At 42.7% G+C, this 169503-nt stretch carries 137 protein-coding genes, 5 tRNA genes, 1 other RNA gene and 23 pseudogenes (1 of these 166 only partly in view); 57 read left to right on the top strand and 109 right to left on the bottom strand.

All coding sequences use genetic code 11. The annotated features are described in order from the left end of the window. Positions 1 to 99 precede the first annotated feature (99 nt). The 3 genes from GKR74_RS04545 to GKR74_RS04535 form a co-directional block, all read right to left on the bottom strand. Positions 100 to 175, bottom strand: a tRNA-Val gene (locus GKR74_RS04545). A gap of 31 nt (positions 176 to 206) precedes the next feature. Next, positions 207 to 282 (bottom strand) — tRNA-Val (locus GKR74_RS04540). A gap of 27 nt (positions 283 to 309) precedes the next feature. Then, positions 310 to 385 (bottom strand) — tRNA-Val (locus GKR74_RS04535). A gap of 356 nt (positions 386 to 741) precedes the next feature. On the opposite strand from GKR74_RS04535, the gene gltX reads away from it, so the two are divergent. The 4 genes from gltX to GKR74_RS04515 all read left to right on the top strand — a co-directional run bounded on the left by gltX (position 742) and on the right by GKR74_RS04515 (position 4142). Continuing rightward, positions 742 to 2163, top strand: a complete 1422-nt coding sequence (gene gltX / locus GKR74_RS04530; protein WP_154602695.1) for a glutamate--tRNA ligase — start codon at positions 742 to 744, stop codon at positions 2161 to 2163. 220 nt (positions 2164 to 2383) lie between these two features. After that, a tRNA-Ala gene (locus GKR74_RS04525) sits at positions 2384 to 2459 on the top strand. Between the two features lie 48 nt (positions 2460 to 2507). Continuing rightward, positions 2508 to 2583: transfer RNA gene (locus GKR74_RS04520), tRNA-Ala, on the top strand. A gap of 212 nt (positions 2584 to 2795) precedes the next feature. Beyond that, on the top strand, positions 2796 to 4142 hold the full coding sequence (locus tag GKR74_RS04515; RefSeq protein WP_154602694.1) for a flavin monoamine oxidase family protein: 1347 nt from the start codon (positions 2796 to 2798) through the stop codon (positions 4140 to 4142). Positions 4143 to 4164: 22 nt separating this feature from the next. On the opposite strand, the gene GKR74_RS04510 is transcribed toward GKR74_RS04515, so the two are convergent. From GKR74_RS04510 to zipA, 4 genes are all read right to left on the bottom strand, one after another. Next, positions 4165 to 4380, bottom strand: coding sequence for a DUF3820 family protein (locus GKR74_RS04510; RefSeq protein ID WP_132495526.1), 216 nt, complete (start codon positions 4378 to 4380; stop codon positions 4165 to 4167). Positions 4381 to 4460: 80 nt separating this feature from the next. After that, a complete protein-coding gene (locus GKR74_RS04505; protein ID WP_036949543.1) occupies positions 4461 to 5645 on the bottom strand; it encodes a NupC/NupG family nucleoside CNT transporter in 1185 nt (394 codons plus the stop codon). 242 nt (positions 5646 to 5887) lie between these two features. Further along, positions 5888 to 7924 (bottom strand): NAD-dependent DNA ligase LigA, encoded by a 2037-nt coding sequence (gene ligA / locus GKR74_RS04500; RefSeq protein ID WP_154602693.1) that lies wholly within the window; start codon positions 7922 to 7924, stop codon positions 5888 to 5890. Positions 7925 to 7969: 45 nt separating this feature from the next. Then, positions 7970 to 9013, bottom strand: coding sequence for a cell division protein ZipA (gene zipA / locus GKR74_RS04495; RefSeq protein ID WP_154602692.1), 1044 nt, complete (start codon positions 9011 to 9013; stop codon positions 7970 to 7972). A 219-nt stretch (positions 9014 to 9232) separates the two neighbouring features. Between zipA and cysZ the strand changes: the two genes are divergently transcribed. The 5 genes from cysZ (at position 9233) to crr (ending at position 14244) form a co-directional block, all read left to right on the top strand. Then, positions 9233 to 9997 carry a sulfate transporter CysZ gene (gene cysZ, locus GKR74_RS04490; protein WP_154602691.1) on the top strand — a complete coding sequence of 255 codons (765 nt, stop codon included), beginning with the start codon at positions 9233 to 9235 and terminating at the stop codon, positions 9995 to 9997. A 255-nt stretch (positions 9998 to 10252) separates the two neighbouring features. Beyond that, entirely contained in the window at positions 10253 to 11209 is a 957-nt protein-coding gene (cysK, locus tag GKR74_RS04485; RefSeq protein WP_154602690.1) for a cysteine synthase A, read from the top strand. Positions 11210 to 11564: 355 nt separating this feature from the next. Continuing rightward, entirely contained in the window at positions 11565 to 11822 is a 258-nt protein-coding gene (gene ptsH, locus GKR74_RS04480; RefSeq protein ID WP_006658608.1) for a phosphocarrier protein Hpr, read from the top strand. Positions 11823 to 11958: 136 nt separating this feature from the next. Then, complete coding sequence (ptsI, locus tag GKR74_RS04475; RefSeq protein ID WP_154602689.1) at positions 11959 to 13686, top strand: phosphoenolpyruvate-protein phosphotransferase PtsI; 1728 nt, start codon at positions 11959 to 11961, stop codon at positions 13684 to 13686. Positions 13687 to 13734: 48 nt separating this feature from the next. Continuing rightward, entirely contained in the window at positions 13735 to 14244 is a 510-nt protein-coding gene (gene crr, locus GKR74_RS04470; protein ID WP_154602688.1) for a PTS glucose transporter subunit IIA, read from the top strand. Between the two features lie 109 nt (positions 14245 to 14353). Here crr and cysM read toward each other — a convergent pair whose 3' ends face one another. From cysM to GKR74_RS04430, 8 genes are all read right to left on the bottom strand, one after another. Then, a complete protein-coding gene (gene cysM / locus GKR74_RS04465) occupies positions 14354 to 15238 on the bottom strand; it encodes a cysteine synthase CysM (RefSeq protein ID WP_336431292.1) in 885 nt (294 codons plus the stop codon). Between the two features lie 81 nt (positions 15239 to 15319). Continuing rightward, complete coding sequence (gene cysA / locus GKR74_RS04460) at positions 15320 to 16408, bottom strand: sulfate/thiosulfate ABC transporter ATP-binding protein CysA (RefSeq protein WP_154602687.1); 1089 nt, start codon at positions 16406 to 16408, stop codon at positions 15320 to 15322. Positions 16409 to 16410: 2 nt separating this feature from the next. Further along, positions 16411 to 17271 (bottom strand): sulfate/thiosulfate ABC transporter permease CysW, encoded by an 861-nt coding sequence (cysW, locus tag GKR74_RS04455; RefSeq protein ID WP_036949527.1) that lies wholly within the window; start codon positions 17269 to 17271, stop codon positions 16411 to 16413. Beyond that, positions 17271 to 18101 carry a sulfate/thiosulfate ABC transporter permease CysT gene (gene cysT, locus GKR74_RS04450; RefSeq protein ID WP_154602686.1) on the bottom strand — a complete coding sequence of 277 codons (831 nt, stop codon included), beginning with the start codon at positions 18099 to 18101 and terminating at the stop codon, positions 17271 to 17273. The genes cysW and cysT overlap by 1 nt, the downstream gene beginning before the upstream one ends. Then, positions 18101 to 19123, bottom strand: coding sequence for a sulfate ABC transporter substrate-binding protein (locus tag GKR74_RS04445; protein WP_154602685.1), 1023 nt, complete (start codon positions 19121 to 19123; stop codon positions 18101 to 18103). The genes cysT and GKR74_RS04445 overlap by 1 nt, the downstream gene beginning before the upstream one ends. A 225-nt stretch (positions 19124 to 19348) precedes the next feature. Then, positions 19349 to 20245 carry a Dyp-type peroxidase gene (locus tag GKR74_RS04440; protein WP_036949519.1) on the bottom strand — a complete coding sequence of 299 codons (897 nt, stop codon included), beginning with the start codon at positions 20243 to 20245 and terminating at the stop codon, positions 19349 to 19351. Between the two features lie 236 nt (positions 20246 to 20481). Beyond that, positions 20482 to 21066 carry an RpoE-regulated lipoprotein gene (locus tag GKR74_RS04435; RefSeq protein WP_154602684.1) on the bottom strand — a complete coding sequence of 195 codons (585 nt, stop codon included), beginning with the start codon at positions 21064 to 21066 and terminating at the stop codon, positions 20482 to 20484. A 101-nt stretch (positions 21067 to 21167) separates the two neighbouring features. After that, positions 21168 to 21599, bottom strand: coding sequence for a GNAT family acetyltransferase (locus GKR74_RS04430; RefSeq protein WP_154602716.1), 432 nt, complete (start codon positions 21597 to 21599; stop codon positions 21168 to 21170). A 136-nt stretch (positions 21600 to 21735) separates the two neighbouring features. On the opposite strand from GKR74_RS04430, the gene hemF reads away from it, so the two are divergent. Next, positions 21736 to 22659, top strand: coding sequence for an oxygen-dependent coproporphyrinogen oxidase (hemF, locus tag GKR74_RS04425; RefSeq protein WP_154602683.1), 924 nt, complete (start codon positions 21736 to 21738; stop codon positions 22657 to 22659). A gap of 149 nt (positions 22660 to 22808) precedes the next feature. Next, on the top strand, positions 22809 to 23939 hold the full coding sequence (locus GKR74_RS04420) for a M4 family metallopeptidase (RefSeq protein ID WP_154602682.1): 1131 nt from the start codon (positions 22809 to 22811) through the stop codon (positions 23937 to 23939). Positions 23940 to 24112: 173 nt separating this feature from the next. Here GKR74_RS04420 and rluF read toward each other — a convergent pair whose 3' ends face one another. From rluF to iscX, 14 genes and pseudogenes are all read right to left on the bottom strand, one after another. Further along, positions 24113 to 24991 carry a 23S rRNA pseudouridine(2604) synthase RluF gene (gene rluF, locus GKR74_RS04415; protein WP_154602681.1) on the bottom strand — a complete coding sequence of 293 codons (879 nt, stop codon included), beginning with the start codon at positions 24989 to 24991 and terminating at the stop codon, positions 24113 to 24115. Between the two features lie 127 nt (positions 24992 to 25118). Next, positions 25119 to 26597, bottom strand: coding sequence for a ribosome biogenesis GTPase Der (gene der / locus GKR74_RS04410; protein ID WP_154602680.1), 1479 nt, complete (start codon positions 26595 to 26597; stop codon positions 25119 to 25121). 129 nt (positions 26598 to 26726) lie between these two features. Continuing rightward, entirely contained in the window at positions 26727 to 27899 is a 1173-nt protein-coding gene (gene bamB / locus GKR74_RS04405) for an outer membrane protein assembly factor BamB (RefSeq protein ID WP_154602679.1), read from the bottom strand. A gap of 21 nt (positions 27900 to 27920) precedes the next feature. Then, positions 27921 to 28544: a YfgM family protein gene (locus GKR74_RS04400; protein WP_181477332.1), complete on the bottom strand. Its 624-nt coding sequence runs from the start codon at positions 28542 to 28544 to the stop codon at positions 27921 to 27923. 10 nt (positions 28545 to 28554) lie between these two features. Next, a complete protein-coding gene (gene hisS, locus GKR74_RS04395) occupies positions 28555 to 29832 on the bottom strand; it encodes a histidine--tRNA ligase (protein ID WP_181477333.1) in 1278 nt (425 codons plus the stop codon). Positions 29833 to 30045: 213 nt separating this feature from the next. After that, a complete protein-coding gene (gene ispG, locus GKR74_RS04390) occupies positions 30046 to 31167 on the bottom strand; it encodes a flavodoxin-dependent (E)-4-hydroxy-3-methylbut-2-enyl-diphosphate synthase (RefSeq protein WP_036949502.1) in 1122 nt (373 codons plus the stop codon). A 178-nt stretch (positions 31168 to 31345) separates the two neighbouring features. Continuing rightward, positions 31346 to 32296, bottom strand: a complete 951-nt coding sequence (gene rodZ / locus GKR74_RS04385) for a cytoskeleton protein RodZ (RefSeq protein ID WP_154602678.1) — start codon at positions 32294 to 32296, stop codon at positions 31346 to 31348. A gap of 211 nt (positions 32297 to 32507) precedes the next feature. Next, positions 32508 to 33671 (bottom strand): annotated as a pseudogene (locus tag GKR74_RS04380) (bifunctional tRNA (adenosine(37)-C2)-methyltransferase TrmG/ribosomal RNA large subunit methyltransferase RlmN). A 225-nt stretch (positions 33672 to 33896) separates the two neighbouring features. Then, positions 33897 to 34322: a nucleoside-diphosphate kinase gene (gene ndk / locus GKR74_RS04375; RefSeq protein ID WP_006658631.1), complete on the bottom strand. Its 426-nt coding sequence runs from the start codon at positions 34320 to 34322 to the stop codon at positions 33897 to 33899. A gap of 288 nt (positions 34323 to 34610) precedes the next feature. Further along, a complete protein-coding gene (gene pbpC / locus GKR74_RS04370) occupies positions 34611 to 36932 on the bottom strand; it encodes a peptidoglycan glycosyltransferase PbpC (protein ID WP_154602676.1) in 2322 nt (773 codons plus the stop codon). A 112-nt stretch (positions 36933 to 37044) separates the two neighbouring features. Beyond that, positions 37045 to 42084, bottom strand: coding sequence for an alpha-2-macroglobulin family protein (locus GKR74_RS04365; RefSeq protein WP_154602675.1), 5040 nt, complete (start codon positions 42082 to 42084; stop codon positions 37045 to 37047). 240 nt (positions 42085 to 42324) lie between these two features. Further along, positions 42325 to 42777: an enhanced serine sensitivity protein SseB C-terminal domain-containing protein gene (locus tag GKR74_RS04360; RefSeq protein WP_154602674.1), complete on the bottom strand. Its 453-nt coding sequence runs from the start codon at positions 42775 to 42777 to the stop codon at positions 42325 to 42327. Positions 42778 to 42890: 113 nt separating this feature from the next. Next, positions 42891 to 44186: an aminopeptidase PepB gene (gene pepB / locus GKR74_RS04355; RefSeq protein ID WP_154602673.1), complete on the bottom strand. Its 1296-nt coding sequence runs from the start codon at positions 44184 to 44186 to the stop codon at positions 42891 to 42893. Positions 44187 to 44428: 242 nt separating this feature from the next. Beyond that, positions 44429 to 44629 (bottom strand): Fe-S cluster assembly protein IscX, encoded by a 201-nt coding sequence (iscX, locus tag GKR74_RS04350; protein WP_154602672.1) that lies wholly within the window; start codon positions 44627 to 44629, stop codon positions 44429 to 44431. Positions 44630 to 44762: 133 nt separating this feature from the next. Between iscX and GKR74_RS04345 the strand changes: the two genes are divergently transcribed. Then, positions 44763 to 45098: a hypothetical protein gene (locus tag GKR74_RS04345; RefSeq protein ID WP_230089120.1), complete on the top strand. Its 336-nt coding sequence runs from the start codon at positions 44763 to 44765 to the stop codon at positions 45096 to 45098. A gap of 279 nt (positions 45099 to 45377) precedes the next feature. On the opposite strand, the gene fdx is transcribed toward GKR74_RS04345, so the two are convergent. The 8 genes and pseudogenes from fdx to trmJ form a co-directional block, all read right to left on the bottom strand. Next, positions 45378 to 45713, bottom strand: a complete 336-nt coding sequence (gene fdx, locus GKR74_RS04340; RefSeq protein WP_036949488.1) for an ISC system 2Fe-2S type ferredoxin — start codon at positions 45711 to 45713, stop codon at positions 45378 to 45380. A 2-nt stretch (positions 45714 to 45715) separates the two neighbouring features. Then, on the bottom strand, positions 45716 to 47566 hold the full coding sequence (gene hscA / locus GKR74_RS04335) for a Fe-S protein assembly chaperone HscA (protein WP_154602671.1): 1851 nt from the start codon (positions 47564 to 47566) through the stop codon (positions 45716 to 45718). 12 nt (positions 47567 to 47578) lie between these two features. Next, a complete protein-coding gene (gene hscB, locus GKR74_RS04330; protein WP_036949485.1) occupies positions 47579 to 48100 on the bottom strand; it encodes a co-chaperone HscB in 522 nt (173 codons plus the stop codon). Between the two features lie 112 nt (positions 48101 to 48212). After that, positions 48213 to 48536: an iron-sulfur cluster assembly protein IscA gene (gene iscA / locus GKR74_RS04325; protein WP_036949483.1), complete on the bottom strand. Its 324-nt coding sequence runs from the start codon at positions 48534 to 48536 to the stop codon at positions 48213 to 48215. A 204-nt stretch (positions 48537 to 48740) separates the two neighbouring features. After that, the gene (gene iscU / locus GKR74_RS04320) at positions 48741 to 49127 is read right to left on the bottom strand and encodes a Fe-S cluster assembly scaffold IscU (RefSeq protein WP_036949481.1); all 387 of its coding nucleotides are present in this window, start codon (positions 49125 to 49127) and stop codon (positions 48741 to 48743) included. Between the two features lie 24 nt (positions 49128 to 49151). Beyond that, positions 49152 to 50366, bottom strand: coding sequence for an IscS subfamily cysteine desulfurase (locus GKR74_RS04315; protein WP_132495564.1), 1215 nt, complete (start codon positions 50364 to 50366; stop codon positions 49152 to 49154). 128 nt (positions 50367 to 50494) lie between these two features. After that, positions 50495 to 50992, bottom strand: coding sequence for a Fe-S cluster assembly transcriptional regulator IscR (gene iscR / locus GKR74_RS04310; RefSeq protein WP_036949477.1), 498 nt, complete (start codon positions 50990 to 50992; stop codon positions 50495 to 50497). Between the two features lie 111 nt (positions 50993 to 51103). After that, positions 51104 to 51841, bottom strand: a pseudogene (gene trmJ / locus GKR74_RS04305) (tRNA (cytosine(32)/uridine(32)-2'-O)-methyltransferase TrmJ). A gap of 124 nt (positions 51842 to 51965) precedes the next feature. Here trmJ and suhB point away from each other — a divergent pair. Next, positions 51966 to 52769, top strand: a complete 804-nt coding sequence (gene suhB / locus GKR74_RS04300) for an inositol-1-monophosphatase (protein ID WP_154602670.1) — start codon at positions 51966 to 51968, stop codon at positions 52767 to 52769. Between the two features lie 82 nt (positions 52770 to 52851). Here the strand turns inward: suhB and GKR74_RS04295 are convergent, their stop codons facing one another. Together GKR74_RS04295 and glyA are read right to left on the bottom strand one after the other, a co-directional pair. Beyond that, positions 52852 to 54003: a 3-phenylpropionate MFS transporter gene (locus GKR74_RS04295; protein ID WP_154602669.1), complete on the bottom strand. Its 1152-nt coding sequence runs from the start codon at positions 54001 to 54003 to the stop codon at positions 52852 to 52854. A 129-nt stretch (positions 54004 to 54132) separates the two neighbouring features. Next, the gene (gene glyA / locus GKR74_RS04290) at positions 54133 to 55386 is read right to left on the bottom strand and encodes a serine hydroxymethyltransferase (protein ID WP_036949469.1); all 1254 of its coding nucleotides are present in this window, start codon (positions 55384 to 55386) and stop codon (positions 54133 to 54135) included. Between the two features lie 350 nt (positions 55387 to 55736). Between glyA and hmpA the strand changes: the two genes are divergently transcribed. Next, positions 55737 to 56936 (top strand): NO-inducible flavohemoprotein, encoded by a 1200-nt coding sequence (gene hmpA / locus GKR74_RS04285; RefSeq protein WP_154602668.1) that lies wholly within the window; start codon positions 55737 to 55739, stop codon positions 56934 to 56936. 142 nt (positions 56937 to 57078) lie between these two features. Here the strand turns inward: hmpA and glnB are convergent, their stop codons facing one another. From glnB to GKR74_RS04260, 5 genes and pseudogenes are all read right to left on the bottom strand, one after another. After that, a complete protein-coding gene (gene glnB / locus GKR74_RS04280) occupies positions 57079 to 57417 on the bottom strand; it encodes a nitrogen regulatory protein P-II (protein WP_004921424.1) in 339 nt (112 codons plus the stop codon). Positions 57418 to 57429: 12 nt separating this feature from the next. Then, entirely contained in the window at positions 57430 to 59052 is a 1623-nt protein-coding gene (locus GKR74_RS04275; RefSeq protein WP_154602667.1) for an NAD+ synthase, read from the bottom strand. Positions 59053 to 59093: 41 nt separating this feature from the next. Further along, entirely contained in the window at positions 59094 to 60434 is a 1341-nt protein-coding gene (gene glrR, locus GKR74_RS04270; protein WP_154602666.1) for a two-component system response regulator GlrR, read from the bottom strand. Then, a pseudogene (qseG, locus tag GKR74_RS04265) lies at positions 60377 to 61195 on the bottom strand (two-component system QseEF-associated lipoprotein QseG). The gene glrR and the pseudogene qseG overlap by 58 nt, the downstream one beginning before the upstream one ends. Before the next feature lie 71 nt (positions 61196 to 61266). Beyond that, a complete protein-coding gene (locus GKR74_RS04260) occupies positions 61267 to 62706 on the bottom strand; it encodes a sensor histidine kinase (protein WP_154602664.1) in 1440 nt (479 codons plus the stop codon). A 925-nt stretch (positions 62707 to 63631) separates the two neighbouring features. Between GKR74_RS04260 and GKR74_RS04255 the strand changes: the two genes are divergently transcribed. The 8 genes and pseudogenes from GKR74_RS04255 to GKR74_RS04220 all read left to right on the top strand — a co-directional run bounded on the left by GKR74_RS04255 (position 63632) and on the right by GKR74_RS04220 (position 73303). Next, on the top strand, positions 63632 to 64657 hold the full coding sequence (locus GKR74_RS04255) for a methyltransferase (RefSeq protein ID WP_154602663.1): 1026 nt from the start codon (positions 63632 to 63634) through the stop codon (positions 64655 to 64657). Between the two features lie 248 nt (positions 64658 to 64905). Further along, a complete protein-coding gene (locus GKR74_RS04250; protein WP_154602662.1) occupies positions 64906 to 65532 on the top strand; it encodes a response regulator in 627 nt (208 codons plus the stop codon). Between the two features lie 47 nt (positions 65533 to 65579). Continuing rightward, a pseudogene (locus tag GKR74_RS04245) lies at positions 65580 to 67127 on the top strand (MASE1 domain-containing sensor histidine kinase). Positions 67128 to 67212: 85 nt separating this feature from the next. Further along, a complete protein-coding gene (gene uhpC / locus GKR74_RS04240; RefSeq protein ID WP_154602660.1) occupies positions 67213 to 68538 on the top strand; it encodes an MFS transporter family glucose-6-phosphate receptor UhpC in 1326 nt (441 codons plus the stop codon). 27 nt (positions 68539 to 68565) lie between these two features. After that, entirely contained in the window at positions 68566 to 69597 is a 1032-nt protein-coding gene (locus GKR74_RS04235; RefSeq protein ID WP_154602659.1) for an ABC transporter substrate-binding protein, read from the top strand. Between the two features lie 260 nt (positions 69598 to 69857). Continuing rightward, positions 69858 to 71936: an ABC transporter permease gene (locus GKR74_RS04230; protein ID WP_154602658.1), complete on the top strand. Its 2079-nt coding sequence runs from the start codon at positions 69858 to 69860 to the stop codon at positions 71934 to 71936. Between the two features lie 16 nt (positions 71937 to 71952). Beyond that, positions 71953 to 72993 carry a ferric ABC transporter ATP-binding protein gene (gene fbpC / locus GKR74_RS04225; RefSeq protein WP_154602657.1) on the top strand — a complete coding sequence of 347 codons (1041 nt, stop codon included), beginning with the start codon at positions 71953 to 71955 and terminating at the stop codon, positions 72991 to 72993. 130 nt (positions 72994 to 73123) lie between these two features. Beyond that, positions 73124 to 73303 (top strand): hypothetical protein, encoded by a 180-nt coding sequence (locus GKR74_RS04220; protein ID WP_154602656.1) that lies wholly within the window; start codon positions 73124 to 73126, stop codon positions 73301 to 73303. A 107-nt stretch (positions 73304 to 73410) separates the two neighbouring features. On the opposite strand, the pseudogene purL reads toward GKR74_RS04220, so the two are convergent. Further along, positions 73411 to 77304, bottom strand: a pseudogene (purL, locus tag GKR74_RS04215) (phosphoribosylformylglycinamidine synthase). Between the two features lie 268 nt (positions 77305 to 77572). Between purL and mltF the strand changes: the two are divergent. Beyond that, positions 77573 to 79231, top strand: a complete 1659-nt coding sequence (gene mltF, locus GKR74_RS04210; RefSeq protein WP_154602654.1) for a membrane-bound lytic murein transglycosylase MltF — start codon at positions 77573 to 77575, stop codon at positions 79229 to 79231. Here the strand turns inward: mltF and tadA are convergent. Both tadA and leuE read right to left on the bottom strand, forming a co-directional pair. Then, positions 79228 to 79740, bottom strand: a complete 513-nt coding sequence (gene tadA, locus GKR74_RS04205) for a tRNA adenosine(34) deaminase TadA (RefSeq protein ID WP_181477343.1) — start codon at positions 79738 to 79740, stop codon at positions 79228 to 79230. The genes mltF and tadA overlap by 4 nt on opposite strands. Before the next feature lie 87 nt (positions 79741 to 79827). Further along, the gene (gene leuE / locus GKR74_RS04200) at positions 79828 to 80475 is read right to left on the bottom strand and encodes a leucine efflux protein LeuE (RefSeq protein ID WP_036949445.1); all 648 of its coding nucleotides are present in this window, start codon (positions 80473 to 80475) and stop codon (positions 79828 to 79830) included. Between the two features lie 191 nt (positions 80476 to 80666). On the opposite strand from leuE, the gene GKR74_RS04195 reads away from it, so the two are divergent. Beyond that, complete coding sequence (locus tag GKR74_RS04195; protein WP_154602653.1) at positions 80667 to 81116, top strand: XRE family transcriptional regulator; 450 nt, start codon at positions 80667 to 80669, stop codon at positions 81114 to 81116. 283 nt (positions 81117 to 81399) lie between these two features. Then, positions 81400 to 81660, top strand: a complete 261-nt coding sequence (locus GKR74_RS04190) for a YfhL family 4Fe-4S dicluster ferredoxin (RefSeq protein ID WP_154602652.1) — start codon at positions 81400 to 81402, stop codon at positions 81658 to 81660. Positions 81661 to 81842: 182 nt separating this feature from the next. Here the strand turns inward: GKR74_RS04190 and acpS are convergent, their stop codons facing one another. The 11 genes and pseudogenes from acpS to rpoE form a co-directional block, all read right to left on the bottom strand. After that, positions 81843 to 82226, bottom strand: coding sequence for a holo-ACP synthase (gene acpS, locus GKR74_RS04185; RefSeq protein ID WP_154602651.1), 384 nt, complete (start codon positions 82224 to 82226; stop codon positions 81843 to 81845). Continuing rightward, entirely contained in the window at positions 82226 to 82957 is a 732-nt protein-coding gene (pdxJ, locus tag GKR74_RS04180; RefSeq protein WP_154602650.1) for a pyridoxine 5'-phosphate synthase, read from the bottom strand. Before pdxJ ends, acpS begins: the two co-directional genes overlap by 1 nt. Positions 82958 to 83261: 304 nt before the next feature. Further along, positions 83262 to 83987: a DNA repair protein RecO gene (recO, locus tag GKR74_RS04175; protein ID WP_181477344.1), complete on the bottom strand. Its 726-nt coding sequence runs from the start codon at positions 83985 to 83987 to the stop codon at positions 83262 to 83264. An 11-nt stretch (positions 83988 to 83998) separates the two neighbouring features. Continuing rightward, positions 83999 to 84907, bottom strand: a complete 909-nt coding sequence (gene era / locus GKR74_RS04170) for a GTPase Era (protein ID WP_036949437.1) — start codon at positions 84905 to 84907, stop codon at positions 83999 to 84001. Next, a pseudogene (rnc, locus tag GKR74_RS04165) lies at positions 84868 to 85584 on the bottom strand (ribonuclease III). Before rnc ends, era begins: the two are co-directional and overlap by 40 nt. A gap of 282 nt (positions 85585 to 85866) precedes the next feature. Next, positions 85867 to 86832, bottom strand: coding sequence for a signal peptidase I (gene lepB / locus GKR74_RS04160; protein ID WP_154602648.1), 966 nt, complete (start codon positions 86830 to 86832; stop codon positions 85867 to 85869). 17 nt (positions 86833 to 86849) lie between these two features. Beyond that, on the bottom strand, positions 86850 to 88646 hold the full coding sequence (gene lepA, locus GKR74_RS04155; protein WP_181478773.1) for a translation elongation factor 4: 1797 nt from the start codon (positions 88644 to 88646) through the stop codon (positions 86850 to 86852). A gap of 267 nt (positions 88647 to 88913) precedes the next feature. Then, a pseudogene (gene rseC / locus GKR74_RS04150) lies at positions 88914 to 89411 on the bottom strand (SoxR-reducing system protein RseC). A gap of 3 nt (positions 89412 to 89414) precedes the next feature. Further along, on the bottom strand, positions 89415 to 90365 hold the full coding sequence (rseB, locus tag GKR74_RS04145) for a sigma-E factor regulatory protein RseB (RefSeq protein ID WP_154602645.1): 951 nt from the start codon (positions 90363 to 90365) through the stop codon (positions 89415 to 89417). Next, complete coding sequence (gene rseA, locus GKR74_RS04140) at positions 90365 to 90988, bottom strand: anti-sigma-E factor RseA (protein WP_154602644.1); 624 nt, start codon at positions 90986 to 90988, stop codon at positions 90365 to 90367. Before rseA ends, rseB begins: the two co-directional genes overlap by 1 nt. A gap of 57 nt (positions 90989 to 91045) precedes the next feature. After that, positions 91046 to 91624 carry an RNA polymerase sigma factor RpoE gene (gene rpoE, locus GKR74_RS04135; RefSeq protein WP_006661282.1) on the bottom strand — a complete coding sequence of 193 codons (579 nt, stop codon included), beginning with the start codon at positions 91622 to 91624 and terminating at the stop codon, positions 91046 to 91048. Positions 91625 to 92053: 429 nt separating this feature from the next. On the opposite strand from rpoE, the gene nadB reads away from it, so the two are divergent. Next, on the top strand, positions 92054 to 93655 hold the full coding sequence (gene nadB, locus GKR74_RS04130; protein ID WP_154602643.1) for an L-aspartate oxidase: 1602 nt from the start codon (positions 92054 to 92056) through the stop codon (positions 93653 to 93655). Positions 93656 to 93694: 39 nt separating this feature from the next. Here nadB and trmN read toward each other — a convergent pair whose 3' ends face one another. After that, positions 93695 to 94429 carry a tRNA(1)(Val) (adenine(37)-N(6))-methyltransferase TrmN gene (trmN, locus tag GKR74_RS04125; RefSeq protein ID WP_154602642.1) on the bottom strand — a complete coding sequence of 245 codons (735 nt, stop codon included), beginning with the start codon at positions 94427 to 94429 and terminating at the stop codon, positions 93695 to 93697. A gap of 159 nt (positions 94430 to 94588) precedes the next feature. Between trmN and GKR74_RS04120 the strand changes: the two genes are divergently transcribed. The 4 genes from GKR74_RS04120 to srmB all read left to right on the top strand — a co-directional run bounded on the left by GKR74_RS04120 (position 94589) and on the right by srmB (position 99343). Further along, on the top strand, positions 94589 to 95320 hold the full coding sequence (locus GKR74_RS04120; RefSeq protein WP_154602641.1) for an IclR family transcriptional regulator: 732 nt from the start codon (positions 94589 to 94591) through the stop codon (positions 95318 to 95320). Between the two features lie 2 nt (positions 95321 to 95322). Beyond that, the gene (gene hutG / locus GKR74_RS04115) at positions 95323 to 96240 is read left to right on the top strand and encodes a formimidoylglutamase (RefSeq protein WP_154602640.1); all 918 of its coding nucleotides are present in this window, start codon (positions 95323 to 95325) and stop codon (positions 96238 to 96240) included. 375 nt (positions 96241 to 96615) lie between these two features. Continuing rightward, the gene (gene gltS / locus GKR74_RS04110) at positions 96616 to 97821 is read left to right on the top strand and encodes a sodium/glutamate symporter (protein WP_154602639.1); all 1206 of its coding nucleotides are present in this window, start codon (positions 96616 to 96618) and stop codon (positions 97819 to 97821) included. 181 nt (positions 97822 to 98002) lie between these two features. Then, a complete protein-coding gene (gene srmB, locus GKR74_RS04105) occupies positions 98003 to 99343 on the top strand; it encodes an ATP-dependent RNA helicase SrmB (protein WP_154602638.1) in 1341 nt (446 codons plus the stop codon). 52 nt (positions 99344 to 99395) lie between these two features. Here the strand turns inward: srmB and GKR74_RS04100 are convergent, their stop codons facing one another. Both GKR74_RS04100 and grcA read right to left on the bottom strand, forming a co-directional pair. Next, positions 99396 to 100850, bottom strand: coding sequence for an ankyrin repeat domain-containing protein (locus GKR74_RS04100; RefSeq protein WP_154602637.1), 1455 nt, complete (start codon positions 100848 to 100850; stop codon positions 99396 to 99398). Positions 100851 to 101010: 160 nt separating this feature from the next. Next, positions 101011 to 101394: an autonomous glycyl radical cofactor GrcA gene (gene grcA, locus GKR74_RS04095; protein ID WP_108478520.1), complete on the bottom strand. Its 384-nt coding sequence runs from the start codon at positions 101392 to 101394 to the stop codon at positions 101011 to 101013. 339 nt (positions 101395 to 101733) lie between these two features. Here grcA and ung point away from each other — a divergent pair, with 339 nt between their 5' ends. Next, entirely contained in the window at positions 101734 to 102414 is a 681-nt protein-coding gene (gene ung / locus GKR74_RS04090; protein ID WP_154602636.1) for a uracil-DNA glycosylase, read from the top strand. A 93-nt stretch (positions 102415 to 102507) separates the two neighbouring features. Here the strand turns inward: ung and grpE are convergent, their stop codons facing one another. Next, positions 102508 to 103098, bottom strand: coding sequence for a nucleotide exchange factor GrpE (gene grpE, locus GKR74_RS04085; protein ID WP_036949413.1), 591 nt, complete (start codon positions 103096 to 103098; stop codon positions 102508 to 102510). Between the two features lie 116 nt (positions 103099 to 103214). Here grpE and nadK point away from each other — a divergent pair, with 116 nt between their 5' ends. The 3 genes from nadK (at position 103215) to bamE (ending at position 106351) form a co-directional block, all read left to right on the top strand. Next, complete coding sequence (gene nadK, locus GKR74_RS04080) at positions 103215 to 104099, top strand: NAD(+) kinase (protein ID WP_181478775.1); 885 nt, start codon at positions 103215 to 103217, stop codon at positions 104097 to 104099. 85 nt (positions 104100 to 104184) lie between these two features. Continuing rightward, on the top strand, positions 104185 to 105846 hold the full coding sequence (gene recN / locus GKR74_RS04075; RefSeq protein WP_154602635.1) for a DNA repair protein RecN: 1662 nt from the start codon (positions 104185 to 104187) through the stop codon (positions 105844 to 105846). Positions 105847 to 105958: 112 nt separating this feature from the next. After that, complete coding sequence (gene bamE / locus GKR74_RS04070) at positions 105959 to 106351, top strand: outer membrane protein assembly factor BamE (RefSeq protein WP_036949409.1); 393 nt, start codon at positions 105959 to 105961, stop codon at positions 106349 to 106351. 279 nt (positions 106352 to 106630) lie between these two features. Here the strand turns inward: bamE and GKR74_RS04065 are convergent, their stop codons facing one another. Beyond that, positions 106631 to 106924 (bottom strand): RnfH family protein, encoded by a 294-nt coding sequence (locus GKR74_RS04065; RefSeq protein ID WP_211886192.1) that lies wholly within the window; start codon positions 106922 to 106924, stop codon positions 106631 to 106633. Then, positions 106920 to 107351, bottom strand: a pseudogene (locus tag GKR74_RS04060) (type II toxin-antitoxin system RatA family toxin); the annotation flags it as partial. The gene GKR74_RS04065 and the pseudogene GKR74_RS04060, both read right to left, overlap by 5 nt. A 153-nt stretch (positions 107352 to 107504) precedes the next feature. Between GKR74_RS04060 and smpB the strand changes: the two are divergent. From smpB to GKR74_RS04045, 3 genes are all read left to right on the top strand, one after another. Next, a complete protein-coding gene (gene smpB / locus GKR74_RS04055) occupies positions 107505 to 107987 on the top strand; it encodes an SsrA-binding protein SmpB (RefSeq protein ID WP_006814817.1) in 483 nt (160 codons plus the stop codon). Between the two features lie 47 nt (positions 107988 to 108034). Beyond that, positions 108035 to 108398, top strand: a transfer-messenger RNA (tmRNA) gene (gene ssrA, locus GKR74_RS04050). A gap of 125 nt (positions 108399 to 108523) precedes the next feature. Then, positions 108524 to 109036, top strand: coding sequence for a zinc ribbon domain-containing protein (locus GKR74_RS04045; protein WP_154602633.1), 513 nt, complete (start codon positions 108524 to 108526; stop codon positions 109034 to 109036). A gap of 568 nt (positions 109037 to 109604) precedes the next feature. Here the strand turns inward: GKR74_RS04045 and GKR74_RS04040 are convergent. The 23 genes and pseudogenes from GKR74_RS04040 to GKR74_RS03935 form a co-directional block, all read right to left on the bottom strand. Then, entirely contained in the window at positions 109605 to 111281 is a 1677-nt protein-coding gene (locus tag GKR74_RS04040) for a hypothetical protein (RefSeq protein ID WP_154602632.1), read from the bottom strand. A 17-nt stretch (positions 111282 to 111298) separates the two neighbouring features. After that, a pseudogene (locus GKR74_RS04035) lies at positions 111299 to 111850 on the bottom strand (baseplate complex protein); the annotation flags it as partial. Further along, positions 111801 to 112526: a hypothetical protein gene (locus tag GKR74_RS04030; protein ID WP_230089118.1), complete on the bottom strand. Its 726-nt coding sequence runs from the start codon at positions 112524 to 112526 to the stop codon at positions 111801 to 111803. The pseudogene GKR74_RS04035 and the gene GKR74_RS04030, both read right to left, overlap by 50 nt. Before the next feature lie 26 nt (positions 112527 to 112552). After that, entirely contained in the window at positions 112553 to 113191 is a 639-nt protein-coding gene (locus tag GKR74_RS04025; protein ID WP_154602629.1) for a tail fiber assembly protein, read from the bottom strand. A gap of 1055 nt (positions 113192 to 114246) precedes the next feature. After that, positions 114247 to 115104: pseudogene (locus tag GKR74_RS18070) on the bottom strand (phage tail-collar fiber domain-containing protein); the annotation flags it as partial. Between the two features lie 13 nt (positions 115105 to 115117). Further along, positions 115118 to 115735 (bottom strand): phage tail protein, encoded by a 618-nt coding sequence (locus GKR74_RS04015; protein WP_154602627.1) that lies wholly within the window; start codon positions 115733 to 115735, stop codon positions 115118 to 115120. Next, positions 115722 to 116912 (bottom strand): baseplate J/gp47 family protein, encoded by a 1191-nt coding sequence (locus GKR74_RS04010; RefSeq protein ID WP_154602626.1) that lies wholly within the window; start codon positions 116910 to 116912, stop codon positions 115722 to 115724. Before GKR74_RS04010 ends, GKR74_RS04015 begins: the two co-directional genes overlap by 14 nt. Further along, positions 116905 to 117237 carry a DUF2590 family protein gene (locus GKR74_RS04005; protein ID WP_154602625.1) on the bottom strand — a complete coding sequence of 111 codons (333 nt, stop codon included), beginning with the start codon at positions 117235 to 117237 and terminating at the stop codon, positions 116905 to 116907. The genes GKR74_RS04010 and GKR74_RS04005 overlap by 8 nt, the downstream gene beginning before the upstream one ends. After that, positions 117230 to 119329 (bottom strand): phage tail tape measure protein, encoded by a 2100-nt coding sequence (locus GKR74_RS04000; RefSeq protein WP_154602624.1) that lies wholly within the window; start codon positions 119327 to 119329, stop codon positions 117230 to 117232. The genes GKR74_RS04005 and GKR74_RS04000 overlap by 8 nt, the downstream gene beginning before the upstream one ends. Beyond that, positions 119317 to 119472, bottom strand: a pseudogene (locus tag GKR74_RS18295) (DUF6890 family protein). Before GKR74_RS18295 ends, GKR74_RS04000 begins: the two are co-directional and overlap by 13 nt. Positions 119473 to 119516: 44 nt before the next feature. Continuing rightward, entirely contained in the window at positions 119517 to 119780 is a 264-nt protein-coding gene (locus GKR74_RS03995; RefSeq protein WP_154602623.1) for a putative phage tail assembly chaperone, read from the bottom strand. A 101-nt stretch (positions 119781 to 119881) separates the two neighbouring features. Next, complete coding sequence (locus GKR74_RS03990; protein ID WP_154602622.1) at positions 119882 to 120259, bottom strand: hypothetical protein; 378 nt, start codon at positions 120257 to 120259, stop codon at positions 119882 to 119884. Then, positions 120259 to 120591, bottom strand: coding sequence for a M15 family metallopeptidase (locus GKR74_RS03985; protein WP_154602621.1), 333 nt, complete (start codon positions 120589 to 120591; stop codon positions 120259 to 120261). The genes GKR74_RS03990 and GKR74_RS03985 overlap by 1 nt, the downstream gene beginning before the upstream one ends. Then, positions 120582 to 120881: pseudogene (locus GKR74_RS03980) on the bottom strand (holin). The gene GKR74_RS03985 and the pseudogene GKR74_RS03980 overlap by 10 nt, the downstream one beginning before the upstream one ends. Before the next feature lie 13 nt (positions 120882 to 120894). Beyond that, complete coding sequence (locus GKR74_RS03975) at positions 120895 to 121350, bottom strand: phage protein (protein WP_154602619.1); 456 nt, start codon at positions 121348 to 121350, stop codon at positions 120895 to 120897. Next, a pseudogene (locus GKR74_RS03970) lies at positions 121335 to 122468 on the bottom strand (DUF2586 domain-containing protein). Before GKR74_RS03970 ends, GKR74_RS03975 begins: the two are co-directional and overlap by 16 nt. 12 nt (positions 122469 to 122480) lie before the next feature. Further along, positions 122481 to 123185 carry a hypothetical protein gene (locus GKR74_RS03965; RefSeq protein WP_154602617.1) on the bottom strand — a complete coding sequence of 235 codons (705 nt, stop codon included), beginning with the start codon at positions 123183 to 123185 and terminating at the stop codon, positions 122481 to 122483. Further along, complete coding sequence (locus GKR74_RS03960; protein ID WP_154602616.1) at positions 123175 to 123654, bottom strand: phage tail protein; 480 nt, start codon at positions 123652 to 123654, stop codon at positions 123175 to 123177. Before GKR74_RS03960 ends, GKR74_RS03965 begins: the two co-directional genes overlap by 11 nt. Beyond that, positions 123633 to 124103: pseudogene (locus GKR74_RS03955) on the bottom strand (head completion/stabilization protein). Before GKR74_RS03955 ends, GKR74_RS03960 begins: the two are co-directional and overlap by 22 nt. Then, positions 124082 to 124492: a hypothetical protein gene (locus tag GKR74_RS03950; RefSeq protein ID WP_154602614.1), complete on the bottom strand. Its 411-nt coding sequence runs from the start codon at positions 124490 to 124492 to the stop codon at positions 124082 to 124084. The pseudogene GKR74_RS03955 and the gene GKR74_RS03950 overlap by 22 nt, the downstream one beginning before the upstream one ends. Before the next feature lie 96 nt (positions 124493 to 124588). Next, complete coding sequence (gene gpM, locus GKR74_RS03945) at positions 124589 to 125296, bottom strand: phage terminase small subunit (protein ID WP_154602613.1); 708 nt, start codon at positions 125294 to 125296, stop codon at positions 124589 to 124591. A 2-nt stretch (positions 125297 to 125298) separates the two neighbouring features. Next, positions 125299 to 126327 (bottom strand): phage major capsid protein, P2 family, encoded by a 1029-nt coding sequence (locus GKR74_RS03940; RefSeq protein WP_154602612.1) that lies wholly within the window; start codon positions 126325 to 126327, stop codon positions 125299 to 125301. 56 nt (positions 126328 to 126383) lie between these two features. Continuing rightward, the gene (locus GKR74_RS03935) at positions 126384 to 127232 is read right to left on the bottom strand and encodes a GPO family capsid scaffolding protein (protein ID WP_154602611.1); all 849 of its coding nucleotides are present in this window, start codon (positions 127230 to 127232) and stop codon (positions 126384 to 126386) included. A 163-nt stretch (positions 127233 to 127395) separates the two neighbouring features. On the opposite strand from GKR74_RS03935, the gene GKR74_RS03930 reads away from it, so the two are divergent. From GKR74_RS03930 to GKR74_RS03920, 3 genes are read left to right on the top strand one after another with little or no spacing between them, the layout of a single operon-like run. Beyond that, positions 127396 to 129177: a terminase large subunit domain-containing protein gene (locus GKR74_RS03930; protein ID WP_154602610.1), complete on the top strand. Its 1782-nt coding sequence runs from the start codon at positions 127396 to 127398 to the stop codon at positions 129175 to 129177. 8 nt (positions 129178 to 129185) lie between these two features. Beyond that, on the top strand, positions 129186 to 130214 hold the full coding sequence (locus GKR74_RS03925; RefSeq protein WP_154602609.1) for a phage portal protein: 1029 nt from the start codon (positions 129186 to 129188) through the stop codon (positions 130212 to 130214). Continuing rightward, complete coding sequence (locus tag GKR74_RS03920; protein WP_442959338.1) at positions 130214 to 130531, top strand: ogr/Delta-like zinc finger family protein; 318 nt, start codon at positions 130214 to 130216, stop codon at positions 130529 to 130531. The genes GKR74_RS03925 and GKR74_RS03920 overlap by 1 nt, the downstream gene beginning before the upstream one ends. Here the strand turns inward: GKR74_RS03920 and GKR74_RS03915 are convergent. From GKR74_RS03915 to GKR74_RS03880, 8 genes and pseudogenes are all read right to left on the bottom strand, one after another. Then, the gene (locus GKR74_RS03915; RefSeq protein WP_154602608.1) at positions 130521 to 130739 is read right to left on the bottom strand and encodes a hypothetical protein; all 219 of its coding nucleotides are present in this window, start codon (positions 130737 to 130739) and stop codon (positions 130521 to 130523) included. The two genes, GKR74_RS03920 and GKR74_RS03915, sit on opposite strands and share 11 nt — an antisense overlap. 147 nt (positions 130740 to 130886) lie before the next feature. After that, positions 130887 to 131243 carry a hypothetical protein gene (locus GKR74_RS03910; RefSeq protein WP_154602607.1) on the bottom strand — a complete coding sequence of 119 codons (357 nt, stop codon included), beginning with the start codon at positions 131241 to 131243 and terminating at the stop codon, positions 130887 to 130889. Further along, a complete protein-coding gene (locus tag GKR74_RS03905) occupies positions 131203 to 133263 on the bottom strand; it encodes a replication endonuclease (RefSeq protein ID WP_442959339.1) in 2061 nt (686 codons plus the stop codon). Before GKR74_RS03905 ends, GKR74_RS03910 begins: the two co-directional genes overlap by 41 nt. After that, a pseudogene (locus GKR74_RS03900) lies at positions 133236 to 134186 on the bottom strand (Dam family site-specific DNA-(adenine-N6)-methyltransferase). Before GKR74_RS03900 ends, GKR74_RS03905 begins: the two are co-directional and overlap by 28 nt. A gap of 11 nt (positions 134187 to 134197) precedes the next feature. Next, positions 134198 to 134446, bottom strand: coding sequence for a hypothetical protein (locus GKR74_RS03895; protein ID WP_154602604.1), 249 nt, complete (start codon positions 134444 to 134446; stop codon positions 134198 to 134200). Positions 134447 to 134517: 71 nt separating this feature from the next. After that, entirely contained in the window at positions 134518 to 134868 is a 351-nt protein-coding gene (locus GKR74_RS03890) for a DUF5347 family protein (protein ID WP_154602603.1), read from the bottom strand. Positions 134869 to 135169: 301 nt separating this feature from the next. Beyond that, positions 135170 to 135727 (bottom strand): annotated as a pseudogene (locus GKR74_RS03885) (phage regulatory CII family protein). Positions 135728 to 135787: 60 nt separating this feature from the next. Next, entirely contained in the window at positions 135788 to 135979 is a 192-nt protein-coding gene (locus GKR74_RS03880) for a hypothetical protein (protein WP_048608900.1), read from the bottom strand. Positions 135980 to 136113: 134 nt separating this feature from the next. Here GKR74_RS03880 and GKR74_RS03875 point away from each other — a divergent pair, with 134 nt between their 5' ends. Both GKR74_RS03875 and GKR74_RS03870 read left to right on the top strand, forming a co-directional pair. Next, positions 136114 to 136704 (top strand): phage repressor protein CI, encoded by a 591-nt coding sequence (locus tag GKR74_RS03875; protein ID WP_154602601.1) that lies wholly within the window; start codon positions 136114 to 136116, stop codon positions 136702 to 136704. A gap of 5 nt (positions 136705 to 136709) precedes the next feature. Continuing rightward, positions 136710 to 137726, top strand: a complete 1017-nt coding sequence (locus tag GKR74_RS03870; protein WP_154602600.1) for a site-specific integrase — start codon at positions 136710 to 136712, stop codon at positions 137724 to 137726. 304 nt (positions 137727 to 138030) lie between these two features. Here the strand turns inward: GKR74_RS03870 and GKR74_RS03865 are convergent, their stop codons facing one another. Further along, on the bottom strand, positions 138031 to 139464 hold the full coding sequence (locus tag GKR74_RS03865; RefSeq protein ID WP_154602599.1) for a DNA translocase FtsK: 1434 nt from the start codon (positions 139462 to 139464) through the stop codon (positions 138031 to 138033). A gap of 42 nt (positions 139465 to 139506) precedes the next feature. Beyond that, entirely contained in the window at positions 139507 to 140061 is a 555-nt protein-coding gene (locus GKR74_RS03860; RefSeq protein WP_154602598.1) for a hypothetical protein, read from the bottom strand. Positions 140062 to 140394: 333 nt separating this feature from the next. Between GKR74_RS03860 and GKR74_RS03855 the strand changes: the two are divergent. Both GKR74_RS03855 and GKR74_RS03850 read left to right on the top strand, forming a co-directional pair. After that, positions 140395 to 141024, top strand: a pseudogene (locus GKR74_RS03855) (site-specific integrase); the annotation flags it as partial. 82 nt (positions 141025 to 141106) lie between these two features. Continuing rightward, positions 141107 to 141730 (top strand): hypothetical protein, encoded by a 624-nt coding sequence (locus tag GKR74_RS03850; RefSeq protein WP_154602597.1) that lies wholly within the window; start codon positions 141107 to 141109, stop codon positions 141728 to 141730. A 223-nt stretch (positions 141731 to 141953) separates the two neighbouring features. On the opposite strand, the pseudogene zinT reads toward GKR74_RS03850, so the two are convergent. Then, positions 141954 to 142640: pseudogene (gene zinT, locus GKR74_RS03845) on the bottom strand (metal-binding protein ZinT). After that, positions 142607 to 142903: pseudogene (locus GKR74_RS03840) on the bottom strand (type B 50S ribosomal protein L31). The pseudogenes zinT and GKR74_RS03840 overlap by 34 nt, the downstream one beginning before the upstream one ends. A gap of 367 nt (positions 142904 to 143270) precedes the next feature. Here GKR74_RS03840 and GKR74_RS03835 point away from each other — a divergent pair. From GKR74_RS03835 to GKR74_RS03825, 3 genes are all read left to right on the top strand, one after another. Next, positions 143271 to 144248 (top strand): DUF1852 domain-containing protein, encoded by a 978-nt coding sequence (locus GKR74_RS03835; protein ID WP_154602594.1) that lies wholly within the window; start codon positions 143271 to 143273, stop codon positions 144246 to 144248. 82 nt (positions 144249 to 144330) lie between these two features. After that, positions 144331 to 145362, top strand: coding sequence for a methionine synthase (locus tag GKR74_RS03830; protein WP_154602593.1), 1032 nt, complete (start codon positions 144331 to 144333; stop codon positions 145360 to 145362). A 221-nt stretch (positions 145363 to 145583) separates the two neighbouring features. Then, positions 145584 to 146612 (top strand): isoaspartyl peptidase/L-asparaginase family protein, encoded by a 1029-nt coding sequence (locus tag GKR74_RS03825; RefSeq protein WP_154602592.1) that lies wholly within the window; start codon positions 145584 to 145586, stop codon positions 146610 to 146612. 80 nt (positions 146613 to 146692) lie between these two features. On the opposite strand, the pseudogene GKR74_RS03820 reads toward GKR74_RS03825, so the two are convergent. The 7 genes and pseudogenes from GKR74_RS03820 to GKR74_RS03790 all read right to left on the bottom strand — a co-directional run bounded on the left by GKR74_RS03820 (position 146693) and on the right by GKR74_RS03790 (position 155401). After that, positions 146693 to 148099: pseudogene (locus GKR74_RS03820) on the bottom strand (amidohydrolase family protein). Positions 148100 to 148155: 56 nt separating this feature from the next. Further along, positions 148156 to 149106, bottom strand: coding sequence for a carbamate kinase family protein (locus GKR74_RS03815; protein ID WP_154602590.1), 951 nt, complete (start codon positions 149104 to 149106; stop codon positions 148156 to 148158). Positions 149107 to 149180: 74 nt separating this feature from the next. Then, the gene (locus tag GKR74_RS03810) at positions 149181 to 150743 is read right to left on the bottom strand and encodes a xanthine permease (protein WP_132495712.1); all 1563 of its coding nucleotides are present in this window, start codon (positions 150741 to 150743) and stop codon (positions 149181 to 149183) included. 155 nt (positions 150744 to 150898) lie between these two features. Continuing rightward, positions 150899 to 152314, bottom strand: a complete 1416-nt coding sequence (locus GKR74_RS03805; RefSeq protein WP_154602589.1) for a DUF1116 domain-containing protein — start codon at positions 152312 to 152314, stop codon at positions 150899 to 150901. After that, positions 152314 to 153864, bottom strand: coding sequence for an acyl-CoA synthetase FdrA (gene fdrA, locus GKR74_RS03800; RefSeq protein WP_154602588.1), 1551 nt, complete (start codon positions 153862 to 153864; stop codon positions 152314 to 152316). Before fdrA ends, GKR74_RS03805 begins: the two co-directional genes overlap by 1 nt. Continuing rightward, positions 153854 to 154777, bottom strand: a complete 924-nt coding sequence (locus GKR74_RS03795) for a DUF2877 domain-containing protein (protein ID WP_336431291.1) — start codon at positions 154775 to 154777, stop codon at positions 153854 to 153856. The genes fdrA and GKR74_RS03795 overlap by 11 nt, the downstream gene beginning before the upstream one ends. Positions 154778 to 154795: 18 nt before the next feature. Then, on the bottom strand, positions 154796 to 155401 hold the full coding sequence (locus GKR74_RS03790) for an ankyrin repeat domain-containing protein (protein ID WP_154602587.1): 606 nt from the start codon (positions 155399 to 155401) through the stop codon (positions 154796 to 154798). A 600-nt stretch (positions 155402 to 156001) separates the two neighbouring features. Here GKR74_RS03790 and GKR74_RS03785 point away from each other — a divergent pair. Continuing rightward, on the top strand, positions 156002 to 156937 hold the full coding sequence (locus tag GKR74_RS03785; protein ID WP_154600026.1) for a LysR substrate-binding domain-containing protein: 936 nt from the start codon (positions 156002 to 156004) through the stop codon (positions 156935 to 156937). 145 nt (positions 156938 to 157082) lie between these two features. After that, positions 157083 to 158267 (top strand): cyanate transporter, encoded by a 1185-nt coding sequence (locus tag GKR74_RS03780; protein ID WP_154602586.1) that lies wholly within the window; start codon positions 157083 to 157085, stop codon positions 158265 to 158267. A 43-nt stretch (positions 158268 to 158310) separates the two neighbouring features. On the opposite strand, the gene GKR74_RS03775 is transcribed toward GKR74_RS03780, so the two are convergent. Further along, the gene (locus GKR74_RS03775) at positions 158311 to 158751 is read right to left on the bottom strand and encodes a PACE efflux transporter (protein WP_154602585.1); all 441 of its coding nucleotides are present in this window, start codon (positions 158749 to 158751) and stop codon (positions 158311 to 158313) included. A gap of 97 nt (positions 158752 to 158848) precedes the next feature. Between GKR74_RS03775 and GKR74_RS03770 the strand changes: the two genes are divergently transcribed. The 7 genes and pseudogenes from GKR74_RS03770 (at position 158849) to GKR74_RS03740 (ending at position 166254) form a co-directional block, all read left to right on the top strand. Beyond that, positions 158849 to 159733, top strand: coding sequence for a LysR family transcriptional regulator (locus GKR74_RS03770; RefSeq protein ID WP_154602584.1), 885 nt, complete (start codon positions 158849 to 158851; stop codon positions 159731 to 159733). A 220-nt stretch (positions 159734 to 159953) separates the two neighbouring features. Beyond that, positions 159954 to 160145 (top strand): hemin uptake protein HemP, encoded by a 192-nt coding sequence (gene hemP / locus GKR74_RS03765; protein WP_154602583.1) that lies wholly within the window; start codon positions 159954 to 159956, stop codon positions 160143 to 160145. A 376-nt stretch (positions 160146 to 160521) separates the two neighbouring features. Beyond that, on the top strand, positions 160522 to 162543 hold the full coding sequence (locus GKR74_RS03760) for a TonB-dependent hemoglobin/transferrin/lactoferrin family receptor (RefSeq protein ID WP_154602582.1): 2022 nt from the start codon (positions 160522 to 160524) through the stop codon (positions 162541 to 162543). A 43-nt stretch (positions 162544 to 162586) separates the two neighbouring features. Next, the gene (locus GKR74_RS03755; protein WP_336431290.1) at positions 162587 to 163636 is read left to right on the top strand and encodes a hemin-degrading factor; all 1050 of its coding nucleotides are present in this window, start codon (positions 162587 to 162589) and stop codon (positions 163634 to 163636) included. 15 nt (positions 163637 to 163651) lie between these two features. Beyond that, positions 163652 to 164470 (top strand): annotated as a pseudogene (locus tag GKR74_RS03750) (heme/hemin ABC transporter substrate-binding protein); the annotation flags it as partial. Further along, entirely contained in the window at positions 164470 to 165471 is a 1002-nt protein-coding gene (locus GKR74_RS03745) for a FecCD family ABC transporter permease (RefSeq protein WP_154602580.1), read from the top strand. The pseudogene GKR74_RS03750 and the gene GKR74_RS03745, both read left to right, overlap by 1 nt. A 3-nt stretch (positions 165472 to 165474) precedes the next feature. Next, positions 165475 to 166254: a heme ABC transporter ATP-binding protein gene (locus GKR74_RS03740; RefSeq protein WP_154602579.1), complete on the top strand. Its 780-nt coding sequence runs from the start codon at positions 165475 to 165477 to the stop codon at positions 166252 to 166254. 50 nt (positions 166255 to 166304) lie between these two features. Here GKR74_RS03740 and GKR74_RS03735 read toward each other — a convergent pair. Then, positions 166305 to 167228: pseudogene (locus GKR74_RS03735) on the bottom strand (bestrophin family protein). A gap of 494 nt (positions 167229 to 167722) precedes the next feature. Between GKR74_RS03735 and GKR74_RS03730 the strand changes: the two are divergent. Beyond that, a complete protein-coding gene (locus GKR74_RS03730; RefSeq protein ID WP_154602577.1) occupies positions 167723 to 168664 on the top strand; it encodes an ATP-grasp fold amidoligase family protein in 942 nt (313 codons plus the stop codon). Positions 168665 to 168748: 84 nt separating this feature from the next. Here the strand turns inward: GKR74_RS03730 and GKR74_RS03725 are convergent. Next, positions 168749 to 169503, bottom strand: a pseudogene (locus GKR74_RS03725) (MFS transporter); its annotated part runs 385 nt beyond the window's last position; the annotation flags it as partial.

Here is a 169503-nt window from a genome sequence, read left to right as displayed (position 1 = left end):
TCGAACCTGCGACCAATTGATTAAAAGTCAACTGCTCTACCAACTGAGCTAACGACCCATCTATATTTCTGAATTGTTTTAATGCAAGAAAAGATGAAGTGGTGGGCGATAGCGGGCTCGAACCACTGACCCCCTCCTTGTAAGGGAGGTGCTCTACCAACTGAGCTAATCGCCCACTTCATAATAATCACATTGTCATAAATAATTGGTGGGCGATAGCGGGCTCGAACCACTGACCCCCTCCTTGTAAGGGAGGTGCTCTACCAACTGAGCTAATCGCCCAATCATTTATGTTTTCATCGTCAACGGTGGTGGGCGATAGCGGGCTCGAACCACTGACCCCCTCCTTGTAAGGGAGGTGCTCTACCAACTGAGCTAATCGCCCCGTCGTCGATGGAGGTGCATTATAGGGATACTGCGTTCTGAGTCAACGGTTTTTGAATAGATTTTTTCTGTTCGTTGCAAAAATAATCAAGATGTTTTAATTATCACCTAAGAAGTACCCTTTTTAATCAATTAACTACATTATCCTACTAAATTTTATTAGAAAAAAATCACTCAAAGCTCACCAGACTAAAAATTTTAGCGGTTATTTTCCCAATTTGATGATTTTCTTTATCTGTATAGAGATAAGCAGATTGAGGATTCACTACAGGGTGATAGAATAGAGGAACTTTTAGCAATGCTTACGATGATCATAAGCGCATTAAGAAACAACGTTTCGCAATTAAGGCAATCTCGATGAGTAAAATCAAAACCCGTTTTGCACCAAGCCCAACTGGCTACTTGCACGTTGGTGGTGCTCGTACCGCCCTGTATTCCTGGTTATATAGTCGCCACAATCAGGGCGAATTTGTCCTGCGTATTGAAGACACCGACTTAGAACGTTCAACTCAGGAAGCTATCGATGCCATTATGGACGGTATGAACTGGTTGAATTTAAATTGGGATGAAGGTCCTTACTATCAAACTAAGCGTTTCGATCGCTACAATGCCGTAATCGATACCATGTTAGAAGCAGGTACCGCTTACCGCTGCTACTGCTCTAAAGAGCGTTTAGAAGCTTTACGCGAAGAACAAATGGCAAAAGGCGAAAAACCTCGCTATGACGGTTGTTGCCGTGACCATGAACATAACCACACTGCGGCAGAACCGCATGTTGTTCGCTTCCGTAACCCGCAAGAAGGTTCCGTTATTTTCAATGACACCATCCGTGGTCCAATTGAATTTAGCAACCAAGAGCTAGATGACTTAATCATTCGTCGTACCGATGGTTCTCCAACGTATAACTTCTGTGTGGTGATTGATGACTGGGATATGGAAATTACCCACGTCATTCGTGGTGAAGACCATATCAATAACACCCCTCGCCAAATCAACATTCTCAAAGCATTAGGCGCGCCAGTTCCTGAATATGCTCACGTTTCTATGATTTTAGGTGATGATGGTAAAAAACTGTCTAAACGCCATGGTGCTGTTAGCGTTATGCAATACCGCGATGACGGCTACCTGCCACAAGCGCTATTAAACTATTTAGTGCGCTTAGGCTGGTCACACGGCGACCAAGAGATTTTCTCAATTGAAGAAATGAAAGAATATTTTTCTCTTGATGCTATCAGCAAATCAGCGAGTGCATTCAACACTGAAAAATTACAGTGGCTGAACCATCACTACATCAATACCCTGCCAGCTGAAGAAGTGGCTACCTACCTTGCATGGCATATCGAACAGCAAAATATCGATACCAGCACTGGCCCACAGTTAGTTGAGTTAATCAAATTACTGGGTGAGCGCTGTAAGACACTGAAAGAAATGGCGGAATCTTGCCACTACTTCTATCAGGACTTTGAAGAATTTGATGCTGATGCAGCGAAAAAACACTTACGTCCAGTTGCTCGCCAGCCATTAGAAGTCGTGAAAGACAAATTAATCGCTATTTCAGATTGGACGGCTGAAAATGTTCATCAAGCCATTGAAGCGACTGCGTCTGAGTTAGAAGTGGGTATGGGTAAAGTGGGTATGCCTCTGCGTGTAGCCGTAACTGGTGCAGGTCAATCTCCTGGGTTAGATGTTACCGTTCATGCTATCGGTCAGGCTCGCTCTGTCGCTCGTATCGAAAAAGCATTGGCGTTTATCGCAGAACGCGAAGCATCCGCACAATAATTTTCTAAATAAGAAGCCTCTACACAAGAAGTTTCTAAACAAGATGCCTCTCTATATACTGCCTCTTAACTTAAGGGGCAGTTTTTTTCAGCTCCCATATCAAATGGGAATTGATTGCAAAATGTTCTATATTTCAGCAATTAAACCCGAAAAACATATTAATATATTGACACTCCAACCGAGCTTGAATATGATGCCTCCCGTCCAAAAGATTTTGTTTGGGGCTATAGCTCAGCTGGGAGAGCGCTTGCATGGCATGCAAGAGGTCAGCGGTTCGATCCCGCTTAGCTCCACCATCTAAAAACCAGTTTAGATGCCTGAATTTCAATACAAAATATTCGTTTGGGGCTATAGCTCAGCTGGGAGAGCGCTTGCATGGCATGCAAGAGGTCAGCGGTTCGATCCCGCTTAGCTCCACCAAACTCTTTCTTATCTCCTTTTAATTCACTCTCTCCTTTTCCAAATCCTATTTGCAGTTTATCTTAATAATTTAACCTAACTCACTTTCCCCTACTGTACCGTCTATTCACATTTGATTTACTCATATATAATTAGCTTATAATTTTATTTAAATAGAATTATTCAGATGTGTCATCGCACATCGTCCGTATTCCATTTCAACTAGGTGAGTTATGCCACACATAGATGCCGATATCATTGTGATAGGAGCAGGCGTTTCAGGTTTATCAGTCGCAAATCAATTACAGTCGCAACCCCAAAACCCCCAACATAAAACAGTCCTTATCTTAGAAGCACGCGACAGGCTTGGCGGGCGCATTTATACGCAGGAAATTGATAACCAATTTTATGATTTAGGCGCTTCTTGGATCCACGGTATTACCGACAATCCAATCAGTGCAATCGCACAACAGCACCATATTCAAACTGTTGTTTTCAATTACCAAGATGCTATTTTCTATAAAAAAAATGGCTTGGTTTTATGTGAGAACGAAAAAGAGGCTTTTGAAGCAGGCCTTGATTATTTAATGGAACAGTTTGAGAACATTTCATCACCTTGCCAATTTAACAATGCAGCTGAAGCATTAAATAGCTGGTTGCAAAGCCCTGAATTCCACCATTTATTGACTGTCGATCACCATGCAAGTCAGTCGTTGTTTGAACAGCTACAAACAGGGTTACATGAATTTTTTGAAGCTATCGCTGAAGATCCCTGTGCTTGCACATTAGAGACATTATCCCCCTATTTTTTACAACTCGAAGGTTTTTGTGAAGGCGATGAAGTGATCTTCCCACGTGGATATTCCCAAATTATCGAAACGCTATCGAAAGGGCTGGATATTCGCCTTAACCACCCTGTTGAACATGTTCATTACTTAGATAATTATGTCACTGTCACCACGCTTGATGGACAACAGTTCAATGCCCATAAGGTCGTTGTGACTGTACCACTTGGGGTGTTGAAGAAAGATAAAATTCATTTCACGCCTGCCTTGCCTGAAAAAACGCAGGAAGCTATTAATCAGTTAGGTTTCGGTGTATTCAACAAATTATTTGTCACCTTTGAACAAGCTTTCTGGCGCAAAAATTCACTCAATAACGTCAATAGTATGTACATTCATGAGTCTGATTATTGGTTGAATTTTATGGATGTGAGCGCGATTTATCAAAAACCAACATTGCTGTTTTTATTTGGTGGGTTGTCCGCTAAATGGCTTGAAGAGTGTGATGAACACACCGCATGGCATGAACTGCAAGAATCGCTCAGTAAGGTATTTGATAATGTACCCGCACCTATACAGCTGATAAAAACCGAGTGGGAGAAAGATATTTACGCTTATGGTTCGTTTAGCTACCCCGCCCCTAACTATTCGGCTGATCAAATAGCCCAATTAAAACAGCCTATTAATAACAAAATTTTCTTTGCTGGGGAACATTTGGCGCTATTAGGAGCCGGTACCGTACATGGTGCTTACCTATCGGGTATAGAGGCGGCCAACAGCCTGCTTAACGCGCAATAATTATCGATTAAGCCTCTAACCCTTATTTTCGTTTTAGAGGCTTAACAATGCTATCTAGCCCTTCTATCTTCAGTCCGAGAGTCATCTCCATCAATTCCCCTAATCGCCCTGCTGGAAACTCCCCTTTTTTATAAAACCACAGTAGGTATTCCTCAGGAAGATCAATCAGGACACAACCTTTATATTTACCAAATGGCATGGATGTATTCGCGATATCGAGTAAGTCTTGTTTTTCCATTTATCCGCTCTTATTTTAGATATAAAAAAACGGCATTCATTGAATGCCGTTTCTCACTGTAACACTTTTTATCGTGATGACTACAGGATTAATCCAACCACCGCAGCAGATAAGAAGCTTACCAGCGTTGAACCGTACAGTAATTTCAGACCAAAACGTGCAACGGTATTACCTTGTTTTTCATCTAACCCTTTAATTGCACCAGCAATAATACCGATGGAAGAGAAGTTAGCGAATGACACTAAGAATACAGATAAGATACCCACAGAGCGGTCAGATAAACCCGATGCTACGGCTTTTAAGCCATCCATTGCCACGAATTCGTTGGTCACCATTTTCACTGCCATGATACCGCCAACTTGTAACGCTTCATTCGCAGGGATACCTAACATCCAAGCAAATGGATAGAACACATAGCCCAGCATAGTTTGGAAGCTAACATTGAAAATAGCAGAGCAGATTCCGTTAACCATCGCAATCAGGGCGATAAAACCAATCAGCATCGCAGAAACGATAATCGCAACTTTAAACCCAGCAAGAATATATTCACCCAGCATTTCGAAGAAGCTTTGACCTTCATGCAGGCTGCGCATTTGGATCTCTTTTTCCCCTTCTGGTGGGTACGGGTTGATCAGCGATAACACCACGAATGTACCAAACATGTTTAAGACCAAAGCGGCAACCACATATTTTGGATCTAACATGGTCATGTATGCACCCACGATGGACATTGAAACGGTAGACATCGCCGTTGCCGCCATGGTGTACATTCTTCTTTCTGACATGCTGCCTAATTGGTCTTTATAGGCAATAAAGTTTTCGGACTGACCCAACAGTAATGAACTTACTGCGTTGAATGACTCAAGTTTACCCATACCGTTTACTTTCGACAGCACCGTACCGATGATGCGGATAACAAAAGGCAGAACTTTAATATGTTGTAAAATACCAATCAGTGCAGAGATAAAGATAATTGGACATAACACTTGCAGGAAGAAGAATGCTAAGTTGCCTTCAATCATTCCGCCAAAAATAAATTTGGTCCCTTCTGCCGCATAACCCAATAAATGGGTAAATACGCCAGCAACACCAAGAACGAAAGACTCACCGATACCTGATTTTAAGAACAGGTAAGCGAGTGCAATTTGGATCACAAGTAATTGAATAACATAGCGAGGGCGGATCCCTCTACGGTTACTACTCGCTAGAATCGCGAGAGCGCCGATGATGACGATGGATAAAATAAAGTGCAGGATCGAGGTCATATTTGACTCCAACAAAGTTACGAATCAGTCTATGCGCATATTCTATGTAATAGACAACATTTAAATGAGATTAACGTCACATTAATATGAAAACTGACTCAGCCTATCTTTCAAAAGTCACGACCAGATCACGTTTCACGAGTAACACATTAATAACAACTGTAAAAATGTTAGCCAGAAAATAAGAAATGCCATTATCACAGTGGTCGATAATGGCATTGCGCATTAAATATAGGTCACGATTAGATATTCAGCAAACGAATTAACTCTTCTTCATCAATGACTTTTATACCCAATTCTGTCGCTTTCGCTAACTTTGAACCCGCCGCTTCACCGGCAATCACCAGGTCAGTTTTCTTCGATACACTGCCTGCGACTTTTGCGCCTAAGGCGACCAGTCTATCTTTAGCTTCATCGCGGGAAAGCGTTGACATCGACCCAGTCAGTACGACCGTTTTTCCAGCGAATGGACTATCAATGTCAGCACTGTTAATCACTTTCACTTCAGGCCAATGGATGTTCGCAATGGTCAATAAATCATGAATAACTTGGCGGTTGTGCTCTTCACGGAAGAAATGCACCACATGCTTCGCCACCACTTCACCAATATCTTGAACGGTTTTCAGTGATTCTTCATCCGCTGCCATCACCGCGTCTAATGATGCATAATGTGCCGCAAGGTTTGCCGCTGTCGCCTCACCCACTTCACGGATCCCTAATGCATAGATAAAGCGAGCCAGTGTCGTTTGTTTGGATTTTTCGAGCGCATCAATGAGTTTTTGCGCGGATTTTGGTCCCATTCTTTCTAGGCCAGTTAATTTACCCGCTGATAATTGGTAGAGCTGCGCCGCGTTTTTCACATATTCCGCATCGACCAACTGCTCAATAATTTTATCGCCCATCCCGTCGACATCCATCGCACGGCGAGAAACAAAGTGTTTCAGTGACTCTTTTAATTGGGCACCACAAGTTAATCCACCAGTGCAGCGAGCCACCGCTTCCCCTTCGATACGTTCAATATCTGAATTACATACAGGGCAATGGGTCGGGAATAGAATTTCACGACTATCTGCAGGGCGTTTGTCCAGCACGACACTCACGATTTGAGGAATAACATCCCCTGCACGGCGGATCACGACGGTATCCCCAATGCGAACGCCCAAACGGTCGATTTCATCCGCGTTATGGAGCGTGGCATTACTCACCACAACTCCCGCAACTTGCACTGGCTCTAAGCGAGCCACTGGTGTAATCGCCCCAGTACGCCCCACTTGGAATTCAACATCTTTCAGTAACGTGATTTGCTCTTGAGCAGGAAATTTAAACGCGGTTGCCCAGCGTGGTGCCCGGGAAACAAAACCTAATTCTTCTTGAGTGGCAATATCATTCACTTTAATCACGACACCATCGATATCAAAACCGAGTGTCGGGCGAATTTTTTCAACATGGTGATAGAAATCGAGGACTTGTTGGCAACCAACACGTAATTGCACATGCTCACTCACTGGCAGCCCCCACGCTTTGAATTGCATCAAGCGCTCATAATGGGTATCTGGCAATGTTTTACCTTCCACTAGCCCTACACCATAGCAATAGAAGGTTAATGGACGTTTAGCCGTAATACGTGGATCTAACTGGCGAAGGGAACCCGCTGCCGCATTACGTGGGTTAGCGAAAATCTTACCATCCGTTTTACGTGCTTCTTCGTTCATCGCCTCAAAGCCTTTTTGAGGCATAAAAACTTCACCACGAATTTCAACACGGGCAGGAATATTATCCCCGCGTAAACGTAGCGGAATTGCTTTGATCGTGCGTACGTTGGCCGTGATATTTTCGCCAACAGTTCCATCACCACGGGTTGCCGCTTGAACTAGCTCGCCATTTTCATACAGCAAACTGACGGCTAGACCATCTAATTTGAGTTCGCAGCAAAATGTTAATTCAGTGTGGTTATGCAGTCGGTCTTTCACGCGTTTATCAAATGCGAGATAGCTTTCTTCATCAAATACATTATCTAAAGAGAGCATGGGAATTTCATGGCGAACCGTATCGAATGCAGCTAATGGTGCTGCACCCACGCGCTGAGTTGGGGAGTCTGTGGTGATCAGTTCTGGATGCTGCGCTTCGAGGCTTTTAAGTTCCTGCATCAGCTTGTCATATTCCACATCGGGAATTTCTGGTGCATCCATAACATGATAGAGGTATTCGTGATGGCGCAATTGTTGTTTTAACGCGTCTATTTTTTGCGTGAGTGCGTCTGGGGTTTGTTTCGTCGTCATGTTTCACCAATAGATATAAAAAACCCCCTGAATCGGGGGTTTTAATTAACTTAATGTATTTCGAATTCTAGCATGATACACCTCTATTTTTTGAGGTGTCAGTATTTTTCGTTCATCATCCAACACAACACCACCTGCATCTGATGCAATACGTTGTGCCGCTTGGAGCATTAATTTAAAGTTCTGGCTAGCTTCACCATAAGACGGCACCATCATAAAGATAGAGACACCCGGCGTGGTGAAATCAGACATGGCTTCTGGATCAAATGACCCTGGTTTCACCATGTTTGCCAGACTAAATAATACTGGGCCCGATCCCGCTGGATGAACGTGACGGTGGAAGATATTCATGGCACCGAACTGGAAGCCAGCTTGAAGAATGCTTTGCAGTAATGCTTCACCATCAAGAACCTGTCCGTGGTGTGCTGCAACATGCAGTACCAGAACAATTTCTTTTTCGCTTGCAACTGCCGATTTTTCTGCTGGTGCACTTGGTGCTTCGTGCTCTACTTCGGTATGAGGCTGAGCCACAGGTTGTACTGCTTCTTGATGAGCAGAGACTTGTGGTACAGACTCTGGCTGTGCAGAAACATGAATCTTTGGCTCTGTATGAATGCGTACAGGTTCTGAAACATGTTCTTGTAAATCAGCTTCATCCACCATATTAATCGTCAATTGCTCAGGGGCATGGCGATTATCAACATGTGGAGCAAACACAGGCTCAGAAGCTGTTGGTTTAACTGGCTTTGAAGCAGGTTGTGGTGAGTGCTCCGCAGTTAAATTAAACTCAGGCTCAGCGTCACGTTGAATTGTATGGGGTTGAGAGACAGGCTCAGCGCGCGGCTCCTCTTTCACCATATAGATAGGCTGATCTTCAACAGCGGCTTTTTGTACCGGTTGATTTTCAGTAAACAGAGCAGAATCATCATATTCTGATGAATTTTCCTGCGTGTCATTCTTTCTACGTTTTACAGGTCTGTCGCGAAATAACTTAGAGCGCTCTTTACGGCTGGTCCATAAACCATGCAGTAATAAAGCGACAATGGCTATCGCACCTACGACCACTAATATTAGACGCAAATCCTGCATCGCTGCTATCTCTAGTTGATGAATAATGATGCCATCACGGCGGAAACTACCTTAAGATTATTTCTCAATTGCTCTAAGTGCAACCCTCAGAACGATTTTCTTACAAGAAAGAGAATATTCCGCCTTCGTTTGCTGCTTTTTTATACAAAATTATCACTAGTCAGTGTAATTTCATACCTATATGATACATGCTCACCCGCAAAGGAGATAATAAGAAGTATGACCCAATCGACATTTTCGCCACAAAAAAATCACTCTGGTTTTTATTACTTTTCACAAGGGTGGCGACTAATCACTCGTCCTGGCATTAAGCGCTTTGTTCTTTTACCCCTATTAGCAAACATTCTGCTTCTTGGGGGCGCTTTTTGGTGGTTATACAGTAAGCTTGGTGGATGGATTGATCAGGTTATGAGCTACATTCCTAGCTGGCTACAATGGCTTGACTATCTGATTTGGCCTGTCGCCGTCATTTCTATCTTACTGGTTTTTAGCTATTTTTTTAGCACGGTTGCCAATATCATCGCTGCACCGTTTAACGGCTGGCTATCAGAGCATTTAGAAGCAGAACTAACCGGTAAGCCCGCTCCAGATACGGGTATGGCAGAATTACTAAAAGATGTACCACGCATGATTAAACGGGAATTTGTGCGAATTGCTTACTATTTGCCGCGAGCCATCGTGTTATTGGTGCTGTTCTTCATTCCAGGTATTGGGCAAACTGTTGCGCCCGTTTTATGGTTCCTATTCGGCGCTTGGATGATGTCTATTCAATATTGCGATTACCCATTTGATAACCATCGCGTTGGGTTCAACGACATGAAACAAGCACTCTCAAAAGATCGAGTGAATAATATTCAATTTGGTGGTGCAGTCAGCTTATTAATGATGATCCCAATTTTAAACTTAGTCATCATGCCCGTTGCGGTTTGTGGCGCAACCTTAATGTGGGTTGATCGTTATCGCGCTCGTTACGCGCGCTATTAGTCCTTCTTGAAATTAACACTTTCTAGGGATATGCAGGTACCTATCTGCATATCCTTCTCTACGGCTTCTGCTCTCAATCCAGCCCAATACCAGACTTTTCTTCTTAGTTATAATAACGTGACTTTAAATAACCCACGGTTATATTCTAGCGTTAAATCATATTTGCAATAATCAGATGTTCGAGTATGTTGAATTCATATTCAATTTTGAAAACACACCTAATTCTTGGCTAACCGTTAATTTTAAGGATGTCCCATGAGCAAAATTTATGAAGATAATTCGTTGACCATTGGAAATACCCCATTAGTGCGTTTACAGCATTTTGGCAACGGTAATATTTTGGCAAAAGTGGAATCTCGTAACCCAAGCTTCAGTGTGAAATGCCGTGTGGGCGCGAACATGATTTGGGATGCTGAGAAAAAAGGCATCCTGACAAAAGATAAAGAACTGGTTGAACCAACAAGCGGAAATACAGGTATTGCCCTCGCCTACGTGGCTGCGGCTCGCGGTTATAAACTAACGCTAACCATGCCAGAAACCATGAGCGTAGAACGCCGTAAACTTCTAAAAGCCCTTGGTGCTAATTTAATCCTGACTGAAGGCGCCAAAGGTATGAAAGGCGCCATTGCTAAAGCGGAAGAAATCGTCAACAGCAACCCAAGTAAATATCTGCTATTACAGCAATTTAGTAACCCAGCCAACCCAGCTATTCACGAGAAAACGACTGGGCCTGAGATTTGGAATGATACCGATGGCAACATAGATGTCGTTGTTTCTGGCGTTGGAACTGGCGGGACAATCACAGGTATTGGCCGCTATTTAAAGCAGACAAAAGGGAAAAAAGACGTGGTGATGGTTGCCGTTGAACCCGCAACTTCGCCAGTGATCACTCAAGCCCTTGCAGGTGAAGAAATTAAGCCGGGCCCCCATAAAATCCAAGGTATCGGTGCTGGTTTTATCCCTGGCAACTTAGACCTTTCTATTATTGACAAAGTCCTGCAAATTACCGATGACGAAGCGATTTCAACCGCTCGTGAGCTAATGGAAAAAGAAGGTATTTTAGCAGGTATTTCATCCGGAGCAGCCATTGCAGCAGCCGCTAAACTTGCGGCACTACCTGAATATAGAGACAAAAATATTGTAGTCATTTTACCGTCTTCAGGTGAGCGTTACTTATCCACCGCACTGTTTGCGGATATTAATGCCGAATAATGATAGTTAGGTTAACATTACGTTAAAAAAGCACCAATTAGGTGCTTTTTTTGTGGGTGAGATCATAGATTAGCACGGATTGGGATGATTTATTATCCGGCATTTAGTATTAAACATAGTAATTATTTCACACCTCGAAATTAATCATTTTTTAGCCACTCACTGATTGAATGGCGAAATACTCACTAAAAGCGTCGTGTGAAATTTAAGCTAAATAAATGATAATTTGGTTGATACCAAACAAAGTAGAAAACCAAATGAATCGTTGATAATCTAAATTATACGCATGCTCAGCATATTTCATCTACAATAGGCTGTGTCATCATAAAAAACTTAAAATCACTGAGGAAATATTATGTTCCAGCAAGAAGTTACTATTACAGCACCTAACGGTTTACATACTCGTCCTGCGGCTCAATTCGTTAAAGAAGCAAAAGCATTTACTTCAGATATTACTCTGAGTTCAGGCGGCAAATCAGCTAGCGCAAAAAGCCTGTTCAAACTACAAACATTAGGTTTAACCCAAGGCACCGTAGTCACCATTTCTGCTGAAGGTGAAGATGAGCAACAAGCAGTTGAATTTTTAGTTAAACTGATGGGCGAATTAGAATAAATCTTCACTTTGCCATCTTGTTTTAACGTAATAATTCCCTGTCCCTGAATAGATTATTCGGGGACACCTGCTTAATCACTTATATCTACTGTTGTCTCTGCAACATCAAATCTCCTATCAGTAGTAAGGTAATATTATGATTTCAGGAATTTTAGTATCCCCAGGTTTTGCTTTTGGTCAGGCTCTCATCCTCAAAGAAGATCCTATTGTTGTCAGCACCCGTAAAATCACTGACGAGCAAGTTGATAAAGAGATCCAAAACTTCATTGATGGACGTAACAAATCAGCTGAGCAGCTTAGCCTTATCAAAGATAAAGCAGAAAAAAATCTTGGTGCGGAAAAAGCTGAGATTTTTGAAGGTCATATCATGCTGCTGGAAGATGAAGAATTAGAGCAAGAAATTGTCTCTCTCATCAAAGGCGATAAAAAAACCGCAGATGCGGCGGTTTATTCAGTCATTGAAGACCAAGCTCAAGCATTAGAAGCATTAGATGACGAATACCTGAAAGAGCGTGCCGCTGACGTACGCGACATTGGTAAACGCCTACTCAGAAATATTCTGAATATGCCGATTGTGGATTTAAGCGCAATAACCGAAGAAGTTATTCTAGTCGCCCCAGATTTGACCCCATCCGAAACCGCTCAGTTAAACTTAGACAAAGTATTAGGTTTTATCACTGACCTCGGTGGTCGTACTTCCCATACCTCTATCATGGCTCGTTCACTGGAAATTCCTGCGATTGTCGGTACCACCGACGCGACCAGCAAAGTGAAAAGCGGTGATTTTATTGTGTTAGATGGCGTGAACAACACCATTTACCTCAACCCATCTGAAAGCGAAATTGATAAGCTGAAAGCCTTCAGAAATGAATACCTGCAAGAAAAAGAAGAGCTGGCGAAATTAAAAGATTTACCGGCAATGACCTTAGACGGTCATCAAGTTGAAGTCTGTGCAAACATCGGTACTGTGCGTGATGTCGCGGGTGCTGAGCGTAATGGCGCAGAAGGTGTAGGTCTATACCGCACTGAATTCTTATTCATGGACAGAGACGCTCTGCCAACCGAAGAAGAGCAATTCCAAGCGTACAAAGCTGTAGCAGAAGCTATGGGCAGCCAAGCCGTGATTGTACGCACAATGGATATTGGTGGCGATAAAGACTTACCATACATGAACTTACCTAAGGAAGAGAACCCATTCCTTGGCTGGCGTGCAATTCGTATTTGTCTTGACCGCAAAGAAATTCTACACTCTCAATTAAGAGCTATTTTAAGGGCGTCTAAATTTGGTAAACTGCGTATCATGTTCCCGATGGTTATTTCTGTCGAAGAAGTTCGAGAACTGAAAGCAGAACTTGAGATGCTTAAAGAGCAGCTACGAGAAGAAGGCAAAGCCTTTGATGAGGCGATTGAAGTCGGTATTATGGTGGAAACACCCGCTGCCGCAGTCATTGCGCATCATTTGGCGAAGGAAGTTGATTTCTTTAGTATTGGGACGAATGATCTCACTCAATACACTTTAGCGGTTGACCGTGGTAATGAGCTGATTTCACACCTTTATAATCCGATGTCTCCAGCCGTCTTGAACTTGATTAAACAAGTGATTGACGCTTCTCACGCGGAAGGTAAATGGACGGGTATGTGTGGTGAATTAGCAGGTGATGAACGTGCGACCTTATTGCTGTTAGGCATGGGGCTGGACGAATTTAGTATGAGCGCAATCTCAATTCCTCGTATCAAAAAGCTCATTCGTAATGCGAATTTTGCGGATACTCAAGCGCTAGCGGAACAGGCACTTGCTCAACCAACAGCCGATGAATTGATGAAACTTGTCGATACCTTTATCCAAGAAAAAACGTTATGCTAACAGCAGCACATTAGTTCGGTCCCATATAAAACGATTAGGAGAAGGTCCATGGGTCTGTTTGACAAACTGAAATCACTAGTTTCGGAAGACAAGAGTAGCAGTGGCAATATTGAAATTATCGCGCCATTATCAGGCGAGATAGTCAATATTGAAGATGTACCAGACGTTGTGTTCGCAGAAAAAATTGTTGGTGATGGTATTGCTATCAAACCTACCGGAAACAAAATTGTCTCCCCTGTTGATGGTACTATCGGTAAAATTTTTGAAACTAACCATGCATTTTCTATTGAATCTGATGATGGTATCGAACTGTTTGTTCACTTCGGTATTGATACTGTTGAACTCAAAGGCGAAGGTTTTAAACGTATCGCTGAAGAAGGCCAATCAGTGAAAAAAGGCGACGTTGTCATTGAGTTTGACTTAGCCCTGTTAGAAGAAAAAGCCAAATCAACCTTAACACCGGTTGTTATTTCCAATATGGATGAAATTAAAGAACTGAATAAATTAAGCGGTACCGTGACTGTCGGTGAAACAGTCATTATGCGTATTAAGAAATAATTGCGCTAAACCTTCAAAAACCGCTTAATAACAAACCACCAGCGACATTTTTGCCCTGGTGGTTTTTTGTTGGGTTATCTTTTCTAAACGGTTATTTATCAAAAAACGTTTACTTATCAAAAACGCCTGTCGACAAATAGCGGTCACCACGATCACAAATAATCGCCACAATCACCGCATGAGGGTTCTCTTTTGCCACTCGCAACGCACCTGCAACTGCACCGCCTGAACTCACACCACAAAAAATACCTTCACGTTTTGCTAAAGCGCGCATCGTGTCTTCGGCTTCTTGCTGATTAATATCGAGCACAGTATCCACTAATTTGCTGTCAAAAATCCCTGGTAAATATTCAGGAGACCAACGACGAATACCTGGGATTTGGCTCTTTTCAGCGGGTTGTAAGCCCACAATTTCCACATCTTGTGATTGGCTCTTTAAGTAACGACTTACGCCAGTGATGGTGCCTGTCGTCCCCATACTGGACACAAAATGGGTAATTCGCTCGGCAGTTTGTTGCCAGATCTCGGGCCCTGTGGTTTTAAAATGGGCTAACGGGTTATCAGGGTTATTAAATTGGTCTAAAACTTTCCCTTCACCTCGGTTTGCCATCTCTTGAGCTAAGTCCCTCGCCCCTTCCATTCCTACTATCGTGCTCACTAAAATAAGTTCGGCACCATACGCTTGCATTGATGCTTTACGCTCTTGGCTCATGTTGTCCGGCATTAACAGCTTCAGTTTGTAGCCTTTCACCGCAGCAATCATCGCTAACGCGATCCCTGTATTGCCACTGGTTGCTTCAATAAGCGTATCTCCCGGTTTGATCTCCCCACGTTTTTCCGCTTCGTTGATCATCGAAAATGCCGCTCTATCTTTTACTGAGCCGGCAGGGTTATTTCCTTCAAGTTTTACCCAGATTTCCGCCTCTAGACCTTCCGTTAGCCTTTGCAAGCGAACCAACGGCGTATGACCAATAAACTGTTCCAACGTTGACACTGTGTTTTTCCTTATAATAATTTTTTATTGATTGATAATATAATTAACAATTAATTCTAAAATCAATCATCCCTTATTAATCTACGCGCTTTTAGCGAGAGAGGGGAAAAATAATGGGTCTTTACCCTGATAAATTTGTGTTTGTTGGCTGCCAAGATAGTAATTTTCTCCCCTTGTAGGAACAGTACGCGCATCCTGCCATACCACGGACAAGGTTTCCTCACCCCAACCTAAAGGTTGCACCGTTAATTGCCAAAAGTGCCCTCGGGGGCCTGATTCAATGATCCTTACTGGCAATTGGTGTTTCTCATCCATTTCTTTCTGCAAGCGAATATCCCAAGGACGAATAAACACATCGACCTCCCCTTGCTGAGCGCTCACCTGAGCGAGTGGGAAGGTAAAGTTCGCTATCTGCAGCTGTGAACCACGGATCTGTCCAGGAATTTTGTTAACCTCCCCCATGAATTCAAGCACAAAACGGGTTTCCGGTGATTGCCAAATTTCATTAGGGGTGCCAACTTGTTCGATATGCCCTTGGCTCATCACGACAATGCGATCTGCGACTTCCATCGCTTCCTCTTGGTCGTGAGTCACAAAGACACTGGTAAATTTCAACTCTTCATGAAGTTGACGCAACCAACGACGTAACTCAATACGCACCTGTGCATCTAGCGCGCCAAACGGTTCATCTAACAGCAAAATTTGTGGCTCTACCGCTAACGCTCTCGCCAATGCTACCCGCTGTTTTTGCCCCCCAGAAAGCTGAGAAGGAAAACGCTCAGCCAAATGGGCTAATTGCACCATCTCAAGCAGCTCCATCGCTTTTTGCTTAATCACCGCTTTTGAGGGTCGCTGTTTTCGAGGTAAGACGGTCAAACCAAACGCCACATTCTCGAATACCGTCATATGGCGAAACAGTGCATAATGCTGGAACACGAAACCGACATGCCTATCTTTCGCATGGACTTGGCTCACATCTTGACCATGGAAACGTAACGAACCGTGACTTTGCTGCTCTAGCCCCGCAATGATACGCAACAAGGTAGTTTTCCCCGAGCCAGATGGCCCCAATAATGCCACCATTTCCCCTGAGCCGATATCCAATGAGATATTGTTCAGCACTGACGTTTTACCAAACAATTTGCCAACATGATTAATTTCGATACTCATAATTAATGGACTCCTGACTCAGTTTGCTGTCGGCTTAAATGCCATTGCAAAGCACTTTTCACAATCAAGGTAATAATCGCTAATAACGCTAAGATAGCCGCAGCCGTGAACGCGCCTACCGTATTGTAGTCTTGATGAAGCAACTCAACTTGCAGAGGCAATGTGTAAGTTTCACCACGAATAGCGCCAGATACCACAGACACCGCGCCAAACTCGCCAATTGCACGCGCATTGGTTAATACCACGCCATAAAGCAGCGCCCAGCGAATGTTAGGCAGTGTCACTCGCCAGAACATTTTCCAACCCGATGCACCCAATAATGTTGCAGCTTCGTCCTCTTGGCTTCCCTGACTTAACATCAATGGCACTAACTCTCTAACGACAAATGGGCATGTCACGAAAATAGTCACTAACGCCATTCCCGGCCATGAAAACATCACCTGAATATCAAAGCCTTCTAACCAGCCACCAAACCAACTGTTCGAACCGTAAAAGAGTAAATAGAGTAACCCCGCCACGACAGGCGAAACCGCAAAAGGAATATCAACTAAGGTCAATAACAGTTGGCGCCCCGGAAACTGAAAACGCGTCACCAGCCATGCCAGCATCACGCCAAAAACCAAGTTAACAGGTACTGTGATCAGCGCGATAAGAATCGTTAACCCGATAGCATGGAGCATATCTGGATTGCTTAAGTTGACGAGGACTTCACCCAACCCCTTTTCAAATGCGGTGATAAAAATCCAGATAATTGGCACTACCAGCAGCAATACCGAGAAAAATAGCCCAATTCCAATAAGAGCCCATTTTCCCCAATTGATATTTCTGCGTTGAGTGACTGGAAATGGCGTGACTTGTCCCATTAATGCCCCCCTAAGCGTTTACCAAAGCGGCTTTGGAATACATTCATTGTGAATAAAAGAAGCAATGATACCGCTAAAATTACCGATGCAATCGCACTGGCGGCAGGATAATCAAACTGCTGCAATTGGCTGAAAATCATTAAGGAGACCACCTCTGTTTGCCACGCAATGTTTCCGGCGATAAAAATAATCGCCCCAAATTCACCAAGACTGCGTGTAAAAGATAAAACGGTTCCTGCAATCAGCGCAGGAGAAACTTCAGGTAACACAACGCGGCGGAACGTTTGCCAGCGTGTTGCGCCTAGTGTTTGTGCCGCTTCTTCGTATTCAGGCCCTAACTCCTCCAGTACAGGCTGAACCGTTCTGACCACAAACGGAATGCTGGTAAAGGCCATCGCGACGGCGATACCTAACCATGTATTCACCACTTTGATATCGAACTGATGCAGATACTGCCCATACCAGCCTGATGTGGCAAATAAAGTCGCGAGTGTCAGTCCCGCTACCGCGGTAGGAAGTGCAAAAGGTAAATCCACCAACCCATCTAAGAACAAACGTCCAGGAAAGCGATAGCGCGTTAAAATCCATGCCAGCAACATGCCAAAAACCGCATTAAACAGACTTGCGACCAGAGCCGCCAATAAGGTTACTTTATAAGCAGCAACCACTTGAGGGTAACTGATCACAGCCCAATACTGCTGCCATGTCATATCGGAAAGCTGCACCACAAGAGCGCTTAAAGGCAATAACAAAATCAAACAGACGAAAAACAAGCTGCTGCCTAACGTCAGTCCGAAACCGGGTAAAAACCGCTTTCCTGATTTACGCATTAACGACGACCTTGTTCCATAAGTTGATCAAATTCCCCTCCCGTCGAAAAGTGGTTATTCATCACATTGTTCCAATTGCCAAATTGTGATTCCACTGTAAATAGCTGAGTTGACGGGAATTTGCTTTTATTCGCTTCCATTACCTGCTTGTCATTCACACGGTAATTAAAGCGAGTAATAATATTTTGCGCCTCTGGGGTATAGAGGTAATTCAAGTAGGCTTTTGCCGCTTTTTCTGTGCCATTTTTTTGCACATTTTTGTCAATCCACGCGACTGGGAATTCTGCCAAAATATCGATTGGAGGCACGATCACTTCGTAGTCTGATTCGCCGTATTGGCTACGGATGTTATTCACTTCAGACTCAAAGCTAATTAAAACATCCCCTAACCCTCGCTCGATAAATGAGGTTGTTGCACCACGGCCGCCCGTATCAAACACTTCAACGTTTTTCAGGAATTGCTGCATTTTCTCGCGTGTTTTGGGACTATCTTTCCCATTTTCTTGGTTAAACGCTCCCCATGCTGCTAGATAGGTATAGCGACCATTTCCCGACGTTTTGGGGTTTGGGAATACCAGTTTCACATCACTACGAGCGAGGTCATCCCACGTTTTAATGCCTTTCGGATTACCCTTACGAACTAAAAACGCCATTGTCGAATAATAAGGTGAGCTGTTATTCGGCAAACGCGCTTGCCAATCCGCCGGGATTAGTTGCCCTTTATCATGAAGAATTTGCACATCGGTCACTTGGTTAAACGTCACCACATCCGCTTTTAATCCTTGCAAAATGGCCAGCGCTTGCTTTGATGATCCCGCGTGAGATTGCTTGATGGTCAGTGGATCATTAGGATTTTCCTGCGCCCACTGTTTTTCAAATTCAGGGTTTAATGCCGCAAATAGCTCTCTTGAAATATCATAGGAACTATTCAGTAATTCAGCCGCCGTCAGGGATGCGCTACTCATTAACGAGAACATCGCCAAACTCGCTAAGCCTGTATTTTTTAAAATTGATTTTTTCATATGATCCCTACTTGTGACTAAACCCAAACATAATCTAAAAAACAATGTATATGTTTTGGTTATAACTTTGTAGCTATCAATCATCTTTTGATATATCAAGTTGGAATAACAAAGAGGTTATAGCAATAAGCCATAAAATTCAGAGGGAATTGAAGAGGTTAATGTGATGAACAAGGTTCATTCAAGCTGCCGCTATCCGCGACAGCTTGAATTATTGCGATAAGATTATAGGGATAATAATCTTTCAATGGATGGCGCATAGTAATAACTGCCAGAAACGGCTTTAGTCATGCGCAGCAGATCATCGTATTTACCGTCAGTTTCACCAAACATGCTCAGTAATTGCTGTTCAATATTATGGATCGTTGCACAGTAGGCAATAAAGAATAAACCGTGTTTACCGCTTGCCGTGCCGTATGGCAAGCTATGGCGCATAACAGAGAGTTCTTCCCCCTCTTCTTCAATCACTACGCGAGAAACGTGAGAAGTTTTATTACGTGCATCTTCGTCTAATTCAACGCTATCGTGTTTAGTACGACCAATCATTTTCTCTTGTTCATGTTCAGAGAAACGAGACCATTTTTTTAGGTCATGCTCATAGCGCTGTACCATGACATAGCTGCCACCAATGTCATCGCCTTGATTAATCAACGTCACTTCAGCAATTTCTTCGCCTTGAGGGTTTTCTGTACCATCAATGAAACCGCTTAAATCTCTATCTTCAACCCAACGGAAACCATGAATTTCTTCAACCACTTCAATGGATGAACCAAATGCTTTTAGCGCGGCTTGCGCCAGAGAAAAGTTAATGTCATGACGTAATGACTGAATATGAATAAACATATCGCGCTGAGTTGCCGGCGCTAGCCCTTTGCCGAGCGTACGAAATGGCTTTAATTCTGGTGAAACGGCGGAGTGTCCGAGCTGCTTCCAAACATCTGAACCAAATGCAATCACGGCACCAAGACGATCATCAGGGAATTTTGCTTGTAGTTTGGTTAATTCATCAACAAAAATCTTGCACCCTGATTTCACCTCTTCGAGCGATCCGGTCACCATGGCTTCAATAAAAATACCAAAACGACTATGTTCCTTCAAAATACCACTTTGGGAATGAGACATGCATAAACCCCTTAGAATGAATAAATTACACAAACCTATACTTTAAATTAGTTTATCGCATTAATAATGATTTTCACCTTGTTTTAACGCAAGAGTTGGTCAGTCTAGAAAATATCAGAAGGGTCTGACGAGAGAAAAGGATAAATAGGAATATTATCAGTAGATTAGAACCGTAAGCTATTGCCTATTAAATCGAATAACTTACGGCCTTTCGTCCAAAATCTTAGCTAAGTAACTTATTTATGCCAAATAATTTGCGACACTTTCCATGTTTTCAATACTTCATCCGCAGGCATTAAATTCTCTGGACCTTGCCATTTCCCGCTAAATTTATAAACCACTTTGCTACTTTGCGGTGCAACACACAGTACCGTCGGCACATTATCAACCGCTTCCCCTAAGGAGCATGAGCCGTAAGCCTTCTGGTAAATGTCACTAAACTCAGTACCAATTTGGGTATCCCATTCAGTGAGCATATCAGGATCATTCACGACAATACGAGATACCGTGCCTTTTTCAGGGCCAAAGACTTCGACTTCAACGTCTAAATCTTTCATAGCTTGAAACACAGAAACCATTTCACCATTTTCAAGCTGCATACCACCACGTACTGCATAGCGGTCATCCAGTTGATTGTTAATCACATCACGATCCATTGGGGTCAAACTTGTGATTGCCCCCACGCCGGCTTCTGAAATCATCAGAGGGCTATGAAACCATGTGGATGGTGAGAATAGGCTTTTACCAGCACAACCCGATAGCATCACCGCGCCACCGAGTAGAGAAACTTTAAATAAGGTTACGAATGCGTTTTGGGACATATCATCCTCTTTAGCGGGTCATATAATGCATACTGAGACCGTTCATTTCATAAAAGATTCACGCTATTTGCTAAACCTTCAAGAAAATAATCACTGGCAGTTTAGAAATCCACTTCGTGAGTCAATCTTTTCGAATAGATCAAACGCTCAGCTTGCTCTTCTTCATATAACATTTTTTCAAACATGCAGATTGCCGAGTCAGACTCTTCGCTGACCAACAATTCAATTCTGCCACAACCACGGGCTATCAATTTTTTCTCTAAACGACTCACTAACGCATTAGCAATACCGCGCCCACGAAATTCAGGATGAACGGCTAAATACACAGCGGTACCACGAATTCCATCGTAGCCCCCCATAATGGTTCCGACCACTTCACCCGATACCTCGGCGACAAGGAAAAGATCGGCGCCGCATTGTAGTTTACGCTCAATATCTAATTCAGGATCACCTGAAATTTCATTCAATTGGCAACGTTCCCACAATGTAAGCACTTCTTCATAATCATTTTGGCGAAATATGCGTATTTCCATCATCTTGTCCGTTTGAGCTAAACTGTCTGCCATTATCACTGCTTTTGATACACAATCAATAATCAATATGCCTTTTTTACCTCAACGGGGTATACTTTACCCAATTTATTTCTCCCGACGGTTTTATTAAAAAACAATGAATTACCCAGATATTGAACGCGTGAAAGCCTATTTGCAAAGCTTGCAAGATACCATCTGCCAGAAAATCACAGAATTAGATGGCAAAGAAACCTTCCTCGAACAAACTTGGGAACGCACTGAAGGTGGCGGTGGACGCAGCCGAGTCTTAACCCAAGGTGCACTTTTTGAACAAGCTGGCGTGAATTTTTCACATATTAAGGGTGAAAAAATGCCCGCTTCAGCGACAGCACATCGCCCGGAATTAGCAGGACGTAGCTACCAAGCCATGGGCGTTTCATTAGTTATCCACCCTCTCAACCCTTATATACCGACTACACATGCCAATGTGCGCTTTTTCATTGCTGAAAAAGAAGGTGCCGATCCTGTATGGTGGTTTGGTGGTGGTTTCGATTTAACCCCCTATTATGGATTTGAAGAGGATGCAGTCCATTGGCATACCGTCGCCAATGAACTTTGCACCCCTTATGGAACAGAGATTTACCCTAAATTCAAGCAGTGGTGTGATGACTATTTCTTCTTAAAACATCGCAATGAGCCCCGTGGCATCGGCGGATTATTCTACGATGACCTCAACCAATGGGACTTTGAGTCTTGCTTTGCATTCACTCAGGATGTCGGCAATGGCTTTTTACAAGCCTATGTACCGATTGTCGAAAAACGTCGAGAGATCCCATGGGGTGAACGAGAACGCCAATTCCAGCTTTATCGTCGTGGACGCTATGTGGAATTTAACCTTGTCTGGGATAGAGGCACACTATTTGGCTTGCAAAGTGGTGGGCGCACAGAGTCCATCTTGATGTCTATGCCACCATTAGTACGTTGGGAATATGACTATCACCCAGAAGCAGGTAGCCCAGAAGCTAAGCTGTATACCGATTTTTTGATCACCGGTAAAGATTGGCTCACACACAATAAATAATACAAACTTTTGTAATTAATCAGATTTCTATCTGCTGATTTTCATAATAAAAATTAGCAGATATTGATTTAATTACTTAATTATCATGTAGTTACAATAAAATCACAACCGTTTATGATTCCATTTCGTCAAACAAAATGGAGTTATAAATGAATCAGATACTTGGTCGTTCACTATTATCACCTAGCTTAATCTCTCACTTCTATCAAGAAAGCCAATGCAATGATTTGAAATCAACCCTATTTCATATCAATGATATTATGAGCCGCACTTACACTGAAGAAGATGCGAGCTATCAACGTCAATTATTGGCTAACGCTTGTAATATCACTGGTGGTACCTACAACCGAGTGATCCGTGATGCTCAACAACGTGTAGAAAATTACACTCACAACCACTCCAGCTTACCTATTTGCCGTCGCGAAGAAATGCCAGCTGATGAGCATATGGCACATAATGATTTCGCCGTTATTATGCGAGAAGAGGATAAGGTGGCGCCGACTGTACCGGCACATCGTGTGTTCGCAGCTATTGGACTGATCCGTTCATTCCTCAAGGAGAAACTCAATATTGACCAAATGTTTGGTTGTGATGCTGATATCAATGCGGTTATCCATTATGACAAAAACTACTCCAATGCATTTTGGAATTCTCAAGCTATTTTCTTTGGGGATGGTGATGGAACTGTTTTTGGCCCGTTCTACAACGATATTGACATAATCGCTCATGAACTTGCTCATGGATACATTAGTTCACAAGCTGATTTTGACTATGTCGATCAATCTGGTGCGTTAAATGAATCGGTGGCTGACGTTTTAGGCATCATGGCGAAACAATATGTTCTAAAACAAACTGCGACACAATCTAACTGGTTGCTGGGTGAGAATTTATTCATTGATAAGAGAAAGGGGCCGGCATTACGCTCAATGAAAGAGCCTGGTACCGCTTACTATTTCACTAAATCAAATAATGACCCACAAGTGGGACATATGGACCAATATCGCGATTTACCTCGCTATGTTGATAATGGCGGTGTGCATATTAACTCAGGTATTCCAAACAAAGCCTTCTATTTACTGGCAACAAAATTAGGTGGTTATTCGTGGGAAATAGCAGGGAAAATCTGGGTTGCAGCGGTATCGGATCCAAGCGTCTCGAATACTGCGACATTTATTGAATTTGCACAAGCAACAATTCGTTCAGCGAAAAAACTGTTTGGTGATCAAATTGAATTGGCAACACGCCAAAGCTGGCTAGATGTTGGGTTACAAGTCCAATAAAAATGAAGTGCAATTTGTGATTTTCACACCATTGTCGGCCCACAGAGAGGCTGACTTTTATCTAAATCGTTGATCTAAAATCATAATAAAAAAGGCCAAGTACACACGAGTTTTTGGTAACTCATCCTCAGCCTTTTCTCACTTCAATATCTTTTATTTCGTCATTTACCCAATTAACGTTTTTTCTTTTTACGTCCTGGCTGGGTAAATTTCTTTTTCGGCGGTTCCGCATTTGCTTTCGGCTTTTGGCTACCCGCGCCTTGTTTTCCCGTTGTTTTCCCGCTACCGCTACGTGCTTGAGGTTTCGCCGCTTTTTTAGGTTTAACATCGGACTCTGATTTTTCAATCAAATTAAACAGCTCGATAAGCTCATCATCGGTTAAGTCGCGCCACTCTCCCACAGGAATGCCCGTGAGCCTCACATTCATGATCCGCACGCGTTCTAATTTCGTGACTTCGTAACCAAAATGTTCAGTCATACGACGAATTTGGCGGTTTAAACCTTGAACCAATGTGATACGGAAAACAAACGGCGCCTCTTTTTTGACTTTACATTTCTTCGTCATGGTACCGAGAATTGGCACTCCCGCGCCCATGCCACGAATGAATTCATCGGTCACTGGCTTATTGACTGTGACGATATACTCTTTTTCGTGATCATTACCTGCACGTAAGATTTTATTCACTAAGTCGCCGTGGTTCGTCAGGAAGATCAAACCTTGGGAATCTTTATCTAAACGACCGATTGGGAAAATACGGGTACTGTGATTCACATAGTCCACAATATTATCTTTTTCGCCACTTTCGGTGGTACTGACAATCCCAACAGGTTTGTTCAACGCTATCAAGACTAAATCTTCTTCGTTGCGTGGCTCAATTAACTGCCCATTGACCTTCACCACGTCTCCAGCAGAAACTTGGTCGCCAATGCCTGCGCGTTTACCGTTAATGAACACATTGCCTTGCTCAATATAACGATCAGCCTCACGTCTAGAGCAGATACCGCTCTCGCTAATGTATTTATTCAGGCGTGTGGTTGAATTGATTTCCATGGTTTTCCTCAGTCATTAAAACAACTTAAATTTTAGGGCTGTGGCGAGCTAACAAATAATAGTAAAAAGCCGTAACAACCTAATCGGGTTACGGCTTTAGTCTGTTTATCGCGCTAACAGTTGGCGATTAACGTTTTTTCAAATGCTGCATCAGACGTTTACGTTTACGTAATTGGGTTGGCGTCAGTTTATTTTTCTTATCCGCATAAGGGTTTTCACCCTCTTTAAACAGAATACGAATTGGTGTTCCCATCACATTTAATGAACGACGGAAATAGTTCATTAAATAACGTTTATAGCTATCTGGTAAATCAGAAACTTGGTTACCGTGGATCACAACGATTGGTGGGTTATGCCCCCCCGCATGTGCATATTTCATCTTCACACGGCGACCGCGGATCAATGGTGGCTGATGTTCATCTTCCGCCATTTTCATAATGCGCGTTAACAGCGCTGTACCAACACGACGAGTCGCGGACTCATACGCTTCTTGTACAGATTCAAACAAGTTACCTACACCGCTACCATGCAGTGCAGAGATAAAGTGAATACGGGCAAAATCCACAAAGCCAAGACGCAGTTCCAGCATATCTTTGACATGCTCGCGATCTTCCGGCTTCATGCCATCCCATTTATTCACTGCAATAACTAATGAACGGCCTGCGTTCAAAATGAATCCTAGTAACGATAAATCTTGGTCAGAGATACCTTCGCGAGCATCGATAACCAGTAAGACGACGTTAGCATCTTCGATTGCTTGTAGTGTCTTGATCACTGAGAATTTTTCTACAGTTTCAGTCACTTTACCGCGCTTACGCACCCCAGCAGTATCAATGAGAATATATTCACGCTCATCACGCTCCATTGGGATATAAATACTGTCGCGGGTGGTGCCCGGCATATCAAAGACGACCACGCGGTCTTCACCAAGAATACGGTTAGTCAGGGTGGATTTGCCCACATTTGGGCGCCCTACGATAGCCAGTTTGATAGGTAACGTGCTTGGGTCGAAATCATCTTCTTCGTCTTCTGAGAACTCGCCTTCCGCTTCCATCTCAGCCCAGTAGGCCGCGTTAGCTTCTTCATCAGTGAGCTCGACTTCTTCGTCTTCAACCTCAATAAAAGGTTTTAAAGAGTGCTCAATTAACTGAGTGACACCGCGACCATGAGAAGCAGCAATAGGGTAAATTTCCCCAAGACCCAGTGAATAGAAATCACCAACAACAATATTGGCATCAATACCATCAGTTTTGTTGGCAACTAAATACGTTTTTTTCTTGCGGCTACGTAAGTGCTTAGCGATGCCTTCATCAGCGGGCATTAAACCTGCTCTTGCATCTACCATGAAGAGAACAACGTCCGCTTCTTCAATCGCTTGAAGCGACTGAGCCGCCATATGGGTTTCTACGCCCTCTTCTGTACCATCGATACCACCAGTGTCGATAATAATAAATTCGTGCCCTTCAACTTCTGCACGACCATATTTACGATCACGGGTCAGACCGGGAAAGTCCGCTACAAGTGCGTCACGGGTACGGGTTAATCGGTTAAATAACGTGGATTTTCCTACGTTTGGACGCCCAACCAGCGCTACGACGGGTATCATTCTTCAGTGCCTCACAACTTTAATTAACTAATAGAATTCTGAGGCTAAACTCAGAAAACAAAAAAACGAAACGGCCCCTGTATTCAGGAACCGTTTATTTTATCGATAAATTGTCTGCTTGTCAGAAAATTAACGTGTTAACAGGTAAACTGTTCCGTTTCTTGTCTGAACCATCAGTTTATCACTCGCAATCACTGGGCGACTGTGGATCCCTGAACTGTTCAATTTATTTTGAGCCACAAAGCCACCTGTGCTGGTATCTAACCAGTGCAGATAACCTTCTTTGTCACCTACAACAATATAGCCGTTATAGACTTCTGGTGCAGATAATCCACGGTTCAGTAACTGATCTTGAGTCCATAATGTCACGCCGTCGCTCTTACGAACAGCTAGCACACGGTCAGTTTGGTCAACTAAATACAGGGTATCGCCCGATAGCACCATATCATTGATGGAGCCTAAATCACGCTTCCATAACATTTGGCCAGAACGCATGTCCAGCGCCGCTAATGTGCCGTTATAGGCAATCGCGTACACTTTGCCATCATCAATCACAGGCGTCATATCTACATCGTTCAGACGACCAATTTCTGTTGAGCTGGTGACTAAAGAGATACGTTGTTGCCAAATCAATTGACCTTGAGACAGCAGGACTGCACTCACTCGACCGTTATCACCACCAACGATAGCCGCACCGAATGCAACCGCAGGCGCAGACTCACCGCGTAATGACAGTGATGGCGTATCCATATTCACTGTCCACTTAATCGCGCCTGTCGCTGTATCTAGTGCTTGTAATTGACCATTGCTCGTGTGGATAACCACCATGTCGCCACTCACGACAGGCTTGGACAAGGCTTCGCCTGCCACTTCCACATCCCACAATACTTCACCATTTTCTTTATTTAGCGCAATAACTGTACCACGCTCAGTACCGATGAAAATTTTGTCATCAGAAATGGTCAAGCCACCAGACAGTAACGCAGATAAATTGGCAGAAAGAAAACCAGTACGTTTTGATAAATCGACAGACCACAGTTCTTTACCGCTATCAAGTTCTAGCGCTTTAACTAAGCCTTTACGATCTGCAGCGTAAATTGCTGAACCATCCCACACAGGAGAAAGTTCAGAATAGAACTGCTCAACACCATTACCGACGGATTTATCCCAAACAATAGAAGGTGTAAATTGATTCTCAACCTGTGGTAATGGCGCCATCACAATAGAATCAGTTTCGCTGGAACAACCGGCAAGTAAAGCTGAAGCTACCAGGCCTACCAAAAGAGTTTTGCGCAACTGCATAGTGTGTCGTTTCCTTTCTTCTTATGAATTAGATACGTTGTTCAATTTCAGAGTCAAAATACCTCTGAGTGATTGAGAACCTTCACTTTCTAACCCCTGAGTGTATGCAGCTTTAGCGCCGGATTTATCACCCTTATGGAGTAAAGCATCCCCACGGACATCCTGTGCCGTAGCTTGCCATGACTTACCTTGGATCTTAGCAACAGAGGCGATTGCCGCATCTGCATTACCGAGTGCAAGTTGGATACGCGCTAAACGCAGGTTAATCACATCTTGCAAATCAACGGTTTTTGCTTTCGCTAATGCGTCAGTCAGTGCTTTCTCAGCACCTGCTAAATCGCCTTTATCAGCAAAAACTTGCGCCAGTTCCAGCCCAGTCATTGAACTGTAAACGTCGTTAGTTTCTGCTGCAAATTTTTGTGCAGCTTGAATACCTTCCGCTGAACCTGAGCGTAACTGAGTATTGACGGCTTCGTATTTTGCTGCACTTTCTTGCAACACATTCGACTTGTGTGATTGCCAATAGTTCCAACCAAACACACCACCGACACCAATAACCAGTCCAACCACTAAAGCAACGCCGTTGTTAGCGAAAAAACGTTTGATCGCTTCAACTTGATCTTGTTCGTTTGTATAGACTTCCACTTGTCTCTCCTTAACCTAACAGCGTGGCGATACGCGATGCCATTAGTTGCTGTGAAATAGTTTCTTGCTCACCAGTACGTAAATCTTTCAACGTCACTTGGCTATTATTGATTTCGTCCTCGCCTAAGATCAGAGCAATTTTTGCCCCTTGCTTATCGGCACGCGCGAGCTGTTTCTTAAAGTTACCGCCGCCGTGGTTAGTCATTAAACGCAGAGTTGGCAGTTCATCACGCACTTTTTCTGCAACTAACAATGCAGCTTGTTGGCTGTTTTCACCAAAAGAAGCCAGATACACATCAGCAACGGAGGTATCTGCGGTGAACTCTGGGTTCACTTCTTGAACCAGCAGAACCATACGCTCCATACCCATTGCAAAGCCAACTGCAGGTGTTGCACGACCACCCAATTGTTCTACCAGACCATCATAACGACCACCCGCACAGACCGTACCTTGAGAACCTAGCGCAGTTGTCACCCACTCAAATACAGTGCGGTTATAATAGTCTAAACCACGCACTAAGCGTTGGTTAACGCGGTACTTAATGCCCGCGTTATCTAATAATGTGCACAGACCATCAAAGTGTTCGCGAGATTCCGCATCCAGATAGTCAAACAGCGCTGGCGCATCATTTAATAATGCTTGAACATCTTGGTTTTTAGAATCCAGTACGCGCAGAGGATTGCTATACATACGACGTTTGCAATCTTCATCCAGCTTATCTTTGTGCTGCTCAAGGAAAGCGACCAGCGCATCACGATAATTTGCACGCGCTTCTAGTGAACCAATTGAGTTGAGCTCCAGCGTGACATGCTCGCTGATCCCAAGCGCACGCCACCAGCGCGCGGTCATTAAGATCACTTCCGCATCAATGTCAGGGCCAGCCAGACCAAAAACTTCAGCACCTAGCTGATGGAATTGGCGATAACGGCCTTTCTGTGGGCGCTCATAACGGAACATTGGCCCTAAATACCATAAGCGCTGTTCCTGATTGTACAGCAAACCATGCTCAATACCGGCACGGACGCAACCTGCGGTATTTTCTGGGCGCAGTGTGAGGCTCTCTTCATTACGGTCGTTGAAGGTATACATCTCTTTTTCAACAACGTCAGTCACTTCACCAATCGCCCGTTTAAATAACGGGGTCTGCTCTACAATCGGGGTACGAATTTCGCTAAAACCATAACCCTGTAAAATATTTTTCAATGTTGCTTCGATTTTTTGCCACACTCGAGTATCTGCTGGCAAGTAGTCATTCATGCCTCGGATGGCTTGGATATTTTTTCCCACTTTATTTCTCTATTTTCAGAATTACATAAGGTCGATTATAAGAGCGAAATGTCATCAGGTTCAATCAACAAACTACAAATCCACAGTGGAATCGGGAATTATCTGTTGATTTTGGTCGCTATGGCGTAATTTTAAGAAAAAATGACCGCGATTAACACTGCTAATCACGGTGATAAATAAAAAACTGACTCATGATGAGCCAGTTTCTAAATATTATTTATCTATCTGATTAACATTTATTCGCATGCTTTCGTCTAGCATTGCCGCTTTGGCTCGAATTTTAGCTTCTAGCTGATCAATGATATTGTCATTATCAAAGCGCTCTTTTTGACGAATACCATCTTCGTAGAATCCACTCTTGGTTTTCGCACCCGCGACACCCAATGTAGACACTTCAGCTTCACCAGGACCATTCACAACACAACCGATGATAGACACATCCATTGGCGTGATAATGTCTTCAAGTCGTTGCTCTAACGCGTTCACCGTGCCAATCACGTCAAATTCTTGGCGTGAGCATGTTGGGCAAGCAATAAAGTTAATACCGCGGGAACGAATACGCAGTGATTTCAGAATATCGAAGCCCACTTTCACTTCTTCTACTGGATCCGCGGCAAGCGAAATACGCAATGTATCCCCGATACCTTCAGAGAGCAGCATACCTAAACCGATAGCTGATTTCACGGAACCTGAGCGCGCACCGCCCGCTTCAGTAATACCTAGATGAAGTGGTTGGTCAATTTTTTGAGCCAGCAGACGATAAGAGCCCACTGCAAGGAATACATCAGAGGCTTTCACACTGACTTTAAATTGATCAAAGTTCAATCTATCCAAAATGTCCACATGGCGCATGGCTGATTCAACCAATGCTTCAGGTGTCGGTTCACCGTATTTTTCTTGAATATCTTTTTCCAGCGAGCCGCCGTTCACACCAATACGAATAGGGATATTGTAATGACGAGCGCAATCAACTACTTGGCGAATTCGCTCTTCGCTACCAATATTTCCCGGGTTGATACGCAGGCAATCAACACCGTATTCCGCCACTTTTAGGGCAATACGGTAGTCAAAGTGAATATCAGCGACCAGAGGGACATCAACTTGCTGTTTGATTAATTTAAAGGCTTCTGCAGCATCCATCGTAGGTACTGATACGCGCACAATATCCACCCCAACACGTTCAAGGGCTTTAATTTGGCGAACAGTTGCTTCGACATCGGTTGTACGGGTATTGGTCATTGATTGAACAGCGATTGGGGCGCCGTCGCCAACAGGAACATTACCGACATAAATACGGGTGGATTTGCGTCTTTTGATTGGTGATTCGTTATGCATTTTTGTTTAATTCTCCGAACATCCATGTGCTCATTTTAATACCATGGCGCTCTTTAATATCATGGCATAGTGTATGGTCATTGCTTTAACGCGCCTCACTATACACAAGAAAGCAAACTATAAACTATCACAAAGAGTGTTTTAGGATATAGTTTGCTTCTTTAATTTCGTAATCTTTTTATGCTTCTGGCAACTTAAATTTAGCAGAACGTTTTGCTTTGATGAAACGGCTTAAATCAACGTCTTTACCTTGGAATTGCACAGTCACATTGGCTGGCGCACCAATGTTTAAACGATAAGGTTGTGCACCATCAAGCTCTAATTTATCGCCGCCATTTTTCATGCCGCTAAATAAAACTTTATTGTTTGCGTCACGAATTTCTAACCAACATTGACCCGAGAAACTTAACGTTAAACCATTACCTGTTGCGGCTGGCATATCCGTTGTTTGAGAAGCATCTGCTTGGGCTCTGTCTACGGAAGGCGTTGTTTGCGGCGCATTTGGCAGCGGGATCGTTCTCACACCTTCTGCGTCGGTATTCGTTGCTGGTTGAGTGTCGGTCAATACAGGTGCAGGATCAACCAGCGGATCGGTTTGCGCAGCGCTATTGTCAGTGACAAGTGGCATATCAACTGCAATATTATTTACGGGTTCGCTATTACTTTGTTGAACCAACGCTTCATTTTGGTTCGCCATGGTTAATAGGTCTTTCTGTTGAGCATTATGGTCTTGCCACCACCAAATACCCACCATCGCGATAAGCACAATGACGATCAGCCACGTCAATTTCATTAGCCAACCTTCGCGTTTTTTACGCTTTTTGCCTAATGAGTAGCTTTGCATTGGGGAAACATTGGGAGACTGTGCGGGAACATCACTTTTTAAGAATGGGGCAATATCGTTTTCAGTAATTCCGACCATTCGTGCATACAGACGAATATAACCACGTAAAAATGTCGGCTCTACGCCTGTAGGATGAATATCTTGTTCTATTTCCTTTACCGTACTCACTTTAAGACACAGTCGCTCCGCAACCGTTTCTTGCGTTAGTCCCATACGCTCACGCGCTCGAGATAATAATTGTCCTACAGTGATAGAAGTTTGTTCGGTATTATTTTCGATAGTCATTAGCTGGCAACACTGTTTCCAAGTTTAATAAATATAAAGCAGACTTCATGCCACTTTACCCGTCTGAGCACGTTATAGTTTTCAACAACATAGTTTCCAATAACATTGTTTTTAACAACGATAGATATTATATGCCGCTTTAACTATTGTAGGCGAACCAGGGCGTTTTGCCTAACCATAAAACGCCCCGAATTATAACCTAACTCACTGATTAGATATTATCTATATATCAGACTGATTTTACCTGGATAGGTTCCCCAGCAAGGCGTTTTTTCAAGGTACGTTTCGTTCTATCAATAACATCCCCTGCCAGTTGCCCACATGCAGCATCAATATCATCACCACGAGTCTTGCGAACTATAGTCGTAAAACCGTACTCCATCAATACCTTAGAGAAACGATCAATACGGCTGTTGGAGCTACGACCATATGGCGCTCCTGGGAACGGGTTCCATGGGATCAAGTTAATTTTGCTTGGTGTGTTTTTCAAACATTCCGCAAGTTGGTGAGCTTGCTCAACGCTATCGTTAATATGATCAAGCATCACATATTCAACCGTGACACGTCCCGCATTCGCATTGGATTTCGTTAAATAACGATTTACGCTAGCTAAGAATGTTTCGATATTATATTTCTTATTGATTGGTACGATGTCATCACGCACATCGTCCGTTGGCGCATGCAGAGAAATGGCCAGTGCGACATCAATCATATCGCCTAACTTATCCAGTGCAGGAACAACGCCTGAAGTGGAAATGGTCACGCGGCGTTTTGACAGACCGAAACCAAAATCATCTAACATGATCTCCATCGCAGGAACCACGTTATTTAAGTTCAATAACGGCTCTCCCATCCCCATCATCACCACGTTGGTGATAGGACGGCGACCGCTAGATTTCAGCGAACCGATGATTTTAGCCGCACGCCAAACTTGCCCGATGATTTCGGAAACACGTAAGTTACGGTTAAAACCTTGCTGCGCGGTAGAACAGAATTTACATTCCAGTGCACAGCCAACTTGAGAAGAGACACACAGTGTTGCGCGATCAGCTTCAGGGATATACACCGTTTCAACCAGTTGATCGCCAACTTTGATAGCCCACTTAATCGTGCCATCGGATGAACGTTGTTCATCAGCAACTTCAGGTGCTCGGATCTCAGCGACTTCTGTTAATTTCGCGCGTAGCACCTTGTTGATATCAGTCATTTGCTCGAAATCATCGTAGCAATAGTGGTAAATCCACTTCATCACTTGGTCTGCACGGAACGGTTTTTCGCCGAGCTCAGCAAAAAATTCGCGCATCTGCTTGCGGTTTAAATCTAGCAGGTTAATTTTTTGACCGCTTTTTTCTAGCTGCCCATTTTTTTCTGGCATAGCAGATATAGCAGAAGGAGTTGCACATTGTGCATTGGTAGTCATATCAGACATTGAGTTTGCCTCGTTATTACACTTTCGGCAGTGCGAAAAGCACGACGTAAATTGGGATTGCGATTAGTCTGGACGACTAAAAAATAAATCACCCTGTTAACGCAATGATTAACAGGGCGACATATTGTACAAATATTATAACAATAATGCTAATGCATTATTGAGAACGCCTTAGCGTGGGCAGATTTCGTCAGCAGCGAAGAAATATGCGATTTCACGTGCAGCAGACTCTTCTGAATCTGAACCGTGAGTTGCGTTTTCAGTGAAGCTGTCTGCGTAATCAGCACGTAAAGTACCTGCTAATGCGTTGTCTGGGTTAGTTGCGCCCATCAGGTCACGGTGACGTTGGATTGCGTTTTCGCCTTCTAACACTTGTAACATGATTGGACCAGAAGTCATGAATTCAACCAGACCATCAAAGAAAGGACGACCTTTGTGCTCAGCGTAAAAGCCTTCAGCTTGTTCACGAGTCAGGTGCATCATTTTAGCCGCAACGATTTTGAAGCCTGCGCTTTCAAAACGGTTGTAAATTGCACCGATGACGTTTTTCTTAACTGCGTTTGGTTTGATGATAGAAAATGTACGTTGAACAGCCATAAATAACCTCTTAGCGATTGACTTGACTTTTACTCTTTATTCTCTGCTTTGTTTCTCTTATTTAACCCAATGTTTCCACTAGGATTTCAAGAGTGGCATATGAAGAACCAAGAATATGTGCCTGTTGTAGTTTTTTATATTGTTTCTATTCCTGATGTTAGGAAGCAGAAAAATAGGGCGTTGATTATAGGGGCTTGGATTACAATTTCCTACAGTCACATCAACATTTTGTTAATCTTTTTATAGCAAAAAATTCTAGATTTTTAATTAAGTCATCGTTTTATGCTATTACTTCACCTTAAAGTTGATAGCTGTAACCTGTCCGCTCATATCTAAGACCGATATTTGGTAGTTTCCACTTTTTTCGAGCGTCAGCAAAATTGCCCCATTTTGCTCTGTATTGTTCACTTGCTCACCGTTTAAAAACCACCATTTTTGCCCTTGTCCACCTTGCGTGAGTAAACGCAGGTCTAAACTGGTTTTTCCAGGTAAGCGCTGGAGAACCTCCCCTTCGCGGATCCCTGAAATTAAGAGTGGCGGCATTTCAAGATTTAACGGCGGACAAGCTGTATCCGGCTTAGGCAGTCGATTTACCCGTTTTTCACTTGCAGGCAGCCATGACTCTACGGTAATCGGCCATAAATGGATCTCTTTTTCTTGGGCATTTGGGCAATCTGGCGCAACTTGTAGCCCCTGCTCATTCACCCATACTTTTTGCCTGAGTCCAAGAGAGGATTCTTGATCCCGAGCCATGAGTGTTGGTGGGATCGTATTGTCTAAAATCCAGCTCAAACGGCGCTGGCGACAATTACTATCTTCTTTCAGTAATGAGGTTCCCCCCGGCCAGCAGATCACGGCTTGGCTAACACTTGCTGGCCTTGAATCTTTAGGAAGCACTTCGCGAGATTGATAAATTCGCGTCAGCAGCATGTTATTCACTTGGTTCATAATTGGGATCGCTGTGGCATAGCCGAGCTGCCCTGCAACAGGTGTCGCATCAGGGCGACCAACCCAAACGCCGATAGTATAACGAGGGTTTACACCAATCGCCCAAGCATCGCGGTAGCCGTAGCTGGTACCTGTTTTCCATGCAAGATTTGGCTGTCCCGATAAGTTAGCATCAGGGACTGGACGGGCTTCTCCTGCCATAATCCGGCGAACAATCCACGCGGCACCTGGCGACATCAACTTGCGGTCGCGGATCACATCTGTCGGTCGATAACGCAGTGGAGAAACTTCACCTTGGCGAGCAAATGCACTGTAAGCTGATACTAAGTCTTCCATTCGTGCCGCCGTTCCCCCGAGGATCAACGACAAGTTAGGTTCGCCGCCAACTGGGAAACGCAGTTCTGTGCCCACATTACGTAATTGAGCGGCAAAACGCTTACTGCCATAGACATCCAGCAGTTGCACAACAGGCAAGTTTAATGAGCGCACTAACGCATCACTTACACTAACAGGGCCATTAAAGCCGCTATCAAAGTTACCGGGGCGATAATCATTAAACCGACGAGGCACATCTTGTAACAGTGACTCGGCGTGGATCAATCCGTCATCCATGGCCAGCGCATATAAAAATGGCTTGAGTGTTGAGCCGGGCGAGCGCCATGCACTGATCATATCCACGTGACCAAAGCGACTATCATCCTGAAAATCAATCGACCCGATATAGGCTTTCACGCTCATATCTGTGTGATCAACCACCAGCAATCCTAAAGAAGTCTGCTTGGGTAATTGGTTTTTCCAATTCATCGCCATATCTTCGAGCTGCTTCTGCAGGCTAGCATCAATGGTGGTTTCCACGATGGATTCTTGAGAATCTTTGATCATCCGGCGAGCCAGTAATGGCGCTAAATTCGGATTTTTACGTGGTGCAAGCCAGATTTGCTCTTGCTTAATTTCATTGACTTTTTCAGTACTCCAAACTTGGTATTCAGCCAATCTGTCGAGTACCTTATCTCGTGCTGCTTGCGCCCGTTCTGGGTATCTATCAGGTCTTAAACGACTTGGCGCTTGGGGTAAAACCGCAAACAATGCCGCTTCACTTGCCGTCAATTTTGCAGGAGATTTATTCAAATAAACCCAGCTAGCCGCCCCAATACCCTCAATCGTGCCCCCATAAGGCGCACGGTTAAGATACATTTCGAGGATTTCATCTTTGGAATAGTGATATTCCAACTGTGCGGTACGCCATAACTGTTTGAGTTTTCCGCCAAACGTACGCTCATGTGGGTCAATCAGCCTTGCCACCTGCATTGAGATGGTGCTGCCCCCAGAGACAATGCGCCCAGAGCTCACTAACTGCCCAGCAGCACGCATTAATGAAAATGGGTTAACCCCCGGATGCTGGTAAAAATGGCGATCTTCATAGGTTAATAACGCGTCAATATATTCTGGCGAGACCTCATCCAATTTAACGGGGAAACGCCAAATTCCTTCTTTATCGGCAAAGCGCCATAACGGAGTCCCATCCCCTGCGACGACCGTGCGTGCCATCTCAATTTGCTTGATTGGCAGCGGCCAAATTTTATCTGCGGCTAAAAAGGTCAGTGGCAATACCACGACCAAAACCAGTAGCGTCCACCCAATGCGACGTAGCCATCTCTTCATTCGTCAATATACCGAGAGTTATTATTTGTTTTTATGATACTAAAAAAAGAGGGAAACACACGCTTCCCTCTTTATCTTCATCTAGTTCAATGATTCTCTAATTTAATATTAATTAACGAACCACTTCCAACTGACCATCGGAGTAACCCGTTGCACGCCACTCTGGCACATACATGGATTCCACCTGTGGTACTGGTTTGTTATATACACCCGGCGTTACCGCGCGAGCTAAGTAAACCAGTGTAGTTGGACGATATTGTTGAACTTCTACTGCCGCAACAAAACGGTCATCACGGTATTCCATGTGACGAATTTGCGACTGCTGCATATCATCAATCATCTCTTGTAGATTTGGCGCAGATTCACTGAGGTTCGCGCTGCTATTGGCTAAGTTTTGGTTTTCCAACTCTAAGCCCGCAGGTAATAAATCCACCACCAGTGCATCAGGGACAGTTTGGTTGGCATTCACTTCCAACTTCACCACCACCATTTCGCCGCTTCTTAATCTATCGATTGAAATACGGTTGCCTTTCATATCGTAGTAACTGCGTTTGATATCCAGCACATTTGAGTATGGCTTCGGTGAACGCATCGGATAACCGACAACATTCAAGCGAGTATACAGTGTGCTGGTACCGCTGTTTTCAACACTATAACCATTCACTAACTGTTGTTTCGTTAAGAACTCACTCACTGGTTTCTCTGAAACTAATGGTGGCTCTTGACCATTTACTAGCGCTTTCCATGGTGTTTCTGTCTCATTAGCATAGAAACGACCCGCTAAGTACAGGGCATTGCTCTCTTGAGTTGAGAAATACTTCTGCGAAGTCAGGTTGTTAGACAGCGTTTGCAGTTTTTGGTCACGGGATTTTGGCATTAAGTTATATTCATTCAGTAATGCCACGATCATCGCATCATCACGGATCGCTGAGCCGTAATCACCAATGCTGCTATAACGTGCGCTCTGTTTCTTCATACCATCAATAATGGCACTTTCACCACGCGCTTTATCACCCATCAGGTTTAATGCCACACCCAGTTGAACTAACGCTAAACCGCTGGTCGCATTGTTAGCTTGACCGTAGATTTGACGCAGTGCTCCTAATGGCGCTTTTTGCTGAGTTGCTAACACTAAGCCCGCATAGGCTTGGATCGCAAAACGGGATGCGTCTGGCTGATCCGTGTACGGATAACTCACTTGGCTACCATCTTGCAGATAACTTAACAGGCGTGCGTTAGCGTTATTCAATGCACTTTGCGGTACCGAGAAACCACGCTGATTCGCTTTGTTTAAGAAATCCGTCGCATACGCGGTTAACCAATACTCTTCACGCCCCATTTTATCCCATAGAGAGAAGCTACCGTCATCACGCTGCATACTCAGTAAGTGTGGGATCCCTAACTCAATCGCTTTATGGCGGTCTGCGTCTGTTTGTGAATTAATACCCAGCTTTTGCAGTTCAGCTTGTGTAGAGAACAGTGACGGATACAGCCCGCTCACGGTTTGCTCTAAACAGCCGTATGGATACGCAAACAGTTCACGAATATAACGTGAAATTTGCAGTGGTGGACGGCTCGTTAACAGCACTTGCCCTTCCAGAGTGTCTTGCTGTAAATAAGCAAAATCATTGGTTGGTAATGACCAAATTTCACCCGGCTCAATCGCGGTAGCAAATGCCACAGTTTCAGCCGGTTGTGCTGGGCGTACACCCACTTTCCAACTGTTTTTGTACTCTTTCTCCGCTTCCCCTTCGACTTTTACGCCGTTGATGGTCATGGAGACTTCACCTTCACCAAAGCCATAATCGGCACTGACTGGCAGCGTCACTGTAGTACGTTTGCCTTTGGTCAGTTCGATATCACGAGTTGGTGCGCCGTCTAATTTCACCATGCCCGACGCTTTAAATGTGACTGTCACATTCTGCGTGTTGTCGGTCATGTTGGTAAGATCTAACGCGAAGTAAGATTTATCGCCACTCGCCATAAAGCGAGGCATCGACATTTGCGTCACTAATGGTGCCGCAACAACGACCTTACTGTCTGCATGACCAAAATCTTTTTGGTTCCATGCTTGCGCCATTAAGCGCAATTCACCATTAAAGTCAGGAATTGCCAGTGTAATTTCACCTTCGCCATTTTTATCTAAAATGACTGGTTGCGCCTGTTCCGCAATGATTTGCACCTCAGTCAGAGGCTTCATACCACCACGTTCCAGAGCAGCATCTTCACCATCACCACCAAAGCGCAGGTTGGCTAACTTACCTTGACCTTCAATTAAGTGACCATACACATCATATTGGTCAACGCTGTAGCGTTTACGCCCAAAGAAAGCATCGTATGGATCTGGTGTTTTGAAATCAGTGATATTCAGGACGCCCGTATCGACTGCAGACAGCAATACGTTCACTTTTTCTGGCAGTGGCTTGCCATCTTGAGCAGTGGCTTTGATCTTCACTTTCAGATCTTCATTTGGACGCATTTTTGTCGGTGCGTTCAACGCCAATGCAATCTTACGATTTTCATCGGCTAGCGGCAGGTGTAATACCCCAACGGCGCGTTTGACAGTCGCCTCTTTGGAGTCATCTCCAGGACGAACAACCACCGCAGAGATATATAAATCATGGCGCGCCCACTCTTTATTCACTGGCACTTCCACATCTAACCCACCCGCTGGGACATCAATTTCCTGCCACCATAATGGTGCACTGCTAGATTCAAGCAGAATGTAACCTTTACCTGCTTTTGGCGCTTCGATGCGGACTTTAGCTTTTTCACCCGGTAAGTATGCTGGCTTGTTCAAGCTTAATTTCACTTGGTCAGGGCGAACGGAACCGCTGCCTCCGGTATTATCTTGCCAAGAGAAGCCTGCCCAGAATTGAATGCTACTGACTAACTCATTTTCAGGGTTGGTAATTTCTAAACGGAATGAACCCCAATCCACTGGGAACGAGATCTTCGCGGTGCCATCTTTGGCGATAGAAATATTTTCATTCGCCACCACTAAATCTTTCTGATCGTAGTTAGAAACCCAACCACCGCTTTCTGACCAGCTCCAGTAGTAATCGCGACGTTCGTACACTAAACGCGCCGTCAGATTTTCTGCGGCCAGTTTATGCCCTGCCATATCTGACATGACAATTTCAAACTCAGCTAATGAATTTTCATCGACGTTATAACGCTTCGCGTAGCGGTCTGTACGGTAATCGTAGATCTCTTTTTTCTCAAAGAGAGGACGAATACCCACCAGTTTTTTCGCTGGCCAAATCGCTTGCTCAGCACGGCGAGTCACTGGGCGACCACCTGCCTCTAATAAGCTAGCTTGCAGAACTGCCGTAATCGGAGAGCGCGTTGATTCCCAGTTGCTTTGCGGCAAGGAGATCACGGTTTCACCGCTACCATCTAAGGTTAAATCAAACTCATCCAGTTTACGCGGTAAGCCTTCTTCATTCGTCGCACCGAATTCAAAGCCCGGCAATTTCGCAACCGCTTCACGATTAGCTTTCAGCAACACTTGCCCTTGCAACTGATTATCCGCTGCTGGGGCGCCGTAGAGGTAACGACCTTTAATGTCAAAGTCAACGGGCTGCGAACTTAATACCGGCTTCTCACTGCCTGTAATATCCAGCGCCATGCGCTCTGGCATAAAATCTTCAACATTAAATTTGTAATAACGTTGTGGTGAACCATCACCTAAATCAAAACGCAGTGACCAGCCACCCGTTTCAGCATTTTTCGGGATCTCTAGCTGATACTGGTACAGGCCATCTTGTTTCTCATCCCCTTGCCATACAAAGCTCTTGTAGACTTGACCATCGGTCTTTAAGACATCCACTTTGACCGGCTGAGATTTCACTGGCTGGCCATCACCATCACGCAATAAACCATTCACTAGCAGTAATTCGCCCGGACGATATAAATCACGAGGGCCGAATACAAAGAACTGTTTTGCATAGCCTGAAGGGCCTGAAATATCAAACTCAGACAGGTCTAATGCTGGCTGAGTCAGGTCAATCATACTGGTTTGCCCTTCGTGGGTTGCCAGTAATAATTTGCCGCCAGCCAGTTTGTCTAACTGGGCATGACCGTCACCATCCGTGGTGCCTTTGGTGACTAATTGGCCTTTCTCATCCAAAATACGCAGCTCAACGCCTTTAATCGCCGAACCTTTGGCTAATGATTGAGTGAAAATATCCACACGATCATGGTAGCTATGTAATGACACGCCGATATCACTGAGTGTGAATACAGTCGCAGGGAATTGATAACTGTAGCTACCCGCTTTTTGCATGATCGCTAAATAAACGCCATCTTGTTGCAGCTCTTTGATATCTTTTAATGGCAACAGAATGGATTGGCGGGTATTTTTATCTGGGTTTAAATCGAAACGCCCTGTGTAGGCTAATTCGACTTTGTCGAGGAATTCATCGGAATACCAATATTCATAGTTACTGCGGTATTGCCACATCGCGAGGAATTGCGGTAATTGCTTTTCATCGACGCGGAAAAAATTCACGTCGATTTTATCCACGTTCAGCGCAATCACTGGCAAGCCTTGTGCAACTTTGCTTGGTAGCAAAGAGCCTTTACTTGCGAAGCCAACGGTTGGAATAATTTGTGCCGTCTGGAATTTCTTCTCAAAGCTGTTGTTAATGGTGCGTTCGTTGACCGCTTTCACTCCCGGATTAACCGAAAGGTTTAATTCTTTTGATGGCGGTAAATGGCGGAAACGTAATTCCATCTGATTATCAGATAGTTCCCAATCTCCATCCAGCTTGCCTGATTTCACATCCACCAGATTCAGATACTGACCAAAGTTTTGGTTCGGTTGTAAAGGCACAGAGAATGTCACGACCATGGCGCTCGCTCCATCTAACTGCAATTCCGAGGCATCCAAAATTTCCAGATCTTTCCCGGCATATTTCTTCACTAGCTCTTCATTAGAAAGCTTAGGCGCAGCCTGTTTTTGTTCTGCAACGGGCGCTGTTTTGGTACTCGTTTCTGCCGCCGAGGTGGAGACATTACTCTCTTTTTTCGTGGTATCGTCAGTATTATCGCAGCCCGCTAATGCCATAACGGACGCTAAGGCTAATGCTACATAACGCTTTTTCGTTTTTAGACCCGCCAATGAAGTCCAACTTGATTGTTGTTTCATTACCGCCCCATCCCTTATTAAGTTAATTTATTATGTTCATGAAGCCCAAGAAAACCCTTGAACTTAAATACGTTGCGATGATTGAGCTTAGTGTGTAATCCGCAATAATAAGTATGCGCATTAATTGAATACATAATTTAACAGAATGTAACACCAACACCTATCAGACAAAACGGAAAAAACAGCATGAAAAAATAAAGACACGGAGAAGTCCGGTCTTTATTTTGAATAAGGAGAGAATTAGGTATTTTTGATGGGAATACTGTCGCGCAAGAAGCTGCCTAATCGGCGTTGATAAAATGGCGCAACGTGCTGGGTAATAAAGTGGCTTAACCCTTTTTCGTCTTCATTAACGATGCAAAAATCAATGGATTCATCCTCATCGATATATTCGCACGCCGTTGCACCCGCTTCTTGAATAATTTCATCGATATTTTCTGCGCCTGGGACAAATTCCAACGCTATCATCAAAATATCATCAAATTGTTCATCTTCCACTTCTTGGACCGAAACAATAAACGCGCGTCGTACGACTTTATGTTGTTTAAAAAACTCACTGAGCGCCGCTGTCAATTCTTCCGGTTCTTGTTCGAGAACACTTAATTTTAATGAAGAACCTTCCGGCACCGTGAGTTCAGTAAACTGCACATCGGATTGCGAGTCTGTTGTTAGGTTTTGGGATTGTTGCGTCATTCAATATCCTCTACAACCAAAAATAATATCGTCTAAATTCAAAAACCATTCATGTTAAAGAAAAAATCGCAGGCTGCATTGACTGCACCACTGCGATTTCATTATAACGCGAATTATTTTGATTTTTTGAGAAGTAAGTTGGCTAATGTTCTCACACCAATACCGGTTGCCCCTTCTGCCCATAAACTCACTGGTGATTTACGGTAAGTTGCTGAACAATCGATATGTACCCAGTTTTGACGGTAGTTTTCAACAAAGTGAGACAGGAAGGCTGCCGCTGTACTTGCACCCGCAGTATGCGAAGGCGCTGCAATATTGTTCAGATCAGCAAAGCCAGAAGGCAGTTGTTGACGGTGGAATTCCGCTAATGGTAAGCGCCAGAATAATTCGAACTCTTCATCTGAGGCTGACATTAATTCTGCCACGAGTTTGTCATCGAAGCTCAGTACGGAGTGGTAGTCATTACCCACGGCTGTTTTCGCAGCCCCAGTTAAGGTTGCCGCATCGATTAATAACGTTGGTTTCTCTTTGCTTGCATCGATTAAACCATCCGCTAAGACTAAACGCCCTTCCGCATCTGTGTTCATGATTTCAACAGATTTACCATTACGATAACGGATAATATCCCCTAATTTAAAGGCATTACCGCTAACCATGTTGTCTGCGATGCACAGGAATAATTTGACGCGTTTGTTTAAACCACGAGTGATCGCCAGCGCTAAAGAACCCACTAATGTTGCTGCACCGCCCATATCTGCTTTCATTGAGTTCATAGAAGCAGATGGCTTAATGCTATAACCCCCTGAATCGAAGGTAATACCTTTACCCACTAAACAGGCGAACACAGGGGCTTTCTCATCTTTACCTGGGTTGTAATCCAATGCCAGCAATACTGGAGGACGGCTAGACCCACGACCCACAGTATGGATACCTGCATAACCTTGTTCTAATAAGTCATCGCCTTTCACAATGCGGTAACTGATATCTTGAGCGCCCACTTTGCACAGTAAATCAATTGAACGCTGAGCCAATTGCTCTGGGCCTAATTCTTCTGCTGGCGCATTGATAATATCGCGAACCCAATCAATGGTATTGATGCGTTGTTCTAATTCTTTGCGATCCGCTTCTTGCAGTGCTGGCCATTCGATAGTTCTCGCCCCTTTTGGTGCACGGAAACCTTGCCAAAATGCCCAACTTTTTTCTAAGTCCCAACCTTCACCCGTTAATGAAACATTGCGAATACCTTGGCTATCTAACTTACGACCAGCACTTTGTACAGCACACAGTTTACCCGGGTGCTTAAGGTGGATAGTCATGCCTTTATCGTTTGAACTTAATAGAGCGCCTTCACCCCAGCATGGTGCTGCAGGTTCGCATGTAATCATGACTGGCATAATTTGTTTGGTCATTATTTTTCTCACTTTATCCACTAAGTTGATTATTGCGGGATCTTGAATTTAGCTTATCAGTTTCTGCTATCAATCTTTGCTAATTCGCCAACTATACCCTAAAAACAGCAATATTATTGAGTTTAGTTTCTATCAGACTAATAGGTTCTTTTGAACCATTTTATTTTCTTATGCAGTTTGTTACAGGCGAAAAAAAACCGGATGCAACCTATTCAGCGCTATCCGGTTTTTATCCACGAAAATTATTCGTACTCGTCCAGCCAGACTAACAGAATAGCTTCGAGGATTTTCTCGTTCGATTTTTGTGGGTCATCATCAAAGTCTTCTAAGTCACAGATCCATTGGTGCATATCCGTGAAACGCACGGTTTTTGGATCTGTATCCGGGTAAGCATCATAGAGCGCTTCACCGATTTCACGACTGTTTGTCCATTTTAGGCTCATATTGTCTCCTCACAATCAATAAATTAAATTCATATTTTTATGATGCTATATTTAGATTTATGGAACATTCATCTTTGATAAAAAACAAATCATAAGTATAATTTATGTTTATTTTAAATACATGGATATGATTATGATCAAGATTAAAAATGACCGCCTTCAAACCATTGCTACTTTTGATGGTAAAACATTGAAAAATGACCGTCTTCAAACCATTGCTACATTTGATGGTAAAACATTAAAAAACGATCGACTTCAAACGATCGCTACTTTTGATGGCAAAACGTTAAAAAATGACCGTCTTCAGACCATTGCCACCTTTGATGGTAAAACACTAAAAAATGATCGTCTCCAAACAATTGCAACTTTCGATGGCAAAACATTAAAAAATGATCGCCTACAAACTATAGCTACAGTTGATGCTAGTATGAGTATTGTCATCATTGCATACGCGATGAAACTATTTTAAGTAGGAATTAGGAATAATGATTAATTTTCTAAATAATTCGCTTTGTAGTCAGGATTCGATTGAAAGCATATCGAGGTGCATACATAAGTAAGTATGAGACCCGAATACTTAAAATACAGCCAACAAAACTACACTTCGAAACGTAAAGAAAATTGACGCTCTAAATAGTTCATGCTGTAGCTAGGCGGCAAAGGAGCTAATCCCTAGGAGCATACACAAGTATGTGACTAGGGTTAGCGAGTGCAGCCAACAACGCTACGGCGCGAACTATGACGAGCATTAGTGTTCGCGAGCGTGGTTAATCGTATACTTAGGAATATCTACGACTAAATCCTCATCCGCAACGCGTGCCTGACAGCTTAGACGGCTTTCTGGCTCGAGGCCCCATGCTTTATCTAGCATGTCATCTTCCAGTTCGCTGCTCTCTTCAAGAGAATCAAAGCCTTCACGAACGATACAGTGACAGGTTGTGCATGCGCAGGATTTTTCGCAGGCATGGTCGATTTCAATTCCATTGCGCAGTGCTACGTCTAAAATAGATTCGCCCTCTTGTGCTTCGACTACGGCACCTTCCGGACATAACGTACTATGAGGTAAAAAAACGATTTTAGGCATAATTATATCTCATCCACAGAATGGCCTGACAGCGCCTGACGAATAGATGCATCCATTCGGCGAGCGGCAAATTCTTGGGATTTCTTATCCAGTTGTTTAATTGCATTTTCAATAACAGTAGGGTCTGTGCCTTCTACTGCTTGGATTAACTCATTGACCGCATTATCAATTTCTGTCTCTTCGGTTGGAGTCAGTAAATGTGCATCTTGCTCTAATGCGCTCGTTAAACTTTCAAGCACTCTTGCCGCTTCAACTTTTTGCTCCGCTAGGCGGCGCGCATTTAAATCATCTTGCGCGTTAGTCATTGAATCTTTAATCATGGTTGAAATTTCGGTGTCAGTTAAACCGTAAGATGGCTTAACTTGAATCGATGCGGCAACACCCGTGGATTTTTCCATGGCGCTCACGCTGAGCAAACCATCGGCATCCACTTGGAATGTGACACGAATATGTGCGCCACCTGCCGCCATTGGCGGGATGTCACGCAGCGTAAAGCGGGCTAATGAACGACAATCCGAAACCATTTCACGCTCACCTTGTACAACATGAACGCTCATGGCGGTTTGCCCATCTTTGAATGTCGTGAATTCTTGTGCGCGAGCCACAGGAATGGTGGTATTTCGTGGAATGACTTTTTCTACCAAGCCACCCATAGTTTCCAAACCTAATGATAGCGGGATCACATCCAAGAGCAGCATGTCGCTGTCTGGTTTATTCCCCACTAAAATATCCGCTTGAATTGCAGCGCCGATAGCCACGACTTTATCTGGATCGATGGAGGTTAATGGTGTTCGACCAAAAAACTCGCCCACTTTTTCACGAACTAATGGTACGCGAGTCGAACCGCCAACCATCACTACATTTAAGACATCGTCATTTTCTACGCCGGCATCTTTTAAGGCACGACGGCATGCCATCAGTGTACGCTTGATGTGGGTTTCAATGAGTGATTCAAAGGTTTCACGGCTAACCGTACCTTGCCAATTAGGTAGAGTGATTGTCGCAGAATCAGCGTCACTTAATGCGATTTTTGTTTCAGTGGCAATGTTCAATAATTGGCGCGTTAAATGGTGATCCCCTTGAATGGAAAGCCCCGCTTGCTGTGCAATCCACTGCGCTAATACGTGGTCGAAATCATCGCCACCTAACGCCGTATCACCACCTGTTGCCAACACTTCAAAGACACCGCGGCTCAGGCGTAAAATCGAAACATCAAACGTACCGCCACCTAAATCATAAACGGCGATCACCCCTTCTTGACCGGAATCTAAACCATAAGCAATCGCAGCCGCAGTAGGTTCATTCAGTAAACGTAAAACATGCAGACCCGCCAAACGAGCCGCATCTTTGGTGCCTTGGCGCTGAGCATCGTCGAAGTAAGCTGGAACCGTGATCACCACGCCATCCATTTCACCACCGAGAGTTTGCTCTGCACGTTTTGCCAACGTTTTTAAAATATCAGCAGAAACTTGAATAGGATCCACTTGCCCTGCCGCCGTTTGAATAAATGGCAGACCATTTTCGCTAGCTGTTAACTGATAAGGTAAATCCGGGTAACGTTTTTGAATATCAGCTAATGAACGCCCCATCATACGTTTCACTGAAATCACGGTATTGACAGGATCTTGTTCGGATAATTGTTTCGCTTCCCAACCCACAATCCGGTTATCTGCTTGATAATTCACCACAGAAGGAAGCAAATAGCGCCCTTGTTCATCGGGTAATGCCGCCGCTTCACCACTACGAACAGTGGCAATCAAAGAGTGTGTTGTACCAAGATCGATCCCGGCCGCCAATTTACGTTGGTGCGGCGCGGCGGTCATTCCTGGTTCGCTAATCTGTAATAAAGACATAATCGTTTTCTCTTAAAAGTCGTCTAGTAACCGTTCTTCGAGTTGCTCAGCTTGTTGCTGTAACTTATCGAGAAAACGCAATTTTCGGACGGTATCAGCGGCTTTTTCCCACTGCATCGCATCGAGTTCTGAAACCATCAAGGCGCTGCGCGTCTGCTGCATTTGTTTGACATTTTTCATAAAGGCAGACACCCGTTCAAGGGCTTGCGGGCTATTTTCGATGTTATCTAACTCTTCGCGTAATTCGAGTTGCTCCATCAGGAATGCGGTGTCATGCATGGTATGTTGTTCATTATTTATATCAAAACCATGTAATAACAGCATATATTCCGCGCGTTTCAGCGGATGACGAAGGGATTGATATGCCGCATTGATAGTTGCAGCATGTTGGAGTGCTTGCATTTTTTCCTGTTCTGAACAGGTTGCAAAGCGATCGGGATGATATTGTCGCTGTAATTCTTGAAAGCGATGTGTGAGTTGCTCACTGTCAATCGCGTAATTAGGGGTTAGCCCAAAAAGAGTAAAGTAATCCATAAGTGCTCAGTTTCTCGAACCGGGTACCAATGTAGCTAAGCTTAGCTAAAGATCATGTGGTCATTAACGCCACGTTAGTTACATTGGTCAAAGTCATGCTCATTTGAAGACATTATACGTGAAAACTTTCACCGCATCCGCATTCACTGTTAACGTTAGGGTTATTAAATTTAAACCCTTCGTTTAAGCCTTCTTTTACAAAATCCAGCTCAGTGCCGTCTAAATAAACCATGCTTTTGCCATCGACGATGACTTTAACACCTTTGTCTTCAAAAACGGTGTCCTCTTCATTAATTACATCAGCGAATTCAAGCACGTATGCCATTCCCGAGCAACCTGAAGTTCTTACACCCAAACGCAAGCCTTCGCCTTTACCACGATTATTCAAAAAAGATTGAATTCGTTGCGCTGCACTTTCAGTAAGAGAAATCGACATTGCAAACCTCACTTTAGAAACAAACAAGGCAGATGCTAGAAATTATTAGCATCCGCCTTCAAATCATCGGTACAACTCATTATATTTAAAGTTGCATAATAAATACATCTTTAATTAATTTGAGTTTAACTATCAGTCGTGGGCTGTCTATTTTTGTTGTTTATATGCTCTAAGGTACAGCCCTTACTTACTGATATTTATCTATTATTTGCCTTGGCGTTTGCTTTTGTAATCAGCAATAGCAGCTTTGATTGCATCTTCAGCCAGAATTGAGCAGTGAATTTTCACTGGCGGTAATTCTAACTCTTCCGCGATCGCTGTATTTTTGATTGACTCAGCTTCGTCTAAGCTTTTGCCCTTCATCCACTCAGTTACCAGTGAACTTGATGCAATTGCAGAGCCGCAACCATAGGTTTTAAAGCGTGCATCTTCGATGATACCGTCATCATTTACCTTGATTTGTAACTTCATAACGTCACCACAAGCAGGTGCACCTACCATACCGCTACCCACGCTTGGATCATTGTTATCAAATGAACCGACGTTACGTGGATTTTCATAATGATCGATAACTTTTTCGCTGTAAGCCATTTTTAAACTCCTGAAACTGTCTGATTAATGGTGAGACCATTCGATGCTGTTGAGATCTACGCCTGCTTTAAACATATCCCATAAAGGAGACAGCTCACGTAAGTGGCCGATCGCACCATGAATTTGTTTAATTGCATAGTCAATTTCTTCTTCAGTCGTAAAGCGACCGAAAGAGAAGCGAATTGAGCTATGAGCCAGTTCGTCATTCATACCTAATGCACGCAGCACGTATGAAGGTTCTAAGCTTGCAGAAGTACATGCAGAACCCGAAGAAACTGCTAAATCTTTCAGCGACATCATTAATGATTCACCTTCAACATAGTTGAAGCTGACGTTCAGAATGTGCGGCGCACCATTTTCTAAGTCACCGTTAAGGTAAACTTCTTCGATATCTTTAATACCGTTCCATAAACGTAAGCGTAAACCGCGCAGACGTTCCGATTCTTGAGCCATTTCTTCTTTAGCGATACGGTAAGCTTCGCCCATGCCCACGATTTGGTGAACAGGTAAAGTTCCTGAACGCATACCACGTTCATGGCCGCCACCGTGTTGCTGCGCTTCCAAACGGATACGTGGTTTACGACGAACATACAGTGCGCCGATACCCATTGGTCCGTACAGTTTGTGTGCAGAGAATGACATCAGGTCAACTTTTAACGCAGACAGGTCGATAGGCAATTTACCGACGCTTTGGGTGGCGTCAACGTGGAATACGATACCACGGCTACGGCATAATTCGCCGATTGTAGCGATGTCCTGAACAATACCGATTTCGTTATTCACGTGCATGATTGACACTAAAATGGTGTCTTCGCGCATTGCCGCTTCTAACTCTTTCAGGTCAATTAAGCCGTTGCTTTGAGGTGCTAAGTAAGTCACTTCAAAACCTTCACGCTCTAATTGACGGCATGTATCCAGAACGGCTTTATGTTCTGTTTTACAAGTGATGACATGCTTGCCTTTTTTCTGATAGAACTGGGCAGCACCTTTGATAGCTAAGTTATCAGATTCTGTTGCACCTGATGTGAAGACGATTTCACGAGGATCCGCATTCACTAATTCAGCGATTTGATTACGAGCAATATCTACCGCCTCTTCAGCTTGCCAGCCGAAACGGTGTGAACGAGATGCTGGGTTACCAAAATTCCCATCCATTGTTAGACATTGCATCATTTTTTCAGCAACGCGTGGGTCGACAGGCGTAGTTGCTGAATAATCTAGATAAATCGGTAATTTCATTGCTCACATACTCCAAAGGACAAGACAACTTTGCCTTTAATTTTTTAATGACCCCAAAGGTGCAAGCCGCTATAGGCTGGGCTTTTTCACCATTTGGTGATCGACTGCAATTTATAATCTATTTTATATTAGGCACGAACATTGATAATGGATTCTGGCGTAATGCCGTTCGGCATTGTTTTACGCTTTTCATTATCTTGCCTATCAGCAACATCCAGAACTTCTTGGTTCTTAACCAGCTCATCAAGGCTGATGCTGCTAAGGAAACTGGTGATTCTGTCGCTTAGGTCACGCCATAATGCGTGAGTTAAGCAGCGGTCGCCATTTTGACAACCTTCTTTATTACCCTGACAACGGGTTGCATCTACGGATTCATCGACCGCAGCAATTACTTCAGCAACAAAGATTTGGTCTGCATCACGCCCAAGCAGATAACCGCCACCGGGACCGCGAACACTAGAAACTAAATCGTTTTTACGTAAACGAGAGAAGAGTTGCTCAAGATAAGAGAGGGAGATTCCCTGACGTTCAGAAATATCAGCTAAAGGTACTGGACCAGTCTGAGAGTGTAACGCGACATCTAGCATCGCAGTTACTGCGTAACGCCCTTTGGAAGTGAGTCTCATAACATAAATACTCCGTGGTAAAATATGCAGCAATTGTGACATACCTGAGTAATTTGGTCAACTATTTACCTGACTAATTTACTCAAGTATTATGCTCACTTCACCACGGCATTAACCTCATTTTTTCGCCCATTTTTCCATTGATGTCAAAATGCCGCGAAGAATATGCAACTCTTGGGTTTCTACATGGGCACGGGTAAATAAACGTCGCAGTTTATTCATAATTAATCCCGGATGCGCCTTGCGAATAAAGCCCGATTCATTCAATACGCTTTCAAGATGAACGTAGAAACGTTCTAAATCTTCAGCCGGTGGGTATTCTACCTCATCATCGGTCGATGTTTGCGTATTTTTTTCAGCAATTGCCAAATACGCCATGCGAATCTCGTAGCTAACTAATTGAACCGCCATTGCCAAATTCAGAGAACCATATTCTGGGTTGGTCGGAATATACAAATGGTAATTACATTTTTGCAATTCTTCGTTGGTTAAACCGACACGCTCACGGCCAAAAACAATTGCGACCGGTGACTCTTTTGACTGTTCAACTGATTTAACTCCACATTCACGAGGCTCGACCATTGGCCAAGAAAGTGTACGAGAACGTGCGCTGGTACCAATAACTAATTTGCACCCTTCTAATGCTTCATCGAGAGATTTTACGATTTTTGCATTACCAATCACATCACTTGCCCCCGCGGATAACGCGATAGCATGAGAATCAGGTTCAACGAGTGGGTTAACTAAATAGAGGTTTGAAAGCCCCATGGTTTTCATTGCACGAGCGGTTGAGCCCATATTGCCAGTGTGTGAGGTTTCAACAAGAACGATACGAATATTTTCTAGCATGGTTTATACGTTGTCATGAAAAATTAATCGCAAGAGTCTAACACAAAATTGCTTATTGTGACGAACATCTATATACTTTGCGTCTCTTGATTTTCGTTCTTTAACATCCCAGTGGAAAATACCCATGCATCCGATGCTTAACATCGCCATACGTGCTGCACGTAAGGCTGGTAATTACATAGCTAAAAACTATGAAGATCCTCAGAACGTAACAGTAACCCAAAAGGGTGCTAACGATTTCGTCACTAACGTTGACCGTGACGCTGAACAAATCATCGTTGATATTATTCGTAAATCTTACCCAGACCACACTATCATCACTGAAGAAAGTGGCGAGTTATTAGGCAAAGATGAAGATATTCAATGGGTAATCGATCCACTGGATGGCACCACCAACTTCACAAAACGTTTCCCTCACTTCTCAGTTTCTATCGCCGTACGCATTAAAGGCCGTACAGAGGTTGCTGCTGTCTATGACCCTATGCGTAACGAATTGTTTACTGCAGTACGTGGTCAAGGCGCTCAAATGAACGGTTACCGTTTACGTATGGCTGAGAAACGCGACCTTGAAGGCGCAGTTGTCGCAACTGGCTTCCCATTCAAACACAAGCAACACGCTCCTATCTACATGAACATCATGGGCAAAATGTTTGACCAATGTGCAGATTTCCGTCGCACGGGTTCAGCAGCTCTGGATTTATGCTATGTGGCTGCGGGTCGCGTTGACGCTTACTTCGAAATCGGTTTAAAACCATGGGATTTCTTAGGTGGCGAACTAATCATGCGTGAAGCGGGCGGGATCATGACTGACTTCGTAGGCGGTCATAACTATTTAGCATCAGGTAACTTAGTCGCAGGTAGCCCACGCGTTGTTCGCGATATTCTGGCTGCAATGAAAGATGAATTATCTGAAGCATTAAAACGTTAATTTAATCCTCGTTAAATTTGCTAAAAAGGGCGCTAGTGAAAACTAAGCGCCCTTTTTATTATTGCGTTACGGTAACTCCAGTCTAAGACTGAGCCGTCACTCTTGGTCGAATAAACAGCGCAGGCACAGCCAAGAGCGCCATCAAATAAAACACGACGCCATGTTGGTCAGGCATACGCTCATAAATATACCCCACCATAATAGTAACCACCGCAAGCCCGCCTCCAGTCGCTAAGGCAGAATAAGCCCCTTGCAACGGTATAATTTCATTTTCTTTACGCGCACTAATAAATCGCATCGCAGCTAAGTGGCAAACGGTGAAGGTTCCGCTGTGTAATATTTGCACAATAATTAACACAGGCAATGCAGTAAATGCCCCCATCATTCCCCAGCGGATAATCCCACACACTGCGGATAATAAAAGTAAGTTACGGGCACTCCAGCGTCGGAATAATCGATGGCTCAGCATAAAGACTATCACTTCGGCCACCACACCCAGCGACCATAAATTACCGATCACTAAATCAGAATAACCCGCTTCTTTCCAGAACAACGAAGCAAACCCGTAATAAGCGGCATGCGCACCTTGCAATAAAGTCACACAGATTAAAAACATCAGTATATTTTTATCTGCGATCAGTTGCTTGAATGAGACTTTATTTGCACCTTCCGCTTTTGCTACTCCCGCTGGCATAATCGCAGGTTTCAACATGGCTCCCAATAATAGGGCGGCGCAGCTGATCACTAATGCGACCATTATCGAGGTATGTCCCCACACCCCAGCAAAATACCCCATTGATGACGAGCCAATAATAAAGGCAATTGAGCCCCAAACTCGGATTTTGCCGTAATCAAACGTAAATTGTTTCTGCCATGTTCCTGCTAATGAGTCCCCTAATGGCACCATAGGAGCAAAAAATAGGTTAAATCCAATCATGACAAACATCAGCCACGCCCAATGGGAGCCGAATGAAAATCCAATGGAGAAAATAAGGGAAAGCGCTGCCAGTAATCGTAATGCATTGATCAGTTTGGAAGGCTCTTTAACCTGGGGAGTGATAAACATCGCACCGAGAAAACGCGCCGCAAGTCCAATACCTAACAAAAGCCCTATCATTTCTGCATCTATTCCCTCACCTTGTAGCCACACGGACCAAAATGGTAAGAAAATACTGTAGGCAAAAAAGTAGGTAAAATAATCAATCGCTAGCCAACGCGTTGATGGAATAACCATCACTCCTCCCTTATTTTCATCTTCCCCTACTATTGAGGGGTTTAAAACGGACAACAAAAAACCCGCTTTTACCAAATGTAGAAGCGGGTTTATCGTGCTAATTCACTGCACGCTATTGGTTAATTACCATTATGCGTAAACTGGGTATTTTTTGCAGATAGCTAATACTTTCTGTTTAACAGCTTCAATGGTTGCTTCGTCATTGAGGTTGTCCAGAATATCACACATCCAGCCAGCTAGCTCGCGTGCATCTGCTTCATTGAAGCCACGACGTGTAATTGCAGGAGAACCGATACGCACACCAGAAGTGACAAACGGGCTCTTCGGATCGTTAGGTACGCTGTTTTTGTTTACCGTAATGTTTGCGCGACCCAGTGCAGCGTCAGCATCTTTACCAGTGATATCTTTGTCAACTAAGTCAACTAAGAACAGGTGGTTTTCAGTACCGCCAGACACCACTTTAAAGCCGCGTTTTTGGAAAACTTCTACCATTGCTTTCGCATTTTTTGCAACTTGCTGTTGGTAAGTTTTGAACGCAGGCTCCATCGCTTCTTTCAGTGCTACCGCTTTACCAGCGATAACGTGCATCAGAGGACCGCCTTGTGAACCTGGGAATACCGCAGAGTTCAAACGCTTATACAGGTCTTCGTCGCCGCCTTTAGCTAAAATCAGACCACCACGTGGGCCCGCTAAAGTTTTGTGTGTTGTTGTCGTAACGACGTGAGCATGTGGAACTGGGTTAGGGTAAACACCCGCCGCCACCAGACCCGCAACGTGTGCCATATCAACGAACAGGTAGGCACCGATGCTGTCAGCGATTTCACGCATTTTAGCCCAATCAACCACACCAGAATATGCGGAGAAGCCGCCGATGATCATTTTTGGTTGATGTTTTTTCGCTTGAGCCGCGATATCGTCGTAATCGATTTTACCGCTTTCATCGATACCGTAAGGAACGATGTTATACAGTTTACCGGAGAAGTTTACTGGAGAACCGTGAGTTAAGTGACCGCCGTGCGCCAGGTTCATACCTAATACAGTGTCACCTGGTTGCAGCAGCGCCATATAGACCGCAGCGTTAGCTTGTGAACCAGAGTGTGGCTGTACGTTTGCGTAGTCAGCACCAAATAACTCTTTCGCGCGGTCGATAGCTAATTGCTCAACCACATCAACGAATTCACAACCACCATAATAACGTTTAGTTGGATAACCTTCCGCATACTTATTGGTCAGCTGAGAGCCTTGAGCCTGCATAACTCGTGGGCTGGTATAGTTTTCAGAAGCAATTAATTCAATGTGTTCTTCTTGACGTTGTACTTCTTTTTCCATTGCTTCCCACAGTTGTGGGTCGTAATCTGCAATATTCATTTCACGCTTTAACATTCGCTTCTCCTGCCTCAGCAATTCAATAAGGTAACAATCAATTCAACTTAATGACTGACAGTGTAAACTCTTTTTCGTCGTTGAGATAGCCCCTAAGAAAAAATATACGCAAACGATTGCATTAATTTTTTTGCTTTCAGATACCTTTAAACAACACAAAATATAATAGCGCACATTTCAATAATACCGAGACGAATATCTAACTTTGCTAGCTACCTCTAATTTTGCGGTGAATTCCCCCACTTTTTGATGCGTTAATTATTTACATTTCCCGCTAAATATTATAAGTTGCATGCAAAATGCATGTTTATAAATTCATAATATTATGAAAATAATTCAGGAGTACCTGTATGCTTGACCAACAAACTATCGCCACAATTAAATCCACCATCCCTGCCATCGCAGCAACTGGCCCTAAATTAACCGCTCACTTTTATGACAGAATGTTTAAACAACATCCTGAGCTGAAAGATATTTTCAATATGAGAAATCAAACGAATGGCGATCAGCGTGAAGCCCTATTCAACGCTATTTGCGCTTATGCAGTCCATATTGAAACCCCTGAAGCGTTAATTGGCGCAGTGGAGAAAATTGCCCAGAAACATGCCAGTTTAAATATCAAACCTGAGCACTACCCAATTGTTGGGGAAAACCTGCTCGCTGCGATTGATGAGCTGCTTAGCCCAGGCCAAGAAGTGTTAGACGCATGGGGAAGAGCTTATGGCGTGCTGGCGGATATTTTCATTAATCGTGAAAGCACGATTTACCGTGAAAATGCGGAAAAGTCCGGAGGATGGGAAGGTTTACGTGAATTCAAAGTCACTAAAAAACAACCTCAAAGTGCTGTTATCACCAGTTTTGAACTCACTCCGGTAGATGGTAAAGCGGTGGCGGATTATCGTCCAGGGCAATATATTACTGTGTACCTGAATGAAAATAGTTTTGAAAATCAAGAAATTCGCCAGTATTCACTCACTACTGCGCCAAATGGGAAAACCTACCGTATTGCGGTGAAACGTGAAGAGCAAGGCACCGTTTCTGGCTTCTTACATCAAAATCTCAATGAAGGCGATATTGTTCGTTTAGCGCCACCATGCGGTGATTTTTACCTTGATGTCGAACCGAAAACGCCAGTGACTTTAATTTCTGCTGGCGTCGGCTTAACACCAATGCTCAGCATGCTTAACCACCTCACCATGCACCAACATCAAGCACCTGTGAATTGGCTACATGCTGCTGAAAATGGGGATGTACACGCTTTTAATCAAGAAGTTAGCCAGTTGATATCACAACATACCCAAGGTCATTCAGCAGTTTGGTTTAATCAACCAGCGCCACAAGATCAACTGGGTGAAGATTACCAATACCGTGGATTACTGGATTTAACACAAGTTAAAGAGAAAGTGCTTCAGCCAAATATGCAATTCTATTTCTGTGGACCTGTCGGCTTTATGCAACATGTTGGAAAGCAGTTAATTGAAATGGGTATTGCTGCTGATAACATTCATTATGAGTGTTTTGGCCCTCATAAAGTATTACCGTTAAATTAATCGCAGTTATTCATTATAGTGAATTGTTTTTAAAACTTTAGTTATAAATATTTTTTAATTTTTGCGGTAACGGACTCGCATATAAATATATTATCATCCCATGTAGGATATATTTATCCCGTTACCGCATTTTTCATTCTAGTTAAATCGCTTCTTCATCCTGCTCACCCGTACGAATACGAATGACGCGAGCGACATCATACACAAAGATTTTTCCATCACCGATTTTACCGGTTTGCGCCGTTTGCATAATAGTTTCTACACAGCTTTCAACAATATCATCCGGCACAACGATTTCAATTTTTACCTTTGGTAAAAAATCCACCATATATTCCGCGCCACGATACAGTTCAGTGTGACCTTTTTGGCGACCAAAGCCTTTCACTTCAGTCACCGTCATACCCGTGATCCCCACTTCGGCTAACGCTTCGCGCACATCATCAAGTTTGAATGGCTTTATAATTGCATCAATTTTTTTCATTTTCAGTTCCTGTTATGACCAGTTTTTACGGCCAAAACCTGAGGTAATCGGATAACGACGATCTTTACCGAAATTACGCATTGTGATCCGCGGTCCAACAGGAGCCTGACGGCGCTTATATTCGTTAATATCGACAAGACGCACAACTTTGCGAACAATTTCTCTATCAAATCCGAGCTTGATAAGGTCAGCTACAGATAAATCTTTTTCTACATAACCGTCTAAGATGGCATCTAACACATCGTAAGGCGGTAAACTATCTTGGTCTAATTGCCCTGGAGCCAGTTCCGCTGAAGGTGGTCTATCAATCACGCGCTGCGGAATTGCTGGCGATATTGTATTACGATATTTAGCCAGTTCAAAGACCAGCGTTTTTGGCACATCTTTAAGGACATCGAAGCCCCCCGCCATATCACCATACAACGTTGAATACCCAACTGCGGATTCGCTTTTATTGCTGGTCGTCAATACTAAACGGCGACGCTTATTGGACATCGCCATTAAGATCACGGCGCGACAACGAGCTTGTAAGTTCTCTTCCGTGGTATCCGGTTGAGTGCCTTCAAACAATGGTTGCAATTGCGTCATAAAAGCATCAAACATTGGTTCGATGGAGACGATATCAAACTCAACACCCAGTAATTCCGCTTGCTCTTTAGCATCATGGATGCTCATTTCAGAGGTGTAACGGAACGGCATCATAACGGCTTGAACCCGATCTTTACCGATAGCATCCGCCGCAATCGCCACAGTTAATCCTGAATCAATCCCACCGGATAACCCTAAAATCGCCCCATTAAAGCCATTTTTGTTGATGTAATCGCGGGTTGCTAACACTAATGCTTGATACACCTGCGCAATTTGAGACGCTTCAGGCTGCTTCGGCTGCTCAGTCACTAATTTCACATCTTCAAAGGTGACTGTCGCCACTTGTTCCGCAAACTCAGCCATTTGGTAGACTTGCTTGCCTTTGTTTGCCAGCACTTTCGAGCCGCCATCAAACACGAGTTCGTCTTGTCCACCCACTTGGTTAAGATAGACAATCGGCAAACCGGTACGCTGAGCATGTTCCACCAGCAGATCACTGCGAATGTGCTCTTTGTTTAAATCATACGGTGAAGCATTAATGGTGAGAACTAACTCAGCACCCGCCCCTTTCACCGCATCAATCGGCTCGTCATACCAAATATCTTCGCAAATCAGTAAACCGAGCTGATAACCTTTGAATTCCACCACGCAGGTTTTTTCCGCTGCAGTGAAATAACGAGGCTCATCAAAAACACCATAATTAGGCAGCTCTTGCTTAAAGTAACGGGCTAATAGCTTGCCTTGGTAGAAAAATGATAATGCGTTATAAATTTCATTATCTTCGTACCACGGGTGACCCACGATGATCCCGCATTGACCGCTAGCTTGTTGTAAACGTTTTAATTGCGCGGTGCAACGCTCTTCAAAATCGTGGCGGAAGAGTAAATCTTCAGGGGAGTACCCTGTTAGAGCCAACTCAGAAAACATGACAATATCAGTATTTTCAGCCTGTTCTTCAACAGTTTGCAACATACGATCGCAGTTGCCTTCGATGTCGCCAACCAGCCAGTTAAGTTGTGCCAGTGAGATATTAAGCTTACGGCTCATAACGTGTTTGTTCTCCCTTAATCCTTTAGGCTATAAAGGTTTTATTCTTTAAAATCATTCGCTTCTAAATCGTGACGCCCAAGTAATTTATAAAACTCGGTACGGTTGCGTCCCGCCATGCGTGCAGCTTGGGTCACGTTGCCTTTGGTCATCTGCAATAATTTACGCAGATAATTTAATTCGAATTGGTTACGCGCCTCCACAAAGGTCGGTAGCGCCGTATTTTCGCCTTCCAGAGCTTGGCTAACGAGGGCTTCGCTGATCACTGGAGATGTCGTCAATGCGACACACTGCTCAATCACGTTCACTAATTGGCGCACGTTTCCGGGCCAACTTGCGGTCATCAAGCACTTCATCGCATCGCTCGAAAAACTGCGCACAAAGGGTTTATGGCGGCTCGCAGCTTCACGTAATAAATGATTAGCTAATAACGGAATATCTTCCGAGCGTTCATTCAACGCAGGGATCCGCAAGTTCACCACATTCAAACGATAATAGAGATCTTCACGGAACTCATTTTTTTCCATCGCTTTCGGTAAGTTACGGTGGGTCGCAGAAATAATGCGTACATCAATATCTAAATCGCGATTACTTCCTAGCGGGCGAACTTTACGTTCTTGTAGAACACGCAGCAATTTGACTTGCAGCGGCATCGGCATGTCACCAATTTCGTCTAAAAAGAGCGTCCCACCGCTGGCAGCAAAAAATAGCCCTTCACGGCTACTGACAGCTCCCGTAAACGCGCCTTTAGCATGTCCAAACAGTTCAGATTCCAGCAATTGTTCAGGTAATGCGCCACAGTTGATTGCGATAAACGGTTTATGAGCACGCGGGCTAACTTTATGGATAGCCTGCGCTAATACTTCTTTACCCGTACCACTTTGCCCATTAATCAGTACACTCACATCCGATTGTGCCACCATATGCGCCTGCTCAAGCAAGCGGATCATCAGCGGGCTACGAGTGACAATGCCAGCGCTCCACTCTTCATCACTCATCGGTGAGGAAGATAATGCTAACGCTTCATCAATGGCTTTATAAAGCGCATCTTTATCAACGGGTTTGGTTAAGAAACTAAACACCCCGCGCTGCGTTGCCGCAACCGCATCAGGGATCGAACCATGAGCAGTGAGAATAATCACCGGAAGATTAGGGTGGGCTTTTTGCACTTCATCAAACAGCGCCATGCCGTCCATTTCATCCATGCGTAAATCGCTAATAACGAGGTCGATTTTTTCTTTCTGGAGTAATTTTAGTGCTTCAGGCCCACTTTCCGCTGTTGAGACTTTAAAACCTTCACTGCTCAAACGCATACCAAGTAATTTTAGCAGGCTAGGATCATCATCCACCAAAAGTAAGTTAGCTGACTTACGGCCGGTCATTGTGCTTTATTCTCCGAGGAATTTTGTTCGGCTGGGGCTGGCTTCGTTTCTGTTGGCTCAGCGACAGCGGCTTCATCTTCTTTTTCAACTTCATTCGCATTTTTCTTACGAGAAGAGAGCTGGCGTTCAATATCCGTTAAGTTCTCTAACTTGCGGGAAGTACTATTAAGCTCAAAACGCAACTTGGCATTATCTTCTTTTAGACGGTCAAGCTTTGCATCCATCTCTTGCTGCATACGTTTATAACGGGCATTTGCATCTGCAAGATTGATCACTTGAACCTGCTGCTCGCGCCACAATTGCAATAATGGGCGAATTGGCGTTGGGAAGCTCAAACTATAGGTGTTGATGCTATCGAGCATTTGGCGACGTTCAGCGATTGTCGGCTCAGCTGAACCTAATAGAATGTTTTTAGTAAATGAAGTAGACCAATCATTCACTTCAATCTTTTTCGCTTCAGCACGGGCTTTGTCAGCATCCATTCTGTCCACACAGCCCATCATACGTAACCAATAGAGGGCATTTTCCTGTGAAACAGGTTCTTGATTTTCCCAGATTGATTCACAAGAAGCGTAACGGTAATCCGTGGTTTTCACTTCTGGGATAACGACTTTGGCGAGAGTTTCTAATGGTGATTGACCGTTCTTCGCCACACACCCCGTTAAAATGAGCGAGAATAAAATCATTCCCAAAGGAGTACCTACGCGGGAAGACTTAATACTTGCCCCACGGCGAATTGAGATTGTTTTTGTCTTTAACAATCTCGCTTTTGTCTTCAACAATATTGCGTTACACAATACCGTCAAAAAATTTGTAGACCTGTTTTGCATTATTATTCGTTCTCTGCGGTTAAAGGCAATTCAATTCGGAAGCAAACATCCGCGGATTTATGTGGCACTAATGATAATTCACCACCCATCTGCTTAATACAATCTTGCGCGATGCTAAGCCCTAACCCACTTCCTTTGACGGCGCCTTTTCTTTGGAGGCTGCCTTGATAGAAAGGTTCAAAAATCATATTTTGCTCAGACTCAGGGATAGGCGTGCCCGTATTGGCAACCTCAATGAGTAACTTATTCCCCGTCCTGCGGCTTGAGATCCAAATATTACCTGATTCGCCACCATAGTGCACCGCATTGGAGTAGATATTATCAATAACCCTTCCGAGTAAGGTCGGTTCTGCAAGGCAACTGTCCACCTTTAAGCGAACATCAGTGGTAATATCTTTCGCTCTTGCGGGTAAATTATGTGCATTAACAATATCTTCAATAAGCTTTTTCAAATCGACTTGCTGGGCAACGGGCGGCTCATCGACTAATTTCCGATTATAGTCAAGAAGCTGTTCAATAAGTTGCTGAAGATGCTTACTGCTCTGGTCAAGAATATCAACGACCTCTTTTTGCGAGCTGGTTAACGGACCTGCAACCTCATCCGCCAACAACTCCGTCCCTTCTCGCATACTGGCTAATGGCGTTTTCAGCTCATGGGAAATATGACGTAAAAACTCATGGCGCTGGGATTCTAACCAAGCCAATCGCTCACTTAACCAAATAATTCGCTGAGCAATGATCCGTAGCTCTCTTGGGCCTTTAAAGCGGTCAGTATCATTTTCCAGAGTCAATCCTGTTCCTAAACGGTTAATCATTCGCTCAATGATTTTAACCGGGCCGATAATCATACGAGTAAATAAGGTCACCAACAGTGCGCTTAGCAAGAAGAGGATCAGTGTTTGCCAACCAAATAATTGTCCTTTATTCGCAATGGCTTTTTGAAGCTGTTCACCGCGGCTAAAAATAACCTCTCGAGTTTGCTGAACGACAGCCGTATTTTGTGCTGAGAATTGCTCTAACACTTTAGTCGTGGCTTCCATCGGTTCATTATTTTCACAACTAATCGCTTTCAGCTTTTGCAGCCCAGTAAAGAGCCCTAGCACTTCAGGTGTCTCTGGCAAAATAGTTTTTTGGCGTTCCAGCATCTGTTCATAATCAGCAAACTGCTTTTCATACTGCGTCTGTAAGGCTTTATCTTGCAATACACAATACTGGCGATAGCTGCGCTCCATTTCCAGCGCGAGGCTACTCATCGCTTCACTGCGCCGAGCATCAAGCAGCGTAGTTTTATTGATATCCGCAGCCTGGTTACTCAATTGTTCTAGACTTTGATAAGCCTGATAAGCCAATACCAATAATGGTAAAAGGACTAACCAAAAAGCCATGACCACTAACTGCCGCAATGAGCGCGGAAAAAGACGCAATTTACTCAACGCATTCATCTCTTGCCTATTTATATGTAATTCAATGGTAGCAGAACTCCCGTTAATGCGAAAAGTGCTGTTTACATTGATGATAGAGAAACCAATAGACAAATAGATAGCAATGAACATGCCAAAAAAGTAACTGAAACGTGAATGATTTCAGATAAATAGATTAAATATACCGCGATTGAATGGAAGGGTTAATTTGATAGAAAGGAATATTGATGCCCCAGAAATGGGAAGGCGGAGGGAAGAATTGCTTCTCACCTCCGCCAGCGATACTCGGCATTACGCTTGAATGTCGATTTTTTGCATATGATTATGTCTTTCATTAAAGATAATCATATAGGTGGTGCCTCACTCCACGTGTCGCCCTGTGTTTGATAAAGCTCGAAAGCGAATATCGATGATATCGGACGGTAGGCACCTTACTTTGGCATCATTCGGGTTTTATGTGGTATGTTCCCATTTGCTAGGTTTCCCCAAGCTTGGACCTACATAAGCAATTGAATGAGCAACTAACAAATATTATGCACAACCCATGCCAATTTTTCAATGAAGTTTTTATTTAATTGATTTTTATATGAATTTATTTTCTTACTCATTTGCATCATTTCTGAATTGCTCTGAATACAGAAAAACACCACTTACCCACCACAAATCTGTCTCCAATTTAAGACAGTGAATCCCCTCATTTTTAAATAACTTATTTATCAATAAGATAAATGTCTCCTTTTAGAGACACCAAAGATCCATGTTTGTCGCCAATATTAGACATTTAGGTTAAGTCGCATTCGGGTAACAATGAAAGCTAGTGTAACCTAGTGATCTTATTGTTTTTTATATTGGCATAGTTAATTTATAGTTTTGATGGTTTCTCCCTTCCCTACGATACTTCAAGTTCCTAATAAAAATACCCTATTCATTTATATACGGAGACTCTATGAGCTTGTCGTTATCTCACTCTTTTTCTCATCTAGAACCTGGCGTTCGATTAATTCACAAATCCGTTGGTTTTATTTTTCAGGCAGCCTTACGTGCGGCAGTAAAATTAGAGTTGGCTGAACATCTGCAAAACGGCCCTCAAACCGCTGAGCAAATCGCACAAAAAATTGATGCAAATGCCACGATGATCCATCAGATTCTACGCCTACTTGCCACACAAAATATTTTCTCCGCTATTGATGATTGCCAATTCACGCTAACTCCGGATGCTGAATTTCTGCTAGCCGAACATCCTTATTCGATGCGAGGAGCCATCTTAATGCTTACTGACCAAACATTTTGGCTACCTTCATTATATTTCTCAGAGATGGCTCGAGGAGAACCCGTTTTTGAACATATCTTCGGCAAGTCCTTTTTTGATTACTGGGAAAAACAAGCTAACGCCGCTGATAATTTTCATGATGGCATGGCATCACTCTCACGAATTGAAATTCCATCGATCATCGCCCAATATGCGTTCCCGGAAAATAGCGTAATCGCCGATATTGGTGGCGGAACTGGAGGGTTACTCCTCGAAATATTGAAGAACAACCCCAAAACACAAGGCATTCTCTTTGATCTGAAAGCCGTGGTTGACAAACACATTCTGCATGATTTAAACGAAGATACACGCTGGACCATTGAAAATGGCTCTTTCTTTGAAAAAGTTCCTACTGCGGACTTTTATATCTTAAAAATGATAGCCCATGACTGGAACGATCAACAACTAGTGAAAATATTCAACGTCATCCGTAACGCCATGAAAGATGACTCAAAAATCCTACTGATTGATTACCATTTCCCACACAGTAACCACCTTCATGTTGGAAAATTAATGGGACTTTTATGCACCAACATCAACGTGGGTGCTGATGAACGTTCTAAAGAAGATTTTGAGCTGCTATTGCATCAAGCAGACTTAAAAGTCACCAACTTTATTAAAACTGACTGTGATTTATCAATTCTTGAAGCCCAAATAAGCTAATTCCTTTCTCACACTCGCTTTCACGGTATTTTAGCAGCGAGTGTATAGTCATTCACCAAAACCTATTTTATTTGATGGCAAACTCACTTCATCCCCAAATAAAATATTGCCATCCTATTTATTATCGCTATGATCCTGCGCGTTTCATTTCTGATGTACGTCAGAATTTTATGTTATTCCGCTAGCTTATCCATCCCTATATTGATATAAGACTGGCAAATGGTCTCCTACTTACTCTTAACATTACAATGATAAAAATAGCCCTTATTGATGACCATATTGTTGTTCGCTCCGGTTTTGCCCAATTACTGACGTTAGAACCTGACATTAGTATTGTGGGGCAATATGCGAGTGCGCAAGAAGCATGGCCACACCTAATTAGCCTCGATATTGATGTGGCAATTATGGATATATCAATGCCAGATGAGAGCGGTTTACAACTGCTAACCCGTTTACGTAAAAAAAAGCCCGAGTTTCGTACTATTATTTTAAGCATCTATGACACCCCTGCTTTCGTGCAAAGTGCACTCGATGCTGGTGCCAGCGCCTATCTCACCAAATGCTGCGGACCTGAAGAATTAGTCCAAGCGGTACGTTCTGTTTACCAAGGTGGATGCTACTTGTGTGCTGATGCAATGCGCGCCTTGCGCCAAACACCGCAGCAAAAACAAGGTGTTCAAGAACTCACTAACCGTGAGCGCGAAGTCTTTGATTTACTGGTGGCAGGTCTCAGTGTGAAAGTCATAGCGGAACAATTAAACCTCAGCCATAAAACAGTGCATGTACATCGCGCGAATGTTCTCGGGAAATTGCAATGCGAAAACACCATTGATTTAGTGCACTACGCCTTAGAACACAACATCATTTCTCGATAGACAGACTTTCTTTCCAGTAAGGTAACGCCCTAACAAGGTAAATAGTAATGAACAAAGCGGCTCGTTTAGGATTACAGTCTCTATTCCTATTATTTACCTACTCACTGATTTGGGTGGGATTATGGATCATCGGCTTTTATCTCAGCCAAAATAGCTTCCAAGCCACCCTATTTCTACCGCAAGCCTTACGCCTCACCTTGATGATCCTCTTATGGCGACGCTACTGGCCAACCGTTTTACTCGCTGAAGGGCTGCTGACCTACTGGCTTGCAGAAGAACAATTACTCACTCAACCTATTTTGCTGTTATCCCCAATATTGAGCCTGCTGGTTGCGATGGTTATCCAAAATATTTGGTGGCGATATACACTTTATTGGCAAAGACTTATTTTGTTACTGGCTGGTGTGGCCGCCAATAGCATACTCAATGCCTTACTGTTGGGGCTTTTATCTCAATATTCCATTAGCCAATTATTCTTAACCACATTCACAGGTGGAATTCTCCTCTCCCCCTTTGTTTATCTTATCTATGAATACTTGCATGAGCAGCACTATCATATGCTGCTCGACTACGGAACCACGGATAAGCAATTACGTACTTCATTGATTATTTGGTGTTTTCTTTTCTGTCTCGTCGGCTTAAGTGCCCAAATTTTCTTTGCCCCTGAAATTGAGCAACTGATTGTTTTATTGGTCTTTATTCCCAATATTTTTATGGCATATCGTTATGGCTGGCAAGGCGGTGTATTATCCGCATTACTGGGAAGCTTAATCATCACCTTTGCAAGACAGTTCCAAGGTGCTTTTGATGATCTCCAAGAGCTACAACTCTTTTTAAGCTCTCAAGCCCTGATTGGTATTGGATTAGGTATTGCAATCAGCCGCCAAAAGCAACTCTCAAGTAACTTACAACGCTACCGCCAGCGATTAGAAGAAGAGCTTCATGCCCGTCGTGATTTAATGCGCCAATTAGTCCACACCGAAGAAGATGTAAAGAAAGATATCGCTCGTGAACTTCATGATGAAATTGGACAAAATATTACTGCAATCCAAATCCAATCTATGTTGGTGAAAAAAACTGCGGCTAACGATTTAAGCTATAACGCTGCTAGCCAAATTAACGAGCTGGCACTACAGATCCACCAAGCCACCCGCCATCTATTGCGCCAATTACGTCCGCCTGTACTCGATGAAATGTCCCTTGAAAACGCACTCACCCATTTAATTGGTGAATTTGCTTTTAAAGAAAACAATATTCAATGTGACTTTCATTACGGATTAACTGAAACCCCAGCCAATGAAACAGTGTTATTCACCCTTTACCGTTTAGTTCAAGAGCTACTGAACAATATCAGTAAGCACGCCAAAGCCACAAAAATCCACATATCACTAAATCAACATGGTGACTCGATACAGCTAATTGTTGATGATAATGGTGTGGGCATCCCCTTTAGCAAACGCACATCAGGCTTTGGTTTGCGTGGAATTGAGGAGCGAGTCAGAGCCTTAGGTGGCGACTGGACGCTAACGACCCAAAGTGGTACCAAAATAATTGTTAACTTGCCCACATTTTGAAATGAAATAATGAAAAACTAGGAATTATTCTTAGTCTCCTAATACCTTATCTCATCCTTTTATTTAAAAACTTCATTACATTCTGCCAAACGGGAGAAACACAATCATGACGGGTACAAGCAAACTGGATCTGGATAACAATTACCGTTTCTGGCGTCGCCGCCTGATGTTTTCCATGATCATCGGTTATGCCGCTTTTTACCTTACCCGTAAAAGCTTTAATTTTGTGATGCCCGTTATGCAGGCAGAACTGTTTTTAGACAAAAGTGATATTGGTTGGATCGCCTCAGCATTTTACCTTGCGTATGGTCTATCCAAGTTTATATCCGGTATTTTCCATGACATTACAGGCTACCGTTGGTTTATGGGGGTTGGTCTCGTAATGACAGGGATCCTCAATATCATTTTTGCCTACTGTTTATCGTTCCCTGCACTGTTAGTCGTTTGGACGTTAAACGGATTTTTCCAAGGCTGGGGTTGGCCGCCCTGTGCTCGCATTCTCACTCATTGGTACTCACGTAATGAACGGGGCTTTTGGTGGGGACTGTGGAATATCTCCATCAATCTTGGAGGAATGGCGCTACCGCTGTTAGCAGCATTGTTGGCGACCCATTACAGTTGGCAGATGGCGCTGATCGTACCGGGAATTATTGGGGTTATTTTAGGATTATGGCTATGCCGCCAGCTCCGAGGGACGCCCAAAGAAGAGCATTTACCCACGGTAGGACAGTGGCGACATGATGCATTAGAGTTACGCCAAGAGCAGCTTTCTCCCCCACAATCCATGTGGGTGATTTTAAAACAAACCATTGTGTTTAACCCAATGATTTGGCTGCTCGGTTTCACCTACATTTTGGTTTATCTCATCCGTATTGGGATAAACGATTGGGGAAATTTATGGCTAACCGAAACACACGGAAGCAATTTATTAAGTGCCAATGCCACGTTAGCGCTGTTTGAATTAGGTGGTTTATTGGGCGCACTATGCGCGGGTTGGGGTTCCGACCTCCTGTTTCGAGGACAACGCGCACCGATGATTTTGCTGTTTTCCTTAGGTCTATTCGTTTCTGTGAACGCCTTATGGTTAATACCAATTCATCACTACGGGCTATTAGCTGCATGCTTCTTAGCCAACGGTTTCTTTGTATTTGGACCACAGATGTTAGTCGGTCTAGCTGCTACAGAATATTGTCATAAAAAGGCAGCTGGAACGGTAACGGGTTATCTTGGGTTGTATGCTTATCTAGGGGCGGCAATCGCAGGATGGCCGCTCTCTCAGGTGATTGCCAATTATGGTTGGTCAGGGATGTTTACCTTACTCGCCAGTGCAGCTGCTTTGATGGGGCTACTACTGATGCCTCTTTTGATTGCCAATGTCAGCAAAAGAGAGCATTTAGCCGGTGCAGTTTCACCGACACATAATAATAGTTAATCCGAAAACGTGAATAAAGGACTGACAATGAAACTTAAGACTCTCTCTACACTCGTTGCAGCAGGCTTATCTCTTGCCGCTATTACAACCACTGCAAACGCAGCAGGTCGTTTAGTGGTTTACTGTAGTGCAACCAACGCGATGTGCGAAGCGGAAACGCAAGCATTCGCCAAGAAATACGACGTTAAAACCACGTTCGTTCGCAACGGTTCAGGCAGTACTTTAGCGAAAATCGAAGCTGAAAAACGTAACCCACAAGCAGACGTTTGGTATGGCGGAACCTTAGATCCACATTCACAAGCAGGTGAAATGGATCTGCTTGAGCCGTACAAATCCCCTAACCTGTCTCAAATCATGCTGCAATTCCAAGATCCAGCTAAACGCAAGGGTAACTACTCTTCTGCGGTTTACATCGGTATCTTAGGTTTTGGTGTGAATAAAGATCGCTTAAAAGAGAAAGGGTTACCAGTTCCTACTTGCTGGAAAGACCTGACTAAGCCTGAATATAAAGGTGAAATTCAAATCGCGGATCCACAAAGTTCAGGGACTGCCTACACTGCATTGGCAACTTTTGACCAACTGTGGGGTAACGAGCAAGCCTTTGATTACCTGAAAAAACTGAACGCGAACATCTCCCAATACACCAAATCAGGTATTGCCCCAGCACGTAACGCGGCTCGCGGCGAATCTGCTATCGGTATCGGCTTCCTGCATGACTACTCTTTAGAAGTTGAAAATGGTGCGCCATTAGAGTTAATCGCGCCATGCGAAGGTACAGGCTATGAAATCGGCGGGATCAGTATTCTGAAAAACGCACGTAACATGGACAACGCAAAATTGTTCGTGGATTTCGTTCTGTCTAAAGAAGCCCAAGAACTGAGCTGGAAACAAGGTCAATCCTACCAAATCCTGACTAACACCACCGCAGAGTCTTCTCCACTGTCTCTGAAACTCAAAGACTTAAACTTAATCAACTACGATATGGATAAATACGGCGATGCTGAAGTCCGTAAGAATCTGATCAACAAGTGGGTTACTGAAGTTAAAATGAGTAAATAAGATGTTGGGTGCGGCGCCTGTCGCCGCACTTTACCTGATTTGCTCACGTAGGACTCGCGAGCTTCGCGATTTAGTGTATTAGCTACTTACTATAAAAAATGATGCCAAATCAAAGAGTGTCTGCACCACGCAGACGGCTCCAGCTTGGCTCACTCATTAGAACGATAATATTAATTAAGTTTAAAGTTATTTTCGTTATAAATCATGCCATTAAACTAATGATTAATTAACTCAATAATAATAAACTTAGGGGAAAAACAATGCCTCAGACCTTAACCCTAACAGCCTCGAAGAAAAAGGACAGTATCTTCCTTTGGATTCTGATAGCTTGGCTGGGCTTCGCTCTGCTACCCTCATGGAGCCTCGACTACGGCTTATTCGACTCAACCCAAGATGAGATCTTAGCTGCGTATGGCTGGAGCAGTGTCAATATTAGTTGGCTATGGTATTTATTGCCTTCTATCTTACTGTTAAGACCTATTACACCGGCCGATCGTAATCAAAAATCTCGTCACTATCTTGATATCGCGGTTGCCGCTATCACGGCGGTTCTCGTCATTATTACTGCCTATTTAGAGGGTAAGGGATTAGGCTATTCCGCCATCACCTTATTTATCGCCCTTGGTATGATAATGACCCACGCCCTGACTCGTTTAGAGTGGCTGGGTGGCGACCAATTTGTTATTGGCTCCCTTATCACCGTCGTCGCACTGATTGCGCTATTTATCGTCTTTCCCAGTGTGGCAATTTTTATTCCGATGTTTACTGACGGGAACGGAGATTTTGCACCATTTGCATTTGTGGCTATTTTAACCCAGTCGCATATTGTTCAGGTGATTATCAATTCCATATTCCTCTCGTTAGCAGTGGGTGTTGGCTGTACTTTCTTTGGTCTGATCCTCGCAATTTACACCACCCGAATTGCTAAGCGTTCTGCGATTATTGGTCGCGTATTCTCGATTTTACCGATTGTGACCCCGCCGTTTGTTGTTGGTTTAGGCGTCACCTTAATGATGGGTCGCTCTGGCTATGTTACTGAATTTTTAGCCACTTACATGGGGCTAGAAAATACTAACTGGCTATACGGCTTTACCGGTATTTGGTTAGCACAGGTTCTCGCATTCACCCCGATGTCCTTTATGATCCTCGATGGCGCGATTAAAACTATTCATCCATCACTGGAAGAAGCGTCATACACCTTACGCGCTAACCGCTACCAAACATTCTTCAACGTGTTTATGCCACTGTTGAAACCTGCACTGGCGAACGCCTTCTTAATCGTGATTGTGCAATCCCTTGCCGACTTCAGTAACCCGTTAGTATTAGGGGGTAACTTCGACGTTCTGGCGACACAAATCTATTTCTATATCACCGGTTCCCAGCTTGATTACCAAGCGGCCAGTACGTTAGGTGCTTCCTTACTTGTCTTCTCATTGCTGGTTTTCTGTGTGCAATACATGTGGATTGGTAAACGCTCTTACGTCACCGTTTCCGGTAAATCTTACCGTGGTGATGTTCAGCCGCTGCCAGTTTCATTAGTCGCTACAGTAACCACTATTCTGGGTATTTGGGTGGCGTTTAACGTCTTACTGTACGGTAGCATCTTCTACGGAAGCTTCACGGTGAACTGGGGCGTGGACTACACCTTAACACTGGACAACTTTATCAAACTGTTTGGCCAAGGTTTTGATGATGGCGCATGGCCGTCACTGTTAGATACCTTGTTATATGCGGGTATCGCTGCACCAATCACCGCGATTTTGGGTCTGCTTATCGCGTATATTGTGGTTCGACAAGATTTCCGTGGTAAGAAAACCATCGAATTTACCACCATGTTGTGCTTTGCCGTACCAGGTACGGTGGCTGGGGTTTCTTACATCCTCGCCTTTAACGATACACCGTTCTATTTAACCGGAACGGCGGCGATTGTGATTATCTCCATGACCATGCGTAACGTACCTGTGGGTATTCGTGCAGGTATCGCGGGATTAGGCCAAATTGACAAATCGCTAGATGAGGCTTCCCTCAGCTTACGTGCAGGTTCAATGAGGACAATTTTCCACATCCTACTGCCATTATTACGCCCAGCGATTTTGTCGGCACTGATCTATAGCTTTGTCCGTGCTATCACCACCGTGAGCGCCATTGTGTTCTTGGTAACACCAGACACCCGCGTTGCGACGGCGTATATCTTGAACCGCGTTGAAGATGGTGAATACGGTGTGGCGATTGCTTACGGTTCTATTCTGATCGTGGTCATGCTCGCGATTATCTTCTTATTTGACTATTTAATTGGCGAAGCCCGTGTTTCACGTTCCAAAGCCAAAAATGCACAGTAATCATGGAGTCACTGACATGACACAGAAAAGTTTCGTTGAATTAAAAAATATAACTAAGCGCTTTGGCGACAATACGGTCATTGACGATTTAAGCCTTTCCATCCCGCAAGGGAGTATGGTCACGCTGTTAGGGCCATCTGGCTGTGGTAAAACTACCGTACTGCGCTTAGTCGCCGGTTTAGAAAAGCCTACTGAAGGGCGCATGTTTATCGATGGCGAAGATGTCACCGACCGCTCTATTCAACAGCGCGATATTTGTATGGTTTTCCAATCCTATGCCCTCTTCCCGCATATGTCGTTAGGGGATAACGTAGGCTATGGATTGAAAATGCTCGGCTTGCCGAAGGCTGAAATCAAAAAACGTGTAGAAGAAGCGCTGGAGCTCGTGGACTTAGCAGGTTTTGCAGACCGTTTCGTTGACCAAATTTCCGGTGGGCAACAGCAGCGTGTTGCACTGGCACGTGCTCTGATTTTAAAGCCGAAGGTGCTGCTATTTGATGAGCCCTTAAGTAACTTGGATGCTAACTTACGCCGCAGCATGCGTGAAAAAATCCGTGAACTGCAACAGCAATTTAATATTACCTCACTGTACGTGACCCACGACCAGAGCGAAGCTTTTGCGGTTTCGGATATGGTTCTGGTAATGAACAAAGGTAAAATCATGCAGTTAGGTTCACCACAAGAGCTATACCGCCAGCCTGCATCCAAATTTATGGCGAGCTTTATGGGTGATGCGAACATTTTCCCAGCCACACTCAGCAGCGATTCCGTGGATATCTTTAATTATCGTTTACCGCGCCCTGCGCAGTTTATGACAGATAAAACCCAAGTCACTGTCGGTGTTCGCCCTGAAGCCATCACATTAAGCAAGCAAGGTGAAGATAGCCAACGCTGTACCATCACTCATGTGGCATATATGGGCCCGCAATATGAAGTCACGGTAGATTGGCATGGTCAATCGATGCTATTACAGATCAACGCAACGCAGCTGCAACCGTCTGTCGGCGAAGATCTTTATTTGCAAATCCACCCATACGGGATGTTTATTTTAGAATAAAGATTTTCTGTTTTAGGTATATCTTAACCGCCCGATTGGGCGGTTTTTTTTAAGCAAAAAATAGTCATAGTTGATACCATAAGCCTGAAATAGTGTAATTTTTGAACTTTTACTCATGCGAGGCTATATCATGAAAAATAATAAAGCCCCTCACCCGCAACATATTCTAAGCAAAAAACTATCAACTCGACGAATCACTAGAGGAACAAAAACAATTATAGAATTATTATCGGACTTGGATTCTAATGAAATAAAAGAACTCAATCTTCACCATGATGATTCTCAACCTATCGGAAATGAATTGATTTAAATACTCGCTATCAACCTTTTATATAATCATCTTTAATAAAAAAACACCCTATAAATCAAGCGACTTATAGGGTGTTTTGTTTTTAGCTCTAAATTAAAACAGACGTTTTAATCTCAGCCTAATTGCTTACGTGCATTACGGAAAATGCGCATCCATGGGCTATCTTCACCCCAGTTTTCTGGGTGCCAAGAGTTGCTTACCGTACGGAATACACGCTCAGGGTGCGGCATCATAATAGTCGCGCGACCATCCATTGATGTTACTGCCGTAATCCCATTCACAGAACCGTTCGGGTTCGCTGGGTATTGCTCCGTCACTTGACCGTAGTTATTCACAAAACGCATTGCCACCAGCGCGTTATTTTCTAACTGAGTTAAGTGAGCAGGTGCACGAGTTTCTACTTGACCTTCACCGTGAGAAACCGCAATCGGCATACGCGAACCCGCCATATCTTGCAGCAGTAATGATGGGCTGTTTGCAATTTCCACTAAGCTGAAGCGCGCTTCAAAGCGCTCTGAACGGTTACGTACAAAGCGAGGCCAATACTCAGCACCAGGGATCAGGTCATGCAAGTTAGACATCATCTGGCAACCATTACATACACCTAATGATAAAGTGTCTGGGCGGTTGAAGAAGGAGGCAAACTCATCACGAACACGGTTATTGAACAGAATGGACTTCGCCCAACCTTCACCAGCGCCTAATACGTCACCGTATGAGAAACCACCGCATGCCACTAGCGCTTGGAACTGTTCCAGAGACAAGTTGCCCGCCAGTAAATCACTCATGTGGACGTCGATAGCATCAAAGCCTGCACGATCCCAAGCCGCCGCCATTTCAACGTGAGAGTTAACCCCTTGCTCACGCAGCACAGCCACTTTAGGACGAACACCAGACGCGATATACGGAGCAGCAATATCCTCTGCGATATCGTAAGTCAGTTTCACATTCAGACCTGGGTCTTGATTGTCTTTCTTCGCTTCGTGCTCTTGATCTGCGCACTCTTCGTTATCACGTAAACGCTGCATCTGCCATGTAGTTTCAGCCCAGCACTCACGCAGAGCACTACGAGAACCATTATAAACGACCGTATCACGACTATTAATAATCACCGCATCGTCATGAGTTGCAGAACCAAGATAGTGAACACAACCTGCTAAGCCAGCGTCGGCAAAACACTGCTCTACATATTGGCGATCGGCACCTTGGATTTGGATCACTGCGCCCAGCTCTTCATTAAACAATGCCGCTAAGGTGTCCTCATCAAATGAACTGATATCCACGTTAATACCGCAGTGACCCGCAAATGCCATCTCCACTAACGTAACAAATAGCCCGCCATCTGAACGGTCATGGTAAGCCAGTAATTTTTGCTCTGATAACAGTTTTTGGATGGTATTAAAGAAGCCTAGCAACAGCGCTGGGTCACGAACATCTGGCGCTTTATTGCCTAATTGACGGTAAACTTGTGCCAGTGCAGAGCCACCAAGCGCATTGTGACCTTGACCAAGGTCGATTAATAACAAGCCGTTATCTGCCGTAGTTTTCAGTTCTGGCGTGACCGTTAGACGAACATCTTCAACACGACCAAATGCACTGATAATCAATGATAATGGCGACGTCATTTCACGCTCTTCACCATTTTGCTGCCAGCGAGTCTTCATTGACATTGAGTCTTTACCCACTGGGATTGTCAAACCTAACGCTGGACACAGCTCCTCACCAACCGCTTTAACCGCTTCGTACAAGCCCGCGTCTTCCCCTGGGTGACCCGCTGCAGACATCCAGTTAGCAGATAGCTTCACGCGCTTAAGGTCTTGCACATAAGAACAAGCTAAGTTGGTCAGTGCTTCACCCACAGCCATACGCGCAGAAGCGGCAAAATCCAACAGTGCCACTGGCGTTCTTTCGCCAATAGACATTGATTCACCATAATAGCTATCCAAACTTGCGGTTGTCACCGCGCAGTCAGCGACTGGGATCTGCCATGGACCAACCATTTGGTCACGAGCAACCATTCCCGTCACAGTACGGTCACCAATAGTGATTAAGAAGGTTTTTTCTGCCACAGCCGGTAAATGCAGAACACGCTTAACAGCTTCAGTTAAATCGATAGCGGTTCTATCCAGTGATTCAGGCTCGGCTTTCAGTGTCGTCACATCACGCAGCATCTTCGGCGTTTTGCCCAGCAATACATCCAGTGGCATGTCGATAGGCTGGTTGTCAAAGTGCTCATCATTAAGGGTTAAATGACGCTCTTCCGTTGCTTCACCGATCACAGCAAATGGCGCGCGTTCACGCTCACAAATCTCTGTGAATAAGGCGAGTTGCTCTGGCGCAACCGCCATCACATAGCGCTCTTGGGATTCGTTGCACCACACTTCCAATGGGCTCATCCCCGGCTCATCATTCAGAATTTTACGCAGTTCAAAGCGACCACCACGACCGCCATCGCTCACCAATTCAGGCATTGCGTTGGATAAACCACCCGCGCCAACATCATGAATAAACAGAATTGGGTTTTTATCGCCTAGCTGCCAACATTTGTCGATCACTTCTTGGCAACGACGCTCCATTTCAGCGTTGTCACGTTGAACAGAAGCAAAATCAAGATCCGCCGCAGATTGACCGGATGTCATGGATGATGCTGCCCCGCCCCCTAGACCGATATTCATCGAAGGGCCACCGAGAACGATTAGCTTAGCGCCAACAGTAATTTCGCCTTTTTGAACATGATCTGCACGGATGTTACCAATACCGCCTGCTAACATAATTGGCTTATGGTAACCGCGTAATTCTTCACCATTATGGCTATTGACTTTCTCTTCATAGGTACGGAAATAACCTAATAAAGCGGGACGCCCAAATTCGTTGTTAAATGCCGCACCGCCTAAAGGACCTTCCGTCATAATATCGAGTGCGGTCACAATACGCTCTGGCTTGCCAAAATCTTCTTCCCAAGGTTGCTCAAAACCCGGAATACGTAAGTTGGAAACGGAGAAGCCGACTAAACCTGCTTTTGGTTTTGCACCGCGACCTGTCGCGCCTTCATCACGAATTTCACCACCAGAACCAGTTGCAGCTCCCGGCCATGGAGAAATTGCCGTTGGGTGGTTGTGGGTTTCCACTTTCATCAAAATATGTGCATCTTCTTGATGGTAACGATAAGTACGTCCATCTGGCTCAGGGAAGAAACGACCGACTGAAGAGCCTTCCATTACTGCCGCATTATCTTTATAAGCAGACAGAACGTGATCTGGCGTTTTTTCGAAAGTATTTTTGATCATTTTAAACAGGGATTTTGGCTGTGTTTCCCCATCAATAATCCAATCCGCATTGAAAATTTTATGGCGGCAATGCTCTGAGTTTGCTTGCGCAAACATATACAGCTCAACATCCGTTGGGTTACGTTTTAACCCTGTGAATGCCTCTAATAGATAATCAATTTCATCGTCAGCTAACGCTAAGCCCATCTCTTTGTTAGCAGTATCGAGTGCTTGGCGTCCGCCTGCGATAATATCAATCACTTTCATTGGGGCAGGCTGCTGCTGAACAAATAGCGCTTCGGCTTGTTCAAAAGAGACAAAAACCGTTTCCATCATGCGGTCATGTAACAGACTGATGACCAGATCCCACTGCTCGCTTGTCAGTGAGTCGGCTTGAATATAATAGGCAACGCCGCGTTCAATACGTTTAACCTGTGTTAAGCCACAGTTATGCGCGATATCCGTTGCTTTAGAAGACCAAGGAGAGATAGTTCCTGGGCGTGGGGTGACTAAAATCAGTTTTCCAAATGGCTCATGCTCTGCCAGAGAAGGACCATATTTTAACAAACTACTCAGTTTACCTTGCTCACTGCCACTTAATGGGGCTGATAGCTCAGCAAAATGCATATATTCAGCATAGATATCCGTTACAGGGAGCTGTTTTTCAGCAAACAGCGCCAAAAGGCGGGTAATACGAAATGCTGATAGTGCCGGTGAGCCACGCAAAATTTCCATAGTCTTAAATTCTCTCTTTTAAACGCCAGCCCTGATCATGAAAGCAGGGAAACCGGAGTCCATTATAGAGCAATGTTCATCAATACGAAACCGTTTGCGTGACTAAAAATAGAGCGATTAGTTAAATATTAATATGTGCTAAATACGATAATATTAGTTGCACCGACCATCACTGTTAGAGCAAAATACGAAACCACTGGATTTATAACCATGATTAAACAGTTTTTATTAAGCGCACAACACCAGTTCTTGCACGAGAAATAATTATTTGAATAACCTAAAAGTTAACTATTTTATTATCGTGGTCATCGCCTTACTTGCCACCATGATCATTGGTTCTAATGTCCGATGGTCGAATACGCAAAATACCCAAATAGACAAAATTATCTCTCGGGGTGAGTTACGTATCAGCGCAGTAAGTTCACCACTTATTTATATTGATGAGCAACATCAGCTACGTGGCTTCGACTACGAACTGGCTCAAGGCTTTGCTACGTACCTAGGAATTAAACTCAAAATTATTATTCGTCCAACTATCGAGCAAATTTTCGAAGATCTCGATAACGACGATGCCGACATCGCTGTGGCAGGGCTGCTGTATAATAAAGACCGTTTGGATACTATGAAAACGGGTCCTAGCTATTTGAATGTGACTCAGCAATTGGTTTACCGTAAAGGCACCACGCGCCCAAAAACCTTTAATGACTTGAAAGGGAAATTAGTGGTTATCGCGGGGAGTACCCATGCAAGCACACTAAAAGCGCTTTCAACGCAATACCCTAATCTTAAGTGGGAAGAAAGCAGCGACTATACACCGAGCCAGTTATTAGAAATGGTGGCCGAAGGTGAGATTGACTACACCCTTGAAGACTCTATTGCCGTCTCTTTGCAGCAACGAATTCACCCGAAAGTCGCTGTCGCATTTGACTTACGTGATGAGCATGCCATCACATGGTATATGAGCCGCAAACATGACTATAGCCTAGATGCCGCCCTGCTCGACTTTTTTAATATCAGTAATCAAAATGACTCACTCGCCCGCTTGACCGAGAAACATTTTAGTCACGTCGAATCCTTTGATTATTTTGATACGATTACATTTATAAGTGCCATTAACAATAAATTACCTGATTATCAGCATTTATTTGAGAAGTATGCGGATACTGTCGAGACCGTCGATTGGAAATTATTGGCAGCTATCGCTTGGCAAGAGTCCCACTGGGATCCCCTTGCAACCTCCCCTACTGGTGTTCGTGGGATCATGATGCTTACCAAACCAACTGCGGCAACGATGGGAATTGAAGATAGATTAGATCCAGAAGGAAGCATCAAAGGTGGGGCAGCATATTTGTCGTACATCATGAAACGCTTACCCGACTCTATCGCTGAAGATGACCGTATTTGGTTTACCCTTGCAGCCTATAATATGGGCTATGGGCATATGCTGGATGTGCGTAAATTAACGCAAAAGCTGGGTGGCAACCCTGACCGTTGGCTTGATGTTAAAGCGAATTTGCCCCTGTTAACACAACCAAAATATTATTCTCAGCTCACGTATGGCTATGCCCGAGGACACGAGGCTTATCGTTATGTGGAAAATATTCGCCGCTATCATCAAAGCTTAGTGGGTTATTTGCAGAGTCAGGAGAAAAAACAGAAAACCTTAGAGATTGCGAAGAAATCTCACGTTTATGTCGTGGTACCCAATGAGAATACTCAGCTCTCATCTTATGTGATGCCTGATATGGTGCCAGCAAAATTGGAGGTCGCGCCAAAAGCGTCAGCGAATTTAGGTGTGTTTTATGCCAGTGAAAATAGTAGTGCACGAAACCACTCCCTAGGGAAATATATTCTGGCAAAACCAACACGTTCGAGTTCTATCGATAATAACGTAGCCCTACAAAAGGAAACGTCAATTGAAGACTAGTTCTCGGGGTTTTGAGCCTGTTTTTCTTGACGTCTCTGCTCTTTAATTTGTGCTCTGCGCATTCTAAAAAATTCGCTGAGCATGGATGAGCAAGTTTCTTCAAGTACACCACTCGTCACTTCAACATAGTGATTTAAACCTGGCTGCGACATGATATTCATGAAGGAGCCACAGGCTCCCGTTTTAAAATCTTTCGCCCCATATACGACCCGACCGATGCGGCTATGGATCATCGCCCCTGCACACATAATGCAAGGTTCTAAAGTGACATACAATGTTGTGTCTAATAAGCGGTAATTCTGTAGCGCGGTGCCCGCTTTTTGTAAGGTAACAATTTCAGCATGGGCGGTAGGGTCGTGGTTTTCAATGGAGTGGTTCCAGCCTTCTGCCACGAGTTGGTTATCTTTGACCAATAACGCACCCACAGGGATCTCCCCGGCATCTTGAGCTTTTATTGCTAGCTCAAGGGCTTGAGCCATCCAATACTCGTCGATTTCTAATTGCGTCACTCTAGCCTCTCATCCATCCACACTCGAAAAGTTGATTATTACGAAATGTTAAAGTGACTGCAAATTGAATCTGATATTAATCAATAACTAATTACTAAAAATGGCAAGTTTCGCAGCGAACCCCATAAAGAATGCACCTACAGTACAATTTCCCAGTTTCGCCAAAATCTGCTTTTCCCGTAAAAAGCGGGCTATCAAGTAGCCACTGAATATCAATAAGCTTAGATACAAGAAGCTAACCGTTTCTAAGATAACCGCTAATACCATGTACGGAACCCAAGCATGGCTATAATTGAAGTCAATAAATTGAATAAAGAACGAGATATAGAACAAAATCGCTTTCGGGTTCGTTAAGCTAAGTACCAAAGCTCGAGTAAAGTAATTTTCTTTTCTTACTTCAATCTGCTCTACCCCTGCTGATAACGATTTTTTTTGCCAAAAGGTTGCATATAGGATTTTGCATCCTAAGTACAAAAGATAAGCAGCCCCTAAGTATCTTACGATAGTAAACAGTGTTGGAGAGGCTTTGATGACCGAGGCAACACCAATGAATGAAAGAAAAATCAGTATTGCATCACCAGTGAAAACACCGATTGCGGCACGATATCCCGCTTTAGTCCCATGTGAAGTACTTGATTTTAATACATACAGTGAGTTTGGACCAGGTACAATGATGATAAGCACCAATCCCGCTAAGTAAGTCCAGAAATTCAATACCCCTAGATTTTCAAACATGACCAATTCCTAATTGTTTTTTCTTATTACTATCACAGTTAAGATCCATTGTGAATATTCTACTTTTATTAATTTTTAAATCATTTGAATATATAAAACAAACTAATAAATAACATTATTTTTAAAGTCTCTTTCATTAAATATGATTAACCCGCACTTAAGTTTTCATAATTTAAATAAGAGGAATAAACATGGCTTTTATTAGAAGAACCGTGCAAACAAATATCTTTGAAGAGTTTTACCCAACGACACTCGCATTCAATGCTGGTAAGAAAAACTATTTCTTAGGGCACTCAAAAGACAAGTCCTACATGATCTACAACATGACAGACGCAGGGAAAATCGAACCCACTGTCGTTGTACAAAAAGGGAAATTAAAAACGTACCTGCAAAATATTCAAGCCTTCTACGACACGACTCAAAACAAGCAATATTTATACGGTTATAATCTCGATGAGAAAGTTATCGATGTCTATCAAATCGCTGATAATGCCAGTATCGTGCTGATGTATTCTGAGGAGTTCACCGTTGAAGATTCTATAAAGTCAGCAACTTTCTTCATCATTAATGGCGTGCTGTGCTTCTATACGCAATCTGATAAAACTAAAAACTGGTATATCTACAACTTAATTAATTATTAATTTAATATTTTCTAATTGTCTTATCCAATAAGAGCTTAAATTTAAGCTCTTATTTTATTTTTATAAATAAAATCATCTTTATATTATTAATTCCACTTTACTTATAGACCATTCACTTTGAATCATACTTAAAACTCTTGATTATTCTGCTTGTTCATTACTATTTTTTCGTTAAGTATATTCGTTCACTCACACATAATTCAGTGTCTAATTGATTTACTTCAGTGTAAAATGGCGTTCGAAAACGTATACTACTGCTTTAAATCTGATATAACTAATTGAAATGGCACTATTAATTACTAAAAAATGCATTAACTGCGATATGTGTGAACCCGAATGCCCAAATGATGCAATTTTCATGGGGTCGGAAATCTATGAAATAGATTCTAACTTGTGTACTGAATGCGTTGGGCACTATGATAAACCCACTTGCCAGTCAGTTTGCCCCATAACTAATACGATTATTACAGACCCTGAACATGTTGAATCCCAAGAACAACTCTGGGATAAATTTGTCATGATCCATCACGCCGATAAAATCTAATTTCGCAAATACGCTGAATACATTTGTTAAAGTGACGATGGCTCAGCTCTGCGATATTCAATTTTTTGTTTTACTAAAAACATCCATCCGTTGAAGCACACTTTCATTAAAGTACTATTTTCATTAAAGTACTATTTCATTGAAACATTGCCGACCGAAAACAAGTCGGCAATGAGTAATGCCTACAGACTTTCAATAATCACTGTTGCAGCCGCATAGTGCCGCTCATCAGTAATCGAAACATGAAAATGCGTGGCTTTTAAATTATTGGCTAGTTTTAGCGCCTCACCGCTCAGTGAAAGTAACGGTTTACCTAGCTCATCGTTTGTGATTTCAAACTGATTAAAAGCCAAACCATTACGGATCCCCGTACCTAATGCCTTAGCCGCCGCTTCTTTCACTGCAAATCGCTTAGCAAGAAAACGCGCAGGCTTAGCTTGTTGCTGATATTGTGCATATTCATGTTCTGTTAAAATACGCTTCGCTAAGCTATCAGCGGAGCGCTCAATGACAGATTCAATACGCGTAATCTCAACAATATCTGTACCTAAACCTACAATAGCCATTATTTACGCGCTTCTGTGAGTAAGCTTTTCATGTCGGATACAGCTTGAGCTAGACCACTAAACAGAGCTCGGCCAATAATCGCGTGCCCGATATTCAGTTCATAAATTTCAGGCAGTGCTGCGATACGTTGAACATTATGGTAAGTCAATCCATGTCCCGCATTCACTTTAATGCCTTTACCCGCTGCATAGCTTACGCCATCACGAATACGACGAAATTCAAGCTCTTGCTCTTGTTCAGTTTTAGCATCCGCGTATGCGCCTGTGTGAATTTCAATAAATGGTGCCCCACACTCTTGAGCAGCATCAATTTGTTCATGATCCGCATCGATAAATAAAGAGACTAAAATACCTGCTTCGGTCAGTCGTTTTACTGCGGATGCGACTTTTTGTTTTTGCCCTGCAACATCAAGCCCACCTTCAGTAGTCACCTCTTCACGCTTTTCAGGAACTAAGCAGCAATAAGTCGGCTTAATACGACAAGCAATGTCAATCATCTCTTCCGTGACTGCCATTTCAAGGTTCATGCGCGTTTGAATGGTTTGGTTGAGTAGTTCAACGTCTCTATCGGTAATATGGCGGCGATCTTCACGTAAGTGAATAGTGATCCCGTCGGCTCCAGCTTGCTCAGCAACAAATGCCGCTTGAACAGGGTCAGGATATTGTGTTCCTCTTGCATTTCTAACAGTTGCAATGTGGTCAATGTTAACACCCAATAACAGCTCAGCCATGTTTAACTCCCTATGAATAAACAGTCACTTATTTCTTGTCTGCCATATCCTACTGCAATTTATCGTATTGGGGGAAAAAATATCTCGTTCTTCCTCGCGGATTCCAAAGCAATAATAATATTTCATCAATTACATTCATGTTTTGGGAAGCGCCTCGAAGAAAATGGATAGGACGAAAACTTTGTCTAGATTGCCTGTAATTTTGCGGTTACAACAGTCCGCAGCTGGAAAGGTATATAGTTGGAAATGCTCGCAGTAATAACAAATAGAAAAAATAGCGTCATAAAACAAAATCAATTAATTGTTATGACTTCGCCATATTCTGAGAAGGGATAATAAATTGCCTGAAGAGTTCACGGCTTTTAAGGGGTTTACCGCCAAGGTAAGGTTTCAGTGCCATGCGGGTAAACCGTTTAGCGGCTTTTAAGGTGTCCGCATCAGGGAATTCGCGTTCGGCTAACGCTCTTAATTGCTTACCCGTGAATGTGAGTTGGTCAACAATCAGGCTGCCAATAAACCCTTTTTCTTCACGGTAACGGTAGGTCATGGTGTCTGAAACTGGCTCACCACTGCCCGCACAATGTAAAAAATCTACGCCGTAACCGAGATAAGACAGCAAAGCGAGCTCGAACTGGCGTAAAGCAGATTCAGGCGTGCGTTCACTTCCGGCTAAAACTTGCAAGCAATTGAGGTAATCAAAAAATAGAGATGAATACGGTGTGCCAAACTCAATAACCCGAGCGGTAAGTTCATTAAGGTATAAACCGCTATATAAAACAGTGCCACTAAGAGGGAGAGCAAGAGAGACTGGATCAGCATTGATGAGGGTTTTGATTTCACCTTTGCCACTCCAACGGATCAACAAAGGTGTAAAAGGCTGCAAGCAGCCTCTTAATGGTGAGCGGTTGCGTCTCGCACCCTTTGCTAGCAAACGAATTTTTCCTTCCCCTTCCGTGAAAAAGTCAATCAATAGACTCGTTTCACTGTAAGGACGGGAATGGAGCACAAACGCGCGTTGCCAACCACTCACAATGTCACCGATTATTTTAAATCGTCAACATAGCCCAGACTACGCAGTGCTCTTTCGTCATCTGCCCAACCGGATTTAACTTTAACCCAAAGCTCTAAGTGAACTTTAGTTTCAAACAGACGTTCCATATCAATACGAGCTTCGGTACCAATGGTTTTCAGCTTGCTACCTTTATTACCGATAACCATTTTTTTCTGACCTTCACGCTCAACTAAGATCAGTCCGTTGATATGGTAGCCACCCTTATCCATCTCTTTAAACTGTTCAATTTCAACAGTCACTGAGTATGGTAGCTCGTCACCTAAGAAACGCATCAGTTTTTCACGAATAATTTCAGAGGCCATAAAACGCTGAGAGCGGTCTGTAATATAGTCTTCAGGGAAGTGGTGAATAGCTTCGGGGATGTGCTGCTTCACAATCTTCGCGATGGTATCAACGCCAGTGCCTTTTTCTGCACTGATTGGCACCACGTCCAAAAAATTCATTTTTTGGCTGATCATACCGATGTGTGGCAGTAAGCTGGTTTTATCCACCACATTATCAATTTTGTTGATCGCCAAAATGACTGGGCAACGCAAGCTAGATAGCTTGTTCAGCACCATTTCATCATCAGGTGTCCAATGGGTACCTTCAACCACAAAAATAACCAATTCAACATCGCCAATAGAGCTGGATGCAGCGCGGTTCATCAAACGGTTAATTGCTCTTTTTTCTTCAATATGAAGACCTGGGGTATCAACATAGATAATTTGGTAATTATCTTCTGTATGGATCCCCATAATACGGTGGCGAGTTGTCTGCGGCTTTCTCGATGTGATCGAGACTTTTTGCCCCAGTAACTGATTTAACAGTGTTGATTTCCCAACATTTGGTCGTCCAACTATGGCAACAAAACCACAGTGGGATTGTAATTCACTCATTCAATCTCCAAGATTTTCAATGCTTGTTCTGCTGCGGCTTGCTCCGCTTTACGACGACTTGAACCTATGCCGTTAATCGGCTCTTCAATGCCGCTCACTTGGCAATGGATCGTAAATTCTTGATCATGAGCTTCACCTTTCACATGTACCACTAAATAGTTTGGTAGTGGAAGATGACGCCCTTGCAGATATTCTTGTAGCCGCGTTTTCGGGTCTTTTTGTTTATCACCCGGACTAATTTCATCCAATCTTACTTTGTACCATGCCAGAATGATCTGTTCGATAGTTTGAATATTACTATCAAGGAAAATCCCGCCAATTAAGGCTTCAACGGTATCAGCTAAGATCGATTCTCGGCGGAAACCGCCACTTTTTAATTCACCCGGACCTAAACGTAAACATTCACCGAGTTCAAATTCACGGGCAATTTCTGCCAGTGTATTTCCACGCACTAACGTTGCGCGCATACGGCTCATATCACCTTCATCCACTTTAGGGAAACGATGATAGAGATCGTTAGCAATCACAAAACTGAGAATTGAATCACCCAAAAACTCCAGTCTTTCATTATGTTTGCTGCTAGCACTTCTATGAGTTAATGCCTGAATTAATAAATCATTTTGCTGGAATGTATATCCCAGCTTACGCTGTAATTTTTCTAACAAAGAGGGGTTCATGTGCGCCCAACCATTCTACGTTTAATAAAAAAGCACACGCAACAGACCTGTAAAATCAGCTATTTTACAAAACTGTTGCGTTTGCACTGACTTCCTCCGACCATCACCCGTAAGCAATTGATATTCGAAAAATAAATTTTATGAATTATCGGAATTTAACGAGGATAGTTAATAATTAGGAAGTCAATAATGTTTAAAACAACATTATTGTACACTGGGTAAAATAATAATGCTTATGATAATGCGAGTTTTCTCATGAAAACCCGCATTGTCTGAAATGAATTATAGAGGACCAATTCGGCTAAAGCGAATACCTGTAGGCCATTCGTTCTCTTGTTTATCTAAACTTAACCAGATAAACACCGCACGGCCCACTAAATTTTGCTCAGGAACAAAGCCCCACATACGGCTATCAGAGCTGTTGTCTCTATTATCACCCATCATAAAATAGTGTTTCTCAGGTACAATCCACTCATTAAGTGGTAAACCTGGTTGTACATATTTTGATTGAGTAATGTAGTTATTAATCGTCAAAATTTGGTGCGTAACGGTATCTAATGTCTCACTTCGACCATATTGACGCAGTGAGTTATTCGGTACCGCTTGGTCTACTGGGATTTGATAATTACCATATTGATTATCAACCACGGAGCTATTTTCAAATACCATTGTCCATTCACTTGGCTCTAATGGGCCATAAGTAACTGGTAATTTTTCTGTGCATTTATTGTCTGCACAGTTAGGGTAAATAGTCAGCTCTTTCGCTTCGGGGTTATAAATGATTTTATCCCCCGGCAAACCAATAACACGTTTCACGAAGTCTACATTTGGCTCTTTCGGATATTTAAATACCGCGATATCTCCACGATTAGGCTTACCCGTTTCGATTAATGTGGTTTGAGTAATAGGATCTTTCAATCCATAAGAAAACTTCTCAACCAACATAAAATCACCAACTAAGAGTGTTGGCATCATCGAACCTGATGGAATTTGGAACGGCTCATAAATAAACGAACGAACAACCAAAACAATGGCTAACACAGGAAAAATTGAGGTTCCCGTTTCCAGCCACGACGGACGACGAACTGCTTTCGCGAGTTCATCTTCGTTCATTGAGCCGTTTGTTACTTCCCGCAATTTTTTAAGTTTCGCTTTACGTGCTGGCGCAAACTTAAATTTATCTAAGCACCAAATAATCCCTGTCACCAGCGTAGCCAGTGTGAGGATCAGGGCAAATGTGTTAGCCATTAAGACTCCTTGTAAACTTAGCTGTCTTTACCAACGTGCAATATAGCAAGGAACGCTTCTTGTGGGAGTTCAACGTTACCCACTTGCTTCATACGTTTCTTACCGTCCTTTTGCTTCTGTAACAGTTTCTTCTTACGGCTAACGTCACCGCCATAACATTTGGCAAGAACGTTTTTGCGCAGCTGTTTCACTGTAGAACGAGCAATAATGTGGTTACCAATTGCTGCTTGGATAGCAATATCAAACTGTTGACGTGGAATAAGCTCTTTCATTTTTTCCACCAGCTCACGTCCGCGGTACTGCGAGTTGCCACGGTGGGTGATCAGCGCTAATGCGTCGACACGTTCGTTGTTGATTAACACATCCACACGCACCATGTCTGACGTTTGGAAACGTTTGAATGAATAATCTAAAGAAGCATAACCACGAGAGGTTGATTTTAAACGGTCAAAGAAATCCAGCACCACTTCTGACATCGGAATTTCGTAGGTCAAAGAAACCTGGTTTCCGTGATAAACCATGTTGGTTTGTACGCCACGTTTTTCAATACACAGAGTGATAACGTTACCTAAATACTCTTTAGGCATCAGCATATGACACTCAGCGATAGGCTCTCTTAACTCTTCGATGTTATTCAGCGGTGGTAATTTCGACGGACTATCCACATAAACAATCTCGCCATTAGTTTGCTGAACTTCATAAACTACCGTTGGCGCCGTAGTGATTAAGTCGAGATCGTATTCACGCTCTAAACGCTCTTGAATGATTTCCATGTGCAATAAGCCAAGGAAACCACAACGGAAACCGAATCCTAATGCTGTTGACGTTTCTGGTTCATAGAACAAGGAAGCATCATTCAGGCTTAATTTACCCAATGCATCGCGGAAAGCTTCATAGTCATCAGAGCTAACAGGGAACAGACCCGCATAAACTTGAGGTTTCACTTTTTTGAAGCCCGGTAATGCTTTATCTGCTGGGTTACGAGCACCTGTTAAAGTATCCCCAACTGGGGCGCCAGTGATGTCTTTAATCGCGCACACTAACCAGCCTACTTCACCGCAGTTAAGCACATCACGGTCAACTTGTTTTGGTGTGAAAATACCGAGGCGATCCGCGTTATACACGTTGCCCGTACTCATCACTTTAACTTTGTCGCCTTTTCTCAATGTACCATTTTTAATACGGATCAGAGAAACAACACCTAAATAGTTATCGAACCAAGAGTCGATAATCAGCGCTTGTAACGGTGCATCACCATCACCTTCTGGTGGTGGAATTTCTTTCACTAAACGTTCGATAACATCTTGAACACCGATACCGGTTTTCGCAGAACAACGAACTGCATCATGGGCATCAAGACCCACAATGTCTTCAATCTCATCAGCAACACGCTCAGGATCAGCGGCTGGTAAGTCAATCTTGTTAAGGACTGGAACCACTTCCAAGTCCATTTCAATAGCTGTATAGCAGTTCGCTAAGGTTTGAGCTTCAACACCTTGCCCTGCATCCACAACTAATAATGCGCCTTCACACGCAGCCAATGAACGAGAAACTTCATAGGAGAAGTCCACGTGTCCTGGGGTGTCGATAAAGTTCAGTTGGTAAGTTTCGCCATCCGCCGCTTTATAATCGAGCGTTACGCTCTGTGCTTTGATGGTGATACCACGTTCACGTTCCAGATCCATAGAGTCTAAAACCTGAGCCGCCATTTCACGGTCAGTTAAGCCACCACAGATTTGAATAATACGATCTGACAACGTTGATTTTCCGTGGTCGATATGTGCAATGATCGAAAAGTTTCTGATGTTTTTGATTTTCAAGGTAATATCTTCTTTTAAATTGCCTTACAAAATCAGTTTTGAGCAAATTTTGCCACAAAACTAAAATGCTATGATTATCACAAGATTGCTAATTAGCAGCATTTTACATACAAGAACCCACTAACACAAAGATTCAATGTAAAACAACTGTAAACTTGCCAAAGTTGAATGAGTTACTTATTTCATTTTTCTTCGTTTTTCTTCATTTTTGAACGACTAAAAACAAAATCGCCTGTAGTAAAAAGCTTGTGTCGTGAAAGCTTAGCTACAGGCGATAATGTGAGACAATGGCATTCAACAATGTGTTTGAACGCTGATTTCGCCGGGGGGCAGTCCTATTTGTAAAACGATTGGCTGAAAATCGATTTTATTACGCCAACGTGAAGCCATTTCTCGCGCAGTGAAAAAGCCAGCAAACCCACCGAAAATTCCCGCTAATGCGACCCATACCTGCTCAAATTCAGCTAATTGAGCCAATGCGGCAAATAAAAACAATCCAACCAATGGCGTTAAATAGACTAACATCGCAGAACGCAGTAAGCTCCCTTCAGGAATACCCACTTCAATTTTTTGTCCAACAACCAAAGGCTGTTCAACTTCAATTTCCAATTCGTGCTCAGTGTTAGGCCCAATTTTATTTAAAGCATATGAACCACAAGCAGCACGAGCGCTGCAACTTCCACATCCGGCTGAAGAGCCATAACGCAATAATGCTCGCCCTTTCTGCCACCTAATCACCGTTGCCCATTCTTTTACCATGATTTACTCCCGAAACTGAATGCTACTCGCAATTAACTGGGATGTTGATAGCGGTAACTCCCCTATTATCGTAATCACATTTTGCTTTTGAGTCATGGTGTAAATTGTGCGGCGACCATTTTGTAGTGGCTGATCAAGTAAAGGACCTTTCGATGTTTTTGTCACATTAACCGAAAAGGTAAATAGCCCATCGCTGAACATTGCCGTTTCAATGATGTCATCATCGCTTAATTTTCGCGTAGAGCGAGACACTTCCTCAAAGCCTGGAGGCAGCATTCCCACCCGCCATTTAAACGATGGATTTTCGTTTTTCGGCGACACTAATAATGGTGGTAAATTTACATTACTGAGAGATTTCAATGAATCTTGTACATTCTTGCTATCTAAAACAGTCGAAATCACCCTAAACTGTTCCAGTGTTTGATTATTGTTGTCGAGTAAATCAACACGCAGTGGCAATTTAGTTTCTTCATCGATTAATAACACATAATTAAATCGAGAATTGTCTTTTGAAATAATTCGCATGACTAATGCGGGTCTATCACCAATATGCGTACGACCAGCATCGATAAAATTATAATAAGGCTGAATTTTTTGGTAATTCGCAAAAAGTACCGTAGGTAAGTTATCAATGATATGTTCACCATTTAAGCTAAACGCATCGAATCCCGGTTCAAAATAACTAATTCGGTTACCATTTTGCACTATCTCTCGGCGAGATGAATCCATCTGGATCATTTGAGAAATAGGGACTCCATTAATAATCGCGTGGCGATAGCGCACTGGAACGATATTTTGCGGATTGAATGTCATAAACGACATTTCATAGGACAGGTTCTGGGCAGCCGTTCCCATTTCTTTGAAAAGAACATCGGCATCCGTAGATGATGCCGACGCTTGATTAGACATAATCAGGCTGCCCGTCAGGCAGAAGACGGATAACCATTTATTCATTATTGCAGTTTAACCCCTGCTGATGCGGTATTTTTATCACTGTCTTGATGCGGCTGATTCAGCATTGAACGTCTTTCAATTTCATACTGTTGCAGCATGGCGTTAATACGTTGATTTTGTTGCTCGATTTGCTGAGATTGTTGCTCAGTACCAAACAATTGGCTATCTGAAAGATTTAAGCTAACTGGCGCACCACGTCCGACTGGAACGGTATTAAATACAGGATCATCCACAGTAGAATCGACACTATTGCTTTGATTGTATTGTTGAACACCCACAATTACAGCGAGTGATACACATGCAGCCACACCGATTTGCGTAATTTGGCTAGCCCATGGACGAATTTTGTTCCAAAACGGGAAGCCACTCCAGCTTGCTGGCTCTGGTTGTGATTCAACAACTGCTTGAGGATTAATTCGCACCGCTTCATTTTCCAGCGCTGCCGCAACTTTACTTGCAATATCAAAATGAATGACATCGCCTGTATCATTACGCAGAGTATCACGAACAAGATGATAGCTCTCCCAACGTTGCTTTAACGTTGAATCACATGAAATGGTGTTAATAAGTTCTAAATCTAGAGCTTCACCATCCATCATTGCGGAAAGTTTCTCTCTTTGCATGCCCAATTACCTTCAGTTAATTGCTCACAGTTAAATGGTAACTCGCGACCCAACCAATTAATGTTGTTGGATCAACGGCTGAACTTTTTCATCAATTGCTTCCCTCGCTCTAAAGATCCGCGATCGAACTGTACCCACAGGGCAATCCATCACTTCGGCAATCTCTTCATAGCTTAAACCATCAAGTTCACGTAGCGTGATTGCCATTCGAAGATCTTCTGGCAGTGACTCAATGGTACGGAAAACAACTCGCTTTAATTCATCAGACAACATTAAGTTCTCTGGGTTCGAAATTTCTTTTAATGCGCCGGCGGACTCGAAGTTTTCTGCGTCGCTCGCTTCCAGATCTGACGCGGGAGGACGTCTATCTTGCGCGACTAAATAGTTCTTTGCCGTGTTGACAGCAATTCGATAAAGCCAAGTATAAAAAGCACTGTCGCCACGAAACGAACCGATTGCACGATAAGCCTTAATAAACGACTCTTGTGCGACATCAGGCACATCCGCTTGCGGTACATAACGAGAAACGAGACTTGCAACTTTATGCTGGTATTTAATCACCAGTAAATTGAAAGCTTGTTGATCGCCTTTTTGTACTTTCTCAACCAATATTTGGTCTGTCAGCTGCTCGCTCATTCCAGGAACCATCTCCTGAACACAGATTGATAATGACTTAACTTGTTCATCTTCTCCCTTCCTTAAGCAAGCCTAACTTCGAGTAATAAAAACTGATGAAGTTCAATTTATTCCAAAAATAATCGAAAATAATTTCAAAAAATGGGATCAAAGTTTCTTAATCGATCCCATTGCTCCTTGTGAGCACTACCTAATAGTATACACAAAACAGGCATATCTACGGCATGATTACGTGGAATTTATTCATTCACATTGGTACTTATCATGTAGCCAATGGTTTTTTCCAAATAAACGATGATTTTCCAAATAACTAAAGTGTAGCTAAATAAAACGGTTCTTTGGGAACTCAAAATGCGATTAATACATAGTCACAGGCAGCTCGATAGGCTAACATAAAATTCTCTATAGAAACACAGCACACAAACACTTATGAACGCATCCACACAGCATGACACTGATATTTTAATCATTGGAAGTGGTGTCGCAGGATTATCAGCCGCACTCCGGCTCGCGCCCTTTCATCAAGTTACTATTCTCAGCAAAAGCACCCTCAATGAAGGTGCATCTTATTATGCTCAAGGCGGAATAGCCGCCGTTTTCGATGATACAGATAGCATTGAGTCTCATGTAAATGACACGCTTGTAGCTGGTGCAGGGATCTGTGAAAAGAGCGCCGTCGAGTTTATCGCATCAAACGCCAAACATTGTGTTCAGTGGCTCATTGACCAAGGCGTCTTATTTGATACTGAAATCAACGAAACAGGGGAAACTCAGTATCACCTCACCCGAGAAGGCGGGCATAGCCATCGCCGCATTCTGCATCACGCGGATGCCACCGGAAAAGAGGTTGAAACCACCCTGGTTAATCTTGCTTTCGAACACCCTAATATCCAGATCAAAGAACGCTACAACGCGGTTGATCTAATCCTCGAAGACAAAACCCAACAGAACGCGCGCTCCCGCATTGTTGGTGCCTATGTTTGGAATCGCCAAAAAGAGCAAGTCGAAACTATTCGAGCTAAAACCATCGTATTAGCCACGGGTGGCGCTGCGAAAGTTTATCAATACACCACCAACCCCGATATCTCATCTGGTGATGGTATTGCCATGGCATGGCGAGCAGGTTGTCGTGTAGCGAACTTGGAATTTAACCAGTTTCATCCAACCTGTTTATTCCACCCGCAAGCACGTAATTTCTTACTCACTGAAGCTTTACGTGGTGAAGGCGCTTACTTAAAACGCCCTGATGGCAGCCGCTTTATGCCAGATTATGACGAGCGCTGTGAATTAGCACCGCGGGATATTGTTGCCAGAGCTATCGACCATGAAATGAAACGCCTCGGGGCGGACTGCATGTATCTCGACATCAGCCACAAATCCCCAGACTTTACTAAGAACCACTTCCCCACCATTTATGCCAAGTTACTCACCTTAGGTTTAGATTTAACCCAAGAGCCGATCCCGATAGTTCCCGCTGCCCACTATACCTGCGGCGGCGTCGTTGTTGACCCAACCGGCATGACAGATATACCGAATCTGTATGCTATTGGTGAAGTGAGTTACACCGGGTTACATGGTGCCAATCGCATGGCGTCTAACTCATTACTTGAATGCCTAGTTTATGGATGGGCTGCCGCAGAAAATATTATCAAAACGATCGACGAGATCCCTGCGATTTCTGCACTCCCTGAATGGGATGAAAGCCGAGTTCATAATTCTGATGAACAGGTTGTAATTCAGCATAACTGGCATGAATTGCGCCTATTTATGTGGGATTACATGGGGATAGTAAGAACCACAAAACGACTTGAACGCGCTTTGCGTCGTATTCATTTACTTCAACAAGAAATTAATGACTATTATGCTAATTTCCGCATCTCCAACAACTTACTGGAACTGCGCAACTTAGTCCAAGTTGCAGAGTTAATGGTGCGTTGCGCCTTAGAACGTAAAGAGAGTCGCGGTTTACACTATACCTTAGACTACCCTGAGCTTTTACCCGATTCTGGTCCAACCGTTTTAACCCGCTAATATTCACCGCCTATCTGTGCATTAGCAGCAGATAGGCTTTTAATACTTAAGATAAAATGGCCGGATCAACGAAATAAACTCATCCGTATAGCTATCATCTGGTTGTTTCAACGTTAAAGACGAAATAACCGGCTCCGTCATCTTAATCGTCAATCCTAATAGCATCCGATGATATGGCGTATGTGATTTATCCTGAACTTGCACGCGGTAAGCTAAATTCCAACCACTCTCCATTGCCATCGCTTCGACTTTCTCTCCCACTTCATAGGGCAATACCAAACAAAAAATACCGTTTGGTGCCAAACATTGTTTAGCGCTATCTAATAATACTTGGTGAGTAAGTGTTCCGGTATAGCGCGCTTGATCGCGTTTTTCATCTCGACACGCCACCGCAGGTTCAAAATAAGGGGGGTTACTCACGATTAAATCATATTGATGGTTAGGCTGTTCGCTAAACGTAATAATGTCCTGATGGAACACTCGCAGCCGTTCAGACCATGGTGATTCATCAAAATTTTCCTGCGCTTGTAACGCTGCGGCGTCATCAAGTTCAACCGCATCAACCTGCACTTGCTCACTACGCTGAGCCAGCATTAAGGCAATTAATCCGCTCCCACTACCTATGTCCAACGCGTATTTTGTCGCATTAAGAGGCGCCCACGCACCGAGTAATACCCCGTCAGTACCGACCTTCATCGCGCAACGATCATGAGCAACAAAAAATTGCTTGAAGGTAAACCCGCCTTTTCGATAACGCTTTTTTTGTTCGCTCATACTGCCACTCTGGTTTAAATAGGATTTGCGTGAATATTCTCAATTTCAACCCACAAATCTGCAAATTTAATCTAATTTCAATAATATTATTCTCATATATTGAGAATATCATTTGTTAGTGATTTTTTTTACTGCTAAGTTCGAGAAAAAGGAGATGCCATGAACAGTATTAATAGAACACTAGATATCTTATCGTTTGTCACGACTTGCGCGTCTCCAATCACACCGCAAACCATCTCCAAAGAGTTAGATATTCCTCTCTCAACGGTTTATCGGCTTTTAACTATTCTCATAAACTGGGAATTTGTGACTTACTCTAAGCAATATGGCACTTATACCGTTGGTGCGCAGAGTATCAAAACTCAAGAAAAATACTATCACCACAGTTTGCTAATGACCTCGTCAAAATCAGAGTTGCACGCACTGGCCAAAAAGACCCAAGAGACTGCGGCAATTATTACCGCCAACCTACGGGAAACTATCTGTGTCGATAAAATTGATAGTGAACAAGCCGTACGCTGCTCTTTTATTGTTGGGCATGGTAATACCGTGATCCGCGGCGCTAGCGCAAAAACCCTTTTAGCCTACCGTGATGAACAGTATCAAGAATTGGTCTTCGAAACTCACGCCAAGCAGCTACACAACGATAACTATTTACAGAAATTAAAACAGGATCTGATTCAAATCCGGCAACAGGGCTATGGCATTTCTGTTGGTGAAATTGACGCTGGTGTTTTTGGCGCATCGGCACCTGTTTTTAAAGGCAACGATATTTTAGCTGTCGTCTCTGTCATGGCACCCGAATTTCGTGCCGTCAACCGCGTCGATGAGCTGATTAAAGCAACATGCCAAACGGCCCAAAATATAACAAAACTGATTAACTTGGAGTAACTATGACACAACCTTTTCAATGGCAGGGTCGTACTGATGGTGAAACACAGGAACATTTACGCATTCACCAAGTCATCAACCAACGCTCACCTGCAGAGTTTGCCATTATCGGCTTCGCTTCAGACGAAGGTGTTCGCCGCAATAAAGGCCGCCAAGGTGCTAAAGCTGGCCCTGATGCCATTCGTCGTCAACTTGCTGGCTTACCTATCCACCAGCCATTGGCTATCCGTGATGTGGGAACCGTAAGTTGTGACGATGGTGAGCTGGAAGCAGCTCAACGTCGCCTATCTGATGAAATAATCTCAGTGTTAGAACAGCGTCAAAAACCCATTGTTTTAGGCGGTGGGCACGAAGTCGGCTTTGCGAGCTTTCAAGGCGTTTTCGATTTCGTTCAAAAACATCAGCCAGAAAAGACCATTGGGATTATCAATTTTGATGCGCACTTTGATTTACGTGAAGCCCCAGAAGCCACATCCGGTACGCCATTTTTACAATCCTCACAACTGTGTGCAAAACATCAGCGTCCTTTTAACTACCTGTGTTTAGGCATTGCGGATCATGGCAACACCAAGGTGTTATTCGATACAGCGGATCGCTTAGGCTGCCACTATATTCGCGATAAAGCCTTAACCACAAGTTTATTACCACAAGCAATTGAACAGATTAAACAATTTATAAATTCTGTGGATTACCTGTATGTCACTGTGGATTTGGATGTGTTCTCTGCGGGTATCGCACCGGGAGTCAGTGCACCAGCCGCTCGAGGTATTTCTACTGAAACATTTGATGAATTATTTCGTGTCATCAAATCCAGCGGCAAGATTGCGCTGTTTGATATCGCTGAGTGCAACCCTGAATTTGATATTGATAACCACACATCAAAACTAGCCGCTTATTTGGTTTACCAATATTTATTCTAAAAACAACAAACACAATAAAACGACTGATAAACAACTTTACCTTGTCTTTCAAAATATAAATAAAAGCTTAGTCGACTAAGCAACTAGTTAAAAATAAACAGCATTGTGAATTGAAATATAAATGTTTTTCCCTCTGAAAAGTCATTTATACCCTCGAATTTCGAATCACAGCTAGGCGGTGAACGAAGGTATCCCTAGGAGCATACATAAAGTATGTGACTAGGGTAACTGAGAGAAACCAACAACGCTGTGGCTCGAAATAGGCGGCTAGAGAGGATATCCCTAAGAGCATACACAAGTATGTGACTAGGGTAGCCGAACGCGGCCAACAACGCTGTAGCACGAAAGACATGGTATAAATAAAAAGGGAAAGAAATGACATTCCAAATCGACACACTCACCACCCTCTTCCTGACAGTAGTTTGCCTACTAATGGGTGTTCACCTCAAAAAACGCATTGAATGGCTGCAACGTTTTTGTATCCCTTCACCAGTTATTGGTGGATTTTTAGTCAGCTTGCTTATCTGGGGATTAAAGTCTTTCGATTTAGCTGAGATTACGTTCGATACCAGCTTACAGTCATTCTTAATGGTGGCGTTCTTTACAACTGTTGGTATTGATGGCAGCTTCCGCGTATTAAAAAGCGGCGGACGCTTATTGATTACTTACCTGTTAATTTGCTGGACATTGGTTATTTTCCAAGACACCTTTGGTGCCGGTTTGGCGCATTTGCTAGGTATCGACCCAGTTATCGGGATCATGGCTGGCGGTGTTTCCTTAACAGGTGGACACGGTGGTGCGGCTGCCTTTGGTGGTATGGCTGAAGGTCTTGGCGTACAGTCTGCAACCGTAGCAGCGATTGCAGCTGCAACGTTTGGTCTGATTTCAGGAAGCCTATTAGGTGGCCCTATCGCAAGCTACTTAATTAAAAAACACAAAGTCACTATTCAAGCTGAAGATAATGTTGAAAGCATGAAAGTTGAAGAGAAACTGGCAGGTAAAATTGACTCTATAGACGCCCATGCATTCTTAAAAATGTTAGCGCTGATTTTAGGTGTAATGGTCGTCGGTCAATTTGCGTCTGCGCAATTCACTAAAGCCACAGGATTCTCTTTACCAAGCTATGTAGGCGCCATGATTATCGCGATTATTGTGCGCAACATTAACGATCAAGTTGAAATTGTTCGTATTAACCAAAAATCCATCAACTTAATTTCTGATGTTTCACTGGGCTTGTTCTTAACCATGGCGATGATGTCGCTTAAGATTTGGGAGCTGAAAGTTATCGCGCTGCCATTATTCATCATCTTACTGGCGCAAACTATTGCCATCATCCTGTTCGTTGTTTTCGTTGTCTTTAGACTGTTAGGCAAAAACTACGATGCCGCAGTAATGTGTTCAGGCATGATGGGACATGGTTTAGGTGCAACGCCGAACGCAATGGCAAACATGTCATCGGTCTGTGAGCGCTACAAACAAGTTTCTATGAAAGCATTTATGATTGTGCCACTAAGCGGAGCTGTACTTATCGACCTCGTGGGAATTCCTTACCACACTTGGTTAATTAACATGCTCAGCTAATTCCACTTCATCCCTCTTACCAACTATACGACAGAGTTTGGTAAGAGGGAGCATTATCAGTAAGCCGCTTCCTTATATACCCCCCGCCAACAAAAACAGGTAAACTCTGCACAAAGCTGATTTTTGTGGTGAACAATTTTGCTAACCTGTTTATAATCAGCGCCCCAAATAGAGGTATATCATGACTGCATCCACTTTTTCTGAACTTGAGCTTGATGAAAGCCTGATCACTGCGCTGACCAATAAAGGTTACGAGCGCCCGACGGCGATCCAAGAAGCCGCCATCCCTCCTGCAATGGATGGACGCGACGTTTTAGGTTCAGCCCCAACCGGAACAGGTAAAACTGCGGCATTCTTATTGCCAGCCATTCAACATTTACTTGATTTCCCAAGAAAAAAATCAGGTCCGCCTCGCGTTCTGATTTTAACACCAACTCGCGAACTCGCTATGCAAGTCGCTGATCAAGCTAAAGAGTTGTGTGCACATAATCATTTAGACGTTGCCACCATTACAGGCGGCGTTGCGTATATGAACCACGCTGAAGTTTTCAGCGAAAACCAAGATATCGTCGTCGCAACCACTGGGCGTTTGCTGCAATACATTAAAGAAGAAAACTTCGATTGCCGCGCTGTGGAAATTCTGATCCTCGATGAAGCTGACCGTATGCTGGACATGGGCTTTGCGCACGATATCGAAACGATCGCAGGCGAAACCCGCTGGCGTAAGCAAACCATGTTGTTCTCCGCTACCCTTGAAGGTGAAGCGATTCGTGATTTTGCTGAGCGCTTGCTTGAAGATCCTATCGAAATTGAAGCGGATCCTTCGCGCCGTGAACGCAAGAAAATCCAACAATTCTACTATCGCGCTGACACGTTAGAACATAAAACTGCTTTACTGTGCCACCTTATCAAGCAAGAAGATGTCACCAAATCGATTGTCTTCGTGCGTAAGCGTGAACGCGTTCGTGAAGTTGTTCAATGGCTGCGTGAGGCTGGTATTGAACCTTGCTATATCGAAGGCGAAATGGTGCAAGCGAAGCGTAACGAAGCCGTTCGCCGCTTAGTGACTGGGCAAGTGAAAGTCCTCGTTGCGACAGACGTTGCTTCCCGTGGGTTAGATATTGAAAACGTCAGTCATGTTTTTAACTTCGACTTACCACGCACTGCAGATGTCTATTTGCACCGTATCGGCCGTACTGGTCGTGCTGGACGCAAAGGTACTGCTCTTTCTTTAGTTGAAGCACACGATTTCCCTCTACTGGGTAAAATCACTCGCTACATCGAAGATCCGATTAAGATGCGTGTGGTAGATTCATTACGCCCAACAACCAAAGCGCCTTCTGAAGCGATGCTGAATAAGCCAAAACCATCTAAGAAAGTGCTGGCTAAGCGTAAAGAGAAGAAAAAAGAAGAGCAAAGCAAGAAAAAAGAAAAAGTACGCCATCGCGATAAGAAAAATATCGGTAAACGTCGCACTCCAGCTATATCATCTACAACTGCAGATAGCAATAAAACCAAGTAAAACTCAATCGAGTGATACTGACAAAAGCGGGCTTCGGCCCGTTTTTCATTTATTAACTTAAGTTCATTAGCTTATAGACCCTCTCCCTCATAGCCCGGCTTTCATTAGTTAACGATTCTGCTTTTATCATATGATTATCTAAAATATCTCGGCAGTTATAACCCTGATTGTTTTCCATTCGCCAATCTGCACCATTCGATAATAATAATTCAGCGACATCTAAAGAGTGACTATTTAAAGCATCATGCAACGGAGTATTTCCCAAATTATCTCTCACGTTGACTATTAAACCATTACTCAGCAAAATTTCTGATTGAGCCACTCTCCCACTTTGAGCCGCTAAATGTAAAACAGTTTTTTGCTGAGCCAACTGCATTTTTTTAATTCCCTGCCCATATGGTGACTCCAATAATACTTTTATAAATTGGCTATTACCTGTACGAACAGATTGCATAGCGAGTTTATCAATATCACAGTGCTTATTTTTCATTGAAAGTAATGCTTTAAATTCACTGATGTTTTCTTTCTTAATTGAATTTTTACAACTTTCTTGCCAATTAAAACTTTGTTTCTGCTCTACGTTAGGAAATTCACTCAACATAGAATCCGCTGTTTTATCAAATTCACCTGTAATCGCATTCCAATTATTCCATGGTTTATGTTTGCACATCATCCTAATAATCTTAACCATTGAATGTGCAATAAAGCTCCTGGCCATCAAACGGTGTGGTAACCAGTCTTTCCAAGAATTATGTTCGCTGTAAGCCATTTTGATACGGTTTCCCAACGCAGAAGGGATTGGTAACGTGTTTTGAAGTGCATCAAGCCAATCATATTGAACAGTATAAAAGCGTATCAAACCTTCATCTGCTTGTTGCTTAGCAATGTTATAATCCATTCCAATTTTATGTACTGTGTTTTGAGCAAGCCCTGAAGGACTAAATGAAATACAAGGTGATTGACTCGCCAATGCCGCTATTGATGCAAGACCTCCCCCTAGAGAGTGCCCTGTACAGATAATATTGCCTTTCACGGCTCGATATAGAATATTAGTTAACCCCACAGCCTGAAAGAATTGAGGTTCATAATATCCTAGCCCTTGCCGAATATTGGCATAAAAATCGACAATATCATTCGTCCCCGCAAAGCAAATAATATACAGACCATTAAAACAACAAATATTTGATTGAAAACCTGTAAATTCATTATTTAAAAGTTCTGCATCTATGCCTAATTCATTAATTTTTGACGGGCTAAGTTTTTCTACTCCTTGAATATCACGCCAATTACGATGATAGGCACCTTGTGATAGTAACGCTAAAAGATAATCTTTATTCTGTGCATCTCTTCCTAAAAACTCCTCTCTTGTGACATTCTTAGGCCATTTATCTCTAAAACTGCATGATGAATCTAAAAATGTATTTTGTTGATATAAATTTAAACCTTCTTCAACAAAAGAAAGTTCGTCCTTACTTACTGTCTGCTGTATTGCTGTATTGAATGGCATAAATTCTCCCTAACAAATGCTGTATGCTGGAAGAATATTGAAATATAAATAACCAAGGGAGGAAATAATCAACTTTGTTAGAGGTAAATAAAAAAGCCATTGAGAACAATGGCTTTTAGAATTTATTAAGATAAGAGATCTATTGACCCCTTAATGTTTATTACAGGCTTTCAGTGAAAGTACGAGTAATAACGTCACGCTGCTGTTCAGGCGTTAATGAATTAAAACGCACTGCATAACCAGAAACACGGATAGTTAATTGAGGATATTTTTCTGGGTTTTTTACTGCATCTTCTAATGTTTCACGGCTTAATACGTTAACATTTAAGTGCTGACCACCTTCTACACGAACAGTTGGTTTCATTTCGAGAGGAACTTCACGGCTCTCAAAAGCACCCAGCTCATCTTTAGGAACAACCTGGCCTTCGCTATAATCTGCTTTTGCACACACGCAACGAGCTTCATTTGTCTCGCTATCGATTAACCAGAAAGAGTTCAGCAGTGCTGCATTGTCACTTTTAGTAATTTGAATACCAGTAATCATCTCGACCTCCACGTTCGAATCAGATTTTGATCAATCTTTGCTAACTGTTTTTAATCGCTGTTGATTGGATAATTGGTCTAACCAACCTGTTTATCTAATATATACCAGCTAGACCCCCTACATTCTTTGATATTTATCAAATATTTCGTATGGTAATTAACCAAACCAGTGCATCTTCATGATTTAAATCAATATTCACATTTGGATTTTTTAATTATTTTTGTAAATTTTCAAATTAATTTGAAGCTATTTTAGAGAGTTAGCGCAGAACAACACTTTATCTATACGTCATGAACCAGTAAGCTACGAACTATAAAACACATCACTATGGAATCATTCATGTCAAATACGATGACTTGGCACGACGTAATCGGTGCGGAAAAATCACAAACCTATTTCAAAGAGACTCTCGCGTTTGTCGCAAAAGAGAGAGAAAGCGGAAAAGTAATCTACCCGCCGCAAGAAGATGTTTTCAATGCGTTTCGCTATACTGAATTAGCAGACATCAAAGTCGTTATCTTGGGACAAGACCCCTATCATGGGCCGGGACAAGCACACGGATTATCCTTTTCTGTACGTCCGGGTATTAAAGCGCCGCCTTCACTCGTCAATATATATAAAGAGCTTGAGAAAGATATTCCTGGATTTGTCCGCCCGGAACATGGGTACCTGCTTAGCTGGGCGCAACAAGGGGTTTTACTCCTCAATACGGTATTAACTGTAGAACAAGGTAATGCGCACTCACATGCACATCTAGGCTGGGAAACCTTTACTGATAAAGTGATTCAGGCGATTAATGATCATACTGAGAGTGTAATTTTTCTTTTATGGGGCTCTCATGCACAAAAGAAAGGTCGCATTATCGATACTAAACGCCACCATGTACTTAAAGCCCCTCATCCATCCCCACTGTCTGCACATCGAGGCTTTCTAGGATGTGGTCATTTCTCAAAAGCTAATCAATTGCTTGAACAACAAGGTCGCGCACCGATTGATTGGTATCCGGTTATTCCTGAATAAACACATTCTATAGCAATAAAGCTCGCCATAGAAAAATGGGATGCTCTGCATCCCATTCACGTTATATACCCTAAAATTATTTATGTTCTAAACTTATTTAGAAACAATTACCATTGCAGGGCGCAGCAGACGGTTATTCAAGGTATAACCCTTTTGCATTACGTTGATCACCTGACCTGCACTATGGTCTGGGGATTCAATCATGGTCATGGCTTGGTGAACTTCAGGGTTGAATGGCACATTCGCCGCATCAACAGGCTCAATACCAAACTTAGAAACGGCATCTAAGAACGTTTTCAACGTAAGATCTAAGCCTTCTAACATTGCTTTGGATTCTTCGTTGTCACGATCAGCGGCTTCAATTGCACGTTCTAAGTTATCAATCACAGGCAACAATTCATTGGAAAACTTCTCAAGCGCAAACTTGTGGGCTTTTTCAATATCTTGTTCTGTACGACGACGAATATTTTCGATTTCAGCGTGAGCACGTAACATCGCTTCGCGTTCAGTTTTACGGGAAGCTTCAAGTTGCTGTTCAAGCTCAGCAATACGCGCTGCTAACGCTTGTTCTTCGGCTTGTAAATCTGCTTGTTGAGTATCAACTTCTTGCTCTGCTTGCACTTTTTGTGTTTCATTTTGCTCAGAAGCTTGCTCATCATGCATGTTTTGTTCTTTACTACTCATGAATATCTCCGCGTATTTAGCAATAATTCTATCTATGAGAGTATTATGGGGATCTAATACAGGGATTCAAGGGAAGTCATACAACGAGGAGTTAAAAAAGTATGCAAAAGGCTAAGATGACACCATCTTCACAATTTAAAACTATCGGTATTGTCGGACACCCAAGGCACCCTGAAGCACTGGCGACCCATGAACTTATCTATCATTGGCTGATTTCAAAAAATTACCACGCAATAATTGATAAACAAGTGGCTAAGGATTTGAAATTAAAAGATGCCAATACAGGAACTTTAACAGAAATCGGTCAACAAGCCGATTTAGTCGTTGTTGTTGGAGGTGATGGCAACATGCTTGGAGCCGCGCGAATTTTATCCCGCTATAACAATAAAGTTATTGGTGTAAACCGCGGCAATTTAGGTTTTTTAACCGACCTAGACCCCGACAATGCCCTTCAACAACTTTCTTGTGTTCTTGATGGGGAATATCATGAAGAACAACGCTTTTTATTAGAAGCTCAAGTTATCAAAGCGAATCAAAAAGCCCGTAAAAGTAGCGCCATCAACGAAGTGGTTCTGCACCCTGGTAAAGTCGCGCATATGATTGAGTTTGAAGTTTACATTGATGAAAAATTTGCCTTTTCGCAACGCTCAGACGGCTTAATTATTGCAACCCCGACAGGCTCAACAGCCTACTCGTTATCCGCTGGGGGGCCTATCCTTACACCAAATCTAGACGCTATTGTACTCGTGCCGATGTTCCCTCACACCTTATCGTCTCGCCCATTAGTTATCAGTAGCGACAGCAGTATTCGCTTAAAATTTTTACGCACCAATATTGATTATGAAGTCAGTTGCGATAGTCAAATTATGCTACCTATCCAGGATGGCGAAGAGGTGATTATTAAACGCAGCTCGAAGAGTCTGAATTTAGTTCATCCAAAAGATTACAATTATTTCAATACATTAAGTTCAAAGCTCGGTTGGTCTAAAAAAACTTTTTAAATTTTTCGCACTGCCTCTTTACTGTATAAAAAAACAGGTTAAACTGTATGAAAACACAGGTGTGTATTTAAACAGGAGAGCGCAGATGCTAACCCAACTAACCATCAATAATTTTGCTATCGTTCGTGAGTTAGAAATCGATTTTCGTAGCGGTATGACGACAATTACAGGTGAAACCGGTGCGGGTAAATCCATCGCTATCGATGCTCTTGGTTTATGTTTAGGTAACCGAGGTGAAGCCAACATGGTTCGCCCTGGTGCTCAACGTGCCGATCTGTGTGCCCGTTTTTCACTTTCTGACGCTCAAATGGCGGCAAACTGGCTCATTGAGCATCAACTTGATAATCAAAATGAATGCTTGCTTCGCCGTACCATCGCAACCGATGGGCGCTCTCGAGGCTTTATTAACGGTGTTTCCGTTCCCTTATCCCAATTACGTGAACTCGGTGCATTACTGATCCAAATTCATGGCCAACACGCTCACCAGTTATTACTGGATAATGACCATCAGCAATCCTTACTTGATGCTTATGCTAATCAGCAAGAATTACTCGCTCAAATGAAGCAAACGTGGCAAAAGTGGCATGAGTCTTGTCAGCAATTAGCTGTTTTTCAAAAACAGATGCAAGAACGTGAATCTCGCCAGCAATTGCTTGATTATCATTTAAAAGAGTTAAATGAGTTCCTACCCGTTCAAGGGGAGTTTGAGGAAATTGACCAAGAATATAAGCAGCTTGCTAATCACGGGCAATTTTTAACTATTGGGCAAACAGCGGCTCAAATCCTAACTGAAAGTGACGATGCGAACGTCATCAGCCTTCTTAATACGGCAAAAAATGAGCTTTCTGATTTAGTCACTCTGAATCCTAAATTTTCAGGATTATTGGATATGCTGGAAGAAGCGGCCATCCAAGTTAGTGAAGTGAGTGATGAAATTAAACATTACTGCGATCAATACGAGTTAGACCCAAATCGCTTATTTGAATTGGAGCAGCGAATTTCCAAACAAATTAGTTTGGCGCGCAAACATCATGTTACGCCTGAAGCTCTGCCTGAACTCTTTCAGCAATTAGTCGAAGAGCAAAATCAAATTGCTAATCAAAATGAAGATTGTGAAGCTTTAAATGCGCAGGTCATTGCCGATCACCAAAAAGCATTAGAGTGTGCAGAACGTTTACATCATGTACGCCTGCATTACGCACAAGAACTCAGCCAACTAATTACCAGCAGCATGCATCAACTTTCAATGCCTCATGGTCTATTCACGATTGATGTAAAATTTGTTCCTGAACATTTGCAACTCGATGGTGCCTGCAAAGTCGAATTCAATGTCACCACAAACCCGGGACAACCTCATCAAGCCTTAGCAAAAGTCGCATCAGGTGGTGAGCTATCTCGCATCGCTTTAGCTATTCAAGTGATCACCGCGAAAAAAATGGATACTCCGGCGTTAATTTTTGATGAAGTAGACGTGGGTATCAGTGGCCCAACCGCCGCTATCGTCGGGAAATTGCTCCGTGAGCTTGGCGAATCCACCCAAGTTATGTGTGTGACTCACTTGCCTCAAGTCGCAGGCTGCGGTCATCACCATTTTTATGTCAGTAAAGAAACAAACGGTGTAGAAACCGAGACTCACATGCAGTTACTGGATAAAAAATCCAGATTACAAGAACTTGCACGATTACTCGCAGGTTCTGAAGTGACAAAAAATACGTTGGCTAATGCAAAAGAGTTGCTCGCAGCTTAAATTTCGACAACTTTTTTTATCTCCTGTTGTCTTAGAGTCGATCTGGAAGGTTTTAAATTGTATCAATGTCGATTATCATTGATGTTCTGACTCCAAAAGGAATGAGATATCCATGCGTTATAAATTGTTAACTGCTGCAGCACTATCATTCGCATTAATGTCCACAGGCTGTTCAATGATGGAACGTCTTGTCTATCATCCGGATATTAACCAAGGTAACTACCTGACGGCGAAAGATGTTGCGAAGATTAAAAAAGGAATGACACAGCAACAGGTTGCTTATGCTTTAGGCACGCCAATGATGACTGACCCGTTTGGTTCTCAGACTTGGTTTTATGTTTTCCGCCAAGAGCTGGGGCATGACCCAGTGAAGCAAGAAACACTGACGCTGACGTTTGATCGTAACGGTATCCTGACTGATATCAAAAACGAAAAAAACCTTGAAGCACAACAAGCCATGGAAGCTGGTGAAGTTAAAGCATCAGAACCAAAAGCAGCGGAATAACACCCTATATAGCATCATGCTTGCGCGTGTATAACTTGAGTATATAAGTAGCTACCTGCCCCATTTAAATGATGGGATAAAAAACAGGTAGTTACTTTAGTACTTTTATTTATCCTTTTATAACTTCTCGCCAATACATAGAAGCACCATCTTCTACGTTCTAGCCTATAAATCGACGTATCCATCACTCCCCACAAAGAAAAATCTATAAATTAGACACAAAAAAACCGAGCTTTCACTCGGCTTCATATCAAATTGATTCGCTCACTGCGCAATATCTTATTTATTATTCTCTTTCGATTTTTCAGCTCGCTTGCGGCGCAACTCTTTCGGGTCGGCAATTAATGGGCGATAAATTTCGATTCTATCCCCTTCTTGAACCACATCACCCAATTTCGCTGGGCGACTATAAATGCCTACTTTATTTTTCTTTAAATCGATATCCGAACGCAGCGTTAAAATACCCGATGCAATAATTGCATCTTCAATTGTGGTTCCTTCTGCAACCTTCACAGAAAGCAAAAATTGCTTTTCAGGCAACGCATAAGTCACTTCAATATTGATATCAGACACGGTAAACGACCTTAGCACGAGAGGTAAATGCTTGAACCATATTGTTGGCCAGCTCTTTGAATATTTTACCGAATGCCAACTCAATCAGCTTATTGGTAAATTCAAAATCGAGATGAAACTCAATTTTACAGGCGTCAGCACTCAAAGGAATAAACTGCCATCCCCCAGATAGAGTTCTAAAAGGACCTTCCACTAACTGCATTTGGATACGTTTATTGTCTTCCAACGCATTTTTCGTAATGAAGGTTTTGCTAATTCCCGCCTTTGAAACCTCAACCGATGCCGTCATTTCATCTGAATTCTGGCTAATAATTCGGCTTCCAACGCATCCCGGTAAAAAACTTGGATATGAAATCACATCATTCACAAGTTTATACATTTGTTCTGCGCTAAAAGGGACTAACGCAGAGCGACTAATCTGTGGCATATCAATTCCTATCCCCAAAAACTGCGCATATAATAGCACCATTGATGGGTTACTCAAAAAACAAAACCCGTGCAGGGCAAGAAATGCACAATCGCAAAAATATCAGTGTTGAACGATTTCATTCAACGCATCTTAACGTATAATGAATGAACTATGACAAAGAAAAAACCATATAAACCCGGTTCAGCAACAATTGCTATGAACAAACGTGCTCGCCACGAATATTCTATCGAAGAGGAGTTCGAGGCGGGTTTATCCCTACAAGGTTGGGAAGTTAAATCATTACGCGCGGGCAAAGCCAACATTGGTGATAGCTACGTTTTGCTGCGCGATGGTGAAGCATATCTGTTTGGTGCCAACTTTACGCCACTGACAGTCGCATCATCCCATGTAGTCTGTGACCCAACCCGCAGTAGAAAACTGCTTCTAAATCAACGTGAATTAGATACCCTTTACGGTAAAGTTAACCGCGAAGGCTATACTGTCATCGCTCTTTCCTTATATTGGAAAAACGCGTGGTGCAAAGTGAAAATTGGCGTCGCCAAAGGTAAAAAAGCCCACGACAAGCGTTCTGATATCAAAGATAGAGAGTGGCAACTAGATAAAGCACGTATAATGAAACATTCTAATCGCTAAGTCCTAGCTTTATAGAGTTATTTTCTGTTATACTGCACACACAACTTGGGGCTGATTCTGGATTCGACGGGATTTGCGAAACCCAAGGTGCATGCCGAGGGGCGGTTGGCCTCGTAAAAAGCCGCAAAAAAATAGTCGCAAACGACGAAAACTACGCACTAGCAGCTTAATAACCTGCTTAGAGCCTTCTCTCCCTAGCCTCCGCTCTTAGGACGGGGATCAAGAGAAGTCAAACCCAAAAGAGATCGCGTGGATGCCTTGCCTGGGGTTGAAGCGTTAAACTTAATCAGGATAGTTTGTTGGTGGCGTGTCTGTCCGCAGCTGGCAAATGAAATTAAAGACTAGACTAAGCATGTAGTACCGAGGATGTAGAAATTTCGGACGCGGGTTCAACTCCCGCCAGCTCCACCAATTAAATCAAGGGGTTGCGTGAAAACGCAGCCCCTTTGTTTTATCTAATGTCCACTTTGCGTCCACCACTTTAAATTAAGATGGACACTCATATATAAACCTAGCAATTTATTAACGAGGGTAATATGGCTTTAGTGAAATGCAAAGAATGCAAAAAAGAAGTATCAGACAAGGCAAAAGAATGTCCGCACTGTGGAGTTAAAGAGCCGGGAGTAACTGTAGGTCAAAAGGCAGGCGGCTGTCTTATTATGATCGTCATTTTCGCGGCTATTGTTTATTACTTCTCAAGCGGTGACTCTGATGATAAAACATCAAAAACAAATCCCGCAGTCTGTGAAGCTACAGACGGTGAATGTATAGCTAACTCAATGATGATTAATCCTGATGTAATAACTGCATGTAAAAGTGGTGTCGAAAAATATTCTAAATTCGAATATGAATGGACTGATGGTTTTACCTCCCCTCTTTTTTCTCGTTATCTACTAAAGCAAGATGCAGGACAAATTGTTTTACTTGGTGATCAGGTCAAATTTACAAATGGCTTCAATGCTAAATCAACAATGACATACCACTGCACTGTCGATATCAAAAAGAAATCTGTTGTTAGCGTTCAAGTGGCACAAGGTCGCTTGCAATAATTTCGTGACATGTCACGGCGTGATTTATTTTTTCAAAAGTATGTCACGCTGATTTCCCCGAATATTTTTGTAACTCATTTCAGTTTTTCAATTTCTCTCAAGCCGCATGATTGCTGGCTTTTTGAAATTCCCCGACATTTTCAGCGATCCGATCAATCCCACGTAAAATATAGAATCTCATTATATTTCAGTATGTTGTCTTTTTCATGCGATCCGTTTCGCGATCCGAAAACTGAAATCTATTGAAATTCTTTTCACACATTTCAGTTTGATATTTTCGTTAAGTCCCTAGTATTGGCGCGGCTTAGCGATATGTTTTGTAGAATTTTAAAACTGAAATAATTTTATGATCCAAATTGTGCAGGCGGGTGCGGTGTAGTGCGTTTTACGTGGTGAAATCTTTTCTTTCGTGGGCGCTGTGATTCACCAGCGCTATGCAGTGGACGCGATCCGATTCAATGATTAGGTTTTGTTAGATGATTATTGATACGCTTAGCGTTGCGTATAGGCGTCTATATTGCGGATATAAAAAAGCCCACATGATGTAGGCAAATGGTGGACGATAACTTTACTTACCAATGACGGGCGAATACTTTTTATTCAATGTATCTGACTTGGTGCCAGTGCCTTTGATATCTGACGCGTTGACTGGTGCGCCTGTGTTGCTGTGTGTATGTGCTGCGGTGAGTTCGGCTAGCTCTTTGACAACATCAAGTGTATCAATCATCAACTGTGCGACGTTGATTTGCTGGCTACCTATCCAAACAACGGGGGCGATAATTTGTTGTTGTGCTCCTGCAATACTTTGCTTTATCTGTCCAACTTTCTCTATCAGCTTTTGACCAATTTCAACAGTGGCATTCTGACCGACATCAATAGTCATATCCTTTTCAATACTAGCCACATAGTTTGCTGATGTCGCGATAGAATAGTCACCCTCGGATAATTGCTGAATTGCCCCAGCTAACAATTTTCTGGTACCAAGAACGGTTAATGTATCTGTCGCCTGTACTGTCGTTTCCCTTGCGACTAACTCACGTTGTTCTTTGTCCGCTTTAATATTGCGTAGCATTGAAGATTCACTGATAGTCTGGTCTGTTTCACGGTTCCAGCTACCATCTTGCGTGACACGCTGAAAAACTTCTTTGCGTTGTTGCTGCAGCTGTTCCCCTGGTTGTATGTCCGGTAGGGTATTATTTTGACTGAGTGTTTGCCGGATAAATGGTTTATCCGGTCTGCCTCCCTCAAAAGCTATTTCAACTAATGTCCCCTCCGGTGGAAACTGAAACATACCACTTTCACCGCCTGCCATTGGTAGTGGTAATGGTACCGCTTTGTAAGCTGGCGCGGCTGATTCGTTACCATCACTATCTAGCAATCGAACATCAACGGCGTATTTGGGTCTGAACGGATCAGAAATATCACCGGCACTCACGGACTCGGTAGGTGATTCAATTCTGGCGAATTTTGGTAAATGTAGCCCTGCAGATAATTCTGGATAGGCTTTATCCATTTGCTTTTGAATTGGGGTTTTATTTTCTGCTTTACCAGTAAGCGGATTTTCTGCAGTCCAATAGAGTGTAATATCTTCATTTTCAAGTTGAATTTTATTAACACGCTGATTATTTACCACGGTTCCTGCACGTAAAGCAGGGATTAAAGGATAAGTCGCGCTATTACCTGCAGATTGATTCTTTGAGAATTCAGCGGATATTTCGTGGTTATCATCTTTAAACATCGAATCGGACCAACTGCCCACAAAGATTTTTCCATCAGGCATTTGGTACCAAACATAATCATTGATACTGAAAACAGCCCCTAAATTGGCTAATAGTTGAAATCCGGTACCGTTGTGAGTGAAGTGCGGAATCGGTGTATTGGTATATTTCGCTTCTGGCAGAATAAATGTTAACCCGCTATTTTCGTGCAGATAGTCGGTGATCGTCTTTAATGTTGGATGCTGAAAAGAACATGGCCACATTTTATCGAATACAGCGACCAGCTCACGAACAAACAGTTTTTGAAATCCATTTTCGGCAGGTTGTGAGCGTTCAACATATCCGGTGAAATAACGATAGAGCGAGTCAGTATAACCTGTGTCGAAACGAACCAACTTTCCGGTATAGTCTTTTTCTGTTTCAACCGTTAAAAATCCACGCCCACATGCGGATAATTCCAGCATAATTTTGGCATCAACAATATGAACCTCATCACTGGATAAATAACATCTGCTAATTGGTTTCATCAGAATTTATTCCCAAAATCATCAATTGGTTTCAAAACCGTACTTTCAAACCATGTTAATTCGTCTTTTTCTTCTGCAGCCGATGTGCCTTTAACCGGTGCTTTTGGATTACCGGTTTGTTTCTTCGCTTGAACTTGACCCGCGGCTCTAATGTCTTTTTTCTCAGAAACAGATAAATGCTCTCTTAACGTGAACGTGACTTGCCACGCCATTTGCCCGTCAATTTCTGAAGCATCAATATTTCCCGTAAATGTGGCGATGCGAAAATTAATAGCTTTAGCGGTATGGTTGGCGACGCGATAGCGCTTTAACTTGCCGCCGTCTTTGGCTTCTGCAAGGGCAAATAATCGCGATAGAATTTTGTCATCCGTAAAGTTAATCACGCCCGTGACACGCAGCTCTTTTGGCTTGATGCCTTGCTCAGCGACAGCTGTGCTCGACGTTTGACCGGATTGGTCTTTATCTTGGAATTGTACCGACGGGTTAACTTTGATGTTTTTTAAAGGGATCGCTTCGCCGTCAAGTGCGAATATGATTGTTGTCGGTTTCTGGTTGGTTGATTGGTTCATGAAGCATCCCTTTTAATGGTGCTAGTTCGCTTCCTGCGAACAGTGTTGCTAATGTAAAAATAGCATCTGGCTCTGGAATATCTTTTTTTAGCTGTTCGGCTAAATAATCGCCCGTGCCTTTGCCCGTAAAACTCCAAATAACCACTGATTTTCCCAATAAATCAGCCAGTTTATTACCAATGTCTTTGAGTGCAGCTTCTCTTGTTGATTTAAATCCCGACATCGCCGCTTTCATTGCATCGATACCGCTAGCACTCCCAGCGCTGTTTTTGGCTTGTTCTATCAGTTGAGCGTTGATAGTGGTGCGGCTGCTTGATGTTGATAGTGCCTGTGGTTTTGGTAAACCACCAAATTGCGCCCCCGGCAGCTGCATTTTGGTCATTTGCAGATTAGCCGCGGTTTTCGCCATGCGCTCAACCTGCGAAAAAACAGGCAAAGGGAATACGGTTGAAAATATCTGTAGCAGTGACATAAATTCAAGGTGACTTTTCGCACTGACCATCATCACTACGATTTCAGTTTCAGCCGTTCCCGCCAGTTTTTTGGCTATATGGTTAATAGCATTGGTTGGGCTTAAATAGCTTCCTGTTTCTGTTTTTTGTCCTAACCCGTAGATAAATGGGTGTGCAGGTACCATCGAACAGGTTAGCCCCGACATAGTCGGGGACATTTTCATTACGGATTTGCGCCACTTTGGGTGAATTATGGTTTCACTGGCCATGTGATATCCGGTGCGGTTGATGTGTCGATGTCGGCAATCATGACGCTATAAATTTCCCATGCAGTCAATAAATCTTTATCGTCGTCTGTTGCCATGTTCAATCGCACTTTGCGCTCTAAAATAGTGATATTTTTTTCTGCATCCTCAGCACAGAGTTGCTTTTTCATTTCCGCTTCTGCGATGTGTTGCCCTTTAGATTTTGGCGGATTTAGATACGATTCAACCTCTTTATCGGTCATTTTTTTCATTGATTGAATATTTTCACGAATATCAAAAAATGCTAGAGGTATCTCTTCATACTCTGATTTAAGCTGTCTATATTCAGATTCAATTTTGCTGAATGTAGTTAAGGCAACGTTATAGCTTGCTGTTTTTTCATTCACATCATTCTCAAGCTCAGACGCACCCTCATCCGGTTCTTCACTAGCTATTGCTGAATCATACCGTGATATCGCTTCGTTAAGTTCTAGCAATGCAGCGTGCAACACATTATATGCATGAGTATAAGTAGGCTCTTTTTCAGAAAGTAGCGCCTCTAACTCGGTTAGGCGTGATACCTGCTCTATATTGCTTTTTGTATAAGCATACACATGCTGTTCTTTATCTTTAAAATACATCATCGTAATTCACTCCATGTGTACGTATAACCAATCGTGTCAGAAATTCTGTATTTAGCGCCTGCTGGAACTATCACTGACAACGGACGCGCTATTGTTGCAACTGAGTTATAACCAATCATTGCAACGACAGTATCATTAACTAAAAAATCAACATTTTTAGCTTCTCCGTATGCCGTCACGCAAACAAAAATCGGTCTTGACGTATCATTTGTATATGTGACCCTAGACTGGCGCTCTGATGTGACATTAACCCATTTTTGCCCTTCACCGATAAGCTGCTCTACAATTGCAAGCGTGCCATTTTTACCGCTGCCGGGGTGTTTAATATCGCCCAACCATTTTCCACTTGAGTCTTGAGCAGTAATGCCGACATTACCATCTGCAGCAGCATACAATACCGCCCTAGCTTTATCAGATGCTTCGACAGATAATCGCCGAGTCGCTGTTAAAAACCCTTGGATAATTTGCTCTTGCGTTGAATTTTTATCAACATACTCGCCTTTAGGTTGATAATTACCTGCAGGCTGATAATTACCAGCAGGTTGATAATTACCTTTTGGCTGAAATTTATTGTTGGCCTGTGGAATGCTATAGACGTTTAGCTCTTCGGGTGTTGGAGGATTTAATTTTGTGTAATCCTCATCCCATTTATCCGCCCACGTTTTATTCCCACCGTTGTAGCGTCTTGTATACGTCTTTTTATCGTACCAATCTGTGTAAACTTGCTTAACACTACTATTTCCTGTTTTAATGACCTCAAGCGAACCGGGTGAATTACTAGGATAGTTTTTGCTATTCTCTCCAATGCTGCCATTGGGCTGAAAATAAAGGCCAGGGCTTAAGTAATCATTTAAATCAGCATTTATAGGTATTACGATTGCTCTATCGAAGATAGTTTGAGATGTAATATTTTTTATATCATCTTTAGATGCAAGTTTGTTAAATTCCGTCGTCACCAACTGTTGACTAGCAACTAACTCAGAGCTATTACCCGTTTGATTTGTGATATTTGCTTTATCGATTTTTTTACTTAAATCAAGCTTAAATCGGGTTTCTAATGCGCTAATTTCTTGACTGTTTAAAGCCCCCATCGGACGTAAATCTTTCACGTTACCGGATGCATCAATACTCGCGATAGCAAAAACTTGATGTGTAAATCCCGCAGCATCAACATAATTACTCAGCGTTGCTGCTGATGTAATTTTGATAACCGTATTCCACTTGCTGACAATATTGCCCTGATAGCTAAAATCAGCGTAAATCTTGGTATTGCGTAACCCGTTTAAAATCTGGTTTTGCTCCAATTGTCCACGCAAACCGCCTACATATCCCAGCCCCTTTTTAACTGTGAACTGCTCACCGCTACGAGTGACTTCAAAACCATCATTAAAGAATGCGGCCGCGCCGTAGTTATCGACGTTAATAAGGCGCTGCATTTCATCAATGCCCGTTAGACGGGCGGTAAAGTCAATCTGCCACGTCTCTGCGCTAGTTTTGATTTGAGTTTCTTCGGCTGCGCCATTGAATTCAAGCAAGAATGAACGGATCAGAACGTTGCCTTGTTGCCCATTTTGGGTTTTCAGCTTTTTCTGGATTGGGGCATGGGTGATCATCGCAATGGTACCGGATTCTTTATTAAGCAATCCAATCCAGTTAAAGTCGAAATCGCCTATATCTGCACCTAAAGTGACACTGTATGCGACGGCGTTCTCACTCACCAACCCAGCTTTGTTCACTGCTTGGCGGTGAACAATCTGATTTGCAGGGGGTAACTTTTCGTTGCGGTCAATGGGTTTAGTCGGGTCTAAGTTCGGTACATTCGCGAACACAAACTCATTGAGTAAAACAGGCTTTCCTGTTGCAGCTTCTTGGGCTTTCCATCCCTCAAAAGCAATGGTAATAACTGATGCCATATAATGCAGTCCTTTACATTAATGAAGCGCCGTAGACTTCGCTCGACGCTGAAATTTGTCCAATTCGAATATAGAGTGGCTGATTAGGTAATGTTGCGTAATAACAAATATATTCAGCTTCCACAAAACCAACTCGCATCCCAAGCTGATGCACAGCCATGACCTCAAAGCGATAACGGCGACAAGTACGCCCATATTGCCTGATGATGTTTAACAATAAATCAGGGTTATTTGCAATTTGCCCATCACTGACACGCAAAATAATCACATCCCAGTCAATATCCGGCTGGCGCTCGTTAATTTCGACATAGCCCACGCCAAGGCGCTTAAATATTTCAATAAACCCGGCGACACTGCCGGAGTCTTTCGCATTGATAAACGCGTACTTCACGCGCTTACGGTATAAATCCAGCGGTTCATTATTAAATCGATGGATATCTCGTTGATAAGCTAGCAAATTTAATAATGATTCAGTGCAGGTTTCAGCATCCAATTGCGATAATGGCCATGTTAGCCAACCATAGATAATTTCCCAAAATCGCTTTGTTGCTCGTAGTAATGTTGCAGGCTCGCCTTTGTTCATCCACGACGGCAACAGCAAGCGTTTTAAGCGTTCCTTAAACTCTGGCATTTTTCACCTCAATTATTAGTGACTTTAAACGCGGTACATTCAAATCACTGACAATATCGGGAATGCTAAAAACGATAGAATCCAGCACCGTAAATTGTTTATGTAGCTCACGCCCTAAATTTGAGAATGAAAAACGGGAATAGGGCCATGTCTTTTTAACATCATAAAGTGCGTTTTCACGAAAAGCACAACGCACTAAATCGCCTGCATCTTGCTTTAATCTTTGCAGTTCTTCCGCTGTGAAATTTTCCACGCTCTGCACAAATAGCGTCACGGTTAAAACATGCTGTGTTTCCTGCATCGGAAAGCACTGCATATCGTCACCATGCCCGTGATAGCCTTGTTTATTGATGTAGTCATTCACTTTGTCGATAAACGGCTGGCTTGTGACGCCACTATCTAACAGCAAATAGGCGTTTGCGGTACCCGGGCCACGCGGAGCATCATGCAAAAAGAAAATACGGTCAATACTCAATCCCACTACACTGGCAATCATGCCGCGATAAACTGCGTCAGTATGATAGCTGCCGACTAAGTTATATTGGTTGCGGCAACGGTCACGCAAATCATTGTCACTCTCTGCGTCCGCTCCCGGCACTAATAACCAGTTGTCTTCATTTTGAACGCGCTCAATCCCTGAAATGGCCACGGGTAAAATGCGGAAATAACCTGGGGCTAAGTTATAAGCTCCCCCGGCATTTTCAGCGATAACCGGCACTAATGCACTAGTAGTGTCAATCACCTTGGTTTCAACGGTTTTAACACTGTAAATAACGCCATTAATACGCTCTGTTTGAACAACCGTTCCCGCTGGCACAGTAATAGAGCCAGCCCCTGCAGTGCGATAAAAACGGATCACTCCATTTGCCTGTGTGGCAGGTTTTCGTGTTACATTCACTCCCCATCCGAACATATCTAGCCACTTCCCTGATGCTGTAGCTAAATACATATTTTTCAACGTTACGTTGATTAATGCTTCTGTTAGCCAACGAACAGGGCGATTGACTATAGTGTTAATCAAACGCCAAAACGGGGACATATTCGATGTGTTAGTAATTAACCCCTCGTCATGCACGATTTGTGCAAACTGGTCACTAATCTCTTCATCTGAAACTGGCATGCCGCTATCACGCAAGACCTGTTCATAGTCGATTTCAGGGATGTTTTTGTTATTCATGACTCACCCCAATACTGATAGGACCAAAGTCATACGTTTCCGCAGTCACCCAAATCCGTGTTTTATTTTCTTCGTCGATCACAATGGTACCCGGCACGAGTCGCTCGTCACTTTCAACAAGAATTTCCATTTGCGTGAGAATATCCGCGCGTAATGTTGGGCTACGCTCCGCGACTAACTGCGTGGCAAGACCGCTTTCGATAATACTGTGGGCGACATCTTGAGTGATTGACCGACGGTTATTACACAACTCCGGTTCATTACCGGAGTTCAGTGTAAAATCGCGTTCTGTAATTAATAAATCAAAATAGAGTAAATTATCCATTTTCCAGCGCAGTCCATTCCGCTAAATCCGTTGGTGACATTCCGTTTGTCACATTGAATGTTACGTTATCAAAACGCTTGCTGTTATCAATCGATTGGGTTCGGTTATTGCTGATTTGCCGACTAATGCCGCCTTTTTCTACGCCATTTAGTTGCCCACCGACTAATAAACCTGCTGCCCCGGCTGTGGCTGGCGCACCGTCAACGGTTCCGGTTGCTTTCGTTTCAATATTGACACCCGGCAAGTAATTTAACTTTTCAACGATGCTGTTCCAGACACCTGTAAACATATCTGTGATGGATTTCCAAACGTTTGAAAAAATGTTTTTGATAGTATTACCCATCGCTTCAAATGTTTTGTCGATAGAAAAGTCACCAAAGAAATTAACGACGCTATCCCAACCCGACATAATCGCATCGAACGTTTGTGTGAATGCGATTTTGGTTCCCTCAATCACAAACATGATCGCTTTGAACGCCCATGTATCTGCGAAAAATGTTGTGAACTCATTCCACTTTTCCGCTATCCATTGCCATGCAACAGTAGCAATCTGTGCAACGCTTTTAATCCAAATTGCTACGGCCTGAAACGCTTTTGTGTCCATAATCGCAGCTTTAATATCATCCCAATATTTAATGAGGTAATAGATACCAACGGCAAGTAATGCAATTGCGCCAATGATTAAAAGAATGGGCCAACTCATAAACGTGAATCCTACACCAGCCGCCATTGCTGCTATACGAACAGCTAACAACGTTCCTCGAATAAATTTTAGCGCAATATTCCAAGCCAAAATTGCAGAACGATATAACCACACAGCAGCGGCACCTATTTTTAAGACGCCATTAAACAGTCCTACAATGATGCTAAAACCGGACATGATAAATTTACTAATGCCCATTACAATATTTGCTGCTGCGCCCGCAGCTGCAAATCCAAGCGTACCCATGGTGATATAACCAATCCAACGCGCGATATTTGGGAATAGTGTTAACCAGCGCACAAGTGTTTGACCACCCTCTGCGATTTTATCAATCAGCGGTGTGATAACAGGTAATAAAGTCATGCCAACTGCGATACGGATTGATTGCCAAATTGACATTAATCTTGCCCATGGATCAGCGAGTTTTTCAGCCTGCTCAGTGGTTCTTTTCATTCCATCGCTACCCCCCAAGAAACCAATATTTTTTCTTAAAATATCGACATTCCCGTAAAGCTGTTTTACGACCACAGCTGAGTCACCGAAAGCGGCTTCAATTTCTTTTTGTGCTTTGAGGTTTCCCTCTATGCTTTTCCCGTATTTAGCTTGTAATTTATCCAACATTTCAGGCATGGACAGCATTTGCCCTGACGCATTGACAAAGGACAGCCCTAATTTTTTACCGCTATCTTCGGCTGTTTTTAGGAATGCTTCATAAGCCCCGGATGATTCACCACCAAGCGTTCTTTGCAATTCACCTAATACGGCGAGCTGTTCATCAATGCCCACGCCAAATTGGGTACCTGCGTTTTTCGCACCTTCCATCAATCCGGTAATTTCAGCCATCGATACACCAAAGGCTTTTGACATATACACGGCTTTACCCGCCAAATCCTCTGCAAATTTAACGTGACCTACGGCATTGGCTTGACTTTCGAACTGATTGAACATTTGCCCCATGTAGGCGGTTGCATCATCGGATGTGGCTTTTAATGCTGCGGCAGTGGTATTAGTGATGCGTGTCAGTTGCGGCAAATCCTGTTGATTCAGGTTATTAATGCCTTTACTGATTGCTGTCGTTGAGTTCACAAAATCAATGGATGATTTCCCATATTGCGCCGCAAACTTGAGCGCATCTTTGGAGATTTTATCCATGACGCCATCGTCGATGCCCTGCAAGTTTGCAGTAATCATGGCATCTTTCATTTCAAGCGCGGGGTCTAAAATGCTTTTGACGGACCAAAAAGACGCGGCAAGACCTGCGCCACCAATGGCGATTTTTCCAAATGCAAGTTGGCTGCTCTTAGCAAAACCAGAGACAGCCGATTGCACTTGTTTGATGGGTTTAGTGATATTGTCGATAAGACTAAGAGTAAAATCTAATTCGCTCATGAGTCACCCTTAAATGCGGTTGTTATGCCATTTGCGATAGATATTCTGTGGTTTTCCCAGTAGCGATTATCTAGCCAAATCGCGGCGGCAATATTTTCTTCCGTGTCTGGCTCATGCGGTAAATACCGCTGCCGCAGTATCAAAAACTGCTGCAGCGGATTTTCTTCAATAGCGCGAACACGGTTAGCTAGTTTTTTACGCTAATATCCAGCTTTGGCGCATACTCTTTGTTAACTTGCTCAACAATTTGCATCGCGGCACTTGGGATAGCTAAAAGCTCGTCTAAGAACTCTTTGCTTTCAGGGGTAACAATTCGCTTTAAGTACGTGGTGATCGGCGCGACTTTATTGTCTAGCGACATGTCGTTAATCATGCCGTTGTAGGCTGTGATATTCGGCTCAAAGCTAATATCTTTTTCGTTGATAGTGAGAGTGATAGTTTTTTTAGTCATGAGAGTATTCCTTTCTCTGTCTGATTTCGTCCGTTAATTGGTTGTGCCGTGCGGCACATTGACCATATAAAATAGCCATTTTTTCTAATGGCTCTGAGATGTCACGGCCTGTTGTTCCCTTGAGTCTCGGCAGTTCTGTCGAGCATTTTTTTAACAGGTTTTCCTGATAATTCACGTTCGATGTTGTCGGCTGTTTGGTTGTACATGCTGACAAACTCATTACTAACACAAACGTTAGTAAACACAGGCTTAATAATTTCAGTGCGTATCTCTCTGGGGGTAGCATTGGCAATCCCCTCCAATGTTTTTTCCAGCTTTTGACCTGATTGGCTGGATATTTCTTCAAACGCATCGCGGGTTTTATCAGCGGTCTTTTTCGCTGTTAGCTCTATGCTGTCATGATAAAGACCGTTGACTTTCCAACCCGCAATGAATGCACAAATTAACAATGTGAGCGCGATTGCGAGTTGCTTTGTCATTACTTAACCCCGTTGTGCTCTAACGAATAATGGTTACCGTCGTTAAATCGACCGCCCCACGTTCCCCCGATAGACTCCCAATATTCGCCGAGTAATTGATGATCTGTTGTTTTGCTTAAATACACGCCGTCTTTAAATAAATTCAAATCAACGGCTAAGCGCATCGTGTGTAAGCTGTTTTTAATCCCAGTTCCTTTTTTAGCATTTAACGCTGCACATTCAGGAGTGCGCTCGGCTTCACCCAATGAAATGGCATAACCCTTGTCATATGCAAAGATAATTAAATCAGCAAGCATACGCGTAAATTTGCGTTGTTTTTCACCTAATGTCATTTTTTCAACTTTCCTTGTAATAGTGCCTTTCCACGTTTTTTAATCCACATTTCAACCGCTTGATATCCGGCAATCCCTAATGCAGATGCGCACCCAACAAGGGCAAGCGGTGAAAGGTCAGGGATCCAAATTAAAAGTGCAGCGGCGGCGACGGATGTTGCCGCCCCCAAAATTACCCGACTAACAAATAACTTAATGGTGATAGGCTCCGCTCCTGTGAGCATTTGGCCAATACTGATTAATACCCCCATAACAACCATGGCAATAAAGGTTTTTTCGTGTTCTTCCATGAACAAATTGTCCTTATCCGATAAGGGTTTGAGTTAATTCCGACTCTAAATACGGAATACCATTAATATTTACAAAATCAGGGCTAGAAACTAGATACTTGATTTTATGAGTCAGAACTGATCCACCTTTGGGATCCCCATCTATAATGTTATTCAGTAGTAATTTGCACCCAAAAGCTTCTACTTTTAGCTCTTCACTACCTGCTTTAGCGTAAAATAAGAAATCTTGAGGCTTAATTGATCTCCAGCTACCTGCAGCCCTAGCCTTAGCTGTGATGATTGATAAGTATTTTGAGCTAATTTCAATCTCACCCTCTGCGCTAACTTCTCCAGAAACGGTACCATCCGGCACACCTTTCGTTTTTGCCACCGATGTATTATCTGTAATATCTAAAGTCACTTTCTCAACGTGAACTAAGTCACCGTCTATATTTAAGTCAAGTGACTGACCGCTTAAACGCTGGCTCATGCGTTATCTCCCAATGTTGAGTCTAACAAGATGCTGACAGTGATACCTTTCGGGCATTCGTAAGTGCGCACCATAATATAAATTTCAACAGTGGTTTTCGTTTTCCAGACAATAACCACATCGCCATCTTGCGGCGGCATACATTCACCTGGGAACGTCACACCATTAATTTCTGCGCTACGTGCCATTTCACGCATCGTACGTGAGAAATAGGACTTATGGCTTTCAATGCTGTTTGGCGTGCTGTTTAAGCTACGGTCTGCAATTTTAGCGATGGCTTGCAAACGAACACGACGCGCCGCTTTATCGACAATACGCAGGTTTTCAATCGCTTGAAAATCACCGCCCTCGACGTCTAATGTGCGGCCATCCGACCAGTACATACCGTCATAGTCTGGATACCACATCGGCACGCTATAACGCAGTTTTTCCAGCGCTTGCAAAGTGGCTAAATCAATTTCAACGTCGGCACTGTCTTTTGGGTAATCAACGCTCCCCAAGTCAATTAATGCGCCTGTTTTTACGCGGGCAGGGCTATCAGCAATGGTGACGGCACGGTTACATAAGCGACCCGCTAAAACACCCGGCTCATTCCCCCATAACATTGGAACTAGTTGGATAGATTCTGCAGCTTCGCCTTTTTGTAATTCACCTAATCGCGTTAAAGCATCTTGCCATGTCTCGCCTTCTTGCAGACCTGCAACAGACAGAATGGACCATGTCCAACGCCCTGATTTAGCGATTAAGTTCGCGCGGAGTGTTTGCGCGGCTTTAATCGTTGCTTTGGTAGTGTCACCGATGTAGACGTAACCCTCGACACTCGCAACTGATTGCGCTTTGAGTACGGCATCAACAAAATCAGTGTCAGTGGCACTGTCGGGCAGTACGTGAACATAACCAAACCAGTTCTGCCCTGCATTCGCCATTGCTGCTTTGATATTTGACTTTAAAGGGGTGCTTTCTTCCCCGAGTAATTTGTCTAAATCAGTTTGGGTATTAATAGGCAAGGTTTCACCAATGTGATTTTCCCCTTTACCTACAAACAGCAAAACACGCTCAATTTCTTTAGTTTCGCCTTGCAACTGATTGACTTGATTAACCTGTACGTTAGGCCACATAGTTAAATCCTTTTATTTAATGTCTTGCGCTTTAACATCAGCGCCAAATCCAATCCCTTGTAACTGCCTTGCGAGTGCTTTTTTAAAATCACTGTCACTCATGCCGAGGAAAACTCGCGCAGGAACGTCAATTGTCCAACTGGCTTTTGCTGTTTTTCCGCTTAACTTTTTGATAAGTAAACCCGCTTGATTAAAAGACATGGTTTCCGTTATCTGTTTGACTGTTGGCTTTTTAAGCCGCTTTCCTGTTTTGACTTGGTACCCCAAATCGCGCAGTTTCTTTGCCTGTTTTTTAGTTGCTAATCGGTTCGGATCACTATTCTGCTGGCTTTGTACTTGCTTACGGCTGATAGTGACGTTCATCCCATGTTGTTGGGCATATCCGACGACGCCAGCTGGCACATTTTTAGCGCCATTGCGGTACTTACCGCCTTGCAAATAAATACGCACAGCTTCAATTTGTGGCATTTCTTTGATATGCAGTAATTTAGGCATATTTCGCAGCATTTTTTTACGCCACGGGCTTTTTCTCGCTTGCCAGTTTTGACCATCCGGCGACTGCTGATTTTTAACGTTTCGTTTGGCGGCAGCAATCACACCGTATTTAGCCATACGCCATAAAAAACGCTGTCGCTTTTTTGGCGGTAGCTCCACGCCCTTTAAGGCTTTTTGCATATCAGAGAACTGATTTTTATTCAGCTGACCATTAATGATCATGTTTCACATCACTATAAATTTCAGCGTGTTCAGCAAACCATATTTCGGCATCAACGATTGACCATTTTTTACCGTCAAACGGCACAATCCCGTTTGGATCTTCTTTCACCACAATAGGCTCAGCGAGTGAAATAGTGACGACAACAACGGCGGTTTCTTCATCAACATCAACCGTCATGGATGGCGGTTCTTGCTCAAGGTTGCTATTGCCTAATTCGTTATCTTGTTCACTTAGCCATGCATCAATCAGCAATGGAATATAACGCGGGTCTAAATCACGATAAGGGAATCGCCCCCAACCGATGACCGCATCAAATTGCTGTATCATCATTTGATACTGGTCTATCCCCACTTCTTTATGAGCAGGAATGAAATGTATCTCATCCATTTCGCTAGTAAATTCAACCTTACAAACGCGTTCTGGTAAGTTAGCTTTCAAAAAATTCGTTAGGCTTTGTAATTTGCTCATATCATCGCTACCGTGACACGTTTTAATCCTTTCATATTGCGGATCACGAATGCGGCTTCCGCAAGTAAATTGCTTCGCGTTTCTGGATTTTCCTGCTTAGGGTTTGGTGCACGACTCACAATTGAGGTGTATTCACCAATCAAATCTGCTTTTGCTCTTGCATACAGTGCTTTTTTATATTGCGCACATAATGCGTTTTGTCCGTTGGCTTTGGCTCCCGGCGCTTCACTTGCAGATTGATAACCCTTTGCGATTAATTGTCTTTTTAGTGATTCCAGCGATAAATTAATTTCCGCAATGCTGGCTAATAACGCATCGGTTAATAATTCATTATCTAAATCAGTAGGCACTTGGCGTTGCTTTTGGAAATCAGACAAATTTAAATCAGGCCAGAATCCATCATTGGTGATCTCAACTGATTGATAATTTAATTCGTTACCGTTGAACATAACATTTTCCTTACCGCAACTTTAATTAGATATCGCGATAAAACACCCATTACAGCAAGGCTTACACCCGTTGTAATAAACCCCGATAAAAATATAAATACAATTGCGAAAACGTTATTTATTAAATAGAAAAGTGCTCTTGGCCTTGGCATATCAACATTAAAAATTGAAATAAACTCTCTACAAACATTTCTGTGATTGTTATCTCCAAATTTAAATGCAAATAAAACCAGTAGGGTTAATACAGAAATAAGAAAATTAGCAATAAAAAGCCCCCACGCCATCGAAACGCCAATATTCGTTAATATTTCAATATCAAATTGGTTACCCACAATTAAGCTAATTGAAAATACTAGCGCAACAATTACGCCTATCATCCATGTTTTCATTTTTTGTCCTTTAAAAAAACGGGCAGTCCGGTTTCCACGGTTAATGACATGATTGTCATACCTCCACCGCGCCCGTTTTGGCTTGCGGTAGTCGTTTTATTCTGCTGTTAGTGCCCTGATTCGCATTGCTATGCGCTTCAAGTGTGTATCAACACCTACTTTATGATTTAACTGGCGCGCCCGTTCCATGTATGACGCAGCCTGTTCTAGCGTATCAACGCAATCAATAGCACTGGCTTTCGCATCTGCATTGAGATCACTTCTTAGTAAGTTCAATGCTGCAAATTTGTAGTATTTCGCCCTGATTTTTTCGTGAACTTTCCACTTTTCAGTGACGTTTTCAAAGGTTCTTGAAAAATAAGGCTCAATACTGTTTCCCGCTTCAAGTTCCAGTGTTGACCATGCCAAAATGGTATCAGCCACAAATGCTGGAAAATTACTGCGGAAGTTATCAGGGGTGAGCTGTCCTTGCTCTATGGCGATATCCGCCCAGTCCAATCCTTTATCGAACTCCCCAACATCAAATAGCCAAATGACGCAGTAAGCAAAAATTGGGTTTCTGTAAATATCACCCTCTGACAAGTAGCGTTCAGCAGTGGGAAGATAAGCGGGTAATAACTCCCGCTTTTTCATCTCAATTCTGTCTGCCTTTGTCGGTTGCTCACGCAATCTTTTGACATCCCGCTCAATCGCCCTCGCTTGTAAGTGCATACTGGCACCATCTGCGATAGTAACTGCCTCTTGCCGTTCTAGCTTTTGGCGTAGTTCTACGGCTTGGCGGTGACGCTGTGCGGGTGATAGCATACTTATTCGCCTACTTTTTCAGGCAATTCTGGTACTTCACCGATAGTGACCGCGCTTTCGTCATAAGCCCCGTATAATTCAGGGTATTCAAGTGCATAACCCTCATTACGCAGGTATTTATTTTCAAACTGCTTGCGGTCTTCAACAAACTCAGCTTTACGCTGACCAGTTCCACGTTGCGTGTACAGATGTAAGTTAGATAATGGCGTGACGACCATACGTTTACCCGGCATAAACGGTGGGATAATCGCAGGACGCCCCGCAATCGTTGTGCCCAACATTTGAGCCGCAATTTTTTCTGTTGGTCGGTCTGCCGCTTGATATAAGCGATATTGCTCTGCTGCGACCAAGTCAGCACCAACAAGCACCACTAAGCGTGGATCATTGCGGAATTGAGCAGGAATACAGGTATTAACAATATCTGACGCCATCGCATCCAATGATTTAAAGTCGCCTTTTTCGTCAAGCAAAACAGGGGTTGTAATGACTTGCTTACCACCATCCCATTTTTTAGCCAATTCGTGCCAACCGATATTGACGTCTTCACCATTCGGGTACTTAGCAGGGTCTGTATCATCTGCAATGTGCGTACCGTTAAAACCAATGCGTAACTGGTCTAATGCAAATGATTGTTGGGTGAATCCTTGCATTTTTTGGAAGAATTCATCTTCACTGCCAGAGTTCGCCCACACTGATAATAAGTGCCACGTTAACGCCGCACATGAGTCAGTTTCATAGAGTTGATAAGTATTACCATCAACACCTAATTCACGAGAAAAACGACCTTTCTTACTACGCCCGGTAAAAATACCCGGATTACCTGTAGTAACTACTTGTCCTTGCAACTGGTCAACAAATTGCACGTTAATCATTTTTAGAAAATCAACACTTTCTAATAACGCATCACGTAACTGAATTTCTTTCGGATCACTTAATGCGAAGTATCGTGATGTATCATCGACACCGCACTCACCCGCCAGTGCGAGTGAGTAATTACGCAAAAACTCCCGAGCCTTTTGATTTAATAACATGGAAATCCCTCTCCTAATTTTTAACTATTCAAATCACTAAAGTTTGTTTTTTTTAATTAAACTAAGTGTTTGAAACGTTTTTCTTTGTCTTTATCGCCACGAGGGTTTCGAGTTGGTAATTTAGTGATGCGTTCATCCAACTTGCCAAAACTTTTTAGAATTTTTGGTAAATTGTCATTGAGTTGCTTAAATTCAGCACTATCAACAACATCTTTTACCACTTCGATATCTTCTTGCACTTCTTCAACATCACTTTGAGTAGTGCTTAAGCTTGTTTCAACTGCGGTTAATCGAACTTCAAGTGCTGCGACAGCTTCTGCTAATGCTTGCAGAGCTTCATTACCTGTTGTTTCAGATGGTTCAATTTCGACCTCTGGCTCATCGATATTGAAAAAACTACGCCATCCTTTGCCTTTTTCTTTTGCCATTTTTTTGTCCTTGAATTGTTTAACTTCATCGATAACAAGTGGTTTCAGTGAACCGTATCGATGTTTGTTTTTACCTGATTTAAAGCGTAATCGTGTTGTTCCAACACTTGCAGGGGAACAGGTAACGCCAAGCCCCTCTAAGTACGTTTTCCCAGTACCTCTAAAATTCCCATCTGGCGTAAATTCAGCAGAGGTAAATAAGAGCTGGCCATCTCTATTCGCTTGTAATAAGTGATGATTTGGTCTTAATTGGGCATAAAGACGTAAAACGCCATCTTCATCACGTTCAGCTTTAACCGCTAAAACCTCCCCCATAGAACCAAACCAGCGCTCATGTTCAGGCCAAATACAGGCGGTATATAAATTAGGGTCATAAAGTTCGGCTGATTCTTCTAGCCAATGAGCATCAATTCTACGTCCATCGACAGTATCGCCCTCTGTAGCTATACATAGCCAATTAGTCATTAATTGAGACATGCTTACATGTTGCTCCCATCCATGGGTTTATTGCTTCCATTTCGTTAGGTGCTCAGTATTGCCCACATTTTTTTTACTGGCGACAAGTTCGATTCGGTTATAAACCCATTCCCGAAAGCTGCTAGATGCGAACTACATTGCGTCGAGTCACAATGCTTTCACTATGGCTAATAAATATAACGACGCAAAAATCCAAGTCGCTAAATCACTCTATTTGCGACATTACACCCCCGCTGAAATTGCGGAGGAATTAAGCCTGCCTAACAGGCGGATAGTCTATTACTGGGCTCAGAAATGGAATTGGGCTGATATGCTCAGTCATGAAACCGTTTTAGAAGCAATTAATCGTAGGGCTATGCTGTTAGCTGGGCGCGATAAAAAAACGGAACTTGAACAAGACGAACTAGACCGTTTGATTGCTCATCACGTTAAATTGATGGCACAAGCGAATAAGCACGCCGAAAAAATGGCGTCGTTAAAATCGCAACAGTCAGATATGCAAGGTCGGGATGAGAACGTTTTAGATGATGATGGACGGCCCAAGAAAAAGAAAAAATATCGTAAGAATGATATTTCGGATCTCACTGCTGAAGACTTCCAAAACTTTGCTGATGAAATGCTATTTGGCTATCAAAAGCATTTACGAGCAAATATCACCAAGTCGGTACGAAACATTCTAAAAAGCCGTCAAATCGGTGCGACATGGTATTTTGCGTTTGAAGCATTTGAAGATGCTTGCTTAACGGGCAAGCCTCAACTATTCCTTTCTGCATCTAAACCACAGGCAGAAGTATTCCGGTCTTATATTGTTAATATTGCAGAAAAATTCTTCGGTATCACATTGACTGGAAATCCAATTCGTTTAAGTAATGGAGCTGAATTACGCTTTTTATCAACGAATAAAAATACGGCCCAGTCATATTCTGGGCATCTGTATTGTGATGAATATTTTTGGGTTCCTGATTTTAAGCGATTCAATGAAGTTTCATCTGCAATGGCAACCCACGACCATTGGCGAACTACCTATTTTTCAACACCAAGTACCAAAGTTCACCCAGCGTACCCTTTTTGGACTGGTGATGAGTGGCGCGGAAATGACTCGCAACGTAAAAAAGTTATTTTCCCTGAATTTAATGAATTACGCGATGGAGGGCGTGATTGTCCCGATGGTCAGTGGCGTTATGTTATTACCCTTGAGGATGCGATTAAAGGTGGCTTCAACTTAGCCAGCATTGATAGGTTAAGAAATAAATACAATCACGATTCATTTAACATGTTGTTTATGTGTGTATTTATTGATAGTGGCGCATCCGTTTTCAAATATGACACATTACATAAATGTGGCGTTGATGTGAATTTATGGGAAGACCATAAACCTGATGACCCGCGCCCATTTGGTAATCGCGAAGTGTGGGGCGGGTATGACCCCGCACGTTCTGGTGATACATCAACGTTTGTGATTGTTGCTCCCCCAATGATGGCCCCGGAAGTATTTCGCATATTGGCCACATTTTATTGGCAGGGTTTTAGCTGGAGACATCAAGCCAAGTTGATTGAAGATTTAACCAAAAAATATCGTTTTACACATATCGGCATCGATACCACGGGGATAGGTCAATCTGTGTATGAAATGGTGCAAGATTTTGCACCCCGGATAACTCAACCCATTCTTTACAGTTTACAGATGAAAACTCAACTCGTGATGAAGATGATAGATATTGTCGATGAAGAACGTATTGAGTGGGATAGTGAACAAAAAGAAATTCCCACATCATTTCTATGTATTCGTCATACAACCACGGCCAAAGGCGGCGCAATGACATTCGTCGCGGATAGAACCCAAGAAACAGGACACGCAGACGTTTTCTGGGCGACTTCTCATGCTGTGATTAAAGAGCCGCTGAATACAGATAAAAAGCGCAAATCTAAATATAAATTCTCATAGGCTGGATCATGAAAAAGAAATGGAATTCACGTAAACAAATTGGGAAAGAAAAAAAAGTCACTGCCAAGGGGTTTAGCATTATGCTCGGCAAGCCTGAGCCAATTCTTACAACGCACACAGATTATCAAAATATTAAATATGATAATGATGACAATCACTGGACTACCCCTATTGACCGTCAAGCGCTCGCCCAATTGGTGAATTTAAACGGTCAACATGGCGGTGTGCTTTACGCTCGTCATAACATGGTGGTGAGTGATTATTTAGGCGGTGGATTAACCCACGAACAGCTTAAAGCGGCTGTTTTTAGCTATTTCTTGTTTGGCGATGTCGCTATTTTAAAAATAAGAGACGGTTGGGGGGATGTAGTCGATTTATATGTTCTTCCATCCATTTACTTACGCCGAAAAAAAGACGGGGATTTTGTGATTTTGCAAGATGGTGACCCGCTAATCTACTCACAAGATGATGTTATCTATATAAAGCAATATGACCCACAACAGCAAGTGTATGGGATCCCTGACTATATCGGTGGAATTCATGCAGCTTTACTGAATAGTGAAGCCACTATATTTCGTCGTCGTTATTATCACAATGGTGCGCATACTGGCGGCATGATTTACTGCAATGACCCTAATATGACTGATGAAGTGGAAGAAGAAATTATTCAAAAACTCAGTCAAAGTAAAGGTATTGGTAATTTTGAAACCATGTTTGTGAGTGTACCCAACGGCGACCCTGACGGTATTAAATTTATTCCAGTGGGTGATATCTCTGCGAATGATGAATTTAGTAATGTGAAAAGCATTAGCGCTCAAGATGTGTTAACAGCGCACCGTTTTCCCGCAGGTTTAGCAGGGATTATCCCCGGCAATGTTGGAGGATTAGGTGACCCCATTAAAGCAAGAGAAGCCTATCGACAAGATGAAGTGATCCCCGTTCAAAATCTATTCATGAATGCTATAAATTCAGAAATCGGCAGAAATGAGTCATTAAAATTGAATTTTCGTCAAAATATCATTAAGGAAAATGAATAATGTCACAAAATAAGGTAAAATTAAGACGTTATCAACAATCGGAGCGTCGGAACATGCAAGTGTTAAAAATCTTCTGTCCCATTTGTGGACACCGCGCGACAATTCGCAAATCTAATCGCAAACATCGTGAAATTTCAGACGTTTATTGCTCATGTAATGATGTTGAATGCGGTCACACTTATGTTTTAAATATCACTTTTAGTCATACTATTAGCCCATCTGCGAAAAGTGATGAACACATTCAAACCATGATTGAAAACTTCAACCCTCAACAGCGCCAATTAGCGCTGGGTTTATTAAATTCCACTACTGCGTAATTGCTTTTGAATCTATGTGGCTGCCATTGAGCAGCCTGATTTTTTTATCATCTTTCTTTGCAATGTCTTCTATCGCGTTATCTGCCAACTCAGTAATAAGCCCGAGAACAACTTGCCTCTCATTGTGATTACACCCCTCTAAACTTCCCAATTTAGCAATAACACTAATGCGCTCGAACGCAACTGACTCAGTTAATAAATCGCTCATATTCAAATTCCCATTTGTATACTGGATATTTATACAGTATACATAAATAAACTTTTTGGGGAACACTGTATAAGTAAAAAAACATAAAAAATCATGTTTATTAGTTGGTTATGTTAATAATTGAATATTGACTATTTTCGTGACATGTCACGCAAACTTTATTCTTGCCATGCTTAGCGAAAATTCATTATGACCATTTGTTAACCAACACGCAGAGTCACCGGAAAGACAACATTCTGTGACTGGAAGCTTATCACCGCACTTTTTACAGTGAGTTTTTTCTAATTCCTGCATCTGTTTTTCTAGCCGCTCATTATCTTGTCGAATAAGAAGTTGTATATATTCGCTTTGCTCATAGGGTTCTTTCCCTGGTCTTCGCAATACACGATTTTTGTTTACCATTTCCAACTCTTGACTATCAACCATTAGTTCAAGCTTAGTTTCTCCACTTTCTTTTTGTCGCTTACGCTGTGCCGCTTTGCGTTCTGCTGCTGTTTTCGCCATTTTTACTTATCCTCTGCTGAATTCTGGACATGACCTGATCACACTTAGCCAGTGATTTTTGAGTTTTATCTACTTTGGTGACTATTTTTTGAATGTGGCCATTCGCATGAAACCTCACGCTCTGACCGTTCTCTGTATATGTTGCCCCTCTCGCTAGTGAATGGACCATAAATCTGTCTTTTTCGGGGTCTAACGTGATGCCAATTTCTTTGGCTTTTCTCACAATATCGGGAATAAGCGTTTCTTTGTCTTTAATCGTCCTCCGTGCCTGCGTACAGTTATTGACAGAACTCCAAGGGGCGCTAATCGCGCCATCAAAACCAGCCTCCGCTGCCGCTTCGGCCAACTTCGGCACTATCTGCCAGTTCTTAATTCGTGTGATGATAGGGCAGTCGCTTCCGACTAAAGTGCAATAAACCCCCTTGATACAATCGACGGGTTCACCATATGCGTTAGTTTTTAAATCTCGCTCATACCAAAGACGGGCAATGAGATCGGCGCGACGCACAAAAGCACCGCCTTGGAGTTTTGTGTATTCATCCCACTCAGTTTTATCTGCGGCTTTATGTACTTCTGCGAAATTGAGGTCTAATCCGGCTGAAGTCCCAGTGTCATCCCCCATACGACGCAATTCACGCCATACAGAAACAGGAGCACCACCGATTTGCTGGAACTGTCTAATTTTATGATGTGAAGCCCAAGCCGATACCGAACGTGCCATTTCTTTGGCTTTCTGTCCGGTTTCTTCGTCAATTTCATCGTCCATCGCATAGCCATCGATATTCTTTGAGATGTATTTAGCGATATAACCTGTTGCACTGCCTTTCTCTTTATCGATTGGCTCAACATGAAAACGGGCTTTAAGGGCTTTCTGTGATTGAAGTTCTTCCGAATCTTCCAAACGTGCGTAATAGCAAAAAATATCACGCAGTTCGTCAACGTGTTCAGGTCTAACGAATAGCAACATGTGCCAATGTGGTGTGCCGTCGTGATGCGGCTCAACAACGCGAAAGCCGAACACACGAATACCCGCCCTCGCATAAGCGGCTCTAATTTTCTGCCAAACACCGCAAAGATATTTTTGTGTTGTTCGTGGATCATTTCCCATCCAGTTGGAAACAAAGCCGCCTGCTTGATAGGCTGAATGGTATTTGGATGGGGCGGTTATTGTGTAGAATTCACCAACACAGCCCATTTCATCAGCTAAATCTTCAAATCCGCGCATTCTAGCCATGAGCTCACAGCGACGAACGGCAGGGTTAGCTGCGCTACCTAACACCATCTTTGATAAATCGGCGGTATTACCGTCATCATCACGTAATTCAAACTCTTTTAAGAATTGCCAGTTAGCACGCTTTTGTTCCACCCAGCGATGCAGTGTTGTTTTCGATACATAAGGTGATGCTGATTTTTGGACTTGGCCAATCGCAATAGCGAGGTGTTCACGCTTTACGTCGCATAAACGCTTTAATCTGCGGTACCACCATGCAGCATCAAACATGCGTAATAGTGCCGCGCATAACTGATCATCAGTAGGCTTCTTGCGCCCATTGATAAACTGTTGCCAATATGGCGGCTGGGTACCAGACTGCAATGTGAGTTTTGCTATTAGCGCGTAAACATTATCAAGCCGCTCACGGGCTTCTCCCTCATTACTAGGGGCAACATTGACATATTGCTCTGCAACCGATTGATAGTTACCACTCATAAAATTAGCAATATCATTTGCCAATGATTTGATGATCGTTCTATCCAACTGAGCAATATTTTCTAATTTTTCGATAAATGGGAAAGGCGTGTTGCCTGAAACATAATGTTTAAATTCATACTGTTTCATGACAAGGGCGAATCGTGGCAATACGTTCCTGGCGGTTTTGCGTAAAAACTCATTGGCACGACGACGACCATTTTTATTAAAAATACGGGCGTATTTGGTTGCAAAGTAAATTGCAAGGAAGTCCGGGACGTGGGCGATTATTTCATGGCGCCACTCTATATCATCTTTGTTAGCATCAAACATAATGCGCTCAGCCAGAGTTGCATTCTTTGGCAACTCTGGCTGATTCGCATCCTGATTGCGACGTATTGAAATATATACGTCGCTATTGTGCTCTTCGTAAACGTCCATCAACGCCCACCAAGAACAGCAATTATTTCCGTTACAGGTTTACGACTTCCTTTAGCTGAAACACTACGAGGGGCGGTAATTTCATGCACTGTAAACCCCATGTCCAGATACATTTCTTTAGCATCAATAGAATTTGAAATAGTTGAAGGCACATCCAATTCAGTCCAAAAAATACTTAATGACTTGGCTAAATCTTCATGTTCTTGGACGCTAAACCCTATCGCGTTATAGCGAGAGAAGGTATTAAGGTATGGAGGATCGCAATAAATACCATCTCCTCTAACGACTTGATTTAAAGTTTCTTGCCATGCTTGAGCCTTAAAGCTTGCCTTCTGTGATTTAGCTAAAAAAAGGCAGATCTCTTCTTTGGGGAAATATGGTTTTTTGTATCTACCGAAAGGAACGTTAAAACCTGTTTTCTCGCTATACCGACAAAGCCCGTTATAGCAATGTCGATTTAAATATAGAAAATTTACAGCCGCTCCTTTTGCCGTCATTTGTTTTTTAGTTGTATTAAATACATCCCTTATATTGTAATAACTATTTTCTTGATTGAATGTTTGAAAGTAATATTCAGCATTCGAAAGAAAATCGAGCGGCAATGATTGCATTGTTAGATGAAAGTTAATTAAATCTTCATTGATATCAGCAATAAGATATTGCTCATAATCAGTGTTCATCATGACCGCACATGATCCCGCAAAAGGTTCAACAAGGCGCTTTGTATTTGGTAAGTGTTGGCGCAGCTGCTCAATTACGCCAACTTTTGAACCAACCCACTTTAAAACCGTTCTATTTTTAGCTACCACAGCCATTTTTAATCACCTTAAATAGAGTTGTTGAGTTGACCGTTTTCAATGTGATTGATTTCACTTTCGATTAACTGACTAATGGCTGCATAATCCGGTTTTTCTTGCAGCACATACATTTGAAGCTTACGCAGGCGTGAAGCGTAGCGGTCATTGCAAACTTTACGTTCATCGTTACGATTCCAATTGATATGACCTTCAATTAAAATTGCATCTGATGACGAGGCATCTAAAACTGGGGTAAACACTGGTTCTGGTATATTCATTTATTTAATTCCTAAATTTAGAGTGTAAAAATCCCTGACGCGCTAACGTCATTTATTTAATTGGGTATTAGTTAATTAAGTGGTAATGCTAAATTCTTTGGTAATAAAGAAGTGACAGCCTTAATATGATTAATGGCTTTGACGATATTAAATATCTCTGTTGTAGTTAAATCTTCAAACTTGCAGTCGTGGCGTTCTTTTTCAATACCTGCCATATAGAGAATAACACCTAGGAATTTTTTATTTTCTTCATGGTGTTGGCTAAAACGGTCACGCATTTCTAACATGAAAAATTTCAATGCTTCATTACTTAAACCAAAAACTTTTGACTTTAATTCAGCGGTTTTATTTAACCCACTAATGCGCATATCTAATGGGATTTCATTAATGCAATTTTCTATAAATGATGGATTGTGTTGCATTTTAATCACCTATATTTTAGAAATTAAATAAACAATAGCGAACAAAATAACAGGAACAATATATTTTAAAGATTCGTCCTGCTTGTTACTAAATGAATCGTCAGTTAATTTATATTTGTACTGCTGTTTATGTGCTTGAGTCATTTTTCAATCCTTTAACTTGCTAATATTTCTAACAACAGTTAGATCATTTATTACTTCGTTTAATATTTCATTTAATAGAGTTTGATCATTAATAGATAAAACATCCTGACACTTTAATATATGAAATATTTCTTCTTTTACTTTAGCTTTGAACATACTACGGTCCATAGCGATATCATAAACATTCCCAACAACCATGCTTACCTCACACCATTGCTTGACTGAATCCCACAACGGTATCAATCGCTGATACGAACGCAGGGGATGAATGTAAACGGGCTGAAATTGTCACACCAACTAATGCTAAACAACGGATCGCATTATTTACGCTCTGTTTAATTTCAGCGGAACGGGCATTATTAATATGACCACCTAAAACCGCTTGGCTTGCTAACTTTCCGACCTCTGCCGTTGCATTTAAAATATATGCAGGAAAATTCCCCTCAGTCGCATTATTCAACGGCACTGACGGTTGGCATTGAAGCTGCTCTAATAAACCATCAATTAAAGTCGCGTCCTCTGTCGCATCGGTAACTTTAATTAAGTCCGCCCATGTGAATTGGTGCGGCTGTTCTGGGTTTAACTTGTTACGCAACATTTGCGCATTCATGCCGATTGCTTCCGCTATCTGAACAAGATCACCTTTGTGCATGTTTGCAAAAGCGCGACATGCGTTATCAAAGTGTGATTGTTTGGAAGCTTGATAATCAAACATAGCCTTTACTCATTCTATATTTCACAATACAAACACTGAATTTCACCATCCGTGAAATCATTACTTACTATTCCAAGCATGCCAATCAATAAAAACGCGGTCATTCTTTTTATCTTTTGGCTTAATTTTTAGTTTTCCAGTACTCACATAAAATCTCGCAGTGCGAATTTTCATGTTTGTGCGTTCACAAAACGACTTTAACGGAACCCAGCGGTTCTCAGCTTGTGAATTTATTGCCTGAATCTTATTCATGAGGCAAAATCTCCTATAACTGTTAATTACTGTTAACTACTGTCAATTGCTGATATGAGAAATATATTTCACGATTCGCGAAATGTCAACTGCGAAAGATGAATTATTTCTTGAATAGAGAAATGGTGAGTTCAATGAGTGAAAAATTTGATTTTATTTCATGCCCTGATAGTGCGGGAGTTCTTGATAGAATCATGGAGGCTTACGGATTTAGTTCTAAGCTAATGATGGCGGAACATTTCAATATGGGCCCCAGCGGTATATCTGGTCGATACAAGCGAGCAGTATTCCCAGCTGATATGGTAGTTCGCTGTATACATGAAACTGGAGCAAACTTAGAATGGCTAACATTTGGAACTGGTAAACCTTTTGATAATTCTAAAGTTGATATCTTAAAACTCAATAATTTCAAACTAGTGAATGGTGAACTCACTCAAGCAAGCAATGTAATGTTTGATAAAGTCATGTTCAAAAGCACATCACCACTACCCAATGAACCTATAAGTGTTTTAGAAAACAACACTTATTACATTATCGATAAAAAATTTAGCGACATATTTGACGGTAAATGGCTAGTTGATATCGAAGGAAAAATAAGCATTAGAGATTTAACACGAATCCCTATCAAAAAAGTCCGTGTCTCAGGTGTTGGCATTCCCTTTGATTGTGATTTAGAAGACCTCACTGTGTTAGGTCGTGTTGTTACTATTGTTGAAAACCAATAAATAAAATGACAGTAAGAAAAATAGAATCTGGTGAATGGCTTTGTGACATTAGGCCTAATGGCGTTAATGGAAAACGCATCAGAAAAAAATTTGTGACTAAAGGTGAAGCCCTTTCCTATGAAAAATTTATCCTTGGAGAAAAGGAGGATAAACCATGGCTGGGCGAAAAACAGGATAACAGGCGACTATCAGATTTAATTAACCAATGGCATGACTTATACGGCAGAACCTTAACAGATGTTGACCGTATGATGTCAAAATTAAAGGCTATCTGTGCTGGGCTTGGTGACCCAATTGCATCACAACTAACAGCATCTGATTTTAGCATATACCGTGAAGGTCGTTTGAAAGGTGAAATACCTGATGTTAACGGGCGTTGCATGGAAATAAAGCCTGTTACTGTAAATCATGAGCAACGTAATCTATCTGCTGTATTTGGAACACTAAAAAAACTTGGGCATTGGTCTTTACCTAACCCACTTGCAGGCCTACCTACTTTCAAGGTTGATGAAAGTATGGTTACTTTTTTATATAAAGATGAAATCAAGCTCTTGCTCAGTGCCTTAGCTGAATCTAAAAGTGATAGTGTTTTAATGATAGCTAAGATTTGCCTTTCTACTGGAGCCCGTTGGAGTGAAGCCGAGAATTTAGAAAGCAGCCAAGTTACTCCCTATCGCATTACTTATAAAAACACCAAAAGTAAAAAAGTAAGAACTGTTCCTATTTCAAAAGAACTGTATAACGAAATACCTAAAAAGCGTGGAAAACTATTTACCCCTTGCCGTAAAACATTCGAAAGAACGGTCAATAAAATAGGAATTGAATTACCTGATGGTCAATGCACTCATGTTCTAAGACATACGTTTGCAAGCCACTTTATGATGAACGGGGGGAATATTTTAGTTTTGAGGGATATTCTTGGTCACTCTGATATTAAAATGACAATGATTTATGCACATTTTGCTCCTAGTCATTTAGAGGATGCCATAACGAAAAATCCTTTAATTGCTCTTGATGAATAATTAGTAATTTAACCTTTCACTTTCGCTGTTCTAGCATTAACATGATCCACAAAATGTCCACATAGGTTGTTAATAGCTGTTAATCATTGTCAACTACTGACATCTAACTATTTGATTGTTAATGTAACCTCTTGTTTTATATACCCCCTAGAGAGAATGTAGAAATTTCGGACGCGGGTTCAACTCCCGCCAGCCAATTAAATCAAGGGGTTGCGTGAAAACGCAGCCCCTTTGTTTTATCTAATGTCCACTTTGTGACTACCACTCATAATCAAGCTCAATCAGCCCCCATTATGCTCTCTTTCTAGTGAGATCGCGGAGCTAACACCTCGCGGTAACCATTATGACTCTGCTCACTGACTATACCGTTAGATTCTAACTGTTCAACGATCATTGCCGCTCTGTTATAACCGATTCTAAATTGTCTCTGAATACCTGAAATAGAAACACGCTGTTGTTCTACAACAAATTCAGTTGCTTGATCAAATAATGGGTCAAGCTCTTCCTCTGACATATCACTATTCAGGACATCATTATAAAGATTAAGATAACTCGCACTTCCCCATCGTTTGCAATAATTGACTGTATCCCTGATATCTAAATCACTCACATAGGTACCTTGAATTCTTGTAGGCTCAGATAAACTCGGTGATACAAATAACATATCACCCAAACCAAATAATGACTCTGCACCGTATTGATCAAGAATTAAATTAGAGTCCGCTCTAGAGGACACAGAAAGAGCAATGCGTGTAGGAATATTAACTCGAAGTTGAGTGCCAATACTTGTGGATAAAGGGCTACGAGTTGTCAGAATTAAGTGAATACCAACCGCATGACCTTGCTGGCTCAATAGAACCAACATCTCTCCTATTTGTTTATATTCACCAATAAGTTGGACGTAATCATCAACACAAACAACAATTTCAGGCTCACAACCTAAATACGGATGCTCACTGTCACTTTCACTAGGACGCCAAAAAGGATCAGGCAAAGGCATATTTAGCTCTTTCGCATTTGATATTACTTTATTGAATCCACTCAAATTACGTTGATTTAATGCGCCAAATAATTTTTGACGACGCTGCAATTCCGCAACCAAAAAAGTTAATGGATTTATTGATTGAATAGGAGTAGAGATGACAGGAAATAATAAGTGGGGTATATCGTTATATAAACTGAATTCAAGCTGGCTTGTATCAAACATCACAAAGCGAACTTTATCCGGTGAGTTTCTGTATAAAATGCTCATTATCAGCGAATGCATTAACATTGACTTACCTGAGCGCGTCACACCTGCAATAAGTAAATGCGGCATTTTAGCCAGATCCCAACCAATTGGGTCTCCAATAATATCTTCCCCTAGCATAACTGAAAGAGAGGATAAACCATCACTTCCACACCATACATTAAAACACTCAGCAAAAGGTACCGCTCTACGATAAGTGTTAGTGATCCGTAACCCGATACAAGGCGTCCCTGCAATAAAATCAATGATTTTTATGTCAACGACACTCAGGAAGCGACACAACTCTGGCACTAGCGCCGTCACTTGAGATGCTTTTATCCCCCTACCCAGCTCGATTCTAAAAAGTGTAAATGTTGCACCTTCGTCATAACCGACAACCTCTCCTCTTATTTGGTATTGCAGAAAGCAAGATTCAATAGCACGAGCCATCATATCTAGCTCTTGAAGTGACCAACAAAGCTCAGAGGTGTTAATAAACGGTTGTGACATCAAATTTCTCCTGAATAACTATTTATCTTTTAATATAAGGAATTACCGAGAAAACTGATAATCAACCATGTATGCCCCCATAGGGCTCGTTTTTACTCTGACCCAGAGCACTCCAATATTTTTCAACGTTTTCGAGTTTGGATCTTTGATGCAAGATAATGTCCACTGGTCAGTATAAATTTCTTTTATCCATATACCATATTCACATCTACCCGATTTACCAACTCTAGGCCCTGGTGAAACGATTTCATATTCTGTTTGGTAGCGAATTGTTTTATCTGCTAATGAGTAAGCAAGTACATCAAATAGAGGCACGATCAACATAAGCCCAAGGAATCCGCCCCAAAGAAAATTACCATATACTTGTTTTTTGGGGCGCCGAAAGGTACTCCAAACACTGCCAATTATCCCTGTGAAAATGGCAAAAACAATAGAAATTGTCCATTTTGGAAACCATTCAAATAACACAATACTATCGCCTAAAAAAAGCGACAAAAATAGATACGCCAGCCAAGAGCAATAAAGGATAAAAATAAAATAAGTAGGTAATAGTTTTTTCTTATTACCCTTACTGTATGATTTGAATTGATAGTCCATAAAAGTCTTATAACGCTAAAATACGCCATTTCATAGGTATTTATACTTAATTAATTTTAAATTAAGCCAATTATTTTTATCATAAAATTACGGCCAAGTAGATACAGCCATTACAAATAGGCAATCTATTTGGCTTCAATAAATTAAATCACATATTGTTTATATTTGAAAATCTTTATGCCTTATTGATAAATAACACTCTATTTCACTCCATTGAAAAAATGTAAATTATGATATATCAAATTAATACTCCCCTAATTCAAACGTAAATACAACATATAACAAGGTTAAATAAACTATTTATCATATAAATATCTAGTGCGAGACAATTTTCCTCTACCACCTAAAGAGGTCTCTGCCCTACTCGCTGCGGCAAGATATGAGCAATGGAAAAACTTATTTCAGTTTGCCATTAATACTGGATTAAGAAGCTCTGAATTATGTGCATTAAGATGGAGCGATATAGATTTCATAGAAAATACCGCACATGTGCAGTCCGTAAGTGTCGTTGGCATTATTAAGAAAACCAAAACTAAAGCCGGTACCAGAAAGGTAGAATTGAACAGTGGAGCAATGAACGCCTTGAATGACCAGAAGCAATTCACGTTTATGAAAGATGGTGTGATTTTTGAAGATCCTAAAACAAATAAGGCTTGGGCAAGTGCTGATGCAGTCAGGAAAAAAGCATGGGTACCAACGCTAAAGAAAGCTGGTATCAGGTATCGTAACCCTTATCAAACGAGACATACCTTCGCTACGAGGCATATCAGCCAAGGCGCTAACTTATTTTGGCTAGCAGGACAAATAGGACATAAAGGACCTGAGATGCTATTTAGGCACTATGGGGAATATATTAAGGAGTATGATGGGGGTGAGGTGAATAATGTTCACCATTCCAATTCGATTCGATTTAAGTGATTTAATTTGATTGCAATTCTGTATATTAACCAATTATTTATGTAGCTTAAATGAACCCTTTAATTTATTCTATGCATGTTGTACATATACTTTTATGATAGTAGAAATCAATCAGGATATATTACATATGACAGATGATATTTTGAATAAATCGATATGGTGGGAAAAAACTGTAGAATACAATTTTGTACTAAACTCCCAAGAAGATTATAACTTAAATCTATTGACCCCTTTGGATGGTTATGTAGAATCTATTGGTGATGCCGTAGTTGGAGAAAACAATAATTTTTATATTATTGAGTTCAAGAAAACATTGGAAAATTTCAATTCAGAATATAAAAAATATAATGGTGATGAGGAAGGATTTAACAAAGCAAAAGAAAATTGCAAAAAGCTTCATGGATGGGAGCATCATTTTGTTATTGGGGGAACTATAGAAAAACTTCAAGAAAAAGTAAGATTAAAATTAGATATTAAACGATATTTTGATGTCGATAATAGTAACCCATTAGATAAAAAAGAACTTTTTCAAAACGGAATGAGTAAAAATGAACTGTCTGAGTATACTTCGGAACTGACTAAATTTAAAAAAAGAAATAGTGAAAGTAGCAGCTCGAGTAATTTTCAAAGTTCATTTGTTCTAGCTGTTAGTAATGATAAAAAAGCACATTCCATCCCTTTAGATTATTACATTAATCTTGTACTAAAACCCAAACCTGAGAAAAAACCAACAAATAATTTCGGGCTATAACTAAAATGAAATATAAACTATGGTATAAGCTATTCCTAATATAGCTACACAATGACCTCCATGTGCACACCTAGTGCACATGATTGAAGCTTAGTAAAGATACCCTCTCATAATCAACAAATTAAAAAATTACGGACTCGAATTCAACTCCCACCATCCACCCAAACCAAAAACCCGCTAATTCATAATCCGCGGGCTTTTTTATATCCTAATCAGCCTAATATTACCTAACTCCCCTCAATCACTTTAGGCTGCCTCCAATAACCCATCAATGCTCCATCATTTCATGCACAATATCCTTACCGCTCATAGAATATGGATAATACGTTGGCCAATTCTCTAATTGAGTCAATAAAGCCTCCTGAGATTCATTCCCCATATAGAGATGAAAATGTCCGGCTTTCTCTGGCGCAATAATATGATCACTGAATTGGATAAACTTAGGAGCCTGGCTCTTTTTATCCTTACACTCAAATAAATAACGGACGCCCTTCTTACCCGAAGAATAATTTAAAACTCGGTAACCCGCGTAATCATATTGGCACTGAGCAACCTTATCCCCACGGTGGAATTCAATAATATTATTCTCAATACCAATCATATCCACATCAGTTTTATACCCTTTGGCATAATAATCTCGATACTCTTGCGCGGTTTTATCCTTATTCTTTGCAGCCTTATCCTGCATTACGGGATCTAACGTTCCATTAGCAAGATAAGGCTCCACTGATTGCCAAACACCGTCCCAATCACTCAACTTGCGGTCTTTAACATCACTATCCTCAAAAATACCTTTTGCCGCATTGCGTTGCGCTTCCGTTTGCGGTTTATCATGATGATGTCCATGTGCCATCGCTGTGTGACTGAATAAACTGGCTAATACAAGCAGTGAAAGAATATTTTTTGTCATCATTTTTCCTCTCTGGTTTGAACAAAATTCCCAAAACGCTTATTAAAGCGAGCAACATTCCCTTCCTGTGAATGGGTTTTCTGTTTCCCGGTATAAAACGGGTGAGAATGCGAGGACACATCGAGAGGAACATACGGATAACTTTGCCCTTCAAACTCAATGGTTCTTTCTGTTTTTATAGTTGACCCAACCTTAAAATAAGCATCTGCCGCGGTATCGTGAAAGATCACCACTCGGTAATCTGGATGAATATTTGGCTTCATCGCCAGCTCCTTTTGTTATGTTATAATATAACATTAATATTTTTTGGAGCGATTGACCACTCTTTTTTAACCATGGATTTTATGTGGGAAATACACGAGAAATATCGACTTAAGATGCACTGAAATAATCTGCACATAATCCCATCAACAATATATAAACTTGAATTTCCTTTACCTTGAATGCTGATCATGAACTTTCTTCATGTTCGAAATGAAATTAAGTCGCTTTAACTCCCCGCTCCGCTCTGGCATAAATTAAACATATTAACTTACTGGCTACATAAAAATTGATTAGTGAGAAAACGTGCAACATCTCTGTAATCAAGAAATAAACGCCGTTTTCCTATTAGAGCTAGGATGCAAAATCATGAATACAGAATTTACCTTTAATATCACGCGAAGCATTTTTGATGAAAATTACAACCCATCGGAAAACACGCGAATTACGACCAACTTTGCAAATTTAGCCAGAGGCAAAAGCCGCCAAGAAAACCTGCGTAACGCATTAGTGATGATCAACAATCGCTTCAATTCACTCGCGTATTGGGATAACCCTAAAAGCTCGCGCTATGCTGTTGAGTTGGAAATTATCTCTGTCGAGATGAATGTTGAAGAAAACGGCAGCGCCTTCCCTGTCATTGAAATTTTAAAAACCAACATTATCGATAAAAAAACGCAGCAACGTATTGAAGGGATTGTGGGGAATAATTTTTCATCCTACGTACGGGATTATGATTTTAGCGTTTTACTGTTGGAACATAATAAAAACCAAGCAGAGTTTAGCATTCCGACTAAATTTGGCTGCCTGCATGGCAATATTTTTAAATCGTTTATTAATTCCAAAGAGTACAAAGCGAACTTTAATAAATCTCCAGTGATCTGTTTGAGTGTCTCAAATAGAGATACCTACCATCGCACTGGGAATCAACATCCTATATTAGGCATTGAATATCAGCCAAGTAACGCCTCTTTAACGGAACAATACTTCGGAAAAATGGGCTTACAGGTTCGTTACTTTATGCCGAAAAATAGCGTTGCCCCTTTGGCCTTTTATTTTACGGGAGACTTGCTGAGCGACTACACCAACCTTGAGTTAATCAGCACTATTAGCACCATGGAAACGTTCCAAAAAATTTATCGTCCTGAAATTTATAATGCCAACACGGTGGCGGGTGAATGTTATCAACCGAGCTTAAATCAGCAGGATTACTCATTAACCAAAATTGTTTATGACCGTGAAGAGCGCAGCCAACTCGCCATTGAACAAGGTAAATTTACCGAAGAGCACTTCATTAAACCTTACCAAACAATTTTGGAAAAATGGTCTGCAAGCTATTCCGCTTAATAGAAATCGGTCAATTTAATAAAAACCGGTCAATTAAATAAAATCGCGTATTTATAAAAAATAAAATAAAAGGTCACCTGCAATGAAAATATTATTACCCACTTCCACCGCCGGCAGCTTGCCAAAACCATCTTGGTTAGCAGAACCAGAAAAACTCTGGTCCCCATGGAAATTGAACAACGAAGAACTTATCGCTGGCAAACAAGATGCCCTGCGTTTATCACTGGACGATCAATTACGTGCAGGCATCGACATCGTGAGCGATGGCGAACAAACTCGCCAACACTTTGTGACCACCTTTATTGAACACTTGAGTGGCGTGGACTTTGAAAAACGCCAAGTGATCAAAATTCGTGACCGTTACGATGCCAGCGTACCAACCGTTGTGGGCGCTGTTGCTCGCCAAAAGCCAGTGTTTGTGGATGATGCCAAATATCTGCGTCAACTCACTGACAAACCGATTAAATGGGCACTGCCGGGTCCAATGACCATGATCGACACGCTCTATGATAGCCACTATAAAAGCCGTGAAAAATTGGCGTGGGAGTTTGCTAAAATTCTTAACCAAGAAGCCAGAGAGTTAGAAGCCGCAGGCGTCGATATCATCCAGTTTGATGAACCGGCATTTAACGTATTTTTTGATGAAGTGAATGACTGGGGAATTGCTGCCCTAGAAAGAGCCATTGAAGGACTGAAATGCGAAACTGCGGTACATATCTGTTATGGCTATGGCATCAAAGCCAATACCGATTGGAAAAAAACGTTGGGTTCTGAGTGGAGACAATACGAAGAAGCTTTCCCGAAACTGCAAAGCTCGAATATCGATATCGTTTCACTGGAATGCCACAACTCCAATGTTCCAATGGACTTGATTGAACTTATTCGGGGTAAAAAAGTGATGGTCGGCGCGATTGATGTGGCGACCAACACTGTCGAAACCCCAGAAGAAGTCGCCAATACATTGCGAAAAGCCCTACAATTTGTTGATGCAGACAAACTTTATCCATCAACTAACTGCGGCATGGCGCCATTATCTCGCGATGTTGCCAGAGGTAAACTCAACGCGTTAAGCGCAGGCGCGGATATCATCCGAAGAGAACTAGGTGCAAAATAAATTAACCCAGATTTGGCGATCTCATCCATCGCCAAATCTCATCATTTTTAAACCCTTCATAGCCAATCACACCCCTTATTTGTATTTACTGAAAATCCTTGAAATTCTTTCAGCCATTATCACAGAAACCCTCTATCAATGTTGCTGTCTATGTATTTTCCCTCCTATACTTTTTTTGCTCAAAAAGTGACTAATAACAAAATAACTGGAAGGAAATAATCATGAAATTATCTCTACTAGGATGTTTATTGGCAGCTTCATTTTCTTTGCACGCTTATGCCGCAAGCGAGCCACCAATCCGATTAGTGATCCACGGGGGAGCAGGTACCATTACCAAAAGCACCATTACTCCAGAACAAGAAAAAGAGTATCAAGCAAAACTGACCGAAGCCTTAGAAGCAGGCTATGCGGTGCTCAACAAAGGCGGTAGTAGCCTTGATGCAGTACAAGCCTCGATTAACGTGATGGAAGATTCCCCACTATTTAACGCAGGAAAAGGCGCTGTATTTACCCATGAAGGTAAAAATGAAATGGATGCGTCGATTATGGATGGTAGCAACCGTAAAGCGGGTGCTGTAGCTGGCGTCACCAACATTAAAAACCCGATTAATGCCGCTTATGCTGTCATGACCAAAAGTCCTCATGTCATGATGGTTTCTAAAGGTGCCGAACAATTCGCTGCGGAACAAGGCCTTGAAATCGTTGACCCATCGTATTTCCGCACTGACTTCCGTTGGCAGCAACTTCAAAAAGCCAAAGAAAAAGAGAAAGTGGTACTCGACCATGACGGTAAAACTGCCGCTCTCTTTATTGACCCAATGATGTATGACTACAAATATGGCACCGTTGGCGCGGTCGCTCTCGATAAAAACGGTAATATCGCCGCAGGAACATCCACCGGAGGCATGACCAACAAACGCTTCGGGCGCGTCGGTGACTCCCCAATCATTGGTGCAGGGAACTACGCTGACAACAATACCGTCGCTGTTTCAGCCACAGGCTCCGGCGAAATGTTTATCCGTACCGCCACCGCCCACAATATCGCCGCCCAAGTCAAATACAACAAAACACCTATCGACCAAGCCGCCCGTAATGCGCTGGATGAAGTCAAAGAGCTGAACGGAAGTGGGGGTGTGATTGTGTTGGATAAAACCGGTAACTACGCGATGGAGTTTAACTCAGAAGGGATGTACCGCGGAACAATCGGTAATGATGGTAAACCGCAAGTCGCGATTTATAAAAACGATTAAGTTCCTAGTATTTAAATTTGCTATACCATAAAAATACAAAAGCCCACCAATGTGGGCTTTATAAACGACATTTCTATAAACTATATATCTATAAACCACGGCTCTCAGCCTAATGACTTTTCAACTGCGCCACTGGCCAAATACCCTTTATGGAACGCGGCTTGCCTTGGAGAAATACGCGCAACCGCCTCTGCTGAGCAAGAGGCATCCACCAGCACAAAACTGGCATCATCTCCTTTTGCTGGCCACACTTGCTGGCCCTTTTCATCCAGTGGCAATACATTGCCCGTGGCGATAGCAAGGGAGCGAGATAATGCCAATTCATCAGGGCGCGTGTACAACTGCGCATATAAATTGGCTTTTTCTAACATATCCCCGAGACCAAATGGCGACCAGTGATCAATCACACTGTCAGTCCCTGTCATCACAAACACACCATTTTTATTCAATGTTTTTAATGGCATATGTAATGTCCCGATAGGCACGGTCGACGCTATCGTGATCTGCTGCTCAGCCAAGCGTTTTGCCATCGCATCGGCATCTTCAGGATTTAACATGGCTAATGCAAAGGCATGACTAATTGTCACCTTGCCACGCAAGCTACGGTTTTCATCCACGGTTTTTATCATATAGTTGATAGCCGCAAGCCCCGCTGGGCTTGTCTCATGCAGGTGGATATCAACCCCTTTGTTATAATCCAGTGCAATCTGGAACATCGCATCAAGGGATTTTTCCATCGCACCATCAACATTGGTCGGATCTAGCCCGCCCACATAGTGCGCCCCCGCTTGCATCGCTTCTCGCATCAAAGGGACTGATTTGGATAGCAGTAAACCATGTTGTGGGAAAGCCACAATTTCGCACGTGAGATCTTGCTGACGTTTATCCAATACCGTTTGCAGTGCTTCAAGATTTTTCAATCCAGAAACAGGCTCAATGTTGCAATGGCTGCGTGCGATGGTCGAACCATGAGATTGAATTAAATCAATCAGCGCATGCGCCCTTTCTTGCGTAAAAGGCTGTAATTCAGGCAACATTTTTTGTTCAAGGGTTATCATATCCATAATGGTTTTTCCTTCACGGGACTGTGGCGCTTGCCAAGGTCCTCCGTAAAAGGTTTTATCCAGATGAATATGCATATCTCGAAATGCAGGAAGCATCAATTTGCCTTGCGCACTGTACGTATTCAAAACGGCATTTGGATGCTGTTTATTGGGTAACACCGCCACGATTTTTCCATCATTAATTTCGATGGTTTTTAGCTCAGTTTGCGTCCCAATCACCGTACTATCACGGAAATTAAAACCAGTTTCGAGTAGGGCATCATCAAGATAATAATGTTTATCTGTAATACGAGAAACACCGGACTTCGGTGCGCTTTGTGCCGCCGCTCCCGCAGATACTGAACCTAATAATGTACAAGCGGCCACCACTTTTGCACTTGTCGTCAGAAACTCTCTGCGACCAGACAACTGTTCTGAATTCATAGCAACTCCTTATCATCGAGAGTTCGACCTCATCGTATGAGGTCGAACGACTAGGCTTAGCCTTGAATAATATGGGTTCCCGTCTCGCCACGTAATGCTGCAGGCAGCGCTTCAGGAGTCGTGATAATCACGCGCTTACCGCCATTAGCGATAAACGATAAACTGGCTTCAATTTTCGGTAGCATACTCCCCGCTGGGAAATGCCCTTCTGCCATATAGCGCTGCATATCCGTCGTTGAGGTTTCACCGAGGGCTTTTTGTTCCGGTTTGCCAAAGTGAATACACACTTTTTCAACGCCCGTGGTGATGATTAAGATGTCCGCATTGAGCTCTTTCGCCAGTAGCGTGGTCGATAAGTCTTTATCAATAACGGCATCCACACTTTGATAACCGCCCTGCCCATTATTCACCACAGGGATCCCACCACCGCCTGCCGCAACAACTACATAATCATGTTCGGTCAATGTGCGAATTGCCGCTGATTCAATGACTCGTTTAGGTTCAGGAGATGCCACTACACGGCGATATCCACGCCCTGAATCTTCAACAAAGTGCCAATCTGGGTTTTCCTGCTGCAATACTTCCGCTTGTTCTTTACTGAAAAATGCGCCAATCGGCTTAGTCGGTGCCGCAAAGTTTGGGTCATTTTTATCGACTTCCACTTGGGTCACTACCGTTACCGCTTGGCGATGTTGCTGTTTAGCTAATACGTTAGTGAGTGCTTGCTGGACTAAATAGCCAATCCCTCCTTGAGTATCTGCTACACAGTTAGCCAGAGGTGTTAACGGTAAGCCTTCCGTCACATGAGCGATTTCAGCGCGACGCAAATCCAACCCTACCTGCGGCCCATTACCGTGAGTCAGCACAATATTGTAATTACCTTTAAGCATATCGCTGATGTGCTGAGCCACTTCCTGAACCGCTTTTTCTTGAGCTTCAATGGATTGGCTGCTGTTATCTTTAATAATACTGTTGCCCCCGATGGCAACAACCACGAGTTCTTTCATGATTAAGGATCCTGATACCGAATATTTAGCAGATAGTGGGTGTACCGCGCACACCCACTATAAAGATTGGCGTATTACACTGATTTACTCAGCTTTTCAGCTTTTTCAGCTTGTTGCTGCTCCACTGATTGGCGACCATCTAAAAAGTGTTTGATAACAAACAAAGCCGCCATCATGAGGTATGCGTAGACAAACATCAATGCCGAACCTGTTGCAATACCTACAGCTGGGGAATGGATGATGCCAAAGAAGACCAATACTGCCCCCACTGCCGCCGCAATCGCACCACGTAACGGCTTGTTTAAGATAGCGAAGATAGCAATACAGCCCCATAACATACTTGCCAGTGGTGCACCGTTACCTAAGTGAACCAGACCTTGATAGTAAACACCTTTGTGTAACAGAACTTCCGTACCAATCGCGCTTGCAGACGTCCCTGCCGCTCCCATGACACTATTAACCATCGTCAGTGCCCAGTTCGCAATCCATGGGAATAGACAGATGAAAATCACAGGCACTTCGACTTTCGGTGTTTCTCGCACCACTTGGTTGGCAGTCACCACACCAATAAATACTAAGATAGGGACAATGGCCGTCATTGGGATAACCGCGAGCATAAATGCGCCGATACCAAATAACGGTACAATAAACATAGTGATACCAGATGCTAAGGTATAACCCACACTCGCGCCCATCGCTTTCCAACCCGCATGCCCCACATACACAGTCACAGGGAATGGGTTGCCCAGCACGACGCCCACGGTTGAAGATAAACCGTTTGCTAGCATCACTTTACGTGTGTTGTATTCATCACCCGCTGCATGAGCACTTTCAATATTTTCAAGGTCAAAGATGTAGTTCGCTAAACCTAAAGGTACCGCTGAGGCTAAGTACGGCAGTGCGTGAGGTAAACCTTGGAAGAAGCTATCCACATGGATACTTGGCGGGTTAAAACCAAATGATGCCATTGATGCTGTAATCGCTTCTGGGCTTTGTAAGCCCGAAATCCATGCTAAGGCAGAACCCGCAATAAGCAGCAGCAACCCTGTAGGAATACGTGCAAAGATAGGCTTTTTACCAAACCAGTTGATGAAAATTAACAGCAGGACAATAAACGAAACCGTTGGGGCTTCAAATGCTTGCAGCATCGGGTTCATTGCCAGTAATAATAATCCGAGACCCGATAAGCACGATAATAATACGGTACGTGGGATCATCTTACGGATGGTTTCACCTAGGAAAGATCCACCCACTAAAATCATCGATTCAACAAAACACCAAACCAACGCAATTTGCAGAGCAAATTCAGGATCTTTGGTGGTTTGGTAAACCGGCATGATCACTAAGAAGGTCACGGTGAAGATAGAAGGTGCGCTTGGCCCTGATGGCAGTGCCGTAACGTCATTTCGTCCCGTTTGTTTGATCATCTGCTGACCAAAATAAGCGTAACTTACACTGGCAAGCAATACAGCAAAACCAAACGCTGGCGCGATACGACCATAAACAATTTCCGCTGGGATGCCGACAACAAAAATCAGTAAGCCCATCATGGTGAGTAGGTTCGTGAGGTTATTGGTCATCAAACCAAAATAGGCCGCCAAATCACCACGTTTCCATTTAATATTTAATAGACTCATATTCTTACTCCCATTCCCCTCACACCTTAGTAGCACGTTGTTGACGGTCTATCTCTTATGCCACTGAACAATTCAGGGAATGCGTTGCTTTATTTTTATCGCCCGACCGAAGCCGGGCATTATTTTTTGCTTAGTGAGTTTTGGGCTCAATACCACTATGCATAGTGTTTCGCGTAAGACAGCATCGCTTTTTCGAAGCAATCAAACGGAGGGTGTACAATCCCTGCCCCAATCATTCCAATACCTGCATCTTTATGCGCAATCGCCGTGTTAATCACCGGAAGAATGCCACTAGCTGCGACTTTCGTGATATCAATCGCTGTTGGAATTCCCATAAAACCTAATAATGGAATGGTGACGTTCGGGTTCTCTCCAAGGGTGATCTCTCGCATTTGGCGAGAGAAATCCACCGCTTCCTCAACGGTTCCCCCAACAAGCGCCACGATAGCCGGTGCTGTTGCCATCGCAAATCCACCAATCCCGTAAGTTTCTGTGATAGCCGAGTCACCAATATCTAAACCTGAGTCTTCCGGTTTATAACCTGCGAACATTGGACCAATCACTTGCTGAGAAGGGCCTGTAAACCACTGCCCCGGCAAGCCGCTAATGCGTAAACCAAACTCATAACCATTACGCGCCATGGTGGTCACAACAGTACTGTATTCAATACCGTGTGCTGCATCCATTGACGCTTTACACATTGCCATCCATGTAGGGCCAGAGAAATAGTCGCTACTTGCCACGAAATCAAAGACTTCTTTTTGCTGTGCAACCGTAAAATTGGTTTGAATAATTCCTGTTGTTAATGCTTGGATCAGCAATGTTGTTCCCGCATTGTTACGGTTATGGCATTCATCACCCATATGTAACGCTTGCGCCAACATTAAACGCAGGTCGATTTCACCCACGATTTTCATGGCGTCACGCAGCATTGGACCCAGCACATCACGCATCCAATTCAAGCGGTCAATAACGCTCTGGTCATTGGCGCCCATACGCAAGATTTTTGCCATCTGCTCACTCAAGTTAGTGAATGCGCGGTTGCCGTAAGTTTTGTTTTCGACAATATGCATAAACATCGATGCCGATGTCACACCCGCCATTGAACCTACGCAATCATGTTCATGGCATGGAGAAAAGATAATCTCCCCAGATGCTGCAACACGTTCCGCATCCGCTAAATCTTTAGCTAGTCCTTCAAAAACTAATGCTCCTGTCACCGCGCCTTTCATCGCACCACACATATCTTTCCATGCCACTGGCGGGCCAGCATGTAGAATGGTGTTTTTCGTCATGCCCGGTACCACATTAATGGCTTGGTCATAACCCACGAGTACTGGCTGGGACTGAATAATGCGCTCAAGCGCTTGTGCGTTCGCCACTGCGATTTTTTCTTGTAACGCTGCGTTGCTTTCAATTTGGTCAAGCGCGCGGATCACAGCAACGTTACCTTGGCCCGGCGGCGTCCAATTCAGTTGAGTCACCGGAACGTGCTGTTTTTTCAGATCATCACTGAACATCTCAATGCCGATATTGATAACATTCAATGGTTGTTTAAATAATGAAGTCATTACGCTTTCTCCCCTTTCCAGACAAATTCACGTCCTAATAAACCTGTATTGGTACTGCTACTCGCCCAAATCACACCTGCGTCAGTGAGCATCTTGACCTGTGCATCCATCGATGGCGTATCTTGGTCAGTACCCAGCACATAGCCGAGGATCACCAGTTCACGTCCTTCTTGTTTCGCTATCTCTTTTGCTGTTTTGATAGCGTCAATCATCACACCGACCGGATCTTCATGAGAGCCAAAGCCAAGCACGAAATCCATCATGATCACGCCAACTTCTGGATCACGAGCTTCTTGCAGTAAACGCTCGATGCGGTTTGTTGGATCGATCATTGGGTGTGGCTTACCGTTGGTAAAATCATCATCGCCAAAGTCGAGGAAGGTATGGGCGACACTTTTATTGATATCTTTCAGACGGTAGTCAGGATTAGGTTGAATATTGCTGTAGACGTCATCGTATTTTTCCAGCGCTGCAAACATGGCTTCATCACACAATGTACCGCCACAGAAAAGACCACGAATGTATTTTTGTTCCGGTTTGAGTAACGCTCTAACTTCATCAATTAAAGGTAAGTTGAGAGGGTGAAGGTCTAAATCTTCTTTACGAATGCCAGTCAGTAAAACCGCTTTCAAAGCAGCTTCTTTGGTACCTTGGGCAAAAGTTAAGCCTGGTTTATCATCCGGCAACGGTTGACTACCTAAGAAACAAACCACCACTGGCTTATGGCATTTTTCAGCTTGTTCTAACACTTTTTTGGCAACCATAGGTGCTGGTGGCTTAGAAATGAGTGCAATGACTTGGGTTTCATCATCCGCATCCAGCATTTTCAGTGCATCAATCATCATGATGCCGCCAATTTTTTCACTTAGGTCACGACCCCCCGTACCGATTAGCTGAGAAACTCCGGCGCCAAATTCATGGATGCGCACACTCAGTTCTTGGCTCCCCGTACCGGATGCCCCAATAATTCCGATGCTACCGCGACGAACATTGTTACCAAAACACAGGGCTGTCCCATTGATGATCGCTGTCCCACAGTCTGGTCCCATCATCAACAGCCCTTTTTGGCTCGCTAACTGTTTCAGCGCCAGCTCCTCGTCAATCGAGACGTTATCGGAGAACAGCATCACGTTGAGATCATTTTCCAGTGCAATACGCGCTTCACGAGCCGCAAATTGCCCATTAACCGAAATAACCGCTAAGTTGGCATCAGGAATGTGTGTTTTTGCAGAGTTGATTGTGGCGTATTTGGCTTCATGCTGCCCGCCACCTTGGTTTTTCTTATTAAACAGCTCTTCGATAGCAATCAATGTCGCATCATTGGCTTCATCGCTAGGCCCTTTAATCACTATCATTAAATCGCCGTTTTTGGCTTCTTCTAATTCTGGGGTTAATAAACCTAAGTTTCTTAACACGCCTTTATTCATTTCTGTTGCCATTGCCACAAAGGCTTGCTCAACATTTTCAAGTTGGTTGGCTTTGGTGGAAATAGACATCAATGACACGGAATCAAAATAGGTATTCTTTTTTATGACCACTTTAGTCGACATGTGTTTCTCCGAAATAATGAGTCAGAAACAGCGCATCGCGAATGCCAAATAGCATGTCGCAACCTGAACTAGACCCGATATTTAAAATCTCTAAAATTTGTGGATAAATATTTGTTTCTCGCCCATCAACTAAACATTGGATCAGTTGATGTATATTTTCGCGATACTCGTGGTTTAATGCTTTTTCTAACGTAATGGCACTGATGGGTGTTGTATTCGCCTTGCTTTGCGAAATCCCTTGATAAAAGCTCTGATAGCAGGAATTCGCAGGGTGATGTTTCAACAACAAAAAAGCCATCAGTCCCACTAAATAATCATCTCCCGAAGGTGTTAACCCAATTCCTAACCCAACAAACTGGCTCACAATATTAGTTAATGCTTGGTGCCGTTTATTGATTAATAAATTAATTAATCTGGAGCGTAATTCATTTAATTTTTTTGATGATTCAAGATAAAAACCATTGTCCCCTTGGTAGTTAAACAGAGAGTGTGTTTTATCATTTAAAATAGAATCAATTTCGTTAATTTTAGACTGAAGAAAATAACGGTATTTCTCTTCGGCTAATTTTTCATTAATAAAATAAACCGTTGGTGGGTTCCATTTCTTACATAATAAAAATGAAATAGCATATTTCTCACCAATATGGATTTCATTATTTAAAATACAAACAGAATTCCCCGCCATTATATTTAACGGTAAAAAATCCTTATTAATTATTCGGCAGCTATTAGGTGCATTATCCGCTTGCGAGCCAAGCAAAGTATAAAGCTGGTTATCAATAGAAAAATTAATGGCTTTATTAAAAACTTGCTCTACATTCCCTGTTAATAATGGCTGATGCAAAAGATCCAAGAAATGCGCATCAGCCGTTAACCCATAAATGCTTTGCCGCTGAGATTGGTGTCTGTCCACAATCCCCCTTATGGGTGGTTACGCACCCGCTGCAATCAGTAATTCAGCGATTTCGTGATAGCCTTTTTCCTGTGCCAGCTCTAACGGTTTTTTGCCATATTTGTCCGTCATATGTGGATTAGCACCGTGCTCTAACAGCATTTTTACGATTTGCTGCTGTTTTACACCACCATCATTCAGCACAATCGCTTCTAGCAATGGAGTCCAGCCGACAAAGTTGGTGTGATTAACATTAATGTCCGTGTTTTCCAGTAATTCACGCACAATTTCCACATGCCCTTTTTCACTCGCTGGCGTGATCCCAACACCACCAAAACGGGTTAACAAATCTAAATTAGGATTAGCCGGTAATACTAAACGTAATAATGTTAAATCATTATTTAGGCAGCTTAATAAAAATGGATTAAAACAAGTTTGGTCTTGTTTATTAATATCAGCACCCGCATGAATAAGAAAATCAACACACTCATAGTGCTGATTTAAACTCGCATTTACAATAGCAGTGCGACCTTGGCGATTGGTGCTATTAATATCAACACCTTTTTCAAGGCAACTTTTTAAAATAGCTAATTGGCCTTGTTCTGCGGCTTTAAGAAAATCTTGAACGAGTGTGTTTTCTGTCATAATGCTCTCCACATTTAGCTATTTAAATTTTCTAATAGCCAAATTAAACATGAATTAAAGATTATTTAGCATGGTTAGAGCATAGCAATTGCTATTAATAAATAGAATCCATTTAAATTTAATTCATCAATCTGCCACCTTATTATTGATTTAAATTCAACAATCAAGCATTTTTGTGCGTGAAAGCATCCTTCACTGACCTTTATTGATGTTTTTTTGTCTATTTTCTATGCAATTTGACCAAATTATTTTGTTAATCTGTTTGCTAATTTATTCTTTCTTCAATTTTGTGACAGCCATCAAATCAAAGGTTTTTAAATTGTTAACATTGTGATTTTTTTGTTTACAAACCCGATATCCTCTAATGGCTGTTTTTTCATTTAATTCAATAATATTAATTAGTTTGAATGTGAACATGCATTTCATTAGTTGCTTTTTGTGGTGACATAAATTAAATACTATTTATTGTACAGAATAGATAAATATCCCCGCAGAGGGCTATCAAAAACAATCAATAAAAAGCCTGTTTTTTAAGCTATTGAATTGTATTCACAGAAAACGTTATTTAGGCTAATTTTCACGCACTTTGGGACACAACACATGAACTCTATTTTTACCGAAGAAAATTTATTGACCTATACCACCGCGGCTAAATTTGCCAGTTTCAGTAAAGCGGCCGAAGAACTTGGAATTACCACTTCCGCGGTGAGCTACACTATAAAACGTATCGAAACCTATTTAGATGTCGCACTGTTTATCCGCGATACCCGTAATATTGAATTGACCGAAGCGGGATACTATTTTTATCGCAAAGCCACCGACCTTCTGAATAATTTTCATCTCATCAAAAAAAGTATCGATTCCATTGAACAAGGGATTGAAGCCCGTGTTCGCATCTGTATCAATCAGTTGATCTACACCCCTTACCATACGGCAAAATTGCTGCAAATCTTGAAAAAGCAATTTGGTACCTGCCAGATAACTGTGACCACGGAAGTGTATAACGGTGTTTGGGATGCCATTATCAATAACCATGCGGATATTGCGATTGGGGCGCCGGGTACACTCATGGATGGCGGCGGGATTGATTACACCGAAATTGGTGCCATACACTGGCAATTTGCCATAGCGTCTAGTCACCCTTTAGCTTTAATGCCAGAGCCCATTGCCGAAAGCCAACTGCGCCTCTACCCAAATATTATGGTGGAAGATACCGCGCATACCATCAATAAACGCGTTGGATGGTTACTACACGGGCAAGAGGCGATTCAAGTGCCCGATTTCAATACCAAATGCCAGTGCCAAATTTTAGGTGAAGGGATCGGATTCTTACCCGACTATATGGTCAAAGAACATGTGAAAACCGGTGTCTTAGTCACTAAGCAAATACAAAACCCAAGGCAGGATTCTCACATGCTATTAGCCACCCAACACTCTGCTACAGGGCTAGTCACCCAATGGATCAGGAAAGAATTTATGGCAAATGGAGTCTTAACGGAACTTTACAGTGATTTGCTCAAGCCCATCGCCAATTAACATTGTGCTAGTTTCATTAGTATAAATAAAATCGTACCGAGCCAACTCATCAATGGCCTTATTCAACTACTTGATAAATCTGGAGTACAAGTGAAGCATCGCCCATGCTGTATCAAGCTCAGTGGCAACGGCATCACGCGTAAACATGAAAAAACCACTTTCTGCCTCTTTTGGCTTGATTCTGACGATTGCCCTTGTCGGTATCAATTTACGCCCTTTTATGACAGGGCCTGGGCCCGTCATCGATAATATCATTCAAACCACCGGAATGAGCTACCAGAGCGTTTCCCTGTTAACGCTGATCCCCATGTTACTCATGGGTTTTGGGGCTTTGGTCGTCCCCGCGTTAAATCAAAAATTGGGCGATAAATTGGGTATTAGCCTCGCGATGTTACTGCTGCTGATAGGCTCTTTCTGCCGATTATTTGTTTCTGATGCGAACGCACTGTTAATGACCGCATTTTTGTGTGGAATGGGAGCAGCTTATATTCAAGCGGTTTTTCCCGGCTTGATAAAGTTTTCGTTTCCGCAAAAAATGGCCGCCATGACGGGGTTATATTCAGCCACGCTCATGGTCGGTGGCGCGCTGGGAGCGCAATTAACACCGCTAATTACCCACATTTCTGGGAATTGGCAAAGTGGGCTCGCATGGCTTGCATTGCCAGCACTGATCGCTCTGATTGCCGTCATCATAAATATTCGTTCTTCAGACACGAAAAATATACCAGCTCAGCTGAGTGTATTAACCTATCTTAAGCAGCCCAGAGCGTGGCTATTAATGGCAGGATTTGGTTTAGTGAATGCGGGTTACGCAACTGCCGTGACATGGCTGGCGCCTTTCTTCCAACAACAAGGATTCAGTGCCACAGAAAGTGGTTCTCTGGTGGCGATTTTAACCATTTTCCAAGCGGCTGCGGCACTGATGATCCCGATATTAGCGTCCCATAATATTGACCGCCGTTTTTGGCTCACTGTGACGCTGGTAAGCCAAGCCTTGGGATTTGCCGGGTTAATCCTGTTTCCTAACACGCTACCGTTGCTGTGGGTGGGTCTATTGGGCTGTGGTTTGGGTGGCTGCTTCGCCTTAACCATTATTACCTCTTTAGATCATATCCCCCACCCTGCTAGCGCGGGGATCCTGACGGCCTTAATGCAAGCAGGCGGCTTTATCATCGCCGCTTTTGGACCTTTAGTTGCGGCAGCATTACAGCAATTTAGCCACAGTTTTACCCCTGTTTGGTTGCTGCACTGTGTCCTAGTTATGATGACTTTACTGCTATTTTTGCGTTTAAATCCTAAAGGATATCACCAGATTTTTAGCGTAAAATAAGCTTAATAACCAAGGAGATGGCCTCATTGCCATCTCCTTCACTTTATGCAGTGGTTTCTTCTTGCGCCAATGCGGATTTTGGTAACCCAAAAATTTTGTCAAATGCCCAGTTAAAGAAAAAGGTATAAATCGGGATAAAGATAATCAGGGCAAAATCTAAAATAAGCGCCTGCCAGAGCGATATTGATAGCCACCATGCAATCAGTGGGATCAAAAATACCACCAGCGTTAGCTGGAATAACACCGCATGGGCGAAACGACGTCTAAATGTTCTAATTCTTGATTTCTGCTTTGATTCCCAATATTCAAATGCCACATTGAAAATAAAATTCCATGTCACCGCTATCGTGGTGATCACCAGCGCTAAAGGCCCCGTGGTTCCCGCGGAATTCCCCGAAAGAAAAGCCAGTGCCAACGATGAAATCATCCAGCCAATGACTTCGTAGCTCGTAATAAAAACCACTTTACGTTTAATACCTTGCATTTTTTATCTCATATTCTGTTTGCCGAAGACTGGTAAATTAAATCAACATTAATGATAATAAAAGTCAGCTACTATCAACAAAACTGAAAGGTCTAAGATGCCATTTAATAGCGAAAACCTGATGATTTTTCTCACCGTGCTCGATAAAGGCTCTTTTTCCGCAGCGGCTAGATCGCTGCATAAAGTCCCTTCCGCGGTTAGCATGGCGATTGCCAACCTTGAAGCTGAACTTGGTTTTTCGCTGTTTGAGCGCCATACGCGAGAACCCAAACCGACAGAACAAGCGCTTTCCCTCGCCCCTTATGCTCGAAATATTGTGGATAATTTACGTCAGTTGAATGTTTTCTCACGGGAACTTACCCAAGGGGTGGAAAGCACACTCACGATCGGAGTTGCTGAAGGGGTTAATCCCAATGTGTTAGTTGATGCATTGCACGCGCTGAGCCAACGTTATCCGTTGATGCATGTGGAGCTGATCACCGCGCCTCAAGACGATATTTTGCCGTTACTGCACAGCGAACGTCTTCAGCTAGCTATTGCCTTCGGTGGGTTATATGTCAATGCTCAGGAACAATTCGAATGTATTGGTTATGAATCATTAACAGCGACCATCAGCGCCGATTACCCCTCTAATAAACCGAATAATGCGCTGTATATCGAAGATCTCGTTCAAACACGCCAAATTATTGTCGCGAGCCCTCACCATCCTATCAGTGATTTTCGCTCTATCGTTTCTAGCCATTATTGGCGCACAGATAGTTTCACGATGGCGTTAGATTTGGTTAAAAGAGGGATGGGTTGGGGAAATTTACCCGCTTCATTAATCAAAACTGACTTAGAGGCAGGTTTACTCAAGCGTTTAGAATTTAAAAATACCCCAAATGGCTTAGTGCTTCCTGTCCATGTCGTCTGTTTAAAAGGCCAAGTACTCAAACGTGGCGCTCAAGAGTGTATAGAGCTTTTAAAAACGAATATGTACTAATAATTTTGAGTCATTTCAGGAGTGGTTCAATCCCCCCTCCAAAAGTCGGGTAAATCTCTATTTACATCATAAATATAGGTCCCATTCGCGATACGACACTTTTGTTGGTGAATTATGTTTGTTGATCAATTGTGAAAATCACTTGATATTGCCAATGCTTTTAAAGATAATAATTATCAATATCATTCTTATTGACAACAAAATTTCTGTGGTGAACAACATGACCAAGCCACTTTCTGACATTATTGAAGAAACCACAAAATCAACCTCATTGACTGATTTTGCTGCTAAAAATGGGCTTATTGAAAGTCAAAAATTATTAGGTGCATCAGGCAAAATTTCCATTGAGCACCGAGGTGAAATTTATCAATTGCGCCAAACTCGCACAGGTAAATTAATTCTGACCAAATAGTTTTTAGTTTTCACAACGTAGTCTGCATTAAAAAGACGGTTTGTTTCAAAAATACAATTAGCTTTAAAAACACAATCTATCTCGCAAGCCACCTAAGTCGTCATACTAGGCAGCCAGCTTAACTCTATACATCAGGACACAGTTTCTTATGGTGTTTATTACGGGCTTTGCTGCTGTAAATCTGGATAACCTCAAGGCGAACTTTCGAACCCTATCATCGCTTGTTGGGTTCAAATACCCCTTTTCCCCTATTCCGTTGAAAGCGTCTTTGTCTCAACACCCTATAAACACGCCATAACGCTCTGATGATAAATCTGTTTTTAACGGTGCATCGCACTCATCAAAGAGTTAACAATTTTTAGGGAGTATCACCTGTATGTCTCAAGTATTACGCTTATCTGTGCTGGCGAGTGCCTTGCTGCCTCTAATGACAACCGCACAGACTGAAAAATCTCCAACTAACAATAATCATTTAACTAACAGTCACCACGATGTGATGACGGTTTATGCCACGGGTAATGAGCGAGATAGCTTTAATACGCCGATGATGGTTACCGTCATTAAAAATGATTCACCAGAAACCAAAACAGCCAACAATGCTAACGATATTTTGCGCAAAGTGCCGGGTATTGCACTGACAGGAACTAGCCGTACTAACGGCCAAGATATCAGCATGCGCGGGTTTGACCGTCGTGGAATTTTGACGCTCGTCGATGGCGTTCGCCAAGGTACAGATACTGGGCACATTAACGGCACATTCCTTGACCCTGCGCTTATCAAGCAAGTGGAAATTATTCGTGGGCCTTCAGCACTGTTATACGGCAGTGGCGCGATGGGTGGCGTGATTGCTTGGGAAACCGTGAATGCGAAAGATTTACTGCGTGAAGGTCAAAACCAAGGTTTCCGTGTCTTTACTCAAGGCGCAACAGGGGATCACAGCTTTGGCTTTGGCGGCTCCGCTTTTGGTAAAACCGATGACTTTGACGGCCTATTCAGCTTTGTGACGAAAGAAAGCGGTGATGTTCGTCTTGGCGGCGGCGAAAAAATGGATAACAAAGAAACCATTGCCAATATGCTCGGTAAAGGAACATGGCAGCTGGATGATGCACAAACCCTGTCTGGGCAGATTCGTTATTACAATAATGATGCCTATGAGCCAAAAGACCCGCAACAACTCGCCACCAGCAAAGATAATAAACAGGTTAACCGCACGACGCGTCAGCGTGACTTGCAAGCCACCTATCAGTTAAATCCAGACGATAATTCATGGCTCAATTTAAAAGCGACTCCGTATTACTCTGATGTGAATATCACATCCAAAGGGAAAGAGTCTAACTACGAAGGTCGCAGCCAAAAAACGTATGGTATCAAGTTGGATAACCGCTCTGATATCTATGAGTTACCACTCGCTGCACATAACTTCACCTACGGTACTGAAGCATATCGTCAAAAACAGACTCCTTACGCTGGAACCACTCAGTTCCCTGATGCAGAGATCACCTTTGCCGCTGGCTTTATTCAGGATGAAATCACGCTAAAAGATTTACCTGTTTCCTTCATTTTGGGTACCCGCTATGACAACTACAAGTCCACCGCCAAGGGCAATAAAGATGTCAAAGAAGATCAATGGTCATCAAAAGCGGCGGTGAGCATCACTCCAACCGACTGGTCAATGCTGTTTGCATCATACTCTGAAGCTTTCCGTGCACCAACGATGATGGAGATGTACAACGATTCTCTTCACTTCAAAGGCGGCCCTATTTCCAACTATTGGCGCCCTAACCCAGACTTAAAACCTGAATCCACACGTACTGCAGAATATGGTTTTGGCTTACGTTTTGATGACCTACTCATGGCTCGCGATAACCTGCGCTTCAAAGCCAGCTATTTCGATACGAAAGCCAAAGATTACATTAACACCTACGTCAATACAGACCGTGTTAACTGGAATAATAACTACACCACATCCATCAATACCAAGCGTGCCAAAATTTGGGGAACGGACGTGTCATTGGATTACACCACCGACTACTTTGCGTGGGGGCTCGCTTATAACCACACTGTCGGCGTCAATGAATATACTGGCAAAGCCATTGAATCCATTAAACCAGACTCGCTTACCAGCAACCTCTCCGTTCCTATTGCGGACAGCGGTTTCTCTGTAGGTTGGTTAGGTGAGTTCACTACCCATACCGATTTCGATAAAACATCCAAATTGAAACAACAACCGGGCTATGCCGTTCATGATTTCTATCTAAATTATCAAGGCGATGGAAGTCTTAAAGGGTTAGGTACCAGTGTTGTTTTAGGAAATGCTTTTGACAAAGAGTATTACTCCTCTCAGGGGATTCCCCAAGATGGTCGTAATGCTAAGCTGCTCGTCAGCTTCCAATGGTAATTCACACTATATTGGTAATTCACACTACATAAAGGAGAAACCTGTGAATTCAGCACTTTTCGAACGTTATCAACAAGCCAAAGCAGATAATAAAGCTAAGTATGCGAGAGATCTCGCCGCTTATCTGAATGTTTCTGAAGGGGAATTATTACATAGCCGTGTTGGGCGTGATAAAGCTAAACGCCTGAGCGTTGATGCGCCAACGTTATTAACTGCTTTGGAAGCTGTCGGTTCAGTCAAGGCTATTACTCGTAATGAGTATGTGGTTCATGAGCAAGTCGGTCGCTATGAAAATGCCAAATTTAGCCCTCATGGTGGTTTAATTCTCAACCCACGCGCACTGGATTTGCGTATGTTTTTCTCTCATTGGGACAGTATTTTTGTGCTCACTGAAGAGGCAAAACACGGTGAACGCCATAGTATCCAATTCTTTGATAAACATGGCGATGCACTGCACAAAGTGTATACCACTGATGAAACCGATATGGATGCATGGAATGCGCTTATCGAAAAATACACCACTACCGAAAACCCACTGTTAGCGGTTGAAAAAGTGCAGCCACATCATGCACAACCAATCAGCGATGAGCTAAAACAACAGCTTGACCAAGAGTGGCGCAATATGACGGATGTTCATCAATTTTTCATTTTATTGAAGAAGAATAACTTAAGCCGTCAACAAGTGTTCCGCGCGGTCAGTGATGATTTAGCTTGGCAGGTGCCAAATGATTCATTCAATCAGCTGGTTAATACTGCTTTCGCTGATCAAAACGAAATTATGATTTTCGTAGGTAACCGTGGGTGTGTGCAGATTTTCACAGGCAAAATCAAACGTTTGATGCCACATCAAACTGAAGGTTCTGACATCAAATGGCTGAACATTTTCAACCCTGATTTCACCCTGCATATGATTGAAAATGGCGTTGCAGAATGTTGGGTCACTCGTAAACCAACGGAAGATGGTTTTGTGACAAGCCTTGAAGTGTTTGATGACCAAGGCAACCAAATCGCACAAATGTACGGACAGCGCACTGAAGGGACGCCAGAGCAAGAACACTGGCGCCAGCAAATCATGTCCCTGCCAAGAATCTAACACAGGTATTTGACGATGAAACAATGGCTTCTAATGGTAATCACACTGGCAACCTCGTTGGTTGCCCATGGCGCTGACCGCTTAGTGACACTCGGCGGTGATGTAACTGAAATAGTCTATGCGCTTGGCGCACAAGGCAGTCTGGTTGGGCGCGACAGTAGCAGTTTACATCCAGAGCAAGCAACTAAATTGCCCGATGTCGGCTATATGCGAACACTGAATCCAGAAGGCGTACTCTCTTTGCGTCCAACGTTGGTGCTCGCCAGTGAGCTTTCCCAACCTTCAATCGCATTAACCCAAATTGAAAAAAGCGGCGTTAAAGTGATTAAAGTGACCGGAAAACCGAAATTAGAAGCCATTCCTGAAAAAATCACCACCATCGCTAATGCGGTGGGGTTACCCGAGAACGGAAAAAAGTTAGTCGAACAATTTAATACCGAGCTACTTGCCGTTCCAACCAGCCCTTTGAATAAAAAAGTGGTTTTCTTGATGAGTCATGGCGGCGTACAGCCGATGGCTGCAGGGCAACAAACTGCAGCAGATAGCATGATCACCGCAGTGGGCGCACAAAATGCCATGCATAATTTCACCAGTTACCGACCGCTTTCCCAAGAAGGTTTGATTTACAGCCAACCCGACCTCGTTGTCGTGTCTGAACAAGGTGTGAAATCACTCGGTGGTATTGATAAGGTTTGGGAATTACCGGGGTTAGCACTCACTCCGGCAGGAAAAAATCGCGCGATTTTAGTCGTGGATGATACTGGTATGCTGAGCTTCAGCTTAAGTACGCCCAAGGTCATGCAGCAGTTAAGAGAGGCGTTAGAAAAAAGCGAATGAGTCGTTTTAAGCACTCTTTATTTAAAATTCTGATGTTATTGGTGCTACTGGGGGCAGTCACGGTGGCTGCCTCTACCGCTGGCGCAATTAACTTACCTTTAAAAGCGCTTTGGTTTGCACCATCAACCGATCCTGACTGGCAAATTTGGCTCACTATTCGTCTACCAAGAGTGTTACTCGCCATTTTAGTGGGGCTGGCTTTAGCGGTTTCCGGTGCGATGATGCAAGGGCTATTTCGCAATCCTCTCGCCGACCCTAGTTTATTAGGGATCAGTAGCGGAGCTGCATTGTGTGTGGCCGCATTCATCATTTTACCGTTATCCTTACCCACATTAATGCTCAATTACGGTCATCTTGGTGCAGCATTCGTTGGCAGTTTAGCGGTTTCGCTGATCATTTTTAGTCTCAATCGTATGTCTAATGGTAATTTGGCACGGCTGCTATTAGCAGGAATTGCCATTAATGCCCTGTGTATGTCGCTAATTGGGGTACTAAGTTATATGAGTAATGACCAACAATTACGCACATTTAGTTTGTGGATGATGGGGTCATTAGGCAATGTGAATTGGACATCGTTAGCAATTGCCGCCAGCGTGATTATCCCTACGTGCTTACTCTGCTTATGGCAGGGCAATACGCTAAATATTCTACAATTAGGGGATGAAGACGCACACTATTTAGGGATAAATGTTGAGCGTAGTAAGTTTATTTTATTATTCCTAAGCGCTTTATTAATTGGCTGCGCCGTTGCCATGAGTGGTGTGATTGGCTTTATCGGGCTCGTTGTTCCTCACTTAATCCGTATGACATTGGGGCCTGATCATCGTTGGCTTATTCCTGGTTCTGCCATAGTGGGTGCCTGCTTACTCTTAGCTGCCGATACCCTTGCTCGTACTTTAGCGGTTCCCGCAGAAATCCCCGTGGGCTTATTAACGGGTTTGATTGGCGGCCCTTACTTTTTATGGCTCATACTGCGCCAACCTGCAGGAAGGATCTAACGGATGCCCAATTTACTCGACGCTAGAAACCTCAGTTATCGTATTAATAACCGAACATTAATCGACGATATCAGTTTATCTATACAACAAAATCAAATGGTGGTGATCATTGGTCCTAATGGTGCCGGCAAATCCAGTTTATTGAAATTGCTCACAGGCTACACTTCTCCCTCTCAAGGTGAATGCCAGCTAGAAGGTCGCCCACTACCGGAATGGGAGCCTCAAAACCTGGCTAAAAAACGCGCTGTAATGAAACAACATAGTCATTTACAGTTTGCGTTCAGTGTTGAGGATGTTGTGGCAATGGGAAGAACACCTTACGGTTCTGAACATAAGCAGCACGCCATTGATATTGCTATGGAACAAACCCATTGCACCCCACTACGCCATCACGATTATCGCCAATTATCCGGTGGTGAACAGCAGCGTGTTCAACTTGCTCGAGTGTTAGCTCAGTTATGGCAACCAGAGCCAACGCCAGCCTGTTTATTTCTTGATGAGCCCACTTCAGCCCTTGATTTATATCACCAGCAACACAGTTTACGACTTTTGCATCAGCTTACCCGTGAAAGGCCGCTAGGAGTTTGTTGTGTACTGCATGATTTGAACCTCACCGCGCTCTATGCCGATAAAGTGTATCTTATTCATCAAGGGAAATTAGTGGTGGCTGGAACGCCACAAGAAGTGTTAACTACCGAGAATTTGACTCGATGGTATCAAGCTGATTTAGGGGTTCAGCCGCATCCTGAAACGGCAACCCCCCATGTGTATTTACGCCATTAATAAATAGCCGCGGCTTTCATCATGCTATATTTCATAATGAGGGCCGCGACTTAACATCATAATAAATTAAAGTATTTATTAGGCTTAGGTGGTAGTGGTAACTGCTTAGCATCAATCATATCAAGAGCATTGCGTTCAAGCCCCGTACATAACGCATTCAGTGGCAAGCTGTTATCTAATACATCGAATGGGTCTTCCAATTGTTCCGCTAATGCATCCCACGCTAAAAACGTATAGGAAACAAACACGGAAACCAAAGGCGTCATATAATGTAAATCCCCCACCAGTGCAAACGGTAATAATGTACAAAATAAATAGACCGTACGTTGCAGGATCAGCGTATAAGCGAAGGGGATCGGCGTATTCGAAATACGTTCACAGCCGCCTAAGACTTCAGATAACCCGTTCACATCTTTATTGATGGACTGAAACAGAACATCACTGATCAGATTGTTATCTCGTAATGCCCCCACACTCAAACCAATATGCATAAGAATTCGGCTGGTGGGAAAAGGGCTTTTAATGACATCTAAAAAAACATCCCGTGGCAATAAACGATACAAATCGATATTTGGGTTAGTGCGTCTAAGTTCGTGATTTAAGCTCCAACTAAACGCAATCAACAAATTAGCAAATGTGCGATGCGCTTCAGGATCATTCGGTAATAATCCTTTTATGTTTCTTAAAATATTACGTTGATTGGTTAATATTGCGCCCCAAAGCGTTCTTGCTTCAACTAAACGGCTGTAGCAGGCGTTATTACGGAACCCCAAAAAGATAGCTATTGCTATCCCTAATAAGCTAAATGGGGCTATTGTCAGATGTATTCCTAATTGCTCGTACCATTGATAGATTAAAATAGCGACAATGGACATCATAATATTAAGCGATAATCTAAAGGTGATTTTAGACAACACGGAACCGTGCCAGTCGAACAACCTAAAGAACCAGTGTTGATGCGGGCGAATGACCATAAATTAATAATAATTGAAAGGATAGTTATGTGTGATGATTATCACATAAATTATTTCGGCAATCCATATGATGAGCTCATCGATTTACTCATCTTAAGCTAAATAGTTTAGTAAAAAACTATTTTATCTATTCTATCATCTATTTATTATTTTTCGTTTTTTTAAGATTTCAGGTATTGACTCAAATTTATTTATAATTAACTTTACCTAGCCAATACTTGAATTTGAAATACTTATTTAATTTAAAATTAATTAATCAGTAAACTAAACAATTGATATACAGCATACAAACATAATCAATTGATTAATTTTTAGCTATATTTTGATTAAATATCAGTTAACTAGCATTACATTAAATCAAATTCTTAAGGAACTCTTAATATTGGCGATAATATTACCGTTATCATTTAATCATCATTTAAAAAATGATTAATATAATTCCAATTATAAAAAAATTAATAAAACCTTAATTTATTAAGAATGGTTGCTTGTTTATGAAAAAAACAGAATATTTTCTAAAAAAATTCCGTGCGCTAATCATGAGTGACAAAAGTTATCTCACGAATAAATTTATTAAAAAACTAGGGTATTACCCTAACTTTAATGCACCGAAAAGCTTTAATGAAAAAGTGAATTTCCGTATGATCCATGACCGAAATCCACTGCATAGTCAATTCGCCGATAAACTCGCAGTGCGCGACTATGTTACACAAACTATCGGACAAGAACATATCGTTCCTATTCTCGCCACTTATCAACATGTGGATGAAATAGATATTACGAAACTGCCCCAACGCTTTGTATTGAAATGCACCCACGACAGCGGCAGCAGTATTATTTGTACCGATAAATCCCGCTTTGATTTGCAAAAAGCCAAAGACAAATTGTCATTCCATTTACTCAAAAATCTCTATTACATTACTCGCGAGCGCCACTATAAAAATATTCCTGCGCAGATTATTTGCGAGGAATATATCGATTTGTTTGAGCAGAAAAAAAGAAAGCTGGTACCCGAAACCTGTCGTATTCACTGCTTCTCGGGTAAGCCCGCTTACGCAGAAATCGATTATACCGACGAAGATGGCACCGAGTTTATCAACCTTTATGACACGGAATGGCAATTGCAGCCGGTGAGTTTTGGTTATCCTCAAATGCTAGAACCAGTCAGTGAACCAACACAATTTAGAGAAATGCTGAGACTGGCCGAAATTTTAGTGACGCCATTTGATTACTGCCGAGCTGACTTTTTAATGGCAGAAAACAAACTCTATTTTAGTGAACTCACCTTTGCACCCAATGCGGGACGTACCGTGATCAGTCCACTCTCTTGGGACTTTAAACTTGGAGAGCTGTGGGAGCAGAAAATCACAACGCCAAACATGCTTCATTCACACCAACCTGAGCTTGCTCTCGCCAATCTTAATAAGAAAAAATAGCCATAAAAAAACGCGCTACTCATTCAAGATAGCGCGTTTTTTTGTTTTCATTGCCAACGGCGATCTATTTACCAAGCCCTGTCAATTTGCCAATACACTTGCCTTACGACGTAAACTTGCAATCAGCATATAAATAGCCGTCACTAACAGCACAATAAAGAAGAAATTCGTTAACCCGCTATGCTGTTCTAATAAAGTACCCGCCGCGATAGGCCCCATCGCAGAGCCCACGCTATAACTAAATAACATCACTTGGGTCGCTGCCACAATAAATGACGAATCCAAGTTATCGCACGCTAAAGTGATCGCAATCGGATACAAGGCAAATGATGACATTCCTAGTAAAGCTAGTGCCACAATCATCACCACATAGTCTGATGAGATGTAAATCATGCCCATCGCAAAAACACCTAGCAATGACACCATGGCCAATAATAAGGTTTTGCTCATCATTACCGACAGTTTACTGATCACTGGCTGAATTAACATGCCACCCAAAATAATGGATGCCATCAGAACGCCAACTTGATCCGTTGTAAAATTATCTTTCTTCAAAGACAGTGGCATTAACCCATAAATGGTTCCCATCACAATACCGGATACCATACAGCCTATAATGGCGGGCTTACTTAAACGAGTGATCTGCTTAAATGATAATTTTTGATGCAAACCACTTGCCGGTTGCCCTTGGCGTACCAATAAAGGCGGTAAAACTGCCACAAGCAGTAAACCGAGTACCACAATAAAGGGAACGACTCCCTGAGTACCAATCATACCAATAGCGAGCTGCCCGAGTGTCGTTCCCCCATATAATGAGGTCATATAGAAACTCAGTCGTT

The sequence above is a fragment of the Providencia sp. wls1914 genome (assembly GCF_009706645.1).
GTDB lineage: Bacteria > Pseudomonadota > Gammaproteobacteria > Enterobacterales > Enterobacteriaceae > Providencia > Providencia zhijiangensis.
Note: the sequence above shows the minus strand (reverse complement) of the source record. Positions and strands in the feature narration are given on the sequence as shown.

What these genes read in the sequence shown, in the direction of transcription:
- gltX (WP_154602695.1), top strand. Translation starts at nt 742, where the DNA reads ATGAGTAAAATCAAAACCCGTTTTGCACCAAGCCCAACTGGCTACTTG.
- GKR74_RS04515 (WP_154602694.1), top strand. Translation starts at nt 2,796, where the DNA reads ATGCCACACATAGATGCCGATATCATTGTGATAGGAGCAGGCGTTTCA.
- GKR74_RS04510 (WP_132495526.1), bottom strand. Translation starts at nt 4,380, where the DNA reads ATGGAAAAACAAGACTTACTCGATATCGCGAATACATCCATGCCATTT.
- GKR74_RS04505 (WP_036949543.1), bottom strand. Translation starts at nt 5,645, where the DNA reads ATGACCTCGATCCTGCACTTTATTTTATCCATCGTCATCATCGGCGCT.
- ligA (WP_154602693.1), bottom strand. Translation starts at nt 7,924, where the DNA reads ATGACGACGAAACAAACCCCAGACGCACTCACGCAAAAAATAGACGCG.
- zipA (WP_154602692.1), bottom strand. Translation starts at nt 9,013, where the DNA reads ATGCAGGATTTGCGTCTAATATTAGTGGTCGTAGGTGCGATAGCCATT.
- cysZ (WP_154602691.1), top strand. Translation starts at nt 9,233, where the DNA reads ATGACCCAATCGACATTTTCGCCACAAAAAAATCACTCTGGTTTTTAT.
- cysK (WP_154602690.1), top strand. Translation starts at nt 10,253, where the DNA reads ATGAGCAAAATTTATGAAGATAATTCGTTGACCATTGGAAATACCCCA.
- ptsH (WP_006658608.1), top strand. Translation starts at nt 11,565, where the DNA reads ATGTTCCAGCAAGAAGTTACTATTACAGCACCTAACGGTTTACATACT.
- ptsI (WP_154602689.1), top strand. Translation starts at nt 11,959, where the DNA reads ATGATTTCAGGAATTTTAGTATCCCCAGGTTTTGCTTTTGGTCAGGCT.
- crr (WP_154602688.1), top strand. Translation starts at nt 13,735, where the DNA reads ATGGGTCTGTTTGACAAACTGAAATCACTAGTTTCGGAAGACAAGAGT.
- cysA (WP_154602687.1), bottom strand. Translation starts at nt 16,408, where the DNA reads ATGAGTATCGAAATTAATCATGTTGGCAAATTGTTTGGTAAAACGTCA.
- cysW (WP_036949527.1), bottom strand. Translation starts at nt 17,271, where the DNA reads ATGGGACAAGTCACGCCATTTCCAGTCACTCAACGCAGAAATATCAAT.
- cysT (WP_154602686.1), bottom strand. Translation starts at nt 18,101, where the DNA reads ATGCGTAAATCAGGAAAGCGGTTTTTACCCGGTTTCGGACTGACGTTA.
- GKR74_RS04445 (WP_154602685.1), bottom strand. Translation starts at nt 19,123, where the DNA reads ATGAAAAAATCAATTTTAAAAAATACAGGCTTAGCGAGTTTGGCGATG.
- GKR74_RS04440 (WP_036949519.1), bottom strand. Translation starts at nt 20,245, where the DNA reads ATGTCTCATTCCCAAAGTGGTATTTTGAAGGAACATAGTCGTTTTGGT.
- GKR74_RS04435 (WP_154602684.1), bottom strand. Translation starts at nt 21,066, where the DNA reads ATGTCCCAAAACGCATTCGTAACCTTATTTAAAGTTTCTCTACTCGGT.
- GKR74_RS04430 (WP_154602716.1), bottom strand. Translation starts at nt 21,599, where the DNA reads ATGGAAATACGCATATTTCGCCAAAATGATTATGAAGAAGTGCTTACA.
- hemF (WP_154602683.1), top strand. Translation starts at nt 21,736, where the DNA reads ATGAATTACCCAGATATTGAACGCGTGAAAGCCTATTTGCAAAGCTTG.
- GKR74_RS04420 (WP_154602682.1), top strand. Translation starts at nt 22,809, where the DNA reads ATGAATCAGATACTTGGTCGTTCACTATTATCACCTAGCTTAATCTCT.
- rluF (WP_154602681.1), bottom strand. Translation starts at nt 24,991, where the DNA reads ATGGAAATCAATTCAACCACACGCCTGAATAAATACATTAGCGAGAGC.
- der (WP_154602680.1), bottom strand. Translation starts at nt 26,597, where the DNA reads ATGATACCCGTCGTAGCGCTGGTTGGGCGTCCAAACGTAGGAAAATCC.
- bamB (WP_154602679.1), bottom strand. Translation starts at nt 27,899, where the DNA reads ATGCAGTTGCGCAAAACTCTTTTGGTAGGCCTGGTAGCTTCAGCTTTA.
- ispG (WP_036949502.1), bottom strand. Translation starts at nt 31,167, where the DNA reads ATGCATAACGAATCACCAATCAAAAGACGCAAATCCACCCGTATTTAT.
- rodZ (WP_154602678.1), bottom strand. Translation starts at nt 32,296, where the DNA reads ATGACTATCGAAAATAATACCGAACAAACTTCTATCACTGTAGGACAA.
- ndk (WP_006658631.1), bottom strand. Translation starts at nt 34,322, where the DNA reads ATGGCTGTTCAACGTACATTTTCTATCATCAAACCAAACGCAGTTAAG.
- pbpC (WP_154602676.1), bottom strand. Translation starts at nt 36,932, where the DNA reads ATGAAGAGATGGCTACGTCGCATTGGGTGGACGCTACTGGTTTTGGTC.
- GKR74_RS04365 (WP_154602675.1), bottom strand. Translation starts at nt 42,084, where the DNA reads ATGAAACAACAATCAAGTTGGACTTCATTGGCGGGTCTAAAAACGAAA.
- GKR74_RS04360 (WP_154602674.1), bottom strand. Translation starts at nt 42,777, where the DNA reads ATGACGCAACAATCCCAAAACCTAACAACAGACTCGCAATCCGATGTG.
- pepB (WP_154602673.1), bottom strand. Translation starts at nt 44,186, where the DNA reads ATGACCAAACAAATTATGCCAGTCATGATTACATGCGAACCTGCAGCA.
- iscX (WP_154602672.1), bottom strand. Translation starts at nt 44,629, where the DNA reads ATGAGCCTAAAATGGACAAACAGTCGTGAAATCGGTGAAGCGCTCTAT.
- GKR74_RS04345 (WP_230089120.1), top strand. Translation starts at nt 44,763, where the DNA reads ATGATCAAGATTAAAAATGACCGCCTTCAAACCATTGCTACTTTTGAT.
- fdx (WP_036949488.1), bottom strand. Translation starts at nt 45,713, where the DNA reads ATGCCTAAAATCGTTTTTTTACCTCATAGTACGTTATGTCCGGAAGGT.
- hscA (WP_154602671.1), bottom strand. Translation starts at nt 47,566, where the DNA reads ATGTCTTTATTACAGATTAGCGAACCAGGAATGACCGCCGCGCCGCAC.
- hscB (WP_036949485.1), bottom strand. Translation starts at nt 48,100, where the DNA reads ATGGATTACTTTACTCTTTTTGGGCTAACCCCTAATTACGCGATTGAC.
- iscA (WP_036949483.1), bottom strand. Translation starts at nt 48,536, where the DNA reads ATGTCGATTTCTCTTACTGAAAGTGCAGCGCAACGAATTCAATCTTTT.
- iscU (WP_036949481.1), bottom strand. Translation starts at nt 49,127, where the DNA reads ATGGCTTACAGCGAAAAAGTTATCGATCATTATGAAAATCCACGTAAC.
- GKR74_RS04315 (WP_132495564.1), bottom strand. Translation starts at nt 50,366, where the DNA reads ATGAAATTACCGATTTATCTAGATTATTCAGCAACTACGCCTGTCGAC.
- iscR (WP_036949477.1), bottom strand. Translation starts at nt 50,992, where the DNA reads ATGAGACTCACTTCCAAAGGGCGTTACGCAGTAACTGCGATGCTAGAT.
- suhB (WP_154602670.1), top strand. Translation starts at nt 51,966, where the DNA reads ATGCATCCGATGCTTAACATCGCCATACGTGCTGCACGTAAGGCTGGT.
- GKR74_RS04295 (WP_154602669.1), bottom strand. Translation starts at nt 54,003, where the DNA reads ATGGTTATTCCATCAACGCGTTGGCTAGCGATTGATTATTTTACCTAC.
- glyA (WP_036949469.1), bottom strand. Translation starts at nt 55,386, where the DNA reads ATGTTAAAGCGTGAAATGAATATTGCAGATTACGACCCACAACTGTGG.
- hmpA (WP_154602668.1), top strand. Translation starts at nt 55,737, where the DNA reads ATGCTTGACCAACAAACTATCGCCACAATTAAATCCACCATCCCTGCC.
- glnB (WP_004921424.1), bottom strand. Translation starts at nt 57,417, where the DNA reads ATGAAAAAAATTGATGCAATTATAAAGCCATTCAAACTTGATGATGTG.
- GKR74_RS04275 (WP_154602667.1), bottom strand. Translation starts at nt 59,052, where the DNA reads ATGAGCCGTAAGCTTAATATCTCACTGGCACAACTTAACTGGCTGGTT.
- glrR (WP_154602666.1), bottom strand. Translation starts at nt 60,434, where the DNA reads ATGACCGGCCGTAAGTCAGCTAACTTACTTTTGGTGGATGATGATCCT.
- GKR74_RS04260 (WP_154602664.1), bottom strand. Translation starts at nt 62,706, where the DNA reads ATGAATGCGTTGAGTAAATTGCGTCTTTTTCCGCGCTCATTGCGGCAG.
- GKR74_RS04255 (WP_154602663.1), top strand. Translation starts at nt 63,632, where the DNA reads ATGAGCTTGTCGTTATCTCACTCTTTTTCTCATCTAGAACCTGGCGTT.
- GKR74_RS04250 (WP_154602662.1), top strand. Translation starts at nt 64,906, where the DNA reads ATGATAAAAATAGCCCTTATTGATGACCATATTGTTGTTCGCTCCGGT.
- uhpC (WP_154602660.1), top strand. Translation starts at nt 67,213, where the DNA reads ATGACGGGTACAAGCAAACTGGATCTGGATAACAATTACCGTTTCTGG.
- GKR74_RS04235 (WP_154602659.1), top strand. Translation starts at nt 68,566, where the DNA reads ATGAAACTTAAGACTCTCTCTACACTCGTTGCAGCAGGCTTATCTCTT.
- GKR74_RS04230 (WP_154602658.1), top strand. Translation starts at nt 69,858, where the DNA reads ATGCCTCAGACCTTAACCCTAACAGCCTCGAAGAAAAAGGACAGTATC.
- fbpC (WP_154602657.1), top strand. Translation starts at nt 71,953, where the DNA reads ATGACACAGAAAAGTTTCGTTGAATTAAAAAATATAACTAAGCGCTTT.
- GKR74_RS04220 (WP_154602656.1), top strand. Translation starts at nt 73,124, where the DNA reads ATGAAAAATAATAAAGCCCCTCACCCGCAACATATTCTAAGCAAAAAA.
- leuE (WP_036949445.1), bottom strand. Translation starts at nt 80,475, where the DNA reads ATGTTTGAAAATCTAGGGGTATTGAATTTCTGGACTTACTTAGCGGGA.
- GKR74_RS04195 (WP_154602653.1), top strand. Translation starts at nt 80,667, where the DNA reads ATGGCTTTTATTAGAAGAACCGTGCAAACAAATATCTTTGAAGAGTTT.
- GKR74_RS04190 (WP_154602652.1), top strand. Translation starts at nt 81,400, where the DNA reads ATGGCACTATTAATTACTAAAAAATGCATTAACTGCGATATGTGTGAA.
- acpS (WP_154602651.1), bottom strand. Translation starts at nt 82,226, where the DNA reads ATGGCTATTGTAGGTTTAGGTACAGATATTGTTGAGATTACGCGTATT.
- pdxJ (WP_154602650.1), bottom strand. Translation starts at nt 82,957, where the DNA reads ATGGCTGAGCTGTTATTGGGTGTTAACATTGACCACATTGCAACTGTT.
- era (WP_036949437.1), bottom strand. Translation starts at nt 84,907, where the DNA reads ATGAGTGAATTACAATCCCACTGTGGTTTTGTTGCCATAGTTGGACGA.
- lepB (WP_154602648.1), bottom strand. Translation starts at nt 86,832, where the DNA reads ATGGCTAACACATTTGCCCTGATCCTCACACTGGCTACGCTGGTGACA.
- rseB (WP_154602645.1), bottom strand. Translation starts at nt 90,365, where the DNA reads ATGAATAAATGGTTATCCGTCTTCTGCCTGACGGGCAGCCTGATTATG.
- rseA (WP_154602644.1), bottom strand. Translation starts at nt 90,988, where the DNA reads ATGCAAAGAGAGAAACTTTCCGCAATGATGGATGGTGAAGCTCTAGAT.
- rpoE (WP_006661282.1), bottom strand. Translation starts at nt 91,624, where the DNA reads ATGAGCGAGCAGCTGACAGACCAAATATTGGTTGAGAAAGTACAAAAA.
- nadB (WP_154602643.1), top strand. Translation starts at nt 92,054, where the DNA reads ATGAACGCATCCACACAGCATGACACTGATATTTTAATCATTGGAAGT.
- trmN (WP_154602642.1), bottom strand. Translation starts at nt 94,429, where the DNA reads ATGAGCGAACAAAAAAAGCGTTATCGAAAAGGCGGGTTTACCTTCAAG.
- GKR74_RS04120 (WP_154602641.1), top strand. Translation starts at nt 94,589, where the DNA reads ATGAACAGTATTAATAGAACACTAGATATCTTATCGTTTGTCACGACT.
- hutG (WP_154602640.1), top strand. Translation starts at nt 95,323, where the DNA reads ATGACACAACCTTTTCAATGGCAGGGTCGTACTGATGGTGAAACACAG.
- gltS (WP_154602639.1), top strand. Translation starts at nt 96,616, where the DNA reads ATGACATTCCAAATCGACACACTCACCACCCTCTTCCTGACAGTAGTT.
- srmB (WP_154602638.1), top strand. Translation starts at nt 98,003, where the DNA reads ATGACTGCATCCACTTTTTCTGAACTTGAGCTTGATGAAAGCCTGATC.
- GKR74_RS04100 (WP_154602637.1), bottom strand. Translation starts at nt 100,850, where the DNA reads ATGCCATTCAATACAGCAATACAGCAGACAGTAAGTAAGGACGAACTT.
- grcA (WP_108478520.1), bottom strand. Translation starts at nt 101,394, where the DNA reads ATGATTACTGGTATTCAAATTACTAAAAGTGACAATGCAGCACTGCTG.
- ung (WP_154602636.1), top strand. Translation starts at nt 101,734, where the DNA reads ATGTCAAATACGATGACTTGGCACGACGTAATCGGTGCGGAAAAATCA.
- grpE (WP_036949413.1), bottom strand. Translation starts at nt 103,098, where the DNA reads ATGAGTAGTAAAGAACAAAACATGCATGATGAGCAAGCTTCTGAGCAA.
- nadK (WP_181478775.1), top strand. Translation starts at nt 103,215, where the DNA reads ATGACACCATCTTCACAATTTAAAACTATCGGTATTGTCGGACACCCA.
- recN (WP_154602635.1), top strand. Translation starts at nt 104,185, where the DNA reads ATGCTAACCCAACTAACCATCAATAATTTTGCTATCGTTCGTGAGTTA.
- bamE (WP_036949409.1), top strand. Translation starts at nt 105,959, where the DNA reads ATGCGTTATAAATTGTTAACTGCTGCAGCACTATCATTCGCATTAATG.
- smpB (WP_006814817.1), top strand. Translation starts at nt 107,505, where the DNA reads ATGACAAAGAAAAAACCATATAAACCCGGTTCAGCAACAATTGCTATG.
- GKR74_RS04045 (WP_154602633.1), top strand. Translation starts at nt 108,524, where the DNA reads ATGGCTTTAGTGAAATGCAAAGAATGCAAAAAAGAAGTATCAGACAAG.
- GKR74_RS04040 (WP_154602632.1), bottom strand. Translation starts at nt 111,281, where the DNA reads ATGAAACCAATTAGCAGATGTTATTTATCCAGTGATGAGGTTCATATT.
- GKR74_RS04030 (WP_230089118.1), bottom strand. Translation starts at nt 112,526, where the DNA reads ATGAAAATGTCCCCGACTATGTCGGGGCTAACCTGTTCGATGGTACCT.
- GKR74_RS04025 (WP_154602629.1), bottom strand. Translation starts at nt 113,191, where the DNA reads ATGATGTATTTTAAAGATAAAGAACAGCATGTGTATGCTTATACAAAA.
- GKR74_RS04015 (WP_154602627.1), bottom strand. Translation starts at nt 115,735, where the DNA reads ATGCCAGAGTTTAAGGAACGCTTAAAACGCTTGCTGTTGCCGTCGTGG.
- GKR74_RS04010 (WP_154602626.1), bottom strand. Translation starts at nt 116,912, where the DNA reads ATGAATAACAAAAACATCCCTGAAATCGACTATGAACAGGTCTTGCGT.
- GKR74_RS04005 (WP_154602625.1), bottom strand. Translation starts at nt 117,237, where the DNA reads ATGGATAATTTACTCTATTTTGATTTATTAATTACAGAACGCGATTTT.
- GKR74_RS04000 (WP_154602624.1), bottom strand. Translation starts at nt 119,329, where the DNA reads ATGAGCGAATTAGATTTTACTCTTAGTCTTATCGACAATATCACTAAA.
- GKR74_RS03995 (WP_154602623.1), bottom strand. Translation starts at nt 119,780, where the DNA reads ATGACTAAAAAAACTATCACTCTCACTATCAACGAAAAAGATATTAGC.
- GKR74_RS03990 (WP_154602622.1), bottom strand. Translation starts at nt 120,259, where the DNA reads ATGACAAAGCAACTCGCAATCGCGCTCACATTGTTAATTTGTGCATTC.
- GKR74_RS03985 (WP_154602621.1), bottom strand. Translation starts at nt 120,591, where the DNA reads ATGACATTAGGTGAAAAACAACGCAAATTTACGCGTATGCTTGCTGAT.
- GKR74_RS03975 (WP_154602619.1), bottom strand. Translation starts at nt 121,350, where the DNA reads ATGAGCCAGCGTTTAAGCGGTCAGTCACTTGACTTAAATATAGACGGT.
- GKR74_RS03965 (WP_154602617.1), bottom strand. Translation starts at nt 123,185, where the DNA reads ATGATCATTAATGGTCAGCTGAATAAAAATCAGTTCTCTGATATGCAA.
- GKR74_RS03960 (WP_154602616.1), bottom strand. Translation starts at nt 123,654, where the DNA reads ATGAGCAAATTACAAAGCCTAACGAATTTTTTGAAAGCTAACTTACCA.
- GKR74_RS03950 (WP_154602614.1), bottom strand. Translation starts at nt 124,492, where the DNA reads ATGAAAACATGGATGATAGGCGTAATTGTTGCGCTAGTATTTTCAATT.
- gpM (WP_154602613.1), bottom strand. Translation starts at nt 125,296, where the DNA reads ATGCTATCACCCGCACAGCGTCACCGCCAAGCCGTAGAACTACGCCAA.
- GKR74_RS03940 (WP_154602612.1), bottom strand. Translation starts at nt 126,327, where the DNA reads ATGTTATTAAATCAAAAGGCTCGGGAGTTTTTGCGTAATTACTCACTC.
- GKR74_RS03935 (WP_154602611.1), bottom strand. Translation starts at nt 127,232, where the DNA reads ATGTCTCAATTAATGACTAATTGGCTATGTATAGCTACAGAGGGCGAT.
- GKR74_RS03930 (WP_154602610.1), top strand. Translation starts at nt 127,396, where the DNA reads ATGGCTAATAAATATAACGACGCAAAAATCCAAGTCGCTAAATCACTC.
- GKR74_RS03925 (WP_154602609.1), top strand. Translation starts at nt 129,186, where the DNA reads ATGAAAAAGAAATGGAATTCACGTAAACAAATTGGGAAAGAAAAAAAA.
- GKR74_RS03920 (WP_442959338.1), top strand. Translation starts at nt 130,214, where the DNA reads ATGTCACAAAATAAGGTAAAATTAAGACGTTATCAACAATCGGAGCGT.
- GKR74_RS03915 (WP_154602608.1), bottom strand. Translation starts at nt 130,739, where the DNA reads ATGAGCGATTTATTAACTGAGTCAGTTGCGTTCGAGCGCATTAGTGTT.
- GKR74_RS03910 (WP_154602607.1), bottom strand. Translation starts at nt 131,243, where the DNA reads ATGGCGAAAACAGCAGCAGAACGCAAAGCGGCACAGCGTAAGCGACAA.
- GKR74_RS03905 (WP_442959339.1), bottom strand. Translation starts at nt 133,263, where the DNA reads ATGTTTGATGCTAACAAAGATGATATAGAGTGGCGCCATGAAATAATC.
- GKR74_RS03895 (WP_154602604.1), bottom strand. Translation starts at nt 134,446, where the DNA reads ATGAATATACCAGAACCAGTGTTTACCCCAGTTTTAGATGCCTCGTCA.
- GKR74_RS03890 (WP_154602603.1), bottom strand. Translation starts at nt 134,868, where the DNA reads ATGCAACACAATCCATCATTTATAGAAAATTGCATTAATGAAATCCCA.
- GKR74_RS03880 (WP_048608900.1), bottom strand. Translation starts at nt 135,979, where the DNA reads ATGAATAAGATTCAGGCAATAAATTCACAAGCTGAGAACCGCTGGGTT.
- GKR74_RS03875 (WP_154602601.1), top strand. Translation starts at nt 136,114, where the DNA reads ATGAGTGAAAAATTTGATTTTATTTCATGCCCTGATAGTGCGGGAGTT.
- GKR74_RS03870 (WP_154602600.1), top strand. Translation starts at nt 136,710, where the DNA reads ATGACAGTAAGAAAAATAGAATCTGGTGAATGGCTTTGTGACATTAGG.
- GKR74_RS03865 (WP_154602599.1), bottom strand. Translation starts at nt 139,464, where the DNA reads ATGTCACAACCGTTTATTAACACCTCTGAGCTTTGTTGGTCACTTCAA.
- GKR74_RS03860 (WP_154602598.1), bottom strand. Translation starts at nt 140,061, where the DNA reads ATGGACTATCAATTCAAATCATACAGTAAGGGTAATAAGAAAAAACTA.
- GKR74_RS03850 (WP_154602597.1), top strand. Translation starts at nt 141,107, where the DNA reads ATGACAGATGATATTTTGAATAAATCGATATGGTGGGAAAAAACTGTA.
- GKR74_RS03835 (WP_154602594.1), top strand. Translation starts at nt 143,271, where the DNA reads ATGAATACAGAATTTACCTTTAATATCACGCGAAGCATTTTTGATGAA.
- GKR74_RS03830 (WP_154602593.1), top strand. Translation starts at nt 144,331, where the DNA reads ATGAAAATATTATTACCCACTTCCACCGCCGGCAGCTTGCCAAAACCA.
- GKR74_RS03825 (WP_154602592.1), top strand. Translation starts at nt 145,584, where the DNA reads ATGAAATTATCTCTACTAGGATGTTTATTGGCAGCTTCATTTTCTTTG.
- GKR74_RS03815 (WP_154602590.1), bottom strand. Translation starts at nt 149,106, where the DNA reads ATGAAAGAACTCGTGGTTGTTGCCATCGGGGGCAACAGTATTATTAAA.
- GKR74_RS03810 (WP_132495712.1), bottom strand. Translation starts at nt 150,743, where the DNA reads ATGAGTCTATTAAATATTAAATGGAAACGTGGTGATTTGGCGGCCTAT.
- GKR74_RS03805 (WP_154602589.1), bottom strand. Translation starts at nt 152,314, where the DNA reads ATGACTTCATTATTTAAACAACCATTGAATGTTATCAATATCGGCATT.
- fdrA (WP_154602588.1), bottom strand. Translation starts at nt 153,864, where the DNA reads ATGTCGACTAAAGTGGTCATAAAAAAGAATACCTATTTTGATTCCGTG.
- GKR74_RS03790 (WP_154602587.1), bottom strand. Translation starts at nt 155,401, where the DNA reads ATGACAGAAAACACACTCGTTCAAGATTTTCTTAAAGCCGCAGAACAA.
- GKR74_RS03785 (WP_154600026.1), top strand. Translation starts at nt 156,002, where the DNA reads ATGAACTCTATTTTTACCGAAGAAAATTTATTGACCTATACCACCGCG.
- GKR74_RS03780 (WP_154602586.1), top strand. Translation starts at nt 157,083, where the DNA reads ATGAAAAAACCACTTTCTGCCTCTTTTGGCTTGATTCTGACGATTGCC.
- GKR74_RS03775 (WP_154602585.1), bottom strand. Translation starts at nt 158,751, where the DNA reads ATGCAAGGTATTAAACGTAAAGTGGTTTTTATTACGAGCTACGAAGTC.
- GKR74_RS03770 (WP_154602584.1), top strand. Translation starts at nt 158,849, where the DNA reads ATGCCATTTAATAGCGAAAACCTGATGATTTTTCTCACCGTGCTCGAT.
- hemP (WP_154602583.1), top strand. Translation starts at nt 159,954, where the DNA reads ATGACCAAGCCACTTTCTGACATTATTGAAGAAACCACAAAATCAACC.
- GKR74_RS03760 (WP_154602582.1), top strand. Translation starts at nt 160,522, where the DNA reads ATGTCTCAAGTATTACGCTTATCTGTGCTGGCGAGTGCCTTGCTGCCT.
- GKR74_RS03745 (WP_154602580.1), top strand. Translation starts at nt 164,470, where the DNA reads ATGAGTCGTTTTAAGCACTCTTTATTTAAAATTCTGATGTTATTGGTG.
- GKR74_RS03740 (WP_154602579.1), top strand. Translation starts at nt 165,475, where the DNA reads ATGCCCAATTTACTCGACGCTAGAAACCTCAGTTATCGTATTAATAAC.
- GKR74_RS03730 (WP_154602577.1), top strand. Translation starts at nt 167,723, where the DNA reads ATGAAAAAAACAGAATATTTTCTAAAAAAATTCCGTGCGCTAATCATG.